Origin of the sequence: Spiroplasma endosymbiont of Cantharis nigra, assembly GCF_964019925.1 — a bacterium.
In the GTDB taxonomy this organism is placed as follows: domain Bacteria; phylum Bacillota_I; class Bacilli_A; order Mycoplasmatales; family Mycoplasmataceae; genus Spiroplasma_A.
Genome location: NZ_OZ026470.1, coordinates 865,073 through 1,095,758 on the forward strand (window position 1 = coordinate 865,073; position 230,686 = coordinate 1,095,758).

At 26.1% G+C, this 230,686-nt stretch carries 195 protein-coding genes, 17 tRNA genes, 2 other RNA genes and 1 other annotated feature (2 of these 215 cut by a window edge); of the genes, 34 read left to right on the forward strand and 180 right to left on the reverse strand.

The window, feature by feature from the left end; all coding sequences use genetic code 4:
* The 5 genes from AACL04_RS03745 to tsaE form a co-directional block, all read right to left on the reverse strand.
* Window positions 1-656, reverse strand: the beginning of a protein-coding gene (locus AACL04_RS03745) for a PTS transporter subunit EIIC (RefSeq protein ID WP_422397912.1). Its footprint begins 1,387 nt before the window's first position; the window shows 656 of its 2,043 coding nt (coding positions 1-656); it begins with the start codon at window positions 654-656; its stop codon lies beyond the left edge, outside the window.
* Between the two features lie 92 nt (window positions 657-748).
* Complete coding sequence (locus AACL04_RS03750) at window positions 749-982, reverse strand: hypothetical protein (RefSeq protein ID WP_339029685.1); 234 nt, start codon at window positions 980-982, stop codon at window positions 749-751.
* Window positions 983-1,087: 105 nt separating this feature from the next.
* Window positions 1,088-1,564 carry a hypothetical protein gene (locus AACL04_RS03755; RefSeq protein WP_339029687.1) on the reverse strand — a complete coding sequence of 159 codons (477 nt, stop codon included), beginning with the start codon at window positions 1,562-1,564 and terminating at the stop codon, window positions 1,088-1,090.
* A gap of 18 nt (window positions 1,565-1,582) precedes the next feature.
* Complete coding sequence (tsaB, locus tag AACL04_RS03760) at window positions 1,583-2,149, reverse strand: tRNA (adenosine(37)-N6)-threonylcarbamoyltransferase complex dimerization subunit type 1 TsaB (protein ID WP_339029689.1); 567 nt, start codon at window positions 2,147-2,149, stop codon at window positions 1,583-1,585.
* Window positions 2,150-2,566 (reverse strand): tRNA (adenosine(37)-N6)-threonylcarbamoyltransferase complex ATPase subunit type 1 TsaE, encoded by a 417-nt coding sequence (tsaE, locus tag AACL04_RS03765; protein WP_339029691.1) that lies wholly within the window; start codon window positions 2,564-2,566, stop codon window positions 2,150-2,152.
* A gap of 66 nt (window positions 2,567-2,632) precedes the next feature.
* Between tsaE and AACL04_RS03770 the strand changes: the two genes are divergently transcribed.
* Entirely contained in the window at window positions 2,633-3,616 is a 984-nt protein-coding gene (locus tag AACL04_RS03770) for an NAD(P)/FAD-dependent oxidoreductase (protein WP_339029693.1), read from the forward strand.
* 51 nt (window positions 3,617-3,667) lie between these two features.
* Window positions 3,668-4,846, forward strand: a complete 1,179-nt coding sequence (locus AACL04_RS03775) for a hypothetical protein (protein WP_339029695.1) — start codon at window positions 3,668-3,670, stop codon at window positions 4,844-4,846.
* Window positions 4,847-4,877: 31 nt separating this feature from the next.
* Here AACL04_RS03775 and AACL04_RS03780 read toward each other — a convergent pair whose 3' ends face one another.
* The 6 genes from AACL04_RS03780 to AACL04_RS03805 all read right to left on the reverse strand — a co-directional run bounded on the left by AACL04_RS03780 (window position 4,878) and on the right by AACL04_RS03805 (window position 10,965).
* Window positions 4,878-5,300, reverse strand: a complete 423-nt coding sequence (locus tag AACL04_RS03780; RefSeq protein WP_339029697.1) for a hypothetical protein — start codon at window positions 5,298-5,300, stop codon at window positions 4,878-4,880.
* Between the two features lie 926 nt (window positions 5,301-6,226).
* On the reverse strand, window positions 6,227-7,813 hold the full coding sequence (gpmI, locus tag AACL04_RS03785; protein WP_339029699.1) for a 2,3-bisphosphoglycerate-independent phosphoglycerate mutase: 1,587 nt from the start codon (window positions 7,811-7,813) through the stop codon (window positions 6,227-6,229).
* Between the two features lie 2 nt (window positions 7,814-7,815).
* A complete protein-coding gene (locus tag AACL04_RS03790) occupies window positions 7,816-8,634 on the reverse strand; it encodes an HAD family hydrolase (RefSeq protein WP_339029701.1) in 819 nt (272 codons plus the stop codon).
* Window positions 8,635-8,643: 9 nt separating this feature from the next.
* Complete coding sequence (tpiA, locus tag AACL04_RS03795; RefSeq protein ID WP_339029702.1) at window positions 8,644-9,393, reverse strand: triose-phosphate isomerase; 750 nt, start codon at window positions 9,391-9,393, stop codon at window positions 8,644-8,646.
* A gap of 91 nt (window positions 9,394-9,484) precedes the next feature.
* On the reverse strand, window positions 9,485-10,210 hold the full coding sequence (nagB, locus tag AACL04_RS03800; RefSeq protein ID WP_339029703.1) for a glucosamine-6-phosphate deaminase: 726 nt from the start codon (window positions 10,208-10,210) through the stop codon (window positions 9,485-9,487).
* Between the two features lie 29 nt (window positions 10,211-10,239).
* Window positions 10,240-10,965, reverse strand: a complete 726-nt coding sequence (locus AACL04_RS03805; RefSeq protein WP_339029704.1) for a hypothetical protein — start codon at window positions 10,963-10,965, stop codon at window positions 10,240-10,242.
* Window positions 10,966-11,094: 129 nt separating this feature from the next.
* On the opposite strand from AACL04_RS03805, the gene AACL04_RS03810 reads away from it, so the two are divergent.
* Window positions 11,095-12,453: an FAD-dependent oxidoreductase gene (locus tag AACL04_RS03810; protein ID WP_339029706.1), complete on the forward strand. Its 1,359-nt coding sequence runs from the start codon at window positions 11,095-11,097 to the stop codon at window positions 12,451-12,453.
* Window positions 12,454-12,501: 48 nt separating this feature from the next.
* Here the strand turns inward: AACL04_RS03810 and AACL04_RS03815 are convergent, their stop codons facing one another.
* A complete protein-coding gene (locus tag AACL04_RS03815) occupies window positions 12,502-14,064 on the reverse strand; it encodes a formate--tetrahydrofolate ligase (protein ID WP_339029708.1) in 1,563 nt (520 codons plus the stop codon).
* Window positions 14,065-14,105: 41 nt separating this feature from the next.
* On the opposite strand from AACL04_RS03815, the gene AACL04_RS03820 reads away from it, so the two are divergent.
* The gene (locus AACL04_RS03820; protein ID WP_339029710.1) at window positions 14,106-14,948 is read left to right on the forward strand and encodes a bifunctional 5,10-methylenetetrahydrofolate dehydrogenase/5,10-methenyltetrahydrofolate cyclohydrolase; all 843 of its coding nucleotides are present in this window, start codon (window positions 14,106-14,108) and stop codon (window positions 14,946-14,948) included.
* Here the strand turns inward: AACL04_RS03820 and AACL04_RS03825 are convergent.
* The 46 genes from AACL04_RS03825 to AACL04_RS04050 form a co-directional block, all read right to left on the reverse strand.
* Entirely contained in the window at window positions 14,945-16,774 is a 1,830-nt protein-coding gene (locus AACL04_RS03825) for a hypothetical protein (RefSeq protein WP_339029712.1), read from the reverse strand. The two genes, AACL04_RS03820 and AACL04_RS03825, sit on opposite strands and share 4 nt — an antisense overlap.
* A gap of 91 nt (window positions 16,775-16,865) precedes the next feature.
* Complete coding sequence (locus AACL04_RS03830) at window positions 16,866-17,432, reverse strand: 4Fe-4S single cluster domain-containing protein (protein ID WP_339029714.1); 567 nt, start codon at window positions 17,430-17,432, stop codon at window positions 16,866-16,868.
* Window positions 17,433-17,454: 22 nt separating this feature from the next.
* A complete protein-coding gene (locus AACL04_RS03835; RefSeq protein WP_339029716.1) occupies window positions 17,455-19,266 on the reverse strand; it encodes an AAA family ATPase in 1,812 nt (603 codons plus the stop codon).
* 8 nt (window positions 19,267-19,274) lie between these two features.
* On the reverse strand, window positions 19,275-20,366 hold the full coding sequence (locus AACL04_RS03840) for a hypothetical protein (RefSeq protein ID WP_339029717.1): 1,092 nt from the start codon (window positions 20,364-20,366) through the stop codon (window positions 19,275-19,277).
* Window positions 20,367-20,368: 2 nt separating this feature from the next.
* Entirely contained in the window at window positions 20,369-22,642 is a 2,274-nt protein-coding gene (locus AACL04_RS03845) for a hypothetical protein (protein WP_339029719.1), read from the reverse strand.
* Between the two features lie 4 nt (window positions 22,643-22,646).
* Window positions 22,647-26,504, reverse strand: a complete 3,858-nt coding sequence (locus tag AACL04_RS03850; protein WP_339029721.1) for an AAA domain-containing protein — start codon at window positions 26,502-26,504, stop codon at window positions 22,647-22,649.
* Window positions 26,505-26,587: 83 nt separating this feature from the next.
* Complete coding sequence (locus tag AACL04_RS03855) at window positions 26,588-27,112, reverse strand: ferritin-like domain-containing protein (protein ID WP_339029723.1); 525 nt, start codon at window positions 27,110-27,112, stop codon at window positions 26,588-26,590.
* 81 nt (window positions 27,113-27,193) lie between these two features.
* On the reverse strand, window positions 27,194-29,611 hold the full coding sequence (gene leuS / locus AACL04_RS03860; protein WP_339029724.1) for a leucine--tRNA ligase: 2,418 nt from the start codon (window positions 29,609-29,611) through the stop codon (window positions 27,194-27,196).
* Between the two features lie 102 nt (window positions 29,612-29,713).
* On the reverse strand, window positions 29,714-32,407 hold the full coding sequence (gene mgtA, locus AACL04_RS03865; RefSeq protein WP_339029726.1) for a magnesium-translocating P-type ATPase: 2,694 nt from the start codon (window positions 32,405-32,407) through the stop codon (window positions 29,714-29,716).
* Window positions 32,408-32,625: 218 nt separating this feature from the next.
* A tRNA-Ile gene (locus AACL04_RS03870) sits at window positions 32,626-32,702 on the reverse strand.
* A 114-nt stretch (window positions 32,703-32,816) separates the two neighbouring features.
* Window positions 32,817-32,892, reverse strand: a tRNA-Phe gene (locus AACL04_RS03875).
* Window positions 32,893-32,897: 5 nt separating this feature from the next.
* A tRNA-Asp gene (locus tag AACL04_RS03880) sits at window positions 32,898-32,974 on the reverse strand.
* 5 nt (window positions 32,975-32,979) lie between these two features.
* Window positions 32,980-33,055: transfer RNA gene (locus AACL04_RS03885), tRNA-Met, on the reverse strand.
* Window positions 33,056-33,062: 7 nt separating this feature from the next.
* A tRNA-Ser gene (locus AACL04_RS03890) sits at window positions 33,063-33,155 on the reverse strand.
* A 45-nt stretch (window positions 33,156-33,200) separates the two neighbouring features.
* Window positions 33,201-33,277, reverse strand: a tRNA-Ile gene (locus tag AACL04_RS03895).
* 25 nt (window positions 33,278-33,302) lie between these two features.
* Window positions 33,303-33,379: transfer RNA gene (locus AACL04_RS03900), tRNA-Met, on the reverse strand.
* Window positions 33,380-33,384: 5 nt separating this feature from the next.
* Window positions 33,385-33,460, reverse strand: a tRNA-Ala gene (locus AACL04_RS03905).
* Window positions 33,461-33,486: 26 nt separating this feature from the next.
* Window positions 33,487-33,563 (reverse strand) — tRNA-Pro (locus AACL04_RS03910).
* A 41-nt stretch (window positions 33,564-33,604) separates the two neighbouring features.
* Window positions 33,605-33,681 (reverse strand) — tRNA-Arg (locus tag AACL04_RS03915).
* Between the two features lie 167 nt (window positions 33,682-33,848).
* Window positions 33,849-33,923 (reverse strand) — tRNA-Cys (locus AACL04_RS03920).
* A gap of 929 nt (window positions 33,924-34,852) precedes the next feature.
* On the reverse strand, window positions 34,853-37,534 hold the full coding sequence (locus tag AACL04_RS03925) for an endo-beta-N-acetylglucosaminidase (RefSeq protein ID WP_339029728.1): 2,682 nt from the start codon (window positions 37,532-37,534) through the stop codon (window positions 34,853-34,855).
* A 2-nt stretch (window positions 37,535-37,536) separates the two neighbouring features.
* Window positions 37,537-37,857: a hypothetical protein gene (locus AACL04_RS03930; protein ID WP_339029730.1), complete on the reverse strand. Its 321-nt coding sequence runs from the start codon at window positions 37,855-37,857 to the stop codon at window positions 37,537-37,539.
* A 511-nt stretch (window positions 37,858-38,368) separates the two neighbouring features.
* Entirely contained in the window at window positions 38,369-39,064 is a 696-nt protein-coding gene (locus AACL04_RS03935; protein ID WP_339029732.1) for an ABC transporter ATP-binding protein, read from the reverse strand.
* Window positions 39,065-39,075: 11 nt separating this feature from the next.
* The gene (locus tag AACL04_RS03940; protein ID WP_339029734.1) at window positions 39,076-40,083 is read right to left on the reverse strand and encodes a hypothetical protein; all 1,008 of its coding nucleotides are present in this window, start codon (window positions 40,081-40,083) and stop codon (window positions 39,076-39,078) included.
* Window positions 40,084-40,303: 220 nt separating this feature from the next.
* Window positions 40,304-43,435 carry a spermidine/putrescine ABC transporter permease/substrate-binding protein gene (potCD, locus tag AACL04_RS03945; RefSeq protein WP_339029736.1) on the reverse strand — a complete coding sequence of 1,044 codons (3,132 nt, stop codon included), beginning with the start codon at window positions 43,433-43,435 and terminating at the stop codon, window positions 40,304-40,306.
* A complete protein-coding gene (gene potB / locus AACL04_RS03950) occupies window positions 43,402-44,409 on the reverse strand; it encodes a spermidine/putrescine ABC transporter permease (RefSeq protein ID WP_339029737.1) in 1,008 nt (335 codons plus the stop codon). The genes potCD and potB overlap by 34 nt, the downstream gene beginning before the upstream one ends.
* Window positions 44,402-45,457: a spermidine/putrescine ABC transporter ATP-binding protein gene (potA, locus tag AACL04_RS03955; protein ID WP_339029739.1), complete on the reverse strand. Its 1,056-nt coding sequence runs from the start codon at window positions 45,455-45,457 to the stop codon at window positions 44,402-44,404. Before potA ends, potB begins: the two co-directional genes overlap by 8 nt.
* Window positions 45,458-45,514: 57 nt before the next feature.
* The gene (locus AACL04_RS03960; RefSeq protein WP_339029741.1) at window positions 45,515-45,640 is read right to left on the reverse strand and encodes a hypothetical protein; all 126 of its coding nucleotides are present in this window, start codon (window positions 45,638-45,640) and stop codon (window positions 45,515-45,517) included.
* Between the two features lie 126 nt (window positions 45,641-45,766).
* On the reverse strand, window positions 45,767-48,178 hold the full coding sequence (locus AACL04_RS03965; protein WP_339029743.1) for a glycoside hydrolase domain-containing protein: 2,412 nt from the start codon (window positions 48,176-48,178) through the stop codon (window positions 45,767-45,769).
* A gap of 100 nt (window positions 48,179-48,278) precedes the next feature.
* Complete coding sequence (locus AACL04_RS03970; RefSeq protein ID WP_339029745.1) at window positions 48,279-49,094, reverse strand: HAD family hydrolase; 816 nt, start codon at window positions 49,092-49,094, stop codon at window positions 48,279-48,281.
* 15 nt (window positions 49,095-49,109) lie between these two features.
* Window positions 49,110-49,415, reverse strand: coding sequence for a thioredoxin (gene trxA, locus AACL04_RS03975; protein ID WP_339029747.1), 306 nt, complete (start codon window positions 49,413-49,415; stop codon window positions 49,110-49,112).
* A 12-nt stretch (window positions 49,416-49,427) separates the two neighbouring features.
* On the reverse strand, window positions 49,428-50,261 hold the full coding sequence (locus tag AACL04_RS03980; RefSeq protein ID WP_339029748.1) for an HAD-IIB family hydrolase: 834 nt from the start codon (window positions 50,259-50,261) through the stop codon (window positions 49,428-49,430).
* Window positions 50,262-50,366: 105 nt separating this feature from the next.
* A complete protein-coding gene (locus AACL04_RS03985; protein WP_339029750.1) occupies window positions 50,367-51,812 on the reverse strand; it encodes a uracil-xanthine permease family protein in 1,446 nt (481 codons plus the stop codon).
* Window positions 51,813-52,085: 273 nt separating this feature from the next.
* Window positions 52,086-52,170, reverse strand: a tRNA-Leu gene (locus AACL04_RS03990).
* A 5-nt stretch (window positions 52,171-52,175) separates the two neighbouring features.
* Window positions 52,176-52,251 (reverse strand) — tRNA-Lys (locus AACL04_RS03995).
* A 63-nt stretch (window positions 52,252-52,314) separates the two neighbouring features.
* Window positions 52,315-52,689: a hypothetical protein gene (locus AACL04_RS04000; protein WP_339029752.1), complete on the reverse strand. Its 375-nt coding sequence runs from the start codon at window positions 52,687-52,689 to the stop codon at window positions 52,315-52,317.
* 79 nt (window positions 52,690-52,768) lie between these two features.
* Window positions 52,769-52,844 (reverse strand) — tRNA-Thr (locus AACL04_RS04005).
* A 10-nt stretch (window positions 52,845-52,854) separates the two neighbouring features.
* Window positions 52,855-52,930 (reverse strand) — tRNA-Val (locus tag AACL04_RS04010).
* Window positions 52,931-52,948: 18 nt separating this feature from the next.
* A tRNA-Glu gene (locus AACL04_RS04015) sits at window positions 52,949-53,024 on the reverse strand.
* 7 nt (window positions 53,025-53,031) lie between these two features.
* Window positions 53,032-53,107 (reverse strand) — tRNA-Asn (locus AACL04_RS04020).
* 131 nt (window positions 53,108-53,238) lie between these two features.
* Window positions 53,239-55,071, reverse strand: coding sequence for an ABC transporter ATP-binding protein (locus AACL04_RS04025; protein ID WP_339029754.1), 1,833 nt, complete (start codon window positions 55,069-55,071; stop codon window positions 53,239-53,241).
* A gap of 80 nt (window positions 55,072-55,151) precedes the next feature.
* The gene (locus AACL04_RS04030; protein ID WP_339029756.1) at window positions 55,152-57,905 is read right to left on the reverse strand and encodes a cation-translocating P-type ATPase; all 2,754 of its coding nucleotides are present in this window, start codon (window positions 57,903-57,905) and stop codon (window positions 55,152-55,154) included.
* 328 nt (window positions 57,906-58,233) lie between these two features.
* On the reverse strand, window positions 58,234-58,590 hold the full coding sequence (locus tag AACL04_RS04035) for a hypothetical protein (RefSeq protein WP_339029758.1): 357 nt from the start codon (window positions 58,588-58,590) through the stop codon (window positions 58,234-58,236).
* 18 nt (window positions 58,591-58,608) lie between these two features.
* A complete protein-coding gene (locus tag AACL04_RS04040; RefSeq protein ID WP_339029759.1) occupies window positions 58,609-59,007 on the reverse strand; it encodes a hypothetical protein in 399 nt (132 codons plus the stop codon).
* 1,004 nt (window positions 59,008-60,011) lie between these two features.
* A complete protein-coding gene (locus AACL04_RS04045) occupies window positions 60,012-64,205 on the reverse strand; it encodes an FtsX-like permease family protein (protein ID WP_339029761.1) in 4,194 nt (1,397 codons plus the stop codon).
* A 162-nt stretch (window positions 64,206-64,367) separates the two neighbouring features.
* The gene (locus AACL04_RS04050; RefSeq protein WP_339029763.1) at window positions 64,368-66,041 is read right to left on the reverse strand and encodes a TrkH family potassium uptake protein; all 1,674 of its coding nucleotides are present in this window, start codon (window positions 66,039-66,041) and stop codon (window positions 64,368-64,370) included.
* Window positions 66,042-66,130: 89 nt separating this feature from the next.
* Here AACL04_RS04050 and AACL04_RS04055 point away from each other — a divergent pair, with 89 nt between their 5' ends.
* Window positions 66,131-66,826, forward strand: coding sequence for a TrkA family potassium uptake protein (locus AACL04_RS04055; RefSeq protein ID WP_339029765.1), 696 nt, complete (start codon window positions 66,131-66,133; stop codon window positions 66,824-66,826).
* 33 nt (window positions 66,827-66,859) lie between these two features.
* Here the strand turns inward: AACL04_RS04055 and gatB are convergent, their stop codons facing one another.
* The 33 genes from gatB to AACL04_RS04220 form a co-directional block, all read right to left on the reverse strand.
* Window positions 66,860-68,299, reverse strand: a complete 1,440-nt coding sequence (gatB, locus tag AACL04_RS04060; RefSeq protein WP_339029767.1) for an Asp-tRNA(Asn)/Glu-tRNA(Gln) amidotransferase subunit GatB — start codon at window positions 68,297-68,299, stop codon at window positions 66,860-66,862.
* Window positions 68,292-69,761, reverse strand: a complete 1,470-nt coding sequence (locus AACL04_RS04065; protein ID WP_339029769.1) for an amidase family protein — start codon at window positions 69,759-69,761, stop codon at window positions 68,292-68,294. The genes gatB and AACL04_RS04065 overlap by 8 nt, the downstream gene beginning before the upstream one ends.
* 1 nt (window position 69,762) lies before the next feature.
* A complete protein-coding gene (gene gatC / locus AACL04_RS04070) occupies window positions 69,763-70,053 on the reverse strand; it encodes an Asp-tRNA(Asn)/Glu-tRNA(Gln) amidotransferase subunit GatC (protein ID WP_339029771.1) in 291 nt (96 codons plus the stop codon).
* Window positions 70,054-70,055: 2 nt separating this feature from the next.
* Window positions 70,056-72,050, reverse strand: a complete 1,995-nt coding sequence (ligA, locus tag AACL04_RS04075; protein ID WP_339029773.1) for an NAD-dependent DNA ligase LigA — start codon at window positions 72,048-72,050, stop codon at window positions 70,056-70,058.
* Window positions 72,051-72,064: 14 nt separating this feature from the next.
* Entirely contained in the window at window positions 72,065-73,678 is a 1,614-nt protein-coding gene (locus tag AACL04_RS04080) for a hypothetical protein (protein WP_339029775.1), read from the reverse strand.
* Between the two features lie 83 nt (window positions 73,679-73,761).
* A complete protein-coding gene (locus AACL04_RS04085; protein ID WP_339029777.1) occupies window positions 73,762-75,654 on the reverse strand; it encodes a hypothetical protein in 1,893 nt (630 codons plus the stop codon).
* Between the two features lie 35 nt (window positions 75,655-75,689).
* The gene (locus AACL04_RS04090; protein WP_339029779.1) at window positions 75,690-76,583 is read right to left on the reverse strand and encodes a pseudouridine synthase; all 894 of its coding nucleotides are present in this window, start codon (window positions 76,581-76,583) and stop codon (window positions 75,690-75,692) included.
* Window positions 76,584-76,606: 23 nt separating this feature from the next.
* Entirely contained in the window at window positions 76,607-77,566 is a 960-nt protein-coding gene (locus tag AACL04_RS04095) for a CPBP family intramembrane glutamic endopeptidase (protein WP_339029781.1), read from the reverse strand.
* Window positions 77,567-77,648: 82 nt separating this feature from the next.
* Window positions 77,649-78,125, reverse strand: a complete 477-nt coding sequence (locus tag AACL04_RS04100) for a PTS glucose transporter subunit IIA (protein WP_339029782.1) — start codon at window positions 78,123-78,125, stop codon at window positions 77,649-77,651.
* 83 nt (window positions 78,126-78,208) lie between these two features.
* Entirely contained in the window at window positions 78,209-79,927 is a 1,719-nt protein-coding gene (ptsP, locus tag AACL04_RS04105; protein WP_339029784.1) for a phosphoenolpyruvate--protein phosphotransferase, read from the reverse strand.
* A 77-nt stretch (window positions 79,928-80,004) separates the two neighbouring features.
* Window positions 80,005-80,658, reverse strand: a complete 654-nt coding sequence (locus AACL04_RS04110; RefSeq protein WP_339029786.1) for a hypothetical protein — start codon at window positions 80,656-80,658, stop codon at window positions 80,005-80,007.
* Window position 80,659: 1 nt separating this feature from the next.
* A complete protein-coding gene (locus AACL04_RS04115) occupies window positions 80,660-82,705 on the reverse strand; it encodes an ABC transporter ATP-binding protein (RefSeq protein ID WP_339029788.1) in 2,046 nt (681 codons plus the stop codon).
* Window positions 82,706-82,722: 17 nt separating this feature from the next.
* Window positions 82,723-84,600: a hypothetical protein gene (locus tag AACL04_RS04120; protein ID WP_339029790.1), complete on the reverse strand. Its 1,878-nt coding sequence runs from the start codon at window positions 84,598-84,600 to the stop codon at window positions 82,723-82,725.
* 1 nt (window position 84,601) lies between these two features.
* Window positions 84,602-85,351 carry an ABC transporter ATP-binding protein gene (locus AACL04_RS04125; protein ID WP_339029792.1) on the reverse strand — a complete coding sequence of 250 codons (750 nt, stop codon included), beginning with the start codon at window positions 85,349-85,351 and terminating at the stop codon, window positions 84,602-84,604.
* Between the two features lie 14 nt (window positions 85,352-85,365).
* Window positions 85,366-87,441: a hypothetical protein gene (locus tag AACL04_RS04130; RefSeq protein WP_339029794.1), complete on the reverse strand. Its 2,076-nt coding sequence runs from the start codon at window positions 87,439-87,441 to the stop codon at window positions 85,366-85,368.
* 1 nt (window position 87,442) lies between these two features.
* Window positions 87,443-88,192 carry an ABC transporter ATP-binding protein gene (locus tag AACL04_RS04135; protein WP_339029796.1) on the reverse strand — a complete coding sequence of 250 codons (750 nt, stop codon included), beginning with the start codon at window positions 88,190-88,192 and terminating at the stop codon, window positions 87,443-87,445.
* Between the two features lie 142 nt (window positions 88,193-88,334).
* Complete coding sequence (gene nrdE / locus AACL04_RS04140) at window positions 88,335-90,500, reverse strand: class 1b ribonucleoside-diphosphate reductase subunit alpha (protein WP_339029798.1); 2,166 nt, start codon at window positions 90,498-90,500, stop codon at window positions 88,335-88,337.
* 4 nt (window positions 90,501-90,504) lie between these two features.
* Entirely contained in the window at window positions 90,505-90,960 is a 456-nt protein-coding gene (gene nrdI, locus AACL04_RS04145; protein ID WP_339029800.1) for a class Ib ribonucleoside-diphosphate reductase assembly flavoprotein NrdI, read from the reverse strand.
* A 3-nt stretch (window positions 90,961-90,963) separates the two neighbouring features.
* Window positions 90,964-91,986 (reverse strand): class 1b ribonucleoside-diphosphate reductase subunit beta, encoded by a 1,023-nt coding sequence (gene nrdF / locus AACL04_RS04150; protein ID WP_339029802.1) that lies wholly within the window; start codon window positions 91,984-91,986, stop codon window positions 90,964-90,966.
* Between the two features lie 479 nt (window positions 91,987-92,465).
* Window positions 92,466-92,729: an HPr family phosphocarrier protein gene (locus AACL04_RS04155; protein ID WP_339029804.1), complete on the reverse strand. Its 264-nt coding sequence runs from the start codon at window positions 92,727-92,729 to the stop codon at window positions 92,466-92,468.
* A gap of 85 nt (window positions 92,730-92,814) precedes the next feature.
* Window positions 92,815-94,986, reverse strand: coding sequence for an ATP-dependent helicase (locus tag AACL04_RS04160; protein WP_339029806.1), 2,172 nt, complete (start codon window positions 94,984-94,986; stop codon window positions 92,815-92,817).
* Between the two features lie 71 nt (window positions 94,987-95,057).
* Window positions 95,058-96,233, reverse strand: coding sequence for a serine hydrolase domain-containing protein (locus AACL04_RS04165; RefSeq protein WP_339029807.1), 1,176 nt, complete (start codon window positions 96,231-96,233; stop codon window positions 95,058-95,060).
* Window positions 96,226-96,897, reverse strand: a complete 672-nt coding sequence (locus AACL04_RS04170; protein WP_339029808.1) for an RDD family protein — start codon at window positions 96,895-96,897, stop codon at window positions 96,226-96,228. The genes AACL04_RS04165 and AACL04_RS04170 overlap by 8 nt, the downstream gene beginning before the upstream one ends.
* 15 nt (window positions 96,898-96,912) lie before the next feature.
* Window positions 96,913-97,881 carry a glycosyltransferase family 2 protein gene (locus tag AACL04_RS04175; RefSeq protein WP_339029810.1) on the reverse strand — a complete coding sequence of 323 codons (969 nt, stop codon included), beginning with the start codon at window positions 97,879-97,881 and terminating at the stop codon, window positions 96,913-96,915.
* Between the two features lie 96 nt (window positions 97,882-97,977).
* Entirely contained in the window at window positions 97,978-99,339 is a 1,362-nt protein-coding gene (asnS, locus tag AACL04_RS04180) for an asparagine--tRNA ligase (RefSeq protein WP_339029813.1), read from the reverse strand.
* 68 nt (window positions 99,340-99,407) lie between these two features.
* Complete coding sequence (locus tag AACL04_RS04185; RefSeq protein WP_339029815.1) at window positions 99,408-100,517, reverse strand: alpha/beta hydrolase; 1,110 nt, start codon at window positions 100,515-100,517, stop codon at window positions 99,408-99,410.
* A gap of 24 nt (window positions 100,518-100,541) precedes the next feature.
* Window positions 100,542-101,321, reverse strand: a complete 780-nt coding sequence (locus AACL04_RS04190; protein ID WP_339029816.1) for a hypothetical protein — start codon at window positions 101,319-101,321, stop codon at window positions 100,542-100,544.
* Window positions 101,322-101,330: 9 nt separating this feature from the next.
* The gene (gene tsaD, locus AACL04_RS04195) at window positions 101,331-102,287 is read right to left on the reverse strand and encodes a tRNA (adenosine(37)-N6)-threonylcarbamoyltransferase complex transferase subunit TsaD (RefSeq protein ID WP_339029817.1); all 957 of its coding nucleotides are present in this window, start codon (window positions 102,285-102,287) and stop codon (window positions 101,331-101,333) included.
* 328 nt (window positions 102,288-102,615) lie between these two features.
* Complete coding sequence (gene deoD / locus AACL04_RS04200; protein WP_422397913.1) at window positions 102,616-103,326, reverse strand: purine-nucleoside phosphorylase; 711 nt, start codon at window positions 103,324-103,326, stop codon at window positions 102,616-102,618.
* 82 nt (window positions 103,327-103,408) lie between these two features.
* Window positions 103,409-104,350: an ABC transporter permease gene (locus tag AACL04_RS04205; protein ID WP_339029821.1), complete on the reverse strand. Its 942-nt coding sequence runs from the start codon at window positions 104,348-104,350 to the stop codon at window positions 103,409-103,411.
* Window positions 104,334-106,037, reverse strand: coding sequence for an ABC transporter permease subunit (locus AACL04_RS04210; RefSeq protein WP_339029822.1), 1,704 nt, complete (start codon window positions 106,035-106,037; stop codon window positions 104,334-104,336). The genes AACL04_RS04205 and AACL04_RS04210 overlap by 17 nt, the downstream gene beginning before the upstream one ends.
* Entirely contained in the window at window positions 106,030-107,577 is a 1,548-nt protein-coding gene (locus AACL04_RS04215; RefSeq protein ID WP_339029824.1) for an ABC transporter ATP-binding protein, read from the reverse strand. The genes AACL04_RS04210 and AACL04_RS04215 overlap by 8 nt, the downstream gene beginning before the upstream one ends.
* On the reverse strand, window positions 107,578-108,960 hold the full coding sequence (locus tag AACL04_RS04220) for a hypothetical protein (RefSeq protein ID WP_339029826.1): 1,383 nt from the start codon (window positions 108,958-108,960) through the stop codon (window positions 107,578-107,580).
* A gap of 282 nt (window positions 108,961-109,242) precedes the next feature.
* On the opposite strand from AACL04_RS04220, the gene AACL04_RS04225 reads away from it, so the two are divergent.
* Window positions 109,243-109,797, forward strand: coding sequence for a hypothetical protein (locus AACL04_RS04225; RefSeq protein ID WP_339029828.1), 555 nt, complete (start codon window positions 109,243-109,245; stop codon window positions 109,795-109,797).
* Here the strand turns inward: AACL04_RS04225 and trmB are convergent.
* The 4 genes from trmB to ssrA form a co-directional block, all read right to left on the reverse strand.
* On the reverse strand, window positions 109,794-110,444 hold the full coding sequence (gene trmB / locus AACL04_RS04230) for a tRNA (guanosine(46)-N7)-methyltransferase TrmB (protein ID WP_339029830.1): 651 nt from the start codon (window positions 110,442-110,444) through the stop codon (window positions 109,794-109,796). The two genes, AACL04_RS04225 and trmB, sit on opposite strands and share 4 nt — an antisense overlap.
* Window positions 110,445-110,453: 9 nt before the next feature.
* Window positions 110,454-111,893 carry a magnesium transporter gene (mgtE, locus tag AACL04_RS04235; RefSeq protein WP_339029831.1) on the reverse strand — a complete coding sequence of 480 codons (1,440 nt, stop codon included), beginning with the start codon at window positions 111,891-111,893 and terminating at the stop codon, window positions 110,454-110,456.
* Between the two features lie 18 nt (window positions 111,894-111,911).
* Window positions 111,912-113,858 (reverse strand): EAL domain-containing protein, encoded by a 1,947-nt coding sequence (locus tag AACL04_RS04240; RefSeq protein ID WP_339029832.1) that lies wholly within the window; start codon window positions 113,856-113,858, stop codon window positions 111,912-111,914.
* 43 nt (window positions 113,859-113,901) lie between these two features.
* Window positions 113,902-114,313: a transfer-messenger RNA gene (gene ssrA / locus AACL04_RS04245) on the reverse strand.
* Window positions 114,314-114,422: 109 nt separating this feature from the next.
* Here ssrA and AACL04_RS04250 point away from each other — a divergent pair.
* Window positions 114,423-114,854, forward strand: a complete 432-nt coding sequence (locus AACL04_RS04250; RefSeq protein WP_339029833.1) for a hypothetical protein — start codon at window positions 114,423-114,425, stop codon at window positions 114,852-114,854.
* Window positions 114,855-114,986: 132 nt separating this feature from the next.
* Here AACL04_RS04250 and AACL04_RS04255 read toward each other — a convergent pair whose 3' ends face one another.
* From AACL04_RS04255 to secG, 4 genes are all read right to left on the reverse strand, one after another.
* Window positions 114,987-115,202 (reverse strand): hypothetical protein, encoded by a 216-nt coding sequence (locus tag AACL04_RS04255; RefSeq protein ID WP_339029834.1) that lies wholly within the window; start codon window positions 115,200-115,202, stop codon window positions 114,987-114,989.
* Window positions 115,203-115,284: 82 nt separating this feature from the next.
* Window positions 115,285-115,725, reverse strand: a complete 441-nt coding sequence (gene smpB, locus AACL04_RS04260) for an SsrA-binding protein SmpB (protein WP_339029836.1) — start codon at window positions 115,723-115,725, stop codon at window positions 115,285-115,287.
* A gap of 14 nt (window positions 115,726-115,739) precedes the next feature.
* Window positions 115,740-117,836 (reverse strand): ribonuclease R, encoded by a 2,097-nt coding sequence (gene rnr, locus AACL04_RS04265; RefSeq protein ID WP_339029838.1) that lies wholly within the window; start codon window positions 117,834-117,836, stop codon window positions 115,740-115,742.
* Between the two features lie 29 nt (window positions 117,837-117,865).
* On the reverse strand, window positions 117,866-118,159 hold the full coding sequence (gene secG / locus AACL04_RS04270; protein WP_339029840.1) for a preprotein translocase subunit SecG: 294 nt from the start codon (window positions 118,157-118,159) through the stop codon (window positions 117,866-117,868).
* Window positions 118,160-118,320: 161 nt separating this feature from the next.
* Here secG and AACL04_RS04275 point away from each other — a divergent pair, with 161 nt between their 5' ends.
* Window positions 118,321-118,716, forward strand: a complete 396-nt coding sequence (locus tag AACL04_RS04275; RefSeq protein WP_339029842.1) for a rhodanese-like domain-containing protein — start codon at window positions 118,321-118,323, stop codon at window positions 118,714-118,716.
* 42 nt (window positions 118,717-118,758) lie between these two features.
* Here AACL04_RS04275 and AACL04_RS04280 read toward each other — a convergent pair whose 3' ends face one another.
* From AACL04_RS04280 to AACL04_RS04345, 14 genes are all read right to left on the reverse strand, one after another.
* Entirely contained in the window at window positions 118,759-118,977 is a 219-nt protein-coding gene (locus AACL04_RS04280) for a helix-turn-helix transcriptional regulator (RefSeq protein WP_339029844.1), read from the reverse strand.
* 2 nt (window positions 118,978-118,979) lie between these two features.
* Complete coding sequence (gene whiA / locus AACL04_RS04285; protein ID WP_339029846.1) at window positions 118,980-119,927, reverse strand: DNA-binding protein WhiA; 948 nt, start codon at window positions 119,925-119,927, stop codon at window positions 118,980-118,982.
* A 9-nt stretch (window positions 119,928-119,936) separates the two neighbouring features.
* On the reverse strand, window positions 119,937-121,241 hold the full coding sequence (locus AACL04_RS04290) for a prolipoprotein diacylglyceryl transferase (protein WP_339029848.1): 1,305 nt from the start codon (window positions 121,239-121,241) through the stop codon (window positions 119,937-119,939).
* A gap of 62 nt (window positions 121,242-121,303) precedes the next feature.
* Window positions 121,304-122,236, reverse strand: a complete 933-nt coding sequence (trxB, locus tag AACL04_RS04295) for a thioredoxin-disulfide reductase (RefSeq protein ID WP_339029850.1) — start codon at window positions 122,234-122,236, stop codon at window positions 121,304-121,306.
* Window positions 122,220-123,611 (reverse strand): prolipoprotein diacylglyceryl transferase, encoded by a 1,392-nt coding sequence (locus AACL04_RS04300; RefSeq protein ID WP_339029852.1) that lies wholly within the window; start codon window positions 123,609-123,611, stop codon window positions 122,220-122,222. The genes trxB and AACL04_RS04300 overlap by 17 nt, the downstream gene beginning before the upstream one ends.
* Window positions 123,604-124,533: an HPr(Ser) kinase/phosphatase gene (gene hprK, locus AACL04_RS04305; protein ID WP_339029854.1), complete on the reverse strand. Its 930-nt coding sequence runs from the start codon at window positions 124,531-124,533 to the stop codon at window positions 123,604-123,606. Before hprK ends, AACL04_RS04300 begins: the two co-directional genes overlap by 8 nt.
* 52 nt (window positions 124,534-124,585) lie before the next feature.
* A complete protein-coding gene (locus AACL04_RS04310) occupies window positions 124,586-125,251 on the reverse strand; it encodes a folate family ECF transporter S component (protein ID WP_339029855.1) in 666 nt (221 codons plus the stop codon).
* A 1-nt stretch (window position 125,252) separates the two neighbouring features.
* Window positions 125,253-126,350, reverse strand: a complete 1,098-nt coding sequence (locus tag AACL04_RS04315; RefSeq protein WP_339029857.1) for a bifunctional folylpolyglutamate synthase/dihydrofolate synthase — start codon at window positions 126,348-126,350, stop codon at window positions 125,253-125,255.
* Entirely contained in the window at window positions 126,343-129,186 is a 2,844-nt protein-coding gene (gene uvrA / locus AACL04_RS04320) for an excinuclease ABC subunit UvrA (protein WP_422397914.1), read from the reverse strand. Before uvrA ends, AACL04_RS04315 begins: the two co-directional genes overlap by 8 nt.
* A 5-nt stretch (window positions 129,187-129,191) precedes the next feature.
* Entirely contained in the window at window positions 129,192-131,177 is a 1,986-nt protein-coding gene (gene uvrB / locus AACL04_RS04325) for an excinuclease ABC subunit UvrB (protein WP_339029860.1), read from the reverse strand.
* A gap of 134 nt (window positions 131,178-131,311) precedes the next feature.
* Complete coding sequence (gene secA, locus AACL04_RS04330; protein WP_339029861.1) at window positions 131,312-134,215, reverse strand: preprotein translocase subunit SecA; 2,904 nt, start codon at window positions 134,213-134,215, stop codon at window positions 131,312-131,314.
* 412 nt (window positions 134,216-134,627) lie between these two features.
* Window positions 134,628-135,593, reverse strand: coding sequence for an L-threonine 3-dehydrogenase (locus AACL04_RS04335; RefSeq protein ID WP_339029863.1), 966 nt, complete (start codon window positions 135,591-135,593; stop codon window positions 134,628-134,630).
* A gap of 2 nt (window positions 135,594-135,595) precedes the next feature.
* The gene (locus tag AACL04_RS04340) at window positions 135,596-136,786 is read right to left on the reverse strand and encodes a glycine C-acetyltransferase (RefSeq protein WP_339029865.1); all 1,191 of its coding nucleotides are present in this window, start codon (window positions 136,784-136,786) and stop codon (window positions 135,596-135,598) included.
* 1 nt (window position 136,787) lies between these two features.
* The gene (locus AACL04_RS04345) at window positions 136,788-137,927 is read right to left on the reverse strand and encodes a TSUP family transporter (RefSeq protein ID WP_339029867.1); all 1,140 of its coding nucleotides are present in this window, start codon (window positions 137,925-137,927) and stop codon (window positions 136,788-136,790) included.
* 182 nt (window positions 137,928-138,109) lie between these two features.
* On the opposite strand from AACL04_RS04345, the gene AACL04_RS04350 reads away from it, so the two are divergent.
* Window positions 138,110-138,706 (forward strand): YigZ family protein, encoded by a 597-nt coding sequence (locus tag AACL04_RS04350; RefSeq protein WP_339029869.1) that lies wholly within the window; start codon window positions 138,110-138,112, stop codon window positions 138,704-138,706.
* A gap of 12 nt (window positions 138,707-138,718) precedes the next feature.
* Entirely contained in the window at window positions 138,719-139,648 is a 930-nt protein-coding gene (locus AACL04_RS04355; RefSeq protein ID WP_339029871.1) for a 5'-3' exonuclease, read from the forward strand.
* Here AACL04_RS04355 and AACL04_RS04360 read toward each other — a convergent pair.
* From AACL04_RS04360 to dnaA, 59 genes are all read right to left on the reverse strand, one after another.
* On the reverse strand, window positions 139,645-139,938 hold the full coding sequence (locus tag AACL04_RS04360; RefSeq protein WP_339029873.1) for a F0F1 ATP synthase subunit epsilon: 294 nt from the start codon (window positions 139,936-139,938) through the stop codon (window positions 139,645-139,647). The two genes, AACL04_RS04355 and AACL04_RS04360, sit on opposite strands and share 4 nt — an antisense overlap.
* Window positions 139,938-141,335, reverse strand: a complete 1,398-nt coding sequence (atpD, locus tag AACL04_RS04365) for a F0F1 ATP synthase subunit beta (protein WP_339029874.1) — start codon at window positions 141,333-141,335, stop codon at window positions 139,938-139,940. Before atpD ends, AACL04_RS04360 begins: the two co-directional genes overlap by 1 nt.
* A gap of 11 nt (window positions 141,336-141,346) precedes the next feature.
* Complete coding sequence (atpG, locus tag AACL04_RS04370; RefSeq protein WP_339029875.1) at window positions 141,347-142,198, reverse strand: ATP synthase F1 subunit gamma; 852 nt, start codon at window positions 142,196-142,198, stop codon at window positions 141,347-141,349.
* A 1-nt stretch (window position 142,199) separates the two neighbouring features.
* Window positions 142,200-143,774: a F0F1 ATP synthase subunit alpha gene (atpA, locus tag AACL04_RS04375; RefSeq protein WP_339029876.1), complete on the reverse strand. Its 1,575-nt coding sequence runs from the start codon at window positions 143,772-143,774 to the stop codon at window positions 142,200-142,202.
* A gap of 4 nt (window positions 143,775-143,778) precedes the next feature.
* Complete coding sequence (locus AACL04_RS04380) at window positions 143,779-144,330, reverse strand: F0F1 ATP synthase subunit delta (protein ID WP_339029878.1); 552 nt, start codon at window positions 144,328-144,330, stop codon at window positions 143,779-143,781.
* 4 nt (window positions 144,331-144,334) lie between these two features.
* Complete coding sequence (gene atpF / locus AACL04_RS04385) at window positions 144,335-144,850, reverse strand: F0F1 ATP synthase subunit B (RefSeq protein WP_339029880.1); 516 nt, start codon at window positions 144,848-144,850, stop codon at window positions 144,335-144,337.
* Between the two features lie 19 nt (window positions 144,851-144,869).
* Complete coding sequence (locus AACL04_RS04390; protein WP_422397915.1) at window positions 144,870-145,118, reverse strand: F0F1 ATP synthase subunit C; 249 nt, start codon at window positions 145,116-145,118, stop codon at window positions 144,870-144,872.
* 93 nt (window positions 145,119-145,211) lie between these two features.
* Window positions 145,212-145,985, reverse strand: a complete 774-nt coding sequence (locus AACL04_RS04395) for a F0F1 ATP synthase subunit A (protein WP_339029884.1) — start codon at window positions 145,983-145,985, stop codon at window positions 145,212-145,214.
* Between the two features lie 43 nt (window positions 145,986-146,028).
* On the reverse strand, window positions 146,029-146,379 hold the full coding sequence (locus tag AACL04_RS05535) for an MG406 family protein (RefSeq protein WP_422397898.1): 351 nt from the start codon (window positions 146,377-146,379) through the stop codon (window positions 146,029-146,031).
* 106 nt (window positions 146,380-146,485) lie between these two features.
* Window positions 146,486-147,109 (reverse strand): uracil phosphoribosyltransferase, encoded by a 624-nt coding sequence (gene upp / locus AACL04_RS04400; RefSeq protein ID WP_339029886.1) that lies wholly within the window; start codon window positions 147,107-147,109, stop codon window positions 146,486-146,488.
* Between the two features lie 12 nt (window positions 147,110-147,121).
* Complete coding sequence (rpiB, locus tag AACL04_RS04405) at window positions 147,122-147,547, reverse strand: ribose 5-phosphate isomerase B (RefSeq protein ID WP_339029888.1); 426 nt, start codon at window positions 147,545-147,547, stop codon at window positions 147,122-147,124.
* Window positions 147,548-147,625: 78 nt separating this feature from the next.
* Window positions 147,626-151,375 (reverse strand): DNA-directed RNA polymerase subunit beta', encoded by a 3,750-nt coding sequence (rpoC, locus tag AACL04_RS04410; protein ID WP_339029889.1) that lies wholly within the window; start codon window positions 151,373-151,375, stop codon window positions 147,626-147,628.
* 18 nt (window positions 151,376-151,393) lie between these two features.
* On the reverse strand, window positions 151,394-155,206 hold the full coding sequence (locus AACL04_RS04415; protein ID WP_339029891.1) for a DNA-directed RNA polymerase subunit beta: 3,813 nt from the start codon (window positions 155,204-155,206) through the stop codon (window positions 151,394-151,396).
* A 110-nt stretch (window positions 155,207-155,316) separates the two neighbouring features.
* The gene (locus tag AACL04_RS04420; protein ID WP_339029893.1) at window positions 155,317-155,898 is read right to left on the reverse strand and encodes a CatB-related O-acetyltransferase; all 582 of its coding nucleotides are present in this window, start codon (window positions 155,896-155,898) and stop codon (window positions 155,317-155,319) included.
* 52 nt (window positions 155,899-155,950) lie between these two features.
* Window positions 155,951-156,316 carry a 50S ribosomal protein L7/L12 gene (gene rplL, locus AACL04_RS04425; RefSeq protein WP_339029895.1) on the reverse strand — a complete coding sequence of 122 codons (366 nt, stop codon included), beginning with the start codon at window positions 156,314-156,316 and terminating at the stop codon, window positions 155,951-155,953.
* Window positions 156,317-156,378: 62 nt separating this feature from the next.
* Entirely contained in the window at window positions 156,379-156,879 is a 501-nt protein-coding gene (rplJ, locus tag AACL04_RS04430; RefSeq protein WP_339029897.1) for a 50S ribosomal protein L10, read from the reverse strand.
* A gap of 34 nt (window positions 156,880-156,913) precedes the next feature.
* Window positions 156,914-157,070 (reverse strand) — a sequence feature (ribosomal protein L10 leader region).
* A gap of 44 nt (window positions 157,071-157,114) precedes the next feature.
* Entirely contained in the window at window positions 157,115-157,648 is a 534-nt protein-coding gene (hpt, locus tag AACL04_RS04435; RefSeq protein ID WP_339029899.1) for a hypoxanthine phosphoribosyltransferase, read from the reverse strand.
* Window positions 157,649-157,728: 80 nt separating this feature from the next.
* The gene (locus AACL04_RS04440; protein WP_339029901.1) at window positions 157,729-158,721 is read right to left on the reverse strand and encodes an aldo/keto reductase; all 993 of its coding nucleotides are present in this window, start codon (window positions 158,719-158,721) and stop codon (window positions 157,729-157,731) included.
* Between the two features lie 17 nt (window positions 158,722-158,738).
* Window positions 158,739-159,104, reverse strand: coding sequence for a MerR family transcriptional regulator (locus AACL04_RS04445; protein ID WP_339029903.1), 366 nt, complete (start codon window positions 159,102-159,104; stop codon window positions 158,739-158,741).
* Between the two features lie 101 nt (window positions 159,105-159,205).
* Window positions 159,206-159,994 carry an HAD family hydrolase gene (locus tag AACL04_RS04450; RefSeq protein WP_339029904.1) on the reverse strand — a complete coding sequence of 263 codons (789 nt, stop codon included), beginning with the start codon at window positions 159,992-159,994 and terminating at the stop codon, window positions 159,206-159,208.
* Between the two features lie 67 nt (window positions 159,995-160,061).
* Window positions 160,062-160,748 carry a 50S ribosomal protein L1 gene (rplA, locus tag AACL04_RS04455; RefSeq protein ID WP_339029906.1) on the reverse strand — a complete coding sequence of 229 codons (687 nt, stop codon included), beginning with the start codon at window positions 160,746-160,748 and terminating at the stop codon, window positions 160,062-160,064.
* 2 nt (window positions 160,749-160,750) lie between these two features.
* Complete coding sequence (gene rplK, locus AACL04_RS04460) at window positions 160,751-161,185, reverse strand: 50S ribosomal protein L11 (RefSeq protein WP_339029908.1); 435 nt, start codon at window positions 161,183-161,185, stop codon at window positions 160,751-160,753.
* Between the two features lie 127 nt (window positions 161,186-161,312).
* Window positions 161,313-161,825 carry a peptidylprolyl isomerase gene (locus AACL04_RS04465; RefSeq protein WP_339029909.1) on the reverse strand — a complete coding sequence of 171 codons (513 nt, stop codon included), beginning with the start codon at window positions 161,823-161,825 and terminating at the stop codon, window positions 161,313-161,315.
* A 65-nt stretch (window positions 161,826-161,890) separates the two neighbouring features.
* Window positions 161,891-162,517, reverse strand: a complete 627-nt coding sequence (gene nusG / locus AACL04_RS04470; protein ID WP_339029910.1) for a transcription termination/antitermination protein NusG — start codon at window positions 162,515-162,517, stop codon at window positions 161,891-161,893.
* A 12-nt stretch (window positions 162,518-162,529) separates the two neighbouring features.
* Window positions 162,530-162,940: a preprotein translocase subunit SecE gene (secE, locus tag AACL04_RS04475; protein WP_339029912.1), complete on the reverse strand. Its 411-nt coding sequence runs from the start codon at window positions 162,938-162,940 to the stop codon at window positions 162,530-162,532.
* A 2-nt stretch (window positions 162,941-162,942) separates the two neighbouring features.
* A complete protein-coding gene (rpmG, locus tag AACL04_RS04480; protein WP_020835970.1) occupies window positions 162,943-163,101 on the reverse strand; it encodes a 50S ribosomal protein L33 in 159 nt (52 codons plus the stop codon).
* Window positions 163,102-163,128: 27 nt separating this feature from the next.
* A complete protein-coding gene (locus AACL04_RS04485; protein ID WP_339029914.1) occupies window positions 163,129-163,761 on the reverse strand; it encodes a hypothetical protein in 633 nt (210 codons plus the stop codon).
* A 19-nt stretch (window positions 163,762-163,780) separates the two neighbouring features.
* Window positions 163,781-164,500: a 23S rRNA (guanosine(2251)-2'-O)-methyltransferase RlmB gene (rlmB, locus tag AACL04_RS04490; protein WP_339029915.1), complete on the reverse strand. Its 720-nt coding sequence runs from the start codon at window positions 164,498-164,500 to the stop codon at window positions 163,781-163,783.
* Window positions 164,500-165,831 carry a cysteine--tRNA ligase gene (gene cysS, locus AACL04_RS04495; RefSeq protein ID WP_339029917.1) on the reverse strand — a complete coding sequence of 444 codons (1,332 nt, stop codon included), beginning with the start codon at window positions 165,829-165,831 and terminating at the stop codon, window positions 164,500-164,502. Before cysS ends, rlmB begins: the two co-directional genes overlap by 1 nt.
* A gap of 22 nt (window positions 165,832-165,853) precedes the next feature.
* On the reverse strand, window positions 165,854-166,759 hold the full coding sequence (locus AACL04_RS04500) for a hypothetical protein (protein ID WP_339029918.1): 906 nt from the start codon (window positions 166,757-166,759) through the stop codon (window positions 165,854-165,856).
* Between the two features lie 11 nt (window positions 166,760-166,770).
* Complete coding sequence (locus AACL04_RS04505; protein WP_339029920.1) at window positions 166,771-167,439, reverse strand: uracil-DNA glycosylase; 669 nt, start codon at window positions 167,437-167,439, stop codon at window positions 166,771-166,773.
* On the reverse strand, window positions 167,439-169,211 hold the full coding sequence (locus tag AACL04_RS04510; RefSeq protein ID WP_339029922.1) for a hypothetical protein: 1,773 nt from the start codon (window positions 169,209-169,211) through the stop codon (window positions 167,439-167,441). Before AACL04_RS04510 ends, AACL04_RS04505 begins: the two co-directional genes overlap by 1 nt.
* A gap of 30 nt (window positions 169,212-169,241) precedes the next feature.
* On the reverse strand, window positions 169,242-170,594 hold the full coding sequence (locus AACL04_RS04515) for a Vmc-like lipoprotein signal peptide domain-containing protein (protein WP_339029924.1): 1,353 nt from the start codon (window positions 170,592-170,594) through the stop codon (window positions 169,242-169,244).
* 61 nt (window positions 170,595-170,655) lie between these two features.
* Window positions 170,656-172,008, reverse strand: a complete 1,353-nt coding sequence (gene dnaB / locus AACL04_RS04520) for a replicative DNA helicase (RefSeq protein WP_339029926.1) — start codon at window positions 172,006-172,008, stop codon at window positions 170,656-170,658.
* Window positions 172,008-172,454, reverse strand: coding sequence for a 50S ribosomal protein L9 (rplI, locus tag AACL04_RS04525; protein WP_339029928.1), 447 nt, complete (start codon window positions 172,452-172,454; stop codon window positions 172,008-172,010). Before rplI ends, dnaB begins: the two co-directional genes overlap by 1 nt.
* Before the next feature lie 59 nt (window positions 172,455-172,513).
* On the reverse strand, window positions 172,514-172,735 hold the full coding sequence (rpsR, locus tag AACL04_RS04530) for a 30S ribosomal protein S18 (RefSeq protein ID WP_339029930.1): 222 nt from the start codon (window positions 172,733-172,735) through the stop codon (window positions 172,514-172,516).
* A gap of 16 nt (window positions 172,736-172,751) precedes the next feature.
* Complete coding sequence (locus tag AACL04_RS04535) at window positions 172,752-173,207, reverse strand: single-stranded DNA-binding protein (RefSeq protein ID WP_339029932.1); 456 nt, start codon at window positions 173,205-173,207, stop codon at window positions 172,752-172,754.
* Between the two features lie 21 nt (window positions 173,208-173,228).
* Window positions 173,229-173,795: a 30S ribosomal protein S6 gene (gene rpsF, locus AACL04_RS04540; RefSeq protein ID WP_339029934.1), complete on the reverse strand. Its 567-nt coding sequence runs from the start codon at window positions 173,793-173,795 to the stop codon at window positions 173,229-173,231.
* A 123-nt stretch (window positions 173,796-173,918) separates the two neighbouring features.
* Complete coding sequence (locus tag AACL04_RS04545) at window positions 173,919-174,518, reverse strand: IspD/TarI family cytidylyltransferase (RefSeq protein ID WP_339029936.1); 600 nt, start codon at window positions 174,516-174,518, stop codon at window positions 173,919-173,921.
* Window positions 174,519-174,565: 47 nt separating this feature from the next.
* Window positions 174,566-175,573, reverse strand: a complete 1,008-nt coding sequence (locus AACL04_RS04550) for a hypothetical protein (protein WP_339029938.1) — start codon at window positions 175,571-175,573, stop codon at window positions 174,566-174,568.
* On the reverse strand, window positions 175,573-177,084 hold the full coding sequence (gene lysS / locus AACL04_RS04555) for a lysine--tRNA ligase (RefSeq protein WP_339029940.1): 1,512 nt from the start codon (window positions 177,082-177,084) through the stop codon (window positions 175,573-175,575). Before lysS ends, AACL04_RS04550 begins: the two co-directional genes overlap by 1 nt.
* Window positions 177,077-178,075 carry a tRNA dihydrouridine synthase DusB gene (gene dusB / locus AACL04_RS04560; protein WP_339029942.1) on the reverse strand — a complete coding sequence of 333 codons (999 nt, stop codon included), beginning with the start codon at window positions 178,073-178,075 and terminating at the stop codon, window positions 177,077-177,079. The genes lysS and dusB overlap by 8 nt, the downstream gene beginning before the upstream one ends.
* Entirely contained in the window at window positions 178,075-178,389 is a 315-nt protein-coding gene (locus AACL04_RS04565; protein ID WP_339029944.1) for a DUF1904 family protein, read from the reverse strand. Before AACL04_RS04565 ends, dusB begins: the two co-directional genes overlap by 1 nt.
* A gap of 100 nt (window positions 178,390-178,489) precedes the next feature.
* Window positions 178,490-179,482: an ABC transporter ATP-binding protein gene (locus AACL04_RS04570; protein WP_339029945.1), complete on the reverse strand. Its 993-nt coding sequence runs from the start codon at window positions 179,480-179,482 to the stop codon at window positions 178,490-178,492.
* Window positions 179,483-179,536: 54 nt separating this feature from the next.
* Window positions 179,537-180,385 (reverse strand): Hsp33 family molecular chaperone HslO, encoded by an 849-nt coding sequence (locus AACL04_RS04575; RefSeq protein ID WP_339029946.1) that lies wholly within the window; start codon window positions 180,383-180,385, stop codon window positions 179,537-179,539.
* 77 nt (window positions 180,386-180,462) lie between these two features.
* Window positions 180,463-182,379: an ATP-dependent zinc metalloprotease FtsH gene (gene ftsH, locus AACL04_RS04580; protein WP_339029948.1), complete on the reverse strand. Its 1,917-nt coding sequence runs from the start codon at window positions 182,377-182,379 to the stop codon at window positions 180,463-180,465.
* Between the two features lie 39 nt (window positions 182,380-182,418).
* Window positions 182,419-183,555 carry a tRNA lysidine(34) synthetase TilS gene (tilS, locus tag AACL04_RS04585; RefSeq protein WP_339029950.1) on the reverse strand — a complete coding sequence of 379 codons (1,137 nt, stop codon included), beginning with the start codon at window positions 183,553-183,555 and terminating at the stop codon, window positions 182,419-182,421.
* A 1-nt stretch (window position 183,556) separates the two neighbouring features.
* The gene (locus AACL04_RS04590; protein WP_339029952.1) at window positions 183,557-184,279 is read right to left on the reverse strand and encodes a tRNA1(Val) (adenine(37)-N6)-methyltransferase; all 723 of its coding nucleotides are present in this window, start codon (window positions 184,277-184,279) and stop codon (window positions 183,557-183,559) included.
* Window positions 184,279-185,025 (reverse strand): hypothetical protein, encoded by a 747-nt coding sequence (locus tag AACL04_RS04595; protein ID WP_339029954.1) that lies wholly within the window; start codon window positions 185,023-185,025, stop codon window positions 184,279-184,281. Before AACL04_RS04595 ends, AACL04_RS04590 begins: the two co-directional genes overlap by 1 nt.
* Complete coding sequence (gene tmk / locus AACL04_RS04600; protein ID WP_339029956.1) at window positions 185,025-185,654, reverse strand: dTMP kinase; 630 nt, start codon at window positions 185,652-185,654, stop codon at window positions 185,025-185,027. The genes AACL04_RS04595 and tmk overlap by 1 nt, the downstream gene beginning before the upstream one ends.
* 17 nt (window positions 185,655-185,671) lie before the next feature.
* Window positions 185,672-186,244: a toprim domain-containing protein gene (locus AACL04_RS04605; RefSeq protein WP_339029958.1), complete on the reverse strand. Its 573-nt coding sequence runs from the start codon at window positions 186,242-186,244 to the stop codon at window positions 185,672-185,674.
* Window positions 186,244-188,133 (reverse strand): DNA polymerase III subunit gamma/tau, encoded by a 1,890-nt coding sequence (gene dnaX / locus AACL04_RS04610; protein ID WP_339029960.1) that lies wholly within the window; start codon window positions 188,131-188,133, stop codon window positions 186,244-186,246. Before dnaX ends, AACL04_RS04605 begins: the two co-directional genes overlap by 1 nt.
* 35 nt (window positions 188,134-188,168) lie before the next feature.
* Window positions 188,169-188,594: a deaminase gene (locus AACL04_RS04615; protein ID WP_339029962.1), complete on the reverse strand. Its 426-nt coding sequence runs from the start codon at window positions 188,592-188,594 to the stop codon at window positions 188,169-188,171.
* Window positions 188,595-188,609: 15 nt separating this feature from the next.
* Window positions 188,610-188,707, reverse strand: an RNA gene (ffs, locus tag AACL04_RS04620) — signal recognition particle sRNA small type.
* Between the two features lie 105 nt (window positions 188,708-188,812).
* On the reverse strand, window positions 188,813-190,078 hold the full coding sequence (gene serS, locus AACL04_RS04625) for a serine--tRNA ligase (RefSeq protein WP_339029963.1): 1,266 nt from the start codon (window positions 190,076-190,078) through the stop codon (window positions 188,813-188,815).
* A 2-nt stretch (window positions 190,079-190,080) separates the two neighbouring features.
* A complete protein-coding gene (gene gyrA, locus AACL04_RS04630) occupies window positions 190,081-192,513 on the reverse strand; it encodes a DNA topoisomerase (ATP-hydrolyzing) subunit A (protein WP_339029965.1) in 2,433 nt (810 codons plus the stop codon).
* Window positions 192,514-192,533: 20 nt separating this feature from the next.
* Window positions 192,534-194,438: a DNA topoisomerase (ATP-hydrolyzing) subunit B gene (gene gyrB, locus AACL04_RS04635; RefSeq protein WP_339029967.1), complete on the reverse strand. Its 1,905-nt coding sequence runs from the start codon at window positions 194,436-194,438 to the stop codon at window positions 192,534-192,536.
* Window positions 194,439-194,508: 70 nt separating this feature from the next.
* Window positions 194,509-195,633 carry a DNA polymerase III subunit beta gene (dnaN, locus tag AACL04_RS04640; RefSeq protein ID WP_339029968.1) on the reverse strand — a complete coding sequence of 375 codons (1,125 nt, stop codon included), beginning with the start codon at window positions 195,631-195,633 and terminating at the stop codon, window positions 194,509-194,511.
* A gap of 133 nt (window positions 195,634-195,766) precedes the next feature.
* On the reverse strand, window positions 195,767-197,095 hold the full coding sequence (gene dnaA / locus AACL04_RS04645) for a chromosomal replication initiator protein DnaA (RefSeq protein WP_339029970.1): 1,329 nt from the start codon (window positions 197,093-197,095) through the stop codon (window positions 195,767-195,769).
* Window positions 197,096-197,367: 272 nt separating this feature from the next.
* Here dnaA and rpmH point away from each other — a divergent pair, with 272 nt between their 5' ends.
* Genes rpmH through AACL04_RS04675 form a run of 6 tightly spaced genes read left to right on the forward strand, consistent with a single transcriptional unit; the run spans window position 197,368 to window position 201,807 of the window.
* Window positions 197,368-197,502 (forward strand): 50S ribosomal protein L34, encoded by a 135-nt coding sequence (gene rpmH / locus AACL04_RS04650; protein ID WP_020836790.1) that lies wholly within the window; start codon window positions 197,368-197,370, stop codon window positions 197,500-197,502.
* A gap of 8 nt (window positions 197,503-197,510) precedes the next feature.
* Entirely contained in the window at window positions 197,511-197,840 is a 330-nt protein-coding gene (gene rnpA / locus AACL04_RS04655) for a ribonuclease P protein component (RefSeq protein ID WP_339029971.1), read from the forward strand.
* A gap of 7 nt (window positions 197,841-197,847) precedes the next feature.
* On the forward strand, window positions 197,848-199,065 hold the full coding sequence (gene yidC, locus AACL04_RS04660) for a membrane protein insertase YidC (protein WP_422397899.1): 1,218 nt from the start codon (window positions 197,848-197,850) through the stop codon (window positions 199,063-199,065).
* Window positions 199,043-199,603, forward strand: coding sequence for a hypothetical protein (locus tag AACL04_RS04665; RefSeq protein ID WP_339029973.1), 561 nt, complete (start codon window positions 199,043-199,045; stop codon window positions 199,601-199,603). The genes yidC and AACL04_RS04665 overlap by 23 nt, the downstream gene beginning before the upstream one ends.
* Window positions 199,604-199,656: 53 nt before the next feature.
* On the forward strand, window positions 199,657-201,003 hold the full coding sequence (mnmE, locus tag AACL04_RS04670) for a tRNA uridine-5-carboxymethylaminomethyl(34) synthesis GTPase MnmE (RefSeq protein ID WP_422397916.1): 1,347 nt from the start codon (window positions 199,657-199,659) through the stop codon (window positions 201,001-201,003).
* A 9-nt stretch (window positions 201,004-201,012) separates the two neighbouring features.
* Window positions 201,013-201,807 carry a TatD family hydrolase gene (locus AACL04_RS04675; RefSeq protein WP_339029976.1) on the forward strand — a complete coding sequence of 265 codons (795 nt, stop codon included), beginning with the start codon at window positions 201,013-201,015 and terminating at the stop codon, window positions 201,805-201,807.
* Between the two features lie 28 nt (window positions 201,808-201,835).
* Here the strand turns inward: AACL04_RS04675 and AACL04_RS04680 are convergent, their stop codons facing one another.
* From AACL04_RS04680 to AACL04_RS04690, 3 genes are all read right to left on the reverse strand, one after another.
* Entirely contained in the window at window positions 201,836-202,897 is a 1,062-nt protein-coding gene (locus tag AACL04_RS04680) for a rod shape-determining protein (RefSeq protein ID WP_339029978.1), read from the reverse strand.
* A gap of 70 nt (window positions 202,898-202,967) precedes the next feature.
* Window positions 202,968-203,426: a hypothetical protein gene (locus AACL04_RS04685; RefSeq protein WP_339029980.1), complete on the reverse strand. Its 459-nt coding sequence runs from the start codon at window positions 203,424-203,426 to the stop codon at window positions 202,968-202,970.
* A gap of 178 nt (window positions 203,427-203,604) precedes the next feature.
* Complete coding sequence (locus AACL04_RS04690; RefSeq protein ID WP_339029982.1) at window positions 203,605-204,636, reverse strand: rod shape-determining protein; 1,032 nt, start codon at window positions 204,634-204,636, stop codon at window positions 203,605-203,607.
* A gap of 292 nt (window positions 204,637-204,928) precedes the next feature.
* Between AACL04_RS04690 and AACL04_RS04695 the strand changes: the two genes are divergently transcribed.
* The 3 genes from AACL04_RS04695 to AACL04_RS04705 all read left to right on the forward strand — a co-directional run bounded on the left by AACL04_RS04695 (window position 204,929) and on the right by AACL04_RS04705 (window position 209,134).
* Window positions 204,929-205,711, forward strand: a complete 783-nt coding sequence (locus AACL04_RS04695) for a DeoR/GlpR family DNA-binding transcription regulator (RefSeq protein ID WP_339029983.1) — start codon at window positions 204,929-204,931, stop codon at window positions 205,709-205,711.
* On the forward strand, window positions 205,704-206,837 hold the full coding sequence (locus AACL04_RS04700) for an SIS domain-containing protein (RefSeq protein ID WP_339029984.1): 1,134 nt from the start codon (window positions 205,704-205,706) through the stop codon (window positions 206,835-206,837). The genes AACL04_RS04695 and AACL04_RS04700 overlap by 8 nt, the downstream gene beginning before the upstream one ends.
* A 347-nt stretch (window positions 206,838-207,184) precedes the next feature.
* Window positions 207,185-209,134, forward strand: a complete 1,950-nt coding sequence (locus tag AACL04_RS04705; protein WP_339029986.1) for a PTS transporter subunit EIIC — start codon at window positions 207,185-207,187, stop codon at window positions 209,132-209,134.
* Window positions 209,135-209,177: 43 nt separating this feature from the next.
* Here the strand turns inward: AACL04_RS04705 and argS are convergent, their stop codons facing one another.
* The 3 genes from argS to AACL04_RS04720 form a co-directional block, all read right to left on the reverse strand.
* Entirely contained in the window at window positions 209,178-210,833 is a 1,656-nt protein-coding gene (gene argS / locus AACL04_RS04710; RefSeq protein WP_339029988.1) for an arginine--tRNA ligase, read from the reverse strand.
* 75 nt (window positions 210,834-210,908) lie between these two features.
* Window positions 210,909-211,919: a rod shape-determining protein gene (locus AACL04_RS04715; RefSeq protein ID WP_339029990.1), complete on the reverse strand. Its 1,011-nt coding sequence runs from the start codon at window positions 211,917-211,919 to the stop codon at window positions 210,909-210,911.
* 118 nt (window positions 211,920-212,037) lie between these two features.
* A complete protein-coding gene (locus tag AACL04_RS04720) occupies window positions 212,038-213,081 on the reverse strand; it encodes a rod shape-determining protein (RefSeq protein WP_339029992.1) in 1,044 nt (347 codons plus the stop codon).
* 102 nt (window positions 213,082-213,183) lie between these two features.
* Here AACL04_RS04720 and rnmV point away from each other — a divergent pair, with 102 nt between their 5' ends.
* The 3 genes from rnmV to AACL04_RS04735 are packed head-to-tail and all read left to right on the forward strand — an operon-like array spanning window position 213,184 to window position 215,188.
* On the forward strand, window positions 213,184-213,714 hold the full coding sequence (rnmV, locus tag AACL04_RS04725) for a ribonuclease M5 (protein WP_339029993.1): 531 nt from the start codon (window positions 213,184-213,186) through the stop codon (window positions 213,712-213,714).
* A 2-nt stretch (window positions 213,715-213,716) separates the two neighbouring features.
* Window positions 213,717-214,520: a 16S rRNA (adenine(1518)-N(6)/adenine(1519)-N(6))-dimethyltransferase RsmA gene (gene rsmA / locus AACL04_RS04730; protein WP_339029994.1), complete on the forward strand. Its 804-nt coding sequence runs from the start codon at window positions 213,717-213,719 to the stop codon at window positions 214,518-214,520.
* On the forward strand, window positions 214,511-215,188 hold the full coding sequence (locus tag AACL04_RS04735; protein WP_339029996.1) for a hypothetical protein: 678 nt from the start codon (window positions 214,511-214,513) through the stop codon (window positions 215,186-215,188). The genes rsmA and AACL04_RS04735 overlap by 10 nt, the downstream gene beginning before the upstream one ends.
* Window positions 215,189-215,209: 21 nt before the next feature.
* Here AACL04_RS04735 and AACL04_RS04740 read toward each other — a convergent pair whose 3' ends face one another.
* Both AACL04_RS04740 and AACL04_RS04745 read right to left on the reverse strand, forming a co-directional pair.
* Window positions 215,210-215,368, reverse strand: a complete 159-nt coding sequence (locus tag AACL04_RS04740; protein WP_339029997.1) for a hypothetical protein — start codon at window positions 215,366-215,368, stop codon at window positions 215,210-215,212.
* A gap of 29 nt (window positions 215,369-215,397) precedes the next feature.
* A complete protein-coding gene (locus AACL04_RS04745; protein ID WP_339029998.1) occupies window positions 215,398-216,930 on the reverse strand; it encodes an ABC-F family ATP-binding cassette domain-containing protein in 1,533 nt (510 codons plus the stop codon).
* A gap of 290 nt (window positions 216,931-217,220) precedes the next feature.
* Here AACL04_RS04745 and AACL04_RS04750 point away from each other — a divergent pair, with 290 nt between their 5' ends.
* The 12 genes in view from AACL04_RS04750 to AACL04_RS04805 are tightly spaced (at most 47 nt apart) and all read left to right on the forward strand, a layout consistent with a single transcriptional unit that may run on beyond the window.
* Entirely contained in the window at window positions 217,221-218,258 is a 1,038-nt protein-coding gene (locus AACL04_RS04750; RefSeq protein ID WP_339029999.1) for a ribose-phosphate pyrophosphokinase, read from the forward strand.
* 1 nt (window position 218,259) lies between these two features.
* A complete protein-coding gene (pth, locus tag AACL04_RS04755) occupies window positions 218,260-218,820 on the forward strand; it encodes an aminoacyl-tRNA hydrolase (RefSeq protein WP_339030001.1) in 561 nt (186 codons plus the stop codon).
* An 8-nt stretch (window positions 218,821-218,828) separates the two neighbouring features.
* On the forward strand, window positions 218,829-220,118 hold the full coding sequence (locus AACL04_RS04760) for an adenylosuccinate synthase (protein ID WP_339030003.1): 1,290 nt from the start codon (window positions 218,829-218,831) through the stop codon (window positions 220,116-220,118).
* A 15-nt stretch (window positions 220,119-220,133) separates the two neighbouring features.
* Window positions 220,134-221,438 (forward strand): adenylosuccinate lyase, encoded by a 1,305-nt coding sequence (purB, locus tag AACL04_RS04765; protein WP_339030005.1) that lies wholly within the window; start codon window positions 220,134-220,136, stop codon window positions 221,436-221,438.
* Window positions 221,431-221,943, forward strand: a complete 513-nt coding sequence (locus tag AACL04_RS04770; protein ID WP_339030007.1) for a phosphoribosyltransferase — start codon at window positions 221,431-221,433, stop codon at window positions 221,941-221,943. Before purB ends, AACL04_RS04770 begins: the two co-directional genes overlap by 8 nt.
* Before the next feature lie 2 nt (window positions 221,944-221,945).
* On the forward strand, window positions 221,946-223,460 hold the full coding sequence (metG, locus tag AACL04_RS04775) for a methionine--tRNA ligase (RefSeq protein WP_339030008.1): 1,515 nt from the start codon (window positions 221,946-221,948) through the stop codon (window positions 223,458-223,460).
* A 13-nt stretch (window positions 223,461-223,473) separates the two neighbouring features.
* A complete protein-coding gene (gene mnmG / locus AACL04_RS04780; protein ID WP_422397900.1) occupies window positions 223,474-225,351 on the forward strand; it encodes a tRNA uridine-5-carboxymethylaminomethyl(34) synthesis enzyme MnmG in 1,878 nt (625 codons plus the stop codon).
* Between the two features lie 3 nt (window positions 225,352-225,354).
* Complete coding sequence (locus tag AACL04_RS04785; RefSeq protein ID WP_339030011.1) at window positions 225,355-226,941, forward strand: amino acid permease; 1,587 nt, start codon at window positions 225,355-225,357, stop codon at window positions 226,939-226,941.
* Complete coding sequence (locus tag AACL04_RS04790; RefSeq protein WP_339030012.1) at window positions 226,904-228,481, forward strand: APC family permease; 1,578 nt, start codon at window positions 226,904-226,906, stop codon at window positions 228,479-228,481. The genes AACL04_RS04785 and AACL04_RS04790 overlap by 38 nt, the downstream gene beginning before the upstream one ends.
* 43 nt (window positions 228,482-228,524) lie before the next feature.
* Entirely contained in the window at window positions 228,525-229,220 is a 696-nt protein-coding gene (rsmG, locus tag AACL04_RS04795) for a 16S rRNA (guanine(527)-N(7))-methyltransferase RsmG (protein ID WP_339030013.1), read from the forward strand.
* A gap of 47 nt (window positions 229,221-229,267) precedes the next feature.
* Window positions 229,268-230,041, forward strand: a complete 774-nt coding sequence (locus AACL04_RS04800) for an AAA family ATPase (RefSeq protein ID WP_339030015.1) — start codon at window positions 229,268-229,270, stop codon at window positions 230,039-230,041.
* A protein-coding gene (locus AACL04_RS04805) for a ParB/RepB/Spo0J family partition protein (protein WP_339030017.1) crosses the window boundary here: on the forward strand, window positions 230,028-230,686 show its 5' portion. Its footprint extends 214 nt past the window's final position; only the first 659 of its 873 coding nucleotides appear in the window; the start codon lies at window positions 230,028-230,030; its stop codon lies beyond the right edge, outside the window. Before AACL04_RS04800 ends, AACL04_RS04805 begins: the two co-directional genes overlap by 14 nt.

Here is a 230,686-nt window from a genome sequence, read left to right on the forward strand (position 1 = left end):
GCCCCAACAAATATACCTGCAAATACTCCTGTATTTAATGAATTAACTCCAATGTTTGAAGTGATTAATCCATTTGGAATTCAATTAATTCATAATAATGAATAGTAAACACTTCCAGCAGCATCAATAAATTCTAGATTCGAATTAATTGTTGAACCTTTTCCAGCTTCAGCAATTTGTTGACTAGCTGCAGATACATATTTGGCAATATCTTGTAATCCAAATTCTAAGTCTTCTCAAATAATTTCTCATTTATTATCTCCAATATTTGTATAAAGTTGATGTCAAGTTTGGTCATTTAATTGTACTCAAACTGTACTTTGATCTACTGTGCTTGTATGTAATAATGCAGCTTGCATCCCATTCATAACAAGAAAACCAACAACTGCTGTTAAAGCTGCTATACCTGAGTCCTTAGTATAAGCTAATGCAACTGATATACAAAATAATACTGGTAAATTTCCAAAACAAACATCACCCATTTTATTTAGAAGTGATCCAAAATAAAATAGAAATGCAACATCACCAGCATTAGATGAAATCGCTGCACCAACACCAAGAAATACACCCGCTATTGGTAAAAGTGCTATAGGTAATAAGAACGCTTTACTTAATTTTGAAAGTGTGGGCATAATATTTTTACCCATGCTTTTCATTTTAGCAGTAAACTTATTTGAAGACTTTTCACCAGTTTTTTGAGTAATATTTTTCATTTAGTTTATTTCCTTTCTTTTGTTGTGGTTGCTAACTAGAACATCATCATTAAGCCAGTAAATGCCATTATAAAACCAAAAATCGCAACAAAAAGAGGAAAGTTTTTTTTAGTAAACTCCCAAATCGTCTGACTTTCTTGATTTCCAGTTTTAAAATTTGAATTATCTTTTACTTTATTTTTGGCATAATATGCCCAATATCCAAAACCTACAATTATTAATAATCCAATTATTAATAATGACAACCCTATAATTTGATTTTGTTCCATTTTTAAAATTCTCCACACTTTTATTATATAGTGGAAATTTTTTTATTGCAATACTATTTTTTTAAATTTTAAATATATAAGTGTTGCTAAAAAAATTTTTTAATTTTATATATTAAAACCTCTAGTATCAGCTTTAGTTTTTTCTATTCAATACTTAAATTTATTCTTGTCTTGATTTTTTTCTAATTCAATGAACCTAATATCTTCATTTTTTAAACCCTTTTCATTCATATAGTCTTCTATATTTTTATATTCCTTATGTTCAATTTTATTTACAATTTCTAATGTTGTTTCACTAAAATTGCTACTTTTGAATATTAATATTGGTCAAAAATACTCTTTTGAATTAAAATTATTAAAAATTAGGGCATAAATACCTGACTTATTTTCAAATTCATCCCCAAATTTTACTACCCTTTTATTTTTAAATATTTTTTTAATGTCATTATTTTCTATTTCTTTTTTTAATTTAAAAACAGAAGAAGCACCTCAAACTGAAACAACTAGACCAATAACAAATAAAATTATTATTAATGATAAAGCTCATACTGGCATACTTGTACCTTTATTAATTTCATTCATATAATAAAACTCCTTTTCTTATATAAAACTTTTTATATACAATGGTTTAATATCTTTTAAATCCTTTATTTCAACAAAAAGTGACTTAGTTTCAAAATAACATTTTTCAAAATCAATATCCTTATAATCTGTAACTAAACTAAAATCTAGAAATTGTTTTTGAAAATCTTCAAGATATTCAAAAGGTAATAATTGATCTTCAATAATATTTTTACCACCATCATAAATTCCTAAATATATTTTAGCTCCCCTTGCATCTAATATACTTATGGCCTTATTATTGCCAGCTTGAAATGCTAATGAGGATAAAGTAAAGACATTAAATTTCTCATTTAAAGTTTTCAATGTTTTTACAATAGTAATAGCCACTCTTACGCCTGTGTAACTTCCTGGACCCTTTATTGCATATAAATTCTCTATTTCTTTTATAGTTAAGTTATTCTTATTTAAAAAAATAATAAGTTCATTCATCACAGTATCACTTACTCTTATTTGATTGTCTAAAAATAAAGTATCGATAACTTTATTATTTTTTTCTAAAATGATAATCAATTTATTATTACTAGTATCTAAAAAAAGATTCATTTAATTATTCTCCTCTATAGAAAAAATTCTTTTGCTTTCAGAAATTATTTCAATTGATATTTTTATTACATTAAAATATCTAAAATAATCAATTGCTAAATTTTGACTTCATTCAACTATATTAAAGGAATTAAACATTTCTTCTAAATACATTTCACCATCTTCTTTTGGAGTTAACCTATAAGCGTCAATATGATTTATTTTTAATTTATCAATTTGATATTGGTGCATTATTGTAAAAGTTGGTGAAGTCACCAATTCTTTTAATCCCATTGCTTTAAGCAAATATTTACTAAATGTAGTCTTTCCAGAACCCATTTCTCCCTCAAGAATTAAGCAACTATTTTCCTTAATTTTAGGCAAAATTAAGTTAATAATTGTAGTTAATTCATCAAGATTGCAAATTTCTAATCTCATTTAGCAATACTCCTTTGCCTATATGTATATATGATATAATGAATTTGCACTATTTTGGAGGTAATTATGGTTAAAGATATTTTAATAATTGGCTGTGGTTCTGCGGGACTATATGCTTGAAAAATGGCAGCCGAATTAAAATTAACTGGTGATATAGTTGAGTCAAAAGACACATATGGTGGTCAAGTTAGTACCTATTATCCAGAAAAATATATTTATAATTTTCCAGCAATTCCAAAAATTCAAGCGCAAGAAGCTATGGATCAAATGTATGAGGCAATTAAAAAAGAAGATAATGAAATTATGGCAATTTATAATACCTATGTTTTAGAAATAAATATAATAAAACCAGAAGAAATTGGCCATGATAATTGATTTGAAGTTAAATTTTCTAATAAAAAAAAGAAAAAATATAAAAGAATTCTTTTTACAGATGGTATGGGCTTATCTAAACCAATACCACTAGTTAAAAAAGATTATGATAATATATTTTATTCAATTACAAATATGAGTGGTTTTAAAGACCATAATGTATTAATTTTTGGTGGAGGTGACTCATCACTTGATTGAGCAAATGAACTTAGCAATAATATTGCTAAATCAGTTACTATAATTCACAGAAGAGAAGAATTTAGAGCAAAACCAGCAAGTATTGAAGAGGCACAAAAAAATAATGTTGTATTTTTAACACCATATAATTTTGTTAAAATTTTAGAGCATAATAAAGATATTGCAAAAAAAATAAAAATAAGCAATATTAATACAAATGAGGAGTTAGATCTAGAATTTGACTCAATTATTGTTCAATTTGGACAAACAATTGAGAAGCAAAAATTTGAAAATTTAAAATTAAATATAAATAATTTAAATAGATTTGAAGTAGATTATACTATGCAAACTAATGTAGTTGGAATTTATGCAGCTGGTGATTGTTGCATTTATCCTACAAAAGTTAGAAACTTAGTTTCTGGAGTTTATGAATCTATGCAAGCAGTTATACATATTGAAAAAACTCTAAAAAATAGAAAAGTTGTAAATAATGGTTGATAAAAAATAAAAATTTAATGTTCAATAAAAATTTAATTAGAGGTAGAGAATAAAATGAAAAACAGAATGAAAATAATAGCATGATATATCTTTTTTATTTATTTTTTTGCTTTTTTAATGCTCTCTGCAACTATGGCTCAGATTGATCCTGCACCTAGATATCATATTTTTGCATGATGAAATAAGATTTTTGCAGATATGGCTTTTTGAACTACGCAAACAAACTGAATGTTTTTTATATTCTTTTTATTTGTTGCTTTAAATGGAAAATGGGGTTTATGAAAACCAGGAAAAGTTGCCTGAATTAATTTTTTAAGTTATTTTACTTTAACAATGGTGCTCTTTTGGTCTGCTTTATCAGGTTCAAAAGAATATCCATTAGTATTATGATCTAATCAATATAATACTTTTATTAAGTGATTTATTACAGTTACTACACATCTTGTAACATATTTAATTGCTATGGGTTACTATTTTTTTATAGTAAAAAAAGAACAAATTGATATAAAAAGTTGATATAAAAAAAATTTATTAATAGGTTGAATATATCCAATGTTTTATTTATTTTTTGTTTTAATTAGAATGCTGATAATGAATAATTTAGGTACTGAGCATTTTATTATGCAAACTCCAAATAATGAAATTATTTGGATTCAGGAAAACCATGAATGAGTTTTAGATTTATCTGTTAGTGTTCTGTCAACCCCCTATTTTTTCTTTAACCCATTTGTTCTTAATGGATTAGAACTTATTGTAATTGGTTCTATAGGTTGTTTACTTTTAATTACTTTGTGTCAATATTTATTAATATGAATTAATAATACTTTTTTAAAAGAAAAAAAAGTAACTAAAAATAAAGAGATAATTGTTTTATCTCAACAAGAAAAAATAATTGCTTATTCAAAAATTTTTCTGGGTTTAATTTTTATCTCAACTTCAATTTATAAGTTAACAATATTTTCAAATTATAACTTCAGTGAAAAAGACAATCAATTATATTATATAGCATATATTCTCTTATACTTATTCTCATTGGGAACTAATCTCATAATGACAATAGTTACAATATTAAAATTACTTAAAATATATGAAAATAAAAATATTGAATTCGTCTCATCAGCTTTTTCTGGTTTCTTTTTAATACATATTTATTTTTTATCTTTAATAATTTTTATTCCTATTATCTTTGACAGAGTTACAGAAAATAAAAAAAGTTTGTTACTCAATAAATAACAAATTTTTTAAATAAAACTTTAAAATTAATTTAAAACTCGCCTTTTAGTATCATTTTAAGTAAAATTTTATCAATAGCTGAGTTAATATCATTGTTATAAAAAATTACACTAATTTCTTTTCCAGCTAAAGAATCATTATAAGTATACATATATTTATCAATTGATGTTTTATTTACATCACCATTGACTCTAGCATTTGAAAGAGCTGATTTTAAAGCCATTTCCTGAGAAGCATAATAAATGTAGCTATTAGTTTTTATATCTTTTAATTTATAAACTAAATACATTCAATCAGAAATAACTGAATCATAAGACTTTTTAACATTACTGTATGAATTTATTTCTTTTTTATACGTTATTTTTGATTGTAATGAAATAGTAATTTTTAATATTCTAATTGTTTTTTCTTCTGAATTTCCTCTTTCTATTGATTGACAAAAAATTATAAGCAATATATCTTTTTTAAGACTCAGGTTACTTTTTTCTTTAGTTTATTCATAAATATTTGTAAGTAATTTACCATTGTGGCAAAATAATTCTGGTCTTGAACTCTATGATATTTTAAAACATCCTTAAATTATCCTTATGCTTGTAGAAAATTATTAAATTGTTCACTTATTGCATAGAAATTAGGTTTTAATTGATATTGATTTTCTTCACCCACTATTGCTTCATTTTTTAATAAATCATAATAATATTTAAAAAATAAGTTTTTATTATAAAAATTTTTTAAGAGGTGAATTTTGAAAAACTTATTATAAACATTATCTTCTATATCATTAGCAGTTATGCCCAGTTTAAATATTATTAGTTGTGAAAGTGCAATTGAGGATGAAGGCTACTTTATAACAACTGATTAACCAAAAAATATTGAAGAAATTGAAAAGTCTTTCATATTAACTGTAGAAAAATCTGATAATTTCAAAAATAGAGTGCATGAAGATTGAAAGAAATATATTTTAGGAATTGATTATGCAAATATCACAGATAAAGAACAGGAAAATGAATGAATTAAATATAATTATAACTCAGAATATTCGCAGAAAGATGATATATATGTTTTGACAGACAGTATATGAATATAAAATATATCAATTTAATGAAAATTATGAAAAAGAACTAGAGAATAAAAATGGAAAAAAATTAAATTTAAAGCATTAAATAAAGAAATGTTGAAAAAGTTTAGGTTAGGCTCTTGAAAGTGTATGAATTAATCATAAAACAAAAGACCATCTAAATAAAATGTATGATTGAGCAATCCAAGATAACCCAAATGTAAGTGAATAATAGATTATAATACAACCATTGATTTAGTATATAGTCTTTTAAAAAGAAAAATAGAAAACCTTATGCGATTTGTATCAGGTTTTCTATTTTTTTATTTTTCAATTAATGATGGTTGTGTCATTTCTTTTGGAGTTTCTACTCCAAGAATTTCACATATTGTTGTTGCTACATCAGCAATTGCAGCATCATTTTTTCTAATTTTAATTGACTTGTCTGTTATTATAATTGGTACTGGCTGGCTTGTATGTTTTTTGTTAGGTCCACCTTCTTTATCAATCATAATTTCAGCATTACCATGATCAGCTGTAATAATCATTGTTGAGCCATTTTTTTCACATGCTTGATAAACTCTTTCTAATTGTTTATCTAAAGTTTTTACACCTTTAATTGCTGCTTGTAAATCACCTGTGTGTCCAACCATATCACAATTAGCATAGTTTAAAACAATTAAGTCAAACTCTTGTGACTCTATTCTTTCAACTAATTTATCAGTAATTTCAACTGCAGACATTTCTGGTTTTAAATCATAAGTTGCGACTTTAGGTGAAGCAATTAAATCAATTGAAGCACCTTTAAGTTTTATTTCTTCTTGTGTTGCTAAACCATTTTTAAAATAATCTTTTCCTCCATCAAAAAAGAAAGTAACATGAGCTATCTTTTCAGTTTCAGCAATTCTTAATTGTTTATAACCCTTTTTACTTAATCATTCACCTAAACCATTGATTACCTCAATTGATTTAAAAGCAATATGATTTGATTTAACTGAATCTGAATATTCCATCATACATAAGAAATATATTTGATCACCTAAGAAAGTTAAATTTTTAAAGTCTGGATCACTTCACGCTTCATAATTTTTATTTGTAAATGTACTTGCCATTTGAATTGCTCTATCTGGTCTAAAGTTTATAAAAACCAGTGTATCACTTTTTTTTACAAAACCATTTTCACAAGTTTTATTATAAGCTGGCAAGATACCTTCATCATCTTTTCCTAAATCATATTGAGACTGAATATATTTTGCAGGATCTGTAAATGAATTTTCACAATTTCTATCTACTAATGATTTGTAACCCTCTGCAACTCTTTCCATTCTTTTATCTCTATCCATTGAAAAGAATCTTCCTGAAATTGAACCTACTTGTCCAACTTTATATTCTTTAAATAAAGCATTTAATTGTTCTAAGTAATTTAAAGCAACAGTTGGTTTTGTATCTCTTCCATCTGTAAATAAATGAATATAAATTTCTTTAACTCCTGCCTTTGCAGCAGCTTTAAAAGTTGCAAACATATGATTCATATGTGAATGAACTCCACCATCAGAAAATAACCCCATTATATGAAAAGCACTATTTTTATCTAATGAGTTTTTAATTGCCTTTTGAATTTCATCATTTGACTCAAATTTATTATCACTAATTGCTTTATTAATTAGTGTTAATGATTCATACTTAATTCTTCCCGCTCCTAAGTGAATATGACCTACTTCAGAATTCCCCATTTGTCCTTCTGGAAGTCCAACTCATTCACCACTTGCATGAGAACTTGCTCACGGATATTGCTTTTTAAGACTTTCTACAAACTCCATGTTTGCTTGAAAAACAGCATTACCTTCTTGTTGTTCTGCAATTCCTCATCCATCTAATATTGCCAATACTACTGGTTTTTTTGTTTTCATTTTTACTCTCCTAGTATATATTTTTTTATTGCTTTGGCCACAGCACCTTCTAAATTTGTATATTGAGATACTTCAGTTGCCTTTGCCTTAATTTCATCATGTGCATTTGCAGGAGCTATTGATAATCCTGCAAATTCAAACATTGGAACATCATTTGCACCATCACCCATTGCCAAGATTTCTTCTTTTTTAATAGAAAACTTTTTAGATAAAAATTCTAATGCATATTTTTTATTAATACCTTTTTTAGTAACTTCTCCTGCTAATGAACCTTCTGTTCAAGAAACCTCTAAACCAATTTCTCTTAATTTTTCTACATATTTTTTATTAGTATTCATTGTCAAGATTTTATGACAATCTAACATTTCCATCCTTGAATTATAAACTACAGGTTCATAGTCAAAAAAATGAGTTTCATGTTTTAAAACTTTTCCTTTTTCAATTGGCATATTAATATAACTCAATTTATCATTTACAGTATATGCTCAAAGTTCTATTTCGCTAAAGTCTTTATCAGTTTTTAAAATTTCAAAAGCTTTAAGAGCTATCTTTTTATCAATTGGATTTGCATCGATTACTTTATTCTCTTTTAAATCATAAATTAATGCTCCATTAAAGGCAGCAAAAATAGCTCCATCATTTTTAAAATTAAATAACTCTAACCTATTTAATTTTGTGTGAATTGGTCTTCCAGTTACAAAAACCACTTTTATATTTTTTTCAATGGCTTGATTGATTGGTTCAACATTTTCCATTACAATATCATCTAAAGATTTAAAAGTCGTACCATCCATATCTAAAGCTAAAATTTTATAATTCATATTTATAAATTAACCTTTGTAATTTACTAATCCAAGATAAGAATCTTCAATTAATGATGCACCACCAACTAGTGCTCCATCTATATCTGCTTGCTCTAAAATTTCTTTAATATTTTCTGGTTTAACACTTCCACCATATTGAATTAAAATTTCATCTGCAACTTCTGGATTATAAAGTCCCTTTATAATATCTCTTATTTCTTTACAAACATTTTGAGCTATTTGTGGAGTTGCAACTTTTCCAGTTCCAATTGCTCAAATTGGTTCATAAGCAATAACTACTTTTTTAGCATCTTGAGCTGATATTCCTGCAAATCCATTAGTAATTTGATTTTTAACTCATTCAATTGTTTTACCACTTTCATAAGTTTTCAAACTTTCTCCGCAACATAAAATTGCAGTTATATTTGCTGCTAATAAGCTTTTTGCTTTATTGTTTATCATCTCATCAGTTTCACCAAAAAGATCTCTTCTTTCTGAGTGACCAATAACTGCATATTTAATACCTAAATCTTGCAACATTGGAACTGATATTTCACCAGTAAATGCTCCTTCTTTTTCAAAGTAACAATTTTGTGCTGCAATTGCTATATTCTTAGCAACTTTTTGTACATCGCTTAGCATAATTGAAGGCACAGCGATACCTGCAATAATATTTTTATCTACTTTAACTTTTGAATCCACAGCTTTAATAAATTTGATTGCTTGTGAGTTTGTTTTGAACATTTTTCAGTTTCCTACAATAATTTTATTTCTCATTTTTATATGCTCCTCTAATGATTACACTATAATTTTACACCATATTATAATGTTGCAAATTAATTAAAATAAAAACCCCTTAAGAGTTAACTTATTTTAATAACCTAGCAGCTTCATTGTCAATTACTACTGTTACATCTTTGTGATTTAACAAAATTGAACAAGGTCAATTTTTTGATATTGGCCCTTCTACTAAGTTTTTAACAGCTTCTGCCTTTGCTGAACCCGTTGCAATTAAAATGATTTTTTTTGCATTCATGATTGATTTCAAACCCATTGATATAGCTTGAGTTGGTACTTCATTTTCATTTTCAAAAAATCTTGAATTTGCTTCAATAGTAGATTTTGTTAATTTAACTATTGAAGTTAGTCCCTCAAAATCACTTCCAGGTTCATTAAAACCAACATGACCATTAATTCCTAAACCTAAAAGTTGTAAATCAATTCCACCCTTTTGTGAAATTAATTCGTCATATTTTTGTGCTTCATTATTAGTTTCAATCATTCCACTTGGTACAAAAGTATTTTTTTGATCAATATTAATATGATCAAAAAGTTTATTGTTCATAAAGTATCTATAAGATTGACTATGTTCTGAACTTAATTCTTTATATTCATCCAAATTAAAAGTTGTAACTTTACTTCAATCAATATTTAGTTCTTTTGATTTAACAATAATATTTTCATAGGTTGTAATAGGTGAGCTTCCTGTTGCTAAACCTAGAACAATATTAGAATTAGACTTAACTTCATTTAATATTAAATCACTTACAATTATACCTGCTTCATTGTTATCACTAATTTTTATAATTTTCATAAGTATCCTTCTCCTCTTATATTCATATATTAACTAATTTTTGAAATTAATTTATTTCAAAAATCAAAATAATTATATAACCCTTCTGTGGCTTCTAATTTAAGACCTAATCTTGGAATCATTCTTTGTAATAATACATAGGTAAGCAATCTATTTTTTCCTCTAAATAAGTATTTTTTATTTTTAATAGAGATGACCACTCCAAATGTTTCAATGGATACATCTAAAATTGAAGAAAATTCAATTGTTTTAAGAACATTTTGATTACTATCAGTTAAAAAAATATTTTGATTTGAAAAATAACAATCATAAGTTCCCATTAATTGAATCTTTTTTTCAGCAACTTCTGGATTATAGTTGTGGATATTTACACTAGTTTGAATTAAATTTATTCTTTCTTTCTTTTCTAGTTGAAATCTAACTGGAAATTGTTTTAGGGGCCTTCAAGAGTTAAAAACCAATTCTTCCATATCTCTAATAAATCTTTCTTCTTTAGAATTTAAAGTTAATTCTAATTTTTTTAAATTTCTTTTTAGTTTACCAATAAAACCTTCTGAAAGTTTAAAGTTGGCATTTATTCATCTTCAAAGAATTCAATGTTTAAAATAAGTAAATGTATTTTTATCATTTATTTTCTTTTCAACTCTTTTAATATATCACTTTGATTTTCTAGAAAGATTATTTTCATCAAAATACTTAATAAAACTTGATCTTTTTAGATAATAGCTTATATCTCCATTTACTCTTAAAAACATTTTTTACCACCTTTTATTTAAAAAATTATTTACATTCATTTTTATTTTAAAGAAATTCTTCCAATTCTTTTAAAATTGCTACATTATTCATATATTATTATAATGTAAAAAGATTAAGGAGCAAAACAAATGAAAACTATAGTAATTGGAACTAATCATGCTGGAACAACAGCAGTTAGAACTTTAAGAAGATTAGATAAAAACATGGAAATTACAACTTATGATCAAAATGATAACATATCATTTCTAGGTTGTGGAATCGCTTTATGAGTTAGAGGAGAAGTAAAAGACCCAAATGGTTTATTTTATGCTTCACCTGAAATTCTAGAAAGTGAAAATATTAATGTTAAAATGCAACACCAATGAATTGGTATGGATGCAAAGAAAAAAACAATTAGAGTAAAAAATTTAAAAACAGGAGAAGAATTTGATGATAATTACGACAAATTAGTAATAGCATCAGGTACATGACCAATATTCCCTCCAATTGAAGGAATTGATTTAGAAGGTGTTCAAATTTGTAAGAATTTCCACCATGCAAAAGTTATTAAGGCTGCTAATGATAATCCTGCAATTAAAAAAGTTGCTGTTGTTGGAGCTGGATACATCGGAGTTGAATTAGTGGATGCTTTTGTTGAAAACAAGAAAAAAGTATCATTAATCGATATTGCAGATAGAATTATGCCAGTTTATTATGATAGTGAATTTACTGGATTAGTAGAAGAAACAATGAAGGAAAAAGGAGTTAACTTAGCTCTTGGACAAAAAGTTGTTAAATTTGAAGGAAAAAACGGAAAAGTAACTAAAGTTATTACAGACAAAGGTGAAATTGCAGTTGATTACGTAGTATTCTCTGTTGGAGTTATTCCTCAAACACAATTATTAAAAGGTGTAATTGATCTTGATGAAAGAGGAGCAATTAAAACAAACGAATTTATGCAATCTTCTAACAAAGATATCTATGCAGTTGGTGACTGTGCTCAAGTTTACAACTGTTCAATGAAAAAAGATACTCAAATCGCATTAGCAACTACTGCTGTAAGAACTGGTATCCTAGCAGCAGCTAACATTACTCAAGGAAATAAATTAAAAAGCCCAGGATTCACTGGAGCAAATGGAATTGAAGTATTTGGATGAAAAATGGCTTCAGTTGGTATTTCTATGGAAGCATGTAAACGCTTTGGACTTGATGTAGAAGAAGTTATGTTTAAAGATTCTGATAGACCTGAATTTATGTCAACTTATAAAGACGTATGAATTAAAATTATTTGAGAGAAAAAATCAAGAAGAATTATTGGGGCACAAGTTGCTTCTGTAAATAACCATACAGAAGTTATGTATATGTTTGCTTTAGGAATTCAAAAAGGACTTACAATTGATGAATTGCCATTAGTTGATATCTTCTTCTTGCCTCACTTTAATAAACCATATAATTTTATTACATTAGCTAGTTTAGAAGTTTTAGGATTAAATTATTTTAAAAAATAATTTATAAATAGTAAAAAAAATGGAATTTGAATTCCATTTTTTTTACTTCTATTTTAATCCTAAAACTATACCATTTTGTAAATCAATATCTTTTGAATTTGGAGTTTTATTTAATCCAGGCATGCTCATAACATTATTGGTATAAACGAGAATAAATTTAGCTCCACTATTTACAATTACATCCTCAACAATAATTCTATAGTTTTTTAGTTTATCATCATTTCCATCAATTGAATTTGCTGATTTAACCATACATACTGGAAGATTTTTATATACTGTTTTATTAATAGAATTTATTTTTTCTTGAGCTTTTTTGCTAATTTCAAAATCATTCAAATAATAAAAATCATTGATTATTTTTTTTATTTTTTCTTCTATTTTTTCTTTCTCCTTAATTAAAATTTTAAAATTTTGTTTGATATCACAAATTTCAGCTACTTTTTTAGCCAAGGCTTGAGCGCCTACTGCTCCTTTAATATAAGCTTCATTCATTTCTCATAAATAGTTATTATCATCTAATCATTTTTTCAATTGCTCCAATTGCTCTAAACTATCATTTTCAATAAAATTTATTGCAACAATTAAATTTAAATTATATTGGCTAACATGTTTTAAATGTTTTTCTAAATGATCAAAATTATTTTCAAAATCTTTGTGCAAATTTAGTGCTCTTAAAGTGACAACCATTACTGTGCAATCTGGGATTAAATCATTATCTTGATTTACTACATTGATGTATTTTTCAAATCCTAAATCACTGCCAAACCCTGATTCAACAATGCAATAATCTGATAAATTTAATGCTAAATTTGTTGAAATAATTGAGTTTGTTCCTGTAGCAATATTTGCAAAGGGACCACAGTGAATTAAAGCCGGAGTATCATATTTTGTTAAAACTAAATTTGGTTTAATTGCATTTTTTAAAATAGCCATTAGAGATCCTGTAATTTTTAATTGCTTTAAAAATATCTCTTTCCCTTTTAAATCATAGGCAATTAGAGAATTATCTAATCTAATTCTTAAATCTTCTAAACTTTTAGATAAGCTTAAAATTGTCATCATATTACTTGCTGCAGTTATTGTAAATTGTTCTTTTCTAGAAATTTTACTACTTATTTTAATATCAACATTTCTTAGAGCTCTATCATTTAAATCCAAACATCTTTTTCATATAACTTGATTTGGATCAATTTTAATATCACTATTTCAATAAATTTCAGAGTCTATCTGTGCTGAGATTAAATTATTTGCTGTTGTAATAGCGTGAATATCTCCAGTAAAGTGTAAGTTAATTTCATCCATTGGAATAACTTCACTTTCTCCTCCACCAGTTGCAGTTCCTTTTCTACCAAATACTGGTCCTAAACTAGGTTCTCTAAGAGCTAAAATTACATTTTTACCAATATGAGTCATTCCATCAGCTAAACCAATTGCTGTAGTTGTTTTACCTTCTCCTGCTGGAGTAGGATTTATTGAAGTCATCAATATTAACTTACCCTTTTTATTATTCATATACTTTTCATAGTTAATTTTTACAATATTTTTGCCATAAAAATCAAAATCTTTTTGATCAATTTTTAGCTTATTTAATACTTTTAAGATTTTTTCCATTATAATCACCTTTAGAATGTTTCTTAGAAAGGATTTAAGTCATGAATAAAATAATAGATGGTAAATTTTATGCTCAGGAATTAAATACTCGTCTCAAAAATAGTATAGAGCAAATAAATGGAAAAAGAAAACCAAAATTAACAATAATTCAAATTGGCGATAATTTTGCAAGTAATAAGTACATAAAAAATAAGTTGAATGCTTGTAAAAAAGTAGGAATAATTGGAGAGTTAAAAAAGTATCAGGAAAGTATTAAACAAAGTGAAATAATTAGAGAAATTGAAAAATTAAATAAAGATTTAACAGTTGATGGGATAATTGTACAACTTCCATTGCCTTCACATATTAATGAAAGAGAAATTACAGATACAATTTCTCCTTTAAAAGATGCTGATGGCTTCAGTCCTGTAAATTTAGGAAACGTAATGTTAAATAAATCAAATATTTACCCAGCAACACCTTATGGAATTATAAAGTTACTAGAGTGAAAAAAAATTAATTTAATTGGGGCAAATATTGTAATAATTGGAAGAAGCAATATTGTAGGAAAACCTCTTGCTAATATGCTTATTAATAAATCAGCTACAGTTACGGTGTGCAATACTAAAACAAAAGATCTAAAAAGTATTTGTAAAAATGCAGATGTTCTAATTAGTGCTGCTGGTGTTGCAAACTTAGTTACTAAAGATTTTGTGAATAATAGAATGACAATAATTGATGTAGGTGCTAATTTCGTGGATGGCAAGTATTGTGGAGATGTGAAATTTGATGAGGTATTTAAAATTGTTAAATATATTACACCTGTTCCAGGTGGCGTTGGTCCTATGACTATATCTTGTTTATTAGAAAATACATTTAATCTTTATAGTCAAAAGGAGAACTAATTGTTCTCCTTTTTATTATTTTTTAATAAAGAATTTGTTATTAATAAAACTGAAGCAATAACTACAAAAGAGGACATAAGTAAAATCATCCCTAATATAGAAGCCTTAGTTAATAAAATAATCATAAAAAATATACTAGCAATAATTAATGAAAAGAAAGCATTCCCCATAACATGATCAATAATCATAGCTAATGAAAACTCTTCGTCGGTGACAATACTTTTAAATCTTTTAGCTTTAGTTTTTTCAATTAAAGCATAAGCAGTTCCAAATATAAACATTAGAATAATTAATAAAGAGTAGTAAACATTATTTATACTTGAGAAATTGACATAAATACTTGCTATTAAAAAACTTATAAACCCAATAACAGATATTATAGTTAATAGCATTGCTATTCTATTTACATTACTATTTTTAAATTTAATTGTTCCAAAAATTGCTTGAGCTAAATATTTTGAAATAAATCCAAAGATTAAAAATAATAATAATGACGTATTTTTTATTTCAGTGCTTATAATAATTTTATTATTTTCAAAACTTAGAAAAAAGAACAATACTAGGGATCAATCTAGAAATTTAAAAAATCCTATAAAATAATTTTGAATAAATATCTCAGTAAAAAATTTCTTATTACTTTTTAATGTTTTAAAAGAATCCTTATTAATATTTAACACATTTCCCTCAGACATAATATTTGCATTAAATAAGAATAAACTAATAAGAATAAACATTACTGCTATAAATAAGAATAATATGTATAAACTTTTTGAGTAATAATTTATTAGAAAAGGTATTGGTAGTAATAAAAAACCAAAAATAGAATTATATTTAGAGGTTTTATTTTTTAATCCATTCCTTCTTTCAAAACTTTTTATAATCTCAATATTTATTGGTAACAGCCCTGCTACAAAAATTCCAAACATAATTAATCCAGTAAATAATAATGAATTAGCCAGAGTAAAATTATTTGTTTCAAATGAACTAAATGTAAATACCAAAGCAAACAATAATCCAATTGAGTTAATTTTTAAAATATTTAAATTACCAACTTTTTTAGCTAATTTAATTCACGATGGAGTTATAAATAACATCATTATAGGAACAATTATTATTGCTGCCAAATAATTAATATCATTGAATTTAGTTACCATTTTATATGGAACAAAACTAAAATAACTTATTAAAATCATCATTGAAATAATCATAGATGCCAATTGAATATTATAATTCATTTTTTTATCTGAAATCTTCAAAATGTTATTCTCACTTTCTTCAATATATTTTTTGAATGAAATATTATATATAGATGAATATCTTCCTTCAATTTTTAAAAATAGATTTTGAAATCTTTTTAATAAGAAGGGTGTTATTACACAGTACATAAAAAATATTATATAAGCCTCATGTAAATGTGTTAAATATAATGAGTAACCTTCAGTCTTACCATACGTAAAAATTGATACTAGCAAATATAAGGATGTAATCATTAGAGCAAATACTGGTGCAATTATATAAACTACAATTTTGTTTTTTAATAAAAAATGTCTAAATAAAATTATAGTTATATTAAAAAATAAGTAAATTGCAATTGTACAAATGCTTAAAATAATATCTATTGGCATTAATAAACTTAATAGTGATATTCCAATTGTTGATAAAATTGAAATATTAGCTTTCAAAAACAATGCCGTTAGTAGAATAATTAAAAGTGTTAAGTCTACACCTGGTAAAGGTGAAAAAATTAGTTTTAAACACATTGCTAATGAAATCATCATAGCACTCGAAGTAAGATCTAAAATCTTATTACTGACATTTTTATTCATTTTCTATATCCTCTCTTTTATAAATTTATAAAAGAGAAAACGAAAAGAAGTTCACCATACTCTTAACTAAAAAGCTCATAATTATTTCCTTCTATCTTATTTTAAAGTTAAACTCTCCATTTTCATTATCAAATATAACACCATCTCCATTCATTGAAAGTCTATCATTATAGATTTGAATCTCAACTTCTGAATGTGGTTGTTCAAAATAATCACAATTTTTATATCTATCTGTTATTTTTATTACTCTTTGATTTTTACTACCAATAAGTCTTCTATTTTTATCTAAAAGTTTCATAATAAATGGTCCATCAATTAAAATATCTATATTTTTTAAAATATCATTATGTTCTTCTAACATTTGTTCATAAATATATCCTGTAAAGCAAATTACTGATAAATTATTTTTTTGACTTCAAATAACAAGTTCCTTTAAACCATCCGGTTGTAAAAAAGGTTCCCCACCAATTAGAGTGATACCTTCAATATTAAATAAAGTCTTTGCCTCTAAGATTTTCTCATAAATAAACTCATTTGGCATAAACATCTTTTTTTCTAAACCTAATAATTCCTGATTCGAACATCCATTACATCCTATAGTGCAACCTTGAAATCAAATAACAAACCTAATTCCTGGTCCTTCAATTTCACTATTCATAAGAAATTTTCCAATATTTAAATTAGCCATTAATATTAAATATTATTTTTCCTTCATTTGTTGAAGTTAAAATTTTAGTTCCAGTTCTTATGTTTTTTAAATTCTGAAATATAAATTCTGAAAGTGGATCTACTAAATTAGTTTCAAGAGAATTTAAAACATCTCTTCCACCTCTTCTTTCATCAGCATTTTTTAATATAATTTCAATTAAAGTTCTATCAGTTAAATCAATATGCAGTTCAGCTTTATACTTTTCATAAATTGCAATTTGAATTGGTTTTACTTTTTGACGTATTATTTTTGCCTTTAAATTTAAATCCTTTATAAAATTGAAAGGAACTATATTATTTCCAAATCTACCTAAAAGCTCAGGTCTATTTAATTCATTTGTAAAATGATTTTGAACTTTTTTTATAAATTGATTATGAACTTCGCTTGCACTTTGATTGGGATCAACTTCTGCTGCTCCAATATTTGAAGTAAATATTATAAACGACTCACTAAAACTAACTGTTTGGCCAGTATTATCCGTTAATCTCCCATCTTCAAGAATTTGTAAAAATTTATCAAATATTTTGGGGCTTGCCTTTTCGATCTCATCAAATAAAATTACACTAAATGGCTTTTCTTTTACTGAATTTGTTAATTGTCCTCCACCCTCAAAACCTACATATCCAGGAGGTGCTCCAATTAATTTCTGATCTGCATTTTCTTGTCCATACTCTGACATATCAAACCTAATAAGGTTTGCCTCATCATTAAATAAAAAAGTTGTAATAGCTTTTGCAAGTTCTGTTTTTCCAGTTCCTGTTGGACCTACAAAAAATAAAGTTCCCTTTGGTTTACTTCTTTTTGAAGAAAAAGTTATTCCAGTAAGTCCAGTATAGGCCTTATAAATTACTTTTGCTACTTTTGCAACAGCCTCATCTTGTCCAATAACTTTTGAAGAAAGTTCTTGTTTTATAGTCAACATTTTTTCATAACTTAATTCTTCTCATGGTGAAGTCTTTTCTCCATAATTATATATATTAAACATTTTATTAAAAGTAAGTGGTGTTGCAAAATTACAGCTAAACTTTGCAAAATGAGATAATTCTTTAAGTGTTCAACCTTCTGTTGCATCAACTATATTTTCAAACTCAGTTGATATATCTGTAACTTGAATTCTTAATTTAATTGTAGATAAAAATTGCTTTCTTTCAGCTCTACTTGGTTTTGGTAATGTTGAAATAATAATTTCAGGATTATCTAAGTATAAACTAGGTGGTAATTGATTTATTTTCTTAGTTAAAAAAACAATACAATTTGTTAGTTCATCAATCCTTGAAATTGAGAATTTAGATTCTTTTAATGTCTTTGAAAATTCTGTTAAAATAGCTCTATCATCAACATCTAATCCTTGGTCACTAAAAACAAAATTAGTATAATCTGCTACAAAACCAATTTTTCTTTCATCTTCTCTATTAATATTTTTATTTAAAAGAGTAAAGAAATCAATTGGTTTTTTTAGAACTAAATGATCTTTAAAATCACTTTTATCAATATCACCACTAAATAGCTCATCGAACTCATTACCAATAAATTCTGCGCTACTTAATTTACTTGAAGAACTAGTTATTAGACTAGTTATTTTTTTTCCTTTTAGGCCAGAATTTTGGTCAAAAATAAATTTATCAGAGTATTTTTTTTGATCAAAAATACTAAAAATTATATCGTGGATGTTTACATATTTACCCTCGAATTCATAAATATCATCTATATTACCCTCAATTATAATTGCCTTTTTAATACCTATTAAATTTTTTAATTGGTTTAATTCTCTATTTACACTCATAAATTCACCTACTTACTTGAGTTATTATTTTTTTTGTTATTTATATTTTGCTTGTTTTTAGCAATATATTTTGGTTCTCTATACTGCTTATTAAATTCTTTACTTGAATGTAAGTTAAATTCTTTAAGCCTATTTAAAAAAGCCTGAGCATCAGCATCATGCTCATGACCTTCAAATCCCTCTCAATTATAAACAAAACTTCCATCTAATTTTACAACAAAGTCTGCTGTTTCACCAGTCAGTTTTTCACCATGAATAAGGATTAGATTTTTTTCTTCTATTTTTCTTATATTTTCTTCTTTTACTATATAACCAACTTCTCTTATTGACTTAACGATTTTTATTACATTATCTTTTCTAATTGCTTCTTGTTCTGCCAATTTTGATGAAATTATAAAATAATCTTTTATATCTTTTTGATAATTTTTTGTTTCTTTTAAAGAAATTAATTTATTAGCCTGATCTTTAATAGCAATTAATACATCCGAATCCTCTTTATATAATTGAATTGAATTTTCAACTATTTCCTTACTCATTACTCTGTTAGAAGTTTTAAACTGCTTTAGTTCTTCAGTTATCAAATTAATTATTTCTTCAGGTTTTTTATTAATTATTATATGCTGATTTTTTTCAAACATTTCTTTAATGTAAATCTTATCTTTTTCATTTTTATATTTACTAATTAATTCATTTTTAAAATTTATTAGATCCTTAAAATTATCTTTAGTAAATACTTTTAAAATATTTTCTTGTTCTTTTATTAATACATCTCTTTTTAAACTAACCACCTGAGCTTTAAATTCAGCTATCGTATCACGTTTTCTCTCTGCATATCTTTGAATCTCATGATAAGTTTCAATTGCAACATGCGTATTTGTAGAAAGTTCTCTTTCATAAGTATTTCTTGCTAAATCCTTTTCTTCTTTTCTTAATTCTTCTAACAATTTTTCAATTTCTTTTTTATAGAATCCTGAATTATCAATTTGTTCACAATGTGATATTAATTCAATAATATATTCGATTAATACATCAATATCTTTTTTGATAAATGAAAACTGTTTTTCACAATTAATTAAAATTTCTTCAGCTGACATACTCATGCTTATTTTCCTCCAAACATATTAGTATACTTTGATAAATCAGTTTGTGTGTATTTTCTTTCTTTTCCAAAAATAATATTTAAAGCCTTTTTATAATAGTTATCATTATTTTTTAAAATCTTATCTACAATTTCAGGCCTATTTAAAACATTTTTAACTCATATTAATTTTAACTCAATTGGCATATTATATATTTTTTTATCTATAAATTCGTTTATATCATTTTCTATTTTATTTATATAATTTCCAGCCATAATTTTAACTTTATAATCTATTATCTCTTCTGTTTTCTGAAGAAACTGTTCACTTTTATATTTGTAATAATATCTATAAAAATCTGTTAATGAGTCAGATAAGTTTAAAAGATACTGATCAAAATTTTCAATATCTAATGAGTTACCAACCAACTCTATAATAGAATCCAATAAAAATTTATAATTTTCTTCTACAAATTTATAGTTAGAAATATATAATTCTTTAGTTATTCTTCCAATGATATTTAAAGTTTGAGCATGTTGAGCTCATACATCAGAGTTATATTTATTATCAACAAACATCTCTGCTCTATTATTTGTTTTGAAGTATTTTGTTAAGACACCTAAAGAATCTCTAACATTATATTTTCAACCATCAATTGAATTTTTTTCTAAATAACTATTAATTCTATAAATATTTTCAATTGTACTTTGCATATTTATTTTGTCAAATATATCCAATATATTTTTTGTATCAATAAATTGATAATTTTCTAATATATCAAACAACTCATCATCTGTTCTTTCATTAGATATTTTTATAATTAAATTTTTTGCAACTCTTTCTAATATTAGAGATAATTTTCTATCGGTTTTTTCTGCTAAATATTGCTTCATAGCATTATAATTTTGTCCAAAATCAACTGTCTTAAGTAAAAACTCTTCAAGAATTACAGATACCTTTTCTTCTAAACCAAGACGTTCCAAAATTAAGTATATATTCATTGATATATCATATTTTTTATTTATAAGTGAGTCTTCAAATTTTTCTAAGACATTATCTATACTAGATATAAATAAATTTGCTAAATCAAGCGGCTCGGTTGGGTTTTTATATTTATAAATAACAGGAATATTAATATTAATAGAATCAAAAGATTTATTTGCCAATAAAAAACTGTTCGCTATATTTTTTGAATCCAAATAAACAAAAGAATTATTTTGAAAAATTTCATTTTCAATATGACCAACATAAAAAATTAGTTTATTATCTATTACACTTATTGTTTTTGTATTTCTTTTGGAATTATAGAAAATAATTATTTCAATATTTTTTGCTAACTCTTTACTCTTTATAATCTCATCATCTGATTTTATAAATTGATCATTTATTAGCATTAAATTATAGCTTGTTTTAATATTTAAATTTGAAAATAAGTCTGGGTTAGACATAAAGTCATTTTTATTTTTTATGTGTAACTCTGGCATAAATAATTTTTTTATTTTTTCATCATACTTACTTAAAATACTTTTTAAAATATCTAATGCCATATTAGGATTGAATCTTAAATAGTCATCAAAAAAAATACTTTCAGTTTTAATTTTATAAGTACCATTATCAAATAACTCAATTCAAGCTTCTATTGCTGCTGTATCATTTTGAATATACTTTTCAAAATTACTAACATCATTTATTGATTCCTGACCTTCATTTATAACATCCCTTAAAAAAGAGTTATCTCCAAAAATGTCAGGATTTTGGCTTATAAAGTCAGAACATGAATTATAAAGTCACTCATTATTTGAAAATTCTTTTTTATCAATTGTTGTGGAAAGTTTGTGAGTAAATTTAACATCTTTTACTCTTTTTTTTCAATTAATTTCTTTAATAACTTCTTTATTCTTATAAACAGGATCTATATAAAATTTTATATCTTGAAATTTATTATCTTGAGATATTGTATAAGTTCCCTTTTTAAACTCTTCTTTTAATTTTAAATCAATTGAAAAATTATTAATTGGTGTATTCATATTTAATAGTCCCACGCCAACTTTATTTTGACCAATTTCTATTACCTTAAAATTTATTAACTCTCTTAAAGCTCTCTCAAAAAGAATTTTATTTTTAATATTAAAATCTTCTTCCAAAATATCATTAATATTTTTATTTTTATTGGGATGTTCTATTATAATTAATAAAATTAAAAATTCCATAAATGTAGGTTTTCTTATTTCAGAATACTTTATTTTTAATGGTATATAAAATTTTTCATATTGAATTTCAATTTTATTAAATATCATATCTCTATTCCTCCATTATTTCATTGGGTTTAAGTAAACAACCTTCAAAGTCAAGTTTTGATATTATATCAGCATAAACTTGATAACTATTTGAAACACTTGGGTCATCAATAGTTGGTATCTTAACAGTTATATCATTAACTGCTCTTTGAGCTCCTATTATTATTAATAATTCTCTTGCTCTTGAAAAAGCTACATTTATTCTTTCATATTTTTTTAAAAAGTCTCTTCCAGATTTAGTTGATAATTTTTCTGGATTTCTTACTAAGTTTACTAAAACATAATCTGCTTCTTTTCCTTGAAAATCATCAACTGTATTAATTACTATATTGATATTTTTAAAGTTAGCAATATTGATCTCTCTTTTTAGTTTATTTACATGTAGTCCATAAAAACTAATTACAGCAACACTTGGTTTTAATTTTTGTTTTTTTTCTAAAACTGCTTTATCAATTTTAATTAACAATTGCTTGGTTAATTTTATTTCTAAATCATTAAATAAACTAGTTGAAAAATCTTCAGTTTGTTCATAACTAATTTCATTTTTTGCATTATATGTAGAATCAACTCAATAAGAAGAATTCCTTGAGTTAATTATTTCTTTATTAAAATGATTAATAATTTTTAAGTCATGTCTTTTTTGTTCGCTTACTTGTGACTCAACTTTTAGCTGACCATCATAAAATTTATTTACAATTTCCATAATCTGCTCATGACTTCTATATTGAGTTTTAAGAATAGTAGTTATATTTTTATTTTTTGCAGATATAAGTTTCTTAAATGCGGAATCATCTAATAATTCATACATTAAATTATAATTGTAATCTTTATTAAAATGTTTATTAACATCTTCAACATCATTTGGTTGTAATTTTAATATTGGTGGTAATTGTCTGTAATCACCTACTAATATTAAAGCTTTACCATAGATTAAAGGCATTAAGATTTCCAATATAGTAGCCTTTGAAGCCTCGTCAATTATAACTACATCAACATCCATGTTTCTTAAATTTAATTCCTCCAACCCTAATTTATTGGCAAAATTATCTTTTGTAAATTTAAATAAATTTGTAGATGTTAGTGTCATTGAATATACGTTAACTAAGTTATCCAAAATAGTTTTTATGTATTTTTGACTATCTTTAAAAGTTTGGCCTGTAAAATTCTTTGATGCAAGTTCTTCCTCAAAATTATTTGTTATTTTATAATTGTCATTTAAATATTTTATTATTGAAGAGTACATTTGCGAAAAGTTTTCCTTTCTTACTCTACCATGTTTCAATTTTTTCTCTAAATTTTTTAATTCCGATTTTACTTGCTCTTCTAAATCAATATCAGTTAGACCAAGGTCTAATGAAAATTTATCATTAACTACTTTTATTAATTCTCTAAGTTCCCTAGCACTTGAACCAGCATTTTCAGCTAGATTATTTTTTGTAACTATCAATTGATTTTTTTCAATTTCAAATTTATCTAAATCAAAATCTGAAAATACTTCATTCTCTTTATTTTGTAATCTTAATTCTATTTCTACTTTTAAATTTCTTAGACTAACTAAAAAAGATTCAAATATTTTATTTAATTCATTAACTTTAATATCAGTTCTTAAAATTTGCTCCAGACCTTCAATTCTGCTTTCTTCTTTTTCAGCTAAATCAAAATCAGCATTTCTTTTGTACTTGTTTAAAATTAATTTTGATTTTTTAATCTCTAAAAAAGATTCATTTTTATAATAAACTTCATTTACAATTTCCTTTATTAATAAGTAAGGGTTTAAAAAATCCTTTGGATCAAAATTTAAATTTATATAAACAAAATTATTTAATTCAAATTTAATTGAGTTTTCATAACAATTAATTATTTTTTCACCAACATTAATTAAGGCATCAAATTCTTTTGTCCCTATAGTTTCAATTAAATTTATTACATTTATTAATTCCTCTTTTAATAAATTTTTTGATCTAACCTTCTCCAGATTTTTTTCTTTAAAGGCTGTTATTTGATTATTTAAATCATCTATTTTTTCTTGAATACTTCTAACCTGATTATTATTTTGATAAAAACTTTTATTCGCGTTTATTAATCTTTCTAATTCACTTTTATAATTATTAAACTCATTTATTAAATTTTCATCATTGTTCATATCATCAAAAGCTCTTTTTCCAATAGCCTTATAGTAATTGTAAAGAACTCTATCTGGTGAATAACCATTTGAAGATTGTGATTTTATATTTAATTGATTTGTTAATCTTATTTTATTAATATTGGGGTCAATTGGTAATCTATCAACAACATTTTTAATGGCTTCATGATTCTGACTTGATATAAGAACCTTTCTGTTCATTTTTGCTAATTGAGTTATTATTTCACTAATTACTTGAGTCTTTCCAGTTCCAGGAGGTCCTTGTAAAAGAAAAATATCTTTTGTATTAACAGCTTTTCTTACCGCATCCTTTTGTTCAGCATTTAAACTAAAATTAAATTCTGTATCTTCTATTTTAATATCATTTGAAACCTCTGATAATTCTACTAGCTTCGTATTAAATAAATAATTTATTAAATAAGGATTTTTTGTATTTCCCTCTGAAACTTTTTTTATTACTTGTTTAGATCTTTCGATTAGAACATCTTCACCAATTCCAGTATATGCAATGTATCCTGAACTTAAAGATTCTAAATTACTATTTGAAAATATTGCCTCATCAAAATCTTGCTCAATTTCAAAGTTTATTTTTTTGACTTTTCATTGTTGCATTTCTTTTGGGTTATTTTTCATTAATATATCAAACTCATTTTTTTCTCCAAGAAAAATATTTTTGCTATTTTTCATTCAATAATTTGCAAAACTTATTTCTTCCTCTCAAACACCTAGCATATTTGATACTTGCAATATATTTTTAATTTCATTAATTTTATCCAGATCGAAATCAAAAATTTCATGAATATTTTTAATAAGTTCATGCGTAGTTAAAATATTTTTATTCATTTTTATTGGTACAAGAGATAAGTCTTTTGTTTTTTTAATTCTATTAATTTTTTCTAATTCATCAGTTAAAAGGTCCAAAGTAACTACATAAGAAATTTGATATGGAATTCTTTTATTTTTTAAATAAGATTCTGAATTTACTAATAAATATTTATATGCTCTAGTTTTAAATTCTTTAATCTCATATTCGAATAAGTTAGAGTCAAAATAAATTTTATCTATTCTCATTACCTTTTGATAGTTTAAACCCAAATAAGGTAAAGATTTTTTTCTATCTAGTTTTAATAAATCGTCACTAAATTCTAAATAGTTTAGTCATTTATCTTTTTCTTCTTCAAATGTAGATAGTAACTTTCCTATTTCAGAAAGATTAGAAGAATTTAAAACATTTCTTCTAATTAACTCTTCATCTTTAATTTGACCTTGATTTCTAATTATTAGAATTTGTGATTCTTGTATTATTGTTTCAAATTCTTGAGCTACTGGTTTTAATCTTGTCATAAATATAGAACTTATAATAAGAGAAGCATTCATAGTATCAATGTTTACATAAAATCCAAGATAAGTTCCTTCGGGTAAAAGACTTTGATTTTTTGAGTCCAACTCAATTCTTATAATTCCATTATAAGAAGATTTGTTTTTATCTTTTTTAGAGAACTGTCTAGTTTTGTTGTCCAAAAGACAGATAAAAGATTTTTTAGCAAGAGAACTTCTCAAAAAGTTTTGAAACTCCACACAAGTGTTTATGCCTCTTATATCTAGTTGCTCTATTATTTGATCTAAGCTAGATGGATTTTCCTTAAATTGAACATTTTGTAAAAAAGAGAAGTCTAATATTATTTCTTTAACTGAATTATTTTCAATAATATTTGACATAAATTAGCCCTCACTTTTGTCTTAAATTATTATAACATTTTTAGTTAATTAAAAAATATCAACCAAAAGGCTGATATTAGAATTTAATCTTGATGTGGTGCAAATGGGTCAATCACTGCCAAAGTATTTGGGTTTTCTCTTTTTAATACTTTTTTATCTACTTCATAATGATTTCCATTAGACATTCTAATTCAATCAAGTAAATCATTTGTTTCTGAGATTTCTTCAAAGAAATCAATTGCAAATCATTCATAGAATTTCACTGTTGTAAAATCTGATTTTTCCTTTGCATTTTTTGTGAATTCATCTGTAATTTTTGCAAAATGTGTTCTACAACTAATGTACTCTTGCAAAATTTCTACAATGTTTTTAAAATCCTTATTTTTAATTTCTATTGAAGATATTTTATATCCTTGACCCTTATCTAAAAGGTAATTCATTATTCTTCTCTGATGTAAAAATTCATCTTGAGCTTGTACTTGAAAAAAGTGTGTAAAACCTGGATAACCAAGTTCATCACATTTTTTACTCATATTAAAACAATTTAATTGCATCTTAATATGTTCGTTAATGTAATCTTGAAGATTACTTAAAATTAATTTATCCATAAAAATCCTCCTTTAATAATTTTATTATAATCTCTTGAAATTATAAAATATGTAAATTAAGTAAAAAACTTTTAAGTTAACTTATTTAATAACAATATTTACAATTTTATCTAAAACAGCTATTTCTTTTAATGTTTGCTTGTTTTTAATTTGCTCTCTTATGACATCTAGAGATTTAGCTTTCTCTATTAATTCCTCTTTTTGAGTGCCTTTATCAACTTCAAAAGTTGCTCTTAACTTACCATTTATTTGAACAGCAATAGTAACAACTGAAAGAGATAATTTAGATTCATCATAATTTGGCCATGTTTCTAAACATACACTTGATTTATTGCCCAATTTTTCTCATAATTCCTCAGCTAAATGTGGAGCATAAACAGAAAGCATTTTAATAAAGTTAAAAATATATTCTTTATAAATTGGTTGAGTTTCCTTATAAACTGAATTTACAAACATCATTAATTGTGAAATTGCAGTATTAAATTTGCAATCTTCAATCATTTGAGTTGTTTTTTTAACAACATCATTATAAATGAAATCAAGGTTATGATTATTTTTATCTGTTAATTTAATATTTTCAATCATTCTATATACTCTATCAAGTCATTTTCTAGCTCCGTCAAGTCCTTTATAACTTCAAGGTAAAGAAGCCTCTAATGGTCCCATAAATACCTCGTATAACCTTAATGTATCAGCTCCATGTGACTCAATAATTTCATCAGGGTTAATTACATTACCCTTAGACTTACTCATTTTTTCACCATTATCTGCCAAAATCATTCCTTGATTTATTAATTTTTGAAATGGTTCTTTTGTTGGAACAACTCCTAAATCAAATAATACTTGATGTCAAAATCTTGCATAAAGTAAATGAAGAACTGCATGCTCTTGACCACCAATATAAAGGTCAACTGGTAATCATTTTTTAAATAATTGCATTGCCTCTTTTGATTTAATATCTACTAAGTTGTTAGGACTTGTTGTCAAAATGTAGGCTAAATAATATCAACAACTTCCAGCTCATTGAGGCATTGTATTGGTTTCTCTTTTTGCTGACTTGCCTTTAAAATCTATATTTACTCAATTAGACAAATTTGCTAATGGTGATTCGCCAGTTCCTGAAGGTTTAATATAGTCTGTTTTAGGTAACTCTAATGGTAAATCCTTTTCATCAATTAAAGCTATTTGACCATCTTCTAAAAAAACTATTGGAAATGGTTCACCATAAAATCTTTGTCTTGAAAATAGTCAATCTCTTAATTTATAGTTGATTTTTTTTTCAGCTTTTTTTATTTTTTCTAATTTATTAATTACTAAATCAATAGCTTCTACTTTTGATAAACCATTTAAAAAATCTGAGTTAATTATTTTCGACTCACCCACAAAGGCTTTTGATTCATCTTTGGTTTCTAATACAAATTTTATTGGTAGATTATACTTTAGTGAGAATTTTCAATCCCTTTCATCATGACCAGGCACAGCCATTACTGCACCTGTTGCATAATCATTTAATACATAATCTGCTACCCAAACAGGTAATTCTTCTTTTGTAAAAGGATTTATAACATAACTTCCTGTAAAGATACCAGTTTTATCTTTTGAGTCATCTTGTCTTTCAATTTCAGTTTTACTTTTTGTTAAAGTAATATATTCTTGAACTTTCTTTTTATTTTCTGAAGTAGTTAATTTTAAAGTTAATTCATTTTCTGGAGCAAGAACAATATATGAAACTCCAAAAATTGTATCTGCTCTTGTTGTAAAAACATTTATTTTTTCCTTATTATCTTTAACATCAAATTTTATAATTGCTCCTTCAGATTTACCTATTCAATTTTTTTGTAATTCTTTTACTGAATTTGGTCATTCTAATGAATCTAAACCTTCTAATAATCTATCTGCGTATTTTGTAATTTTTAAAACTCATTGCTTCATTGGTTTTTTCACTACTTCAAATCCACCAATATCAGAAACCATTTTTCCATTCATTGAAACAACTTCTTCATTTGCAAGAACAGTTCCTAGTCCTTCACATCAATTTACACTTACTTGTCTAATTTCAGCTAATCCCTTTTTATAAAGTTGTTGAAAGATTCATTGCGTGATTTTATAATAATTTGGGTCGCTTGTATTTACTTCTTTATTGTAATCATAACTAAAACCCAATTTTTTTAGTTGTTTTCTAAAAGTAATAATATTTTTAGCTGTAAATTCTCGTGGATCATTTCCAGTTTTTAAAGCATATTGCTCTGCTGGAAGACCAAAGGCATCTCACCCAATTGGATGAAGTACATCATATTGTTGCATTCTTCTCATTCTTGCAAAAACATCTGTTGCAGTATAACCTTTAGGATGACCAACATGAAGTCCTGCTCCACTAGGATATGGAAACATATCTAAAATATAAGCCTTTTTATCTTTATTGCTAGTTGTTTTATATGTATTATTTTCTTCTCAAAACTTTTGTCATTTTTTTTCTATTGCTTTATGTGAAAATTCCATTTTATTACCTCTTTTATTAACTTTAAATATTTTACATTAAATATTAATTAGTGGTAATGTTTAATGATAACAAAAAAAAACTTAAACATAAGTTTAAGTTTTCTATAATCATTCTTTAAATATTCTTATATATAACATTTTTACAGCTTGTGCTAAAAGCATATATGCTGCAACAAAACTTAATGCAATTGGTAAGAATGATCATTTTGGTACACCCATTTTCATACCATCACTAATTGCATCAATACTCATAAATCCATATGGCACAATTATAGCCATAGAACAAACAAAGATTGTTGACACTGTAACTTGTCATGAACCATTAGATTGAATAAATGGAATTTTTTCAGTTCTATACATTTGCATTACTGCAGTTTGTGTCATTAACCCAACAACAAATCAGCTACCATTAAATATTTCTAATCCACCTTCACTAGGAGGTTGTACCCCAGCACCTATTCCTGGATTAACAATATGATATCCATATAGTAAAACTAAGAATGTTGAGATATCAAATATTGAACTTACAGGTCCATTTATGACTGTAAACCATATTATATTTTTTGTTTTTAATGGTCGAGGTTTATCAGTAAATTTACTATCTACTTTATCAAAAATAAATGCAAACATTACTATATCATATAATAAATTTTGAGTTAATAAATGCAAGGGTTGCATTGGCTCTGACATTGTTAAAAATAGGGCAACCAAAACACTAAGAACATTACCAAAATTTGAAGCAATTGTAACTTTAATATATTTTAAAATATTTGCTAATGAAACTCTTCCTTCATGAACTGCGTGACTAATTGGAAGTAATGATTCTTCCATTAAAATAATATCTGCAGCTTCTTTGGCTATATTTGATGCTTCATCAAAAGAGATTGCAACATCTGACTCTCTTAAAACCGGAGCATCATTTATTCCATCTCCCATAAATCCTACAACATGTCCTTGCTCTTTAAGAGTTTTTATTATTGTTGATTTATTTATCGGACTTAATTTAACAAAAACATTTCCTTTACGAACTGCTTTATGAAGTTGGTCTTCATTCATTGCTTCAATTTCTTTTCCTGTATATAATTTTTCAATTTTAAAATCTACTTTAGAACAAATAGCTCTAGTAATAATTTCATTATCACCTGTAAGAATTTTTGTTGAAATTCCTTTTTCAGCTAATTCCTTAATAATTTTTTTTGATGTTTTTTTTGGTTCGTCAAAAAATGTACCAAAACCATAAAATACTAAATCTTCTTCAATATCTTCATCTTCTAATTCATTATGTGCAATTCCAATAACTCTAAACCCATCATTATTATAATCATTAGATTTTTTCATAATTTTATCAATGTGATCTTGTTTTAATTTTACTATTTCGCCATTTATATAAATACGATCACATACTTTTAAAACTTCTTCAATAGCTCCTTTTGTAAAAATTTGTTTTTCTCCATTTTTTGAAAGGATTACTGATAATATTTTTCTTTGAAAATCAAAAGGTACTTCTCACTCTTTTGAATATTCATCAAGATTTGGCATACTAATTTTTTTACTTAACAAAACAGCTTGATCAATTGGATTTTGAAATCCTGTTTGGAAATAACTATTTAAATATAATATATGTTCAATCATTTCATTCTTTTGACTTTTTATATCAAAAACATGATCAAGATTAATTTCTCCACTCGTGATTGTTCCTGTTTTATCTGTACATAAAATATCAATAGCTCCCATATTTTGAACAGCATTTAGATTTTTTACTATAACATTTTCTTTTTTTATTTTTGAATAACCTCTAGAAAGATTTGCAGTAACAATTACTGGTAACATTTCTGGTGTTAACCCTACTGCAATTGATATTGCAAATAATGCTGCTGAAAGTCATCTTTGATCAATTGTTGCTGGTCTTAATCCAAAAACTAAAAAAACTATTGGTGTTACTGCTAACATAAATGAAATTAACAACATTGTAATTTTTCAAACTCCCTTTTCAAAAGAGTTTTTACTTCTTTTTTCTGTAACTTTATCATTAATTGCAGAAAAGAAAGTTTTCTGTCCAGTTTGAATAACTAAACAAAGTGCAGAACCTGAAACTACTTCGGTTCCCATATAACAAACATTTTCATACTCTAAATAATTTTCTTTATTATTTATTGTTTTCTTTTGTACTGGAAAAGATTCTCCTGTTAAAGATGATTGATTTAAATATAAGTTATTTGATCAAATAACTTTTACATCAGCTGGAATTAAATCTCCATTTGAAACATATATTAAATCTCCAGGAACAAGCTCTGATGTTTCAATTTGTTCACTTTCTTTAATTAATTTTATTGAGTTCGCATTATCAATATCTTTAATGACAAAGTCAACATCTCTAATAACCTTTGTCATATGTTTATTTTCAAATGTCATTTTTTTAATAACGTGAAAGGATCTTATTTCTTGAACAAAATAAATAGTTCCACTAATTATAATCATTGTTAAAACTAATAATGCTCCAACAAGATCTGATAGTTCTGGATCTGTTGCATATTGATAGAAACTGAATGTATCAATTACAATCAGTATTAAGTTAAATGGACTGAAAAATGCCTTAATAAAAGACAAAACATAATTAAATTTTTTCTCCTTTAGTAAATTATCTCCATATTTATTTTTTTGAGCTTCTACCTGTTCTTCTGATAAACCAAAGTTAGAAATCTCTAATTTTTTTAAAGTTTGTTGCTGATCTAATTCAACAAACTTTGCTAGTTGATTATTATAATTGTTATTTACTTTTTTATTTTTAGTTTTCATAACATCGTTCTCCTTATTTATGAAAGCTAACTTATAATCTTATTTTGACAATACAAAAAAAAGCGATAAATTAGCATTACTTCTTATCTTGCTTTGAATAATTAAACTTCGTACCTGTTCGGAAGGAATACTCATATTTACCACCTCTCTTTAAATCTTTAATTATTATACATATATAAAATAAAAAAAGACACCTTAATGGTATCTTAAAATCTAAATGGTCGGAATAAGTGGACTTGAACCACCGACCTCACCCTTATCAGGGGTGCGCTCTAACCAGCTGAGCTATACTCCGTAAAACAATATTAATTATAAAATATTACCTTTTAAAATTCAATAAAAAAAGCATTTTTAATTAAAAATATTTCATTAAAAAAACGTCATTTAATGACGTCTATTATTCATTTAATGGTGGTTTTGGACGGAATTGAACCGCCGACACATTGAGCTTCAATCAATTGCTCTACCAACTGAGCTACAAAACCAATAATGGCGACCCCAACGGGACTCGAACCCGTGATCTCCTCCGTGACAGGGAGGCGCGATAACCAACTTCGCTATGGGGCCAAAAATGGTTGCGGGGGTAGGACTTGAACCTACGACCTTCGGGTTATGAGCCCGACGAGCTACCAACTGCTCCACCCCGCGATAAAAATGGCGGAAGATGAGGGATTCGAACCCCCGCTCGGGTTTCCCCGACTCTCGGTTTTCAAGACCGACCCCTTCAGCCAGGCTTGGGTAATCTTCCGTATTTTGTTTTGCCCCATCCTGATCATTATAGAGTCATCATGAATGGTGGACCTTATTGGACTCGAACCAATGACCATCCGGTTATGAGCCGGATGCTCTAACCAACTGAGCTAAAGGTCCAAAATAATAAAAACAATAAAATATATGGTAGCGGGGAAGAGACTTGAACTCTTGACCTCCCGGGTATGAGCCGAGCGCTCTAACCAACTGAGCTACCCCGCCATATATGGTGGACCCGAACGGGTTCGAACCGTCGACCCCCTGCGTGCAAGGCAGGTGCTCTCCCAGCTGAGCTACGGGCCCATATATAAAAAATATTAAATTATAAATGGTCGGGAAGACAGGATTCGAACCTGCGACCCTTCGGTCCCAAACCGAATGCTCTACCAAGCTGAGCCACTTCCCGAAGTATGAATATTTAATAATATTCATGGTAATTTTCAATAATGGCGCGCCCTAAGGGACTCGAACCCCTAACCTTTTGATCCGTAGTCAAACGATCTATCCAATTGATCTAAGGGCGCATTTTTGTGTGAAAACAACCAAAAATATTATATTACAATTTGTAAGTTTTTTATCAACTTTGCATAAAATTGACAATATTTATTATAGCAAATAAAAAGATAATTTGTGTCTTTTTACAAAAATAAATAAAATAAAAAGAAGTATTTAAACTCCTTTATTTCAATAATGGAGGTACCAGTCGGAGTCGAACCGACGATCAGGGAGTTGCAGTCCCATGCCTTAGCCTCTTGGCTATGGTACCATTACCTAAATGATTATACTAAAAAAAATAAAGGAATTACAAACATAATACCTTTTGGTTTTAAAATTAATTATTATAATTAAAAAGTAATTTAGTACCTATTTAAGTGAATTTGAAAATAGCATAAATGAAATTGATGACAATGGAATAATAAATAAAAATGAACTTATTATTGGAATAGTTATATTTTCAAAATATACCACTGTATTAATTTTATTGATAAATAAATATATCATAGTTTTATCTAAAAAAGCATCACTAAAGCTAAGATAAAAAATTCAATTTAGATATTTTTGTGGAGACGTAAAACTTAAACTACTACAAAAAACATTATCATATAAAATTGTTTCTAAGAAAAAATCCGAAAATATAAGTATATATATAATAAATATTAATATTAGTGAATTTGATAAGTATACATTAGTGATTTTTCCTGCAATTAAAAGAGATATAGAAAAATATAATAAAATCATTAAAAAAATTGAAAATAAAAATATAATAAAGCCACCAATACTCTTAAATTCAAAGATAAGTTTACTATAATTACCAAAGCTAAAAGTAGCATCTATTAGTAATAAAAATGAGTTTGAAATGGTATAACTTAAAATACTATAAATAAAAAATATTAAAAGAAATGAAAGAAAAAAACATATTTTAGTTATACCAAAATTATTAAGTTGCCTTAAAAAAACTGTCTCTCTTCACGTAATAATAAAATGTGCAGAGAAAAAAGTCATAAAAATTAGTGGTAATGTAGAAAAAGTAACACTTTTTTGTACATTTTCATTATTAATAAGATTTTTTAAAAATAAAAAATACAAACTTGTAATAAAAAATAAAGGAATAAAAATTACAAAAATATAAGTTCAAGTAGATAATATTGTACTTCTAAAAATATAGGAAATTGTTTTTTTAAATTTCATTAGATTCTATAAATTTATATTAAATTTATATTCCTCACCTTCTATTGATTGATTTTTATTTCTTGGTCTTATGCTTAACAGGACCTTATTATTTTTTGCTTTTAAATCTCTTAAAAAATAATTTGTAGAGGTAGTTTCTCCAACTCTATATCACTTTTTCTCATAATATACAAGAATATCAAAATAATCAAAATCATTATCTTTTAAATAATTTCATGAGAAGCGAATATTATAGGTATCAGAATTATCTCTTTTTATTGCATACTCTACATCTAAATCAACTTCTTGAGACGAGTTATTTTTTTCAGAATTAATATTCATTATATTATTTATTTGAATTTCTCCAACATTAATTTTAAAAATTGATTTTTTATTTGGATTTATTGACAAACCCACTTTTGAGATAGTTTCAAATTCTGAAGATAAATTTAAATCATTTAAATTCACTTTTAACTCCACTCAATCATTTGTTAAATAGGTTCTTGATAATAAGTTATCCACTTTAATTTTCTTTGAAATCTTACTATTTTTATTAATACCTGTTAAATTAAGGTTAATATCTATATCATCTAAATTATCAACTTTGTAGACTACTTTTATTTCTTTATCATTTGATAAAAAGTCAGTTCCCAAAATATCCCATTCGTAGTTTTTAGTATCTCATTCTGTTGAAAGTATTCTTCCTTCCTCATCAAAGCCACTACCAATTGCTATTGAGTTCCCCTTATTATAAACTTCATCATAATCAAAACCTCCATAAAATTTATTTATAGGTAGTGCTTGATTTGAATTTTGTGAATCATAAATTCTTCATCTATATGTAGGTAATACATCTGCAAGTCTTCTATTTGTTCATGGATAATTTTCAACAGTATAATTTTCATTTTTAAATTTAATTCCATTACCTGTAGAAAAGTTAGTCTTAAAATTTCTTTGATTTAAATAGTTATCTGTTATTATTGTTTTTTCAGGAATTAAATCTCCAACTCCAAAACTATTGCTGTTTATTGAACTGCTATTTTTTGAGTAATCATAAACAAAATCATATATTTTTTTAGTATCTTCGTTTTCCTTTAATTTTTTTTCTAATTTATTTTTATTTTTAAATTTAATTCTTGGATCTGCTATAATAGCATTTTTATCATAGTTACTTTGCTTTAAATTATTTGAAAGTAAATTTTTTGATAGACCCTTGTTATTTTTAGAAACAAATAAATTAGTGCCACTAAATTGAATATCATTAAATAAATTACCAACTTGATTTGCAAATAAGTAATTTCTTAATTTGTCTGTATTTGGTATAGTTTTGATATAGTTATAAGCTTCATTTGCAAAAATTCCAGAACCGTTGTCTAAGTAAGTTGCAAAAGAAGAATAAATATCCTTGTCAAATTTTTGTTCTGATTGAGAATATTTATATGCTAGATCTTTAAAATCCAAAGACCCATAATAAAAAGAATTTGCTCCCTGATCTATTAATGTAAAAACATCTTCAGAATTATATTCTTGGTGTTGTTTTAAAAAGTATTGAGAATTTTCTGGCAATTCTCCAAAGTTAACTTGCATTTTTATCTTTTTCTGATTTTCTCCCATCAAATAATTAGCCTGAGCCATTTTAACCATTTCTTTATCAACATAGATTCCATTATTTTCTTTTAAAGTTGCATCATTTCTATAGTAAAATAATTCTAATTTATTTATTTTATCATCATTTGACTTTGCAACTGTTTCCTGAAACTGTTTTATAATTTCAAACATTTCATTATAATTTAATATTGTTCCATTTGGTAATTGACCATTTGCTTCATTATTAATGAATCACCCATCAAAACCCATATAGGCTGCAATATCAATTAAAATATCAACTATTTTATACCTACCACTTTTATCTTTCTGTATGAAATCTCTTAGCATTTCTCTTGTTAAACCATGATATCCATCAAGAAAAATATTACCATATACCTCTGAGCCATTTTTATGAGCAAACTCTACAGTATCAGCTGGGGGAGGAATGATAGGACCTTCAAATCATGAGCCTGATCAGTTTATAAATTGATTAACATATTGTCAATTAGTTGTAGAATTCTCAAAAGGGTTTTTTGTACCAACAATTGTATTATCAAAGGTTCTATGTTTTCTAGTTGAAAAACCTAAAGCATTATACTTTAGTCTTTCATCTTGATTTTCAGAAATTTTGGTTGGAACAAAAACTCTTTCTGTTATATTTGAATTTGATACATTAAATTTTGCATCTTTGTCTTTACTTGAATCTCAATCAAGTATACTGTTTAATCTACGAAAGGCTTGAGCCTTTGACTCTATTCCAAAATCAGAAGCATAATTTCCATTAGGCATAAATCCCTTATTTAAAGGAACTCCAGTAACAGCTTGCTTATTTATATTTTGATTTCATTGAAATCCTGTATTAAATTTATTGTAATTAATGTAAGAACCTTGCAATTTTGGTTTTACTTCTTTTATTGTTGGACCAGTAGCATTTTCTTCAATACTTTGAAAGTAGTTATTAAAGATTATTCCATCACCTACTTCAGAATCTGCTCAATTAAAATCTGATAAATTAGATAAAAACTTATTTGAATCTACATTACCAATTGAACAAGATATTATAGAGATTGTTGAAGATATAACTAATGATCCTGCTAATAAAAATGATACTAATTTTTTCATAATTAATTTTTAACTCCAATTCTAAAAAAATATTTGTAAAAGACGAATGCTAAAACTATAAAAATTATTTCAAAGGGTATTGTTATATATATACCCTTAAAAGACACTCAGTCTCCTTCTTTATAATTTGGTAAAATCTGAGTAATACCATATTTATCTATAAATTGATAAGATGTAACTAACATATTTGTTCAAACGAAATATTTAATAGGATTTAAATAGCCCAGAACCTCATAACTAATATTTCCACTTAAACTATATGGAGGAATTAATATTTCTGAAGTTATTAATAAATAAATAAAAACTAGAAAAATATAAATCATACAAAGTGGTACTTTTGTGGATAAAGAAGTTAATGCAAAAAATAGGCAAGATATAAATATTGTTTGAAGTACTAAATTAATAATTAAAATAAGTCAAATAAAAAATTCTATATTACCAAGAAGATTATAATCATATCTAATTACCTTTGTTGCATCAAATATAACATGTAGAAGTATATTTAGTGTAAAAGATGAAAAACCTAAAATTAAGGATATCACTATTAATGAGATTAATAAATTTAATTTATTAATTATCCCAAAGTTTATCTTTATAAGATAATTTCGTTTTTTTCATTCTAATAAAGTTAGAGATACATATAAAGGTGCAATTATAAAAGATATTGATAAATAATTTAATAATTGTGGAGGTAATAATAAATAAATTGAATAGTTCATTCAAACGTATATGAATAGAAAACATAATCCTGCAGATAATAAATATACATATATATAAGTTTTAAATGAAGTAAATATATTTCTTAATAATAAGAAAAATAACTTGTATAAACTACTATTTTTCATTTTCATAATAGTAAATCAATCTTTCTCTTAAACTCTTATATTTCTTTTTTATTTCAGTTACCTTTTTATCTTCAAATATAACTCCATCTTTTAAGATTATTACTCTGTCACATAGTGATTCAACTTCTTCAGGAATATGAGAAACAATTAACAAAATAATATTATTTGTTGCCTTATAATTTTTAAAAAAACTAATTAATCTTATTTGCATTTCCAAATCCAAACCTGTGATAAGTTCATCAAGTATTAGAATATCAGGTTTATTTATAATTGATAAAAAACAGTTTGCTCTTTGCCTTTGCCCACCTGAAAGAGAGAACATATCTTTTTTAATTATTTCTTTTAAATTAAAAGCTAATGATAGCTCTTGAAATTCTTCAGTGTCAAAGTACTCTTTATTTCTAAAAAATTTAACTAAATCATACACTCTTGTTCCTATTGGTCAACTTCCATCTTGAAATTGCATTCCTATTTTCTTATTAATTTTGTTTTTTTCATTATCTAAATATTCAATCTCACCACTTGATGGTTTTATAACTTTTGCAATAATTTCTGCTAACGTTGTCTTTCCACAACCATTGGAACCCAATATGGCAATAGACTCATTATCTAAAATATTTAAATTTATTCCTTTTAATACTTCATTTTTTTTATATTTTTTACAAATATCTACAAGTTCTATCACTTTAAATAAACCTACTTTCTAAAATATATAAAATTATATACATCTTCTATATATGGTTCTAATACTTTATTTACTTTTGCAATAGGTTGTGGTGTCAAAGCTTGACAATCATTTACTTCTTTAATGCCACTTTGCATATTTGAACCTATTTTTAATTCAACCTCATTATTAATACTTGAGTAATAATAATTATTGTAATTTTTAACTTTTGCAAAATAATTATTTGATGATTTTAATATTTCTATCTCATCAATTTTTAAATCTTTATTATTTTCTTTTAATTGTTCTTTAATTTTATCCTCATCATCTTCATTTATAATAGTTGGATTTGTTAAATCACATGTCATTTTTCTTCTTAAAGTATGGGGCTTAGTTCAATCACTATTACCCTTATTATCAAATTGTCTATAACTTCCAAAAGTATAGAAATCCAAATTAAAATCCTTTTCAACATTTTGTCCAAGCTCTTGAATTCATATTTTTACTCATTGAAAATATGTTATTGCTGAAAATTCTTTTAAAGCTCAAATAACTACATTTTTATCAGTTGCAATAAGAGGCAAATCTGGTTGAGTCAAATAATTTATTCTAGACTCTATAAAAAGTGTTCTCAAATAATATGCAGTGAATATTTGTAAATCATCACTTTCAGCTGCTTTCAAAATTATTTGATCAATATCTTCTTGAGGAATTTCTACAATTGGATTCTCGTAAGCATTTGGATTATATTTATAAAAAAGGTCAGAATAACTTTTCTTATAAAACTCTATTAGATTATTATTATATTTGTTTTGTTCCTCGATCGATTCATCTGCTAATTTTTTTCATAAATTTAAATTATTATTATTAAGTTCAGGAAATTCTCTTTTTGGATTTATTATAGAAATTAGTCTATTTTCCAATTTATTAGAGAAAGAGTTATTTATAAAAAAATAACTTAAATTAAAAATGAAACATACAATTATACAAAGCACTGAACCAATCAAAAAAATTTTTTTTGTAGTAAAATTTTTCTTCATAAATTTTTATCCTATTTTTTTCTTTTATTTATATTTTTTTTCATAATATTCCTTTTGCTTAAATTTTTAATAAATTTAAACACACACAAACTTTTTTAATAAAAACTATATTTATTTTCATAAATATAGTTTTTATTATATGCTTTTTTTTTTTTTTTTCCACATAACAAACTTTTTTTATATAAAAATGCAAAAAAATGCAAAAAAATGCATTTTTTAATTAATGTTTAGTTGAAATTATCTGATTGAATTTATCAACTAAGTAATTGTCAAATTTTTCATCAAAACTAAATGAATCTCCTTCTTGAGGCGTAAATCATTTCTCTCATTCATCGCCTTTTGTCATTCCATATTCTAATATCTCTTGAAATCCAGTAGGCATCCCAGTTTCATCAACAAGAGCCTCTTGAGAGTCTCTACTATAAATAAAGTTTATAAAAGCATAAGTTGCTTCTAACTCTCTATTTCCACTTGAAATAACAAGATTATCACTTCATAGATTTGTTGATTCTTTTTTAACTTCTTTATCTAAAATTTTAATATTTTTATGTGTTAAATCTTTTCTAGGTACTTCTGATATTATTGTAAAATCAAAATTATTTGATTGAACCTCTTCTCGATTGACTATTAAGTTATCTTCTTCAACTTCACTTTCATAGTCATCTTGAGTTGCATAAATTAAATCTCCATTATACATTACTGCAATATCAAAATCTTTATCATGAACTTTATCTTGAAGTTGATCTCCATATAATCCTACATTTCTATAGCTTACAAGATTTTTAATTTCATTTGACACATTATCAATTTGTTGCTGTTTACTTAATGCAACATTGCTAACTGTAAGACCATCTTTTGCCTCAACATTTCCATATAGCTTTTCAAAACCATACATAAATACATTTTTGGGGTCTTCATTTAATGCAAGATTAAATCCAGCTTCTGCACCTTTTCATAAGATGTCCCATGATAATTTATTAGGATCTATTTCATAAAACATGCTTTTTTGATTTATTTGTTCTGTGAATATATTTTGCTCCTTTAAGAAATTTACTAATTTTGTATTTTCCTTAAATTGACCATTCACCATATCCCCTAAGTTAAATACAATTCTAACATCTCCTCAAAATCAAGGAATTGAATAATCTAATAAGTTAGAAGAAATATCATCAGCATCTTTGAATTTATGATTTTCATGAGCGTCTAAAATATTGCAATTATAGTGTAATATTTCTTTCTCTATTTCGTCCTCTTGAAATAAAGTATCATTACAAACTTTAGAGCTAGGATTTTCAATTGGATTTTCAATTGTTTCAACTTTATCTCAATCAATTTTTTGTAAGGCACCTTCTGTAGCTAATTTTTCAACCATGTAATCACTTGGCACCATTATGTCATAGTTAAATGTGTATGTTTTATTATATAGAGACTCATTTGAATCATATTGTTGATAGTTAACTTTATACCCTGTTTCTTTTTCAAACTTAGTAATTAAATTAACATCAATATAACTTCCTCAATTTCCAATTACTAAATCATAAATATTATTCATTACATATGCTGTTGTTAATAATGAAAATGAGATTAATAGAGCTGAACCCATAGTAAGTTGCTTTCAGTTTCTTTTAATTCATCTATTTGACTTAGGAACATAAGTTTCTTCTAATACATCAGGAAAATACTTATCTTTTTTAGCTTTGACATAATTATTAACTTTTTCTAATTTTTCCTCTTTTATAGCTAAATTAGAATTAATTGATTGAGTTGCTTCTTTAAGTTTTTCTTCTCTAATTTTTTGTAATTCAGCTAACTTAGATGAGTAACTTTCATCAACTTTATTTAATAAATTAATTTGCTTATCTATAGAATCCACAAGTGATATTTTTCTAAATACTTTTTCCTTAATTAATTTTAATTGTTCATATTTTTTTCTTGATTTTTCTTCATTTTCTTTTTGTAATAAAGCCAATTTTTCAATAGTCATTCTTAGTTTATATTGATTTCTTCCCTCAAGTAAACTGTCTCTTTTAATAGAAAGTTCTTTTATTTTTTTATTGTATCAAGAAATTTCTTTTGAGTTTGGATACTCTAAATTTGCCAACTCTTCTTTTAAATCAATTACTTGTTGACCAATTTCCAAAGCCTTATCTTTGTCATTTTGATTTCTTTCATTAATTCATTCAATTTCTTTTTCGTACTTATAAATTTTTCTTTCTAATTTACTTAAAACTTGCTCAAATTTTCTTATTTTTTTCTCATTTGTCATTTTTTTAATTTTTAATTCAATTTGTGATTTCTTAATATTTAACTTTTTAAATATTGTAAAATATCTTTTTTCTGTTTTAATTTCTGATGAAATTAACTCTTTCTTTCACTCTAATTTACTAATTTTTTTATTGTTATTTTTACTATTTAATAACTTAAATTGAATTTTAAGCAATTTAAATTTAGCCAAAAGTTTTAAATTTTTAGTCTTTTGTGTTCTAGTACCAGTTGAAAGACAACTTTGAAGATACTTAATTTCACTTTCAATTCTACTAATCACTTTTATTTTATATTCACCTTTTTTAATTTGAACTTTCACATCTTTTGATTTCTGTAAAGCAATTTGAATTATATTTCAAATTAAAACTATAAGCACAATTGAAGCTACCAATAAAGTTCCAAAAGCATTTATATAGGGTTGCATTCTTTTAGCAGTATAAATAAAAGTAGATACGTTAGTTTGTCCTCCACCAGTAAAGTAAGAAATAATAAAATCATCAAAACTCATTGCAAAACAAATTGCTGCTGCTGTAATAATACAAGGTGTTAAAATTGGAAGAACAACTTTATAAAAAGTTTGTCTTTGATTTCCACCAAGATCTTTAGAAGCTTCAAGAATGTTTTTATCAATTCTGTTCATAAATGGAAGAACTGTAATAATTACATAAGGCACATTAAAAGAGATGTGCGCTGCAATTAAAGTAACAATTCCAAATTTTAATCCTGCAAGAACAAATAATAACATTAATCCTACTGCAGTAATAACATCAGCATTTACCAAAGGTATATTTGCTATCCTTACTCAATTATCTGCTGATCTCTTTTTAATTTTTGTTAATCCTACAACAGCCATCATACCAATTAGTAGTGACATTATTGTAGAAACCATTGCTACAAATAATGATACAGTTATTGATTTCATAAATGGAGAGTTATTGACTAAGGCACTATATCATTCCAAACTAAATCCACTTCAACTTGTAACACTACTACCAGAGTTAAATGAAAATATAATCATCACTGCAATTGGTACATAAATAAATAACATCATTATTAAGAAGTAACTTGATTTGATGAATTTTTTCATTTTTTTGACCCCCTAACTTCAAATTTATTTGAAATTAATTTCATAATTCCCATGATTGCAAATAAAAGTAATGCCAAAGCAATCGCTATTGTTGCTCCAAAAGTGAAATCAGTTCCTCTAAAGAAATAGTTTTCAATAATTGAAGTAATTAAATTTATTTTTCCATCACCCATATATCTAACAATTAAAAGCGATGTGGCAGCTTGAATTAATACTAATGTAAATCCAGCAAAAACCCCTGGCAATGATTGTCTAAAAGTTGTATGTCAAAACGCTTTTGACTTACTTGCTTTTAAATCTAAAGCAGCCAAATAATAGTTTCTATCTTGATTTTCAATTGCATTATAAATTGGTGATATCGCAAATGGTAAAAACATATAAACCATTCCAATAATAACTGCTATTGGTGTTCCCAAAAAACTTGGTGAAATCACTAAGAATAAACTTCGCAATCCAAGAATTTTTAATATCATACTTATTCAAATTGGTAATGTAACAAGCACTCATACATTTTTTGCTAATAATTTATTTTTTAATTGAGCCATTATTAAAGCTATTGGATAAGCACAAGCGACACATATAATACTTGCTATAAATGCATACATTAACGATAAAAATAAAACATATAAAATTGACCCTGATGTTAAAAGCTTAACAAAGTTTGAAAAATCAAGTTTAAATTTAATACTATTACCTGTTGCTTCAATTATTGAAAAAATAATTATTCCTAATAATGGAAGAACAACTAAAAATCCCATTACAACCATAAATGGTAACATTATTGGTCAAACTTTTGATTTGATTCCTTTTACAATTTTAAATTCCTGAATTTTTTCTTTTAATTTTATTTTTGGTATTTCTGTTTCTATTTCTGTTCCTTCAGATTCTATATTTTCAATATCATCTAATTCTTTTTCGACTTCAACATTATTTTTTTCTTCTATAATGTCTTTATCGTTATTTAAATTATTCATCTATCTCTTTTCACATAATATGTAAATCGTCGGGATTTCATTTAATAGAAACTTCTTTATCAAAATCATGGAATTCAGTTGTGTGTACAATATAACTTCTATTTTTTGTTTTAATAGTGATTTCATAATGGACACCTTTAAATATAATATTTTCAACTATACCATTAAAGAAGCCTTTGTCTGGTTTTTGAATTTTTAAATCTTCAGGTCTTAACACAATATCAATATTTTTTTCATTTTCTCCAAAACCTTTATCAGTACATTCAAATTCTTTACCATCAAATTTAACTTTTAAATCTTTTATAAATTCACCATCTTCAATAACATTTGATACACCAATAAAATTAGCAACTCAGTTATTTTCTGGTTCATTATAAATTTCTTCTGGAGAACCAATTTGTTGAATTGCTCCATCATTCATAACAACTATTCTGTCACTTAAAGTTAAAGCTTCTTCTTGATCATGGGTAACTAAAATAAATGTTATTCCAATTTCTTCTTGAAGCTCTTTTAATTCATCTTGCATTCTTTTTCTTAATTGAACATCAAGAGCTGACATAGGTTCATCCAAAAGTAGAATTTTTGGTTTCAAAATAAGTGCTCTAGCAATTGCAACACGTTGCTTTTGACCACCACTTAATTCATGAACCCTTTTATTTTCCATACCTTCTAATGAAAATTTTTTGATATATTGCATTACTTCTTTAGTTATCAAATCTTCTTTAACTCTTTTAACTCTTAATCCATAAGCAATATTATCGTAAACATCATAATGAGGGAAAAGTGCATAATTTTGAAAAATTGTGTTTATTTGTCTTTTATTACTTGGAATTGGAGTAAGATCTTTTCCTTCAAATAATAAATCACCAGAGTCTTGTTTTTCTCTTCCCCCAATGATATTTAAAGTAGTTGTCTTACCACACCCAGATGGTCCTAAAAGAGTTATAAACTCTCCTTCTTTAATATTAAAACTAACACCTTTTAAAACAACTTTTCCATCATAACTTTTAGTAAGATTTCTAATCTCTAAAATATTATTGTTGTTCATAATATGTCTCCTTTTAAAAAAATATTAAATTTTTAACGCGTAATTTATTAAAACTAATTACGCAATCAGGAGGAGCATTTCAGTCTCTAAGACTTTTTCAAATCATTCTACACGAGTAATTACTACGTTAAATCATTCAGAAATTAAGTACTGGTTAATATTTATTATTGCTTGTAATTTCATAGTAATTCTCCTTTAATTTTTATAACATTATTATATATATAATAATGTTAATTTTTTTATAAACTTCAAAGAAAACTAAAAAAGATTTTATTAGTAAAAATCTAATTTAAGTAAACACAATTATTTTTAAAATTTATAGTTTTTAATTAATCAATTTATATAAGTTGCTTGACCTGATAAACTTTTACTTGAAAAATTCTTATTATAGTCATAATAATTTAAATTTCATTTTTCACTAATATATCTATTTTCATCATCTGTAACGAATTGCAATACCTCTTTATAATTAACAAAGTTTGGATTATCTTGCAAAATAACTTTTGCCTTATTTACAAGATTAACTCCCTTAACCATATTAGTGTATCTTAAACTATCTAGCATTTCATTTCCATCACCAGGATAAATATAAAACGAATCTCCCGGCTCTTTTGTTGCATCTAAAACTTCACCATCTAATGAAATATCATTTTTATAACCATCTACTTGATATCTATCATAACCATCTGCTCCAACTTTACTTGAGAATAGCATTGCTCATAACATTTCATATCCATTACTATTTAAATAAGTAGCTGGATAATTATTTCATGAAGAGTATATATGAGTTTTTTTATTTTGATAGTTTCTCTTATTAAAATATTTAATTAAATCATCTAGTTTTTTTTCTGTTTTACTAAATTCATAAATAAATTCTCTTTGCTGTAAAGTAACATAATCATAAACATCTAAAGCATTTTCAAGTCCTTCAAAATCTTTTGAATCCAATTTAAATTCTCATCCTCCATATAAATGACTTTTTCAAAAATTTTTATATTTATCATTAATTTCTTTAAAAATATCTATTGATAAATTATTTACTTCCGCTGAAAATTCATCATATGAATAGTATATATTTATATCTTCATAAATATCACTATTTTGACTTGCATGTACTGCAAGTTGATCACGCAATAATGGGATCATTTGATTTATTATTGAAACACCATCTTCTGTTATTTCACCTTTATTATTTACATATAAACTATTTGCAGCAACTTGATAAGCTCTTTGATCTGAATCCTTGACAAAAAAATTAAACATATTAGAAGAACCCCTTGAGCCAATGGGTATTAATATATTTTTAACTCCACTATCTTTTAAAAACTTAACATATCTATCAAAAACTTTAAAATCTAATTTTCAAATTCCCTTATTATTGATTTGATTAAATATTTCTTCTAAATTATCTCCCATAAATTTATTTATAATATTTTTTTCACCTTCATTAGGTAAAAAAACATACTTTATAAAATTACCCAAACCAAAATTAGGCACTGAGATACTTTCATAATTTGATTTTTCAGACATTTCCTTTATTTTTCTTCCCAAGATATTATTTCTTGTAATTAAAGGGTTTGAATCTAAATACTTTGGCAAAGTTCTTGTAATATCATCTACTATTGCATAGTCATAATTGCCAATAATTTTTGTAGCCTGAGATTCAGTACTTAAAACCGCAGATTCTGTTAAATTATTCTCCTTATAAAAGTCAATATTTATATAATTAATTTGTTGACCTGCAGTTGTAACATATTTATATGTTTCTGATTTTAATCAAACTCTTATAAATTCATCTTTTTGCTCTACATTATATACTTCAGAATCCTTTGGTAATAATGGATTCTCAATTCCAATTATATTTTTTAATTTTTTATAATCCTTAAAATCTATATTATCATCGTCTTTATAATCTACTTTTCTTTTAGTAACCACTTCATTTAGATTTTTTAAAATAAACTTTGAAGAAGTATTTGGAAAAAACATTGCACTAGAACCAAAATCTGAAGTTTCATACTGCAAATTATCATTAATTATATATTCTTTATCTATGAAAATTTCTTTTTTAATATTATTAATAATATAACTAATTTTTATTTTTAATAAACCTTCAGCAGCTTTATTATTACTAATATATCTAATTAATATTGGTTGAAAGCTTAAAGGCATCTGATCAAGATTATTATCATTAGATACTTGATCAAATGTATAAAATTCTCCAAGTGGAATTAAATCATTATTTGCCATTGTAGTATTATTACTTTTAATTGGATTAATAACGTGAGCTGAAACATTGATATTTTCATTTTGATTTAAAATTTCTACATTAATATTTTTTATAGTATCTTGATTAATATTTTTAAATAATATAATTTGCTCTTCAAAAATATCATTTTTTCAAAGTTTTACTTTATTATTGTAAATTTTTGTTCTTTTAACATTCACTTCATCTCCATAAAAATTATATTGACTGTTATTCTTTTTATAAGTCACATAATTAAATTCTGTTTCACCAAAAAAATAAGATAAATCATTAGAGTATTCTAATTCTTTCTTATCTTCTTTTTTTAAAGGACCACTTTGTCAAACAGCAGATTGCTTATTATTAATAATAATATTTTTATTGTTTTTTAAAATCATAAATGTCATTGCAGTAACTATTGAAGTTACCAAGATTAAACTCATAAAAATTATTATTATGATCTTTGGTTTTCTTTTCATTTTAACTCCTTTGGAATAAAATATTACCCCTATTTTTAGAATTAAAAATTCTAATTTATTAATAAATTATAAAATAAGTTTCATTTAAATTACAATTTTTTTAGACTAGTACTGTTTTTTGAATTCAGTAACCAACTCCATGTTTCTTGTTCGTTTTTGTTGAATCTGATGCAAGATCCTTTAAGTGCTTTTTAGAATTTCCCATTGCAATTCCTTGTCCCACTCATTCAATTGCTCTTTGATCATTATCACTATCACCAAAATACATTATTTCTTCTGCTTTTATTCCATAAGATTTTGCCACATTTTGAAGTGAGTATAATTTATCTACACCTTTTGGATTAATTTCAACATTAGATGAATGCGGGACATAACTCCATGAAAACATTTCAAATTGCTTATCTTTTAATTTTTCTTTAAGATCAGAAATACCATTTGGTTTTCCATATACAACAATTTTATATGAAGTATCTTTTACTGTATCACGATTATATCTAATAAGTTTTCTGTGAGAAAATTTTTTTAACACATATGTAAATAAATCCTTTTTTAACACATATGCAATATTTGGATCTTTTGCATAACTAAAACAGCTTAATTTATTTTCTTTAGCAACATCATAAATGTATTTAAAATCTTCTAACTCAAATAAATGTTCTTCAACCATAATTGGTTCAGCTTTTTCATTGTATTTAAAAGTAGCTCCACCGTTTAAACTTATTAAAAATTCTTGAGCTGAATCAAGACCAATTGCTTTTGCAATATTTTTAGCTCTTGATATATTTCTACCTGTGGCAATACAAATTTTTATTCCTTTTTTTCTTGCCTCTTTAATGGCCTTAATATTTGTTTTCGATACTAAATTTCTTCTTTTTACTAAAGTTCCATCTATATCAAGTGCTATTAACTTTATCAATTTCCTATGCCCCCCTTATTTAATAAATTGTTTTAATATATCTTTTGGCATAAAACCACTATTTTGCTTAACAACTTCACCATTTTTAAACATAATAATAGTTGGAATTGACATAACATTATATTTTAATGCTACTTCCTTTAATTTATCAGTATCCACTTTAATAAAATTTACTGTTTCTTCTTCGTTTGATGTTAAATCAAAAATTGGTGCAAACATTTTACAAGGTCCACATCATTCTGCATAAAAGTCAACTACTGTTGCTTCTTTTGATATTTCTTGATTAAATTCTTCTACTGTTTCTATTACTTTAACTGCCATATTTTTCTCTCCTTATAATATATTTTTAATTATATATTCTGCTACTCCATTTTCATCATTTGTCTTAGTGACAAACATAGCTTTTTCTTTTAGTTCTTTTAATCCATTTTCCATTGCTATAAAATTGTCAACTTGTTCAGCTAATTCAAAATCGTTAAAACTATCACCAAATCCAAATGTTGTTGTATTTGATTTATCTAAACTTAAATAGTTTAGTACATCTTTAACTACAGATCCCTTATGAATTCCTTTAATTGCTAATTCATAAACTCTATCTGTATATTTGATTATATCAAGTTCATTACTTATAATAGCAAAATTTTTATAAAATAATTCAATACTTTCCTGAGATGGTTCTTTTTCTAAAACTACTGTAATATGATTAATTTCCTTATCAATTTCTTCAAAAGAGTCAATTACTTTATAATCAATTTTCATAATTTCTGATCAATATATTGAATTTTCACCTGGCCCATAAACAAAATATGCGTCGTCACTAATAAAGTGAACTTTATATTTTCCAATTTTTCCATAAGTTATATTAAAAATTTGTTTTAAAGTTTCCTTAGAAATATATTCTTTTTTTATTCAATTATTCTTTTTGAAATCATATATATGAGTTCCATTATTTGCTGCAGCAATTCCACCAAGCTTGTCCAACTCTAAGTATATAGATTGTTGTTCAAAGGTATCTTTTGTGCATCTTGCAGTTACTGGTATAAAATAGTAGTTTTTTTCATAAACTTTTTTTACAACTTCTTTTGTAAATTCACTAAATTCATGTGTACTCGCCAAAGCACTACCATCTAAATCTGAAAAAATAAGAACATTTTCTTTTAATTCCATAATATCACCTCGATTTATCAATAATGATTATAAATCAAATATATTAGTTTATGAAATCAATTAAAAAATGATTCCTTTAATTTGAATCATTTCCTATTTTTATATTTATTTATTTGATTTTTTAGTCTTTTTTTTCTTTAATTCAACATTTTTCACATTTTGATTTTCTTTCTTTGTTTTTAACCCATGAAATATTGTTAAAATTCCCGCATTGTCATGCTTTGGAAGTAAAAGGTTTAAAATTACTCCAGAGAATGTTGCTAAGAATAATCCTGTAATATGGAATGAACCAATTATAATATCTTCTTTCATAATTGACATTCCAATTCCTATTGCAAGAATAACTGATATCACAACTAAGTTTTTAGCATCTTTAAGGTCAACTTTTGCATCAATCATAATTTTTATACCATTTGAAGCAATCATTCCAAACAGCATTAAACTAATTCCACCCATCACAGGAACTGGAATCATTTTTATTACTTCATTAATAGGAGCAATAAAACTCATTATTATTGCAAATATTGCAGCTAACCCAGTTACTCAAACACTTGCCACCTTTGTCAAACCAACAACACTTGTATTTTCTGCATAGGTTGCATTTGCAGGACCTCCTATTAATCCTGCAAAACTCATTGCCACTCCATCAGCCATTAAGGTTCTACTTATTCCAGGATTTTTAATAAAATCTCTTCCTGTCATTGTTCCAATATTTATATGATCTCCTAAATGTTCAACCATTGTAACCAATGATATTGGCACAATGGCAACTAATGCTGGTCCAATTGTATTTGGATTTACATCTCATATTTTTTTAAAACTTGGGTATCACTCTCAATTACTCGGATTTGAAATATCTTGTGTATTCAAGATTGTTCAGTTAGTTTTAGCAAGAGAGAAATGTAAAATTATACAAACAAGATAGCCAACACTTAAAGCTATAAGTATTGGAATAACTTTAACAAAACTTTTTGCCTTTAACATACAAATAGCAGCTACAAGAAAAGTTAAAACTCCAATTAAAATTGCCAATCATTGAGGATAGTTTCCTCAAGCATTATTTTTTGCAACAAAACCAATATTTTCTAAAGCACTAGGAACAGCACTAAGGCCAATAGTTATTATTATTGGTCCAACAACTATTGGAGAAAAGGCTTTTTTAATTCATTTAACACCAGTTCAATGAATTAAAAATCCCATGAATATATAAACCATTCCTACAACAAATATAGCTATAAAAATTGAGTTTCCTCATTGATTTCAACCTACTCCTAAAACGGTCATATAAGCAAAACTACTTCCCAAATATATTGGTACTTTTGCCATTGTGAGTGCAATATAAATTAAAGTTCCAACTCCCGAACAAAACAAAGCCATTGATATATTTATAACTTCACCATTTTCAGACAAACTATTTATAATAATTGGAACCAATACTGTAGCTCCAAACATTGCAAATACATGTTGAAGTGATAGTACAGTCCACTGTCCAATATTTTTTGGTCTCTGATTGGGTTCTAAAACCAAATCAAGTTTTTTAATTTCTTCCATATTATTCTCCTTTTAAACTAAAATATTTACAAAAAAAAATCAACCATTAAAATGGTTGATTAATTAAATATAAATAATTTAGAAAATTGAAAAGATTGAGAAATATAAAAATCTCTAAATTTTAATTTTTTATTTTTTATTTTTGAACTAAAATTTTTCATAAATTACTCAAACTTTTCTTAAAAAAGAATATACACAATATAAATAAAAATTGCAATAAGAAAATAATAAAAAAAAAAAAAAAATCACTGGCAAGTGATTTAAAATTCTTTATGGTCCGGAATAAGGGACTTGAACCCCCACGTGTTACCACGCCAGATCCTAAGTCTGGTGCGTCTGCCAATTCCGCCAATTCCGGATGAATGGTGTCCCGTATAAGACTTGAACTTATGACCCACTGGTTAAAAGCCAGTTGCTCTACCGACTGAGCTAACGAGACGATTAAAATAACAAATTTATAATAACATTTTTTTTGTTTTAATCAAATAATTAAATGCAAAAATTATAAGTATTCTCTTGTTGTTTTTAAATGTATTGATCCAGTAATAATAAAACCCAGACCACAAATAATATTTATTATTCCAAATATTCAAGTAAAAGAAATAATAGTAAAGAATAATATACTTCCCAAAATTATTAATATAATTGATCCCACAAAAGTGGATTTAATTGTATTCCTACTAATAAATACTAAAGCAATACACCCAATTATTAATAAAAATACTATTGATAAAATAACAATTATATAAACTATATCATCTAAATTTTTATCATTAAGTTTATAATAGATGTTTTTAATAAAACTGATTACCAATATTTGATTTAAAAGAAACATTGCTAAAAAAATATAAATAATTAAAGATAAGCTTTTTTTCATGCATTTGTTCCTCTAATAATATAATACATATATTTCAGAATAAAAAAACAACCAAATATGGTTGATGATATTTTCCTTATGGTGCTGATGATAGGACTTGAACCTACAACCTACTGATTACAAGTCAGTTGCTCTGCCAATTGAGCCACATCAGCATAAAAAAAATGGTGGAGTGTGACGGGCTCGAACCGCCGACCGCCTGCTTGTAAGGCAGGAGCTCTCCCAACTGAGCTAACACTCCAAAGAAAAATATAAAAAATGGTAGCCTGTACGGGGTTCGAACCCGTGTGTGCACGGATGAAAACCGTGTGTGTTAACCGCTTCACCAACAGGCCATCAAAATGGCGGCTTTTGCAGGACTCGAACCTGCGACCAACCGGTTAACAGCCGGTTGCTCTACCAACTGAGCTAAAAAGCCATAGATAGATTTCTACCTATTCATAATAGCATATTAATATTATTAAAATCAATCTTTTTTATTAAATTTTTATAAAAAAATGCTTTTTTTATAAAAATAAAAAAAACAAATAGTTTTATTTGTTTTTAATATTATTCAATTAATCCTGCCTTATAAAGTTTTTGGAAATGTCCTGGTTGATCTCTTAGCTCATTAAACTTACCTCTTTGAACTATCCCAGCTCCATTACCACCTAAAACAATGATTTCATTAGCATTTTTTATTGTGCTCAATCTATGTGCAATAGTAACAGTTGTTCTACCCTTCATCAATAAGTCTAATTTTGCTTGAATCTCTTTTTCTACAATATTATCCAGTGCAGAAGTTGCTTCATCAAGAATTAAAACTTGTGGATTTTTTAAGAACATTCTTGCAATAATTAATCTTTGTTTTTGACCACCACTTAATAAGAAACCACGCTCTCCTAAAATGGTTTCATAGCCTCCTGGTCAAGTCATAACCAACTCGTGTAATTCTGCCTTTTTACATGCTTCAATTACTTCTTCATCTGTTGCATCAAATGAACCATACTTTACATTTTCAAATACATCACCATAAAGGATTTGAGGATCCTGTTCTACATATCCAACATGTCTTAAATAACTTGCTAAATTTACATCTTTTAAATTTGTTTTACCATTAATAAGAATTTTACCTTTTGAGGGGTCATAAAATCTTAAAAGTAATTTTGCTATTGTTGACTTACCACTTCCAGTTTCACCAACAAAAGCATAAGATTTTCCTTCTTCAAAAGTAAAGCTAAATTTAGGTAAAATAACTTTACCTGGTTTTTCTGGATATTCAAATTCTAAATCTTTAAATTGAATATCGCCTTTAACTTCCTTAACAATCTCACCATCAAAGTAATGAGAATTCATAATTGATTTAGCATGGATAGTATCATCAACTCTTTGTGAAGCAACAGATGCTTGAGCTAGTCCAAATAGTGCTGCCATTATATTAAATAACGGTCCTATCATTAGGCCTTGAGCTAAATTATATGATGCAAATGTAGTTCCAAAGAACTCTTTTGAGACATTTTTATCAGCATTACCATAAATTAGCATAGCACTTACAACTGTTGAAAATTGAAGCACAAATATTCCACCTCACATAATTGTCAACATAAGTGCAAGTCTTGTACCAACTTTTTTTGATTTTTTATAGAAATCTTTGTGAACTTCTTTAAATCTTTCTGTTTCATAATTTTCTGTTCCACTTGATTTAATTAATCTTACAGTTGCAATTCTATCAGTTACATTACCATTTATTTCTGTAATACTTTCTCTTACTTTAATTACTTTTTTTCTTGTTGCAAAGAAACAAATCATCATTAAAGCCATTATTATTGCAAAAGTAATTACAGTAACTGTTGCTAATTGTCAACTTAATATATACATTAAAATTGCTGCACCAATAATTTCGAAAAAAGATAGTCCAAATTGCAATGGTACTTGAACAGCTTGATCTCCTACTATTTGAGTATCAGAAACAATTTTTGTTAATATTTCTCCAATTTTTTTATCTGAATAATAAGAAATATCTTGTCTTACTAAGTTTTCTAAACACCTATTTCTTAAACTAATTTCTATTCTTCTTCCTAATATAAATGCTAAATAATCATATATATAAGAAAAGACACAATATATAAGAACAACTGCTATAGAAATATATACTAATAGCAATCAATCTTCAGTTCATATTTTTGTAATAATATTTGTTCCTTGAACTACTTTTTCCGGATCATTTTTTAATCCTATAGCTCCTGTCATCTGAAATGTTAGTATTGGTAAAAGTAAAGCTAATATAACAATAATTATACAATGAGCTAACATTACTAATGATAATTTTCATTCTTGTATAAAGTAGTAGACTAAAGTTTTAACAAACTTACCTCCACCAACTTGTAATTCAAAATCTTCCATAATTCCATTTTTTCCTTCTTTATATTAAATACAACTCTTATTATATAGTAAAAAGAATACTATAAACTTTTCTTATCAACCTAAATTCATTTAAAAACTAATTTATATGTAAAGTAAATAAATATTGTAGGTAATAAAGAATTTACAAAAAATATCATTGCCAATATTGGATTTAATCCTATTGTTGTAAAATCAAAAAAGTCATTAATTATTCCTACGGGAATTAAAGTTAAGGTTGTCACAACAAAAGCTACTCCCATTAAAATTAATAATCATTTATTTGGTCGATATTTATCAACATCACTAATATTTTTTGTTGATTTAATTGGTAAGAAAAAATTATTATATAGTATTGAGTAAAATATTGGTGAATACATAATTGCTATATAAACTCCTGTCTTACCAAAAGCTAATGAACTTTCACTACCATAACCAAATCATAAAACTGCAATTTGATAATTTAAAACAGCAAATAAGGTATTAAAGAATGTGGTTATAAACATTTGAACTCAAATTCCTTTTAGTAAACTTTCATGCTTACTTGTTGGAGGTGGGTTCTTCATAACGCCTTTTCTTTCTTTTTGCATTCCAATAGGAACTGCAACAATAGTTTCAATAATAAAAATATGAAATAAAATATTAACTGAGTTTAAAGCAATATCTTTATTTATTACAAGTATTAACAATAGTGTAATTATCTGACTAATATTTGCTGCAAGTAGAAATGATATTGAATATTTAATTTTTTCATAAACATTTCTTCCTGAGTTAACTCCAGATATAATACTTTTAAAATTATCATCTGCTAAGATAACATCACTTACACTTTTAGCAACTTCTGTACCTGTAATTCCCATTGATATACCAACATCAGCTTTAACTAGACTTGGTGCATCATTAACACCATCACCTGTCATGGCAACAATATTTTTATCTTCTTGAAGTAAATCCACAATTAATGCTTTATGTTCAGGATTTACTCTTGCAAAAACGTTGGTTTTTTGCAATCTTTCTTTTAACTCAGTTCTAGATAACTCATTAATATCTTGGCCTGTTAAAACTCCATCAAATATTTCATCTGCAATTCCTAATCTTGATGCTATTTCAAAAGCAGTTATTTTGTGATCTCCTGTAATCATAATTACACGAATACCACCTTTTTTAGCTTCTTCAACTGATTTTTTAACTTCTTCTCTTGGTGGATCAATAATTGCCACACAACCTAAAAAAGTTAAATTACTTTCATAAGTATCTTTAGAGTCTTTATACTCTTTTTGAGCAAAACCTAAAACTCTTAATCCACTTTTAGCAAACCTGTAAAGTTGTTCATTTAAAATATTTCTATCTTTTTCTGTTAAAGGAGTTACTTTACCATTTACAAGTTTATTTGTACAAATATTTGAAAGATAATCAACTGCTCCTTTTACATAAATTATTTCTTTTTTATCAACATAATTTAAAGTAGTCATTAATTTTCTTTTTGAGTCAAAAGGAATTTCATCAACTCTTTCATTATTTTTTCTAATTTTAATATAATCAATATCAAATTTTTTTATAAATTCAATTGTAGCTATTTCAGTTGCACTTCCAATTTTTTCTTTTTCTACAATTGCATCACTACACAATGATATACAATTTATTAATTCTTTATGTTTTGCTTTATCAAAATCCTTTAAATCTTTTTCACAAAAATCAATAAAAATTTTATCTACTGTCATTTTATTTTGAGTTAGTGTTCCTGTTTTATCTGAACAAATTACATTAACATTTCCTAAAGTCTCAATTGATTTTGGATTCTTTATAATAACATTTTTTTTGGCCATTTTTTTAGTAGCCACCATTAAACAAATTTTTACAATAATTGTCAGCGATTCTGGGATTAAAGATATTGCAGCTGAAACAGCAACTAATAAAAGATTTTTTATATCTGCTCTTCCCCCAGATGAAGGATGGATTGAATCTCTTAAAAATCATGCTGTTAAAAATAAAATTAATCCTAATATAATTGATGTTAAACCAATAATTGCAGTTAATAAAGTTACTTTTTTTTCTAATGGTGTTTTTTCAGGTTTATGAGAAGTAATCTTATTTGCAATTTTTCCAATTTCAGATTCCTTACCTGTTCCAAAAATAACACCCATCATTTTACCTTCAATAACCAATGTAGACATAAAAGCTATGTTTTTTTGATCTCCTAGCATTAAGTTTTTATCTTTAATAGAATCTGAAATCTTTTTAACAGGTTCATTTTCTCCAGTTAAAGCTGACTCATCAATTCTAAGCAATTGATTATCAATGATTCTTGTATCTGCTGGAACAAATCCTCCTGAATTAACAAAAATAATATCTCCTGGCACAAGTTCTTCAATATTGATTTCAATTTTCTTTGAATTTCTTAAAACAATTGCAAATTGTTTATTTTCATTCAAATTAGATACTTGATTTAGAGACTTAACTTCTTGTATTGTTGCTATAATAGAGTTAGTTAAAACAATTATTGCAATAATAACTAAACCTGTTATATCAACAGTTTCAATTTTTTGTGAAATTGCAGATACTAAACCAGAAGCTAAACCAGATAAAATCATTATTAAACTTAAAGGATCTAAAAAGCTCTTTAAAAAAATTATAAATCAATTAGGTTTCTTGCTTTTAGGAAGATTATTTTTACCATATTTTTCTAATCTTAATTTAGCTTCATGATTTGATAATCCTGTTTGCGGATTTGTTTCTAATATACTACATATTTTTTTATTTGATAGTTTATACCAATCGTCGCTTACAGCGACATTTTTGGAGTCTGCTATCTCTTTATTATTTTCATTTATATTCATTATGCACCTCAGAGATTTTAAAATCTCAATATTTAAATCTTACTACTTTAAATATATAAGTCAAATATAAGTTGAATTTTTTTAAAATTTATATAATTTAACCTCTTGTTTTTGCCTTTCACTTTGAATATTTCTTTGTTTTTGCTCTATTTTTTTTATAATTATAAACTCTTGATGAGCTAAAAATATTAACCTCATAATTTTGATTAAACAGTGTAAATGTCTTAATAAATACAAATATAAGAAAAATAAGTATGATAAAGAGTATAAAAAAGTCCTACTATGGACTTTAAACATACTTATTAAATTTAATATTATTATTAAAATGCTACTTAAAATTCAAAACAATATTTGATATAAAACTTTCTTCTTCATATCTAATAGATTCACTAGTTACTGTTATTTTTGCTTCGTATTTCATTTTTTGTTCATCTATTGGTTTTACCTTCGAAACAGAAATACCTTTTTGTAGCTCTACTGTATCTAGTCCTCTAGAAGCAAAAATGTAATTTAATATAAATTCTTCATTAATTTCTGTATTTTGATCTACTGTAATATTCATATCTTTAATTGCAGAACTTAATTTTGATTTAAAAGTAATGGGTCCAGTAGAACAAGAAGCGCTTAAAACTGGTGTACTTGAAATTAAAAGTACTGATGATAAGAATGAAAGTATTTTTTTCATAATTATATTATCTCCATATTATTTTTTATTATAAGCTGATTGTATTGCAATAACACCAGCAAATGTTGTATTACATAATCCAAAACAAAAGAAACTTTTCGTTTTTGCAAGTGTAATGTTTTTTCCTAATATATTTTTATATCTTATTTCTCCTCTTATGCCCTTAAAAATATTGTAAACTCCTTTTAAATTTAATTTACTTTTTTTATGTGAGACACCTGTAGTCGCAACAAGATTTAAATCGGTCATTATTAATGGTTCATTTAATATTTCAAATCCTGCAAAGCCTATTTGGGTTATTCAATCCAACATTATTGGACCACTTGCAATTGCTTCATAACCAATTATAGAAGGATTTGCTTTATCCTTATCATCATAAAGACTTTTTGCAAATGAAAATGTTTGACTTGTTTGCAAGTTTGATTCTGCTCCAGCAAATCATTGAAAATAATTTAATATTGGTATTACTTTGGTTTCTAATTTGTAACCATTTTCTAAAGTTTCAATACCTTCTCTTAAATATAATTCATCTATTTTTATTTGTATTTCATTATGAAAATTTTCACTATTATGACTTTGAAAAATAGTATGACCATCTTCAAAATTTCTTTGTATATTAATATTAGACGAATTTAAATTATAAAAGTCTACCTGTGTTGTGGTATTAATGTTGAAACAAATAGAGAAGAAGTTAATAAAATTGATTTTAGCATATATTTTTCTCCTTATAAAATTGTATTAATGATTTATATCAATAATTAAATTTATAATTTATATATTGCTAAAGTTTTTTATCAAATTATCTACATCCTTTCATAAATATTTTAATACCTTTTATATTAAATAATAGCTTTCAATAAAAAAATTGTAATGTTCCTTTTTTTTCAGACACCTATATTTTATAACTAACTCTATTATTATAAAAATATTTATTTACAATGTTGCATTTATATCCTTTCTTAATTACTTCGTTTTTAAGAGTACTTCAAAAACCTTCAATATATCCATTGTCTATAGATCTGCCTACTCTAGATATACTTAAATCAAAACGAAATCACATTGTAGCTAAGTGATATTGATAAGATATAAATTATGAACGATTATCAGAGTGAATAATTAAGATTGACTTAAATATTCGAAATTCATTAACCATATTAAAAAATGACTCTAATAGTACATACCTTTAATATTTTTAGTTACCAAATCATAAACTTTTTTATTGTTTACATGATAAAAAGCGCAAGTATATAGTTTTCATCCTGCTATTATTTTCTCTGTAATTCTATAGAGAAAATATCCCCATATTTTTTTAAATCTGTTTTAAAGTAAAAAAATCCCCTATAAATATTTTACATGGAATTTCTAGATAATAATTACAAGATTATTTACTTAATTTATTAGAAATTTTTATAGACGGTTTTTTAAATAATTCTAATTTTTTTTACATTAAACCAACTAATATAAAAAGTTAAGATATATAACCAACTTAATAAAAGGAAAACTAACAATGGATGTCATCATATAAAAGTTGTGAAAAAGACAAGACTTGTAGATAAGGAAGCAAAATTAATAACCCCACTTAGTAATAGCAATCCTAATAAAAAACCAATAGAGAACATAAATAATATAACTCCATTATATACATTGAATATTTGATTAATTATATAAAAGTTTGAGTAACCCATTATCTTCATACCATTTATAAACTCTTTATTATCAGTAATTATTAAAGTTGTAGCCAACATTAATATAATAAAAGTTATTATTAATAAAATAATAATAAATATATATATTGAAAAGTTAAGAGTAGCAATTAAGTCCTTTGTTATTTCAGTCACTGAGTTAACAGGCAATAGACCTTTTAATGTTGAAATCGAGAATCCCTCATAATAGTTATTTTTATCTATAATAGGTTCACACTCTTCTTCTGTTTCACAATTTTCTGGATAAATTAATCCATAACTACCCCTTGTTCCAAATTGACTATAATCTCCATATCTTTGTGAGTTGGATAATCCAGAAGTTAAATCAAAGATCTCTGCTTTTGAAGAGAGTTTATAATTAAATATTGGATATTGATTTATAAAAAATTCATACATATTTTTTCATTTTTCATTTTTATTTCTACTAGCTTTAAATTCTTTATAACTAATATTTTTAAGTTTATTTTTCAACTCATCATCATTAAATTGTTCAAAAGTATATATCTCTTCAACATGCGCTCATTCAGGAATAAAGAAATTATTAAAGTTAAATTCCTCTACCTTATCATATCCAATAATTTCATTTGCATTATCATTTGTTATTCAAGCTTTTGGTGTACCATAACTTTTTTCAATACCCACAATTTTAAATTTTTTATTACTTTTATAAATATTATTTGTTATTTGTAAGTCATTGTCTGTAACTCGTTTATGAATTGGTGGCTGGTTAGAAGCTCCTACAGCTCCACCATTTGTTATTGCAAAATCTACTCCACCTATCTTGGCTGAATTAAAACTAACAGGTATACCTAAACTTGTATCTGAAAAATTTCTATAGTCTGACATAGATTTTGGAGCAGAATAATAACTTCTACTTGACTGGGTTCTAAAATCTTTGAAAGGACTTTTTGATCATCCCATCTCTAAATCATTTATACCAATATCACTATATTTGTTATTAATATATTTTTCTAATTTTTCAATGTATACATTGAAATCTATAACATTACCTTCTTTGATTTTTAAATTTTCAGAAAGAGCTTTATTAATTATTAGAGGATAATAGAAATTTGAATCATTAAATAACTGATTATTAATAACTTTATTTTTTTTATTTTTAAGTAAATTTAATTCTGATTTTTCATTTACTCCATAAATATTGAAATCTTGATCTTTATAATTTGCTTTAAAGTACGTTCCTAACTCATCGGATTTTTTATCATATGGTACTAAACTATTACTTACATTATAATTTTCATTTAACTCAATTGACTTAATTATTTTTTGTTGAATAAAGTAGGGAGAATTTGTATAAGTTAATAATAATATTCCCATACCTAATCTTCATTCAAATACTGAAGCAAATCACAATGTAAGATTATTATTTAATCTAATAATGTCTTGATTTTTTCAATCGCTTATTACTGATGACTTTAGATTTTTTACATCTACTAAATTATCATTATATGTAAAATTAAAATCCGCTATTTCTGAGTTCTTTATTTCATAAAAGTCATTGTAATCTTTACTTATTTTCCAGTATTTATCATAATTAGAAAAATAATCACCTTTATAAATAGTTTCCTTCTTTAAAATCTTATTAATTTCTTTTATGTTAATTTGATAATTTTCTACTATTTTTGAATTATATTTTAATGGTAATCCTCCAATATATTTTTTATAAAAATTTAGAAGTAAATTATTATATTTTAACAATTGCTCTTTTCCAGGATTTTTATTTTTTAAACTTACTAATTCTTGTTTAAAATTATCATAATCTTTTCACTGAGAATAAATATTTTTAATAGTTTGTTTTGACCCTATACTTCCTATTAATCCTGATGAGTCAATCTCTGCATTATCCAAATCCAATAAAAAACTTGTAGAAAGATTTTTTCAGTTTAATCAACTAAATTCGGCTCATGCCGTATTATTTTTTTGAGCAATATCATATGAATAGTACTCTGAATGTATATCAGAGTTTAAAATATTTTCAGTAACTTTATTTCAGTTAATAGTTTTTTTATCTTCTAAAAGAGGATATGCGGTACTTACTTTATCCTTATTTTTTGATCCAACATATTGATCTATTATTTTATTTTTAAAATCAAATCCTCATTCATCATCTTTAAAATTTGGATTATAGGTTTTATAAAAACTTAACGGATTATTTGGTAAAGGACTAGTATACTCAATCTTATTTTTATAATAAATATTTGAAAATACAGATTCATAATTTCTCTCAATTTGTTTTGGAATAACTATTGTTGCAGTTGTTAATGTCGAACACAATAGCATAGCAGCTGCTATTCCTGTTATTTTTGTTAATGAAGATAAGAAAAGAGCAGACCTTAATTTCTTATCAAATTTAGAACTCTTATATAATTTTTTATATTGTCTTGCTAAGTATGAAATTTTTAATATTTTGACACCATTATTTAAATAAATAATTCCTTTATTCAAAATTGTAAAAGAGATTATTTTTATAACAAAAATAAATATTAATATAAAAAAAATTAAAATAGTGAAAAAAATTAAAGGTAAATAATTAAAATTTTTAAAACTAAAATTAAAAAATCCTGAAAAAATATTAAGTACAATTATTTCTAAAGAGTAAAATAATATTAAAGAAAAAATAAAACCTACTAATATTGAAAATATTATAGTTGCTAAATAATTGATAATTATATTTTTATTTTTATATCCCATAGACTTTAAATAACCAATTTCATTTAGTGAGCCTTCAAAATCTTTTTTTGTTACTAAATAAATTATAAATAAGCAAATTGAAAAAATTAAAGTTAGTAAAAGACTTGAGAAAATATTAAATAATAGAATAACTTTATTAGGTCCGTTTACACGTGAATAACTTTTAGAATTTTTGTCATTATTATTATAAAAGTAAGTTGAATTATTGCTTAAGTTTCCATATTCTTTATATTTTTTATTTATAAAATCTAAATTTCAATTTCTATCTCTATTATTAAATTTAATAGAAAAATAGGAATTACCATCATATTCAGAAGTTAAAGATATTAAAGAATTTGAAGAATTATATATTTTCATATTTCTTTCTTCATTTTTATCATCTCCATATTTTACATTAAATTTATAATCACTGAATCCCATATTTCTATAATCTAAATAAATAATAGATTCTTTATTCATATTTGGTAAAAATGACATATCACCAAATATTGGGTATGCAAAATCTGCGGAACTACCAAATCCAATTACTTGGTATCAGTTTAATCCATAATATTGGTTAAGCTCAAGTAAATCTTCAATACTTGTAGTTTTTGAAATATCCAAAGCCACTTTTTCATTCTCTTTTACTAAAAGAGAATCTCCATATTCATCTGGGTGTAATCTAATAATTTCTCCTATTTTAATATTATTTTGTTTAGAAAATTGCTTATTTATTATTACTTCTCTTTTAGATCTCTGATATGAGTTAGAGAAACTTCTTCCCTTATCAATTACTAGACAATCTATACAATTATTACTAATTGAATGAGTTTTAGATAATACCTTTAGTTTTAATATCTCATCTTGATTTTTAATATTATTAATATTTCATTCTTCTGTCTTACTTCATTCAAAGTCATTTTCTAAAGCTAATCTATTTAAAATATATTGTTGATACAATTCTTGATTTTCAGGGAGATTCTCTTTTTCTTCTTTTGAAGGATCTATTAAACGATAACTTTTATCCACTTCCATTACACTATCTCTTATATTACTATTTTTTTTAAATTCATTGTAACCTCAAAAAACTTTTAAATTAACAGAAAATATTGAGAAAATAATAAAGAATGTCAAAAAAAGCAAAAAAGAAACAGCAACAACTGAAATAGAATTATTCCTAATTTTTCTTATTGAATTTTTAAAAAATAATATTTCTGTTTTCATTTTTAACCCTTAAAAAAATTTGTAAAATAATTATTTTTATAAACTTTTAAATAAGATTTTTTATTTTTTATATTTATAAATAAAGTTATTTTTTAATTAAATAATTATAAAAATTATAACATATTTATTGAAATCTTTATTTATAATTTTTTTGCTATATATCTATCCAATTGTTACTTCCTCTTCTAAATAACTAAAGTTCTGCTTATTTTTAGGTTTTACAAAAGCTAATAAGGTATTAGATATTCCCAATTGACCTACAAACATTGTCATTACTAACATTATTTTACTTATTACACCTAACTGAATAATTTGTTCATTAGGGAATGGTTGAAAGCCAACTGTACCAAAAGCGCTACATACATACATTATTAATTTAATAATTGTGGCCTCTGTATTTTGAGTTTCATCTGTTCTAAATAGCATTTTATTACTATCCAAATAAACAATAAATATACTTGTTGTTACAATAAAAAATGAAATAAATACTACAGCAAAGGCTCTTTTAACAGTTTCATCTGGTATTTTTCTTTTAAACACCTCAACTGATTTTTTATTTCTCATAATTGAAAATATTGCTAATACACAGATGGCAAAAGTTGTTGTTCTTATTCCCCCAGCAGTAGATGATGGTGCAGCTCCAATAAACATTCAAATAGATAATAAGTATTTACTTCCAGCAGTAAAGCTATTAACATCCACTGTTGCAAAACCAGCATTTCTAGTTGAAGAGACATTAAAAATTAAATCCATCATTCAAACATGAGTTGGTTTCCAAGCCCCACCATCAGATACTCATTTATGAGAAATATTAATCTTTTCATTTCCCAATAACTTATAAGTCTCTTGATAATGACCACTTAATAATATTTGACTTTCTTCAACAGTAAGATACTCTGTTAAAAAAACTAATATGGGTCCTAATATAAATAAAGTTATATAAGTTATAAAATTTAGTTTTGTGAATAAAGAGAATTTAACTTTTTTTCCTTGTTTTCTTGCTTTAATTTTTTTCTTAATATCATGATATGTTGGATATCCTAATCCACCTATTACTCATTGACATAAGAAAGTAATTTGAATTAAATAAGCATGTGAACTTCCTTGATTATAAGGAAGTAGTGAGTTACCACTTACAATATCAAAACCGGCATTATTTGTTGCACTTATTGAATGAAATATTGCAAATCAAAGTGACTTTCCAAAATCATTATAAGGATTTGTAACAGTTGATGGATCTAATTTATGAGTTCCTTCAAGTGAAATTGGAGTGAAATAAAATCCAAAAAATAAGACTATTGAACCTACTAACTCCAATATTAATAAAAATACAAAAGCATCTTTTATCATTTCTACAGTGTTTGATAAACTATTATTTCCTCTTTCTTTTTGAGCAATATTTTGATCATCTAAGGAAATTTTTCTTCCTATCATCACTAAAAGAGTAATTTTAATTGTAAGAATTCCAATTCCTCCAATTTGACACATTATTATTATTAGTAATTGCCCTAAAAACGAATAACCTGTATTTGTTTGCACCATAGTTATTCCTGTATCAGATATAGCACTTGAAGCTGTGAACATTCCCGTAATGAAATTTCAATGATTTTTTGAATCAACAACAACTCCCGGAATTGAAAGTAAAAAACCCCCTAATATGATAGAAAGTAAATAAGCTAAAATTATTTTTCCACTTATTCTAGAAAAAGGTAATCAGTTTTTTAACTTATTAAAGAACTTTTCATTCTTATTTTCTACACTTTTTTTTACTTCTGTCTTTTTTTTATTAGATTTACTTTTAACAATATCTTTTTCATCAGTTGAAGAATTTTTCATAAAAATAGCCTCTTTTTAAATCTATATTAAATTATACATTAAAGATTAAAAGAGTTGTATAATTAATAAGTTAGAAAGTTGGAGAAAATATGGCTAGAAAAAAAAGTTTTGCTATATTTGGAGCAAACTACTTTGGTCTATCAGTGGCACAAACACTAGATGAAAGAAAACAATTAATAAAGATTTTTGACTATGATGAAGAAAAATTAAATTTATATATTAATCAATTTGAATCAGTTGAAGGAGTTGTATTAGATGCAACAAATAAAAATGCTTTAGAAAAAAATGGTATTTCACAATATGATGGAGTTATAGTATGTTTTGGTGGAAATATGGAGTCGAGTATTTTAACAGTTCTAAATTTGATAGATTTAGGTGTTGAAAATATTATTGTTAAAGCAAGAGATGAGCGACATAAAAGAATCTTATTAGCACTTGGTCTTGAAGAAGACAAAGTTATCATTCCTGATGTTATTACAGGTAAAATGGTTGCAACAAAATCCTTATTTGATATTGAAAGTGAAGTTCAATCAATTGACAACGAATATGTTTTTACAAGTATTACTGTTTATGAAGAAGAAATTATTGATAAATCAATATTTGATGCTGGTTTAGTTTCCAATAAGGACTTTAATATTATTCAAATAAAAAGAAATGGTAAAACTATTTTACCGGATGAATATACAATTCTTAAAGAAGGAGATATTCTTGGAGTATATGCAAAAAATAATGTTGTAAATGATCTTGTTTTAAAAATTAGAGGAGAACAGGAAATAGATGAATAAAAAAGGTTAACCTTAAAATATGGTTAACCTTTTTTATAATTTTTCTTTAATTTTTTTAATTATTATTTCTGTTGCTATTGTAGGATTTACATTACCACCAGTATCTTTCATAAGTTGACCCATGATTGTTTTCTCAACTCTCTCTGGTCTTTGTTCATATTGTTCCATTATTAAATTTAGATTTTCCTTAATAATAGGGTCTAAAATTTTTTCAATTTCACTTATATTTGAAATTAACTTAAGATTATTTTCCTCTACTATATCTATAATTTCCTTATTAGTTTCAAATGCTATTGGCAATATTGTTTTAACATGCTTTGAAGAAATCATTCCCTCATCTAATAATTTTATTATTTGATTAATATCTTGTGGTCTTAATTTTGATTGAGATAATTCAATTCCATCTTTATTTAATAAAGATTTAATATCAGTTAATAAATAATTTGCAATTTTTTTAGGTTCGGAACCTAATAGAATTGTCTCTTCAAAAAACTTTACTAATGTTAGGTCAGACAAGATATAATTAGTATCTTCAATAGAAAGATTATAGTTTTCAATATATTTTTTTCTCTTTTGTGATGCTAACTCTGGAGAATTCCTAATAACCTCTTCAATTCAATTTTTATCCAATTGGATTGGGAAAATATTTGGTTCTCTAAAATATTTATAATCAATTGCATTTGATTTTTTTCTCATTAAGACAGTCTCTTGGATTGTCTCATCAAATCTTCTTGTTTCTTGATCAACAATCCCTCCAGATAACAATACTTTTGATTGTCTTTTTATTTCAAATTCAATTGATTTTTTTACATTATTTAAAGAGTTTAAATTTTTAATCTCTACTTTTGACCCTAAATGTTCATAACCATAAGGTCTTAGTGAAATATTTATATCACATCTTAAAGATCCTTCATTCATTTTTACATCACTTACTCCTAAGAATAATAATAACTCTCTCAATTGATTTACATATTCAACAGCTTCAAACGCACTTCTAATAAGAGGTTTTGAAACAATCTCAATTAGACCCACACCACTTCTATTAAAATCAATATATGTTAATTGATCTTTATGTGTTTGTTTTGCAGTATCTTCTTCAATGTGCAATCTCTCAATTTCAATAACTTTCTTTTCCCCGTTCTCTAAATTAATACTAATTTTTCCTTCTTTTCCAATAGGAAAAAACTGTTGTGTAATTTGATAACCTTTAACTAGGTCGGGATAAAAATAATTTTTTCTATCAAATCTTAAAAGAGGATCTATTTGCATATTTAAAGCATTACAAGTGAGTAATGCTAATCGTACACCTTCTTTATTTACTGATGGTAAAGTACCAGGATAACCCATATCAATTTCTGATACTTGTGAGTTAGGAGTTTCTCCATAACTTACTGGACCTAAACCAAACATTTTTGATTTAGTTTTTAACTCAATATGGTTTTCAATTCCTATAACTACTTCAAAGTTATTCATTTAAATCACCTACTTGTCTAAAATTTTTTGCAATTATATTTTCCAAGTATTTTGCTGCCTGTAGTACTTTTAAATCTTCCTTAGGTTTTGCATTTAAATTAATTCCTATTGGCATATTTTCTTGTGAAACAAAGGGTATTGTAATTGATGGCATACCATTAAAATTTGCAAGAATCAAAATATCTTCTGCAAATACAAATTCTCCCTCTCCTTTTTGTTCTACATCAACACCATAAACTTGGTCAACAGTCGGCGCTGGCTCAAAAGTTGGAGGCAATATTAATATATCCACTTTTTCATATAATTTTTCTAATGCCTCTACAATAAGTCTTCTAACTTTTTTTGATTTAGCTAAAAGTATTTCCTGATTTTCCGATTTTAACTGATAACTTCCGATTAAAAATCTTCTTTTAACAGTCTCTCCAAAACCTTCGGTTCTAGAGTTTTTTATAATTTCTTTATAATTATTTCCTTTAGCTCTTAATCCAAATTTAATTCCATCCAAATTATAATTTGAAGATACTCCCTCAGCAAAAGAAATCATCATATATGCTGCCGGTATTGCTTCAAGTAGTTTCTTATCAAATTCCAATTCAATAATTTCATGGCCCTCTGCTTTTAAAATATCATATAGTTTAAGATAATCTTTTAGAAGTTGACCCTTTAAAAGTTTATTAACATTTTTTATATAACCAAATTTTATTTTTTTATTAAAATTATTAATATTTTTTACAAACTCTTGTTTATTATCAATTGAAGTAAAATCTCTGTCATCTTTACCATAAGTTGCCTCACATAAATATGCTAAATCCTCAACATTGTTTGTGAAAAAACCTAAATGATCTAAACTAGGCGCATAAGGAATTGCTCCATATCTTGAAATAGATCCATAAGTTGGTTTGAAACCAACTATCCCTGTTAAACTAGCTGGCTTTCTAATAGAATCACCTGTATCTCCTCCAGTAGCAAATGGTACAATTCCCTTTGCAACTGCATAAGCACTTCCACTTGAACTTCCCCCAGCAATTCTATTTTTATCATGAGGATTTCTAACTTCACCATTAAATGAGAATAAACCAGTTCCACCCATTGATAATTCATCCAATGCAGCTTTTCCTATTAGTATAGAGTCTACTTGATTAAAGCATTCAGCAATTCTTGCATCATATGATGGGATATAATTAGATAAAATTTTTGAACCTGCAGTTGTTAAAATATTTTTTGTTGTGATATTGTCTTTATGAATAAAAGGAATTCCACTTAAAATATTTTCTTTATCGATTTTATTTTCTATTTCCTCTGCTTTTTGCATTGCCTCTTTTTCACATAAAGTGATTAAAAAATTACTATCCCAGTCAGCTTTTGATGAATCTAAAACACTCTTAATTAAATCAGTAGTTTTTAATTCCTTATTTACTAATTGATCATGTAATTTTTTTAATGTAGTTTTTTTAAAATTCATATTATTTAACCACCTTTACAACTGTTATAAAATCTTCAAAAGTACTAGGTGCATTTTTAAGAATTTCATCTTTTGATAAAGTTTTTGTTTCTTCATCTTCTCTCAAGTCATTTATAAAAATTTCAAAGGGATAATGAAGTTCTTCAACATTATCAGTATTAACTAGTAAAACTTTTTCAAATTTTTTTAATATACTATTTTCATATTTCAAAATATTTTGCAATTCTTTTTCTGATAAATCTAACATAGCATCATCTTGAAGCTCTTTTAATAATTCTAAATTAATTGTCATGTTTATTCTCCTATCATTTCTAAAAAATCTTCTTCTGATAAAATATTAATTCCCAACTTTTGAGCTTTTTCTAATTTACTTCCAGCCTCATTGCCTGCTAATAAAAAATCAGTTTTTTTACTTATTGTATCAATAACTTTTGCACCATACTCTTCAAGTAAATCTTTGAAATAATTTCTTGGTCTGCTCAATGTTCCTGTTATAACAAAGCTTTTCAATGTTATTTTATCATTATTTTTAGTACCTTCATTACCCAAATATTGCATATTAATTTTAAGTTTTTTTAGTTCTTCAATTAATTCTCTATTTTGTTTAATTTGAAATCAATCACAAACTGATTTAGCAACTATTGGTCCAACATCATTAACTTGTTCTAATTGATCAAAAGTTATTGAAGATATCATATCTATATTTTTAAAATTAAGTGATAATGTTTTTGCAGTTTTTTTACCAACATGTCTGATTCCTAAACCAAAAAATAATTTTTCTAAGGAATTCGTTTTTGAAGCCTCTATTGACTCTAACAAGTTATTAACAGATTTTTCACCCATCTTATCTAGTTCTATTAATTGATCTTTATATTTATGTAATTTATAAATATCAGAAACTGTATTGACAAATTTATTATTAAAAAGCTTCTCAATAATTTTTATACTCAATCCTTCAATATTCATAGCATCTCTTGAAACAAAGTGTTCCAACCCTCTAACGATTTTTCTCGGACATTGAAAGTTTATACAATATTGATCAACTTCACCATCTACTCTTTCCAGTATTGAGTTACATTGTGGACAGTTTTTTTCTTCACTTCATTTTTTTAAAGAATTATAATTATCATCTTGTATTGGCGAAATTACTTCTGGAATTATATCACCAGCTTTTTTTACTTTTACTTCTCCACCAATTCTAATATCTCGTTGAATAATAAAATCTGCATTGTGAAGTGTTGCTGCTTGTACTGTTGTTCCTGCAATTTGAACAGGTTCCAAAGCAGCATTATATGTAATTCTTCCTGTTCTTCCAACAGTTGCAAAAATATTTTTTAATTTAGTTTGCTTAGTTTCAGCAGGAAACTTAAAAGCTATAGCTCACTTTGGAGACTTTGCTGTATAACCTACTTTTTCATATAAATCAAAATCATTTATTTTAACTACAACACCATCTATTTCATATTGTAATTTTTCTCTTTGTGAAAGAATAAATTGAATATGGCTATATACATCTTCAATGCTGTTACAGATTTTACCCAAACTATTTATTTTAAAATTCATTGTTTCTAAATAATTTAAAGAATCACTGTGAGTATGAAATTTTTCTCTATCCATAAAGTAATACAAGAATGCATCAAGTTTTCTTGAAGCAGCAATTGTTGAATCAAGTTGTCTTAAAGTTCCCGCTGCAGCATTTCTTGGATTTGCAAAAATCTCTTCATTATTTAATAATCTTTGCTTGTTTAATTTTTCAAACTCAGTTTTAGATAAGAAAACTTCTCCTCTAATTTCTACATAATCATTTTTATCTGATATTGAAAGTGGAATACTTTTTATTGTTTTAACATTTGAAGTAACATCCTCACCATAAACTCCATCACCTCTAGTAACACCTTTAAACAAATTTCCATTTTTATATATTAATGAAATTGATAATCCATCTATTTTAGGCTCTACAAAAAAATTATATTTTTTATTTTCAATCTCTTTTATGATTTGATCATTAAAATTTTCTAAATCCTCTTTATTAAAGGCATTAGCCAAACTTAACATTGGCTGCTTATGTTTATATTTCTCAAACTTATTTATAACAATTCCTCCAACCTTTTGTGTAGGAGAATCTGATGTAATTAGTTCAGGATATTCTGCTTCTAATTTTATTAATTCATTTAAGCTTTTGTCATATTCTGAGTCATCAACTAAAGGTTTATCCAATACATAATAAGCATGACCTCACTTATTTAAATCTTCTTTTAATTGTCTAATTTTTTCTAAAATTTTTTTCATTAAAATACCTCCTATTAAAAATTCACTCTTGAATATTTTTTTATAATTACTACATCATTTATTTCTTCAATTGTTTTCTTTGTTCTTATAGCATAAGGCAAAGTATTTACAAATGTAAATAGTAAGACTATTAAAACCATTCCATTTGTTTCAAACATTTTTGGATAAAATGTACTTATAAATCTTACAGAAATTGGATTATAGAATGTTAAATAACTAATTAAAAATAAGTCAATAGAGTTTGTTATTAAATCATATTTAATTTTTTTTCTAAAGAAAACTCATACAAATGAACAAGTTAGTAAAGTCATTGATATTATAAAAGTTAAAAATTGTTTTGCAATATCATTCTTTATTAATGAAGTTCATATATAAATTATATTTAGAGAGTTATACTCTTCAGATAAAATGTTTTCATTAAATGCTAAAATAAATCCTGTTGATATCATCATAAAAAATAAAGGTACAAGTAAAACAGTGAATAGACTTCTTGTTTCTAAAAAAGTTTCAAATTTGACAACAAAAGAGTATCTCCTATTCATTAAGTAAGAAGCAAGTAGCATAATTAAAAGTATAAATCCAAAAATAATAACTTGCAGATATAAACTTAAAATAATATTATAAAATATGAATCCTACCATGGGGAATATTGCAATTTTTAAAATATCTTTTGTAAAGTTTTGATTAAATCTTCTTTGAATTGTAAAAATAAATGCATACAATAAAAATAATATTTGATAAGAACTATCTCAAGAAAAAGATATATATCCCCCTAATACAAATCCTATAAAAATTGGACTATACCTTTCCCTAACATTAGCTGTTGTATATCTTAATAATAATGTTGCTGCATAAAATATTAAATAGAGAAGAATCATATCACCTGTAAAAATGGAATAATCTAATCACCAGAAAATTATTCTTGTAATAATAAATGTTATAAAACTAATAATGAAAACAGTTATTCTATTATTTATTTTCATTTTTGGAGTAAAAGATTCATAAAATAAGAATAATATTGAAGTAATTATAAAAGCATCTAAAATAATTAATAATGGAACGATTAAATCCTTATACTGATATGGCTCAATATTTACCATCATTATTACTGAAAGTTGAAAAGTATATCAACCCTGAAACGGCTTAAATCCAAGAAAGTTAAATAAGGTTGAATCATTAAAAAATGATACAGGGTTATCTTTTAATCAATACAAAATAGCCAAAGTATTTTTATGTCTACTAAAATTTTCTTTTGATATATAGTTAATTGATGCATAATCAATTGCTATAAAAATAACCACTACCACTAAAAATATTAGTGAGTCAATTTTTAAAAAATTAGTGTTTAATCAAAACTTTATAAAAATAAAACAAAATAGAAGATAAATTAAAGAAATTGCAAATGTATAATACACAAAGAAAACATATGGAAGAACTGATATTAATTGCAATGGAAAAGTGAATACTGATATAAAAGTAAAATAACTAAAAAAACCTGTAGCTATTGCTACAAAGTGATTCTTAATTTTGAATTTAAAAAATTCAATGAATATTAAGCCTGATGTATAAAACATAAACAAATATAACATTGATATTCCTATTGCAATAAATATTGAAGAACTTATCATATTTTCACCTTTATAAATTATAGCACCTAGAAAGTGCTTAAAGATTCTTAAAAACTAAATAAAAAAATTGATTTATATCAATTTTATTTGCCTTTTAGAACATAAATATTTTCATTTTTTGGATTAACGTTAATTACTGTTGATTCATTAATTAGTGAAGAACTAACTGTTGTATCTTCAATACCATACATAGCATGAGAAATCTGATTTCCTTTGTCAACAATTTCATCTACATCTATTCCATATTCTTCTAAGTTTTTCTTTCTTGATTGAGAGTTTTTTCTTAAAAGAGTTTTTTGAATAATTGGAAGATTTCTTATAATACCATTAAATAGTTTAGCATTAAGAATATATGAGAATAAAATTAGAACAAAAATTGTTGATAATATTGTTCCGAAGAATAAACCAATTAGAGGAGCAATATGAGCTCCTTCTCCTGTAGCACTTCTAATATCTAAGTGTTTACTAATTAAAAATGAGTTTAATAAAATAGCAATAAATGTAGGAACAATCAATATTAAAAAATTATTTATAACATATTTTTTATTAGAGTTGTAAGTGACATATTTTCAAACATAAATTCATAAATAGCCATATCTAATAATTAAGCAAAGTAACTTAATTAAATACATACTAACAACTCCAATAACTAAACTATTAATTCCCCCAACACCAGCTGTAACTAATATAAATGGTACCAAAACAGCTGTAATTATATAAACAACCCCAATTATATTTTGAAATTTTGAAACTTCACCATATCTTCCTTTTGCCTGAATTAAAGTCATTTGACTATCACAAAGAATTGTAAATGCAGTAACTGCAGCATAAAGCATTGAAAAAATTGGTGTATAAAACATAAATTCAAAGGCCTTTGTACTTGGGTTTGTTGGGTCAGTTAAAGTAATGTTTTTACCATAAAGTGCACTAACAAAGTATGGAGATAATATAGACATATTAATAAATGTAAAGGCTGCTATTAAATAACTATATAGCTCATATTTTGCATAACTATTTCAATTGATTCTTCCTCTTCTTGCAACTAATGTAACAAAAAACTCTCTAAAAGATACAATAAAATTTGTCATTATTAGCCTAACATTTAGAGCAACAACTAAATAAAGTGAAAGCGTTGATGAAACATTTAGCCCAAAAATTACTGAAGCTATAGCAATATCTGAATTTAATAATAATGTTGACCCTAAGTTAGATCAAGTTATTTTTGAAGTTGTTGTATTTAATTTAAAGCTATTGAAATCTCGATAATATTTCAATCATAAATATTTTTTTCTAACATATAAATATATTAATAATCCCTTTACAGGAGAGTAGAGTAATATAGGAATAAATGCTATTACTGGATTACTAGCCTTTGCCAATAAATAAAAAGTTAATCCATTTACTAAAATATCTGTAAAAAGAATTGTTATTCTTCTTATAACATTTTTATTATCAGCTATAATTATAGTTTCATAAACACTAAATCAATAAGCAGAAACAAAGTTTTTTGACCCAAAGATTAAAGCAATAATCATTAATTGTCAATATGGGGCAAATTTTTCATCAGTTAAATTCAAACCAATATTAGTTCAGCTATTTGGATCAAAAATGCTACTATCTTGTGCATTTACTCCTGCATATAACGGGTAAGCAAGTGCAGTTACAGTAACTAAGACTAATCCAACAATAGCTGATCTTCTAAAACTTTTTTTTGCTGTTGAGTAAATCTCATTTGCACTAATTCAATCATTAGTTACTAATGGTTTTACAAGTAAAATTGAAGCAGCAATCCCTAAGGCTCCCTCTGCTGTTGCAATAATTGCAGAGAATGATGTTACTAAACGCACAAACCCGTTAAACTCAGTTCCAAATTTTTCCAAAACTCAGTACATTGTTAAAAATTGAATTATTGCATTTAGAGTAGAGATTGTCGTACCAACAATAACACTAAAAATACCTTGTCTTGTAGATAACATCTCAAACCTCCTAATATATTATTTTAATTTTAACATTAAAAGCTATATTTTGATTTGTATTCATTACCATTTAAATATTCTAAATGACCTTCAAAATTATTAAAAATTATCTTATAGGCAATTAGGTCAATTTCTCTTAGATGACTTCTCTTCCCACCATATCTGAAATCTTTACATATTGGAGATTTATAGAAATTACAAACGGCTCTAATTTGGTGTTTTCTACCTGTTAATATTTGAACTTCATATATATTATTTTTTTCATCAATTAACTTATTTACTTGTTCAACCTTTTTAGCATTGTTAAATTTATCAATTCTAAATTTTGCCTTTTGATTATCATTATCATATTTAATATATCCTGATATTTTTCCTGTCTGTAAATTATCATTTTCTGTTTTTGCTAAATAAAGTTTTTTGATTTTAGTTTTATTATTTAACTCATTTAAAAGAATATCCAAAGTAATTTTATTTTTTGCATAAATGACTAACCCCTTTGTTAGTTTGTCAATTCTATGAACATGACTAATGACAAAACTATTTTCCAAATCAGGATTATATTCATTTTTATTTTTCAAATAACTTTTTACCATTTGATCTAAATTTATATTCACTGGTGAATGCACTTCAAGATTAGCTGGTTTATCTACAATTACAATATTTTCATCTTCATAAACTATTTCTAGTTCAGAAAAGTCCACTTCCAAAAACTGATCTCTTTTCTCAGTTTCACTACTATCATAAATTTTAACTTCATCATTTAATTTTATTTTTTGTTTTGTATCTTTAATTTTAATATCATTAATTTTGATTTTTCCTTTTCTAAATCATTTATAAATAATAGATAAATTAGTAGATTTAAAATTTTTTTTAATAAAATTAAAGACTGTTTGATCTACATCGTTTTGATTGACTTTTATTATTGTCATAAGTAACCTCTTTTTTTCTGTTTTTAAATAATAAATAAGATTAGAATAAATGCTAATAAGTTATTTAACAAGTGCACTATTCATGAGAAAGTCATATTCCCTTTAGTAAATAAAAATACTCCTGATAATATAAAACCTGCTGAAGAATAACTAAGAATATGTTGAAAGTCAAAGCTCGGTCCGTAATGAACAAAACCGAAAAACATTGCACTTCCTACAAAACCTAATCATCTATTTGAAGCATTTAAATTGAAACAATTTCTAAGACATAACTCTTCACAAAATGGAGCAACAACAACAGTAAGTATAAATAATAAAATAATATATGTTATTTTAATTGACTTATCACTATCTCTCAGTATACCAATTAAATTTTTTTGATTCTCACTTTCTGAGGCTCCCATTAAATTTGTCTCAATTAAATTCAAAAATATAAAAGTTGAAACAAAATACAATATTACTGTACCTGCAAATCCTATTATAATAATTTCTTTTCATTTAGTTTTTAAAGTTTCTTTAAATCTTTTAAATATTTTTCTATCATAAAATATAGCCAAAATTATGATTATAACCTCTGTTAAAATCATAGTCAGAATTGAAGAAAAGGCAGATATTAATTCTTCATCATTATTTAAAGCCGAATTAATTAAAAACATTATAAGCCCAGTAAAAATAAAAACAATTTGTGGTCCTATGATTAGTAGATAAATTCAAAAATAGCCACCTTTAAAAAATCCAGGTCCATTTCTTAAAATATTAAAAACCATTCCAATAATAACTGATACTAAGTATAAGAGAGCAAAAGTTTCTTTATTATTATTACCAAACAGAGCGATAAATAGAGACAAAATAAATGGAACTATTAGAACGGAAGTTACAAAAATCATTCCATCAGTTTTATAATTTAATATATCAAATCTAAATTTTGTCTCTTCGCTTAAACCGAAGTGCTTATCTCTAAATTTGTTTACCTTTTCTTTCATTAAATCACCTTTTTAATTTTACTCCAAAAAGCCTCTAAAAAAATAAAAAACCCTAACTAATAGGGTCTTTTAAATATTTAAATTATTTAACTTCAATTATTAAATCACCTTTTTTTACTTTACCAGTTTTTAAAACTTCAAATTTTCTTCCACTCATAGAATCAGTTGTAAAAATTAATGGTGTATTCATTGAAGGTACTTTTTTAGATACCTTTGCCATATCTACGTTTACTAATAATTCTCCAGCTTTAATATTTGATCCTTGTTTTACTTTAATATCAAATCCTTCACCATTTAGTGAAACTGTATCCAAACCAATGTGCAATAATATTTCAACTCCATTTGAGTTTGCTATACCATATGCATGACCACTTGGAAAAACTGTTACAAGTTTTCCATCTATTGGTGCTACAAATTCGCCATTATCAGGAATAAATGCTATTCCATCTCCAAGCATTTTTTCTGAAAATACTTCGTCTTCTACTTTTGATAGGTCAATAATTTCACCATCAACTGGTGCAAAAACTTCTAATTTTTTATTTTTTGTGAATAATCCCATAATTTACCTTCTCCTCAAACATTATTTTACAATAAAAAAATGTTATTATTATATTTTTAAATAAAAAAAATAATTCTTACGAATTACTTGTTTTTCATTACTTCTTTAACTAATTTTAAAACCTCAGAAGAAGTCTCACATTCTAAAGCTTTATCTGCTAATTGTTTTACTTCTTTTAAAGTTAATTTTGACATAATGCTTCTAGCCTTTAAAATACTTGTTGCTGACATTGAATACGCATCAAGTCCTAAACCCATTAATAAGGGAAGAGCATCTGGTTCTCCTGCCATTTCTCCACACATTCCGGCTCATTTTCCATGTTTGTGTGCACCATCAATTGTCATTTTTAATAATCTTAAAATTGAGGGATTATATGGTTGATATAAGTAAGTAACATTTTCACTCATTCTATCAGCTGCCATTGCATATTGAATTAAATCATTTGTTCCTACTGAAAAGAAGTCCGCATGTTTAGCAAAATTTTCAGCATTGACTGCTGCTGCTGGAATTTCAACCATCATTCCAATTTGTAAACCCTTGCCAACTTTAATTCCTTCTTTTTTTAATTCTGCTTTACATTCTAATGTAAATTTTTTTGCAGCTAAAAATTCATCAATTGTTGCTATCATTGGAAACATTATTCCTACTGGACCAAAAGCACTAGCTCGTAGTAAAGCTCTTATTTGATCTCTAAAAATATCTTTTCTATCTAAAGTAAATCTAATTGCACGATATCCTAAAAATGGGTTCATTTCGTGTGGGAATGAGAAGTATGATAACTTTTTATCACCACCAATATCTAAAGTCCTAATAATAGTGATTTTACCCTTCATATCTTCAACAACTTTTTTATATGAAACGAATTGCTCTTCTTCTGTTGGAAAATGATCATTGTCCATGTATAAGAATTCACTTCTAAATAAACCTATTCCCTCTCCACCATTTTCAAGAACAGATTCTACATCCTTAGGACTTCCAATATTTCCCTCTAAAATAAAGCCATCAAAGCCATCTTTAGTTAAAGTTGGTTTATCTTTTAATTTTTTTAATTCTTCTTTTTCTTTTTCAAAATTTTCAGCCAATTTTTTTCATTGATTTTTATCTGAGGGATTAATTTCAATATCACCAGTTTCACCATTTATTGCTAAAATATCTTTATCTTTCACGTCACGTAAAATAGTTTTCAAACCTAAAACTGCAGGAATTTCTAAACTTCTTGCCATAATAGCGGCATGACTAGTTCTTCCTCCAATATTACATGCAAAACCCTTTACAAATTTTGGATTTAATTGTGCAGTTTGAGATGGAGTTAAATCTTCAGCAACAATAATAACTTCTTCACTAATTGTTGCTAAATCTGCTACAGGGAGATTTAAAACATATCTAATTAATCTTTCAGTTACATCTTTAATATCTGCAGCTCTTTCTTTAAAATATTCATCATCCATTGCTTCGAACATGGCCATATATTTATCGGTTACTTCTTTAATAGCTTTTGCAGCATTATAATTTTTATCTTTAATTAAAGTTGTAAATTCCTCTGCCATTGCTGGATCTTCCAATATTGAAGCATGAGCTTCAAAAATAGCTGCCTTTTCTTCCCCTAGTTTTTCTTTTGCAATTACTTGCAAATTTTCTAAATCAACTTTAGCCTTTGCAATTGATGAAGTTACAAGAGTTAATTCTGATTCAATATTTTTTGGTATTACATCTGAGATAATTATTGGTTGTTCATCTAATATATAAACCTTAGCGATTGATATACCATTACTTGCACCAATTCCTGACATTTTTTTAGACATTAAAATCTCTCCTTTAAAACAAATATATTATAACAAATATTGCATATATAGAGTGTAAACAGAATATAAAAAAACAACTAATTATTAGTTGTTTCTAATTTTTTTGATTTTTTATTTCTCTTATTATCAATTATTTCCTTATTTACCTTATATGTTACTTTTTTTTCTACATAAATATTATAACAACTCATAATTATAAAAATTGCTGCAAAAATAAACATTAAGGCTTGTTTTAATTTACCTAATCTTGCCTTTTGCAAAACTTGTTCAGTAAGTTTCCCATATGCCTCAATTCATTGAGCATAAGCTACCATATAATTTATTGTACTAATTAATAAAAAAAATGAAACTATTAAAATAATTGATGCACTCACAATCCTTCTAGTACCACCAGTTTTTTTTAATAAATTAAAGTGATTTAAAGTAAGTAAAAGAAGAAAAAAGAATCAACCAAAATAACTTCAAAGATTTTGATATGTAAATAAAATAAAAGTATAATCAAAATCTCATAAAATTTTAGCCTCATAATTCTCTATTTGTTTTTGTGCAAAATAAATTGAACCTTCCTTTTTACCAATTAGATTTAATTTTATAAGGTTTCCACTTTCAGTTTCAAATACCATAGGCATAAAAAATAATATAAGAATTGAAAGTAAAGACAAAATTAAATATAAAATAAATGTAGTTTTTCAATTATTTTTAGCATTAAAAATATTTTTAATTTTTATCATTTTAACTTTCCCCCTTATCTACTTCATATAAATCCTTAAATAAACCTTCTTTTTTTATTAAATCGTTAAAGGTTCCAACTTGCACAATTTTTTTGAATGAATCTAATACAAAAATTTTGTCATAATTTTTAATTGTAGTTAATCTATGTGCTATTGTTATTGTAGTTTTTCCTATTATTAATTTATCGAGTTCAATAGAGATCTCCTTCTCAACTAAATTATCTAAAGCACTTGTAGCTTCATCTAAAATAATTAAGCTTGGATTCTTTAAAAATGTTCTTGCGATAACAAGTCTTTGTTTTTGACCACCTGATAATTGTTTTCCTCTTTCAAATAAAAATGTATCATACTGATTTTCTCAACTCATTATTAGATCATGAAGTTTGGCCTTTTGACAAGCTTCTATTATTTCATCATCAGTGGCATCATTTTTAACATAGAGTAAATTTTCTTTAATAGTTCCTGAAAGAATTTGTGGTTCTTGATCTACATAACCAATATTTTGAAGTCAGTTTTTTAAATCTATATCTTTTAATTCCATATCACCATTTACTTTGATTGAACCTTCATAATTTTCATAAAATCTTAAAAGTAATCTTGTAACTGTAGATTTACCACATCCTGAGGGTCCAACAAATGCATATGATTTTCCTTTTTCAAAACTTATTGATAAATTATTAAGAATATTATTTTCAGGAGAAGTTGGATAAGCAAAAGAAACATTTTCAAAAACAATGCTTTCTATTTCTTTTTTTTCAATAAATTTAGGTTCTTTAATATCAACTATGTTATCTTCATCATTTACAATACTTGCTATATTTTGAGATGATTTATTTGTTGAACTGATACTTTGGAGAATTGTATTTAATTGAAATATTGGTGTTACCATAACAAAAATACCTGCAGTAAATGTAGAAAAAACAGTTATTAATTTACTTGTATCTGAAGCATAAATGAAAACTCCAAAAACTATTGATGATAAAGTTAGACACCCTACAGCTCCAATTATAATTCCCGGAATTATAGATATTGCAAAATTTAATTTTTTATTATACTTATTTTGCTTTTCATTTTCTTCACTAAAATGTTCAATTTCTTTTTCTCATGTTCCTGTTGATTTAATTAATCTTATTGCAGATATTTTTTCAGTAATCTCAGAGTCACTTTTTGATTTGGCCTCCATACTTTTTTTTACTGGTTTTGCAATAAGTAAAACTACAAATAAAGCAATTAACATTACTCCTAGTATTAAGCTAAACATTAATATTGAAATTAATTTATCAATATAAACTAGCATTGCTGTAGATCCAATTGTTGAAAAAACTATAAATAATAAAATTATTGGAGCAACTTTTAATTGTTCAGAAATATTTTTGCAATCTTTAACTATTGTTTCAGTAATTTTTCCTTGAGAGTTTTTATTATAAAAGTCTACATTTTTTGTTAATAATGATTTAATTAATTTATTTTTTAAATCAGTTTGAGCTTCCTCACTAATAATTCCACAAAAACAATAAGCTATATACATACAAATTATTACAAATACTATTGTTGCCAAAAGAATATATACTCATTGAATTTTTGTAATATAAAGTTCGAAAAAGATAGCAACCACATTTTTACCATCATAACTTAAATAATCAAAATAAAATTTTTGTAAAATATTATTAATAAGTTCCTTTGGCATTTCTAAATCATTGCTCAAAATAAATTCTTCAATTTGGTTAAAAATTTCTTTTTGATCTTCTTCAATAAATGGAATTAAACCTTTTATAATTTCAGATAATAATTCTTTATTATTTAAAGTCTCTATTAAAGATTCTCCAATTAAAATAGAGGTTATTTGCCTTGCTATTAGTATGTTAAAAACAGAAAGACAAGAAACCAAAATTATAAAAGCTATTGCAAAAAGAGATTTTACTTTATGTTTTTTTCAATAAAAAAACCAGAGTCCAAAAAAGCCTTTGCTTTTTTTAAATTCTGTTTTTTCTTTATATTCAATTAAAGATTCATCATCTATGTATCTTACAAAAAAATCTTTATTCATTTACTTATTTTACCTTTTTATATTTTTGACTTTCCTGATCAAATTAAGTAAGCCAGATAGTTTAAACCAAATGATAATAATAAGTATATCATATAAATTACAGGCACATTATAACCAATTTTTTTCTTTAAGTTAACTTTTGAAAAAATAGGACTTAAAGGTTCATTGCCTTTGTTTTCTCTTAAATCATACTTAGCTAAATCTGTATAGTTAGAATAACCTGTTGTTATTCCTGTATATGATAAGACAGAAGCAGAAAACATTAGGTCTTTATTTAAAGAACTTCCAAATAATTGACTATGCATTGATGAAAAATGTTGAAAAATATTAATATTATTTTTTAGAATAGATTCATTTGTCCAATTTTGATATGTATCATAAGCTTCATAAGGAGTCTTGAACATATTTCCATCTTCTGCAGAACCAGAAGTTCAATCCGCATTATAAAGTTCTCCTCTTCAAAACATATTATTTAGTCATGCTTCTGTAATAATGTTATTAATAATTAATAGTTCTGGGTATCTTAGGTAAACTTTATATATCTCATCATTTTCTTCTATATCATTATTACTAATTGAAGTAGATAAATGACTAAAATTACTTGCAAATACATAAGTGCTATCATCAAAAAGGTCTCTCGTTGCTGATAAAGCAAAAACATACTTAGAGTAAATTGAATTTGTTCAATTCAATAAAGAGCTATATTTCTTTGTAGTTTCTTGTTTTTTTAGTCATTTAATTAATGGTGATAAATTATGAAATTTAAATTCACTCTCATAATCAAAATCTATATAACTGCCTTGATAACCTGGGCTTGATATAGTAGGTTTATTATTATCTGATTTCATACCTTGATAAATAGTTTGATAAATCTCATCCAAAATTTTAAAAATCTCTGTATTTTGTAAAACTGGTATTGGTTTTATTTCATCAGTCTCAATTTCTTCATCCTCTTGAAAATAAACGCTTGGTGCTCCCCCATATAATGCAGCCATTAAAGTATTATAAGTTTGACCTTGTTCTTTGCCCAATTTTAATAATTTATAATAATTAATATCTTGAGCATTTAAAGTTTCTATGTTCAAATTTTTTTGAACCTCACTTAAAAAAATTGAATTATTTTGATTATCTACTGAGTCTACAAAGATTGAATTAACTGATTCATCATTTTTAAATGTTTCATAAAATGATTTAGAAATATTTATTTTCAGATTTGTTTTCATAACTGAAATATTATTAATAGGTTTTGAAAACTCTATAATTGATGGTATTGAAGTAAACATTGATGATAAGCAAAGAATCATTGCTATCATTATATTTAACATTACACTTCAAGCAATAGAACAAATAATTGTTACTAAAAATACAATAGGACTTCAAGCAATAGTTAGAAAAAAATAAAATATACAATTGCTTAAAATAATACCTGATATTAAATCAAATTTAAAAACAATTGATGAAGATATAATTATTTTTATAATTGAATTTATAACTGCAACTCCACCAACAAAACTAATAAATACAAATCATCTTAGCAAAAAAGATTTTTGAAATTTAATACCAGATCTTGTTTCAATATTTTGAATACCATCCTGCATTTGTTTCTTTATTAATTCCGTCGAGATTATAACCATAAATACTATAAAGAAAAATACTTCACATATAAATGATATTGAGACAAATATAACTCCAATAGTAATAGCATTAAAAGGAGTTTTTAATAAACCTGCTGTGCTTGAAGAAAAGATAAAAGTTACAATAATTGAAATTATAGCTGTAGATAAAACTGCTTTATTTCTTATCAAACGTTTAAGATTAATAAGAAATAAAGTTCTAAATCCATTAAATTCTTTTACTTTCTTACTCTTTGAAGCTTTAATTTTAATTGCTTCCATATTAAACCACCATTTCCTTATTCATATAAATTTCTTTTAAAAGTTTCTCACCATTATTTTTTTCAGCCATTATTTCCTTATATAATTTTGCAATTGATTCACTTTTATTATCAAAATCTTTTTCCAAAACTACTTCTCCATCTCTTATAAAAACAACATAATTTGCAACTTCTTGTAACTCTTCTAAGATATGACTAGTAATTAAGATTGTCACTCCTATTCGAGAAAGTTCATGAAGAATATTCATAAAAGATAATTTAGCTTCAACATCAACATTTGCTGTTGGTTCATCAAAAACAATATATTCAGGTGCTCTTACAAGTACACTTGCCATAATTGCCCTTTTCTTTCAACCAGCACTTAAACTTTTAATTTTTTTATTTTTATATGGTTCTAACGAAAGCATTTTAAAAACCTTATCAGCATTTTCTTTGGCTGCATTTTTGGATATATTATTAACTGCACAAATATATGCAACATAGTCTTTTAATTTCATATTTAAAGGAACACTATTTGAATCTGGGAAAAAAGCGATTCTTTGAAGATTTTGCTCTTCAAAGATACTTTTACCATCCATTAATATTTCTCCTTGCTCTAATTTTAATTCTCCGAAAAGAGCCTTAATTGTTGTAGTTTTACCTGCACCATTATCACCTACAAAAGCTACTACTGAACCTTTTTTAATTGTAAAACTAACTTGGTTTATAACAAAACCACCTAAGTCTCTTGTAATATTTTTTACTTCTATCATATTAAAACTCCTTTCTATAATTTAGCTTTCTTATCAAAAATTAAATATCCAACATAACCAAATGGCATAATAATTACAATATAACAAAAGTAAGCAAGTGGTATTATGAATGATGTTCTTTTCTTGATCTTGTTTTTTTCATAAACCGGTTTCATAGAAGAACCTCTTGACTGATTTTCTGAACTAGAATTCTCAAAATCAAAAATATTTTTTATACTTAAAAATTGACCTTGAAAGAAAACAGTACCTGTTGAATTATATGAATCATTTAATAAGTTAGATGAAAATAATCCAGTTGACATTGCTGTAAAGTGTCTAGATATATCGGTAGTTAAAGTATTAGATTTTTTAGAAATATTAAAGTAAGAATATAGTCCATCGTCAATAGTTACAGCTTTATTATCTCGTGATATTGGCCTAACAACATCAAACTCCATTGACTCTTTTCATAAATTTATAATTAATGCATTAATAATTGTTAATTCAGGAAATTTTTTATAGACTTTAGCCATTTCATTATTTTGCTCTATAATTTTATTATTTTGGCAAACTTCTAAATTTGTTTTACCATCTTCATCTCTTAAAGTTAAATTACAAAAATCATCAGCGAAATTATCATTAAAATTTTCTTGACCATATTCATATACTTTTTTTCAAGAGAAAAAATCAAAGTTTTTATCATAACTTAAACCTTTACTATTTACAAGAGTTAAATCAAATATTTCATTATAAATTTTATCGTTTGAAAAATATGAATCGTTATTATCAGCAATAATTGAGGTCTTGTATTTATTATAAAAATTTTTAATAAATACAAGTATATTTGAATACTCTGGCAATTTCTCAGAAATTTGATTTACAAAATTATCTATATTTATATCCTTGGATTCTACTCTGTTGGCGTTATAATATTGAGATTCACCCTTTACGAATAATGAAGGAACCTCGTTTTCATTTTCAGAAATAAGTACATCCTTATTCTCAAGTGTAGTTTTATTTATTTTTTCAATTATTTTTCAAATAGGTGTTCTTTCCAATAAATATTGTTGATCTACTTCATTGTTTGCTCCAAAAATATTATAGTTATAATAAACTTGACCAAATCCAATATTTTTAAGAAGAATATGTGTCGCCTTTTCATAATTAAAGTTTCCATTATCACTAAACTCATTTTTACTTAAATATCTTTTTGAGTTTCATCCAGGAAAAAAATCTTCTGTAGGAACAATTTTATATGAAAATTTTTTATTAGCCTTATCTTCAATCTCAACAGTTTCTTCATACTGCTTTAAAGGATCTAAAATATTAATCAAGTAACTATTCATTCCATGTAAAGACAATGAATTACCATTACCATCATCGTCATTAAATAATTCCTTATCTTTTTTAAAAGTATTATAAAAGTCTTGTGCAGAAAGCATTTTAATATTTGTTTTTCAATTATCCACTTTTGTGGTGCTCATAATAAATTTAAGTGAAGCAAACATTGGTGCTAATCCTACAGTAATCATAAATATCATTGAGAATAAAGTTGCAAGTGATGTTTTAAAAATTACCATTATCAAAGATATAAAAATAGTTGAAAATAATGCTAAAAAATAAAAGAAGAACGTTTGTGAATAATGTAAATTAAAGAATAATGTACTATTATTTAAACTAATCAAATTTAAAAATATAGCAAATAATAAAGGTATTGTTATATAAATGCAAGCTACAGTAAAAGTAATAAGAATTCTGATTAAATAAGATTTTCAGGTTTTATATCCAGCTCTTAATTCAATAGATGATATACCATCTTTGACTTGTCTTTTAAATAGATAAAGTGAGTTTAATAATATATGAAAAATTAATGATGTTGCACCTACTAGAAATGTAAAGTATTTTAATGATGAATAACTTGCTATATCTGAAGTTTTAATAATTTTTGTATATTCGACTATAAAAAATATTATTGTTGCCAATGTAAATATTATTCCACTTATAATTGACCCAACATTTTTCATACTCAATTTTAAATTAATTGAATAAAGTAAAGTAAAATTTTTAAAATTTTTCTTTTTTAAGTTTTTATCTACTACAATTTTTTCCATATTATCCATTTTCCTCTTTATTTCGATATAAATCTCTAAGAATATTCAAATCCTTAATTGGTTCATTCATATGTTTTTTATAAATATCCATTATGTGTTCTTTTTTTCTATCGAAGTCATTTGCATACACGATTTGTCCTTTTTTAATTAATACAAGATAATCAGCAAGTTCTTGTAATTCTTCGATTATATGACTTGTAATTAAAATTGTTATTCCCACTTTTGATAGGAGTTTAAAAATATTCATAAAGTATAATTTTGATTCAACATCAACATTTGCTGTTGGTTCATCAAAAATAATATACTCTGGTGATCTAACCAAAACACTTGCCATAATAGCTTTCTTTTTTCAACCTGACGATAATTCTTTTATTTTTTTATCTTTATATGGTCTAAGTTCTAATAATCTATATACGTTATCAATGCTTAAATCTGTTCTATTTTTATCCATATTATTTGCAGCACAAATATAATGTAAATATTCATGAACTCTTATATCCAAAGGCACATTATTTGAATCTGGAAAAAAAGCCACCTTTGAAAGGTTATTATTTTTAAATAGACTTTGTCCATCAATTAAAACCTCGCCACTATCTAATTTAAGTTCACCAAAAAGTGCTTTTATTGTTGTTGTTTTACCGGCACCATTATCACCTACGAAAGCTACTACTGAACCTTTTTTAATTGTAAAACTAACATCTTTTAACCCAAAATTCCCTAATTTTCTGGTTATATTTTTTATTTCAATCATAACATTCCCCTTTACAACTATTGTAAATTAATTAAACTGCTTTTTTAATATAAAAAAAAAAAAAAAACATCTTTTGAGAAAATTAATAGATAACAAAATTTATTTTATTATCTATTTCTTTTAGATGTTTTTTTAAAAATTTTTAAATAACACATGCATCACATTCATAATTTTCACTATCTTCAAGAACTTCTTGACGCACTCTAACATAGTATATTGAAGCACATCCTTTTTTAAAGGCTCTTACATACGCCTTATTTAAGTCTCTTGTAGTTACTTGATCAGTCATAAATAATGTTAATGATATGGCTTGATCAACATGTTGTTGTGCTGCAGCTGCAATGTCAATAATAGGATCTGGACCAACTTCATAAGCTCCTAGCGAATAGTAACCCATGTTTTCAAAGTCAATTTTATAAGCTGGTACATAAACTCTTCCAAGTTTTCCTTCTTTTCTAACTTCAACTGGTGCAACTACTGGTTGTAAACTTGGAGTACAAGAAGATAAATAACTTATTGAACCTGTTGGAGCTACTGCCATTAAGTGTGAGTTAGCTAGTCCTGTTTTTTTAATTTCGTTTGATAATTCTATTCAATCTTTTTGAGTAGGAATTGAAACTTTATATTTATCAAATAAATTTTTAATTAATTCTGATTGAGGAGCTCATTTGTCACTTTCACATTTTGTATATTTATTAAAATATGATCCATCTGCAAATTTTGAGATTTTAAATCCAGCAAAAGAACCATACTCCTTTGCCAATTTATTTGAAGCTTTAAAAGCATGAAAAGCCATTGTGTAAAAGAACATATTTGTAAAATCAATTGCTTCAGGTGAATTATAGTAAATATGATTTATTGATAAAAATCCATGTAAATTCATAGCACCTAATCCAACTGCATGATTATTTTTATTTCCATTTTCAATTGATGGTGCACTTGATAAATCACTATTTCTTGAAACATGATCTAAAGCAAGAATTGAGTTATAGATAACTTCTGAAAACTCTTCTCCACTTTCCATTGTTTTAGCAATATTCATACTTCCCAAGTTACAACAGATATCTTCACCTGTTTTCTTAAATGATAAGTCTGAATTATATTCACTTGGAGTTGAAACTTGAACAATTTCACTACATAGGTTACTCATAACAATTCTTCCAGCTACTGGATGAGCATTATTATTATTTACAGTATCATCAAATAGTAAATAAGGATAACCACTTTCAAAATGTAATTCAGCAATTGCTTGAAATAATTTTCTAGCATTAATATATGTCTTTTTAATATTTTTATTTTTTAGCATATTTTCATATTCATCAGTTACTGAAATATCTGAGAAAGGCTTCTTATAAACTTTTTCAACATCATAAGGACTGAAAAGAGCCATATCTTTATTTTCTTTTGCCAAATCAAAAGTTATATTTGGAACTACTACTCCTAAAGATAAAGATTTTATTCTTATTTTTTCATCAGCATTTTCACGTTTTGTATCAAGGAATGACATTATATCTGGATGATGAACGTTTAAGTATACAGCTCCAGCTCCTTGTCTTTGTCCCAATTGATTTGCATAAGAAAATGAGTCTTCTAAAATTTTCATTACAGGAATTACACCTGTTGCTTGATTTTCAATGTTTTTAATTGGAGCACCAAATTCTCTTAAATTAGTTAAACAAATTGCAACTCCACCTCCACGTTTTGATAATTGTAAAGATGTTGTAACTGCTCTTGCAATTGACTCCATGTTATCTTCAATTCTAAGCAAGTAACATGAGACATATTCCCCTCTTTGTTTTTTTCCTGCATTTAAAAAAGTCGGAGTTGCTGGTTGAAATCTTCCTAATATTATTTGTTTTAAAATATTTTTAGCTTTATCAAAATTTCCACCACCTAAAAATAGTGCATTTAAAACTACTCTATCTTCATAAGTTTCAATATATTTTTTACCATCAAAACTTTTTAAACCATAAGCATTAAAAAATTTTAATGCTCCCATAAAACTAGGGAATTTAAATTTAAATGAATATGCATATTTGCTTAATTCATCAATTTCTTTAATTGTATATTTAGAAATAATTACTTCATCATAATATTGATTTTTTATTAAGTAATCAATTCTTTCTTTAGTGGTTGAAAATTTCATCATGTTTGGTTCAATATGCTCTTTCATATATAGTTCTGCTGCCTGAATATCTAACTTAAAGTTATCCTGACCAGGCACAAATAATTTTGCTCTAGCATTTAATTTTATATACTCATCTGATTCATTTGTACCAGAAAGATTTTTTATATTATCTTTGTTCATTATTTTATTCCTCTCAAAAATCTTCCAAGATTTTTCTTATTGTCTCAACATCGTGTGCAGTTCCTAAAAGCTCAAATTGATATAGTAAAGGAACATTTAACTTCTTAGAAATTATTGGTCCTGCAATTGCAAATGTATCACCAAAATTAGTATTTCCAGAAGCTATTACTCCTCTACATAAATTTCTGTTATTTTCATTATTTAGAAATCTTATAACTTGAGCTGGTACAGCCCCTTTTGTATCTCCGCCACCTCCAGCATAAGTTGGAGTTATTAAAACATATTCCTTTTGAACAATTAACTGATCATCTATTTCATAGGGAATTCTTGCATCATTTACATCTAGTTTTTCCATAAATCTATGTGTATTATTAGACACTGAAGAAAAGTATACAACAAATACTTTTCCCTTTGGTTTTTTAATATCTTTATTTGATATTTTAATAACATCGTCATGCATTAATTAAAATTCTCAATCCTCATCAGATGTTTCTTCAGTTACACCCATAACATAAGATGATCCATTACCTGAGAAAAAGTCATGATTTTCATCAGCTCTTGCTGATAATTGCGTAAATATTTCTGGTTCAATTCTAGTTTCTTCTTCTGTAAATGGAGATTCATAACCCAAGTTTTGTAAAAACTTACCTGCATTATATAAACTAAATCTTACAGCATCTTCTGCAATACCAAACCCATCATATAATTCATATAAAAATTTATTTTCTAACTCTATTAATTCATATAGTAAGTCAAATACAAATTTTTTCATCTCTGCTTGTTTTGCAGGAGATAATTTTTCAACTTTTCTTTGATATTTGTATCCACTGTAATAATTATGAATAACCTTATCTCTTAAAATTAATCTAATAATGTCTGAAGTATTTGGTAATTTTCCTCTTGCTGATAAATAAAAAGGTAAGTAAAATCCTCCATAAAGTAAAAACCCTGGCATAAGTGCTGCTGCAACTTTTGATTTTAATGGATCATTTCCTGTGTAATATGGTATTAATGCTTTTGCTCTCTCTTGTAAACTATCACAATTAATTACTCACTCATGTGCTTCCTCAATTTGGTCACTTGAACATAAAGTTGAAAAAATTGTTCCATAAGATCTTGCATGAACAGCTACCATAAATGCAAAATTAGTATAAATAACTTGCTCATGATCTGTTAATGAGTTTGATACTTGTGCAACATCTCCAACAGTTGCTTGAATAGTATCTAATAAAGTAAGTCCAGTAAAAGTTCTTGTTACTAATTCTTGTCATTCTGGAGTTAATGTTTTTCATGAAACTAAGTCATTTGAAACTGGAACTTTTTCAGGTAATCAAAAATTTTGTGTAGCTCTATTTCAAACTTCTAAATCCTTATCATCATTCATTACATTTCAATTTACCGATCTCATTCTTCCATTGAATTTATTCATAGCAAACTCAATTGGAGAAAGTGAGTCATAATAATATTGATTTTTTTTCTTTGCCATTTTTATATTTTCGCCTTTCATTTAATTCCATTTTTATAGAATAATGCACTACAATAGTGCCTGTAATTATAAATGATACCTAAAAAAAGTAAATCATTTCACGTAACATTTTTTTACTAAATAAATATTAAGTAAAACAAAAGCACTATATTTGTATCACGGTTAAACTATTATCTTATATCAATTCTTTTATAATCAAACAAAAAGATTAATATAAAAAAACCCTTGTTTAACGTTAATTGTTATAAACTTACTCATTTATACTATTTCTACACACTTACCCCTAAGATAAATCTGCTAATATCCTCTATGTGAAATTTATTTTTTTATTTCTATAATGTTATAACTAAAAAAACCTAAAAAAGGTATAGTTTTTTCAAAAAAATTTAAGAAAATAATTCATTTAATTTTTCTAAATAAAAATTTTTTTCTAAAAGAAAATGTTAAGAATAAAAAAAGCCTTATCAGGCTTACTAATACTAGATAATTGAGTTATCTTTCATTGCTTTCTCAATTGCCTCAATAGCTTCGTTTTCGTCTTGGCCATTTGCTTCAATTGTAATTTCAGCACCAGTTTTAACTGCTAATGCCATAACATTCATAATTGATTTTAAATTACCTTCTTTATCTCCACATTTTATTTTAATTTCTGATGCGTATTTTGAAGCCTCTTTTGTTAAAACTGATGCAGGTCTTGCATGTAATCCAACTGGATCAATTACTTTAGCTGTGAATGAAGTCATATATTATCCTCCTTAACAATATTATTGTATATAAAAATGCTAGATATACAATAAAAAAGACGCTTTAAATTTTAATTTATTTATTCTATTCTATCTTTTCTCAAGAAGCAGAGTTTATTGGTATCATTTTAACTCCTTGCTTTGGATCTGTAAAAGCCACTGAAATATATCTATCAATAATCTTAATTACTAGACCATCTCCAAAAATCATATGCTTTATTTTATCACCTTTAACTACACCAGCCTCTAATTTATCAGGTTTTAGTTCTAAATTTGCTTTTCCTTTATAAGTACTTGAAACATCAGTATTAGAGTGAAAATAAATACTCTTTTCTATTTCATATAATTCAGGATTAAGTTCTTGAATAAATCTAGAGGGTCCTAATTCACCATTAGATATATAAGAATACTCTCCTGAAACATAAGATATAAAAAGTCGCTCTTGAGCTCTTGTAATTGCAACATAAAATGCTCTTCTTTCTTCTTCTAGATTTTCAATTGATAAAAAACTCATTTTTGAGGGAAATACATCTTTGTTTAGACCCACAATAAATACAACCTTATTTTCTAATCCCTTTGCAGAGTGAATTGTTAATAGTGTAACCTTATTTATCTCATTTTGATTTTCTTCATCACTTGATAGAGCCTCTTCTTGTAAAAAGATAACTGCTCTATTTAAGTCATTTTCAGTTTCATTATAATAAGTATCATATTTTTCCATTTGATCATAATATGCTTCTAAGTTTTGTAATGCTTCAATATCTTCTTTATCTTTTAAATCCAAACGATCTCTATAACCAGATTCTTTAATTAGAGTTTCTGTTAATTTTAATATACTTTTATTTTCTTCAAATATTTTTCTTGCATTTTTTAAACACTCTATAAGATCATTTAAATTTTTTGATATTTGATTAACTTCTTGACTTTTTGTTGTTAATAAATCAAATAAGTTTAAATTTAATTGCTCTGATGCTGCTTTTAATTTTGAAGCTGTTACAGCTCCGACTTTGGGAGTAAATGTAAAAACTCTTTCCATAGATAAATCATCTTTGAATACAACTGCTCGTAGAAGAGCAGTTACATCTTTAATTACTTTTCTATCTCTAAATTTAAACCCTCCAATAAGCTGAAAAGGAACTTTTTGATTTTGAAACTCCTTTTCAAATTCCTGAGACCAGGCATTTGTTCGATAGAGAACGAAAATGTCTGAATACTTATAATTATTTTCCACTACAAGTTCTTTTATTTTTTTAGATACAAATTTTGCTTCGAAGTTTCTTGAAGCCACTTCTTTAACTTGAACTATTTCCCCCTCTTTTTTTTGAGTAAAAATATCCTTCTTCTCCCTATTTTTATTATTATCAATAAAGTTATTTGCAATATCCAAAATTGGTTTTGTTGATCTATAATTTTCATTTAGCATTATTGTACGAGAATTTGAAAACTCATTTCTAAAATTAAGAATAATATTTACCTTTGCACCTCTTCATGAATAAATAGTTTGATCTGGGTCTCCAACAACTGTCAGGTTATTTTTTTTGCCTGTTAATCATTTTACTAAATCAAATTGTATGTAATTTGTATCTTGAAACTCATCAACCATTATATAGTCAAATCTATTTCTTCATTTTTCTCTTATATTTATATTATCGTTGAATAGTTTATGAACTTTTAAAATTAGATCATCAAAATCTAAATAATTTTTTTCATACAAATATTGTTGATAATCTCTATAAGCTTTTGCTCATTTCTTTTCTTCAAAATTAAAAGTTTCTTCATATGCTTCATTTCAATCAATTTGTTTCGACTTTCAATTACTAATTTTAGATAGAATTTTTCTTTCAGGCCTATTTTTTTCTGTACTAATATCAAGTTTTTTAATTATATCCCTAATTATTTTTGCTTGATCTGAAGCATCAATAATAGTGAAATCCTTTGATATACCAATATCTTCGCAATCTTCTCTAAGCACTCTAACGCAAAAAGAGTGAAATGTTGTAATTAAAGGACTTCTATCTAAATTTGGAATTATTTTACTAACTCTATCTTTCATTTCCTGAGCTGCCTTGTTTGTAAAAGTAACTGCTAATATCTTTGAGGGGTAAATTCCCTCTTTTTCAATTAGATATGCTATTTTTGTTGTTATAACTCTTGTTTTACCACTTCCAGCTCCTGCTATTATTCTTACAGGCACATCAGTAGTAATTACTGAGTCAAGTTGCTCATCATTTAATTCTTTTAATAGTTCTTTTATCATGTAAATAACTCCTATAACTTTTCTATAATATCAATTTTTAGAGATAAAACTTCAGAAATTAAAATAATAATTTAAATACTCTTTAAGTCTTGATAAAGTTTTTCAAAAAATTCTGATTCAATTAATTTATTGTGTCCCGGTTTAGAACTTAACATTAAGCATACACTAAATTTATTTAAGGGATCAACTAATGCTGTAGATCCTAATAAACCATCTCAACCAAATTCTCCAATTTCAGTTAGTGGAAAGTTCTTATTTTCTATTCTTACTCTAACACCATAACCATAACTATAGTCTTCATTTAAAGTTCATCTAAAGTTTGATCTTAATTTTTTTAGTCTATCTGTTGTCATTTTTTTTAAAATTTTTTCACTAATTACTTGATTTCCCTTTAAATCTTTTCCATCAATTAAAAAATCTAAAAACTTCAAATAATCACCTACTGTTGTAAATAAGCCAGCTCCACCCATTGGCATTTTTGGAACATTATCAATTTCTTGAATAAAAAAATTAAAATTCTCAACTTTTTCTAAAATGGGTTTATCTTCTAATAAACTTCAATTATAAACCTTCGCCTCTCTTTTTCTATCTTTTAAGTAAAAATCGCTGTCTGACATTTGTAACTTGTCAAATATTCTTTGCTTTACAAAATCTCTATAACTCATTGATGTAGCTTTTTCTATTACAGCTGCAATAACATCTAGTGATAAGCCATATCTTCAATTTGTTCCTGGTTCAAATTCTAAAGGTATTTTTGAAAGTTTATTTATAAAACTAGGGTAATCCATAAATTTACCATCAATTGGCTTTGCAAATTCTGATAATAGTAGTGTTGTCTGTTTTTGGGTTATAGTTTTATTTCCAAAATAGGCTAATCCCGAAGTCATTGTTAATAAATGTTTAATTAAAATTTCATTCTTAGCGTCAACTATTTCATTATTATTTTGACTATTTAAAACTTTCATATTTTTAAATTCGGGAAAAAATTTATGTAGAGGATCATTTAAATTTATTACTTTCTCATCAATTAAAGTTAAGAATGCAGCCACTGTTACGCTTTTTGTTAGTGAATAACCCCTAAAGATTAAATTCTCATTCATTTCAGATTTTGTATCTACATCATTAATTCCATAAGAAAATGAAAAAATGTTTTTTTTATTTTTATTAATTTTTAAAACTGCTCCTGTAAAATATTTTTTTTCAATTAACTCTATCAATTTATTTTTAGTGTTTTCAAAATTATTCATCTTCTTCTCCTATTATTTTTTTTATTTCTTCTAAATCAATTTTACCTGGCCTATTTTTTTGTAAATGAATATGTCCAATAGTATCATCTTTTTTTTCAACAACTACTATTTTTTCTAAAAAATAAACTCTTATTTTTAATTTTAAATCTATTGAAGCAATATTATCTTTTTGTAAATAGATTGTTAAAGGAATATAAATAAATCACATTGCCAGAAAAGTATATCCTATATTATTTATTATTTTTAAAATAATCATATTATAAGAATCTTTTGGAGTAGTAAATAAAATAACTCCCATAATAATTTGAATAATTAGTAAAAAAATTAAAGGGACATATAGAAAATATAATTCTCTTAAGAACACCTCTGATATTCTTATTTTTTCATTATTTATTTTTTTTAATCTTAGATTAAAAATTAATTTTCCCAAAGTATTTCCTTTACATAAGTATGGTAAAAGTACAAAGTAAAAAAACAAGACTAGTTGGCTTACAGGAATATTTATAAGTAAACTTTTTAAATCATGGATAGGATTTAAAAATGATAATAGTAAAGTTGGAATTGAACAGATAATAATATCAAAAAGTCTTGCAAAAAAGATTCTTCCTAAATGTGGCTTAACCAAATTATGAGAAAAATCATTTTTATTATTTTGATTTATCATTAAAAACCATCCCTTTTATTTTGCTAATTTTAATAGGTTTTTCATATATGACGAAAAGCCTATTACTACCTCTTTAAACTTTTCATCCTTGCTTTCTAGAAAAGCTTTATTATTTTTCATAAACTCTTCTCTTTTATCTTCAAATTTTCTAGTTGCAAAACTAGATGCCTTCTTAATTAATAATTTATTATCAAATTTTCTAATATTTCATAATCATATATGTATCATAGTTTTATAATAAGCATAATTTAAATAATCTTTTAAATTTTTAAATTTACCAATTCTTCTAAAGTAATTTAAAATATGAGTTCATTGATTAACTAAGTCAAAAACTGAATATTGAACTTTTTGCAAGTTCATTTCTTCTAACGGTTCTTTTATGTTTAAAAATAAATATGAACTTGCCTGTCCTAAAATTTTATATGCAAATAACATATCATATCTTACAAATCTTCTAAATTTAAAGCCAAATTCTTTTAATAAATTTGTTTTAAATAATTTATTTGATAGTGAGCTACTTAAATAAGCAAATGGTTCAAATTCATTATTTAAATTATAAATTTTTCCTTTTTCTAAAAAAGTATCAATACATTTATCCGATAAACCAGTTAATTGAGTAGTATATTCTAAAATATCAATCTCCTGATTTTTATATTTTCCTAATTCTTTTTTTAATATACTAATAAAATTAGGATTAATTTTGTCTCCTTGAGATATAAAATGTATATACTCACCATCTGCTAAATCAATTGCTGTGTTTCAACAAACTGAAGCTCCTTGAATTGAACTATTTATAACTATTTTTATATTTTCAATATCTCAAAAATATTTTCTTGATATTGAAAGTTGCTCATTACTTTCTAGCATTTTATCTGCAATTAAAATTATTTCATAATCATTTTCACTTTGATCTAAAATACTTTGTAATGTAGTGTCTATATTTTCTTCAATATCTTGTCATGTAAGAACAAATGAGACTAACATAGAATACCCCCCTACTTATTACAATAATTTTACACTAATTTATAAGTACAAAAAACCTTTTCTAGAAATACATAAAAAAAGCAAACTAATTTGCTTCTAAAATATTAAATTTCTAGGAGTTCTTGGGAAAGAAATTACATCTCTTATATTTGAAGCTCCAGTTACATACATTATAAGTCTTTCAAAGCCAAGACCAAACCCAGATGATTTATAATAACCATAATTTCTAAGTTCATTATATCAACTTAAATCACTTGGTTCAATTCCCATTTCTTTACATCTCTGAATAATTTTATCAAAACTATCTTCTCTTTGACTTCCACCAACTAATTCCCCAATACCTGGTACTAATAAATCTGCTGCTGCCACAGTTTTATTATTATCATCTTGTTTCATATAAAAAGCCTTAATATCTTTTGGATAATTAGTTACAAAAGTTGGACACTTATTAACAACTTCGCATATGTATCTTTCATGTTCTGTTCCTAAATCAAGACCAAATTCTATATTTGATTCTTCAAATTTATGTCCCTCTTTAACAGCTTTTTTAAGAACTTCAATAACTTGTTCATATTTATTTATGGCAAATTTTGAGTTTCTTACATTATTTAATTTATCAATTAGTCCCACTTCCAAATTATCATTACAGAATTCCAATTCTTCCTTTGCAGTCTCAAAAATATAATTAATTGTGTATTTAATTAAACTTTCAATAATTTCTAAATTTCCCTTTAAATCACAAAAAGCCATTTCTGGTTCTATCATTCAAAATTCAGCTGCATGCTTTGATGTATTAGAGTTCTCTGCTCTAAAAGTTGGACCAAAAGTATAAATATTTTTAAAGGCTTGTGCATAAGACTCACCATGTAATTGACCAGAAACAGTTAAACTTGCCTTTTTACCAAAGAAATCATCTTCATAATTAGCATCTTTTATAGTAGTAACTGTAAAAGATTCTCCTGCTCCCTCAGCATCATTAGCTGTTAGAATTGGTGTATTTACATAAATATAGTTTTTCTCTTGAAAAAATTTATGAATAGCAAAAGCTGCTACTGACCTAATTTTAAAAATAGATTGAAAAGTTTTAGTTCTTGCTCTTAAATGAGATATTTCTCTCAAAAATTCAGGTGAGTGTTCTTTTTTTTGAAGTGGATAATCTTCGATTGCTTGATCCAATAACATAATTTCTTCAGCTTGAACTTCAAATTCTTGCTGTTTTCCAGGCGTTAAAATTACATTTCCCCTTATTTCTATAATAGAACCCACTCTAGATTGAATAGCTTGTTCATAGCCTTTAACATCAGACTTATAAACTACTTGAACATCTTTAATTGTTGTTCCATCATTTATAATTAAAAAACTGACAGCTTTACCTTGTCTATTATTTCTTACTCTTGCAATCAAATTTACTTGCTTTGCATTTTTATATTTTGAATATAATTCTTTAATATCGTTCATATTAATACTTCCTTTTGCAATATTATTATACAAAAAAGAGAGTTAAAACTTCCTTTTATTTTTATTAACTAATTTAGTAATAAAGAGATTTTATCTTTTTTCTCAAATTTTAATAAGCTTCATTCTTCTACTAAATTTTTAAAAAGTTCTTCATCTTCTTCATACAAATTAATAAACTCAGCTAATTTATAATTATATGTTTTAAAATGATATCTTATTGACTGAGTATGCATTGAAAAATTAAAAACTAAATAGTCATCCTCTTTACAATTTCTTTTCAATAATAGTTCGTAAGTATCAGAACAGCTTGTAACTTTGTCATCTGTTGAATGAAAAAATAAGGTTGGAAAGAGACTTTTTTTATCAATATCTTCTAGAACTTTAAATATACTGACATCATGTAAATTTAAATTACTTTCCTGTCGGTTATGTCTCTCAATTAATCTATTAATAACTTTTTTAGTTCTTCTCTTTGGCAATAAGAATAAATAAATATTTCTAACATGTAAAAATAATCTAAATACACTTCCATAACCTGCATCTGAAACTAGAAACTGTAAATTTAGTTTCTTAAATTCTTCATTGTATATTATCGAACAATAATTAATTACAAAAGCTCCCATACTAGTTCCCATTAAAGCCAATTTATCAACTTTTTTATTTTTTTTAATTCAATCTACTGCGCCCATTAAATCATGCTGTTCATTTGCTCCCATTGTTGTAGAACCATTTTCTGATTGACCATGACCTCTAAAATCAAAAACCAAAATATTATATCCCATTTTTGCAAAAGTCATTGCATGATGAAGTGATCAGGTTTTATGTCCAGCAAATCAATGACAAGCAATTACTCACTTGTTAGAATTCTCATTTGGTTCATAAATTAAACCTGAGATACTTAAACCATCTCTTGCTTTAAAATTAATTGAAGATATATTTTCAATATCTTTGACTTCAATTTCTGGTCTTTTATAAAATCTTTTAACAATTTTATTTGTAGTAAGAATCTCTCTAAGTCAAATTTTATCTTCTCTAGATTTATTGTATTTTTTAACCTTTTTTGAAACCCTTAAAGAAGATTGTGAAAAAGGTTTTTCTAATCCTGAATAGAAAACTCTAAAACTTCTTTTAACACTATTTAATAAGGTATTCTTTCTTTGTTTTTGGGATTTTTTCATAAACTAATACTCATTCCTATAAAATTAATTATCTGAATTTAAAAAATGATAAATTAATAAGTCATTAAAATAATTAAATGGTACAGAACTTGAGATATGCCCTTTATAAATACTCTTATCAGGATTATCTACTATTAAAGTATGAATAGAATTTAAATATTTTGTAATATCACTTGACGCAACTTTTCCTGAGATATATATTATTTTTCTTTTCATTTCTCCTAATTCTGTTATTGCTTTATCCAATCTTGAAGAATTACCGTATCTAGTAAAGAAAATGAAAATATCCTCTTCTTTTGAAGTTTTAATTCTATCTTTTATTGTTTCTTGATCACTATCTAATAAATAAACATTAAATCCACTTTTGTAAAAAAAGTTTGAAAGCTCATGTGCTGGGCCTGAAAGTAAATTTTCTCAATAACAAAAAAATATTTTCTTTGAAGATTTGATAATATTTAAAGTATCAAATATTGATTTTTTTTCTATTAATGCGTAATTTTGTTTAATTATATTTATATAACCTGAAACAACATTTTCATCATTTTTTGCTATATTAATTTCTTGATTCTCTGCATCATTTGCAAGAGAAATAGCAAAGTCTCTAAACCCTTTAATGTTTAATTTTTTTAATAATCCATAAATTGCGCTATAACCAGTTCCGGCTTCTTGTGCCATTCTTTCAATTTTCATATTAGTATCAACAATTTCTTTTAAGTGATCTTTAATATAGTCAACAATTTTTTTTTCCTTTATTGTTAAATCTTTATTATCAATTGTTGTTAATTTGCTTAAAAATGATCTCATAAATCTCTCCTACTTTTTATCTTTAATTAAATATTCATTTGTCAGCTCAGCTATCATAGCTGCATTATCTGTACAATACTTTAAATTTGGAATATTTATATTTTTTATATTGTATTTTTTTCCTACTTTATAAAAAATATCTCTAATACTTTGATTTGCACTAACTCCTCCAACAACAGTTATTGTATTGGGTTTAAACTCCCTAATGGCTTTTTCAAATTTTAACATTAAACTATCAATTGCTGTTTTTTGAAAACTTGCACAAAAGTCTTCTATTATAATCTTTTCATTATTTTGGTTTAGTTTATTGATTAAATTAAGACTAGCTGTTTTTAATCCTGAGAATGAAAAATCATAACTATCATCTTTTTTAGTAATAGGTAATTTATATTTTTTGTCATTACCTTTTTGTGCTAATTTATCTATTTTTGGACCGCCTGGATAATTAAATCCTAAAACTCTTGCTACTTTATCATAACATTCACCAACAGCGTCATCTTGAGTTGTACCTATTAATTCAAAAATCAGTGGCTCTTTTAAAAATTGAATTTGAGTATGACCCCCGCTAACCACTAAAGCTAATACTGGATATTGAAATTTTTGTTCAATATTTGCTCCATATATATGGCCCTGTATGTGATTCATGTCCATTAGCGGTTTTTTTAAATACATCGCAATAGTTTGTGCAACTAATTTCCCTATAATTAGACTTCCAATAAGTCCTGGATTTGATGTATAAGAAATATAATCTATATCTTCTAACTGAGAATTACTTTGTTGAAGTGACTCTAATAATACCCAATGGAAATTCTCCACATGTAATCTTGAAGCTAATTCAGGAATGACTCCTCCAAATTCAGAGTGTTCCTTTATTTGACTTGAAATTATATTAGACAAAATCTTTCCATTATCCATAATTGAAATACTAAATTCATCGCAACTTGACTCAATAGCCAAAATTCTCATTTAAATCCTCCCTTTTAAAGTTAACTTTATTTTACTATATTTTAAAGTCTAGTAAAAGATTTAATAGAATATTTCTCCAAAATGCAAAAATACACCAATATTAAGTTATTAAATAAAATATTCACTTTATCGCTTGCTTCTATTCATAACTTAATTCTTTTAGGATTTTGAACATAAGTTATATATGCTCCCATAAAAAATTATCTCTTAAATTAAAGTTTTTCAAAGTTGGAAATATCTATTATTTAATAAATAATATAAAAAATTCTGCATCTATTTGGGATGCAGAATTACTTATATTGATTTTAAAATTATGTTTTATTTTCTATTATTTTAAATCTATAGATGCTTCTAATGCTAATTCTATCATTCCCATAAAATTATTTTGTCTTTCTTCAGCTGTTGTTACTTCTTTAGTAACTAAGCTATCTGAAACAGTTAATAAACAAGCTGCTTGTTTATTTGTAAGTTTTGCATTTGCAAATAATGCAAACGTTTCCATTTCAACAAGAGCTAAATTATTAGCTTTTGCAAAATCTAATATATTTTCATATCTATAAAAAACATCAGATGAGTGACATCTTCCACTATGAATTTTAATATTTTTTTTCTTTGCAACTTCCTCTATTTTTTCAAATAATATTTTACCCGCTTCAATTATATTTGAATCAATATTAGCAGCAATTTTTGCATAGTTATTTTCTCCAAATGATTCTTTAACATTAAAAATATCATAAACTTTAATTTCTTCTTTATAACTTCCTGCACTTCCAACTCTTATTATGTAATCAACATCATAAAATTTAAAAAGTTCATATGAGTAAATTCCAATACTTGGACAACCCATTCCACTTCCAGCAACAGTTATTTTTACACCTTTGTAAGTTCCTGTATACATAAACATATTTCTAACTTCATTTACAAGTTTTACATTTTCTAAATATGTTTCTGCTATTTTTTTTGCTCTTAATGGATCTCCTGGCATTAATACAATTTTTGCTATATCTTCTTTCTTAGCATTAATATGTGGTGTTGGTATATTCAATTTAATATTCCTCCTTTTTACCAAGGATATTTTAACTAAATAAAAAAAAATTTCCATAGAAATTTTTTTTATTAATTTATCTTTGCGTTTTATCAAATGGTATTCCATTTGCTTTTGGTGGTTTTGATTTTCTTGCAAAAATCATCATAATTACTAATGACATTACAAATGGTAGTATTCTAAATAATGAACCATTTGTTTTCATTCAATCTCCAGCATTTTCAATTACTGGAAGTCTTGTACCAAAAGCAAACATTAAAGAGAATACAAATGAGAATAATGCTATCATACTAATTCTTCATTGTCCTAGAATCATAATAGCAAGTGATATGTAACCATACCCTTGTACTGATCCTGCAAAACTACCTAATAGTCTTGATACAACGAATATAGCACCTGCTAATCCAGCAAGCATTCCTGAAATTAGTATACAAACTATTCTATATTTTGTAACTGATATTCCAGCTGAATCTAGTGCATGCGGATTTTCACCTGCAGCTATATGTCTTGTACCTGTTTTGGTAAATGTAAAGTAGAATCCAATAATAAGAGAGATAATTATAGCTATAACAAGATATAGCGTAATTATTATGTTAATTCCTGATCCAATCCCAATTACCATGAAATTAGTTGCAATATAGTTTTCTGGCCCTGTTAATGTTGACGTTGCAAGAACTAATGCAATTCCTTGAGCCAAAATATTTATTGCAGTACCTGATATTATTTGATCTCCCTTTAATTTTATTGCTGTAAAAGCATGAAGTAATGATAATAGTCCTCCCATCATAGCTCCAATAAGTAATCCAACTAATTGTCACCATTGACTTATTTCAGCACCTGATGAATGAACTACATATCCAAATATACTATATCCTAAAGCTCCCATTGTCATAAATCCTTCAATTCCAAGATTTACAACTCCAGATCTTTCAGAAAACATCCCAGCAATAGCTGCTAACATAAATATTGCAAAGAAAGTAGATGTATCACTAAACAATGCACTAATGAAGTCTGTCATATTTATCTTTCACCTCCACTAATCTTTCAAAATATTCTTTTTTGATTTTTTCAGTATCTTGATTTTCCTTTAAATTTTCTTTATATTTAATTTTTAAATCCTTTATAAAAATTTTTGCTTCTAATTTGGAAGCAAGATAACTTTCCTTTAATATTTTTATATCTTGTTTTGTATTCTCAATAAGTTCCGTACACTCTTTAGAAATATTTGCTTTTTCTTTTTTATCATGATGACTTACTTTTGCAATTATTATATCAAGAGTTATAAACTGTCTTTTTGTTTTTTTATTATGAAAATTAATATTTAAACCCTTAATTGAATTTACTTCATAATTTTTATATCCATTTTGAATTGCATCTTTAATTGACTCTTTTAAAACAGAGATATTTTTTAAATATTTTCTATTATAAAAAGTTTTTAATTCATTATATTGATAAGAAAGCTCTGAAAGTTTTTGTTTATCTCCTTTAGAGACACTATTAATTTCTTTTTTAATATTAGCTAATTCTTCTAAATTTGGAATTTCTTTAATTAATTTTTTTATATTTTTAATTTCTTTTTTATAAATTGCTATTTGATTTTTTGTAACTATATCCTTTTCAAGATACAATTTCTCTTTTATTTTTGTTCACAAATTTAGTTTAATAAATATGATATAAAGTGTTGAACAATAAATTATAATACCAAAAATTAAATCTGCCACCTCTGGTTGTAAATTATTGAATCCTGGTGTTGTTATTGCAACTGATGCTCCTTCTTTGACAATTGCTCAAAATAATGCAATTGGCACAATACCTAAAATATTGTTAAAGGCAACCAAAGCAATTGGAATACCATCGAAACCAAGTTGAGGAACTAAGTCCTTATTAAAAGTTATACTACCTTGAATTAAGAAATAATAGAAGAACCCAGCCATGCTTATTAGAGCTCCTTGAATAGCCATAACCATTAAGATGTAATATTCACTTTTAATACCAGCATATTTTGCAGCAGTTGGTGAGTTACCAATTACTTTAACTTTATAACCTGTTGTTGTAAATGTAAATACAATATAGACTACAATAACAGATATTAATGCTAACATAACACATAATGCTCACAATGAATTACCAAGCATAGCCATTGATTCATTTAATGAAGGAGACGCTGCAGGTGTTCCTGAAACTGTCATATATCATTTTAATAAGTATCAAAATATTCAATTAAGTAATATTGAAGAGGCAACCTCATGTACATTTAAATAAACTTTCATTGCCCCACAAATTACAGATATTAACATTCCAGAAATTATAAACATTATAAAAATTAAGAATGCATTTTTTGTATCGTTACCAATTGAGTTCATTATTATATATGACATTAATAATCCTGATAGGATTTGTCCTGAACCACCCATATTAAATATTTTTAATTTAAATCCCAGAGCTAAACCTAATCCAATTAGTATATATACTCCAAAGTAAACTAATGTTCTTTCAATATTTGTTGATAATGCTCTTACAAATGCTGTTCCTAAAAAAGCAAATCCATTTTCACCATTAGTAAATATAAATAATACACCTACAAAAAGACCAAGTAAAATTGATATAACTGAAGACTTAACAAATCCCAATTTTTCTGTAAATCCTGGTGATTTAACAAAAGCCTCTATTTTTACTTTCATAGTTCATAGTTTAATTTTAAACATTTACACTAACTCCTTCCACATTAGAAGTCATTAATTGACCAATTTTTTCCTTAGTCGCTTCTTTTTTACTTAACTTTCCAATAATATTTCCAGAGTTAAGAACAACAATCTGATCTGCTAATTGCATTACTTCTGAAAGTTCATATGAAATTAATAATATTGCTTTTCTATCCTCTTTTGCTTTTAATATTTGCTGATGTATAAATTCAATTGAACCAACATCTAATCCTCTTGTAGGTTGAAAAATAATTATAAAATCATTTTCTCTTGAAAGTTCTCTACCTATAATAACTTTTTGTTGATTACCTCCAGATAGATCTCTTACAACTCTAAAACCAGAGTCCGAGTTTCTTACATCATAGTCTTTTATTATTTTTTGAGTGTGATTTTGTACTTTTGCAAAATTTACAAATCCCCATTTACTATACTTACTAGTTGAAATATCTTGTAAGGTTGTGTTATTTATAATATTTGCATCTAAGACTAAACCATGCTCATGTCTATCTTCTGGAATAAAACTCATTTTATTTTTTAAATATCTTTTTGAAACTGAAGACTTTGTAATATCTTCACCTCTATAAAATATTTTTCCACTTACTGGTTTTGTTAAACCACTAAGTACTGCGGCAATTTCGTTTTGTCCATTGCCTTCAACACCAGCAATGGCAACTACTTCACCCTCTTTTAACTCTAAATTAAAATTTTTCAAACCAATAACTTTATTATTACTATGTTTTTTAACATTGATATTTTCAAATTTAATTACAGTTTCACCTGTTTTAGAAGTAGAATTATTTTTAACTTCAACAAGTGATCTTCCAACCATTGCTTTTGAAATATCTTTGATACCTATTTTTTTAACATCATAAGTACCAACATATTTTCCTTTTCTTATAACAGTTGCTTTATCAGCTACTTTTTCTATTTCAGCAAACTTATGAGTTATAAAGATAATTGTTTTACCCATCTTTTTAAACTCTAACATAACATCTAATAATCCATCAATCTCTGTTGGAGTTAACACAGCAGTAGGTTCATCAAAAACAAGAATATCTGCATCTCTATATAGAATTTTTAATATTTCAACTCTTTGCTTCATACCTACAGATATATTTTGAACTTTTTTATTTAAATCTACTTCTAAATTATACTTATGCATTAATTCCACTGTTTTTTGAATAACTATTTTTTTATTAATAAATTCTCAACCTATTACATCTTCAGCACCTAAAGCTATATTTTTCCAAACAGGTAAAATATCAATCATTTTAAAATGTTGATGAACCATTCCTATTCCTAATTTTGTAGCCTTTATTGGAGAAGTAATTATTTCTTCTTTACCATTTATTTTTATAGTGCCCTTTGTAGGTTGGTATATCCCAAATAGAATTGACATTAGTGTCGATTTACCAGCACCATTTTCACCAACTAAACAATGTATTTCTCCTTTTTCAACTTTAAAATTAATATTTTCATTTGCAATAACTTTTTTATTAAAAATCATTGAGATATCTTCCATTTCAATTGCATAATTAATCATTTAGAAAGTACCTCCTAAAGTAATATTTAGAATTTTATCTGCATAAGCCTTAATTGTTTTTTCATTAATTAATGATTTTTCAAAACTGTTATTATCAATTGTTTCAAATAATTCTATTGATGCCTTTGTTAATACATCAGGTTCAAAAATTAAAAGTATTTTTTCTTTCAATTCAGGTGTAGCTAAATTTCTACCTCCAGCTGACATATTACCACCAACTCAAAGTGTTCTTCCAACTTTACCTTCTTCTCATTGAGAACTACTTCAAGTTTTTTCATCATCAAGCGCAACTGCAACAAATTCTTCCTGTTCATTTTTTTCAGTTAAATTAATTTTATCTTTTAAATACTCTGCAGTTTTTTTAACAACACCCTCATGATTTTCAATTCAATATGGTGTATGTGCTAAACCAACTATAGTAGCATTCTGAAGATCCTTTTCAGCACTTGTTAAGAATATTCCTTTATTCTGAGGAAAAGCTTCTGCTTGATTCGTATCTACACCAATTACTTTTACAGTTTCTCCTCCATCTTTTTGTTTTGAAAGACCAACTACGTCTATAGTTTGTGGTCCTGCAACTGGCATTATAAAGTTTGCTCCATTTTGTATCAAAGTACTTGATACAACTAGCCCATCTCCTTGTTGAAATGAATTAGAGTATCAACTAGCATCTGATGGAGAATTAGGAAATTGACTTTGAGTCATTTTGACTTTTTTTGTGAAATCTTGTTCATTTAAATCAAAATCATTCTTAAGTTTTTCCTTACCTTGATCAGTTTTTTTTAGTTCATTGAATACCTCAATAGCAGCTAAATATCCAACAATAAATGCATCTACTGCTCTTGGATTTGATATTCCACCAAAAGATCCAAGAGAAATTTCTTTATATTTATCTTTTTGTTGGAGACCTCAAATTATAGCACTCATTCCTGCATAAAAGCCAGAAATATCTCCTCTAAAGCTAAATGCAAGTTCATTTGTTGCAGAACTTTCTCCATCTAGGAAAATAGTTGAGCCTTTACCGCTCATTACTTCTGGAGCATAATTTTCACCTTCCCCAGGCATTGCATGGTGAAAGCCAGGTAATAAAATAGTTTTTGCCCCATTATTTCTGGCATTTCTATATTGATTTTTCATTACCTTTGAACTACTATTTTCTGGTTCAATTTTAGATATTTTTAAATCTTTTTCTTGAAGAACTTCTTGAAGAAACTCATTTCCTGCTTTAAAAGTTGATTCATTAAAAGATTTATCAGAGATTTTACCTGCATCTGTTACTAAATATATTTCTGATATTGCAGATAATTTACTACACGAAACTAGACTAGAAGTTGATGAGCAAACAACAACCCCAGCCATTAATCCTGAAAGTAATTTTTTCACTTCGTTTTTTCTCCTATATTTATTTATTTGTGTAAACTAATTATTGCTATTATTTTTGATAAAAAGGACTTTATATATGTAAATTAAAAATTCCTTTAATTTATTTGCTTTTAGGAAATGTATCGGTACATTGTAGAAACATCAACCCTTTATGTCGACTTATAAAAGCTGTTATTTAATTTACACTTTTATTATAGAATGAATAGTTTTAAAATAGGAATTTTATTTATATTATTTTCAAATTTTATTAATAATAAAATATAATATAACAAGGTGAAAAAAATGGACTTTAAAATAATTAAAAAAGACTTAAGAAAGCCAATCCTATGATTTGCATCATTGACATTATCTTTCATGGTTATTTCTTCAATTGTAATTCTAAGTATAGGTAGTCTAGAATTGCGAAAAAAAATATCTTTATTTTGTCAAATCAATCTTAATTTTTTATTAGTTTATGTCGTATGCTTATTGACAAACTTAAGTAAAATTTCTATATCTCTATTTTACAATATAGAGGTTGTAACAAACTTAGAAACAAATGAAAAAGATATTAGAATATTAAAGACCAGATTTGTAACTATCTTTACAACTATTTTTACAATTGGAGCTTTCTTTATTGAATTAACAAGTGGTTCAATAATTGATAAAGTAAGTTGAACTCAAAAAGCAACAGAAGCTTGATGAATATACTTTATTCTTTTTATTATAAATTTTATATATTTATATTTATTTTTTGAAATAAATAAATATTTGATTACACAAAACTTAGAATTCAAAAATTCATATTTAGAATTTATTAAAAATCCACCAAAAAAAGAGGTTATAGAAAAAAACTAGACCTCTTTTTTAATTATAATTTTATTAATTTTTTTACCAATAGAATGAAATTTTTGCTCATATTCAGTTGGTATATTATCTTTCAATAAATCTTTATTTGAGTATAGATCACTAGTATTATAAAGAACCTTAAATTTAGATTCTTTAATCTGATCTAAACTAAAATTATATAACTGATCATTATCTGTTTTAATTTCAATAATCCCATTATTTTCTAATAATTCTCAATAAATTTCTAGGAAAGTTAAATAAGTTAATCTTTTTTTATAATGTTTTGCTTTGGGTCAAGGATCTGAGAAATTTAAAAATATTCCTTTTAAAGAGTTTACTTCAAAAATATCCAATAAGTTTTCGGCAAACCTATTTAAAAACAGTAAATTATTTAGATTAAAATTTTCTTTATTAAGTGCCTTTTTTAAAGCAACTCCTATTACAGTACTTTCCTTTTCCATGGCAATAAAATTTTTATTAGAATTTTCAATTGCTTGATTAATGACAAATTGTCCTTTTCCACAACCTATTTCTAAAAAAGTATCTTGTTTTTTTAGAAAGAATTTAGTCGGATTAATTTTTTCTTCTGTAGTTATTAAGAACTTTAAGTTTTCTTCAATAAAATCTTTTGTTCAATTTTTATTTCTTAATCTCATATAAATTTCCTAAATATAACTTGCAAAGAAAATTAAACCTATTGAGAAAAATAATGCAGTTGATAAAGCATCTACTAAAGTTGTCAATAATGGAGCTGCCATAAGTGCAGGATCTAATTTAAGTTTTTTAGCAATTATTGGAAGAGTTCCTCCAATTAATTTTGCCATTATTAATGATAGATACATAGCAATTGAAAGTGTAGCAATTGTATACCATATTTTGGGATCTTTTAAATTGCCTTTAAATTCAATTGAATAGATAATTACCATTCTTATAAAATTTACTAAAACAAGTATTAAACCTGTAATAATAGCTACTCTAAATTCTTTCCACATTACTCTTGCATAATCTTTAGTTTCAACCTCTTTTAAGGATAATGCCCTTACAATCATCGTTGAAGATTGACTTCCAGCATTACCTGTAGTTCCAGAAATTACAGTTAATAAAGGTGTTAATAACATCATAATAATGTAACTTGCCTCTGAAATATTGGTTTCACTTTTGGAGTGATAAATTTTTATAAAAACTGAGATTATAATTTGTGAAAAAGTAGCAGAAATCATTAATAGCAATAATCAAACACTTCTAGATTTAACCATTTTTCAAATACTTGTCTTAAAATATTCATCATCTGTTGGACTTATACCAGCCATTTTGTGGATATCTTCAGTTACTTCTTCTTCAATTACATCTAAAACATCATCTACAGTAACAATTCCTACAAGTTTCTGTTGAACATTAATAACTGGAAGAGTTGTAATATCATATTTTTTAAATAGTTCTATAACGCTTTCTTGATCATCTTTTGTATGAGCAAATATAACTCTTTCATCCATTACTTCAGATAATAGTGATTCACCTTTTGAAAAAACTAAATCCTTTAATTCAACTATTCCCTTTAAATTATTTAAATCATCGACTACATAAAATGTATTATGATCTTCTGACTCTTCATCTCTTTCTCTAATTTTTTCAATTGCTTCTGTAACAGTTCAATTAATTTTAAATCTAGTATAATCAACACTCATAATACTTCCAGCAGTATCATCGTTATATTTTAAAATACTATTTATTTGAGCCCTAGCTTCAGGAGTTGAAGCTCTTAAAATCTTCTTTACAATATTAGAAGGCATTTCCTCTAATATATCTACAATATCATCTGTATATAATTCTGAGAATAACTGACTAACTTGTTTTGAAGACATCTTGTTAATTATTTCTTCTTGAATATCTGTATCAAGATGAGGAAATATTTCACTACTTGTATCATTTGTGAATAATCTTAATGCAACAATTATTATTTTCTCATCTAATTTTTCAAGAGCCTCAGCAATATCTTGTGGATAATGATTTTCCTCTAATTTTCTTAACTCTTTTATATCATTTGCTTGAATTGCTTTTTCAATTTCTTCACTTAACGTCTTTAACTTTTCTTCTCTTTCCAACATATTATTCCCTCTTATTTCTTATTTGTTTAATAAATATTTTAACTCATCTGATATATTTTCTCTTGGTTCTATTGAACTTCCAATTAATTCACCCGTAAATAATTTAACTCCTAATTGTTTAAGATGTTTATAAATCAAATAGCTATTTACTGATGAAGCTACTAATTTTGCCTCTAACTTTTTTGCCATTTTTAAACTTTCAATTACTATATTTTCATTTTCCTTTACAAAATTTATTTTTTTTGATATTTCATTTTCTAGAACAATAAAATCAGGTTTGTAAGAATTTAATAAAGTAAAATCTGTTTTAAGAGAACCAAAATTACTTATTGATATCTGAATCCCGTGTTTTTTAAGCCTTTCAATATTTTTCTCCAACTCTTTTTTATCATCTACTTCTTTATTTATATCAAAATTAAGCACTAATTTAAATAAGTTTATTTTAAGATTTTTTAATTTTAAAATAAACTCGTCTGAATCAAAATCTTTATCAGATAAATAATCACTGTCATAATTTGTAAAAAATTTCTTGTTCTTTATTTTATCATTTTGCTTAGCCATTTTTTTTAATGAATGCAGCGAGATATATCTTAAAAATAAAGACGATAAGCCCATATCCATTATCAATTGGCTTTTTTGAGAAAATTCATCCGCATTTATATCCATACCACCTATAAGACCGTTTAAAAAATAATACTCAAAGTCATTTTTATCAGTTGAATAAATTGGTTCAAACAAAGTTACAAACTGATTTAAATTTGCAATTTCATTTAGAGACAACATTTTCTTATTTTGATTTTTCTCTTTTATTATCTCCATTGGATTAACAACTATATTTTCATCTTGATATTTAAGTAATAAATCCTTTTCAACATGTAAATTATATTCTAATAAGGTATCTAAATTATTTGAATGTAGTCCATAGAAAGAACAAATTGATTTTAGCTTTACACTAATCTTATAATTGGAAATTATAAATAACGTATTAACCTTAGAAAAAATATCTTTGATTTTTTTTAACTCCAAATTATTTTTTTCACTAAATTCATCTTTAATTTCAAATGGGATAAAAGTTGCAAATGTTTTATAATTTGGTTTAAAGAATATTGCATTAGGAAATTGTTGTTGCAATAAAGTATAACTTTCCTCTGAAATTGAATTTACAACTTCCTCTCTTATACTTCCATTTACTTTTGATTCAAACTTTTCAAAATTTGAAATGAAATATGTTACATATAATCCATACTTATATTTATGTTCTTGAATCTTATTTGAAATTTGTTGATGAGCTGATGTGAAATTCAAATAATAAGTATTATCATACACTACAATATTTTGAAGTTTTAAAGCATGCAAGTATATTTGATTTATAACAGCAATATATGCATAAGCCAAATAACCACTTCCCAATCAAAAAAGTAAGTTTGTTAAATTATCAAGAGCTAATGAATTTTTAATTGTAGCTAAAGCTCAAATTAAACCAACTATAAGTATGCTAATTGTTGTTATTGACCAATTTGATCAATTTGAAACTTTAATTCAAAATCTTGATATTAAGTAATTTACAACAGGAATTATATAAGCCAACGTTAACATTGTTATATTCCAAGCCCCAGTAGGTTTCCCAAAGTAATCACTAAAAAGTGAAGAAAAAACTGCTAGGTTTAAAATATTACAAGTCAAAATTCCAATACCACTAAATGGTGAAATAAAAACTATGGCCACTCAATATAAGAAAGTTGGTAGCAAAATTGTTATTCCTAAATTACCAGTGTTAATTTTAAGAATTGAAATTATAATAAGAGAAAATGTTGAAACAAAACCTAAAATAAAACCTAAAAGTATTTCATAATATATTTCTATTTTCTTAAATAGATGTCTTGTTAAACCTCAAACTAAAGTATAACAAAAAGCAATAATTGCTGTATAAGAAAGACATGTAATTAAAACACTTATAATATCCATAAAATTACATTCCTTTCTCATAAAACAATTAAGCATAAAAAAATGGTGGAGATGGCGGGAATCGAACCCGCGTCCAAAATACTCCAACCCATAACGTCTACAGTTTAGTTGTCTCTAACTTACACTAAAAACCAACAGAGTCAACAAGATTTAAATTTCTAGCGCTAATAATTATTTTCAAACAAATTTATTATTAGAATCATTTGTTCTATTGTGCTAGGTAATACGTTAATCAATGAAGCACAAACACACTTCATAACGTTAAAACACTATAAACTTTAAAAGTTTATTAAGCTGCTAAAGCAACTCCAGCTGATGCATTATTGATCATAAATGCTGGCATTTCAAATTCATTTTTTTCTTCGTTTGCATTTTATCAAACCTAGTAGTATTAAGGTCTACCAAACCACTGCAGTTATGAGTCGGCCATATCCTGTCGAAACCGGGACACCCCCATAGTTATATTATAAAACATTATTCATACAAATTTTAGTGCTATTAAATTTTGTATAAATAAGTTGTTTTATCCTAAAAATCAACTATTATTTAAGAGGAGGAAAAAATATGACTAAAACATCAAAAAGTTTAGGTATAGCAGGAACTATAATATCAATAGTTTTTAGCGTACTAGTAACAGTATTAGCAAGTATTGCAATAATAAGCACGGCTTCAATAATACAACAAGAAGCAGAATCAGTATTTTATATAGTTTCAATTATATTTCTAATTGTTCCATTAGCAATTTCACTGATTTTATATATTATAATTCTAGTATATTTAAAGTCAAAGAACAAAAAAAGAGTATTTACAGCAGGAATAATGGAAATAGTTGTAGCAGGTTTATCACTATTATCATTATTGACAACTAACTATGGTTTTTTAAATATAGTGCCCGCTGGTTTAATGCTTGCAAGTGGTATTATGATTTGTGTAGAATATAGTAAATACAAAAAAGAAAATAAAAATAATGTAAATGAAGAAAATAAAGATATTTAAAGCTAATTAAAATTTTAAGATTAAATATAATTCTCTAAATATAGATATGACTAAAAATCAAAAATTTATATAAGGAGATTTTTTTATATATAAATAAAAAAAATCTTATAAATTAATATAAGATTTAATAAACTATTGTTCTTCAGGAATTAAGATTAATATACCAGATACCAACCCAAATAGTCCCATAAAGAATATACTACAAATTCCTAAAGCGATATGTGGTTGATTATCACCAATAGTCTTTTTAGTAGCTATTGTCATTGGAATCATTCAAATTAATGGTATTAGTAAAAACGATGTTAATACTGTACTTATAATTGAAAAAATATACGCTGTTTGTCTCATCTCTTTTTCTCCTTTTTATAACAATGAGATTATAGCATTTATTAAAAGTTAATAAAATATTTTATAATCACAAAATAAATTTTTATTTTATTTTATTTAACCTTCTTTCAATATCTCTTTTTTTAATTGTTTCTCTTTTATCAATTTCTCTTTTCCCTTTACCTAAAGCTATCTGTAATTTTGCCAAGTTATCTTTTAAATATAATTTTAAAGGAATTAGAGTAAGGTTCTCTAACTGAACTCTTTTTATAATCTTTTTTATTTCACTTTTATGCATAAGCAAAACTCTATTTCTAGACGGATCTTGCTTAATGTGATTTGCAAACTCATAATTTTTTATATTCATATTTAAAATTTCGACTTGACCTTTTCTAATAAGAATAAAAGATTCCTCAATAGAAACATCCTTATTTCTGATTGATTTAATTTCTGGACCAGTTAAAACTATTCCTACTTCTCAAGTATCTAATATTTCATAATTAAAATATGCTTTTTTATTTTTTAATAATACATGCTCACCCATATTTATCACCACCATTAAACAAGCACAAAGTCTATAATTCTTTTTTTAACATCTGCATTTTTTACTTTTATTTTTACTTTTTGACCTAGTCTAAAGATTTTGTTTTGTTTGTTTACCATAATATTTGTCTTTTCTTCAAAAGTAAAGTCAGGAAGTTCTGAGATATGAATTAATCCTTCAACACAATTTTCTAGTTGCACAAAAATACCAAACTTCAAGACTGCAGCAACTATTCCCTCATACTCTTGACCAATTTTAGATTGCATATATTCAGCCATACATACTTTATTAACTTCTCTTTCGGCTGAAACTGCTTGTTTCTCAGTATCATTAATAATTCCACAAGCTTTTAAAACAAAATTTTTATTTTGCTCTAACTTTAGATCTCTTAAATCCTTACTAATTAAGTACTGCTTTAAAAATCTATGAACAATTAAATCACTGTACCTTCTAATTGGACTTGTAAAATGTGTATAGCAATTACTTGCTAACCCAAAGTGTCCTATATTCTCCAATTCATATGCAGCTTTTTCCATAAACTTTAATAAAGTAATATTAATAACATCTCTTTCAGTAGGATCTGTTATTTGACTTTCAATTTGAGTTAAGGCATGTTTAATCATTTTTGGATTTATTTTATCCAACTCATTTAATTTTACGTTTACTCCTAAAGCTCTTAATATTGAATGCCATTCAATAAGGTTTTCTTCTTTTGGAACATCATGATTTCTATAAATAAAGGGCAATTTCTTTTCAAAAATAACACTTGCTACGCATTCGTTTGCACTTACCATGAAGTTCTCAATTAATTTTTCACTAATACCTCTTCCACGCTTTGCAATTTCAATAACATTAGAATCCTTATCCAATATTATTTTTGGTTCTGCAATATCAAATTCAATTGCTCCTCTATTTGATCTTTCCACATCAATTATTTCATGAAGTTCTTTTGCTGTCATTAGCATATCTATAATTTCTTCTTTAATCTCTACATTTTTTTGAGAATAAAGTTCATTAACTTGTTTATAAGTTAAACGTGCTTTTGATATCATGATTGATTCATAAATTTTTTTATTTATAACATTTCCTTTTAGGTCAAAATCCATTTCTGCTACCATACAAAGTTTTTCTTCATTGGGATTTAAACTACAAACTCCATTAGATAATTTTTCAGGCAACATTGGTATTACTTTGTTGGCTAAATAAACAGAATTACCTCTAAATAAGGCTGTATTATCTAAAGGTGAAAATGGAGTTACATAATAACTTACATCTGCAATAGCTACAATAAGTTTATATCCCTTATTTGTTTTTTCGACATAAATTGCATCATCTAAATCTTTTGAATCAGCACCATCTATTGTTACTAAATTTTTATTAATTAAAGAGTTGGAAAGTCTTCTTTTAATTTTTTCATCTTTATAATCAATTGGTTTTGCAACTTCAATTGCATTATCTAATGTCAATTTATTAAATTCTGGTTTAATATCAAATTCGTAAGCAATTGAAATAATTCTATCTATTGCCTTATTTGCATCTCCAATAATTTTTTGAATTCTTGTAAATAGTTTTCTATCTCTTACATCTAATATTTTAACTTTTACAATTAAATCTTCTTTTAACTTAAAATCTTTCAAATTAACTAATACGATTCTATAATTTTTAAATCCAGGTTCATTCGGAATGAAATCTATAAATCTACCACAACTACTTTTTCTCATTTCTCCAATTAATGATGTTTTAGTTCTTAAAACAATGTCTTCTACATTTGCTTTAAGTCTATCATCATTTTCTTTTTGAACAGTAAAAATAACTTCATCAGATGAAATAGAACCATTAAGTGCGTTTGGGGGTACAAAGAAATCATCATCTTCGCTGTTTAATTCTTTTATAAATCCAAACCCTTTATCATTTATTTTTATTGACCCGATTCTATATTTTTCTCCAACAAAATAAATAACATTTTCTTTAGTCCAACCAATTAAATGCTCTTCTTGAAGTAATCTTAAAGCATCCGTAATGCTTTCATATTTTCCATTAATATTACTAGTTAAATCATTTAAATGCAGTCTATCTTTTTTCTTTAACCGCTCCAATATTATATTTTTCATAAATTCTCTTTCTATTAAAAAAAACACTATTAACTTAGAACAGTGTTTGAAATAATTCCCATTACAATTGTAATTATAAATAGTGTAATTCCTAAGCTGAACATCCAAATTGATGTTGTCTTATCCATACCTCTCTCTTTGGAGTTTGAGAATAATTCATCATTACCACCATTTAATGCACTTAATCCAGTTTGCGAGCTTTTGTTCTGTACTAAACCAACAATTATCATTAATACTGAGACAATTAATCCAAGAATTTCAAAACCTAAAATTATTTGATTTGCTAGTGTCTGTTGTGACGCTGTTCCGGCAAGTAAATTCATACAAGGCCTCCATTCATTAAGTATATAATACTACAATTGCTACAAAAAAAGAATATTTTATACATCTATCTTTCTATAAAATGGAATAATTAAGAGAATTATTCCAATAAGCATTATGAAAATTTATTATTTTCAAGTTATAATTAGTTTGGTGATAAAAAATGCAATGACTAGAATATGTATTTAAATTTTTAGAAAAAATTTTTAGAAAAAATGCTTTTAAATCTAAATATAAAACAAAGAATATGAAAAGTCTCAATAATATTTTAAAGAGTAAAAAGTGACAAGTAATTGATATTAGAAATAGCATTTCATATAACCAAAATCACCTTAAAGGATCTATAAATATTCCTCTACTTACTTTTAATTTAAAGTATTTTAAAATATTAGACAAAAAAAATAAGATACTGATTATTGATGAAGACTCTAGAAGTCATTTATCTATTTATAAGAGTTTAAAAGCAAAGGGCTTTAAATCATACATTTTGTATGAAGGTTACAAAAATATTAAGAATAATGCAGATTTTGATAAATTAACTAAAGTTATTGTTTATTAAAAAAAAAAAAAAAACAGAATCTAAGTTCTGTTTTTTTTAATACTAATCTACGTCCCTAAAAAATTCAATTGGCTCTACATTTAGTGCTTTTGCTATTTTTTCAACAGATTTTAATGATATATTTCTTTTACCTCTTTCAGTATCGGAAATATAATTTCTGTGTAGCTCTGAAGTGAAGCTTAATTCTTCCTGTGTTAATTTTGCATCTACCCTTATTCTTTTCATGTTCTTACTAAATGTTTTTATAATGTTTTTTTCCATATTTATTCTCCAATTGTATTTGCCAATTTATTTATCATTCTAAACAAATTGCTTATTCCAGATTTTGTTATTGATATATTTTTATCGTTCATTAAGACTTCCAATTCTGAAAATGATGCGTCTGGATTCTCTAATCTTATTTCTGACAGTAACTGAGCTTTAGGCGATAATTCCAAAAGAAGATTATTTTTTATAATCTTGTTAATCTCTTCTATCTGCTTTAATCCAGTCTCTGACGATTTCTGCTGATTATAGATATCTATATTTATCATTCTATTTATATTGTTGCTAACATCTCTATTAATTCTTGTGTTTTCAAATTTCATAACAGAAATTGGAGCATCTATAAATTTTAGGAAATCAGAAACAGCTATAGATTTTTTAATATAGCAAACTATTTTATTTCTTTTATTTGTAGTTTTAAAGTTAAAGTGGTATTTCTTTAAAACTTTTCTAATATATTGAGCTGATTCATTTTCTTTAAATTGTAACTCTAAATGATAATTTGTAGTTTCAGGAGAATTAACACTTCCAATAGCTATAAATAGTCCAGAAATATAGGCTCGTGTTAATCCTTCTCAAGTTTTTTTAATATATTTTTCTAAATTAATTTCAATTATTTTATTTGCTAACTCTGGAAGAAATATATCATTTTCTGATAAAAATTCAATGACATTTTCAGTTAACGTAAGTTGATAACTTTTACTATTTCTAAGTTTTTGAACTTGTATAATTGATATCTCAATTTTTCCATTATATATTGTTTTCAAAAATGAAAATATATGTCTAATAATATTATTACTATTACTTGTAAGTCTTAAAGCAACTCCACTATTTGCATATATAATTTCACCATTATATTTTATAAAACCAGAGAGTAACATAATCTTTTGCTCATTTGTAAAAGTGTGGTTCAAAATTTCTTCTTTAACTTCCATTGCAAAAGACATATTACCCTCCTATTTTTTTTCTAATTTTTCTTTTAATTTTTGTCTTGCTTTTTCTTCTTTAATCTTGTTTTTCTCTATTTTCTTTGTTTCTATTTCCTTTTTAAACTCCTTATTATTTTCATGGTCTAAGTAGAAATATTCTTGTTCATATATAAAACCTGTAGTTCTAAATAAATATGGAAAAACAAATTGCGCCATTATTGCTACTAATAAACCAAAGAACATTGATAAACCAATTATGGTTAAAGATAAAGTTCTTTGATACATTAAGAATAAATGATCATCTGGTCTTCCTACTTCTAAAATGAATCTTACCAAGTTTCATGCAAAGAAATATGCTCCTGCTTGCACCCCCGATCTAATTAAAGTATAGTTTTCGGGGTTGTTACATTCGGATAAAAGTTTTCCTTGTTTTCATTTTCTTTTAATATAATTTTTATCATCAATTTTAGTTATTTCTGTTTTATATAATTCAATTTCTTTTTTATGATGATTTGCATATACTTCTCTTTTTCAAATATTAAATTTAGAAAGTTTTCAAGCTTCATAGTTAGAAAGTCCTGTAAATGATGTTTCTTGTTTTCAAGGTTTTTTTCCAAATCATTTACCAATATTAGGAATTATAAAAGTTATTATTAATCATGCTGCTATTAAACTCATTGACTCATATAAAAATATTGGAGACATAATATAATCTTTACCATTTTCAAGTACTAAACCGTTTAAAGTTTCGCCATCTTTTCCAGAATAAGTTCAAACCATATTTCTTCTAATTACTTGTGGCAATCAATTTAAAGTAGTAGATTTTGAATTCCATTCTGCTAATGGTTTACCAAATATTTCATGATTAAAGAAATTTCCTCATCTTCCAATTCCTTGACCAATAAGAATATTTGGAATTATGCAATCAGTATAAACCCACAATGATACTTTTGTTCTTCTACCTAAAAAATAAAATATTATTAATCCTGCCAAAGTTCCAACATAAACTCCACCATGAATTGCCATACCACCATTTCAGAAAGCAAATAGCCCAAAAAAACCAGAGTTATTTTGACCATAACCTGCCGCATTTAACTTACCAAAAAAACTTGCTCCTATTAAAGATACTGGAACAATTATAGCTGCTCCAATTCATAATTCAGTAAGTGAAACTCCTCTTCTATAAAGTTTTATTGCAGAAATACCGACAGCAAAAATAACTCCTAAAGTCATTGTTAGTGCATAAACATGAATAATTCCATAATCATCTCTGACAGTTCATCATTCTGTAGCTTCTTTTCAATTGTCCTTTTGTATTCAGCTATAAAACATTTTTTCAACACCTTTTTAACTTAAATTATTTTAACATAGCAATTAATAAAAAACCTTGATAATTAATCAAGATTTTCAATATAATTTACAGCATTTTGACCCGCAATTGCTCCATCAGAGGTAGCTGTTGCAATTTGTCTAAATGGTGTATTTCTAACATCTCCAGCCACAAATAGACCCTCTATTTTAGTTTTCATTCTTTCATCACCAATAATGTGTTTTTCCTCATTTAATATCTGAATTTGTTTTACAAAACTTGTAACTGGATAATGTCCAATAAATGGAAAAATAGCATTTACATCAATTTTTGATGTAGTATTTTCTAAAATATTTTTGATTTTAATTAGTGACACTTTCTCACTACCTTCAATACTTTCAACAATCGAATCCAAAATAAATACTATTTTTTCATTAGATTTAGCCTTTTCCAATGTTTTATTATCCACTCTAAATTTTTTACTTCTATGAATTAAATATACTTTTGAAACAAATCTTGTTAAAAATATAGCCTCTTCAATTGCACTATAACCTCCACCAACAACTGCCACAGGCATTTCTTTATAAAAACTTCCATCACAAACAGCGCAATAAGAAACTCCCTTACCATAAAGCTCAATTTCTCCTGGAACCCCTAATAAATTCTCCTTTGTTCCAGTAGCAATTACTAAAGCTTTTGAAGTTAAAGTTTTTCCATTTTCTAATGTTATATTAAAGGATTCTTTTTTTTCAAAATCTTTTAAACCAGAGAACTCAAATTTTGCCCCCATTGCTGTTGCTTGCTCAAAAAAGTGCATAGCTAAATCTGGTCCTTGAATATTTGTAAACCCTGGGTAATTTTCAATTTCTCCAGTTTTAATAACCTTACCTCCAGGTGCTTCTTTTTCTAAAACTAGTACATTTAAACCTGCTCTACCAGCATATATTGCTGCACTCAAACCAGCAGGTCCTGCACCTGCTATTATCAAATCATAATCAACATTAATATGATTTTTCATATAATCAACCTTCTTCCCTTCATTTTTTTGGAGCTATAAATTGTGCAAATATAATTACAGACAATCCTAATAGCAAAAATCCTGCTAAAAATAAATAATTTAAAACCTCATTATTTTTTACAGTTAATTCATAAGGATTTCTTAACTGATCAAGGATAAGTCTTATAATAGTATAACCTAAGATATATATTCCTGCTAATACTCCACTATGAATAATTTTATAATTATTTGGATTATTTATCCCATAAAGTTCTTTGGAATCTCTTTTTACAAAAACTATAAGCTGATTTTTTTCTAATTTTAATTTCTGCAATTCAGCTTTACTATTTTTCTTTAATTCATTTTTAAAATTATAAAAGTCTTGTTTAGTTATTTTATTACTTTTTAATTTAATTCTTTGCTTTTCAATTTCTTCATTATTTTTTTTAACTATAGACTGATACTTTTGTTTTGCCTTTATTGCTAATATTTTTCTTTTATCTATTTTTTCTTGTGCTTTTTCAACTAAATCTTTTGGAGGCTCATACAATGTATAAGCTTTTTTTCAAACTCATGATGTTGATAAATATAATTTACCATCTTTATCTTTTAAATATTCAATAGTAGTTTGTGTATTATAACTTTTTAAATCTTCTTCATAAATAGACTTAAAAGTTTTATTTCATTTGCATGGGAAGTTTTCTGGATCAACTTTTCATGGCTTTTTACTAATTAATTTTCACAAGTTAGCAAAAACAAAAGTAATTAAAATTCAAAGAAGTAATGTTGCAAAAGATTCATACAAAAATAGAGGTTCACGAAATTGAAGAGTTTCCAATTCCGAAGATGTAGTTAAATCTTTGAAATAAAATAATCTATGTCATATAAAGTCTGGTAATCAATTTATTTTATTTAAATCGTGTACTTCTCTTCCTAATATTTCGTGATTAAATAAGTTACCTCATCTTCCAATTGATTGACCTAATAATATATTTGGAACAATGCAATCTGCATAAACATAAATTGAAATTTTAGTATATCTACTTTTATGTCATAGTCATAAAAATGCAGCAGTTCCTCCACAAAGCATCGAACCAAAAAAACTCATTCCAGGTTCCCAAAAGAAAATTAACATATATAACTTTCACTGATCTCCTGATGATCCTAATTTTCCAAATATACTTGCTCCAATAATTCCCACTGGTAATGATATATATATTCCATTCATAAAATCTTTTAGTGGAATTCCTCTTTTATATAATTTGAAAGCAGAAACAAATATTACACTTAAAACACCAGCAACAACCAAAAGCGAATATAAAAATGATAGTGAATCAGATTCATATGGAATCTTTTCTCCATTTTCTCAAATAATATTAGATAAAAAATTAATCATTATTAAAATTAATTGCTCTTTCGCTTAGGATCTCAGTCTCATCTTTATAAAGTCCACTTTGCTTAATTTTTAATTTAGCAACTGCTGCTTCAATTATATTTGGAATATTTCTTCCTGAAGAAACTGGAATTTTAATATAGGGAACTAAAACGCCTAATATTTCATATGTTGCAAAAGAAGTTCCTAATCTTTCTGAATCATCAATACCATTTTTTTTAAATTGTGTTAATTCAATAACAAGATCAATCTTTGTTTTTTCTAAAATAACTTGATACCCATTTGTTTGTGAAACATCCACTATGCCAATTCCTCTAACCTCAACTAAATTTTTTAATATTTCATGGCTTTTACCATATAATTCATTTGATTTTTTTGTAATAACTATTCTATCATCACCTACAAATAAGTGATTTGTTTTTACTAAGTCTAATGTAATTTCTGATTTCCCTATTCCTGATTCTCCAATTAATAGTACGCCCTTACCAAAGATATTTACACAAGAAGCATGCACTTCAACTACAGGTGCGAAATAGTCATCCATAAATTCAAGAACATTTTGAGTAAAATCACTTGTTGATTCTGTTCTAGTTCTCACAAGTAAAGAGTCTGTTTCTTTAGCAACCTCAATTGCTAAATTATCTTCAAATTTATCTGTAAGAATTATCAAAGGTATATTTCTTGAAAAAAGCTTCTGATATCTTAATCTTCTTTCTTTTTCTTCGAAGTTCATAATATACAAATATTCCTTTGTAGACATAACAATTATTCTATGAGACTTCTCTCCATTTTCAAAGTAACCAGTTAGTTCTAAACCTGCTCTATTAATTCCATACACATCAATTTGATTTTCCAACTTATTTTGACCTGAAACTACTTTTAGTTTAAATTCTTCAATTATTTTTTTTGCATAAAGTTTACTCATTTTTTTACCTCAATAATAATTATAACTAATAAATTTATTAAAAAATCTAGATTTAGTAATCTAGATTTTTTAATAAATATTCCGTTTTAAAACACCATACAAACTCAGTATTTCAATTTTTTAACATTTTTCTTATAGGTAAAAATGTTAAATAAGTAAAGGAGATATAAATTGGTAAAGTTATTGGCAACTTAATTAATTTAGCTGCAAAATCAACCCAAGCAGCATTTCCTTTTCAAGACATCATTCAAATTTGATTTAATATTAAACTTTGAAAAATATATGCTACTGAATATAATATTATTACTTTTAATAATATTTTATTTTGTGATCTTGTTAAGAAAACAAGAGATCCAAAAAATGCTAAAACACATTTACCAAACATATAACCACCATGATAACCATAACTACTTGGCATAACAATTGCCATTAAGGTATCTGTACAAATTGCAGAGATAACTCCACATAATGGACCAAATAATAGACCTATTAGAAAGATAATTCAATCCCCTAAAGCAATATGAATATTTCCAAAAATTGGTGGAAAATTATAAGTGAAACCAGTTAATACGGCACTACAAGCTGAAAATAATGAAATTACAGTTAAGTGCTTTAAACTAATTTTTTTGAAAGTGAAATTTTCTAATGCCAAAGCACACAATAGAATGCCAAGGACAAGAAATATCGCTGCAATATTTGTATATAAGTATAAAGACATTTTACTCTTCCTCCTTTCATTTATATATTAATGGAATAAAGTATAAACTTCCACAAACTAATATATTTTTATGCTCATTATCTTTAAGAAAATTTTTTCAATCTTTAACAATTGTAAAATCTGCAAACTCTCTCTTATTTATTTTTCAAGATTTTTTATGATCAAATTCTGTTAAATAAATTTTTCTATCTCTTTTTTTTAAGCCATCCAATATTTTTTTATAGTCTTTTCCTTCACTTGCCCCAAACAAAATTATAAGGTCATTAATTTGTTTTATTTGCTTAGATAGTTTTAAAGCACCATCATAATTATGACAACCATCTATAATAAACATTGGTTCTTTCTTTAATAAACTATACCTACCAAGTGGAGCTTCTTCAAAGGAGTTTATTGTAATACCCAAATAATTAAGTAGTTCAATAGCTAATCCCTTATTGAAACTTTGAAAATATATTGGATCAATAATTTTTTTTGTGAAAACCTTTGGATTATCATTTACTTTTTTAATAATTTTTTTATATTTTATATTATCTGCACTTAAAAATATTTTGACATTTTGTTTTGCAATAGTTAATTTTTGATAAATAATTTCTTCAATTGTATATCCCAAAACTTCTTGATGATCCATACCAAGAGAAGTAACACAAACTGCTAATTGTTTTTCAAAAACATTCGTTGAATCTTTTAAGCCACCAATTCCTGCTTCAATAACAGCTATATCAATTTTTAATTCATAGAAATATAAAATTGCAATAAGAGTTCAAATTTCAAAAAAAGTTAACTCATATTTTTTAATTAACTTTTGATTTTCTGCTAGCAACCTTTTTAAATTTTCATCAGAAATCATTTCACCATTATATTGAATTCTTTCATTTTGATTTAAAAAGGCAGGTGATATAAATAGACCAACTTTTTTAAACTTGGTTTTTAAACCGTTAAAAATAAATTGTGAAGTTGATCCTTTACCATTTGTTCCTACAACATTAATAACATTAAAACTATTTTGAGGATTACCAATATCTTCTAATAATTTTTTTAAATTATAGTTCTTTTTAAAAATTATTTCAGAAGGTATTAAATTTTCTTCGACACTAATCATTTAAATACTCCTTTAAATATTTGGCAGTAAAACTGTCTTTATTTTCAATTATTTGTTCTGGTGTACCAGTAGCAAGAATAGTTCCTCCTCCGCTTCCACCTTCAGGACCTAAATCAATCACATAGTCTGAAACTTTTATAAAATCAAGATTATGCTCAATTGTTAAAACTGTATTTCCTTGATCAACTAAAATATTTAAAACACTTATTAATCTTTTTACATCATCAATATGTAGACCTGTTGTTGGTTCATCTAATAAAAATAAAGTTTTTCCAGTTTGTCTTTTTAATAAGAAAGTTGATAATTTAACCCTTTGTGCTTCTCCTCCAGAAAGAGTTGTTGCATTTTGTCCTAATTTTATATAACCAAGACCTACTGCTAGTATTGTTTCTAATTTTTCTCTAATTTTAGGAATATTTTCAAAAAAATCATGAGCTTCTTGAACAGTCATACTTAAGACATTTCAAATATTTTTTCCTCTATATTTTATTTGAAGAGTTTCTTCATTATATCTTTTTCCATCACATATTTCACAAACCACTTCTACATATCCAAGAAATTGCATATCAACACGAACAACACCATCTCCTCAACATGAATCACATCTTCCACCAGGAACATTAAAACTAAATCTTCCTTTTTTATAACCCCTAATTTTAGACTCAGGGATTTCTGTGTAAAGATCTCTAATATCATCAAAAACAGATGTATATGTAGCTGGATTAGATCTTGGAGTTTTACCAATAGGATCTTGTGATACATAAATTATTTTATCAATGTTTTCTCAACCTTTCATTGATTTATATTTACCTGGACGAATTAATTCTTTGTTCAATTCTTTTTTTAATCCTTTATAAATAACTTCTTCAACCAAAGTTGATTTTCCACTTCCACTAACTCCTGTAACTGAGATAAATTTACCTAATGGAAGAGTTACATCAATATTTTTTAAGTTATTTTCAGTAGCTCCCTTTATTTCAATTTTTAAGCCATTACCACCCCTACGTTTTTTTGGTGTAGGTATTGATAATTGTTTAGATAGATATTGTCCTGTTAAGGAATTTGGATTTTTACAAATGTCTTCATATGTACCTTGTGCTGTAATATTTCCACCTTCAACTCCAGCACCAGGTCCAATATCAACAATTCAATCTGAAGCTTTCATTGTATCTTCATCGTGTTCTACAACAATTAAAGTATTTCCTAAATCTCTTAGTTTTTTTAAAGTAGTAATTAATTTATCATTGTCTCTTTGATGTAAACCAATTGAAGGTTCATCCAGAACATAAAGAACTCCTGATAATTTTGAACCTAATTGTTTTGCTAGTCTAATTCTTTGAGCTTCTCCTCCAGAAAGAGTTGTTGCACTTCTAGAAAGTGTTAGATAATTTAAACCAACTTCATTTAAAAAACTAATTCTTGAAACAAGTTGATTTAAAACAAGACTTGCAATTTTTGCTTGTTGCTCATTTAAATTTAAATTTAGTAGGAAAGTTAACTCCTCTTCAATAGTTAATTCTACAAAGTCTGCAATTGAAATGTCATTAATTTTAACACTTAATGCAATATCATTTAATCTTTTTCCCTTACAAGTTTTACAAACTTTTGACATCATATATTTTCCATAATATTTTCTATTATCTTCTGATTTAGTTTCAATATATTTTCTTTCAATAATATTTGCAATTCCTTCAATATAATCAAAAGCTCTTAATGTATTTCCACTTACAGTAGTAATTTTAGTTTCAATTGGCTCGTCACTTCCATATAAAATAACATTTATTTGTTTTTCACTTAATTTATTTATTTGAGAATTTATATCAATCAAATAATAATCGCAAAGTAACTTAAATTTTTGTCATTCAATATTTGTTGAATCAACAATGTTTTTATAATATAAAATACCACCTTCACGAATAGATAACGAAGGGTCTGGAATTATTAACCCTGGATCTGCTTCCAAATTAACTCCTAAACCTGAACAAGTTTCACAAGCTCCATTTTTTTTATTAAAGGAAAATAAATTAGCTTCTAAATTTGGTATTGAGAAACCACATTCACTACAAGAATATTTTGTTGAAAATAGTTTTGTCTCATTATTTCTCTTTGGATAATAAATTTTAATAAGGCCCTTTGAGTATCCTAGACCAACTTCAATTGCTGAATAAATTCTTGATTGAAGTTCTTCATCACCTGCTTTAAAAATTAATCTGTCTACAACAATATCAATGTTATGTCTTTTATTTTGCTCCAATTGAATATCTTCTTCAAGATTTCTTACTTCACCATTTATTTGTACTCTTAAAAAATTTTCCCTTTTTAATTTTATAAAGAGATCTTTGTGAGTTCCTTTTTTATCTCTTACAACAGGAGCTAAAATAAAGATTTGATCATCTTCTTTTGTTTCTCTTTTTAAAGTCTCCATAATTTCTTTAAGTGATGATGTTTTAATTGGACCATGACCATTTACACAAAATGGAGTTCCAATATTTGCAAATAATAATCTAAGATGGTCATGTATCTCTGTTGTTGTTCCTACAGTTGATCTTGGATTATGACTTGTTGTTTTTTGATCAATTGAAATAGCAGGGCTTAAACCTTCAATTTCATCAACATCAGGTTTTTCAACTGATTTTAAAAATTGTCGTGAGAATGAAGATAATGATTCAATGTATCTTCTTTCACCTTCAGCATAAATAGTATTAAAAGCCAGCGATGATTTTCCGCTACCAGATAACCCTGTAAAAACTACAAGCTTCTCTTTTGGAATTTCTATATCAATATTTTTTAAATTGTGCTCTCTTGCTCCTTTTATAATAATTTTTTTGTTCATAATAACCTTTACCCCTCTGCTTGTAACTCTAAAATAAGATCTCTAAGTTCAGCTGCCTTTTCATAATTTTGTTCTTTTGCAACACTCAACATTTGTTTTCTTAAATCAGAAATTAAATCTTCCTTTTTCTTTTCTTTTTCTTTTTTCTTTAGTTTTTTTAATTCATCAACTTTGTTTCTAATATTTGAATCAGAGATAATATCTGTAATTTTTTTAATAATAGTTTTTGGAGTAATTCCATGAAGTTTATTATATTCTTGCTGAATATTTCGTCTTCTATCAGTTTCTTCAATTGCTTCTTTCATAGCAGGAGAAGTTGAATCTGCATAAAAAATTACACGACCTTCAGAGTTTCTAGCAGCTCTTCCTATTGTTTGAATTAAACTCCTTGTATTTCTTAAAAAACCTTGTTTATCTGCATCAAGAATACAAACCAAACTTACTTCAGGAATATCTAAACCTTCTCTTAATAAGTTAACACCAACAATAACATCATAAACACCTTTCCTTAAATCAGTTAACACTTGATTTCTTTCCAAAGTTTTTAACTCTGAATGTAGATATGCTACTTTTAAGTTTCTTGATTGTAAATAAGTTGTGATATCTTCAGAAATTCTAATTGTAATTGCAGTTATAAAGACCTTTTGTTTTTTTGCAACTACTTTATTAATCTCATCTACAATATCATTCATTTGATTAATAGTTGAGCGAATTTCAATTTGTGGATCTACTAATCCTGTAGGTCTAATGATTTGCTCAATTACATTATTATTAACTAATTCAAGTTCATATGGACCTGGAGTTGCAGATGTATAGATTACATTTTTTAATTTACCTGCAAATTCTTGAAACTTCAAAGGTCTATTATCAATAGCACTTGGTAATCTAAAACCATGTTCAACTAAAGTTTCTTTTCTACTTCTATCAGTATTATACATAGCATTCAGTTGAGGAATCATCATATGAGATTCATCTATAATAGTTAAAAAGTCTTCACCAAAATAATCAATTAAAGTAAATGGTGGAGTACCTGGAGTTCTAAAATCTAAGTGAGGCGAATAATTTTCAATTCCACTACATATTCCAAACTCAGTCATTGTTTCCATGTCATATTTAGTTCTTTTCATTAATCTATCTGCTTCAATAAATTTCTTTTGATCTTGAAATCATTGAACTCTCTGATTTAATTCTTTACCAATATTTTCTACAACTAATTTCATTTTATCAAAGTTCGTAACATAAGCTGCAGCTGGATAGACCGTAAACATTCTAATTTTTTCTAAGACCGTATTATTTAAGACATCTATCATTTCAATTGCTTCAATCTCATCTCCAAACATTGAAATTCTAATATGATATTTATCAGTTCAACTTGGTGCAATTCTTATAACATCACCCTTTGCGCTAAAATAACCCATAGCTAAATCATTTTCATCTCGGGTATAACCTGTTTGAACAAGAAAAGTTAATAACTCCTTTTTAGATAAAACTTGACCAACTTCTAATTCAAAAAAGACATCTCCATACTCTTTTGGATCTTGTGTTGCATAGATACATGCAACAGATGCAACTACTATTGTATCTCTTCTAATCATTAATGCATTCATTGAACTTAGTCTCATCATTTCTAGATCATTATTTCTCTTTGCATCTTTATCTATATATAAATCTCTTGATGGAATATATGCCTCTGGTTGATAAAAGTCGAAATTAGAAACATAATATTCAACTCTATTATTTGGAAATAGTTCTTTTAGCTCAATATACAATTGCATTGCCAATGTTTTATTATGAGCTAAAACAAGAGTTGGCTTATTCATTTCCTGAATTACATTTGCCATAGTGAAAGTTTTTCCTGTTCCTGTTGCACCCATTAAAACTTGATGTTTTACATTGTTTTTTAAACCAGAAATCAGCTTCTTAATTGCGCTAGGTTGATCTCCATCTGGTTTATATTCTGTAACTATACTAAATTTTTGATTTTTACTTTCCATTTTTTTACCTCTTTAATAAGACCTAAAAAATCTAGAGATTGGCCCCTAGAAATAATATTGCCTAGCAATATTTTACATAGATTAATTAAAAAAACAAGACATTTATCTTGTTGTAAAAAATAGAAAAAAATATTTTATCCAATTTTTGTTTTTGTTTGAACTTGCTCAGTGTCTTCAATATCTTCTTCTGAAATTGAGCCATCAGGGTTAGTTTTAAATGTTTTTTTAACTTTACCATTTTCATCTAAAACCTTAAATTCTTTTTGTTTTTTTTCTAATTCAGTTGCTAATGCCATTAATATCTGTGTTTCAATTAGTAATTTTGTTTTTTCAGCTTCATCAGTTTCTTTTTTAACTAATTTTTCATAACTTGCTTTAACATCTTTTGCAGTAAAGATTTTCTTCAACTTAAATTTAGTTACCATTCTTTCAACTTCTTCAAAAGGAATTTCAGCTGATTGTTTTTGTTGCTGAGAGAAAATTTCATCAAGTTTTTTCATTAAGCCCTCAAGAATTGCATATTGAAATTTAACTTTTTCTAACTCTTCTTTTTTACCTTTTAAGTTCTTTTTAAGTTCTTTAAATCTTTTATCAACATTTGCTCTTGCAAATTTTTCTTTAGGAATTTCTCATTCTTCTAGAATTTGATCAATATCTTTATCACTTATATTAATAGTTTTTGGCTCTTCATTATTAAATTCAATAGTTTTTTCATTTGGTCCAACTTCTCTTACAAATGATCCATATAGTTTAATAATTGTTTCTTCTGCAATCATTATTTTCATTTTATTGAATAACCTAGCTGATTCTTCTACATATTCATGCAATGGATTATTTTGTGCATATTGTTGTAAATAAATACCACTTCTTAATTTTTGATTTATATTAATGTGTTTTTGTCAATGATAGTCAAGTGATTGAAGAATAGTTCTTCTTTCCATTTCACTTATAACTTCTTGTGGTACAGAATTTGTTTTGCTTAAATATAATTCCATCATACTTTCAGAAATCTTTTTTGCAATTTGTGCTTTTTCTAATCCACCAAAGTCTTTTTCACTTAATGAACCTTCAATAACAAATCTTGAGTTAATTTCTTTTATTAGAGAAGAAATATTAATTGTTCTTTCTCCTCTAACAAGCTCTGAGTTTCTTTCCACAATTTCATATGCAATTGTATATTGAAATCTCGCAATAACTCCCTTTAAAGTTTCTTGTTCTAGAATTGAATCTCTTTGTGAATAAATAGCTTCACGTTGCTGTGAAAGAATATTATCGTAATCAAGAACATTTTTACGTTGATCAAAATTTAATCCCTCAAGTTTTTTTTGAGCATTTGTAATTGCTCTTGTAAATAGTCTTGATTTAATATGATCATCACCCAATTTTAAAAACATTTGTCTTAATTTAGGAGCTGAAAAACGAATCATTAATTCATCTTCCATAGAAATATAAAATCTTGAGCTCCCTGGATCACCTTGTCTACCAGCTCTACCTCTTAGCTGATTGTCAATACGTCTTGCTTCGTTACGTTCAATACCCATAACAAACAGACCACCATTTTTTCTAGCATCTTCTGAAAGTTTAATGTCTGTTCCACGCCCAGCCATATTTGTTGCTAATGTTATAGAACCTACTTGTCCAGCTTTTTCAACTATTTCAGCTTCTCTATGGTGATTTTTAGCATTAATCATTTCAAACTTTAAACCAGCCTTTTGTAAATAATGAGAAACTTGTTCAGAAGAATCCACTGATGTTGTTCCAATAAGTACTGGTCTTCCAGATTGCGTTACTTCTTCTAAATCTTTTACTAAGTGCTTTAATTTAGCATTAATTGTTCCAAAAGTTAAGTCTGGTTCATCAACTCTAATAATTGGTTTATTTGTTGGACAAACAATAACTCTTGTATTATATATTTTTAAGAATTCTTCTTCTTCAGTTTTTGCAGTTCCTGTCATTCCTGAAAGTTTATTATAAAGTCTGTAAAAATTTTGATAAGTAATTGTAGCTAAAGTTGTTGTTTCTTCTTCAATTTCAACACCCTCTTTTGCTTGTAATGCTTGTTGCAAACCATCACTATAAGCTCTACCTGGCATTGTTCTTCCTGTAAACTGATCAATTAAAATAATCTCATTACCTTGAACAGTATACTCAACTTCTTTTTTAAAAGTAAACATTGCTTTTAAGGCATTCATAATTAAGTGAAATACCTCAGTATTTCTAAAATCAAATAGATTATCAATACTAAAGAATTTATGTGCTTTTTGAATTCCAGGTTCAATTAAATAAACTTGTTTTGATTCTAAATCAATTTCAATGTCTGTTTTTTCATCCAATGATTTAGAAAATGAATCAGCTGCTTTATATAAATTAATTCTATTTTGGCTTCCCCCAGAAATAATTAAAGGTGTTCTTGCCTCATCAATAAGTATTGAGTCAGCCTCATCAATAATTGCAAAGTTAAGTTTTCTTTGAACTTTTTGATCTAAACGATATACCATATTATCTCTTAAGTAATCAAATCCTAATTCTGAGTTTGTTGTATAAGTAATATCTTTAGAATAAGCAGCTCTTTTTTGTTCTTTAGATAAATCTCTACCATTTAATCCAACACTAATTCCTAACATGTCATAAACTTGACCATTAATTTCGCTATCTCTTCTAGATAAGTATTCGTTAACAGTAACAACGTGAACTCCTAAACCAGATAAAGCATTTAGGTATGCAGGAAAAAGACCAGTTAAAGTCTTACCTTCACCAGTTCTCATTTCTGCAACATCACCTTGATGTAAAATAATAGCACCAATTAATTGAACTTTATAAGCTTTCAGTTTTAAAACCCTAAATGCAACTTCTCTAACTACTGCAAAAGCTTCAACTAAAAGTTCATCTAAAGTTTCACCGTTTGCTAATCTATCTTTAAATTCCTGTGTTTTATTTGATAATTCTGTTTCACTTAATTTTTCATAGTCCGCTTCCAGTGAAATAATTTGCTCTGCTATTTTACCGTGCTTCTTAACTATTGATTTGTCTCTTGCCATTAAAAACTACTCCTTTTTTTGCTAAGTCAAAAATCTTAATCATTATACAATTATTATTGCCAAATAGAAAGTTATAAACGGAAAAATATTTCATAAAAACTTTTTAATATATTAAATATGCCATAATTTAAAATTTCTTATGTGAAATTTGCTATTAAACTAATTATATTATTTTTTTTCAAAAAAATAAATCCCAAATACAAATTAATTGGATTAAAATTTTAAATAGAATTCCAATTTTTCTTATCTCATTAAAAAAACCAGTAAATAAAAATTACTGGTTAAATTGATTACAACTATAAATTATTTAATATATAAATGTTTTAGTAAATGAACTATACTCTCCAAAAACTACTGCACTATTTTAAATTCCAAAGTCCCTCTAATTTAAAAAGTTAAAGGAGCTTATTTATTAAATTTTGCCCTCTGATTTTAATTTGTCTTTTAATTTTTCTAACATTTCTTTTGTCATTGTATCTAAATTATACTTAGGATTAAAATCTCATTCTTTTCTTGCACAACTATCATCAATACTATTTGGTCAAGAATCTGCAATTTTTTGACGAACAGTATCAACTTTATAATCCATTTTAAAATCGGGAATATACTTTTTAATTGATTCAAAAATTTCTTCTGGTGCAAAAGACATAGCAGTTATATTAAATGAATTTCTATGAATTAATTTTTTTGGATCCGCATTCATTAGTTGGACAATAGCGTCAATTGCATCATCCATATACATCATGTCCATTTTTGTTCCTTTATCAATATAACTTTCATAGTTACCTTTTAATAATGCCTGATAATAAATATCAACAGCATAATCAGTAGTTCCTCCACCAGGTTCAACTTTATATGATATTAATCCTGGGAATCTTACTGATCTTGAGTCAACACCATATTTCTTATTATAATAATTTTCTAATAATTCTCCTGCAACTTTTGTTACCCCATACATTGTTGTAGGATTCATAACTGTATCTTGAGGAGTATTATTTGCTTCTGCATCTGGTCCATATGCCGCTATTGATGACGGAGCAAAAAATTTTGTATTTAATTCCTTAGCTATTTCCAAAGCGTTCATTAATCCATTCATATTTAAATCTCAAGCAAATTTGGGATTTTTTTCAGCAGTTGCTGACAATAAAGCTGCTAAATGAATAATTGTATCTACTTCATATTTTTTTGCCAGCTGTAAAAATGAATCATAATTAGTGACATCTAATTTTTCAAAAACTCCTTCCTCACAAATAAAATTATTCTCAAGTTTTCTTATATCTGTTGCTATCACATTATCATTTCCCAAATCTTTTCTTAAACGTAAAACTAACTCCGAACCTATTTGTCCTAAAGCTCCTGTAATTAAAACTTTTTTCATATCTATTTCTCTCCTTTTGTTTTAATTTTTTCAAACTCTTCTGTAATAACTTTATAGACTTGATCTAATTGTTCTTTTGAATGTAATGATGAAATCATTAATCTTATTCTGGCTTTTCCTTTTGAAACTGTTGGATAAATAATGGGAGATACTAAAATTTGTTTCTCAAATAATATTTTAGTTAATTCTGTAGCAATTGATTCTTCACCTACCATAAATGGTGTAATTGGAGTTTTTGTATTGCCTATTGAATAACCATTTTCAGTAAACTTATTTTGAATATATTTTGTATTTTCTCAAAGTTTTTTAATTCTATCATTTGATTTTTTCATTTCTTTTATAATTTTTATTCCAGCATAACAAATTCCTGTTTGTAGTGAGGATGAGAATAAAAAAACTCTAGATTTTTGCTTTAGATATTCAATTAGTATTGAATTACCACAAATAAAACCTCCAACAAGCCCATACGCCTTTGATAATGTTCCAACTTCTATATCAATTTTTCCTTCCAGACCAAAGTGTGCAATTGAGCCTTGACCATTTGGTCCAAGTACTCCTTCACCATGGGCATCATCAACAATGCTATAAGCATTATATTTTTTTGCTAAATAGCTAATTTTATCTAATGGAGCAATATCTCCATCCATAGAAAAAACACCATCTGTGATAATAAAAATATTGCCTGTTACTTCATTAGAATTAATTTTTAATATATTTTCTAAATCGTTCATATCGCAATGTTTATAAACAGCTCTTTTGGCTTTTGATAAGCGAATTCCATCAATTATTGAAGCATGATTTAATTCATCAGAAATGATTAAATCATTATCATTTGTAATCGTTGGTATTAGTCCGGTATTTGCTTGAAATCCACTTTGAATAACTAAAGCATCTTCAGAATTTTTAAACTCCGCTAAAATTTTTTCAAATTCTCTATGAACAGAGTAACTACCAGAAATTGATCTTACAGCTCCCGGTCCTACTCCATATTTGTCTGCTGCTTCTTTAATTGCTTGGACTGTAATTGGATCATTTGCAAACCCTAAATAATTATTTGAGCACATATTTAAAAAATCTTTATTATTAATTTTTACAATATCACTTTGAGCTCCCTCAAGTATTTTGATAATGTTATAAAGTTTATCTTCTTTTCTTATTTTTAATTCTTCTTCTAAACGATTATATAAACTCATTTTATTCTCCTTTATTTACTTTCTGTCTTTTTTTAATTAAATAAAATTCAACTAACATAGATATTGAGACATAAAATATAACAGCAATTGCTAATCATTTAAGAACTATATCAAAAGTTTTTTTGTCCATTCCTGCTCCCATTTGTAAGCCTACAAAGATTAGTAAAAACGAACATACAACACCAAAAATGGCTGATATTAAAATTAAATTGGACGTTTGTTGTAAATATTTTTTTCTTTTTATAAAAGTATATGCTGCAGGCAACATACATAAAGCTGATCCACAAGCCATTATAGGAAACACTACTTCTTGTTGTAATCCTAAAAAAGATAGTGTCGCCATTGCTGGTGCATATAGACCAATTCCAAATGATTGAATCATTCCTAAAAAGAAAAATACAATTGTTCCAATAATAATTCTTCATGGTTTATCCATAAGTGATGTTTTATCTCCAATATTTGATGTACTAATTACGTTAACTTGAGGATGAGTTAAAATCATTAATATTGCTACAAAAAATAAAACTACCCCCATAATAATTTTTATTGAAGTTTGATCTTTTATTTTTGATACAAATAAGGAACCTACAAAAGTCCCACAAATAATTGATATAACTAAAATTAATAGAGTGGCAATGTTTACTTGAATCGAACCAACAAATAAAGCTGACTCTATCAAAGCACTTACACCTAAAGCCACATTTAATGTTCCAGGTAACTTTGTATCATCTTTTATTGCTCTTGTTCCTTTTAATAAACCAGTAATAACTCCAAATGAACCAACACCAATTGTATCTGTAAACCCTCCAGTGAAACCTACTGCCAAAATTGCTTTTTCTTTTTGATTTACATCTTCGTATTTGACTTTTAATGTAAATCAAAAGTAAATTACACTAAATACAACTGCAGATAATAATAAAAATATACAAATTATAAAGGCAATTAATTGCTCCCCCTCTCAAATAACCTTCCCAGGGTTTTGTCAAGGGAAAAAAACTAAATAGTTAATTAAAATTGATATAATAGTTACTACCATTGCAATAGAAAAAAATAACATCCATTTAGCAAATTTTTTCTTATGCTCTTGCTTTGATAAAAGTAACTCTGATTCTTCTTTCACTATAATATTTTCCTTTCTCATTCTTTTCTTTCTACGGTTATAAAAACTTATAACCATTAATATGATAAAAAAAAAAAAAAAACCAATATTTTCTCCATTTTTTATTAAAATAATATAAATTTTTCCAATATAATAAAATAAAATATTTAAATAAAAACTATTATTTTTTGTAATAAAAGAGTAAAATAATTAGTGGTAAAGTTATGATAAGTTTAAAAATATTAAGCAATAACAATATTGTGATAAGAAGCTTCTTAACTAAGAAATCAAGATTCACTACCTATATTTCAAAAGTAACAAATAAAACTGAATTAGAAAATTTTATAAAAAAGTATATTGATAAAGGAGCAACTCATAATTGCTATGCTTTTAAGTATGGCCATGATAATTTAAATTATGGATACAACAATGATGGTGAACCAAACGGAACTGCAGGTGAACCATTATTAAAACTAATTGAAGTAAATAATGTTACTGATATTATAATATTTGTTAAAAGATATTATGGTGGAGTAAAATTAGGAAAAGGCGGATTGCAAAAAGCTTATACTAATTTAGCAATTGAAATAATGAAGGAAAGTGACTTTAAAAAATTAAGACTTCTAAATAATATAAAAATAAATTTTAAAATAGCAGATATTAAAGCTATTAATTTATTTTTATTAAAACAAGCTGAAGACATTAATTATACGTATACTGAAGATTTAGTTACGGTAGAATTCAATTTAGATAAAATTGAAAAAATTGACTCTATTAAAGATAAAATAAATATTTTAAAAATTAAGCAAGGGTATTATTAAAGGAGAACAATAATGGATAAGAAAAAAGTTGTGATTATAGATGGTTATCATCTTCTTCACAAAGGTTATTATGGAAGTTTAAAGAGAAAAAAAGTTGCTATAAATAGAGACGGAGTTTTAATAAATGCCGTATACGTCTTTGTAGCAAACGTCTTTCAATTAGTTCAATCAAATGAATATCATACTGTACTAGTTACATTTGATGTGGGAAAAGAATGTTGAAGAAAAGAAATATATCCAGAATATAAAGCAACAAGAAAAGAAACACCATCAGATTTAATTCCACAAATGCAATTAGTTAGAGATTTTTTAACTGCTGCAAATATACCATGATATGAAAAAGTTAAATATGAAGGTGACGATATCATGGGAACTATTTCTAGAATAGCTGTTAAACTTGGATATCAAGTTGAAATAGTTTCAAATGATAAAGATACATACCAATTAATTTGTGATGATGTAAAGGTTGTTTCACAACAATCAAAAAAATGTAAACAAGAAATAATAACAAAAAAAGAAGTTTTTGAAAAATTTGGTTGCAAACCCTGTCAAATACCTGATATAAAATCATTATTAGGTGATCAATCAGATAACATAAAGGGTGTTAGAGGAATGCATTATAATACAGCAACAAAATTAGTTGCAAAATATGGATGTGTTGAAAATATTTATAAAAACTTAACTGACTTTCCTGAAGAGCAAAGAAAAAAACTTGAGCTTTGCAAAGAAAAAGTTTTAATGAATAAGCAAATTGCAAAAATATTAAAAAATGTTGATATTGGTAGAATTAACTTTAAACCTTTAAGAATTAACTACATAAGATTTATGGGTTTTCTAAAAAGAGAGAAAATGTGAGCATTTACTAAAATGATTGAAGATAAAGTTAAACAACAACTTAGTTATAAAGAAAAAATAAAAACAGAGATACAAGAACTTTCTTAAATCTCTGTTTTTATTTTTTGACCTTTTTCATCAACCTCATAAAGTCTTTGAGTTAATATTCTAATTTGATCTTTTGAAACTCTTATTATTCCTCTATGAAGATGAATATATTTTATAGTTCCATCAACTTCATATTTCATATCACCAATAAGAAGTGTTGAAACAATTGAAGTATGGTTGGCATAAATTGTTATTTGTCCATCTGAAGTTCTTACATTTGCATATTCTACTTCCAAATCATCTATATATACGCCTTCAGGAGTAATGATTTTTAATTTAGTTAGTTGCATTATTTTTTATTTTTGAATCTTTCAATAACTTCTTCAACTGAACCTGCATACATAAATAAAATCTCAGGAATATAATCTAAACTACCATTTAATATAGATTCAAATGAACTTACTGTATCTTTAACTGCAACGTATTTACCACTTCTACCTGTAAATTTTTCACCAACAGTAAATGGTTGAGACATAAAGTTTCTTATTTTTCTTGCCCTATTAACTACAACTTTATCTTCTTCTGAAAGTTCTTCCATCCCAAGAATTGCTATTATTGATTGTAGTTCCTTGTATTTTTGTAAAGTTTCTTGTACTTTTAAAGCTATCTGATAATGATTCTCTCCTACAATTTGTGGATCTAACATCCTAGAATTTGAATTTAATGGATCAATTGCTGGATAGATTCCCAATGATGCAATAGTTCTATCCAAAACTACAGAAGCATCTAAGTGAGTAAATGTTGTAGCTGGAGCTGGATCAGTCAAATCATCTGCTGGTACATAAACTGCTTGTACAGATGTAATCGAACCTTTTTGAGTTGACGTAATTCTTTCTTGAAGTGCTCCCATTTCAGTTGCTAATGTTGGTTGATATCCAACAGCCGAAGGCATTCTTCCTAAAAGAGCAGAAACCTCTGAACCTGCTTGAGTAAATCTAAAAATATTATCAATAAATAAAAGTACATCTTGATTTTTAATATCTCTAAAATATTCTGCAATTGTTAAACCAGTAAGAGCAACTCTCATTCTTGCTCCTGGTGGTTCATTCATTTGACCAAAAACCAAAGATGTTTTATCAATAACTCCTGCATCTATCATTTCAAAATATAAATCATTGCCTTCTCTTGTTCTTTCACCAACTCCTGCAAATACAGAAATACCACCATGGGCTTTAGCCACATTATTAATTAACTCTTGAACAAGAACTGTTTTTCCAACTCCCGCTCCACCAAATAAACCAATTTTACCTCCTTTTGCAAAAGGCATCATTAAATCTATAACTTTAATTCCTGTTTCTAAAATCTCAGCAGAAGTAGCAAGTTCGTCATAATTTGGAGCTAATCTATGAATTGGCATTCTTTCTCCTTTAACTGGAGGTTTATCATCTATTGGATCACCTAAAACATTAAACATTCTTCCCAGAACTTTATCTCCTACTGGAACACTAATCGGTCCTCCAGTATTTGTTCCAATGATTCCACGAACTAAACCTTCAGTAGGACCCATAGCAATAGTTCTAACCAAGTCATCACCAATATGTTGAACAACTTCTAAAACAAGTTTTATTCCATTATTATCCAATTCGATTGTATTATAAAGTTTTGGCATATCCTCTTGTTTGAATTTTACATCCACAACAGGACCCATTACTTGAACAACTTTACCTTGTGTAATTTTTTCTGTCATACTTATTACCTCTAATCTTCATTTTGAGCATTAGCTCCTCCAATAATTTCACTAATTTCTTGTGTAATATTTTCTTGTCTTTTTCTATTAAATACTACACTTAAATTTTCTGAAAGTTCCTTACCATTTTTATTTGCAGCTTCCATAGCCATTCTTCTACTTGCATGTTCTGACACTTGTGATTCAATGATTGTACCAAATAAAATTGTATTTAAATACATTGAAACACTTGTTGTTAATACAGTTTCTGGATCTGGTTCTAAAATTAAATCTTGATGTAATTCATTCTCATCTTGATTTTTTTCAATTGGAAACATATCTAAAACAGTTGGTTCAAAAGTAACATTATTAATAAATTTTGTATAGACAATTTTTATTTGATCAAATTCTTTTTGAACAAAAGAGTTTAGTAAATTAACTGACATTTTTCTTGATTGCTCATTTGAAAAATCAACATCAATATCTAAAAATTCCTCTTTAATATTTATATTATTTGCTCTACAAAAGTTAACAACCTTTGTTCCAATTGCAATTACACTATCTGTTTTTTTATTTACTAATGGTTTTAATACTTTAAAAATACTTGAGTTATACCCACCACATAATCCTAAATTAGAACCAATAACAATTCATAAAGTACTGTTTAATACTTGGCTTTGTTTTTTTAAATATATTGAGTCCTCTGAGTGTGAAATAATATAATTAAAAACATCGTATACTTCATCTAAATAAGTTTGAATGTTTCCCATCCTTTTAGATATTTTTTTTAATTTTGCTGTTGCAACTAATTCCATTGCCCCAGTAATTTTACCAATATCTTTTATTGAACTTATTCCAGCTTTTAATTCACTTAAATTTGCCATACTAACCTAAACTTTCATACTCATCTTTTTTACCATAGTCATCAACTTTATAACCTTGTAACTTTGAAGTAATATTTTTTAAAACCAGTATCAATTGAGATTTTACAGAAGCATATAAATTATCACTAAACTCTTTTTCTGCTTCTAGCATTTTTCTAAGAGCTTTAGCATTTTTATCATTTTCAAAATGGTAAAAAACTGACTCTTTAAAATTAATCATTTCACTTAGTGGTAATCATTTTATTAATCTTTCTTTAATAGATAATAATAAAATTGCTTGATCAATTTGGGCTGTTGGTTTATATTGTCTTTGCTTTAGAAGTTCAACAATTTTTTGACCATGATTTAATGTTTCTTTTGTAGTTTCATCTAGATCACTCCCAAATTTTGCAAATGCTTGTAACTCATAATATTGAGCCAATTCCAATTTTAAAGTACTAGCTACTTGTTTAACTGCTTTAATTTGAGCTGCAGAACCTACCCTTGATACAGACAATCCAGTATCAACAGCTGGTCTAATACCTGAGTTAAATAATTGCTCTGATAAAAAGATTTGCCCATCAGTAATTGAAATTACATTGGTTGGTATATATGCAGATATATCTCCAGCTTGAGTTTCAACAATTGGTAAAGCTGTAATACTTCCTCCACCAAAATTTTCATTTACTCTTGCTGCTCTTTCAAGTAATCTTGAGTGTAGATAAAAAACATCTCCTGGATATGCTTCACGACCTGGTGGACGTCTTAATAATAAAGATAAAGTTCGATAAGCAATTGCATGCTTTGATAAATCATCATAAATAATTAAAACATCATCACCTTTAGACATTCATTCTTCTGCAATTGAAACTCCAGTATAAGGAGCTATATATTGAATTGGTGCTGATTCACTTGCTGATGCTGAAATTACTGTTGTATATTCCATTGACCCAGCTTGTTTTAATTTTTCAACAACTTGAGCAACTGTTGACTCTTTTTGACCAATAGCTACATAAATACACTTAACATTTTTTCCTTTTTGATTAATAATTGAATCAATAGCAATTGCTGTTTTACCAGTTTGTCTATCACCAATAATTAATTCACGTTGTCCTTTTCCAATAGGTATTATTGAGTCAATTGACATAATTCCTGTTTCCATTGGTTGATTAACTGATTTTCTAGACATAACTCCTGAAGCAATTTTTTCTACTGGTGCAAATTTTGTATTCTTCAATGGTCCATTTCCATCAATTGGTGAACCCATTCCATTTAAAACTCTTCCCAAGAGAGTATCACCAACTGGAGTTTCAACAACTTTGCAGGTTCTAATAACTTTATCACCCTGACGAATTTTTGAATCATCACCCATAATAACTGCACCAACTGCACCCTCTTCCAAATTAAGAGCCATACCATAAATATCATTTGAGAAAATTAAAAGTTCACCCATCATAACATCTTCAAGTCCAAATAAAAGAGCAACACCATCACCAATACTTGCAACAGTACCTTCTTGTGATTGAATAATATTTTTGCCATATTCTTTAATTTGTTTTTTTATAACCTCTGATATTTCATTTATTTTAAGTGACATATCTTTACCTCTGCTCTCTATTTTCCAAAATAATATTTTTCATATCTTCAACTTTTCCCTTTAATGAAAAATCAAAAATATTATTAGCAACTTCAATTCTAATACCAGCAATTAAAGAGTTATCAATTTTGTTTTCCAGTTTTATATTTTGATTTATTTTATTTTTAATTTTTTCTTCAATGGTAGAAATATATTTTTGATCAATTTTTAAAGTTGAATAAATTATTCCTTTTTTAATATCTAAACTCTCTCATAATTTTTTTATTGCAGCATTTAAGATATATTCTATATATGAAAAAATTTCTCTTTCAACAATTAATTTTAAACAATTTAGAACTAATGGTTCTAAATCTTTTTTAAAAATATTTTCAATAAATTTTATTCTAGTTTTAACATCAATAAATTTATTTGATAAAAAGTATATTGCTTCTTGATTTAGCTCAAAAATGTTTTTTAATTCTTCTAAAGTTTTTGTAAATGATTTAGCTTTTTTTTCTTCAACAATTAATTCACAAATTGCTGTTGCTCAATTATTAATTAAAGATTGTTTAATCACTTAATTAATCCAAACTATTTATAAACTCTTTAATCATTTTTTCATTTTTATCTTTAGAAATATTTTCGTTTAAAATTTTTTCAGCTGCTACAAATGCCAGATCAATAACTTCTTGTCTCATTTGCTCATACATTTCATTTTTTTCAAGTTGAATTGTCTTTTGAGCATGGTTTTGAATATTTGCAGCTTCTGCTCTTGCATTTTCCATAATCTCTAACTTCAAATTATCAGCTGATAATTTTGCTGAATTCATTATCATTTTAGATTCTTCTTTTGCTGAATCTAAAATTTGAAAAGCTTCTTTATTATTTTTATTTGCTTTTGCCTGTTTTGAAACAGCATCATCCAATAATTCACTAATTTTTTTTCTACGTTCTTTTATTGTTTCTCTAAAAGGTTTATAAACTAACTTAGTTAATAATATTAATATAATTATTGTTGATAGAATATGAGCAATAAAATTTGCTAAGTTAGGAAATAAATTTTCAATAATATTTGGTATTCCAGCATCTAAAAACATAAAATTCATCTCATCTTTCTTAAGCTACAAAAATTAATAAAATTGCAATTACAAGTGCGTATATAGCTCCTGATTCTGCAAAACCAGCAGTAATAATTAGTGTAGAGGTAATTTTTGGTGCTGTTTCTGGATTTCTACCAATTGCGATACAAGCTCCATATCCTACTATTCCTTGTCCAATTGATGCTCCAACCATTCCCATTCCTGTAAGTCCTGCCCCAAGAAGTTTTAATCCATCTCCTACTTCATTCGCTTCAGCAAAAAACATTAATAACGTTGAGTATAAGGGCATAATTGAAATAAAGTTACCCCCTAGATTTGTAAGTATTTGTGCAAACATATTTTTTTCTCCTTTTATAAATTATCTTTCAATTTTTTCTTCTCCATCATTAAGACCTTCACCTAGTTTAGCACCAGATCAATAAGAAAGGGTTAACATTGAAAAAACTACTGCTTGAATGGTTCCATCAAATAAATCAAAGTATAAATGTAACCATGGTAATGAAACTACTGAAAAAACATTAAATCCTGCTCATCAGTAATTTAATTTATTATCTCAATCCATTCCAGGACCATTTGGTCAAAATATATTACCTTGAAGTTGTATTAGACTTGCATAAAGCAATCCTAATAAAATACTACCTCCAAGCATATTTCCAAATAGTCTAAAAGAAAGAGATATTAAAGGGACAAACTGTCCTAAAATCTCTATTGGATTATAATATCTTTTAAAAAAAGCTAACTTTTGATACCTTAATCCGTAATAATAAATTCCTATAAATGTTACAAATCCCATTGAGAATGTAACTGTATAAGAGGTTGTTAATGACTCTATTCCCAAAATTGATACTACAGAAGAAACTATTATATACATAAAAATATACATTATGTATGGAGTTAATTTTCTGTATTTTTTACCCATGATTGTAATAACCATATTTTCAACCTTAGTAATAAACATTTCTGTTAAAACTAAAAATCCAGTTAATTTTTTATCTTCTTTATAATTTCTAATTTTTACATTATAAACTATACAAAATGTACAAATAATAATGCAAGTTATTAGTATAGATAAAAGTTGAGGGGTAATTGAAAATAAAACATCACCAAAGCCTTTGTCATCTGCAAGGAACATATATACTCCTTTCTCTTTTAATAGTTACCATATAAAAATTCACTTACTTGGCTTTATTAAAATAAACTGAGGGAATTCAATTTACTATAAAAGCAATTACTAATCCATATATATTAAATATGTTAGGTAAGTAAAAACTTATAAGGAATGGAACAATATAAAACCCTATTCGCAATGTTGTAATAAACATATAACTGTAAGGATTTAAATTATCGATCAAATTTTTTATTCCTAATTTCATAAAAAATAATGAAAAAAACAAAAAACAAGAACCTAAGAGATACCCCGTAACTAATGAAAAATTTACTAATTTTAAAACAAATAAGATTGTTAATAAGCATGTAATCATTGATATAAGAGATATTAATATAATTTTTCCTTTATTTTTAAACAAATTATAATCTCCTTATTAAGTTCCATCTAATTAATAATACTCTTATTAATTTATAAAATCTAGGAAAATTATAGTCATAATAAAAAAATAGATACATTAAATATATCTATTTTGTTCCAAAAATTCTATCTCCAGCATCTCCAAGACCCGGTTCTATAAAGCCACTTTCATTTAAAATTGGGTCTAAACTAGCAGTATAAATATCTACATCTGGATGGTCTTTAATAATTCTATCCACACCCTTTTGCACAGCAACTAAACAAACAAACTTTATTTGAATTGCTCCTCAAGATTTAGCTATTTCAATTGCCTTTGAAGCACTACCACCCGTTGCTAACATTGGGTCAACAACAATAACATAACTACTTTCAATATCTTTTGTTGTTTTTGCAAAGTATTGCACAGGTTCTAAAGTTTCTTCATCTCTATAAAGTCCAATATGCGCAATTCTTGAAGTAGGTACTAATCTTTGTATTCCCTCTGTCATTCCCAATCCTGCTCTAATAATTGGTACTAAAACTACTGGAACATCTAACTTATATCCCTTTGTTAAAGTCACAGGTGTTTTGATATCAATTTCTTGTATAGGAACATCTCTAAAAATTTCATAAACCATTAGTTGCCCTATTTCATTTAAGTTTTCTCTAAAGTCTTTAGAAGATGTATCCTCTTTTCTCATTCTAGTTAATTTATCTAGAATAAGAGGATGTTTAATAATTGTAAAAGCCATTTGATAACCCCCTTATTGATTATTTAGTTTTTCTACTCTATTTTTATGTCTTTCTTCAAATTCTGTATTTAAAAAAAAATCTACAAGTCTAACTGCTTTTTCATTTGCAATTATTCTTGCTCCAAGAGCTAAGATATTTGCATTATTATGTTGTCTTGCCAAGATTGTTGTTTGATCTTCATAACATAAAGCGGCACGTGCACCTTTTACTTTGTTTGCAGCTATGGATATTCCAATACCTGTCCCACAAATTATTATTCCATAGGTATTATTTTCAACAACTTTTTTTGCAACTTCTTTACCAAAATCAGGATAGTCCACTGAATGACTATTATCTGTTCCAATATTTATCACTTCATGACCTTTTGTTTTTAAAAATTCCACTATTTGATTTTTCATTTCAATACCTGCATGATCATTTCCGATGTATATTTTCATAATTAAAAGCTCCCTCAAAATGAATATACACTATTTTAAAATTAAAAAAACTTAAAATAAAAAAAGGTTTTCACCTTTTTAATATTCTGAATCGTAAGTTTCCTTACCTTTTTTAATTATATCTGCACTACCAGTTAACCCTGTTCCAGCTGGAATTAAATTTCCTAACATAATGTTTTCTTTTAATCCCTCTAGTTTATCAATTTTTCCTTTGATTACCGCTTTTACAAGAACTCTTGCTGTATCTTGGAATGACGCACTTGATAATCAAGAATCTGATTCAAGTGGAGCTTTTTTAATACCAAAGATAACATGTTTTGCAAGTGGTGGTTTTTTACCAGCAATAATTGCAAGTTTAACTTCATTTCTAAATGTTCTTGAAGAAATAACTTCTCCAGGAAGTAATTCAGTTTCTCCTGAGTCAATAATTTTAACTTTATTTAACATTTGTTTAACAATAATTTCAATATACTTATCTGAAATTTCAATACCTTGTAGACGATATACTTTTTGAACTTCTTTCAAAATATAGTTTTGTACATCTTCAATTCTTGCAACTTCTAATAATTCTTTAATATTTATTGCACCTTCTGTTAATTTTTGACCACGAGTTACAAATTCACCTTCGGTTACTCTTAAAATAGCTCCATATTGTGATTTGTATTTTCTTTCGTCTTGTTCGGAAGCAACAACTATTGTTATAATTCCTTCTTCTTCTTTTGCTTCTTTAATAACACCATCAATTTGTGAAATTATAGCAATTGAACCTTTTGGATTTGTAACGTCAAGTAATTCCTTAATACGAGGTAATCCTTGAGTAATATCTGCTCCACCAGCAACCCCTCCAGTATGGAAAGTACGCATAGTTAGCTGAGTACCTGGTTCACCAATAGATTGTGCTGCAATAACTCCAACAGGTTCACCAATTGTAACAATCTCTCCTGTTGCTAAGTTTATTCCATAACATTTTCTACATACACCACGGTTTGTATCACATGTTAAAACTGTTCTAATTTGAACTTCTTCAATTCCAGCATTAATAATATCATCTGCCAATTGTAATGTAATAAGTTCATTAGCTTCAATAATTGTTTTTCCTTTTGAACTAATAACATCATTGAAAGTAAATCTTCCAACTAATCTATCTTTTAAAGGAACAATTATATTATCATGTTTAGTTTCAATAATTGAATGAACATCAAACCCTTTTGTTGTTTTACAATCATCTTCAGTAACAATAATCTCTTGTGATATATCCACAAGTCTTCTTGTTAAATAACCTGAGTCGGCAGTTTTCAAGGCAACGTCAGCCATACCTTTTCTTGCTCCGTGAGTAGAAATGAAATATTCTGAAACAGTTAAACCTTCACGGAATGAAGACTTAATTGGAATTTCTTTAATATCACCTTTCGGGTCATTCATAAGACCCCTCATACCTACTAACTGTGTAAAGTTCGAAACATTACCACGAGCTCCTGAATCGGCCATAACAAATACTGGATTTTTTGGATCTTTTTTTAGAACTTCTTCAAGTTTATTTTGAATTTTATCTTTTACTTGAGATCATACAGTAATTACTCTACGTTTTTTCTCAGTTTTTGTTAACATACCCATATTATAGAAATTAGTAATTTGAGTTACTTTTTCATCTGCAATTTTAAAATCTTCAAATTTTTGTGTATAAGCAACAACGTCAGCTGCACTAATTGTTGTTCCAGATTTTGATGAGAATTTAAATCCTAAATCCTTCATGTTATCTAACATCTGAGCAGTTCTTTGTGCTCCAAATAATTTAAAGTATCTTTCAATAATTGAAGATAATTCTTTTTTCTTAATTGGTTGTTGAATTTGATATTCCTTTTGAATATAAGTTCTTATATCAGTATTTCCATCGATCACAAACTTCTCAATTTCTTCTTCTGCATTATTAATATTTGCATTAACAATTCAAGGGAATTCTTCAACAAACATTTGGTTAAAGAATATTTTACCAACAGTTGTAATTAAGAATTTATCTTTATGTTTATCTGATATTTTTTTATTTTTAAGTTCACTAATTGGAATTGCAACAATTGCATTTAATGAAACAGAATCAGTTTCATATGCGATTTTTACTTCATCATAATTTGTAAATAAAGTTCCTTCACCAAGTACACCTTTTTCCTCTGTTGTTATGTAATAGTTTCCTAAAATCATATCTTGAGTTGGAGTAACAATTGGTTTACCATCTTTTGGTCCAAGAATAGCTTTTGAACCTAACATAAGTGCTCTAGCTTCAGCAACAGCTTCATCACTAATTGGTAAATGGACAGCCATTTGATCACCATCGAAATCGGCATTAAATGCTGTTGTTACTAATGGGTGAAGTCTAATTGCTTTTCCTTTAACTAACTTTGGTTCAAATGCTTGAATACCTAAACGGTGAAGAGTAGGAGCACGGTTTAATAAAACCGGTCTATCTTTAATTACTTCCTCTAAAACGTCTCATACTTTTGCATCATTTGCTAATATCATTTTTTCTGCAACTTTTACATTCTCAGCAAGATCTTTTTCCTGTAATCTTCTAATGATAAATGGTTTAAATAATGTAATTGCCATATCTCTTGGAATACCAGCTTGATACATTTTTAAATCAGGTCCAATTGCAATAACTGAACGTCCTGAATAGTCAACACGTTTTCCTAAAAGGTTTTGACGAAATCTTCCTTGCTTACCTTTTAAAATTGATGTTAATGATTTTAAAGGACGTTTATCTTTACCAGTTACTGGTCTTGGTTTACGTTCATTATCTAATAAAGCATCAACTGCTTCTTGAAGCATACGTTTTTCATTATTAACAATAATACTTGGAGCTCCCATTGATTTAACTTTTTTTAGACGTTCATTTCTAATAATAATTCTTCTATATAAATCGTTGATTTCAGAAGTAGTAAATCTACCACCATCCAATTGAATAATTGGTCTAATATCTGGTGGAATTACTGGAATAACATGTAAAATCATTCATTCCGGTCTTGATTTAGATTTTTTTAGTGAGTCTAAAACTTCTAAACGTTTCATTAGTTTATTTTGTTCAGATGAACCTCTTTTTTCTTTTAAGTCATATCTGATTTTTTCAATTTCTTTTTCTAAATTAATATTTTTTAATAAGTCTTCAATGGCATTAGCACCAATTCCAAACTTAGCATTAATATATCTCGAAATAAAAGTTGCTGCTTCATCCATTGAAAATGGTAAGCTTGGAGTTCTTAATTGATTAATTAAATTCTCAGCTCTTTTTCAAGAAAATGTCTCTGGTTCAATTCCAGCTTTAATATCTTCAAGTGTTTTTAATAATTTTTCTCTTGTTTTTAAACTTGCTTTTGCATTCCCTAAATCTAAAACCATTCCTTTTTTAAGGTGTTTTGAATTTCCAGGATCTAAAACAATATAACTTACAAAATAAACAACTTCTTCAACTTCCTTAGTTTTTAAATCTAAAATTGAAGCAATTCTTGAAGGAGCAACTTTTAACATTCAAATATGAGTTACTGGCTCTTCAAGCTCAATATGTCCCATTCTTTCACGTCTAACAATTGATTCAGTAATTTCTACTCCACAACGCTCACAAATTTTACCTTTGTTTTTTACTTTTTTGTATTTCCCACAGGCACATTCATAATTTCTAGTTGGTCCAAATATTCTTTCGTCGAATAAACCTTCTTTTTCTGTTTTTAATGTTTTATAGTTAATTGTTTCTGGTTTTGTAACTTCACCACGTGATCAAGATCTAATCACATCTGGAGAAGCTAATTCAATTTTAATCATTCTCTTATTTGAAATTGCCATCTTAAAACTTCTCCTCTTTTATTCTTCTATACTTTCATCTTCAAAAGTAATAACGTCATCTTCGCTAGTTTCACTAAATCCTGCAAGATCAGCATCATTAAATGATGAATCTGCTAATAATTCTTCGTCGATTTCAAAATCATCGTCATCATCATATGCATTGATTTGCACTTTTTTACCATCTTGGTCAATCATATGCATATCAAATCCTAATCCCATAATCTCTTTTGTAAGAACATTAAATGATTCAGGAATTCCTGGTTTAGGAATTGGTTTAGATCTAACAATTGATTCATATGTTTTAATACGACCTTTAATATCATCAGATTTAATAGTTAAGATTTCTCGTAATGTATAAGCAGCACCATAAGCTTCAAGTGCTCAAACTTCCATTTCTCCAAATCTTTGACCACCATTTTGAGCTTTTCCTCCTAATGGTTGTTGAGTAATTAATGAGTATGGACCAATGTTTCTTGTATGTAATTTATCATCAACCATGTGAGATAGTTTTAACATGTACATTACACCAACAGAGATTGGTTTATCAAACGCTTCTCCTGTTTGACCATCAATCAATGTTACTTTTCCATAGTTATCCATTCCAGCTTCTTTCATAATATCTTGTAGTTCTTGCTCTTTAACTCCTTCAAAAACAGGAGTATTAACTTTAATTCCAAGTTTTTTTGCAGCCATTCCTAAGTGAATTTCTAGTACTTGTCCAATATTCATACGTGAAGGAACCCCTTGTGGATTTAACATAATGTCAACTGGAGTTCCATCTTCCATATGTGGCATATCTTCAACAGGTAAGATTTTTGAAATAACACCTTTGTTACCATGACGTCCAGCCATTTTATCTCCCTCTTGAATTTTACGTTTTTGAACAACATAAACTTTAATAATTTCCAAAATATCAGCTGGTAGATCATGTCCATCAACTCTTGAGAAACGTTTAATTGATTTAATAATTCCTTCACCACCATTTGGTACTCTTAAAGAATTATCTTTAACATTTCTTGATTTTTCTCCAAAAATAGCATGTAATAATTTATCTTCTGGTGATAATTGAGTTTGTGATTTTGGAGTAACTTTACCTACTAAAATATCCCCAACTTTAACCTCTGCACCAATTGCAACAATACCATCTTCATCCAAGTACTTTTTACTTGCTTCAGAAATATTTGGAATATCTCTAGTAATTTCTTCTGGTCCTTGTTTTGTTTGTCTTCTTTCAATTGTATATTCATCAATATGAATTGAAGTAAATCTATCTTCAATTACAATACGTTCAGAAACAATAACAGCATCTTCATAGTTATAACCATTTCAAGTTGTAAAAGCTACAACTACATTTTGTCCAAGAGCTAATTCCCCATTTTCCATTGATGGTCCATCAGCTAAAATATCTCTTGCTTTAACTTTATCTCCAATTTTAACAATTGGTAAATGAGTTAAAGCTGTTCCATTATTTGAACGACTAAAATCATTTAAATCATATGTTTTAATTCCATCTTTTTGTTCAACAACAACTTTTTTAGAATCCACATATTTAATAATCCCTGGAGCTGTTGCAACAATTGCATCTCCTGAGTCACGAGCAGCTTCATGTTCCACACCAGTTCCAACAATTGGAGATTCTGGATTAATCAATGGTACAGCTTGACGTTGCATGTTTGCACCCATAAGTGCACGGTTAGCATCATCGTTTTCTAAGAATGGAATACATGAAGTAGCAATTGAAACAATTTGTTTTGGAGAAACGTCAACATAGTCAACATCCTTAGGACTAACCATAATGTCATCTCCTCTATAACGAGCAATTACTTGGTCATCTAAAATTGTTCCATCTTCACCAAGATTAATATTGGCCTGAGCAACAACATAATCTTTTTCTTTATCTGCAGTTAAATATTCATATTCTCCTGACATAACTTTAGTATTTTTAACTTTTCTATATGGAGTCTCAATGAACCCGTATTCGTTGATTTTTGCATAAGTTGATAAATTGTTAATCAATCCAATATTTGGTCCCTCAGGGGTTTCAATTGGACATATTCTACCATAGTGAGAAGGGTGAACGTCACGCACTTCTAAAGCAGCTCTATCTCTACTTAGACCACCCGGTCCTAAAGCAGTTAATCTACGTTTATTTGTTAATTCTGCTAATGGGTTAGTTTGATCCATAAATTGTGATAATTGTGAAAGATTAAAAAATTCACCAATTATTGCAGTTAATGGTTTATTGTTAATAATACTTGATGGTTTCATTTTGAATGGATTTGAAGTAGCAAGTTTTTCTCTTACATTTTTTTCAATACGCATCATACCAATTCTAAATTGATTTTGTAGTAATTCTCCAACTGTTCTAACTCTTCTGTTCCCTAAATGATCAATATCATCTATTTCACCAATACCATCCATTAGATTTATAGCATATGAAATTGTTGCAACTATATCTGGTAGATTAATAAATTCATCTTTTGATTTTTTTGTAATCCCAATAATTGTTGCTGTTTCATCTCTTAAGTCATTATCTTTAAATACTTTTACCTTTTGAATTTCATTTCCTGAAGTTATTTGTTCATTAAAACTAATTTTTTGAACCATTGCTCCAGCTTCTAAAACTCTATCTAAATCATTTAAAATATCTTTTGTAATTTCTATTCCTTTTTCAAAAGCAATTTTACCCTTTACATCTATAATGTCTTCAGCTAAAACACGTCCAATTAATCTATTTTTTACAGATAATTTTTGTTGTAATTTAAATCTTCCTGCTTTTGTTAAATCATATTTTCTTTTATCAAATAGTAAACCATATAAATATTTACTTGCTCCATCAGCTGTTGCTGTTTCACCTTGACGTATTTTTTTATAAATTTCTTGAACTTGGTTTTCATAATCTATTTCAATATCTCCAGTTAATGTGTCTAAGTCATAACTTGATGAAATTACTTCATTATTATCAAATAAGTCTAAAATTTGTTCTTTTTGCATTTTAAATGCAGTTAATAAACTTGTTGCAGTAGTTTTTCTAGATTTGTCAATTTTTACATAGAATACATTTAATACTTTATTATCCAAAGCTTTTTTTGAATCTAATTCAAATTCTAATCATGTTCCTCTTGAGGGAATAATATCTGCAAAGTAAATCATTTCCCCATTTTTACGGTTCATTTCTTCTTTAAAATAACTTCCTGGTGAACGAACTAATTGTGAAACAACTACTTTTTCACTACCATTAATAACAAATGTTCCTCTATCTGTCATTAGAGGGAATTCTCCAAAGAAAACTTCTCCTGTTTTGTAAACATCAATATTTGCTAAATAGAATTCTTCTTTGTCTTCTTTAATTTCAATTTGAATTGTATCTTTTTCGCCAACTTTACTTTTGAATTCAAAAAAGTAAAGTGCTCCTTTACTGTCTTTAAATTCAACTCCAGTTGATTCTAATTTTTCTTGTAATCATCCTTTTAGGAATGTTTCCATTGATCCTGAAATTTCTTCTTTAAAAACTTCAACATCCTCCATATGAATAGTTAAAGATAAATTTGAATAAATTGGTGCTTCAAATATTTTTGACTCTTCTTTTGCTTTTGTTATTGAAAGTCTTGGTTCTCTAAACTCTCAATCAGTCATTGATAATACTATATCTCCATCAGCTGAAACAACTGGAAAAACTTCTTCAAATACTTCATTTATTCCCTTATTTTTAAATCAATCAAATGTGTCTGTTTGTAACTCAATAAGATTTGGTAATTCTAAATCACCTGATACCTTAGCATAGTCACGCCTTTCCACTAGTGCATTAATTTTCTTGATTTTGTAATTCATTTAATAGTGTCCCCCGTTCAAATAAAACATACGCAAAAAAATTCTATCTTATTTTAAAGACTAAATCAATAGCAAATAGCAAAGAATAATTATTTCTTTGCATTTTTTAGTTATTTAGTTAATTTCTCTAACATAGTCTTAATTGATTCTATACTTTCATTTCATCATTGCAAGTCTTCCAGCTCTTTTATTTTATTTTCTTCAAATCTTTTTCTTTTTACTTTTGCTGGATTTCCAGCAACAATTGAGTAAGGTTCTACATTTTTTGTAACAACAGCTTTTGCTGCAATAATACTACCATTACCAATCTTAACTCCTGGCATAATAGTTGCTCCATAGCCAATTCATACATCATGACCAATAATTGTATCTCCTTTACTTTTAAAAGGTTTGATATTTTTTTTATTTACTTCAAATTCATCAAACATTTCAAAAGGATATGTTGAAACTGAATTAATTCTATGATTAGCACCATTCATTAAAAATTTAACATCTTCTGCAATTGCGCAGAAATTACCAATAACTAGCTTATCTTTATGAACATTTGGAAAATGATATAAAATATTTCTATTTTGAAACTCTTTTGCTCCTTTTTCATTTTGAAAACTATAAAAGTAACTATACTCTCCAACCTCAATAGCAGCATTAGTAATATAATCTTTAAGTAAATATATTTTTGATGATTTAGACATATAAAATTCCCTCTAATAAAAAATGACCTTCAAGGTCATTATAAATTAATTCTTATTTTAAATCTACTGAAGCTCCTGCTTCGATTAATTGTTTTTTCATTTCTTCAGCTTCTTCAACTTTTACATTTTCTTTAATAGCTACTGGTAATGTTCCATCAACTAATTTTTTAGCATCCATTAATCCTAAACCAGTCATTTCTTTAACTAATTTAATAACTGAAACTTTGTTTCCTCCAGGACTTGTTAACATAACACTAACTTCACTTGGTGCTGCTGCTCCTGCTGCTGCAGCTGGTGCTGCAACTGCTGCAGCTGCTACAACTCCGAAGTGATCTTCTATTGATTTAACTAAATCGTTTAATTCTGTTAATTTCATTTCTTCTAATGCTTTAATAATATCGTCTTTTGTAATTGCCATTTTTGTTTTCTCCTTTTTTTCTTTCTTCTATTTTATTGCTATTTGTACGCTTAATTGTTTTTTTATTCTGCTTTTGTATTTGCTATTTCTTTTACAGTCAACATAAATTGACGTAATGGGTAAATAAGTGATGAAGCAAACATTGAGTATAACTCTTCTTTTGATGGAAGAGAAGCAATTTCATTAATTGCTGCTGTATCCATAACATTTCCTTCATAAATACCTGCTTTAAGAACTAGATCTGAATTTAATTTTGCAAATTCAGAAACTAATTTTGCTGGAAATAAAGCTTCTTCATCTGAAAAAATATAAATATTTTGTTGTACTAAATAAGAATCTAGTCCTTTAATTTTTAATTCTTCAGTTGCTCTTCTAAATAATGAATCTTTATAAACTTTAATAAAAATCCCTTTTTCACGAGCCTTATTTCTTAAGTCTGTCATTTGTGCTACAGTTAAATTTTTATATTCAGCAATTACCATACCTTTACAGTTTTGTATTCTGTCTGAAATTTCTTTAACTATCTCATTCTTTTTAGCATGAGCTGGTCTTGTGTTTGACATTATTAACAACCTCCTTTTTTTACTTTCGCATTTAAAATCAAAATAAAAACCTCAGATAATTTCCGAGGTCAATTAAAAATACAATAAACATTGTAAGCAATCTTACAATTAGTATATGTAATTTCATTCCTCGGTAACAAATTAAGGGATAAAATCCCAGTTACTTTCTTCGGTACGAATAGCATTTATATAATATCATATTTGTAGTACTTGATGAGAATTTTTATCTTTATTATTAATTATTTTCTATTGTATAAATTTGATCAAGCTGTCTATATAAATCATCAATTTCAAACCCATAGCCCACTATAAATTTATTTGGAACCTTAAAGAGAGATTTATACTTATATTTAAAATTAGGATGACATCCTTGCTTATCTGCAAGAGTAATTATATCTAGTGTCTTGGGTTTTAAGGAATCTAAATATTCATAAACAGTAGTTAAAGTTTTGCCTGTATCAATAATATCTTCAATTATTAAAACATGTTTATTTTCAACAATTGGTTTTGTTATTTTTTTATAAAACTTCACTTCTCTTGTTGAATGAGTACCTAAATAACTTGATACAGAAATAGTATCTATTTTAATTGGCATATTCAACTTTCTTGCTAAATCTGCAAAAAAGAAAACAGAGCCATTAAGAATAAATATTAAGCTTATCTCATTTTCCTTAAATTCCTCATTTAATTCATTTGCTAAATTTGTTATTTGTCTTTCTATCTCATGTTTTGAAATTAATAATTTTAATTTATGTTTAATACTTGTCATAGTTTTCTCCTAAAAAAATTATAAATCAATTAAAAAAAGTTGTTTCTTATTAAACAACTTTTAATTAGTTTTAAATATTTTTAAGTTCTATCAATTGCCTTATTTGCAGCTTCATTATATCTCTCACCAATAAGTTCAATTTTATCAAGTCTTTCCTTAATTTCATTTAATTCTTCTTTAGTAAATTTAACATTAGCCCCTGTTAAGTTTTCATCTAATCTTTCAATTTTTTTTGTGCCAGGAATTGGAACAAATCATTCCTTTTGAGCTAAAACTCAACCAATTGCAACAGCTGCAGCTGTAGTTTTTTTTCTTTTAGCTATTTCTTTTACAAATTCTACTAACTTAAGATTTTCTTTTAAGTATTCCTTATTTTGAAATCTTGGTATTGATAATCTAAAATCTCCTGGTTCTAATTTAGTATTTAAATCAATATTTCCTGTTAAGAAACCTTTTCCAAGGGGAGAAAAAGGTACAAAACCAATCCCTAATTCTTCAAGTGTCGGTATTATTTCTTTTTCTGGGTCTCTTCAAAATAATGAGTATTCACTTTGTAAAGCTGTTACGGGAAAAATCTTATGAGCTTTTTTTATAGTATTTGCAGAAGCTTCACTCAAACCTCAATATTTTATTTTTCCCTCTTTGTGAAGTTGTTTCATAACCTTTGCAACTTCTTCTATTGGAGTATTTGGATCAACTCTGTGTTGATAAAATAGATCAATATAACTTGTCTTTAATCTTTTTAAAGAGCCTTCTATTGCTCTTCTTATATTTTTTTCACTACTATCTATACCTTTTCTTGTGCCATCTTCATTAAAGCTAAATCCAAATTTTGTTGCAATAACAACTTTATCTCTAATTGATTCTAATGCTTCTCCTAAAATTTCTTCATTATCAAAAGGACCATATACTTCAGCAGTATCAAAAAATGTTACTCCCTTTTCATATGCCTTTTTAATAAAATTCACTGCTTCTTGTTTTGTTGGAAATGGAGGGAATGAAAAACTAAGTCCCATACAACCTAAACCAATTTCAGAAACTACTAAATCCTTTCCTAATTTTCTTGTTTTCAAAATATTTATTACCTCTCTTACTTATTTAACTTTTTTAAATATAAACTTTTTTTATACTCAATAAATTCAATTTGCTCTTGAATATCTTTGAGTTTATTTAAAACAATATCTTCTTGCTTCAATATCATTTCATATCTTTCTTTAATAGAGGAATCTCCTTTTTCAATAAAATCCAAATATTTCTTAATTTCTTTCAATGACATTCCTGTCCTTTTTAAGCATATAACTGTTTTTGGAAATGCTAAGTCTTCTTCAAGAATAAAGCGATAGTTATTTTTATCTCTTTGTAACTTTGATATTAAACCTTGTGAGTCATAATATCTCAAAGCTGATTCCTTTATTTTAAGAATTTTTGCAAGTTCATTTAAATATATTCTATTCATATCTTTATCCAACTTTCTAAAAGACTTACTATTTAGGTTATTCCCTATTAAAAATTATAATTCATTAAAGTTACTTTAATGCAATAGAGATTCTACTTTATTTAAAAGTTTTTTATTTCAAAAACATTGCTTATAATATGTTTTGCAGCTTTATCTACTCCCTTTTGGTGATTTTTCATAGCAAAGGAGTTTTTTGTAAATTCTAGCATTTCAATATCATTTTCGCCATCCCCACTGGTATAAACCTCTTCAGACGAAAAATTATTAAGTTCTTGTATAACTTTAATACCATATGCTTTTGAAACATCTTCTCTCATTATTTCAATAACATTTTTATGAGTTCTCACTGCTTTACATCCTTTTATTTTTCCTGCAAGTATTTTTTTAACTTCTTCTATTTCTGATTCTGCTAAGAAAAAATATAATAAGTTTAAATCTTCTGAGTTTAAAATATCATAATTCCCTTGTTCAAAATTATTGTGTGTTGAAGCATATTTTTTTAAAAAAGCATTACCATAAACCTCAGGTTGATCAACCTTTGAATAACTCATTCTTTTATCTTTTAAACAATATCCTAAAATATATTTTTCCTTTAGACTATTAAAAATATCTATTATTTCTTTTCTTGATTCCTTTGGAATTGATGCATTTGCAATTACTCCTTTACCATGTTCATATATAACAGCACCATTATTGCAAATCATATAATCATATGGTATTTTGGCTTTTTCTAGTACCGGTTGAATTTCATGTTCCATTCTTCCTGTAGCTATTGCAAATTTATTTCCCTCCTTAATTCAATTTTTAATAAACTCTAAATCTCTTGGGTCAATATAATCATTGTGTGTTAAATTAATTGTTCCATCATAATCTGAAAATCATCATTTCATAGTTTTATATTCCTTTCTTAATTATTATAAAATAAAAAAATAAAAATCTCACAAATGTGAGATTTTACTAACTTTCAATAAGCACTTTAATTCCAGGTCCCATAGTTGTTGAAATAGATATATTTTTAATATATGTTCCCTTTACAACTGCTGGTTTTGCTTTTTTTATTACATCTAAAATAGCTGTATAGTTTTTCATTAAATTATCTTCATTAAATGAAACTTTTCCTAATATTGAGTGAACATTTCCTTCTTTATCAGTTCTATATTCAACTTTACCTTTTTTAATTTCATCTAGTGCCTTTGCAATATCCATTGTTACTGTTCCTGTTTTAGGGTTAGGCATTAATCCTTTTGGTCCTAAGATTTTACCGATTTTACCTAATTCAGCCATCATTTCTGGTGTTGCAACAATAATATCAAAATCAAATCAATTTTCTTTTGCAATTTTTTGAATTAAATCTTCTGCTCCTACAAAATCTGCCTTTGCATCTTCAGCTTCTTTAATCTTTGTTTTTGTTAGAACTAAAACTTTTTGAGTTTTACCAGTTCCACCAGGCATTACAATAGCCCCTCTTATTTGTTGGTCTGCATGTCTTGGATCTACATTTAAGTTAAATGCAATTTCCACAGTTGAGTCAAATTTAGTAACTGAAGTTTCTTTTACTAATTTAATAGCTTCTACAATTGGGTATAGTTTAGTTTTATCAACTTTTTGGTTAACAGCTTTTAATTTTTTACTTAATTTTGCCATTATTACTTACCTTCTTTTTCTGGCATTCCAGTAACTTTAATACCCATGTTTCTTGCTGAACCTTCAATAATTCTCATTGCTGCATCAATTGTATTTGCATTTAAATCCACCATCTTATACTCAGCAATTTTTTTAACATCTTCTGCTGTAATAGTTGCAACAGTTTCAGTTCCTGATTTTGATGATCCTTTAGCAATTCCTGCAGCCTTTTTTAACATAAATGCTGCTGGAGTAGTTTTTAAAATGAAATCAAAAGATTTATCATCATAAGCTGTAATAACTACAGGTACTACTTCTCCAGCTCTATCTTTAGTGGCATCATTAAATTGTTGTGTGAATTGAGGCATGTTAATTCCAAGTGAAGCTAATTCTGCACCTGGTTTTGCTTGCATTGCCATAAATTCTAATTTTGCTATACGTGTGATTCTTTTTGCCACGAACAACACCTCCTGTTTTCGCTGTGGTCCTAACGTAATGATATGCATTTGCTTATCTTACTTCCACAATTAAAATCTGCCATAATTAATAATAACATAATTTAAAAGTAAAATAAATCTCTTTTTATTAAATAAGATTTATGGTTTCTATAACAATTTGTTCTAGTGGTACATCTTCATGGAAGCCATGTGTTGTTGTTTCACTATTACTAATTTCCAATGCAACTTTCAAACTTTCTTCATTAGATAACTTTCCAAACGATGCATATTGTCCATCTAGAAAACTTGCATCTCCTGTTACAATAAAAAATTGACTATTTGCACTATTCATATCATTTGTTCTTGCCATTGATAAAACTCCAGGAGTGTGCCTTAAAGAAGTTGTATTCTTATTTCATCCATTAATTGAGAACTCTCCCTTAATTGGTTTTAAACCACCCTTCTCATTCATTTCAATATCCATTCCTCCACCTTGAATCATAAAATCTTTTATAACTCTGTGAAAAACTAGACCATTGAAGTATTTATCTTGAATTAAACTTACAAAATTTTTAACTGTAAGTGGTGCTAAATCAGGAAACATTTGAGCTTGCATTTTTCTGCCATCCCTTAAAATTATTTCAAATTCTATTATTTTCATATATTTTTACCTCATAAAATAATAATACAAGAAAATAAAAGAACTTTGTATAAACAAAGTTCAAATTAATCAATATATGCTTTTTCTAAATTTGAAAATTCAAATTCTGTTTGTGTAATTCTTCCAAACAATTCAATATTAACAACGGCAATTCCTTTTTCGAAATCCATCTCCATTACTTGTCCTTCGGTACCTGCAAAAGGACCGTCTTTTACTCTAACAACTTCCTTTATATTGAATTTCGCAGTAAACAACACTTTTTCCTTTTTAGGTTGATTTGCATTACCTTTTGATGTTTTTTCACTTTTATCTTGTTGACTATTTTGTTCTAACATTCTTGAAACTTCTTCAACTGTTAATGGTAAAGGTTTTGCACCTTTACCTGATGAACCAATGAAACCCGTTACTCCTGGAGTATTTCTTACAATAAATCAAGTTTCATCAGTCATATTCATATTTATGAACAGATATCCTGGAAATTTATTTTTTTCATTAATTTTATTATTTTTTCCTACAACAGGTCCTTTTGAAATTCTAATATCGAATATTCTATCCTCTAATCCTGATGTTTCAATTTTTTGAAGTAAGTCAGTTCTAACACGATCTTCGTGTCCACTATTACAATTAATTACAAATCATTGTCCTTTATATGATGATAATTCATCTTCTAATTCAAATAAGCGTTGTTCCATGATAATCTCCTTTTAGATAATTTTAATAAGTTCAAATAAGCTTTGAAAACCTCAGTCAACAAAGAAAAAGAATACTCCAAATATTGCAATAAATATTATAACTCATAGAAACTTAGTTCCCAAATTTTTTCTTGAAGATCATTGAATTTTATTTACTTCCTTCAAAAATTTAATAGGAGCTTCTTTTATAGCTAATTTATAATTTATTTTTTCTTTTTCCTTTTTTACTTTTCTTTTTTTAGCTGCTTTGATTTTTCCTTCTTGTGTTCCATCATGCCCTTCAAACTCATTAAATAATTTAGTAAATTCCTCTTTTTTTTGTTTTTTTTGAGTTTTTTTACTATCCTTTTGAGTTTTTTTGTCCTGAATTTTTTTCAATTTTTCCTGAGCTTTTTGCTCTTTAGAATTATTTTTATCAGACATTTTTATCTTGTCTCCTTATGTAAAACATGTGCATTACAAGTAATACAATGTTTTTTAATTTGTAATCTTTCTCTCTGAGAAATAGTACTTTTTTGAATAGTATAATTTCTTGAAAGACATTCACTACAAACTAGTATAACCTTTTTTTTTGATTGTGGCATGAAAACACTCTCTTCTTTTCCTACATATTATATATTAGAAGTATCTTTAATAAAACCCTTAAAAAGACTTTTTAGTTTTTCTTTAAACTCTAAAAAATCTTTTCTTTTAATCTTTAATTTCTCAATAATCTCTTTTTGGCTATATCCTTTATACAGCATTTTTGCCATATTTGCCTCTGTTGTTGCACACTCATACTTAATAAAATTTTTTAAAGTTTCTCTTATATAAAGATTTTTTTGCTCATCATTATATTTTTGTAAAGAGAATCTATCTATATCTCTATCTATAAAAGTTTGACCTTCTTCTGTAAGTCCACTTCTAAATGAGTTTATTATCAATAGAGTTATTTTTCTTTTATCTCTTTTAAGATACTTTGCATAATCTAAGATACGTCTTTTTATTATAAAATTTGCATAAGCTAATAAAGGCACTTTTCTATTTATATCAAATTTGTTTTTAATCTCTTTAAGAGCAAAAAAAACATGAGATGTAAAATCATCTTTATCCAATTGGAGATAACCTAACTTAATATGTTCTGTATTGATAATTTTTATTACGAATTTTTGAAAATGTACTAATTCTTTTTCAGAAATATCATTTCCAAATTCTATTCTTATACTTTCCTTAATTGCGTCTACCGCGCCATATTGATTTGGCATTTGTTTTTCCTTTCAAAATCTATTTTTTAGATAATTCAAAAAGGATTATTCCTGCTGCAACAGAAACATTTAACGAGTCAATCACGTTATTAGTTTCAATTTTAAAAGTAAAATCAGACATTTCTATAATTTTACTTCCAATTCCATTTCCCTCATTCCCCATAATTACTACTGACTTATTATCAAAATCAATTTCCCCAATGGATTTACTATTCTCACTTAAATGAGAACTATATATCCAAAATCCCCTGTCTTTTAGACTGCTTATTGCAGACTTAAGATTACTAACTTTGATGATCGGTACATTGTAAATTGTTCCTGCAGACGCTTTCATAACTGCTGATGTAACTTGAACTTGATTGGATTCTTGTATAATAATTCCATCAACTCCAAAAAGACTAGCTGTTCTAATTATTGATCCAAAATTCTGTGGATCTTGTATTTTGTCTAAAATTAAAACTTTTTGTTTTAATTTTGAATTATTATAGAAATCCTTTAATTCAAGATAATTGAAGTCTCTTACTTGTGCAATTAATCCTTGATGATTGACTCCCTCTTTTATTAGTGAGTTAAACTCTTGCCTTTCCAAAGAATGTCATTCCAAATTATTTTGTTTTATGATACTAAAGATCTCAGGATTAAATGAGTTTCCTTTTAAAATAAAAACTTGCTTAATTTCAATTAAAAAGTTTCTTATTGTATTTTCAACTGCATTTTTTCCATAAATATAGCTTTTCATTAAATGATATTCCCCTGTTTAAGAGTTTCTCTCAATTTATCTGCTTTGTCAAACTTTTTCTGAGATATTAATAATTTTCACTCTTTTATTTTCTCAATGTCTTTTTTATCTAATTTTTTAATATTAAAATTAAATCCCAAGATATTTATTATTTTTAATAATTTTTTATAAGTTAAATCAACTCTCTTATTTTTAATTTGAATATTAATATTCTTACACATTTCATCAATAAGAGAGATTATCATAGGTGTGTTTAAGTCATCATTTAATAAAGACTCAAAATTTGTAATATATTTATATGAGTTAAAGTCCTCATCAATTGGAGTTTCATTTATTAATACTACCTCTCCAATTGTCGTACCTCAATTAACTGTTTTTAATAAAGATTCAACTTTTGTAACTCAATCAATTGATTGGTTAATTAAATCTTGATTGATATTTAAAGGTTGTGTATAATTTGAGTTCAAAAATATATATCTTAAGGAATTAACTCCATTTTCCTCTAAATAATCCTTTACAAGAATTGTATTTTTTAGAGATTTAGACATCTTAATATTATCAATTGACAAGTGACCATTGTGTAGTCAAATATTAGATAACTCTTTTGAGTTTTTTGCCATATATTGAATTCTTTCGTTTTCATGATGGGGGAATTTTAAATCTATTCCTCCAACATGAATGTCAATTGTCTCTTTAAAAAAATCATCTATTAAAAGTGCACATTCAGTATGTCATCCAGGTCTTCCAAAACCTCATTTAGATAATCACTTTTTACCAGTTTTAGTCTTTTTTCAAAGAATAAAGTCTTGAGGATTTTTTTTATTCTCATCTATTTCAATTCTTTCACCCATATTTAGATTATTAATATTTTGATTTGATAACAGTCCATACTCACTTTTTCATTGACCAATATCAAAATAAACATTTCCTTTTTTTTCATAAGCAAAGCCTTTTTTTATTAAATCATCAATAAAAATCAGGATTTCACTTATTTTTGAAGAAATTGGTGTTATTAAAGTAGGACTTTTTATATTTAGGTTTTTAAGGTCATTAAAAAAAGCATCTGCATATATTTGAGCGTGATCTTCTTCTGTAATATTTTGCTCAGCTGCCTTTTGAATTATTTTGTCATCAATATCTGTGATATTTAAAAGGTACTTATATTTTATTTCCTTATATTCCAAGTATCTGACAATAATATCAGTTAGAATTAATGGTCTTGCATTACCAATATGAATATAGTCGTAAACTGTTGGTCCACAAGTATAAATACAGAATTTGGGCACATTAATTTCAATAAATTCTCTTTTTAAAGAATCATATAATTTCATTTATTTTTACCTCTAGGTTACATTATCTATCTCTCTTAATTAACGGAGCTACAGCTTTATAGGTTAAATATAAAGCTGCTGAATTAAATATTATTTTTAATGGTGCTTGAATAAGTCTTCCAATAAACATAGCTGTATATCCACCTTCTGATGGTATTCCTAAAAAACCAGCATCTCCCCAAGCCGAAATAACAGCTGTTACTAGATATTCTGAAGCCGTTGCAAAAAGTATTATTGGGAGTAGTACATGTAATGTCTTCCTTTGTCCTCGAATGAGAAGAATAAAATAAATAACTCAAAATAAACCAAGACAAACAATTATTGAGCCTAAAAAAATTCACTTATAAACTTCCTTAGACACTTCAAAACTTAAAATTTTTATTGATTCACCCTCAGGATATGCACTAATTACATATACAATAAAAATTGCAAACAATATTAAAAATAAATTAATTAAAGCTACTGGTACTCAATTATATCCTTTACCTAATCTTAAAAAACTTGATCCAATACCTGCAATAAAACCATAACAGATTATTACAATTATAAATGCAGGATGTATAAATGATGGAACAAAAATCATTACTAAGACTTCTGTTATAAGTGCTACTAAAACTCCAATAATTGGTCCAAAAATAAAACCAGTTATTTTTACCATAACACCTTCAAAGGCAATTCTAATTGGTGGAAATACAGTTATTGGCAGTGTTAATGAAATAACAACAGTAACACTTACATTTATGGCTGTAAACATTGTTATATAAGCAATGTTTTTTGTAGTAAATCTGATACCATGATATCTTTCTTTAAGAACTCAATATGATATTGCATTATAAAAGAAATAAACAGCAATAAAGAAACCTATAAATGCAGACATCGCATAGGCCATATTATTTCCCTCTAATAACCATTTACTAATGTTATTCATATTATTGCTCCTTAATCTTCTCAATAAATTTTTTCTTCATTATTATTTTTCAACATTAAGTTTATTTTTGAAAATGGTTTACTATTTTCAAATCCTCTTTTAAAACTAAATGGTGAGGGATGAGCAGAAAAAATAATTTTCTTCTCATTTTTACATACAAGACTATTATATAGTTTTTTTGCAAAATTTCCCCATAAACAATAAATAATATTTTCATTAAGATTATTAATCTCATTTAAAATTTTTAAAATTACTTTATTTCATCCTAAATCTTTATGAGAATTTGGTATGCCTTTTTCAACCGTAAGAGAAGAATTAATTAAAAAAACACCCTGTTTAACTCAATTTGATAAGTCATTATTTTGAAAGTGATCAATACCTAAATCACTTTTTAATTCTTTAAAAATATTTTTTAAACTTGGTGGAGTTCTAACATTATTAGACACACTAAAAGCTATTCCATTTGCTTGTTTTTTGCCATGATAAGGATCTTGTCCTATAATAATGACTTTAATATCTTTTGGCTTAATTAATTTAAACACTCTAAAAATATCATCTTTTTCAGGATATATATTTTCAAAACTTTCAATATTATTAAAAATACTTTCAATGTCTTTAATAATATCTTTAGCTGAAAATAAATCCATTCACTCTTTTGGTAATTCTTTTAATATATTCATTATTTAAGTAGCTTTTCATATTTTTTTCTAGAGTTTTCTTCTCTTCTTTTGATTCTTCTTAGTTCTTTTTTTTCTTTTTTAGAAAGAGAAACATTATCTAGATCTTCTAATTCTGCATCTCTTCTTGGAGTTGAAAATATTTCGTCATCTTCATTAACAGGACCTAAATCTATTACATTTGGATCTCTTTTTTTCAATATATTATTTTCAGGAATTAAATTCTTTTGGTATATTTCTGATATTGCTTTTTTTTCAAATTCATCAGACTCATCATCCCCAATAGTAATATTTTTAATTGTATCTGGTAAATCATCAAGGCCAAATATTTTTTTTTCTTCAGGAATTTGATCAATTATTTCTCTTCCCTCTTTTTGTTCTTGATGTTCTTTAATTAATTCACTAGCTACTTCACTTAAATATAGAGTTGGGGTTTCTTCAAAATCTGCATTAACTTCAGGTAAATCATCAAGGCCATTAATTTTAGCTTTTTTATTTTGCTTATCGATAAAATCCTGATTAACTATTTTTAAGTCATCTTCTAAATTAATATTTTCTTGCTCAATTATACTTTCATTATTATTTTTAAAATTATTAAAACCTGTTAAGTCTTTATAGGCAGAAATTTCCCCTAAGCTATCATCATCAGTATTATTAATAAAAACTTTATTTTCTTGAATAATAGCTCCTAATTTATCCTCTTCAAATAAACTTGAATCAATTGAAATAGTATTATCATTAAATCCAATTTTAAAATCTTCTTCATTATTTTGTTCTAGTTCAGATTTATTTTCAAATTCCTTTATATTTGTTTGTTCATATCTATCTTCAAATTGATTTATCTTCTCTTGCTTATATCTGTCCTCAAACTTTTTATTACTAAATAAATTATGCTTATAATTTCCAATACCTTCATTCTTACTTTGTTCATTGACATTTAAGAAGTTATTAATTTTTTCATTAGGTTCTTCAAAATATATGTTATTAATTTCAGATTCTCTATTATTTTCAATATTATTATTTTCATCATTTCTTAATTTATCAGAAATACTATTTACCTGACCGCTTAAATTTAATAATTGATCAGAAAGATTATTTATCTGACCTGATAATATTTTAGAGTTAGAATCCTCATTATTTAGTTTATTAATCTCATTATTATTTTGATTATACATTTGATTATTAAAGTTTGAAGAATCAGCAACATAACCACTATTTTGAAATGGTATAAAGGGTACACTACTTTGGCCATTCATAATTCCAAAATTTTGTGTTGGTCCATTGTATGTAGGATATGAAGGTTGTTGCATATTTGGATATCCATAAGGTGGTTGTTGCATATTTTGATTATAAAAGTTTGGTTGTTGCATATTTGGATATGGCGATTGAATAAAGTTTTGCACAATACTTGGAACTTGACTCTTTTCACAATTTTGTTGAGGAATCCCATTTTGTACGTTGTTAACTGGTTGAGTATTTGAACCTCTATTTTCATTTAAATATTTATTAGAAACACCATAAGGAGCTGATTGTCCTAATTTTAATTGAAATGGATCTTCATGTATGCCAATTTTTTTACTACTAAAATTATTATCATATAAAAAATTATTTCTTTGAGGTTTTTGTCAGTTTGAAATAGCTCTATTAGTAGTTTTAATAAGAGATTGTATAAATTTATTTGCTTCCAATTCACCAATAAAAGATGCCACTATTTGATTTGTTCTTCCGTCAACTATATTAAAAAAATCATTTTCAAATTTTACATAATAATTCATAGTGACCCTAACCCTTCTCATTTTTTATTATTAAATAGTTTCTATTTCTAACTTTGCCTTTTGTAAATCTTTAAATATATCATCATTTCCAGCTCTAAAAATTTCTTCTTCAGTAAACTGATAAATGCTTGGTTCATATCAATATATAACTTCATCTGTTCTTTCTTTATTTTCGTTATCAAAACCTTTTTCTAATACTATTCCATTTAATTGATAACCCACAATCAAATTATCTAAAGTAAGTTTTAATTTATAATTTCTACTTTCAGAATCTTTTTTATCCCCAGGAACATTAAATAAAAAATCAATACTTAATTTTTGATCATTATCTGATTTTCCATAAATAAAAGTTCTTTTGTCATTTTCCTTTGAACCAACAACTTGTGCTTGCATTGTTTTTCCATCATTTGCAGTATAAAAAGTAACTCCATTTGATATGTCATGTCTTGCTTCTACACTACCACCACTATACTCAATAAATTTTGCATCACTTTGAACAAAGTTGTTATCAAATTTTCCAGGCATTAATATACCATTTCTAAATTTTTCATCAACTTTATTTAATTGTGTATGTAATGTTTTAAATTGTGCTTGAGTCAAACTGTTTACACCTAAAGCCTTTTTCATTTCTTCACTTCCAGACTCTTTAATCTTTGTGTAAAGTTCATTTGCATTTTCATCAGTCATATTATAAATTTTCTTATCTTTGTAACTACTAAAACTATCTTCTTCAAAATATTTTTTATGGTGACTATCTTCTCATTTAAGTTCAATATAATCTTTAAGATTCTTTTTATTTCCATCTTGATTTTCTTTAATTTTTTGAACCTTACCATCTTTATATTCTATTTTTGTATTCATTGTTAAAGCATTCGATGCTTCATATACTGAAGCATTTGATGCAGTTCACTTTTCATTTTCACTTAATTCAGATTTAGTAACACCTAAATTATAATTAATTTCAATAAAGTTTGAATTTTTTGGAGCTTCATAATCTTTTTTAAACGCTGATTGAGAATCTTCATCTTTTGTATTATCAATAAATTCAATATATTCTTTTTCACCATCGATAAAAAGATTCTCTAACGCCATACCTAATCCTTTTTCACCCAGAACTTTTTTTTGCTCTTCTCTTTTTTTAATGTTTGGATATTTAGTTTCACTAAAAGTTAAAGACTCCAAAATTAAATTAGCTAAAACGGGTAAAGTTGCTGCACTACCAAAAAGTTTTTGAAAGTTAACTTTATTATTAGCAATTTTAAATTCTTCCTTTTCATCAATTGTAATTTTTATTGGATTTGTTTCAATACCACAAGATACAACAGCTGATATACTTGGAGCAACAACTAGTAATGAACCTAAAACCGATAATAACTTTTTCATAATTTAAACCTCTTTTAAAAAAATCTTTACTCTATTTTACCTTATTTGAAGGAAAAAAGCATTAGGAATTTTTAGACTGATCAATAAATTTACCATAACTTCTAAGGAAATTTACTTTAATAACTCCTGTAGCTCCATTACGATGCTTTGATATTATTACATCTGTTTCATCAGTTGGGTCTTCAGAAGCAAGATTATATTCTTTTGTTTTATAATATGCATCTCTATATAAAAACATAATTATATCTGCATCTTGTTCAATAGCTCCACTATCCCTTAAATCAGACATTAATGGTGTTTTCTCTTCTCTCTTTTCAACACTACGAGATAATTGTGATAAACAAATTATTGGCATATTTAATTCCCTAGCTATTTTTTTCAAATGTCTAGATATAGTTGCCACTTCATTTTGTCTACTATCAAACTTATTTGACATTGAAGAAATCAATTGTAGATAATCAATAAAACAAATTTCTACTCCAAAATCTCTTTTCATTTTTCTAAGTTTTGATTGCAATTGTAAAACAGTAATTCCCGGAGTATCATCAATAACAATATTCATATTTTTTATTTGCTCACCGCTAGCTGTAATTCTAGACCATTTTTCTGTTGTTAACCCTTGAGCATTTCTTAGTGAACTAGATTCTATACCTGAAATTGAACTTAATATACGTTGAACTAATTGTTCTTTTGGCATTTCCAAAGAAAAAAATGCTACACCCTTTTGTCTTTCTGCTGCATTCACTGCCAAGTTAAGAGCAAATGCTGTTTTACCCATTGATGGACGAGCAGCTAAAATTATAAAATCTCCTTTTTGTCATCCATTAGTAATTTGATCCAAATCAGAAAACCCTGATGGGACCCCATTTACTAAACCTCCATTTTTTTCTAAAGCTTCAATTTTTTTAATAACGTCAACTACAGTTTCCTTAACTTCGGTTGCATCATCTTTTTTAACATCTGTTTTTATATTAAGAATTTTTTGTTGAGCAATAACAAAAACTTCATCAATAGGTGATTTACTATCTCTTAATTGCTTAATGTGTATTAAAGCTCTATCTAGTTGTCTTCCAATTGAATTTTTAAAAACTATTTCTACATAATCTTCAAAACCCTCATCTGTATAAAAGTAACCAGATACATCAGACAAATATGATACTCCTCCGACTTTTTCAAGTGACTTTTTATCTTCTAAATACTCAGCTAGTTTTGTAATAGTTATATTTTGACTATTAATTGAAACTGTATTTATTGCTTCAAAAATAATTTGATGTTTTTCTAAACTAAAATCTTCTGAATTTAACTGAGTTAAAATATCAAAACTTGCTTTTGGTGAATGCATTGCTATTGCTAAAACTGCTTTTTCTGAGTCAATTAAAACACTTTCAATACTAATATTCATATTTTCTTTCATTATTCTGTGCCCTCTATAAAGACTTTTAGAGTGGCAATAATTTTAAAATCAAGCTTAATTTTTAAATAAAATAAACCAAGTTTATTAATATTTTCATGCTTCTCAAATTTTCTTTTATCTAAATCAATAAGAAATTCCTTTTTAATTCTATCTGTAATTTGAGAAAGTGAAATTGAACCAAATGGTTTTCCATCTTTTGTTTTTATTTTAAAATTCAATTGAATATCTTCAATCTTTAACTTTAAATTATTTATTTCAATTTCCTTCTCCTCTTTAATTTTTTCTTCTTTTACTTTTCTAACATTTAAGTGACTTAAATCACCCTTTGATGCAACAATTGCTAAACCCTTTGGAATTAAAAAATTTGTTGCATATCCATCAGATACATTTACAACATCATCTTTTTTACCATAGTTTTTTACATCACTTAATAGAATTACTTTCATTTTTTTCACCTTAATAATTATAACAAATAAAAAACACCTTGTTGGTGTTTGAAAAATTATTATTGAACAACAAAAGGTAATAATCCCATTCCTCTTGCTCTTTTTATTGCAATAGCTAACATTCTTTGATGTTTAGGTGATGTTCCTGTTACTCTTTTGGGCAGTATTTGCCCATTACCTGATATAAATTTTTTTAAAAGATCTACATCTTTATAGTCAATATAATCGATATTGTTTTTTGCAAAGAAATTAACTTTTTTTCTTCTTACAAATTTTTTCATTTTTTATTCTCCTCTTTTAGTCTTCTCATAAAATTGAATCATCATTTGATGACTTTGAATCATCTATTAGATCAAAATCAAAATTATTTGATGTTTGTTGGGTAGATGATTTTGATTGGTTTGATTCAAATGAATTATTTGATCCAGATTGGTTATTACTTGCAGTTCCAGTACCACTCAAAAATTCTATTCTATTAGCTCTCACAGTAACTATTTGCGAAAATTGGCCATTATTATTTTCTTGTCTAACATTAATAGAACCTTCAACAGAAATCTGAGCTCCCTTTTTTACAAACTTTGCAAGATTTTCTGCTGTTTTTTCTCATGCAAAACATGGTACAAATTGTGTAAATTGATTACCACCAGAAAATTCATTAACAGCCAATGTGAACGCAACAAAAGATTTACCATTTGATGAACTTCTAAGTTCAGGGTCCTTTGTTATTCTTCCAATTAAATTTATTGAATTCATTTAAATTCTCCTTCAAATATATTAAGCAACTTCTTTTTTATCTTTTGTTACTTTTACTTCTTTATCCTCAGTTTTAACTGCAACCTTTGGTTTTACTTCTTTTACTTCTTTTACTTCTTTTACTTCTTTTACTTCTTTTACTTCTTTTACTTCTCTATTAACTTTTATTTCACTAAATTCTTGTGAATTACTATTTTCATCTCTTCTTGGCATTCTTCTATCGAATCCTCTTGAAGGTTTTTTCTCTTCTTTAAATTTAGACATATCAGTTTTTGATAATTTTGTTGATTGAATATATCTTTTTTCATTTTCAGTATTAATCACTTGATATCTAACAACACTTTTATCAATTCTTGACACACGTTCAAATTCATTAATATTTGCAGAATCTGTTTCAGCTATTACAACAGTATAATAACCTTTTTTCTTTTTCTTAATCACATATGCAAAATCTTTTAAACCTCAGTCTTCTGATTCTAAAATTTTTCCGCCATTATTAGTAAGTATGTCATGTAATTTTTTTTGTACAGCTTTAATATCTGTTACATCTTGATCAATGATATACATTATTTCGTATTTTCTAATCATATTCTATCTCCTTGTGGTCTTTTGGCCTAATTAAAGGCAAGGAGTTAATAAAAATTAACTCGCTTATTTATTATATAGTAAAAACTAATGTTTATTCAATATAGATTGAATTTATAAGGAACCTTATAAGTCTTTTCTAAAAGTAATTTTTATATTACTTTCTTCACCATCAATAAATTTAACTTTATTACTTTGTCTTTCAATTAATTGACAATCATCAAAATTTCTATAATTTTTTTTAGCATAAGCCTTTTTTATTATTTCAGCCTTAAAACCCTGAGGTGTTTGAGTTTGAATATAAAAATCTCTATTAACAGTTTTTATTTTATTATTTTTAATGAGCTTTAAGCAATTTATAACTTTTAATGTTGGAACAACGCAATCATAATTTTTTAAATTTTCTATAATTGATTGAATAAGTTTTTTAGTCACAAAAGGTCTTGCTCCATCATGAATTAATACATAATTTTCTTTGCTTAATTCTAAACCTTTTTTGACAGATTCAGCTCTTGTTTCTCCACCTTCAACTAAAATAATTTTCTCATCCTTAATTAAATTAAAAACGTCCTTATTTGATACTAAAATAATCTCTTTAATTTCTTTAATATTATAAAAACTATTTATTGTTTTATTTATCAATAACTCATTTCCAATTTTCACTAACATTTTATTTTGTCCGAATCTTTCACTTGACCCATTTGCAACAATAATTAAAGATATCATTTTTTATCACCAATCTAATTATAAATAAAATCACAACATTGTTGTGATTAAAAAATATTAATATTATTTATTTTACAATATTCCATAAATTCCTTGCCTCATATTGAAGAATGAACTTCTCCAATATGTTGCTTTTCAAGAATTGTCATAACAACTCTATTTATTAAAACACCAGCAGATAAAGTTAATGGTAGCTCATTTGATTTAATTAAGTGATTATAATCGTTATTAATTTTACTATTTTCTTTTAGTATTAAATTTTGTTCTTTTAAGGTTTTTCTATCAACTTGAAATCCTGCGTAAGAAACTGAGATAGATTTTTCACATTCCCCATTATAAATATAAAGCTTAGAATAGGTTTTTAAATTAAAAACATCTTCAGAAAACTGACTAATATTTTTTTGATTAAAAATTTTATCTGCATAATTTTGAATTACAAAACTACCATTATCTTTACCAAACTTATTTAATCTCTCAGTAAAAGTTAATAACGGATATAATTCTCTAAGTTTTTCATAAGTTATAAATGTTAAAGTTTTTGAGTAGTGAAAGCTATTTAAATTTTGAAACTTTTCACTTATCTTTAAATCAATAAGACACAAAATTTTATAAATATCTATCAATTTATTATTTAAAAATTCCATATCAACCTCATCAACAAGAATTTCTAAACCAATTTCTTCATATATCAAAGAATTTGTGTTATCTAAATTAACATCTCTGTTAACTGTAGTAAAATTAGTTATTATTCCACTTATAGTTTTATCATCATTTTCTAGATTTCTTAAAAAATATCTTCTTCATTTATTATTTGCTTGTATTACTTCACCATATTCATTTTGACTTACAGTATCAAAATCAATTGGCCTCTTTGTTTGTTGAAAATCATCATTTAGTCATACCGATTTATTTGTAATTAAACCACTAGACATATTTAATAAATTAAATTTACCTTTTAAAGAAGAGAAAATATTTTCTTTAATAAATTCTATTCCCTCTATTGTATCTTTAAAATTTAATTTAGATACATAACCTAAAGCAATACCATATTTCATTAGATACCCCTTGGCTTCATTTGAGGGAAAAGTAAAACATCTTTTATTGAATCAGAATTTGTTAATAACATAACTAACCTATCAATTCCAATTCCAATTCCAGCTGTTGGAGGCATTCCATATTCTAAAGCCTCTATGAAATCAATATCCATATCATTTGCTTCATCATTTCCTGCATCAGCTTCTTTTATTTGATCAATAAATCTCTCATATTGATCAATTGGATTATTTAACTCAGCAAATGCATTTGCATATTCTCTATTAATAATAAATAATTCAAATCTATCAGTAAACCTAGAATCCTTTGCATTTAATTTTGAAAGAGGAGATATTTCTTTTGGATGTCCTCAAATGAAAGTAGGTTCAATTATTTTTTCTTCTACAAACTCTTCAAAAAATAAATTAATAATATGACCTACTGAAAAATGATGTTTATCTACTTTGATATTATGTTTTTTTGCAATTGTACATGCTTCTTTAAAAGTCATTTTTTTTCAAAAATCTACACCACATACTTCTTTAATTGCATCAACCATATGTCATCTTTTAAAAGGCTTCTCCAAGTTTAAATCATGTCCAGAATAATTAATTTTTGCAGTTCCTCTAACTGCAATTGAACATTCTTTAAATAGTTCCTCACATAATGTCATTAGAAAATTCATATTTTTGTAAGCCACATAAAGTTCAACAGAAGTAAATTCAGGATTATGTCGTGTGCTTATACCTTCATTTCTAAAAATTCTTCCTATTTCATATACACCATCAAATCCACCAACAATACATCTCTTTAAGTGTAATTCAGTTGCAATTCTTAAAAAGAATTCACTATCTAATGCATTATAATGAGTCACAAAAGGTTTTGCACTTGCTCCTCCCTTTACAGATTGTAAAATTGGAGTTTCAACTTCCATATAACCTTTAGAATCCAAAATTGATTGAATAGTTCTTATAATTTTTGTTCTGTCAATAAAGACTTGCTTTGATTCAGGATTAACAATTAAATCAACATATCTTCTTCGATATTTTTCTTCAATATCTGCAATACCTAAATGCTTATCTGGTAAAGGCTTTAAAGCTTTAGATAATAATTTAGCATTTTTAACTCTTATAGTTAATTCACCATGATCTGTTTTCATCATAATGCCTTCAATTCCAATTATATCACCAAGATCTAAATCCCTAAAATACTCAAACTCTTTTTCCCCAATTTCATCTTGTCTTACATAAATTTGCATTGCATTATCTTGATCTTGAATATTTCCAAAAATTGCCTTTTTACCAGCTTCTCTAAATAGTCTTATTCTTCCTGCTGTAGATATTTTAATATTTGTTTTTTCTTGTAATTCCTCTTTTGAAAATGAAGAGAATTTTTCTTTTAGTTCATTTATAGAATGACTTTTATTAAACTCATTCTCAATAAATGGATCTCTCTTATCATTAATAAGTTTTTTTAATTTTTCTCTTCTAATATTTTCTTGTTCTGAGAAATTTCTTTCAAAATTATTACTCATTTTCATATTCTCCTAATTTTCCATCTTCATAAAATTTAAATATTTTTTTCATATCTTCTAATGATTCTATAGTCGTTGCCATTTTTTTCATTTCTTTTATTTTATTATCTGAACCTAATGTTCCTAAATATCAAAGAAGTTGTTTTCTCATTTCTCTAATTGCAAATTCTTCTCCACGCATTTCAATTAAAATATTTGCATGCCTTGTCACTGTTGCTTTTCATTCTTGATAACTTGGTCCCTCTAAAAATTCACCTGTATCAAGATAATGTTGTATTTCTCTAAAAACTCACGGATTACCTTGTGCTGCTCTTGCAATCATAATTCCATCACAACCTGTTTCTTCAATCATCGCCTTTGCTGAAGGACCATCAAAAACATCGCCATTCCCAATTACAGGAATTTTAACTGCCTCTTTTACTTTTCTAATCCAGCTTCAATCCGCTTTACCATTATAAAATTGATTTCTTGTTCTTCCATGCACAGCTATAGCACTAGCTCCATTTTTCTCAGCTATTTTTGCAAGTTCAACAACATTTCTGTTTTCATCATCTCAACCAATTCTCATTTTTACAGTAACTGGTTTAGAAGTATTTTCAACAACTGCCTTAATTACTTCTCCTACTCTTTCTGGATATTTTAATAAATTTGCTCCTGCTTGACTTCTTAATGCAACTTTTGGTGCAGGACAACCCATATTTATATCTATAACATCACACTCAGAAAATTCTTCAACAATTTTTGCACCTTCAACAAATGACTCAATATCAAATCCAAAAATTTGTAAAGTGATTGGATGTTCCAATTCAGAAACCTCAATCATAGTTTTAGTTTTTTGATTATTATGAACTAAACCTTCTGTACTAACCATCTCAGCATATACTAAAGAGGCTCCTTTTTCTTTACAAATAATTCTGAAAGCTGCATTTGTAGTTCCTGCCATTGGACCCAAAAATACTTTACCTTTTATATCTATATTTCTAATTTTCATTAATTTTTACTTTCTCCATTTATATATAATAAATTATTTATTTCTTTAAATATAACATATATATTTTTTGATATTTTTGAAAAGAATTTTTGAATATGATTAACAACCTCAGCTTGTTTTAGGGGTCTTGCAATTCAATCAATATTTATTTGAATTGCATCTTTTGCATAACCATTTCCAATTAAAGTACTAGTGTCATTTCAAAAAACTATTTTTTTAGAATCAGTATTTATAATTAAAGCTAATTCATCAATTTTTTTAAAATATTCTTTAAGGTGAGTTTCATCCACACCTTTAAAACTAAAAATTGGCATAATTTCCCCACCTTTAACAATTATAATTATATACTTTTTTTAAACCCATTTTAAGATTAAAAAACTACAAATTATTCATTTGTAGTTTAGAGTTTTTGAACTATGATCAGTCAATTTGAGCTGGTCTTTTTGGAGATTTATTGTGCTTAATTTCATCAATTAAACCATTTCTTACGTGTATTACAGTATCTCCAATTTCACTAATATTTGGATTATGTGTAACAATGATTACAGTTGTATTATATTTTTCTTTTACATCAACAAGAATATCTAATACTTTTCTACCCATCTCTTCATCTAGTGCACCTGTTGGTTCATCACCAAATAGAATTTCGGGGTTTTTTGCTAATGCTCTAGCAATGGAAACCCTTTGTTGCTGTCCACCAGACATTTGATGTGGGTATTTATTCATTTGTTCTTCCATACCAATAGTTTTAAAGATTTCTTCAATTGACATTTTATTTTCTTTTGATTTACTTAAGTTTTCTCCAACTTCTGCATTTTCTTTTGCAGTTAAGTTTGAAAGCAGATTGTATTGTTGGAATATAAAACCAACATTTTCTCTACGAAATTTTGTTAAATGAGAGTCTTTTAATAAAGACAAATTATTACCTAGAACAAAGACATCACCCTCTGATGCCTTATCCAATCCTGAGATTGTATTTAATAAAGTTGTTTTTCCTGAACCAGATGGTCCAAGTATTACAATAAATTTACCCTTTTCAAGTTTCAAGTCCACACCGCGTAACACAGGAGTTAACATATCTCCAGTCACATATCATCTTTTTACGTTGTATAGCTCAATAACGTTTTTATCTAAATCAGGATTATTCCCTGTTGTAGATACTATTTTACCTTCTAATATTTTTTTTGAATATTTTGAGGTATTTTGTTTTTGGATCTTATTTTTTAATTTCAATCCTTTAACACCTTCTTCAGTTACTAATGGTAACTGAACATGTTCAAACTCTCTTATAAGAGTTTGATCCATGCCAACCGAAGTTTTTTTAGTTAGTTTTTTATTGTCAATCTTTTCAGATTGTTTTAAATCTGCTTCAACCCTTTTTTGTTGTTTTAAATCTTTGTCTTCCATATTAAACTCCTTAATATAGAACTTAAATACACCTATAATAGTATAACATAAAACTTATTTAATCTCATTTGGTTTTACATTATATTGTTTTTTACAAAAATCACAAATAACTTCTACAATTTCTCCATGTTCAATAATTTTTTTAATTTCTTTTTCTCCTAATAATTTAACTGAAGATACTACCTTATCCATATTACAAGTACATTCAAATTTTAACTCACTAATACCTAATATTTTTGCATCACTACAAATATCTTTTATTAAAGATTCATAGTTAGTTGTATTAATTAGAGTTTTAACTAAATGATCTAATGTTCCTATCTTCTCTTCTACAAAATCAATATCTTCATCTTTAAATCCAGGAAGTAATTGAATAATTATTCCACAAGCCTTTTTAATGCTGGCATCTTCATTCAACTCAATTGTTGAAGTAATTAAAGAATTAATTTGATCACTTTGTTGTAAATAATACATAAAATCAAAATTAATCTCACCTGAAATTATTTCGACTCTTGAAGTATAAGGAGTAGTTTCACCATTATCTCTAGATATTTGTAAAAATCCTTGTTTTCCAACTACTTGTGATAATGCACTTCCCTCTTCAAGATTAATTTTATCAATTTCAAAGTTTGGGTTTTGAATATATCCTCTTACTTTTTTATCCTGAAATTCAGCAATTATTGATCCGCCTAGACCCATTCCATTTAAATTAGTAGTCATCTTGCTTCCATCTTTTATAGATAAACTCAAAAGAGCACTATCAATAATTGTTCTACCTAATGCAACTGTGGCAAGAGGATTTGTATTTTGCAATACTGCAATTTCATTAAAACTTTCTGTAATATCAACTATTGATATTTTCACATTATTTTTTTTACTTATAGCTCTAATTTCCATATCCATAATTTTATTCTCCTTGAAATTCACTTTTATTATTATACTTGTTTAAAAAATAAAAAAACACTTTAAGATAAAGTGTTTTACTTATCATCTTCATCTGGTTCAAATTCTAATATTGCTCCAGTTTCTTTTTTCTTATCTTCAGCATCTTTTCTGTTTTTTTCTTCTACAACTTCTTTTGGTAATTTATTATGTTTATCAATGTAATCAATTTGCTCAGCAGTAATTGTTTCTAATACTCTTAAAGACTCTGCAATTAATTCTAAAACATCTTTATGCTTATTTATAACTTCTAATGCAGTTTTGTAACATTTCTCTAAAATAGTGTTTATCTCTGTATCAATTTTAAATGCAACCTCATCTGAATAAACACCCTTTGTTTGTCCATATGATTCCTCTTGCATTGTTAAATATTTTGTAAGTCCTAAAGTTGACATACCAAATTGTGTAACCATTCTTCTTGCAATATTTGTAGCTTTATCTAAATCATCATGTGCTCCTGTTGTAATTTTATTTTTACCAAACATAATTTCTTCAGCAGCTCTACCCCCAAGATAACCAGCAATTGATGCAAATAAATCTTCTTTTGATGAAAAATTTGATTCATCCTTTGGAGTCATAATTGTATAACCCCCTGCATTTCCTCTAGGAATTATAGTAACTTTTTGAACCTTTGATGCAGATTCTAATCTCAATCCCATTAATGCATGTCCTGCTTCGTGATATGAAACAATTTGTTTATCTTGCATTGTCATAGCTCTTGATTTTTTAGCTGGTCCACCAACTACTCTGTCAATAGCTTCATCTATATCTAAAATATTAATCATTTTTCTTTTATCTCTAACAACAAGAATTGCTGCTTCATTAAGAACATTTTCTAGTTGTGCTCCTGAAAAACCTGGCGTTCTTTCAGCAATACGCTTTCAATCAATTTCAGGTGATACAGATTTATTTCTTGAATGAAGTTTTAATATTGCTTCTCTCTCACGAATATCTGGTAATGATATTTGAATAGTTCTGTCAAATCTTCCTGGTCTTAATAAGGCACTATCTAAAACATCAACTCTGTTAGTTGCTGCCATAACAATAACTCCAGCATTTGATGCAAAACCATCCATTTCAACAAGTAATTGATTTAATGTTTGTTCATTTGTTGAAGCTCCCATTCCACCACTACGTTTTCTACCAACAGCATCAATTTCATCAATAAAAATGATACATGGTGCTGCTTTTTTAGCATCACTAAAAAGATCTCTTACTCTACTTGCTCCTAAACCAACAAACATTTCTTCAAACTCAGAACCAGCCATTGAGAAAAATGCAACACCAGCTTCTCCAGCAACTGCTTTTGCTAATAAAGTCTTACCTGTTCCAGGAGGCCCCTCCATAAGAACACCTTTTGGTACTCTAGCTCCCATTAATGCATATTTATTAGGATTTTTTAAATAATCAACAAGTTCAACAAGTTCAATTTTTTCTTCATTAATACCTGCAACATCTGAAAATTTAACATCTGATTTAATTTCTCTTGGTCTTGTGTTTTTACCTGGGCCAAACATTCCACCACCCATTCCACCTTTTGACATAGATGAAAATATTCAAATATAAAAACCAATTAAAATTACCATTGGTAATAAATTAATTATTAAAGTCATAAACGGTGAATTTCCTTGTGATATTGTTATTATGTTTTGAGTAAAATCCTTAAAAGCATTATTATCATCACGAAGTGAAGTATAAGATGAATTAGTTAAAGTTAAAACAAACTTCCTTACTACTCCAGAACTATTAGTATATGACCCAGATATAATATGTAAACCACTGTATACCTGTTCTGTTGAATTTTTACTTATTTTATTATTCATTAATAGCTCAAGGAATTCTGATTCTGTTAGTTTATCTGATGTCCCTGCAATAAACTGTCAAATAACAATTCCTATTACTATTAACATAACTATAAATAAAACCCATAATCATATAGATTTTTTCTTTTTCATTTTTCTTCACCGTTTTCTAATTTCTTTATAATTTTATCATTATATGTTTATTTTATTTAAAAGTATTTTGTTTGTTTTATCAAAAATTAAAATATTTTCATATCTTTTAAGATAATTCACCTTTTTATCTTTATATATTTTTGATAACAACTTAGCATTTAAAAAAATTTTAGATTGATATTTTTTTCAGTTATTTGTAATAATAATATTTTCACTATTCACTATATTATTTTTAATTAACTGCTCTTTAAAGTATTTATTTTCACTATCTTCAATTTCAAAAATATTTAAATCCTTAGATTTTAATACTCTAATAGTTTCATAATCTTTCATTAAAACTAGATTACCTTTTTTTATTTCAATTAACTTTTTTTTAGATAATAGTTGTTTTAAGAATTCTTTAACAATTGCTTTTTTTGTTTTATATAAAAACTGAGCAAAGTCATTTTTCTCTAAAAAGTTAAATAAAAGATATTCATTTCAATCATTGTCATTACAAAAATTATTTAATTCTAACTCATTAGAGATAGATAAGTTTTTTATTTTTAACTGATACTCTATCAATTGATTATTTTTATTCCTAATTTCTTTAATTAATTCATTAAAACTGCTTTCTCTAAGAGTTGATCTTATTCTATTTCTTTCATATATTAAATTAGAATTTGTATAGTCAGTAATATAAGAAATTTTCATATCATCCAAATATTTTAAAATTTCAGATTTTTTAATAGATAATATTGGTCTTAATATTTTCTTATTTTTATAAAAGGATTGATTATTTATACCAAAATAAGAAACCTTTTTATTACTTTGTTTTTGCATCAAATATGTTTCAATATGATCATTTAAATTATGAGCAATCAATATTGCATCAGCTCCTTGATTCTCCAATTTTTTACAAAAAAAATCATATCTTATATTTCTTGCTCATGATTCAAAATTTTCTTTTAATTCACTATAATTTTGCTTAATAGTTTTAATAAAAAAAATAATATTATTTTCTTTGCAAAGTTTTTTAATAAGCTCTACATCTTTATTAGAATCTATTCTAAAATTATAATTTACATGACAAACTACAAAATTTTTAAATTCATTTTCCAAAAGGTAATTAAAAAGAAAAACACTATCAGGTCCGCCTGATAATCCTAAAATATATTTCTCTTCTTTTTTTAGCAATTTAATCACCAAACATTTCTAATATTTCCTTTTTATAAGATCCATCATCATTGTGAATATATAAAGGTTCTAAAATTTTCATTCCATCATTTCCATCATTAATTGCTTCAATAAGAACTCTTTTTGAAGCTTGTTTTTCTTTAGAATAAACTATTTGTATTTTCTTTACTGAGAAATTATTTTGTTTCAATAAAATAATAATTTCATCCAACCTATTGCTCAAATGAACCATAAGAAATTTACCACCATTTTTTAGTGCTATTTTTGCACTTTTTATTATTTCTTCTAAAGTTATTAATACCTCATGTCTTGCTGGAACTAAAAATTTACTTTTCTTATTAAGATTTGACTCTTTATCTACTTTGAAAAATGGAGGGTTACAAAAGATTAAATCAAATTGGTTATTTTTATCCAAAACAAATTTTTTAATATCCATATTAACTATTTCAATTTGCTTTTCTAAATTATTTAATAATATATTTTTTTTTGCAATTTGGCATGACTCTTCTTGAATTTCAATAGCTGTAATTTTTGATTTAGTATACCTAGAAATTATTAATGGAATAATTGCATTATTTGTTCCAAAATCCAAAATACTTTTATACTTATTTGAGGGTTTCCAAAATCTAGCCAATAAAATTGAGTCAATACAAAAATTAAACATTTTATTATCTTGAATTATTTTAAGTTTCTTATAATTTAAAATGTTATTTTTTACTTCCATTAAATCACCTCATACATTTTTATAAATAAATTTTCCAAAATCAAATTAATATAATTTGTTTCCTTTATTTCATTTATTGTATCTAATAAAAGTTCTTGTAAAAATTTTATATTTAAATTTATTGAGTTTTCAAAAGCTATATTCAAGTTTATTATAATTTCTGATCTTTCCATTTTTTTGAAATTTATTAAATATTTTAATAACTTTCTCTTATCACTATTTAAAAATAAATTAGTAATTTCTGAATCAATTTTTTCTTTTTTATTTTCATTTTCGATTGAGAAAAGTTTGCATCTAGATTTAATAGTACTCAAAATTTTATTTCTATCTTTTGTTAATATAATTGCATATGTATTTTGAGGTGGTTCTTCCAGAAATTTTAGTAAAGCATTCGATGCATTATCACTTAAATTTTCACCATTTGATAAAATGTAAACCTTATTTTTGTTATTCTCAATTCCTGAAGATGAAAATTTTATAATTAATTGTTTAATATCTTCTTTTGATATTTTTGATATTGAATCTCCAATATAAGAAATATTTAGATTATTTTTATTAACTGTTTTTAAGCATCAATTACAATTATCATTTTCAAGCGAGTTATTTAAACAATATATCTGTCTTAAAACTTCATTTGAGATATTATCAAGATCATTTTGATTTTCATTTGAAATTATTATTGAGTGATAAAGTCTTCTTTCCTTTATAAGTTCATTAATAATATTAAATACCTCTATTTTTTTCATTATTTTTTTGTTCTTTCATTAAGAGCATTATCAATTAAAAAATCTACTTGTTGCAAAACCTCGTTAATTTGTTTTCTAGAATCAACAACTTTAATTCTATCTGAATTTTCAGAAATTAAAATTTGATACCCCTCATAAACTGCTTCATGAAACTTTTGGTTTTCTTGTTCCATTCTATCAGCACTTCTTTTTCTATTCATTAATCTTATTTGAGATTCCTTTGGAGTTATATCAAAAAATATTGTTAAATCCGGCTTTGTTGATCCTAAAACAATGCTTTGTAATTCGTTTACATCCGCCATACCTATATTTCTTGCATATCCTTGATAAGCAGATGTTGAATCCATAAATCTATCACAAACAACAATTGTTCCTTCTTTTAAAGCAGGTAATATAATTGAGTCCAAATGCTGTTTTCTTGCTGCTACATATAAAAGAGTTTCAGCTCATGGATTAATTGAATTTTTTTCATCTAGAATAATTCTTCTTAATTCCTCTGCCAATGGTTCTCCACCAGGTTCTCTTGTTAATAGAACTTTATATCCCTTTTGAATTAAATTATCTTTAATCATTTTTGAAATTGTTGTTTTCCCTGAACCATCAATACCCTCTAATGAAATAAATAACATATTATAATTCCTCTAAACTAATCATCTAGTTTCTTTCTATTTAAAATTGCATCATTTAACGTCTCTTGGTCAATATAATCTAAAACTCCACCCAATGGAATTCCTCTTGCAATTCTAGAAATTTTCTCGCTTATTCCTTTTGCCTTATTAGCTATATAGTTTGAAGTAACTTCTCCTTCAAATGTTAAATTTAAAGCTAGCAATAATTCTATACCTTTATTAATTCTAACAAATAATTCACTTATTTTTATTTTTTCGGGACCTATATTTTTATTTAAATTTATTTCACCATTTAATACATGAATTATCCCATTGTAATTGCTTTTGGCAATTTTTATAGCATCAAGTTTTGTAGAAACGACACAAATAATATTTTGATTTCTATTTTTATTATCACAAAAAGTACATTCTCCATTTTCTCTAAAATAAAAACATATATCGCATTCACTATATGAATCCTTTATTTGAGATATTATAGATTCCAATGAACTAATTTTATTTTTGTTAATTATTAAATCAAAAATAATTTTTTCAGCTGCCTTTTTACTAATTCCATCAATATTTTTTAACTCTTCAATTATTTTATCCATTAATTCACAACCTTAATATTTTGATCTCCTAAAATTTCTTTAGCTCTTTTTAAATATTCGTTTTCTTCTTTATCATCTTTTGTTTTTAACATTTCATAGAAAGACTCAGTATTAATACTTTCAAAGTTAGTTAATTTATTATTGTCTTTTCTATCCATAAATTCAATTCTAATTTCAGATCATCTTTTTTTATCTAAGGAAATTATTTTTACTTCCTTACCAAAATATTTATATATTAACTTTCTTATCTCTGAATTTTGAAGTCTATTATTAATTCATTTCGATATAGTTCTTTCCTCAGATACTAAAATAATAGAATCTTGACTAGAAGCTGTTATTTTTGAACCATAAAACATAATAAAATTTTCTATAAATTTTGAATTATTATTAATTACATCTTCATCAAAAATACGCTCAAATTTTTCTTCAAAATATTTTCTTGCTTCTTTATTGGCACCTACTAAAACATTAATAATCTGATCATTTGTAAAATCTATAAAGTTTTTATAAATATTTGATTCCGAAATTAATAATTTCATCTGTAGTTTTAAGAATTTGGAGTCTCCATTTTCTTTAAAAAAGTCAACTATATTATTTTTAATTTCGAAACTATTATTTTCTACATTTTCCTTTTGAATATTTTGAGATTTAATTTCTTCTGCATTTTCTATTGGTGTTTCAATAGTCTTATTAAATAAAATATCTTTGGAATTATTTCAATCCTCTGCATTTTCATTTGGTTCATCTCAATTTAATTTAGAGCTGTAAATAGGGGAAATATCTTCGTCCATATTATTAACACTTATAAGTTTATTAGTAGAAACAGTTTTCAATATATTTATTAATATATATTGAAAACTTATATTTGAATTTTTAGACTTTGTATAAGAATTAGATATGTTATCTGCTAAATCAAAGAAGATTTTTATATTAGTTTCATTAAAGCTATTAAATTCATCAATTGTTAAATTTTTCAAAAATGTATAATCCTGTGTAAGTTTAACTTCAATTATCTCTTTAATAATATCTAAAAGACTTAAAGTCATTGTTTGGAAATCAATTCCTTGATTATTTGAAACTTCAAAATAAGATATTATCTCTTTTGTATTACCTTGAATTACATTTCTAATAATATTAATTTTTTCCATTTTTGTTGCAATATAAAATATTTTTTTAAGAATTTCAACGCTAACCTCTTTACTAGAAATTGTTAAAGCTTGTTCTAAGTAATTAAGAGCATCTCTTAAAGATCCATCTGACATGTAATAAATCTCGCTTAAAGCTTCTTTAGTTATTTCTTTTCCTTCTAAATTACATATTTCTTCAACTTTTTGTTCCAAATTTACTTGAGCAATTTTTTTAAAATTAAATAGCTGACATCTTGAAATTATTGTTGCTGGAATTTTTGAAAACTCTGTAGTTGCCAAAATAAAGATTACATGTTTAGGAGGTTCTTCTAAAGTTTTAAGTAAAGCATTAAAAGCAGAGTTTGATAGCATATGAACTTCATCAATTATATAAACTTTATACTTAGAAAAACTTGGTAATAAAGATATATTAGATTTTATATGTCTAATTTCTTCAACTCCATTGTTTGAAGCTGCATCTATTTCAAATATATCAGAGTGTGAATTATTATTAAATTCTTTACAACTAGTACAATTATCACACGGGTTATACCCATTTAAATTTTGACAATCAACTATCTTTGCAAATATTTTAGCAATTGATGTCTTTCCTGTTCCTCTTTGACCAGAAAATAATAAAGCATGACCAAATGAATTTGAATTAATCTGAGATATTAATATTTCTTTAATTCCAGAATGCCCTGCAACTTGGTCAAAATTCTTTGGTCTATATTCTCTATAAAGTGACTTCTTATTCTCCATTATTTTTACTCCCCTTGCATAAATATTTTACCTAGTTATTTCCTCAAATTTAAAAAGAATTCTTTTAATTCGCTTTCAAAAACTTTATATTGTTTATGATCTCCCATTTTTTCAAATTTTATATCAGTTGATATTCTATTATAATTACACTTTATATTATCTAAATAATATAAGACATTCTTTATATTGGCTTCTTCAATAACTGTAATACACATCAAACAAGGTTTTAATGTAGTTACTAACTTATATTCTCCCAAATTTTTAGTTCTCATTCTTTTATACATTTTATTTAAAACTCTAATTTCAGCATGATTTGAGAAATTATACTTCTTTTGCCTACTATTAAAGGATTTTGCAACAATTTTATTATTAGTATCAATTAATAAGGCTGAAACTGGAACATCCTTATTCTTCTTACATTTCTTTAATTCTTTAACTAGTATATTAAAAATTAATTCCATAAAAAAGTTCTCCTAAAAATAAAAAAAGTCACTGTACAAGGCACTAGATTCTTATGGCTGCTACCTTCCGGTCCTGACCAACTTCGAACGTCACCCTTACAATGACATTTATATAATAACATTTTTTAGACAAATTTATAGTCTTTTTATTTTTTCTAAATTGTTTCACGTGAAACAATTTAGAAAAAATAAAAAAAAATAATGTTTCACGTGAAACATTATTCTAAAAAGTCAATATTACCTAAATAAGGTTTTAAAACTTCAGGAATCAGTAATTTATTGCCATCATAATAATTTTCTAAAATAGCTGCAAATAATCTATCAATTGCTAATCCTGAACCATTTAATGTGTGTACATTTTCATTCTTGCCACTTTCATTCTTATATCTTGCCATTATCCTCTTTGCTTGAAAATCTAAACAGTTTGAACATGAAGATATTTCCCTATATTTATTTTGATGTGGGAATCAAACCTCTAAATCGTAAGTTTTTGCTGATGAAAACCCTATATCTCCTCCACATAACTCAACAACTCTATATGGTAGATTAAATAACTTTAGACATTCTTCTGCATCTATAACCATTTTTTCTAATTCTAAGTAAGACGATTCACTATCAGTAATTTTAACCATTTCAACTTTATTGAATTGATGTAGTCTTATTAAACCTTTTGTATCCCTACCAGCACTGCCAGCTTCTTTTCTAAAACATTGAGTAAAAGCAGTTAAATACATAGGTAATTGAGATTTTTCCAATATTTTATCTCTAACAATATTTGTTAACGGAACCTCAGAGGTTGGTATTAAGTATTGATCACCAATTTTATATGCATCTTCTTCAAATTTTGGAAGTTGTCCAGTTCCAAACATATTTTCCTTATTTACTATTAAAGGAAGAAACATTTCCTTGTAACCATTGCTTGTATGTCTATTAATTAGTATATCTGCAAGAGCCCTAATTATCTTTGCACCCAAATTAGTATAAACAACAAATCTTGAACCAGACAATTTTGAACCAAGTTCAAAATCTACTAACCCTAGTTTTGATGCAATATCTCAATGTGCTTCACCATTATTCTTTATTTTTCCTACTTTTCATGTTTTAATCTCAACATTATCCTCTTCACTTTTACCTAAAGGAATGTTTTCATTTGGTATATTTGGTATATAACTCAATTTCCGATTAATTTCCTGGCTAATTCTTTTTAGATCATTATCTAACTTTTCAATCTTTTGATTTATTTTTGAAACTTCATTTTTTAAATTATCAATCTCATCTTTTTTATTATTTTTACTTAAAACTCCAATATCCTTTGAAATTTTATTTTTTTTAGCTTTTAATTCTTCTACTTTAAAAGTTACTTCTTTTCTTTGTGAATTTAGTTTAATAATTTCTTTTAAATCTGAATTAAAATCCTTATTTCTCTTTTTTAAATCTGAATTGACCTTATCAAAGTCACTTTCAATTTTATTTATATCTAGCATTTTTATTCACCTTTATTTCATTCTAATGTAGTTGATGTAATAGTTTCATCCTCTTCTAAGTTAAAACCAATTACCCCAGCAGAATTTCTTGATTGTAAGTTGATATCTTGAGCACCAATTTTTATTATTTTACCTTTTGAAGAAATCATTAAAATTTCATCTGTTTCTCTAATTGCTAAAAGAGATTTAAATTTTCCTGTCTTATCACTAAGCTTCATTCCTAAAACACCTTTAGCACCTCTACCAAAAATATTATATTCACTTATAAGTGTTTTTTTAACAATTCCTTTTTCTGATATAGTTGCCACACTTTCATTTTTGTAACTTGAACATGATGATACAACAAAATCATTTTTGTCTAATCCCATACCTTTTACTCCTCTAGAAGATCTAGACATTGGTCTAAAATTATTTTCATTTACTTTAATTATTTTTCCATTCAATGAAGCTATTAAAATTTCAGTACCTCCAATTGTTGGTATTACTGAAACTAGCTTATCTTCTTCATCTAGATTAATTGCAATTTTACCAAAGTTATTAATTCTGTTAAATTCTTCTATTTCAACTTTTTTAACAACTCCTTTTCGAGTTACAAAAAGTAAATATTTAAAGATATTTTTTTTATTTTTTAGGGGTAAAATCGATGTTACTTTTTCAGATGAGTTTATTCCAATAAAGTTAATTACTGGTACACCTCTAGCATTTCTAGAGAATTGTGTTATATTATAAGCTTTAATTCTATAAACTTTTCCTTCATCTGTAAAAAATAATACATCATCTTTTGTTTTACCAAATTTTGCAATTGAAATATTATCTTCATGATTATTATTTATAATGACACCTTTACCACCACGTTTTTGAGTTTTAAATTCCTCATTAGAAAGTCTTCTAATATATCCATCTTCTGATAAAGTTATTAGCATTTGACTATCTTGAATTAACTCTTCATCATCAATTTGAGTTTCATCCTCTTCAATAATTTTTGTTCTTCTTTCATCACCAAATTTATTTACTATTTCTTCAAGTTGACTAATTAGTAAATCATTTTGTTTCTCTTTTGAAGCCAAAATTTCTTCAAGTTCAGATATTCTTATTTCTATATTTTTAATATCTAATTCTACTTTTTCTCTTTCCAATCCTACTAATCTTTGTAATCTCATATCTAAAATTGCTTTGGATTGTTTTTCATCAAAACCAAAAGCTTTAAATAATTTTTGATGTGCAATTTCAGTAGTTTTTGATTCTTTTATAATTTTTATAATTTCGTCAATATGATCTAATGTAATTCTAATTGCATTTAAAATATGTAGTTTAGAATTTAATTTATTTTTTTCAAAAATACTTCTTTTAACAATTATTTCAATTTGATATTTTACATAAAATTTAATTATATCTCTAATGTTTAAAACAACAGGAATCCCATTATTTAGAGAAAGCATATTTATTGCAAAACTTGACTGCAGATTTGTATATTTATAAAGTTTTTTAATTATAAGTTGAGGATTAGAGTTTTTAGATAATTCTATAACAATTCTAATTCCTTCATAGTTAGATTCATCTCTAATATCTGAAATACCCATTATAATTTTATTTTTATAAAGTTCTACAATTTTTTCAACAACCTTTAATTTATTAGTTTGATATGGAATTTCACTAACAACAATTCTTTGATTTTTGCTAGTTTCTTCAATATCAATTTTTGACCTTATTATTAAATTGCCTTTACCGGTTCTATAACCTTCAATCATACTTTTTCCATTTGTCATTAATGCTCCTGTTGGAAAATCAGGACCTTTAATAAACTTTAAAATATCATCAATTGTCATTTGATCATCTTTTATATATGCAATAGTTGCCCCTACAACTTCTCTTAGATTATGAGGTGGAATATTAGTGGCCATACCAACAGCAATACCAGTTGCTCCGTTAACTAAAAGATTTGGAAAATAACCTGTTAAATACTTTGGTTCTCTTTCAGAAGCATCATAGTTATCAACAAATGGTACTGTTTCCATATCAATATCTTTTAATAGTAAAGATGTGATTTTTGAAAGTCTTGCTTCAGTATAACGCATTGCAGCTGCACCATCACCATCAATTGAACCAAAATTTCCATGTCCTTCAACTAATGGATATCTGTAGGAAAAATCTTGTGACATTCTAACCATAGCTTCATAAACTGATGAATCTCCATGTGGATGATATTTACCAATTACTTCCCCAACAATACGAGCAGACTTTTTATGAGGAGTATCTGATGTAATTTTTAAATCATTCATAGCATAAATAATTCTTCTATGTACAGGTTTTAATCCATCTTTTAAATCAGGAAGAGCTCTACTAACAATAACACTCATTGAGTATTCTAAAAAATCTTTTTCAACTTCACTTTTAATGTCCATTTCCAAAATACGACCGTGTTTTATTTCACTCATTTAGTTATACCTACCTATTTTTAAATATCTATATTTTCTACAAACTGTGCATTTTCAGTAATAAACTGTTTTCTTAAATCTGCATTTTCTCCCATTAAACTAGAGAAAACTTCATTTGCAAGAAATGCATCTTCAACTTTAATTTGAATCATAGTTCTTCTTTCTGGGTCCATTGTTGTTTCTCATAACTGAATAGGATCCATTTCACCAAGTCCTTTATATCTTTGAATTGTATATTTTAATTCTTTATACTTTTCTTCTTTTAATTGATCAAGTTCCAAATCATTATATGCATAGTCAAAAATATTTTTTCCATTATCAATTTTATATAATGGTGGCTGAGCAATATAAACATTTCCATTTAAAATTAATTCCTTCATATATCTATAAAAGAAAGTCAACAGTAATACTCTTATATGTGCACCATCAACATCAGCATCGGTCATAATAATTATTTTTCCATATCTTAATTTTTTAAGATCAATATCATTTTTAACACCAATTCCAACTGCTGCAATAATAGATTGAATTTCATTATTATCAAAAACTTTAGATTGTTTTACTTTTTCAACATTTAAAACTTTTCCTCTTAATGAAAGAATTGCTTGTGTTTTTCTATTTCTACCAGTTTTTGCACTACCTCCAGCAGAATCACCCTCAACAAGATATAATTCACATTCTTGAATATCTTTTGACTCACAATCTGCTAATTTTCCAGGTAATGAAAAATTATCAATTGCTGATTTTCTTCTTGTATCTTCTCTTGCTCTTTGAGCAGCTTTTCTTGCTCTTTGAGAAACTAAAATTTTCTCAATAATCTTTTTAGCATCATTTGGGTTTTTCAATAAGAATTCCTTAAATGCTTCATTTGTTATTTCTAAAACTGCTTCCTTAGCATCTGTATTAGATAATTTTGCTTTTGTTTGTCCCTCATATAAAGGATCTCTATGTCTAATTGAAACAACAGCTACAATTCCTTCTTTTAAATCATCTCAAGTAAATTTATTACCTTTAAAATTTTTTAAATCATTAGTATAAGAATTAACTGCTTTTAATAATGCACTTCTAAATCCCTCTTCGTGTGAACCACCTTCAGATGTAAAAATATTATTACAAAATGAAAATAAATTTTCGTCATATGTTTCGTTATATTGAATTGAAATTTCAACTTCAATATCATTAAAACTATTTGACATATAAAAAATTTCATCATGTACTTTTTCTTTTCCACTATTAATTTCTTTTATATAATCCTTTATTCCATCTTCAAAAATATAGCTAAGATACTTATCATTTCTTTGATCATATAAATTTAGTTTTAATTTTTTATTTAAAAAAGCTAGTTGTCTAATTTTATTTTGAATTACTTTAAAATCAAAATCTATAACCTCTTTAAAAATTCCTGGATCAGGTTTAAATTTTATAATTGATCCATTTGAATCAGAATTTCCAATTTCCTTAAGAGCAGTAGCATTTCTACCACCTTCAGAAAATCTTTGATGATAAATTTTTCCATCCCTTGAAATCATTGCTTCAACATATAATGATAATGCATTTACAACTGAAGCACCAACACCATGTAAACCACCTGAGACTTTATAAGTGGCTTCATCAAATTTACCCCCAGCATGTAAAATAGTAAAAATTGTTTCTAAAGTTGTTTTTTTTGTTTTTGGGTGAATATCAACTGGTATTCCTCTCCCATTATCTTTAATTATTATCTCATTTTGATCAGTTATAAAAATAGATATTTCATTACAAAAACCTGCTAATGTCTCATCCACAGAGTTATCCAATATTTCTCAAATCATATGATGAAGACCAGTTTTATTTGTATTTCCAATATACATTCCAGGTCTTTTTCTAACAGCTTCTAATCCTTCAAGTACTTGAATTTGATTAGCTCCATACTTATTATTTTCCATAATAAAAATACCTCTCACTTACTTTAATTATATCATTTAAGTAAGTGAAAGGTATGTACATATAAAGTTATTAATTTGAAAACATAGGTAAAATTATTTGACTCAAATCCATATCTTCAGAAGAAGAAATAACAATTGGTTTTTTTGAATCAATTAAATTAATTTCTACATTTTTAGTTTCAAAAGTTTTTAATGAATCAATTAAATATTTTGAGTTAAAACAAATATTTTGTTCATCCAATCCTTTTAATTCAAATTCTTTAAAAATTTCTTCAAAACTACCAATTTGATGAATATTAGATTTAATAAAAATACTATCATTATTTAAAATAAGATTTACAACTGTTGACGTATTTTCTTCACTTGGAATATCTGCTCTTGATATTAGTTTAAAAAACTTTTTATTCTCCATATATAATGTTGTATTAAAATCTGTTGGAAATACTGCATTAACATCAGGAAATTGCCCCTCTAAGATTGTTGTTTGAAATAATGTATTATTGATTATAAAAGTTACATGACTATCAACAGATACAATTTTACACTCTCCCTTTTCTGGTAATAGCTTTATTAATTCTAAAACACTTTTATGAGGTATATTAGTTTCAAACTTAGTTGGGATTTCATCAAACAACTGTATTCTTTTTCTTGATACTCTAAAACCATCAGTTCCCGTAATATAAAACATTGAATTGTTTATAGAAAAATTTAAACCAGCTAATACTATTTTTTGATTTCATTCATTTACAGAAATTATTGTTTGATTCAAACTTTTTTTAAGATCTATATTTTTTACTGTAACAATATTTCCCTTTTCTCTAAAACCAATAGTAGGATAGTCATTATAATTTAAAATGTTTAATGAGAATTCAGATTTTTCTCCTGATAACGAAACTAAATTTTCTTCTATACTAGAAATATTAACAATGTCATCATCCATACGTCTAAGAATTTCAAGGAAATATTTACTTCTTATTAAGATTGAACCAGTTTCTTTTATTAATAAACCATTGGTTCCCATGTCAATAATTGTTTTTATTGACATTGATGTATTTGAAGAAATTAAAGAAACTTTATCAGCTTCAATTTCTAATAAAATTCCACTGATACTTGGTGTAGGTGCTTTTGAATCAATAATTCTATTACATTTATTTATCTCTTCAATAAAAGATAACCTATTTATACTAAAGAACATTTAAAATACCTCCATATTTATTATCTATTATTTATATTATTATTATGCTCTTAAAATGTGGATAACTTTTAAAATACCAATAAAATAAGAACTTTATGAAAATATTTTACCACTTTATACTATTTTTTTATAATTAAGAAGTTATGTCCTTTTTAATCTTCTTTAATGTATTTTTAAAAATCTTATCTTCAGCAATAGCTTTTTTAATTTTATTACATGCATTTATAACAGTTGTATGATCTTTTCCACCAAATAATATACCAACTTCTGAATAATTTTTTTTCATTAGTTCATTTGTTAAATACATTGAAACATGTCTTGCAATAACAACACTAGAGACTTTATTTTTTGCATCAATTGATTTTACATTTACTCCATAATTTTGAGCTACAACACTTTTTATTTTTTGAACAGTTATTTCTCCACCAGGAGCATATGAGTAATCCTCTAATAATTTTTGTATAGTATCAAGTTCAATTATTTCTCCTATTGAATCTTGTTCTTGTATTAATTTGAATTCAATTTTATTAATTATTCCTTCAATTTTTCTTACATCAGATCCAAAATGAGATGCAATATATTTTTTTGATTCATTTGTTAAATTTAAATTTGCCATTTGAATTTTATAATCAATTATTTTTAAAGCTGTTTCAAAATCTGGTGGTTCAATTTTTATACTTAAACCTTGATTAAATCTTGAAACAAGTCTTTTATCAAAACCATTTAATAATTCAGGAAATTTATCTGAAGTTATTACAATTTGTTTACCTTCCTCAATAAAAGAATTAAAAATATTGAAGAATATTTCATTAGTTTTTCCACTATTTGCAAGAAATTGAATGTCGTCTATTAATAGAACATCAATTTCATTCATTTCAGTTTTTGTTTGTTCTATTTCTTTGAAACCACCTAGTAGTGAATCTAAAATTTCTTTTCTAAAATCATTTGATGCATAGTATTTGATATTTAATTCATCCTTTTGCAGATTTAATTCATTATTTATTGCTTTAAGTAAATGAGTTTTACCTAAACCAGAATCTCCATAGATAAATAATGGATTTCATTTATTACCCAAATTATTTATCAAAGCTTTTGAAGCATTATATGCTTCACTATTACTTTTACCTGAAATAAAACTATCAAAATTAAAATCTCTTCCAATATTTTTTTTCTTACTTATTATTATTTCACTTATCTTTTTTTCTTTTTTAAATTCTTCTTTTGATAAAAAACTTATTGAAATATCTTTTTCCAATATTTTACTTATTTTGTCCTTAAGTTCTTTTCCAATGTTTTCCAAATAATATTTTGACAAGTCTTTATTAACAACAATAACTTTCTGATTTTCTGAAAGATCTTCAATTGAAGCACTCTTTACATACTCTTCATATACGTTTGGTTCGATTAAATCTGAAGATATTAATCATTTTTTTATTTCTTTTCACAATGCTATGTTACTCATTTTATACCTACCTTGAATACAACATTTAAATTATAAGTTATCCACATAGTTTTGATGTGTATAACTTTAAAAATATACCAAAAAATACTTAAATTGGGGATAAAAAAAGTTAAAATATGCCTTAAATAAAGGTTATCTTACTAGTTATCCACATACAAATGTTATTAATAAGTTATTAGAAGTTACACAAAATACAATAATTAGTATCAAAATATCTGTGTTTTAAGTTATAATATTTAATGAAGTTTTGTTTTAAAAAAAGGAGGTATTTTATGAAAAGAACTTGACAGCCAAGTAAAATCAAGCATGCTAGAACTCATGGTTTTAGAGCAAGAATGGCAACTAAAAATGGTAGAAAAGTTATTAAAGCAAGAAGAGCTAAAGGTAGAGCTAAACTTACTGCATAATAATAAATATGAAAAACAAAAATATAATTAAAAAGAATCATGAATTTCAAAGTATTATAGGTTCCAAAAGATTTATTAAATCAAAGGAATTTGTGATTTATTTTAAAAAAAATACTTTAAATAGATTTAGATACGGAATATCTGTTGGAAAAAAAATGGGTAATGCAGTATTTAGAAATAAAATTAAAAGACAACTAAGGTCAATGATTTATGAATTATTAGATGATCACAAAAATAAGAGCTTTGATATTATTTTAATAGCTAGAAATTTATTTTTAAATGAAGATTATAGTTTTAATTTAGAAGTTCTTAGAAAGTCTTTATTACAAATTAAATAAAAGAGAGGTGAGCATCTTGTACAAACAGGATTATTCTAAATATTTAAATAATAGCAATAATAATAAGAAAAAAACTCCAAAAGACAAATTAAAAATCTTTTGAGTTTGAACAAAATTGATATTATTTGTATTTATTATTGTTTCAATGCTTTGAGGTTGTGTACAGATGTATCAACCAAAATATACAGTTAGTACTGTTACTGATATGTCTGGAAATAAAATATTTTCTCCAGGTGTATCTTTTGAAATAATTATTAATTCATTAGGTGATTGAAGCTCAAAAAATCATTGATTTCAAGTAGACAATAATGGGAATATGGTTGAATATGCCTTTAATCCAATATCCTCTTGAGGTCAAGCATTTACAGTTACATCATCTCCATTTTATGGTTTCTTTGTTTATCCAATCTCTTGAGTATTAGTTGGGTTTATAAGTCTGTTCTCTACTCATAATGAGAAAGGATTAGACCCTAATTCAGCATCATATGGAGTTTCGGCCATATTTGCAATATTTTTCACTTCTTTAATAATTAGAGGAATTACATTAGCATTTACTTGAAAAACACAAATAAATCAAGAAAAAATGCAGGGTTTACAATCAAAACAAGCTGAAATTCAAGAAAAGTATAAGCATTCATCGGATCCAAGTGCAAAACAAAAGCAACAAATTGAATTAATGGGATTATATAAAAAGGAAGGTATAAGCCCAATGAGTTCGCTTGCAACGTCATTCTTATCTATGCCTTTCTTATTTGCGATGTTTTCCGTTGTTAGAGCAACACATGCTCTAAAAGTTGCAACTGTTGGAAAAATAACTTTGGTAGAGGTACCATTTGAACAAATAAAACAAGGGAATTGAATATATTTAACTTTAATTGTTATTTATTTACCCCTACAAATTACTTCGATGTTACTTCCAATGATATTGCAAATGTTTAAAAAGAAACCAAAATTAGAATCAGAGCAACAAAAAAAAGCTAGAAAAAAACAATTAATTATGCAAATAGTATTTATGGTTGTATTCTTATTCGTTGTATTTAATATTGCTTCTGGTGTTGCTATATATTGAATTTTCTCTTCAACATTTCAAATAATCCAAACTTTAGGTTTCCATTACTTAAAGGAAACTAGAGTTTCAAGATTAAAGAAAAAAAGAGAAAAGCAAAATAATAAGAATAAGACATTAGCTGCAAAAGTCTCAAATGAATCTAAAAATAAAAAATAATAAAATAAATCACTTCCTAATAAGTACAAAGTCAAAAACAAAACTGGTTTTTTACGAAAAAATAAATGAAGTGATTTTATTTATTTCTAATCAAAAAAGAATTGAAATAATGAAGTTTTTAAATGAGCAGCTATTAAAAATTTCTAAAATTAAAATAATATCAATTTTTAGAATTGAGTCAAAGAGTAAAAATGTAATTGCTTATGATTCAGTTTTAGAACTTAATAAGGAAACAAAATTGAATTTATGAAGGGTTATTAAAAGCTTAATAAAAATAAAGTTTAATATTTTTTTAGATTTTGAAATTATTAATTTTAATATTTCAAATAAAAATAAGAAGTATTTTAATAGATTAAAATTGAATAAGATTATAAATAATGTTCTACTTTCAAAGCAAGAAGAGATATTGCCATCATATCCAAAACCTTTGAGAAAGGAAATTAATATGATAATTTCCAAGTATAATAACCTTAAAACAAAGACATCAGGGCAAATTGGCGAAAGAAAAATTAGAATAATATACAAGTCAGAACATTAATATTCTGATTTTCTTTTTGTTATAATCAAGATTGGGAAGTTGGTAAAATGAAATTAAATATAAATGATACTATAGTTGCTTGTGCTACTAAAGTAGCAAAGCAAGCAATATCCATTATTAGAATATCTGGAGAAAGTGCTTTTAAAATTACAAATAAGTTATTAAAAAATAAATTAACAAAGAGTAGTAAAATTCAAATTAGAAAATTATTTGATAGGAAAGATCTTATTGATGAAGCTTTAATTTTGACATTTACAAATGGTAATTCATTTACAGGTGAGGATGTTATAGAAATACAATGTCATGGAGGAATTCTACTTACAAATCATATTGTATCTCTATTAATATCATATGGAGCAAGGCCAGCCCTACCAGGTGAATTTTCTCAAAGAGCTTACTTAAATGGAAAAATAAACCTTATACAAGCTGAAAGTATTAATAATTTAATTGATTCCAAAAATGAACTATCCTTAAAAATTAGTGCTCTAAATTTAGAAGGAAAAAATCATAAGTCGCTAATAGATATGAAAAATAATTTAATAGATTTAATTTCAAAAATTCAAACATCAATTGATTATCCAGACTATGACGATGTTGAGGGTTCAAGTCCGGAAGAAATTATTGAACAACTAGTTTTTTTAAAACAAGAAACCTTAAAAATATTAGATATAAGTAAAAGATTTAATTTTTTAAAAACTGGAATAAATACGCTAATACTTGGAGAAACAAATGTTGGAAAATCTTCACTTTTAAATACTTTAATTTCAGAAGAAAAAGCTATAGTAACAGAAATTGAAGGTACTACTAGAGATATTGTCGAGGGAGAACTAAATTTTACAAACTTTACATTAAATTTAATAGATAGTGCAGGTATAAGAAAAACTGATAATAAGGTTGAAAAAATTGGAATTGAAAAAAGTATTTCTTTAATCAATACATCAAATCTTATTTTATTTGTTATAAATAAAGGTAAAATTAATTATGAGATATATGAAAAAATAAGAAATAAAAAACATCTCGTTGTACTAAATAAATCTGAATTACTTAAAAAGAGTGATATTGAAGAGGTTAGAAAAGAGTTTAAAGATTTAGTTGTTGTTTCTGCTCTTAAGGGAGATATAAAGGACCTTCTTAGCAAAATTGAATTAGAATTTAATAATGAAGATATTTTGGAAAGTGATATTCCAGTTTTATCTAACTTATTTCACATAGAAATGTTTAAAAATATATTAACATTATTAGAAAATAGTTTAAAAAGTATTAAAGAAGGTTTTACAACTGATTTAATAAATGTAGATCTTTATGATATTTTAAAAATTCTAAATAATCTTTTAGGAATTTATGATGCAGATGAAGAAGTTATTGACAATATTTTTAGAAAGTATTGTTTAGGAAAGTAGGTTTAAATTATGGCAGGTATATTTGATACACACACACACTTTAATGATGTTGTATATAAGGAGCAAGAAATTGAAGTTTCTGAAATGATAAAAGATGCAAAAATAAATGGAGTATCTCATTTTTGTTGTGTAGGGTTTGATATTGATTCTTCTAAGGAGGCATGTAAGTATGCTTTAAAGTATCCTAATGTTTATGCAGCAATTGGTATTCACCCTAATGATGTTTATAAATTTAAAAAGGAAGATCTATTAGAAATTGATGAAATGGCTCATAGTGATAATGTAGTTGCAATTGGAGAAGTAGGACTTGACTATTTTTATACAGATGAACATAAGGAAATTCAAAAAGATTTTTTTAAAGAGCAAATAAAAATTGCAAAGAAAAATGAACTAGTTGTTATGATGCATATTAGAGATAAGGATGATTCAGAACAAGCCTACTTAGATGCACTCGAAATTTTGGATAAACTTCAAGTTAAAAGAGCTATTGTCCACTGTTATACAAGAGGAATTGAACTTGCAAAAAAATTTACTAAAAGAGGTTATTTAATATCAATACCAGGTGTTGTAACATTTAAAAATGCAACTAAACTCCATGAAACTGTTGAGAAGTTATCTTTAAATGAAATGATCGTAGAAACTGATGCACCGTATTTAACTCCAGAACCAAAAAGAGGAAAATTAAACATGTCTAAAAATATAGCTTATACTATTGAAAAAATTGCAAATATTAAAAAACTTAATAAAGCTGATATTATTGAGGCAACAACAAGTAATGCAATGAAGATATTTAAAATAGCATAAAAAAATTGGTTTTTTAAAACCAATTTTTTTATGATAAATATGATGTTTGACTACCCTTTTTAACATTTTTTGCGTTTTTACCGTAGTAATCATTTTCAATTCTTTGATTAATAGTTTTTTCAAATACTTTTGAACCTTCAATAACTCCAGTTAATGGGTTTGGTGTTAAATGACAAGGTACTGAGAAAATCCCATTAAAGTACTCTTTAATACCTCTAATTTTTGATCCACCACCACATATTGTAAATCCATTAGTAATTATATCTCCTGCTAATTCAGGTGGTGTATTTTCCATTAATTCAATTAAAAGGTCTGTAATTCTACTAAAAGCGTTAACTAAAACGTTTCTTATTTCTTCAGAACTAATAATTGCTTCTTTTGGTAATCCTGAAATAATATCTCTACCAAAAACAGACATAGTTCTTTCACCTTTATATTTTGCTAATGAACCTAATTCTTTTTTTACTTCTTCGGCAGTTTTATCACCAATTGTTACATTATATTCTGATCTAATATATTTTTTTACTTCTTCATTAAATGCATTTCCTGCAATTTTAATTGATCTAGAAATAATTATATCTCCAGCTGAAATAATTGCTATATCAGTAGTTCCTCCACCAATATCAATTACTATATTACCTTTTGGAATTTCAATATTAATTCCTGCGCCTAAAGCTGCCATCTTTACTTCTTCTTCAACAATAACGATTTCAGCTCCCATATCGTAAGCAACTTGTTTTAGAGCTTCTCTTTCCAATTCAGTTACTTCGCTTGGACAAGCTAATAAAATAATTGAATTTTTTCATTCATTTAACATTTTTAACTTACCAAAAACATGTTTTAACATATCTCTTGCTGCATCTAAATCTGTAATTACACCATCTTTAATTGGTATTTCCATTCTAATATTATCATTAGTTTTTCCAATCAAATTATATGCATCTTGACCTAATGCAACTAGTGTATTAGTTATATTGTCATATGCCATAATTGAGGGTTCATCGTAAACGATTCCTTGTCTTCCTACATAAGCTAAAATATTACTTGTACCTAAATCCAATGCAATAAATGTACGTTCCTCTATTTTCATAAATACCTCCTATGTCATAAAGTTTGTAATATAATTATACCTATTTTAATTGCATAAAACAATATAGCTTTTACTTAATTTTTAATATAATTGAATTTTTAGTTTTTATAAATAATTGAGATGACTTTTCATTTTTTGGTGAGGCCTCAAATTTAAATATACCTAAAAATTTATATCCTTTATAAATAAGATTATCTTTAAATTTTGCAAATACTATTATATCGTCATTCTCATTTTTTAATTTTTCATATCTTTTTACTTTCAATTCCTCTGATCCAGTATTATTGTACAAAGTTATTTTTTCTAGATTTTCTGAAGGAAATATTGCATATTTTTCTAATTTCATTACTTCTTCCTTCTTTTTTGTTTCAACAAAATTAATAAATCAAACACGACAATTATCATTGATTCTATTGTTGTTTCCTTTAAGAATACTTTTATTATTTATTGTAAAAAATTTAAATATAATTTCAGATATTAATTCATAATATTCATTATTTTCTTCTATTTTTATAGTGTAATTCTCCATGCTATTTACCTCTTTCAAAATAAATTATGACATAATCTAAAATAAAAAAATTTTAATAATATGTATAAAAGTTATTGATTTCCTTTCTTATTTTAAAAATAAAAAATTTCCCTATTATATGATTTTGTGGATAGTCATAAAAGGGAAATACTTTTTTATTATTTTATATACTTAATAATTATCTACCAAGTATATCTTCATGTCATTTTTCGGCCTTAATAATTTCTCAAATTTCACTTTCGAATTTTTTAGTTCCGTTAATAACTGCTAATAATGGTTGTTCACCAATTTTTGTTGGTAATTGTAATGTATCTGCGAAGTATTTGTCGATTCCTTTAATTAGGGCTCCACCTCCACAAATTGTAATACCATTTCTAAAGATATCTCCTGCTAATTCAGGTGGTGTATCTTCTAAAACTTGTACTGTTAAATCAATAATTCTTGATACTGGTACTTTTAGTACTTCACGTACTTCTTCTGGAGTAATTTCAATTTCTCTTGGTAATCCAGAAACAACATCACGTCCATAAACTTTCATACGTCTTTCATCTGGGAATTTTGCTAATGAACCAACGTTAACTTTAATTGATTCTGCAGTTTTTGATCCCACTTCTAATCCATATTGTGAACGAATAAATTTTTGACATTCATCATTTAAATAGTTTCCTGCAACTTTAACTGATTTTGAAAGAACTATATCTCCTGAAGCTAAAACAGCTATATCAGTAGTTCCTCCACCCATATCAACTATTAAGTTTCCTGTAGGAGCATAAATATTTACTCCTCCACCTAAAGCTGCCATTTTTACTTCTTCTTCAACAAATACTTGAGATGCTCCAAGGTTAACAGCAATTTTTTTAAGAGCTGTTTTTTCCAACTCAGTAATAACTGAAGGACATGCCAACAACATTATTGAATGTTTTAATTGTTTTGTAATTCTAAGTTTTGAAAATATATATCTTAACTGAGCTTCAGTAGCTCTAATATCAGTAATAACTCCGTCAACCATTGGTCTTACAACACGAATAGTTTTGTTTCCTTTACCTATCATTTTGTATGCTTCTTCACCTACAGCGATTATTTTGTTTTCTTTAATTCTGTAAGCTACTATTGATGGTTCGTTATAAACGATTCCTTGTCCAGCAATGTATACTAATGTATTAGCTGTTCCAAGGTCCATAGAAACGAATGTTGGTTTTTTATTTGCCATACCGTTTTCTCCTTTAATATTTCTAAATAAATGAATTATATATTTCTATTCAAAACTAGAATATATAATCTTTAACAATTCTACCATAAAAAAAGCAAAGTTGCAAACAAGACTTATTAGCACAATGCATATAAACTATTATTCATTTTATTATAAACCTTTTTTTCAAATGTTCAAAACTTTATAAAAGGTACTCACAGTTATAAATATTATTTGTATTTATAACTATTCAAATTACTTCAAAATATTTCAAATTATACCAAAAGTGGTACAATTAATTTGTGGAGGTTATATGCACAAATTAGAAAGAAAAGATATTTTGTTAAGTAGAATTATACAAAAAAATTTTATGTCTTCAAAAGATTTCTTTGATTATGCAGCGAGTGTAAACATTAATAAATCAACTGCTAGAAGAGATCTAAATGAATTGGAACAAGAAGAAAAAATAAGTTTAACTTTTGGAGGAATTATTTCAAGAGTTGAAAACATATATGAGCCTGATAGAATGGGGAAGGTTCAGAAAGAACATTTTGAAAAAAATGTTATTGCAAAAGATGCTGCAAAATTTATTAAAAGTGATGAGATTATTTTTTGTTCTCCTGGAACAACTATTGAGAGATTTGTAAGAGAAATAAAAACTAAGGTTAAATTATTAGTTACAAATTCTTTTCCAGTTTTTTTAGAAGCATGGAAAAATAATAAAGTAATGGATGTGCTGTTGCTTGGAGGAGTTTTTAAAGAAAAGTCTCAGGTATTTTATAGTCGTAGTACTAAAAAATACCTTGAAGGAATTAAGTTTTCTAAAATATTTTTTAGTTGCTTATCTTTAGATTTGGAAGGAAATATTTATGATGATTTTCTACCCGAAGTAGAGACAATAAGAGATGTTTTAAGAATAGCAAAGGTAAAGATCCTCCTTGTGGATTCATCAAAAATAAAGGATGAAGGAGTTGAAAAAGTTACTAATATAAAAGATATAGATATTGTAATTACAGATGAAAAGAGTAAAGAAAAAATTGGGGATTCATTTCAAAATTTAAATATAATTTACTCTAATGGAGAAGAAAATGAGTAAAAATTTCAGAGAAGAAAAATTTAATACTGTTAAAGAGATTTTGCAACAATCTCTTATATGAAAAAAAATAAATAAAGAAGTTGTTGAACAAATAGAAACTTTTAAAGAATATATTGAAAAGTATAAGGACTACAAAATAGTATTTACAGGGGCTGGAACTAGTGAGTTTATAGGGCAATCATTAAGTCCTTATTTCTATAAAAGAGGACTTAATGTATCATCAATACCAACAACAGATATTGTTTCAAATCCACTAAATTTTTTAAAAAAAGAAGAGAAAACTGTTTTGATTTCCTTTGCAAGAAGTGGCAATTCACCAGAATCAATTGCTACTTTTAATATAACTAATAAACTAATAGATGAAATTCATCATTTAATTATAACTTGCAATGAAGATGGCGAATTGGCAAAAATAGGAGAAAGCAGTAATAACGCAAAGGTATTTTTATTACCAAGAGAATCAAATGATAAAGGTTTTGCTATGACGTCAAGTTACTCTGGAATGCTTTTGGCAGCTTTTTTAATACTAGAAATTATATTAAAAAAAAGTAGTGAAATTAATATTAAAAAATTATGTAATGATTTTGAAAAAAATTTAAATCTTATTGATTTAAATATTCAAAATATTAAATTAGATGAAAATGATAGAGTTGTCTATTTGGGAAGTTCAGAGTTTAAGGGTTTTTCAAAGGAAGCTCATTTAAAATTATTAGAATTAACACAAGGAAAAATTCCGTGTTTTTATGATGGAATATTAGCATTTAGACATGGTCCCAAATCAATAATAAATAATAGTACAACAGTTATTATTTTTATGAGTAAAAATAAATATGCAAGAAAGTATGAAACTGATTTATTAAAAGAGATTGCTTTAGAAAAAGTTGTTAAAAATTTAATAGTTCTTGATAATACAAATTCTGATGAGATAAAAAAATATTCTGATATTGTATTGAATTTTGAAAATGAAGATTTGAATGAAATTTTTATTGGTTTAAATTATATATTGTTTGCTCAGATTTTGTCTTTAAGTACATCTATCAAATTAAATATTAATCCAGATAATCCATGTCCATCAGGTGAAGTTAATCGAGTTGTTAAAGGAGTATTAATTCATGAGTTATTCTAATTAGTGAACTTAACTAAAATAGCTTTGCTAATTGGAATGATATTATCTTTAATTTTAATTATTGCTGTAATAGTATATTTAATTATTCACTATAAAAATAGAAATCCTCAATTAAAAGTGAAACCAAGGGGGGAGATGTTTCAATTATTTAAAGGGTGAATGATTGTTTTTTGTATTTTTTTTATAACTCTTGTTTTTATTTTTTGTTTCTCAATGTTTATAGTTGAAATGACTAAATAATGAAACTTTATCTCAATTTATTCCAAAAAAAGTGAATATTTCTCATTTAAAAAGTTTTTCTTATAATTTTATATAGAGAATATAAGTGAGAAAGGAAAAGGAAAAAAATGAATACAGTTTCAAAAGAAACAAAAATGAAGAAAGAAAAAAATTTTGATAAGACTAAAAAAAATAATTTTTTTAGTAACTTATTGATAAAACTACAAGGTCTTGGTAAATCCTTAATGTATCCAATTGCATTATTGCCATTTGCAGCTTTACTTAATAGATTTGGCTCTTTAGCTATGGAATTAAACAGTGATGCTCAATATAATGTGGGTTGGTGAATTGGTTTTATTATACAAAAACCTGGTGCAACAATTTTTGATCAATTGCCATTATTATTTGCAATAGGAACCGCTTTTGGTCTATCAAAGGACCAACGTGGTGAAGCAGCTTTAGTGGGAGCGGCATTTTATCTTATACTAGTAGCATTTCTTGCTGAAGGTGGATTGCCAAAGTTATTTTATGATAAAGTAGTAACATTTGATTTCTATAAGGAATCAGAAGGAAATAAGGAATTAGCAGGGGCTCTTTCAGGACTCTTCTATGTGCCAAAATATGGAATGATTAATCAAAAGCTAGAAATTATTGGTGGAACATATATTTTGAATATTGGTGTATTAGGGGGAATAGTAGCAGGATGTTTATCAGCTTGATCTTACAATAAATTCAAGGGAATTAAATTACCCCAAGCTCTTTCATTCTTTGGAGGAAGAAGATTTGTACCTATGGTTATAATGGTAGCTTCTTTACCAGTAGCATTCTTATTTGCAATACTTTGACCATGATTTCAATATGGTTTAGTATCATTTGGTAAATTAGTATCCTCTGGGGATTCTTGAGCGGTTCCAGGAGCATTCTTATATGCTCTATTAAATAGGATTGTTCAGCCCACAGGGTTACATCATATTGTAAATACATTCCTGTGATTCCAAATGCCTATTGAAGGTCAAATTGTTGACTTTTCAGGAAGTATTGTTTTATTTAACAATATGAATGAATCACCACTAATTGGTGAAAATGGTATATTAGATTCAAAGGCTATTGAGACAATTTTACAACCAATATCAAATTACTTTTTAGGGGGAGTTACCATTACTAATGATAACTTCAAAGAGTTTTTTAACATTAAAATGTCTGGATTACCTGATGGTGTATTAATGAATAACGTTGATGGAATAACAAGTTTTACAATTTTTGGAGATATTAATGCTTTCCAAAAATCTATGGTCTCAGGGAATTTTCAGACAGGATTTTTTCCAATGTTTTGAGGAGGATTACCAGGGGCAGCATTAGCTATGATAATGTGTTCTAAAAAAGAAAAAAGAAAAGAGGTAACAACTTTCTTAGCTGGAGTTGCATTTGTAGCAGCTTTAACAGGAATTGATGAACCTTTAGTTTTCTCATTTATTTTTGTTGGACCCATTCTTTGAATGGTAAATGCTTTATATACCTCAATTTTTGCAGCTATTGCTATTGCAATGCATATGCATATTGGTTTTGGGTTTAGTGGTGGTTTTATTGATTATATAATCTCATTCCCTAATGCCTGAGGAATGAGTAAATATGAAGGAATGGTAAATGGTAAAATGTATGGAGTAACATCAAATCCACTTTGAATGTTTGGTTTAGCTGGATTGGCTTTCCCTGCATATTACTTTACATTTAGTATTTTAATTAAAAAACTTGATATTAAAACTCCTGGTCGTGAAGATGAAGGAGATGCAGTACCTTTACTTCAAAAAGGTAAAAATAATAAGACAAATCAAAAATATGAAATGATGGCGAAAGGCATTATTGATATTGTAAAAGTAGAGAATATTGTAAAAGTAGAGAATTGCAGTACTAGATTAAGGTTAACCGTTAAGGATAATAAATCTGGAATTGATGATAAAGATTTAAAGGCCTTAGGAATATATGGCATTAAAAGACTTGGCAATCAAGGACTTCAACTTATAATTGGTACTGATGTCGAACATGTTGCAGATATTGTTCAAGAAATGATAAAAACTTAAAAAATAAAAACATCCAGTTATTTTTAAATAACTGGATGTTTTTTTACATGCTATTTTTTACATCAATTCCTATTAAATTAAATGCATTTGATAATACTTGATAAACTGATTTTATTAATAAAACTCTTTGATTTGTTAAGACAATATTTTCATCATCCAATATTTTTGTTTCTGCATAATAAGAATGAAAATATTTTGATAGTGATTGTATAAAGTCACAAATTATATTAGGAAGTCTAGAACTTGCTGAGTATTCAAGTATTGAGTTAAAGCTATCTAATAAGATTATAATTTCCTTTTCTTTTTGATTTTCAAATTTAATAGATTTATTTATTTCTAGTTTTAAGTTTTTAAAACTAGAAATAATTTTATTACATCTTGCTGTCGCATATTGGGCATAATAGACTGGATTAGTTGAATTTTTCTCTAGAGCTAAGTCTAAATCAAAATCCATATGGCTAGAAGGGGTTTTAGAAACCAATGTGTATCTAATACAATCCTTTCCAACCATTTCCAAAAGATCTATTAATCAAACAGCAGTGCCCTTTCTTTTTGACATTTTAAATTCTTGCCCATCTTTCATTAAACGAACCATTTGAATCATATCAATGTCAATAAGGTTAAAGTCATATCCCAATAAAGCAAGACCAGCTTTTAATCTTGTTATATATCCATGATGATCGCCACCTCAAAAATTAATGTACTTATTAGCTTTTGTTCTATCAATTCTATCACTGTGTGACGCGATATCTGGAGTTATATATGTAAAACTTCCGTCACCTTTTTTAAGAACTCTATCTTTATCGTCACCAAATTCTGTTGTTTTAAGTCATAATGCATTGTCCATTTCATATGTTGCACCAAGTTCATTGTATTTTTCTATTATTTTATTAATTGAGTTATTTTGATACATCTTTGCCTCACTTGAAAAGTGATTGATGGTAACTCCTAAACTGCTCATTTGATTTTTAATTTCTTTCATAAAAAATACAATTGATTTTTGCTTGAATAAGTTATTAACTTCTTCATTATCAATTTTATTATTTACTATTGATATATCTTTAAATTTATCTTTATATTCATTTATAAAAATCTGAGCAACTTCTTTATACATTTCCCCACCATAAATTTCTTCGGGTTTATCAACACTAAGTCCTTGCATTTCCTTATAATGATAAAAAAGAGTGGCTGCAGATATATTAATTTGATTTCCAGCATCATTAACATAATATTCTGTCTCAACATCATAACCTGCAAATCTTAAAATTCTTGCAACAGAATCTCCAATAGAACCATTTCTTGCATGACCAACATGTAAATATCCAGTTGGATTAGCAGAAACAATTTCTAGATTATATTTTTTTCCTTTAGATTTTGATTTACCAAAATTATGACCTTCTTTTATGACCATTTTAATTACTTCATTTAAAAGAGAATTGCTTATTCTAAAATTTATAAAACCAGGTTTTATAAATTCTACATTTTCAAAAATTTCATTGTCTTTAACTTCTTCAACAATTAATTGTGCTAGATCTATTGGATTTAACTTATTTAATTTAGAGTTAATTAATGCAAAATTTGTTGCAAAATCAGCATTTTGAATTAACTTAGGTCTTTCAATTAAAATATCTCCTTTTAAATTGAGTTTTTTTACTGCTTTTTCCATAACATCTCTAATTTTATTTATTAATATATTCATAATTTCCTCTAAGTTCTATAGTCTTATTTTATAAAAAAAAATAAGACTTTGTCTTATTAATAAAAAATATTATTACTAACCCATTGCTTCTATAATATCAAATGTTTTTTCTTTATGCATTATAGCGCCTTCAATAGTTGCTGTTGCGGCATTTTTTGCAACAATTACTGGAATTTCGAAAAAGTTTTCGAAGAATAATTTTACACCAGGTATTCTTGAAAGACCTCCAGTAATAATTAAACCATTCTTTATTATATCTCCAGCTATTTCACTTTGAGTTTCTTCAAGAAGTGAAGTGATTGTATTAGTTATATTTCCAAATACTGACAAAATAAGTTTAGATATATCCTTATCTTGAACTTCAATTTCTCTTGGTCTTGCTGAGTTTAAATCATAACCATAAGCTTTTGTTTTTAGAGGTTCCTTATTTTTCAGAACTGAACCTACAGCAATTTTAATTGCCTCAGCAGTAACATCTCCAATTAAAATTCCTTCTTTTGTTTTTAGAGTTTTTATAATTTCTTGATCAATTGCTTCTCCACAAGCCTTTGTTCATTTATAATTTATTGTTTCTCCATTATTAACTAAACCTATTGTTGCTTTTCCTGCTCCAAGTTCTAAACACATATATGAATCTGACCCGTATATGTTGTATCCTGCTCCAAGTAATGCTAATTTGATATCATCTTCAATAATTACATGAGAAACACCAAGAGATTTAATTGATTCAATAAGAGCTCTTCTTTCAATATCACTCATACTAATAGGACAAGCTACAGTAACAACTGAGTTTTTTACTTCTTCTTCATATTTTAAAAGAATATTTGATAAAAATTTCTTTAATAAATTCATATCAGTTAAAATCCCACGTTTTAAAAGACTTTTAATTTGCATTGCTCCACTTAATTTACCTACAAACTTTTTTGTAGCATCTCCAATTGAGATAACTTTTTTAGTTTTATAGTCAATAGCTATTAAACTAGCTTCATTAAAAACCATTCCTAATTTTTCAATAAAAATTCTAGTTTTGCTTGTTCCAATGTCTATTGCAATATGTCTTTTTGTTCTTAAACTTGCTCTCGCCACAATGGTTACCTCACTTTTTTACTATATATTTAGTTTAAACATTTTTCTTTAAATAATCTAGTATTTATTGAATAAAAAAAACAAATAAAAAAGGAAGATTCATTCTCTTCCTTATTTATTATTTTATGTTATATTCTCTTGAATCACGTATTTCAATAATTTCTAATCATTTTTCTGCTTGTTTTTCGTATTCTTTAGTACCTTCAATAACTGTTAGTAATGGATCTTGAGCTTTAGTTACTTTTAATTGGAAAATTGATTCAAAGTAAGTATCAATTCCTCTAATTAAAGCTCCTCCTCCACATATAGTAATACCATTTCTAATGATATCTCCAGCTAATTCAGCTGGTGTGTTTTCCATTACTTCAACAATTAGGTCTGTTATTTTTGAAAATGGTGCTAATAAAGCATTTTTTACTTCATCTGGTGAGATAACAACTTCTCTTGGTAATCCAGAGATAACGTCACGTCCGAATGCACGGAATGTACGTCCATTATCTATTTTTGTTAATGCTCCAATTTCAACTTTAATTTTTTCAGCAGTTTTAATTCCGATTAAAACATTATATTCAGCACGGATATATTTTCTGATTTCTTCATCTAAATGATTTCCAGCAACTTTAATTGATCTAGAAATAATTATATCTCCAGCTGAAATAATTGCTATATCAGTAGTTCCTCCACCAATATCAACAACTAAGTGTCCACTAGCGATAGAAATATTTATTCCAGCTCCGATTGCTGATAATTTAACTTCTTCTTCAACAAGAACGTGTCTTGCTCCCATATCTGAAACAACTTGTTTTAATGCACTTCTCTCTAATTCAGTAACTCCTGAAGGGCAGGCAAGAACTACTAATGCATGTTTTAAGATGTCTGATAATTTAATACGTGAAAAGATTATTTTAATTAAATCTTTAGCTGCGTCAAGGTCTGCTATAACTCCATCAACTAATGGAACTACCATTCTAATATCATCGTTTGTTTTTCCGATCATTTCGTATGCTGCTTCACCTGAAGCAATAACAGTGTTTGTATGAACGTCGTATGCCATTGTTGAAGGCTCATTATAAATGATACCTTGTCCACCTAGATAAGCAACAACGTTAGCTGTTCCTAAATCTAAAGCAACGAATTCTCTTTTACGATCTCATGATGCCATATTTATTTCCTCCTTTATAAGAAAAAAACCCTTCGTGTATAATTATACTATAAATGTATTTTGAATACTAGTAATATACACGAGAAAGGTAATGTTAAGTCTATGAAGATAAAACAAGTTATAATTGTTGAAGGTGTTACAGACACTGCCAAACTTAAGAAAATATTTGGAAATGATAATGTTGATACCATAGAAACAAATGGTCTTGCTTTGTCTAAAAATACTTTAAATTTTATTTCTGATGTTAATAGCACACGTGGTGTAATTATATTAACAGACCCTGATGGACCTGGTTTAAAAATTCGCGAAACTATTAATATCTTTCTTAATTTTAAATGTTTTAATGCATTTATCAATAAGAAACGCATAAATAATTTAAAAAAAATTGGTTTAGCAGAAGCTGAGGATAATGATATAAAAGAGGCTCTATCTAATTTAATTTCATTTGATTTATTAAACTTAAGTATAAGTTGAGAAGATTTTTTAAAAAATGAGTTCTACAAACCACAAGCAAGAAAAAAAATAGCACAAAAGTATAATTGAAGTGAAAAAATAAACTCTAAGACCTTATTTAAATGAATTAATTATATTAATCTAAATGTTAAAGAGCTTAAAAAAATAGTAGGAGAATAAGAATGCAATATGCAAAGAAAAAGTTTGGACAAAACTTTATAACAGATAAAAATTTAATTAATAAAATTATTGATATTTTAGATCAAGATGAAGATCATTTAATAATTGAGATTGGCCCGGGAAAGGGAGCTTTAACAAAAGAACTAGTTAAGAGATTTAATAAAATTATTGCCATAGAAATTGATAGAGATATGGAGAGTATTTTAAAATCAGAGATTAATTCTGAAAGACTTGAATTAGTAATTAATGATTGCCTAGAAGTTGATTTTAAGGAACTAATAGAGAAATATGAGTATAAAAAAGTTTCAATTATTTCAAATACTCCATATTACATTACAAGTGAAATAATTTTTAAAGCCTTAAATATTTCTAAAAAATTAAATAAAGCAATATTCATGGTTCAAAAAGAAGTTGCACAAAGAATTTGTGCAAAGGTTAGTGAAAATAATTACAATAATTTATCAGTTGCGGCGCAGCTTTACTCGGATATAAAATACGAATTTACTGTTAATAAGAATATGTTTAAACCAATTCCAAAAGTGGATTCTGCAATTATTTCTTTTAAATTTAATGATACTAATTTAAATAAATTAAATGATAATGATTTAAAGTTTGTATCTTTTGTAAGAAAGTTATTTAATAATAAGAGAAAAACAATATTAAATAATTTATCAGTTATTACAAATAATAAAGAGCAGGCTTTTAATATTCTCAATAAGGTTGGAATAAGAGAAAATCTTAGACCAGAGAATATAAGTTTAGATCAGTACATAAATATTTATAATGAGGTAAAGAAATGTTATTAAAAAGTTATGCAAAAGTAAATTTGAGTTTAAAGGTAAGTAAAAGGAAAAAAAAGCTTCACAAAATTAATTCTATCTTTACAAAAGTAAACGATTTATATGATGAGATAGAAATTAATAAATGTAATCAAAAAAGAGATTTAATAACTTGTAATTTTAAGGAACTAGAAAAAGAGAATTTTGTTTATAAAGTTTTAAGTTTCTTACGAGATAAAAAAATTATCAATTCTTATTATCATATTAATATTTTTAAAAATATTCCTATTGGTTCTGGATTAGGCGGAGGAAGTAGTAACGCAATTACTGTAGCAAAGTATTTTACAAAAAATATTAGAATATTAAAAAAAATCTCAAAAATCATAGGCTCAGATTGCTTTTTTTTCATATGAGATTTTAATACTGCAATAGTAAAAGGTTATGGAAATAATGTTAAAAAAATTTCAGATGTTACTCAAATAAAAAAACAGGATTTAATTTTTACAAAAGTTAAATGTAATACAAAAGAGGTTTATGACAAGTTTGATAAAATTAAAGCTTGAAAAAATGTCTTAGAAAAAAATATGTTAGAAATTCCTGCTTTGCAATTGTATCCTAATTTAAAGAAATATAGAGAAATAGGCCAAATGAGTGGTTCAGGGTCAACTTTTATTAAAAAAACTAGTTTATTTTAATAAACTAGTTTTTATTTTTTTTTAAGCATGTCTTGAACAAACTTTAATGTTATCTAAATCTTGGTTAGCAACATTTTGTTGCATTTTCATAGCTAATACACTTGCAGCAGCGCCACCTTGATTTGTTTTTCTCATTTCTTCAACGCATTTAAAACATGATGAATCAAATTCTTTTTTCATTATGTAAACCTCCCAGTTATAAACTTATTCTACACTAAATCTGAAAAATCTAGTGTTCTATTTGCTCAGTTTGTAGAGAAGTTAATATCGTGAGTTGTAAGAATTACTGTTCCTTTAAAGCTTTCTATTGCTTCCAATAAAGCTTCTTTTGCTAGAACATCAATATGATTAGTTGGTTCGTCAAGAACTAACAAACTACATGGAATCATACTTAAAGCAGCTAATCTAACTCTTGTTTGCTCTCCCCCAGATAATTTTTCCATTGGTTGCATCATTAATCCACTTTTAACACCAAATTGAGCAATTTTAGCTCTTGCTTCTGATTCAGTAATGTCATTGAATTTATTAATTAAATATTGAACAGGACTAATTCCTCTTACATCTTCAATTTGTTTAAAGTAAGCATATTCAACAGCATTTCCGAGCTCTACTTCACCTTTAAATGCAGGTATTTCTGTAGACATAGTTTTTAGAAATGTTGTTTTACCAATACCATTTCTACCACTAATAATACATTTTTCTCCTTCTCTTAATTCAAAGTTAAGTTCGTGTAAAAGAGGTGAGTCGTAGCCAATAATTAAATTATGAGCCTTCACAATAACATTAGTGCTTGGTCTTTTATAAGAAAAAGAAAACTTAGGTTTTGTTAAATCTCTTCTCTCTTGTATTACATCTATTTTTTCTAATTGTTTTTGTCTTGATTGTGCTGATTTTGCAGTAGAAGCTCTTGCTTTATTTTTTGCAACATAAGTTTCTAGTTTTTTAATTTCTCTTTGTTGAGCTACAAAAGCTTTGTCATATTGTTCCTTTTGAATTTCTGCTTCTTCAATATATTTATCATAATTTCCAACATATCTTGTAAGTTTTAAATTATCAAGTGCATAAATTATTCCACAAGTTTTATTAATAAAATCATTATCATGTGAAACCATTATGAAAGCCTTTTCAAAGGATTGTAGGAATTTTGCCAGTCATTTAACTTGTTCTAAATCTAAAAAGTTTGTAGGTTCATCAAGTAATAAAAAGTCATCTCCACTTAATAATAATTTTGCCAGTATTACTTTACTTCTTTGACCACCACTCAATTCACCCATTGATGTTTGAAGTTTTTCTAATCCAATTCCTAAACCAGTAACTAAATTCCCAATTTTTTTATCAATAGAATCAAAGTCATTTAAATTTAAAGTGTCTTGATAACTTAAAGCTTTTACTAAATCATCTTCTTTATATTCAATAGCCATATCTTCATAAATTTTATTCATTCGTGCTTCTAATTCAAAAAGTTCTATAAAAGCTCCCTTTAAATATGAATCAACACTTTCATTTAGATCAACATCTTGATGTTGATCTAAATATCCAATTTTTGTTTTTGGGTGTATTTTTAATTCCCCTTTATCACATAACATTTTTCCAGCTATTATATTTAATAAAGTTGTTTTTCCAGTTCCATTTGGTCCAATCAAAGCAATATGCTCTCCTCTATTTAGTCTAAAGCTTGTATTGTCATACAATTTTTTTCCACCATTAGCATGTATTAAATTATCTAAAAAAACTAATCCCATTTTTAACCTCCATGATTATTGCAATAAAAAAAGTCCTTAAGACTTATAAATAAACAAGCATAGGAATTTTTATTAACTCCTATTAGATTATATATTAATTTCCTTTATTTAACTTTTTTCAAGTAATATTTATCCTTTTTATTAATTTAATTTTCTTCGAATATTTAGTGTTTAGACAACTTAAAAATTATTTAAATTAGATAATCAAGGTTATATTTAAGGTCTTTAAATTTAGCAAATCATAAAAGGTAGTTAAAAATTTGATATTATATTTAAGGAGACTTATATTTATGAACAAACAAGATATTAAAATTTTTGGTTTATCATCAAACAAGAATTTAACAAAAAAAATATGTGAGATATTAGGGGTTGAAGAATCACAAGCCAATACGTCAAAATTTTTAGATGGAGAAATGATTGTTCAATCACTTGATTCTGTTAGAGGGCAAGAGATATATATTGTGCAATCAACAAATCAACCAGTAAATGATAATTTAATGGAGTTATTAATTGCAGTAGATGCTTTTAAAAGAGCAAATGCAGCTAAAATAAATGTTGTTATTCCATATTTTGGGTATGCTCGACAAGATAGAAAAGCAAAGGGTAGACAACCAATTACTTCAAGATTAGTTGCTAATCTCATTGAAACAGCGGGTGCACATAGAGTAATAACTGTTGATTTACACTCTGCTCAAATTATGGGATTTTTCAATATTCCAACAGATAATTTTTCAACTGCTCAAATAGTAGCTTCAGAAATTATAGATACAATTTCAAAAAATAAATTAGATCCATCACAGTGTATACTTGTATCTCCAGACCATGGGGGTTTATCAAGAGTACACGGTGTTGCAAAATATACAGGTAATATAACTAATGGTATTGCTGTTATTGCAAAAAGAAGACCAGAGCCAAATAAGGCAGAAGTAGAATTTATTTTGGGAGATGTTAAGGATAAAACTTGTTTTATTATTGATGACATGATTGACACGGGTGGAACAATTATAAAAGGAGCTCAAGCTTTAAGAGAACAAGGTGCAAAGGAAATACATATAATTGCTTGTCACGGTTTATTTAATGGTGAAGCTGTTTCAAAAATGCAAGCAGTGATTGATAATAAAACTGTTAATAGTGTTGTTGTAACAGATACAATTCAAATACCTGAAGAACGTAAATTTAAAGGATTAAAAATTATTTCAGTTGCAAAACTCCTGGCTCGAATGATAAAAAGCTCATATGAAAAATCTTCATTAACAGGAGTTTATAATGAAGAGCAAGATAAGATAGTGAAAAGAGTTAATACATATATTAAAGGATATAAAAAATAGAATGTCTAAATTAATTGTTGGTTTAGGTAATCCTGGGAAAAACTATGTTAGGACAAGACATAATGCGGGTTTTATAGCTATTGATGTGTTATTAGAAAAATATGGTTTTCAAAAAAGTTTAGAAAACTTTAATGCTGAAATTTTTTTCTCAAATATAAAAGGAGAGAAAGTGCTTTTTGTAAAACCTCAAACTTTTATGAATCTATCTGGAGAAGCAGTTATATCAATATTGCAATATTATAAAATAGAAATTAAGGATTTTATAGTTTTGTACGATGATAAAGATTTGGAATTATCTAAAACTAGATTCAGAAATACTGGTAGTTCTGGTGGGCATAATGGAATTAAAAACATTATAAGTCATTTAAAAACTGAAAATTTTAATAGATTAAAAATAGGAATAGGCAATCCAGGAGATTATAAAATTGTGGATTGAGTACTGTCAAAAATGTCAGAAGATGAAATTAATTTAATTAAAAATCAAATTTTAAATATTTCATCTTTTGTAGAAGAATTTATTTTTGTAGAAGATTTAAAAAAAATTATGAATAAGTTCAATTAAGGAGAAAAATGAAAAAATATAATTCATTAGTTGTAGTTGGTGCCCAATGGGGTGATGAAGGTAAAGGTAAAATGACTGATTATTTTGCTCAAAAAGCAAATCTAGTTGTTAGATTTGCCGGTGGTGATAATGCAGGACATGTTATTAATTTTAATGGTCAAAAGCATAAAGTTACAATAATACCTTCAGGAATTTTTAATAGGAGAGTAACAAATATAATTGCAAATGGTTGTGTTGTAAATTTATTAAACTTAGTTAAAGAATTTGAAATTATTAAACAAAGTGGAGTTGATTATGGTAATCTTTTAATTTCAGATAGAGTTCAATTAATTTTACCTTATCATGTGATGATTGACGAAGCTCAGGAAAATGAGCGTGGAGAAAATAAAATAGGAACTACAAAAAGAGGAATAGGACCTGCTTATCAAGATAAAGTTTCTAGATTAGGAATAAGACTTGGTGAATTAGGTGAAGAAAACTTTAAAGAGCGATTTAAATTAGTTTTTGATTATCAAATGAAATTTCTAAAGAATATGTTTAATATTAAATCTTTGGATTTTGAAAATACATATAAAGATTTGATTGAGGCATACAATAAAATTAAAGAAAGAGTAATTGATGCTGATTCATTTATTGAATCAGCAATTAAAGAAGGCAAAAAAGTTTTATTTGAAGGAGCTCAAGGAGCTCTATTGGATATAGATCATGGAACTTATCCTTATGTAACCAGTTCTAATACATCTGCAAATAATGCTTCAACAGGTAGTGGAATAAGTCATAAATTAATTGATTCGACTATGGGTGTTGTTAAAGCATATTCAACTAGAGTTGGTGCAGGTGCATTTCCTACAGAATTAAATGATAAAATTGGTGATGAAATAAGAGAACGCGGTAATGAGTATGGTTCAAATACAAAAAGACCTAGAAGAATTGGATGACTAGATGCTGTTGCATTAAAACACGCAATTAGAACGTCTGGAATAGACTCAATATTTATTACATTACTTGATGTTTTATCAGGAGTTGATGAAATTAATATTTGTATAAAATATGAATTAGATGGAAAAGAAATTAATAATTTGCCTAGTGTAAATCAAAAATATGAAAGATGTAAACCAATATATTTATCAAATCCTGGCTGAAAAGAGGACATAACTAAAGTAACTTCATTTGATCAATTACCACATGCTGCTAGAAACTATTTAATGATGATTGAAAAAATATGTGAAGTAAAAGTATCAGGATTCTCAGTGGGACCAGATAGAGAACAAACAATAATATTAGAAAACATTTTTTAAGTGAGGTAAATTAAAATGATAGAACGTTATGCTATAAAAGAAGTTGAAAAAATTTGAGCTGATAATAATAAACTTAATATCTGATTACAAGTAGAAATTAATGTTGTAAATGCTTGAGCACAATTAGGCTATGTCCCGCTTGAGGAAGCAAAAAAAATTGAAAAAAGTGCAAAAGTTGATATTAAAAGAATGCTTGAAATTGAGCAAAAAACAAAACATGACGTTGTAGCATTTACAAGGATGATTTCAGAACAACTTGGATCAGAAAAAAAATGAGTTCATTTTGGATTAACATCTACAGATGTTGTCGATACTGCTCAAAATAAAATGATTCAACAATCAAATATTTTATTGGAAGAAGCTTTAATTAATTTAAGCGTTATTTTAAAACAAAAAGCAGAACAAACCAAAAAAATAATTATAATGGGAAGAACTCATGGTATGTATGGAGAACCAACATCTCTTGGTCTAAAATTTCTTTTATGATTTGATGAAATTCAAAGACAAATCATAAGATTAAAATTAGCAAGACATCAAATAGAGGTTGCTAAAATATCTGGTTCTATGGGAAACTATGCAAATTTAGAACTTGAAGTTGAGGAATATGTTGCAAATTCAATGAATTTAAATTTAGATAATATATCTACTCAAGTTACTCAAAGAGATAGACATGCATTTTTAATATCTGTAATTGCTAATATAGCATCAACTTTTGAAAAAATAGCTACTGAAATAAGACATTTTCAAAGAAGTGAAGTTCAAGAAATATGTGAAGGTTTTGGTAAAGAGCAAAAGGGGTCTAGTTCAATGCCTCATAAAAAAAATCCAATAAGTTCGGAAAATATATGTGGTCTTTCAAGATATGCAAGGTCTTTTGTTAATACAGCCTTTGAAAATAACGTTTTATGACATGAAAGAGATATTTCACATAGTTCAAACGAAAGATTAGTTTTTCCAGATATTTATAATATAATCATTTATGTATCAAAAAGAATGACAAATACAATTAATGATTTGGTGATTAATGAAGATTTAATTGCCTTACATATTAATGACCAAAAAGGAATATTTTTTAGTCAAAGAATATTAACCTACATTTTAATGAAATATGAATTTTCAAGAGAAGAGATTTATGACTTTATACAAAAGTGTACTTTGGAATGTCAAACCTCAAAAAAAAGCTTTAAAGAAATTTTACTTAAAAATGGAATTATGAAATATATTTCATCAAAGAATGAATTAAATGAGCTTTTTGATATTAATTTTTTCATTAGAAATGTTGAAAAAATATTTAGAAGGGTGATGAATAATCATGGATAATCAAAAGTTAGTAACTTTAATAACAGAAGAAGAAATTAAAGCAGCAATTGCAAAGGTAGGAACAGATTTAGGTAAAACTTATGAAAATCAGCAATTAGTTATTGTGGCTGATTTATCTAGCTCATTTATTTTTATAGCTGATTTAATTAGAGAGTTGCCAATTGATGTGACAATTCAGTTTGTAACAACACCAAAAGAAAATGAAGATTTATTAATAGACCTAGGTTTAAAACATACTTTGACAGATAAAAATGTATTAATTGTAAATGATGTTTTAAATAAAGGTAATAGGCTAGAAAAATTACATAATCTTGTTGAAAAAGAAAAGCCTGCGAATATTCAAATTTTAAACTTAATTGAAAAAAACATTAAGGATAGAAAAATGGAATTAGAAAGTGCATCACTATTTAAATTAGAAGATGTATTTGTTGTTGGTTATGGATTAACTTATAAAGAAAGTTATAGAGGACTAAAGGGAATATATAGTCTTTCAATAGAAGAATAGTTATGAAAAAATATTTTTTTGTAACAACTCCTATATATTATCCAAGTGGAAACTTGCATATTGGTCATGCTTATACAACAACCTTAGCAGATGTTATTTCAAGATATAAGAAGGAAAATGGATTTGAAGTTTTCTTTTTAACTGGTTCTGATGAACATGGTCAAAAAATTGAAGAAAAAGCAAAGGAAAATAATTTAAAGCCAAAGCAATATGTTGATAAAATAGTTCAAGGTTTTTTAAATTTATGAAAGCTATTAAATATTGATTATAATCGCTTTATCAGAACTACTGATGAAGATCATGTGGCAGCCGTTAAAGAAATTTTTAGTGAACTATTAGAAAAAAAATTAATATATCCATCAACTTACAAGGGAAAATATTGTATTAGTTGTGAAGAATTTTTAACAAAAGAACAAATGGATGAGTCGTATAATCATTTTATTTGTGGTAAAAAAGCTGAAGATTTTGAAGAAGAAACATATATGTTAAAAGTCTCAAGTTTTAAGAAGTATTTGCAAGAGTTATTTACTACAGATTTCTTAGAGCCAGAATCAAGAAAAAAAGAGATGCTAAATAATTTTATTAATAACGATTTAGAAGATTTATCAGTTACAAGAGTAAGCTTTAATTGGGGAATTCAAATAAAAGAAAATCCAAAACACGTAATATATGTATGATTGGATGCACTTTCAAATTATATTACTGCGTTAGGTTATAAATCAAAAAATGATGAACTATTAAAAAAATTCTGATCAAAGGATACTGAAATTTTACAAATTATTGGAAAAGAAATTACAAGATTTCATTCAATTTATTGACCAGTAATATTAAACTCACTTGGTTTAAAAACTCCTGATAAATTATTATCTCATGGTTGAATATTAAGTGGTGATAAGAAAATGTCAAAATCAATTGGTAATGTTTTAGACCCAATTGAAATAATTAATAAATACTCAAGTGATGCATTACGATTCTATATAATAAATAATTTACCTACAGATAAAGACGGAAGTTTTACAAATGAATTATTTATAGAATCATTTAATAATAACCTTGCAAATAATATTGGAAATTTAATTTCAAGAGTATCTAATATGATAATTAAATATTTTGACGGTTTACTTCCAAATAAAAATGTTTTAAATCATTGATTGGTTAAAAATGCTTTTGAAACAATCGAAAATTATAAAGAACAAATGGATAAATATAGTATGTCACAAGCAACTCAGATTATTTTAATGTTAGCACAAGAATGTAATAAATTTATTGAAGATGCAAAACCTTGAACTTTAGAAAAAGAAAATAAGACTGAAGAGTTACTAGAGGTATTATCTGTTTTACAAAAAAATATAGTTATAATTTCTTATTTATTGAAACCAATTTTAGTTAATTCATATCCTGATATGATAAATCAGATGGGATTAGATCCAAAACAAATTAATTTTAATAATTTAAAAGAGGATTTTAAATTTAAAAAAATAGTTGATAAATTAGTATTATTTGAAAGAATAAAATAAAAGAGAAGGAGGCGTGCACATGCAAGCTGAAATAGTTGTAGTTGGTGCAGGCCATGCTGGTGTAGAAGCAGCATTAGCTTCTGCAAGAATGGGAAAAAAAACAATTTTAGTTAACTTGTATAAAGATAAAATTGCAACAATGCCATGTAATCCATCAATTGGTGGTCCAGCTAAAGGAATTGTTGTAAGAGAAATTGATTCACTTGGTGGAGAAATGGGTAAAGCTGCGGATGCTACTGCAATGCAAGTTAAACTATTAAATTCTTCTAGAGGACCTGGTATTTGGGCATTACGTGCTCAATCAGACAAAATTGAATATTCAAAGTATATGGAAAATGCTGTTAATAATCAAAAAAATTTAGAATTAGTCGTTGGAGTAGTTAAAGATATATCTTTGGATTCAAATAATAATATTAAGTCAGTTATACTTGAAGACAAAACTGAAATTCATTGTAATGCAGTTATATTAACTACTGGAACTTATCTCTCTTCTTTAATATATCGAGGTGAAGAAAAATATGAAGGTGGTCCAAATGATGAAATTACAACGAAATCATTAAGTCAAACATTAGTTAAACTCGGACTTAGAACTTTTAGATTTAAAACCGGAACACCTCCAAGAGTTAAAATGAACTCTATAAATTTAGAAAAAGCATTAATTGAACCCGGTACAAATGAAGAGTTAGCTTTTTCTTTTTCTACAAAGAAATTTTTACCATTTGAAAAACAAGAAGTTTGTTATTTAATTCATTCAACTTCAAAAACTAAAAAAATTATTGAAGATAATTTACATAGGTCAGCAATGTATTCTGGAGAAATTGAGTCTGTAGGACCAAGATATTGCCCAAGTTTTGAAGATAAAATTGTAAGATTTAGTTCAAAAGAAACTCATCAAATTTTTTTAGAGCCAGAATCAAAATCTTTGGATACTTTTTATGTTCAAGGATTCTCAACTTCTATGCCTATTGAGATACAAGATAAGATGCTTAGAAGTTTACCAGGTTTTGAAAACGTTGTAGTAGATAAATGAGCTTATGCAATTGAGTACGATTGCATTGATCCTCAACAACTAAAATTATCTTTAGAATTAAAATTGATAGGTAATTTATTTTTGGCAGGTCAGATTAATGGAACTAGTGGCTATGAAGAAGCTGCAGGTCAAGGTTTAATTGCTGGAATAAATGCAGTAAGAAAAATTGATAATTTAAAACCTCTAATTTTAAAAAGAAATGAATCTTATATAGGAGTTATGATTGATGACTTAATTAATAAGGGAGTAATTGAACCTTATAGATTACTTACAAGTAGAGCAGAAAATAGATTAACTTTGAGAAATGATAATTCTGAAATACGACTAAAAAAATATGGCTATGAAGTGGGTTTAGTTTCAGAAAAAGAATGAAAACTACATCAAAAATTTGAAAGAGAAATTTTTGAAAAAATGGATTTATTAAAAGAAGTAAGATTTAGTCCTAAAACAGATTTAGCAATAGAATTAAAAGAAACTGGTCAAGCTGTTTTAACTCAGGGATTTAGTGCTTATGAAATTTTAAAACAGCCTAAAGTAGATATAAATATTTTTAAAAAATATATTAAAGAATTAAATGAACTTTCAAAACAGCAGCTTCAAACTTTATTAATATTAATAAGATTTGAAGGTTATATAAAAAAGGAAAATGAAACAATTGAAAAATTCGTAAAACTGGAGAATAAAAAAATACCTAAGGATGTTGATTATTCAAAAGTTGAGAATATTGCTTTAGAGGCAAGACAAAAGTTGGAAAAGGTTAAACCTACTTCAATTGGTCAAGCTTCAAGAATAACAGGAGTAAATCCTGCAGATATTCAAATGTTACTATTTCACTTAAAAAGGAAATATAATGAGGTATAATTCATGATTAATGTTAATAAGAAAAATAAAACTAAGAACAAGATTTTTGAATTTTTATCTGTTTTCTCAATGACCTTTGGAATAGTTGTTGGTAGTGGAATTTATTTAAAAAATGCTGGAGATAATGGTGTACTTGCAAAAGCTGGGAATAATCCCTATTTAGCAATAGCTGTTTGAACACTTATGGCATTTTTTTGTTGTTCAATGATGTTATCTTTTATAGAGTTATCAAGTTCAACCAAAAAAGGTGAACATAATACCTTAACTGCTTGAGCTGGAAGATTTCTTGGGAGAAGATATGGCTCATTAGTAACAATACTATATGCCATTATTTATCTTCCAGTTTTAATAATAATTGGAGCATTATTTACAACCAGTAGTTTTTTTCAATCTATTAATATTATTTATGAATTCTCTACAGGTAAGGAAAGTTGATTAACAGGAGATACAAAAATTATTGTTGAAATATTTGTAGCTTCATTAGTATTAATTTTATTTCAAATTGTTAATACTTATACAACCAAGCCAGGTAAAATTCTGCAAACTACTCTTTCTTTTTTAAAGTTTATTCCTTTAATTACTGTCTTAATAGCAGGAATTACTTTTTTCTCGCTTGGTAAAGAAAGTTCATTTGATCCAGAAAAAGTAGGAGGTTTTCAAATTAATAATATATTTTTGACCATGGTTCCAATTATGTTTGCTTTTGATGGCTTTCTAGACTCAGCTGCAATACAAAAGGATTGTGAACATAAAGAAGTCGTTGCTCCAGCTATGATGACTGGAATTGTTGCGGTTTCTATATTTTATATAATAATTAGTGTTGCAATTTTTATGGGAGCTTCTGATGGGAATATATTAAATATTTTTAAAAGAGAGGGTATAGATCCAAGAATTCATTTTACTTTTAATTTAATAATTACTTTAACTTTATTGACAATGGTAAATGCATATAGTGTTATTTATCCAATAGTTATAAGAGCTTCAATTGAAGAGAAATTTGTTTATTCCAAAAAAAATGGAGGAGAACTGTCTAAAATAAAATCAAGTTGAATCTCAATATTAATTGTTTTTATATTTTTTATTGCCTTTGTTGGTTCAAGTTTATTACTACCAAAAAGTATAACTGGAGATGACTCTTACTTATATACAGCATATTTATCTTCTGACTCAACAATAATAATTGTTTACTTATTTCACATTCCTTTGTTAGTGCAAATGCTTATAAATAGAAAAACCAAAAAAATTGAAGTTAGAAAAGTCAGAGGGGCCTATTGTGCGGCAATATTTTCTTCTTCAATGTTAATTTTGACTTTGGGTTACATTTATTATTTAAATATTATAAAATCATTAATAGATGGACAGCTGGTATCTCCAATAATGTGATTTGTATTTATAATAATATTAGTAGTTTTTTGGATTATTAATGAAATGATTATTTCAAAAAATAATATTGAAATAAATGATTTTTATTTTAGAATAAATCCAAAAAATTGATTTAACTATGATAAGCAAAAATGTTTAGATATTTTTAATGCTAGAAAGGTTTTAAAAAATGATAAAGGTAAACAAAGTAAACAAGGCAAAAAATAAGTCATTTGAATTTTTAACTATATTTTCAATGGTTTTTGGAATTGTAGTTGGTAGTGGAATCTATTTAAAAAACAAGGTAGAGGCTGGTGGAGTATTACATGAAGCTGGAAGGAACCCATGATTAGCACTAACTGTTTGATTATTTATAGGAGTTTTATGCTCACTTATAATGTTAACTTTCATTGAAGCAGCATCTGCAACAAAAAATGATGGCCATTCTACAGCTCAAAGTTGAGCAAATAAATTTATTAATAGAAGAACGGCTTCTTTATTTTCTATTTTATATATTTGTATGTATCTTCCGATTTTAGCTGGTTTGGGAGCGCTATTTACAGTTAAAACGGTCTTTAGTGGAATTAACTCATTTTATTTTATTGTAAATGAAGAAAGTCTAATTTTAAAAATTGGAAAAGTACAATGGATGTCGTTGGAGTTATTTTTCTCAACATTAGTATTAATTGGTTTTTCATTAATGAATATTTTTACCCATAAGCCAAGTAAACTTATTCAGAGTATTTTTACTATTGTTAAGTTTTTACCTTTAATAACTATTGTAATTGGTGGGTTTACACTCTTTGCAATTAACTCAGATGGCAATAATTCATTTAATCCTCCATCAGACTTTGAACCGTGACAAGTAAATACTTTTTTTGGAACAATGATCCCAATACTATTTGCATTTGATGGATTTATTTATGCAGCAACTTTACAAAAGGATTGTGAACATAAAGAAGTTGTAGCTCCAGCAATGCTTTCTGCAATTATTGCAGTGACATTGTTTTATATAATAATTACTATTTCAATTTTTTTTGGAGCAAATGATGGAGACGTATTTAAATTATTTGATAATATGTTTAGTAAATCTCCTTGAGTATCTTTATTATTTAAAATTGTAATTGCTTGTACAATTTTGACAACTGTAAATGGTTATACAACTTTAATCCCTAAAACAGTTCAATCTGGTGTTCAAGAAAAATTTATTTATTCAAAAAATGGTAAAGATAATATTAGCTATGTAAAATCTGGTTTTATTGGAATGGCAATAACAATGTCAATTTATGTATTATTTATTACAATATCAATCTTAATTGACTGAAACAGTGCAGAAATTAATTATTTCTTAGTTGCCGACTATTCCTCAAATAGTACAGTAATGTTTGGTTTTGTAGTCTATTTAATATTAATGATTTTTGTATTACATAATAGAAAAACCAAAAAAGTTGAGACTTTAAAAATCAAAGGTGGTTTTGTAATTGGAATAATAACATCAACAATATTGTCTATTATAATGGCATATGCATATTATGACTTTTTAATTGGCAAGTTTATGTCAAATGATTTAAACACAATGATTGATCCCATTTTATTAATATTTTTTGCTATGATACTTGCCATTGCTTGAATAATTAATGAAAGCTTAATTTCAAAAAATAATATTGATGCTAATGACTTTGTTTTAAGAATTAAACCAAAAAATTGATTTAATTATAATAAAGAGTTGGAAATTGAAAAATTTAAAAGTAAAAGTAATGTAAAATAAAAAAGAAATTAATCTTTTTTATTTTTTTTAGAGGAGTGATTAAATGGATTGAAATAGATTTAAAGAATTAAATATTGAACTAACTGATTTTCAAAAAAATTTATTATTAAACTATAAAACTATTTTGCAAAAAGAAAATGAAATTCATAATCTTACTGCAATAGTTGAAGATCAAGAAATATTGGATAAGCATTTTCTTGATAGCTTATTATTTACAAAAGTTTTTAATCCAGATAATTTAGAAATACTTGATATAGGAACAGGCGCTGGCTTTCCAGGAATTATTATAAAAATATTCTATCCGAATACAAAAGTATTTCTTTTAGAGTCAAACTCTAAAAAAATAAATTTTTTAAAGAAAGTAATTTTAGAATTGGATTTAAAAAATATCTCAACTATAAATGCTAGAGCAGAAGAGTATACAATAGATAATAAAGAAAAATTTGATGTAATTATTTCAAGAGCAATGGCACCACTTAATATTTTGTTAGAAGTGGGTGTTCAGGGTTTAAAAACAAATGGAACTTTTATATGCTTAAAGTCTAAAAATGTAAATGTAGAATTGAGTGATTTGAATAATCAAGAAAAAAAATTAGGATTAAATTTATTTTTAAAACAAGAATTAAAAGATGAAGTTTTAGGAGAAAGAAATAATTTGTTTTATTCAAAATATAAAGTAACACCCTTAGAATATCCAAGACAATATAGTCAAATTAGAAAAAGACCTTTGGGAAAATAATAAATAATAAATATTTAATATATAATAATGATTATGAGAGGTATTTTATGGCAAAAGTAATTTCAGTTTCGAATCAAAAGGGTGGTGTTGGTAAAACTACAACCTCAGTAAACTTAGCATGTGGCCTTGCTCTGGCAAATAAAAGGGTACTACTTATAGATATGGACCCTCAGTTCAATGCAACAACAGGAGTGGGCTTTGAAATAGATAGTAATACCTTAAGTATGTATCATGTCTTTGTGGGAGAAAAAACTCTTGGTGAAGTAGTTATCAAAAATATTAAAAAAAATATAGACTTGGCTCCAAGTTCAATTGATGTGGCAGCAGTTGACCTTATTCTTTTAGAACAAAAAAATAATAATCAAAATGTTTTAAGAGAAGAAATTAATAAAATTGGGCATAATTATGATTTTGTTATTATTGATTGTCCACCAAGTTTAGGATTAATTAATAGAAATGGACTTGCAATTTCTGATACAGTATTAATTCCGATACAAGCAGAGCATTATGCAATGCATGGAGTTGCGCAATTATTAAGAACTATTAAAAAAGTAAAAGAGACATTAAATCCAAATCTTACTATTGAAGGTGTATTAGTAACAATGTTTGATTCAAGAACAAAACTAGCACACGATGTTTTAGAAGAAATAATGAAAACGTTTGGACCAAAGGTTTATAAATCAGTTATTCCTAGAAATGTTAGAATATCTGAATCTTCAATGGAGGGTAAATCAATATATGAATATGATAAAAATGGAGCTGGCTCAATTGCTTATATTGAGTTTGTAAAAGAGGTGTTAAAAGAAAATGGCCAAAGCTAAAGGAAAATATAATTTTAAAGGATTAGATGATATTTTTGGAGAATCAGTTTCAGATATTATTGGTGTTATTGAAAACGATAAAAACAAAGTTGAAGATAATAAGACAATGATAGATATAAAAGTTCTTGTGGCAAATCCATATCAACCAAGAAAGAATTTTGAAAAAGAGGAACTAAACGAACTTGCAAGTTCAATTAAAACACATGGTATAATTCAACCAATTATAATTAATAGTAAGAACCAAATTATTGCAGGTGAAAGAAGAACTAGAGCTGCTAAATTGGCAGGACTTAAGAAAATTCCTGCAATAGTTTTAGAGCTAAGTGAAAGTCAAATGGAAGAGTTTGCAATAATTGAAAATATTCAAAGAGTTGATTTATTGGATATTGAAGAAGCTGTTGCATATAAAAAGCTTTCAGATAATTTAAAACTAAAACAAGAAGATATTGCAACAAGAGTTGGTAAATCAAGATCACATATAGCAAATATTATGAGACTTTTAAATCTGCCTGAAAAAGTACAAGATGCTATGTTACAAAAGAAAGTATCAATGGGTCAGGCAAAACCTTTATTAGCAATTGTTAACAATGAAAAATTATTAGATTCTATATTTAAACAAATTTTAGAAAAAGATTTAACTTCAAG